Below are 230,686 nucleotides of genomic sequence, written 5' to 3'. Positions count from 1 at the left end.
TGAGACCTTGCCACAAGAGTCGGGCAAAGTCGCTCACTTCTGCTCTATGTGTGGTCCCAAATTCTGCTCGATGAAGATCACCCAAGATGTACGCGACTATGCGAAAGCGTTAGAAGCGCGAGGCATCGACCCTAATAATGTAGGCGAAGAGATCAGCATTAAAATGGTGGATGTTGAAGCCGAGATGAAAGCAAAATCGGAAGAGTTTAAGCAATCAGGCTCTGAGCTTTACCACAAAGCGATATGACCTATCCCATCATAGCCACCTTGATCCCCGTCGGGTGGCTAATTTTAGGAGTGTAGCTATGTCTACTCAAGCACGTGTTGCTATCTTGGGTTTTGGCTTAACTGGGCGCATCGCTGCACTGATGCTCGCTGAGCGTTATCAAATCAGCGTGTTTGAACAAGCAAAGCAAGGTACGGAGAGCTCAGCAGGTAGTGTGGCGGCGGCCATGTTAGCGCCCTTGGCTGAGTCTGTGATATGCGATGAAGCGTTGGCGCTGCAAGGGCTGGAGTCCATGAAACTTTGGCCACAACTACTGGCGAAACTGGAAAGCCCGGTATTTTTCCAGCAGCAAGGCTCTCTTATTGTGGCACATGGTCAAGACCGTGGTGATTTAGTGAGTTTTCAGCAGCGCTTAAAACCGTTAAAAGATCATAGCGCGGAAGTGGTAAATGGTACTCAGATCGCACAATTGGAACCAGAACTTAGTGGTGTGTTCCATCAAGGCTTGTATTTACCTTGCGAAGGCCAGCTTGATAATCAGGCGTTTTATCAAAGTAGTGCGGCAACATTGACGCAGCAAGGGGTAGAGATTAACTACGGTGTTCATTGTGATGAAGCGCAAAAGGCGCAGCTTAGTCAAGCGTATGACTGGGTAATTGATTGTCGCGGTCTTGGTGCGAAAGCCACGTGTAATGGGCTTCGTGGCGTGCGCGGCGAAGTGGCGAGAATTTATGCCCCAGAAGTGACCTTGACTCGACCTGTGCGCTTGATGCACCCAAGATACCCCATTTACATTGCGCCAAAACCAGATCATCAGTTTGTTATTGGTGCGACGGAAATTGAGTCGCAAGATAATGGTGAGATAACGGTACGTTCTACACTCGAATTACTCTCTGCTGCTTATTCGGTTCATCGTGGGTTTGCCGAAGCGCGAGTATTGTCTTTAAACGCAGGACTTAGACCTGCGTTTAAAGATAATCACCCCAAAATTGAACAACAAGGTAATGTGATCAGTATCAATGGTCTATACAGACACGGTTATTTGCTGGCACCGCTTATCGTGAAACAAGCACTATCTAAGGAGTTATTATGAAAGTCGAATTTAATGGCGAAACGATTAATATCAACCGCGAGCAAAATATTCAGGAATTTATTGAAGCCAGAGGTGCCAAACCGCCTTTTGCCGTCGCGCTTAATGGTACTTTTGTTTCCCGTACGGAGCTGCCAAGCGTGACATTGAGCGACGGTGATAAGATTGAGCTTTTATCGCCAATTCAAGGGGGATAAACATGCAGTCTTTGACTGATACTAAGCTCACTATTTATGGTGAACAATTTACTAGCCGCATGTTAATTGGCTCAGCACTTTATCCTTCTCCAGAGGTAATGCAGGCGGCTATCGCCACCTCGGGTGCTGAAATTGTTACTGTGTCGCTGAGACGCCAGCAAACTAAGCAGGCGGGTGATGACTTTTGGTCGCTTATCAAAGAGATGGGACTACGAGTCTTACCAAACACGGCAGGCTGTCACAGCGTAAAAGAAGCGGTGACCTTGGCGCAGATGTGCCGGGAAGTGTTTGCCACGGATTGGATTAAACTTGAGCTCATTGGTGATGAATATAACTTACAGCCAGACCCAATTGCATTGCTCGAAGCCACCGAAATTTTGCTAAAAGACGGGTTTAAGGTATTGCCTTATTGCACTGATGATTTGGTGCTGTGTCAGCGTTTAGATGCGCTTGGTTGTGAAGTTTTAATGCCTTGGGGCGCACCAATTGGTACTGGAAAAGGGCTGTTAAATCCATATAACCTGCAAACTATTCGCACACGTTTGCCCCATCAAACCTTGATTGTCGATGCGGGACTCGGCTTGCCGTCTCACGCTTGCCAAGCTCTAGAGCTGGGTTATGATGCAGTACTATTGAATTCGGCAGTGGCAGGGGCGGGTTGTCCTATCACCATGGCAAAAGCGTTTGAAGCCAGCACGATTGCAGGGCGTCTGTCTTATTTGGCAAAAGCAATGCCACAAAAAGAGGTGGCATCACCTTCTACGCCAACCTTAGGCATGCCTTTTTGGCACGTAAACTAACTTGAATTGCGGATAACTACATAAGGAGTTCTCTTTGTCACACATCGTTTGGAGTATTGCGGGTTCTGATTCTGGCGGCGGCGCTGGTATTCAAGCGGATATCAAAGCAACGCAGAGCTTTAATGTTCATTGTTGTACCGTAGTAACTGCGTTGACGGCGCAAAATAGTTTAGGGGTGGAAGCGTTAAACCCGGTATCGACCACGGTTATCGACTCTCAGCTAACGGCGCTTTCGCAAGATATGCCTGCAACGGTGATAAAGATTGGCATGCTCGCCAATGTTCAGCAGATCCAACTGATTGCTGAACACCTCGAGCATTATAAAGCAACATGGGAAAAGCCGCCGCTTGTGGTTTATGACCCAGTAGCTATTGCGACGAGTGGGGATTCATTAACCGAAGAAGACACGGTGGATGCGTTAAAAACCCATTTATTACCGCTGGTGGATATCATTACACCCAATACACACGAAACTCAGCTGCTGACAGGCGTGTATTTGATAGGTCCTGATGCGGTAAAAGAGGCTGCTGCCAAATTGCGTGAATTCGGTGCAAAGTCGGTGATCATTAAAGGCGGTCATTGGGATTACCCAAAAGGCTACTGCATTGATTATGGCTTAGCGGATGATACCGAGTATTGGCTTGGCAATGAGAAAATTCAAACACCGCATAGCCATGGTACTGGGTGTAGTTTATCGTCAGTGATCGCGGCATGTATGGCCAAGGAGTATCCATTTAAAGATGCTTTTATTCTCGCTAAAGCATACATCAATGCAGGGCTAAAAGCGGCGATACGTTATGGCGAAGGTGTGGGGCCTGTTGCGCATACGAGTTTCCCAATTGATCTCAATGATTACCCACAAGTGATAGAGGCGGGCTCTTGGCTTGCTGATGAACTAGAGTTTGCATTACCTGAGGAATTTAATTTTGCCGCAGGCTTTGCCAACATTGACGACCCTATTGGGCTTTATGCCGTGGTAAACAGCGCTGATTGGGTGGAAAAATGCCTCGCTGTTGGGGTTGATACGGTGCAGCTGAGAATTAAAGATCCAGAGCAAGCTAATCTTGAAGCTGAAATACAAACCGCCATTGCACTTGGACAAAAATACGATGCGAAGGTGTTTATTAACGACTACTGGCAGTTAGCGATTAAACACGGCGCTTATGGAATTCATTTGGGCCAAGAGGATATCGATAAAGCTAATCTTGTTGCCATCCAAGAGGCAGGGCTGCGCTTAGGTATTTCGACCCATGGTTTTTATGAAATGCTCCGGGCACATAATTATCGCCCAAGTTATTTGGCTTTTGGTGCTATCTACCCAACCACGACTAAAGACATGACCGGCCAAATCCAAGGGCTGGAAAAGCTGACACATTTTGTACCTTTGATGCAAAGCAGCTATCCAACCGTCGCTATTGGAGGCATTGATCTTAGTCGCGTGCCTGAAGTGGCTGCAACTGGCGTATCTAGTATCGCGGTTGTTAGAGCTATCACAGAAGCCCAAGACCCAGAGCAGGCTGTACTTGAATTAAAGCAAGCTATGGCGCGACATGACTGAGCTCAATGACAAAGAGCGGCTAAGGTATAGTCGCCATTTGCTGTTAAATGAGGTCGGTGAGCAAGGCCAACTCGCATTGAAACAGGCGCATGTGGCTGTGATTGGCTGCGGTGGGCTGGGAAGCCCTGCATTGTTTTACTTAGCGGCGAGTGGCATTGGTAAGCTTACTTTTGTTGATGATGACGACGTGGAATTGTCTAACTTACAAAGGCAAATTCTGTATAAGGTGAACCACCTTGGTCAGCAAAAAGCCAAAGCAGCAGGAAAGGTGCTGGCAAGTCTCAATAATGAGATCACACTAGTACCAATAAATGCGAGGTTGACCGATAAGAACGTCGCCGAGTTGCTCCGTGATGCCGATATTGTCTTGGATTGCAGCGATAACTTTACTACCCGTTATTTGCTCAATAGGTATTGTCATCAAGTGAGCAAGGTGTTGATCGCTGGCGCCGCGATTGCCACACAAGGCCAACTCATGTGCTTTGATTTTAGGGCTGAGTCACCTTGTTATGCTTGCGTTTTCCCTGAGGGTTCGCAAACACCAGTGGAGAGTTGTGACAACTTTGGCGTCATTAGTCCATTACTGGGTGTGATCGGCGCGCAGCAAGCTTTATTGACCATAAACGTGCTACTTGGACATCACCAAGGAAGCGTATTTTGTACGCTAGATGCTATGAGTTTGCAGCAAAAGCAGTATGGGCTCAGTAAAAACCCCGAGTGTGATTGTTGTGGCTTGAGATAGTTTCAAGCCACTAATACCAATTAGTCTACTCTGCTATTTTTGCGAAAGGGGTACCCATGCGTGTGACGGTCTCTGGGTTTTGGTCATCTAAGAACTCTGCCTTATTTGCTCCCCACGCTAAAATCACGGTAGAACCAAGCTTAAAGCGACCCATCTCTTCGCCTTTTTTCAGCGTTATCGCGTTGTCACCTTCTGCTGGATATGTCCAAGTAAAGACATCTCTTCCGGCTGGTGGTGTCACTGTACCGGCCCAAATCGTCTCAATGCTAGCGACGATAGTTGCACCAACCAATACCATAGAAAGCGGACCAATCTCAGTGTCAAAAATAGCAACAACTCGCTCGTTACGAGCAAATAAATTAGGCACATTTTGCGCGGTAAGTGGATTTACTGAGAATAAGTCGCCCGGTACATAAATCATTTTACGAAGTGTGCCATCAACCGGCATGTGGATACGGTGATAATCCTTCGGTGCTAGATAAATCGTTGCAAACTTACCACCAACATAAGGCGCAACGTCTTCTTCTTTACCGCCTAGCAGCGTCTGTAAGCTGTAGTTGTGACCCTTAGCTTGGATAATTTGACCATCGACGACATCACCAAGTTGGCTGATTGCACCATCAACTGGGTGGGCAAGGATATCGCTATCTTCTGCCAAAGGACGGATACCTGGCTTCAGTGGACGGGTAAAAAACTCGTTAAAGGTTTTGTAGTGAGCTGGATCTTCGTGCAATGCCTCGCTCATGTCGATTTTATATTGTTTGATAAACAGCTTAATTAGCTTTGTGGTTAAGGCGCCAGCTTCTGCTGCGGCAAGCTTACCAACCAAACGAGAAACCGCATGTTTAGGTAATGCATATTGCATGGCAATTTTTAGTTTATCCAAATTCACTTTTAACAGTTCCTAATTATTAGTCTTGTCACTTTCGGTTTTTGTATTGCGAAGTGACTATAGGGCTCAAGTCATTGAGCCAATTTAGCAAATATTATCAGACTCTCGGCGCGCGCGCACCTGCGCGGCCATCAGCCATAGATTCTAAAATACGATGGTAACTTTCAAAACGTAATTCGCTGATTTTACCTTCATCTACGGCTTCACGAAGTAAACATCCCGGATCGTTCAGGTGTTTACAGTCTCTAAAGCGGCAGCCGCCAATAAATTCCCTAAATTCTTTAAAGCACCAAGTGACGCGTTCCACGTCTAAGTGCCATAGGCCGAACTCACGGATCCCTGGGCTGTCGATCAGGTTTCCACCGGACGGCAAGTGGTGTAAGCGCGATACTGTGGTTGTATGTTGCCCTAAGCCGCTATTTTCGGAGACTTCTTTGGTGAGAATATCTGCATTGGGCAGTACCGTATTGACCAACGTTGATTTGCCAACCCCTGATTGACCAACAAAAATATTATTTTTGTCCTCAAGCATGTGTTTTAACTCGTCAATGCCTTCGCCTGATTTTGTACTGACTAACAGTACGCGATAGCCAAGCTCACGATATATATCTAAGACTTCATCAATATATTCGAGGCTTTCTTGGTCAAGCAAATCAATTTTATTGAGTAATAAAATCGGCTCTATCCCCATATCCTCACAAGCGACTAAGTAGCGATCGATGATTTGAGGGGTAAATTCCGGCACAACGGCCGACACCATCAATATTTGGTCAATATTCGCAGCGACAACTTTCACACCGTCATAAAAATCTGGACGAGTGAGTTGCGTGCGCCTTTCATGCACAGCCTCAATTACGCCGGCTAAGTCACCATCACTGACCTTGGCACGACGAAAAATGACTTCATCACCGCAAACTAAGCTTGTTACGGTACGACGGATATTGCAACGCAAAACTTCTTGGTCTGTGGTTTCTATATCCGCATGTTGGCCGAAGCGGCTGATCACCACTGCGGCTTCTGTTGGCCCTAAGTTGTCGTTTTGCCATGAAACATCAGATACTTCTGTCTCTTTCGCTTTATCGATTCGCTTCTGATGATTGGCTCTAATCCGACGGGATTGGCCCTTACTGAGTTTCTTTTTCTTTGCCATGTTTATAATCTGTTTAAGCTTTGGCGTGCAGAGCGTTCAAATTTAGGCTATAAATCAATAAAACGCCGCGCATGGTAAAAAAAGCTTTAGGTCGAGTGTTTAAACTAATATGATATATCTAATTGCATTGGATCTAAAGGAAAGTACCGCTAAGGTAAAGTATGACTTTTCATGAATCAAACTTGATCTGGCTCGATCTAGAGATGACGGGGCTAGAACCGAAAACAGATAAAATCTTAGAAATCGCGACGGTGATCACAGATGGTGATCTCAATGTTTTAGCTGAAGGTCCAGTAGTGGCAATTCATCAAAGTGATGAGCTGTTGGACAATATGGATGAGTGGTGCACCAATCAACATGGTCGCTCAGGTCTGACTGCTCGCTGTAAGGCGAGTAAGTTCACGGAAGCAGATGCAGTTAAGCAAACACTAGATTTCCTTAAAGAGTGGGTGCCGCCAGGTGCTTCTCCAATGTGTGGTAACTCTATTGGTCAAGACCGTAGATTCCTCAACAAATACATGCCAGAGCTAGAAGCTTATTTCCACTATCGCAATTTGGACGTCAGTACGATAAAAGAACTTGCGAGACGCTGGAAGCCTGAGCTACTAGGTGAGATCAAAAAGAAAAGCTCTCACTTAGCACTGGATGATATCAAAGACTCCATCATGGAGCTGAAAGTTTACCAAGAAAAATTCTTCAAAGTTTAAAAAACACTTGCAAAGCAAATTTTATCTTGTAGAATCCTGCCCCGCTTGAGATGACAAGCCTTGCGGGGTTTCTTGAGCATTATTAAAGCAGTATAAGCTCAGCTGTTATAGGTAAAACGCGACCTAGCGTAGTTACCGAACAATACAGAGCTAAATATTGTGATGCGGCACTAGCTCAGCTGCTAAAACGTTAGACGCGACCTCAAGGTTGCGCCCAGCGGAAAACTAAGAGCTATATCGGAATGCGGCACTAGCTCAGCTGCAGTAGGTAATCAACGCGACCTTGCGTAATTACCGACGATATAATGAGCTAACTATGGAATGCGGCACTAGCTCAGCTGGTAGAGCGCGACCTTGCCAAGGTCGAGGTCACGAGTTCGAACCTCGTGTGCCGCTCCAAACACTTGTTTTAGGTGTATAAACTAAAAAATGTGATGCGGCACTAGCTCAGCTGCTAAAACGTTAGACGCGACCTCAAGGTTGCGCCCAGCGGAAAACTAAGAGCTATATCGGAATGCGGCACTAGCTCAGCTGGTAGAGCGCGACCTTGCCAAGGTCGAGGTCACGAGTTCGAACCTCGTGTGCCGCTCCAAACACTTGCTTTAGGTGTATAAACTAAAAATGAAATGCGGCACTAGCTCAGCTGCAGTAGGTAATCAACGCGACCTTGCGTAATTACCGACAATATAATGAGCTAAATATTGTGATGCGGCACTAGCTCAGCTGCTACAGGTAAGGACGCGACCTTGCGTTATTATCGACAACATAATGAGCTAACTATGGAATGCGGCACTAGCTCAGCTGCAGTAGGTAATCAACGCGACCCTGCGTAGTTACCGACAAATCCAGAGCTAAATATTGTGATGCGGCACTAGCTCAGCTGGTAGAGCGCGACCTTGCCAAGGTCGAGGTCACGAGTTCGAACCTCGTGTGCCGCTCCAAACTTCTCAGTTTATATTCGACTGGAAAAATAAAGAATATGATGTGATGCGGCACTAGCTCAGCTGGTAGAGCGCGACCTTGCCAAGGTCGAGGTCACGAGTTCGAACCTCGTGTGCCGCTCCAACTCTCCTAAATATCCTTGTTTTTCAATCACTCTAAAAAAACCTTGCAGATATAGTCTTATTCCACCAACTTTTCATAACAAACTGATTGCTTAATTTTAATGCTACGCGTAAAATACGCGCTCTTTCGGCCTTACTATTATCGTTCCTTGCCTTACCCCGACTGGCCGAAACGGGACAAGGCTATACTAACCGTAAGGAATATCCATGCGTCATTACGAAATCGTATTCATGGTTCACCCAGACCAAAGTGAGCAAGTACCTGGTATGATCGAGCGTTATACTGGTGCTATCACTGAAGCTGGCGGTACTATTCACCGTCTAGAAGACTGGGGTCGTCGTCAACTGGCTTACCCAATCGAAAAGCTTCACAAAGCACACTATGTTCTATTGAACGTTGAAGCACCAACTGAAGTAATCAACGAGCTTGAAACTTCTTTCCGCTACAACGATGCAGTGCTTCGTAACCTAGTTATGCGTACTAAAAACGCGGTAACTGAAGCGTCTCCTCTTGCAAAAGAAGAGAAAAAAGAAGCAGCTTCTGCTTAATCGTTGTTGATTTCGGATTTGACTAACCTTTCGAGGTAATGGTGAGTAATCAGGTTGACCTGTATACCAATCAATATCTGCTTTCGGGCGTGATTTGTAAAACACCTAAATTTAGTCAAAGCCCAGCTGGGATCCCACATTGCATATTTGTACTTGAGCACAAATCAATGCAATTAGAGGCTGACCTAACTCGAAATGCCTACGTGCGTATTCAAGTGGTTGCCAGTGGAGAACAGTTCCGAAACCAAACTGAGCATTTATACGTTGGGCAAGCATTACAAGTTCGCGGTTTTATAAATCGCCACGAGAGCCGAAATGGCTTGAGTCAGCTGGTATTGCACGCACAACATATTGAAAGAATTAATTGAGGAAATTACTCATGGCACGTTATTTCAGACGTCGTAAGTTCTGCCGTTTTAAAGCGGAAGGCGTACAACAAATTGATTACAAAGATCTGGCTACTCTTAGAAACTACGTAACAGAAAGTGGCAAAATCGTACCTAGCCGTATCACAGGTACTAGCGCTAAATACCAGCGTCAGCTAGCAACTGCTATCAAGCGTGCTCGCTACCTAGCCCTTCTTCCATACACTGACTTACACAAGTAAGCAGCTGATTACTAGTTTTTAAAAGGTGTAGAGACATGCAAGTTATTCTACTAGACAAAATTGCAAACCTAGGTAGCCTAGGTGATCAGGTTAATGTTAAATCTGGCTTCGCACGTAACTTCTTATTCCCTAAGGGTAAAGCAGTTCCTGCAACTAAATCTAACATTGAAACTTTCGAAGCACGTCGCGCTGAGCTTGAAGCGAAAATCGCTGAAGAGCTAGTTGCTGCACAGGCACGCGCTGAAAAACTAGAAGCACTAGCTGAAGTAACTCTAGTTTCTAAAGCGGGTGACGAAGGTAAGCTATTCGGTTCTATCGGTACTCGCGATATTGCTGATGCTATCTCTGCAGTAGGTGTTGAGGTATCTAAGTCAGAAGTTCGTCTACCTCTTGGTACTATCCGTGAGACTGGCGAGTTCGATGTAGCTATCCAAGTACACTCTGACGTTACAGCTACGATCAAAGTAATCGTAATTGCTGAAGCTTAATTTTTAATTGAGCTTAAATTAAAAAAGCCGTGTATTTTTGTGCACGGCTTTTTATTCACTTAATTTTCCTAAATGAGCCCGAATTTCGGACAGTAAAAACCTAGTTAATAGATATTCTTAATGCTATTGGTTTTGTTGGTATCCAACTCTTAGGTTGAATTAAGTAACCCCTCGAAGAAAATCATAATAATAATCTTATTCATACCAATTTAAGGTGTGACATGGATGATCCTCTCGCTCAAAGTTTGCCTTATATCAAAAGGTAATACTGTTGTAATGTGGTGTAATAAGTTTCCTTTTTAGAAACTTTCGCTCCATGTTATGTTTACATATTATAGGTTAATCCTTTTCTTTGTCTTTTGTCTGTCATAAAGTGGAATAAAATGACAGCGCTATCAATTTAGTGGTGGAATAATTAAATGTCGGTAAATAAAGGTTTTACGCTTACAGAGCTATTAATTGCGGTTGCAATAGTGGCGATCACAGCCAGCGTGGCATATCCGTCATATGTGGAATACGTTCAGGATGGACGTCGTTCGCAAGCACAACAGCAAATGTTGGAAATGGCAGGTGTGATTGAGCGCATATATAGCCGTAATAGTGGCTACCCTGATGCGAGTTTACTTACAGACCTGCCTGAGTCTAAATTCTACACGTTTAAATATATTCCCACTGATAAACCAAATGGCGCAGTTGGGCAATACCGTAACTTGGGGTATCAATTTACAGCCACGCCAATAGTTGGAAAAGCACAAGCGGCTGATAGGTGTGGTGTGCTAAGTATCAACCACCTTGGTGAACAGGGACCGAAGAACAATGACTGCTGGCAATAGATATTTAGGGTTTACCCTGCTTGAGCTGCTTATTTCCATGGCAATACTTGCAATTTTAGCTTCGATAGCTGCGCCAAGTTTTATAAAGCAAATTCAGCAAGACAGACTCACGACGCATGCTAATCAACTACAGGCGGTATATCGTCTGGCCCGCAGTGAAGCGGTTCGACGAGAGCAGCAGGTGTCACTGGTCGTAGAGGACAGCGACTGGGTTGTGAAAACCAATGAAAATGGCCAATTGACCGAAGTAGGGCGGTTTTCTATTAAACATAGCTCGATAGAAGTGGCACTTGCCGACCAAGTTGTGCGTGAAAGTGGCGAAGTGCTGGCAACAAACAATATATTGATTACCGACAACATTGCCAATACTCAGGATTATCGTTTATGTGTGTTGGTCAGCGGTCAAAGTTGGTTAGCTGAGGCGGAACAAAATTGCAGTTAAGTAAGGGGTTTTCTCTCATTGAGGTCGTGGTGTCGATGTTGGTGGCCGGGTTAATGTTGCTTGGTTTGGCTGCGACGCAGCTTAAGTCATTACAGTTTGCCTCCAATAGCTTTCAATACACAATGGCGTTAATTCATGGTCAAAACGCAATTGAGAGAATATGGCCGTTGTTATGTGAATTGCAACATAACAACAATGATATGACGCTCGCCAATCCACTTATTCAACAGCTGCATCCTGCGGATAGTCGCTTTACGTTAGTGTTGCCTGCGACCTATAGCAATAACATGCAGCTTACGGTGAGCTGGGAAGATAAGCGAGTAAAAAACCCTGCTGAAAACCAAATTTCTTTAACTACCAGTTACCCAGAGGTTGCGGACACTTGTTCTCCGCCGGCAGGAGGGGGCTCATGAAACAGATAAATGGGTATACCTTACTGGAACTCATGGTTGCTATGGTTGTGGGGTTGGTATTGGTTATGGGGATTGCAACGTCGTACACGTCGATAAAAGAAACGGTGACGACAAGCCAGCAGCTTGCAACATCGCAAGAGATTGTTCGCTATACCAATCGAGTGATGATGCGCAGCATCAAGCAAACTCAGGAAGTCCCTACTGTGACGGCGACCGATATTACGATCCGCCAATTGGCAGGGGTCCCCGCTTGTGATGGCAGTGTCCCCATGGTTGACTACACTGAGCGCTATTTTTTACAAGATGGGTATTTAGTGTGCGATCGCGGCACGGGTGATATCAATCTTTTGAAGGGGGTAACTGGACTCACATTTGCAACCGATGCCAGTGGTCAGTTAATTACAGTCACAATACAGGGTAGTAGTTTTCCGACACAATATGGTGCAGGCATACAGATGAATTTTTACGCTGGATTAGGTAGCTAATACAATGAAACAACAAGGTTTTACACTGGTTAAAGTGATGCTGCTCGGCGGCATGGCTAGCGTTGTGGTATTTGCTTCCCTCAAGGAAGGTGTTGTACAAGAAAGATTAAGTGGTAACTTCCAAAAAGACATTAATGCAAGATTAGTGGCTGAACAAGGGATCAGAGAATATCGTCAAAAACTGGATGCGGCGTTAAGTGGCAATCCGCAAGACGTCAATGCGCTGATAAATGGTATAAACAAAACGGGTAGCGGTGCAGTTCCTGATTCGCAATATCAGATCTCGGTTAATGCCAATGGCAATGAGTTTGAAATCGAAAGCTTAGGTCAACGTCATGGTGAGCACGCGAACCATCGGCTAGTTGCGCGCTTTGAGTTACAGCCAGCGGCGAAAGAGTCCATATTCCAAAATGCGGTGACTGGCTGTAAAGGGGTGAATCTATCTGGTAGTGGCTCTGTCGATAGCTACGACTCATCGAAAGGCACTTACGAAGAAACAAAAAGCCATGATGGTGATGTACACACTGTGGTAGGCGATGCAGATGTGGTGCTATCAGGCCACTCTCCGATTAAAGGCGATGTTGAAGCATCTGGTGTGATTTACTTAAAAGGCTCTTCACCGATTTTGGGTGACGTTAGGTCAAATACCGGGGTAGATATTTCGCCGTCATCAAGCGGTATTAGAGTGGAAGGTAATGTCTATAGCCGCGGCTTTTTCACGCATAGAGGCGGAAAGATCCAAGGTTATGTACGTGCAATGGGTGACGCGAAAATGGAGTGGGGCGCTGAGATCCTCAACCAAAATGGCGATGCGTTCGATATTCAATATACTGGCAGCGGTCAATTTAAAGATACTGGCTTGCAAGTTCAAGATGGTGTGCATTACTCCGATGCTAAATTTAGAGTCGCAGACTTAGTGGTTGAACCGGTAAAAGTGTACGATCCAGATTCTCCCGACTATGACCCTGCAAAGCCAAATAAAGAATGTGATCCTTTGGCGTTGCCTTTTAATATGGATAGCATTATTGATCCAAATAACGACTTTTCTTCCTTAAATGTAGGGGCGCAACAAATCTTACACTTTAAACCTAAGCAGGCTGTGTACGAGCGTAATGGCTCAAGTGTGTATGTTGCAAAAGAGCACACCATTTATTTGTTCCAAGGGGTAGATCAGAATCTCGGCACCGCGACAGAGAAAACACAGCTTGCGTTCCCATTTAAAGGGTTGAAGTTAGGCTCTGACGGCAAAATCAAGATCTCTGGTGGCGATGTGATTTGGTTGATTGATGGTGACCTCACATTAACCGGCGACACCCATATCTGGATAGAAAAAGAAAGCTCTTTGACCGTGTTCACCACTGGCAAAGTTTCTATTGGCGCAAGTGCTAAGGTCATTGCTGAGCAAGAAGGCTTAACCAAGAAGAGCAAACTGCCGGTGTTTAGCGTGTATTCTTCTTTTGATGGCCCTAATGGTTTTGTATTTAGCGGCGCATCATCGCTATATGCTGCTATTTATTCACCGTTAACTTCTATTCTGTTAAATGGCAGTGGGCAATTGTACGGTACAGTTCGAGGGGCATCGATTACTGGTACCGGTGGTACAGGGATCCACTTTGATCAAGCATTAAAAAATTCGGGTATTGGTGTACAGCCGCCAGGGCAAAAGCCGACATTGGTCTTTAAGGGCTGGCACTATAAACCCTATCAAGTTGCCGATGAGAGTGAAGCTAATACCAATTGAATTAATTCTCTAATCAATTTGAAGGGTGAAATAGCATATTAGCTTCGTTAAAAATTTCTCATTTAGAACAACTAAATAGCAAAATTTTTGCCTTGCCTATATGGATATAGGTACCTTAGCGGTAGCAGGACGCGAGAGCGGTGCTACTAAAGCTATTTCCCCGCTTCAAGATAGATCATTTACTTAATACAACTGGTATAAAAGCGCTGAGTAACTTTCCTAAGTGGAGCGTTAGGCTCCACTTTTTGCCGCTAAATAAAAAAAGTAAAATTTTTTCAAACCCCTTTAAACCATTTCCGATTTCGCCCGCGTCTAAATAAGTACTTTATAAAAAAGTAGAAATTGGCAATTGAGCGTTGGTGACTTTGTTTGTTCCATTCGATATGCGAAGATGAAGGAATCAACCCAAAGGAACAGACGCATGATAATTAATGCCAAAGAGGCATTTACACAAGAACAAACCGATGCGCTAGTGGCTAGGTGCCAGCAAGGGGATCAAAGTGCATTTCGCGAACTATTTGAGCAACATCATCGTCGCGTATATGCATTATGTCTTAGATTGCTCGCTGAGCCTGCTCATGCAGAAGATGCATGTCAGGAAGTTTTTGTGCAATTGTGGCAAAAGATAGACCAATTTAAAGGGCAATCACAATTTACGACTTGGCTTCATAGTGTGACCAGTAATATTGCTATCAGCTATCTTAGAAAGCAAAAAAACTGGTTACAAAAGGTCGTAAGCTTTGAGCAGTCTGGTCTGGATGAGCAAGGTGCTGAGCAGCTAGGAGAGCTAAATGGCTTAGATAAACTCATTGTCAGATTGCCAGAACGTGCCAGGTTGGTTTTCGTATTACATGCTGTCGAAGGGTATCGCCACGAGGAAATTGCCAATATGTTAAACATGGCCGTAGGGTCGAGTAAATCGCAATATCACCGAGCACGTAACTTATTACAGGAGTGGTACAACAATGACTAAACCATCTTTTGATGAATTTATGCATACCGCACTGAATGACGAACAGTCGCAGCCAAAGCCACAACGTGACTTATGGCAAGGCGTTGAGCGTGCAATCAATCAAGCACAACCGATGCAGCCGCCGAAGCAAAATAATTGGCAAAAGTTATCTGGTATTGCGGCGTGTACTATTGCGGGCTTACTTGCTTGGCAAGTCATTATGAATCAGCCCAAGCAAGACTCACTGGCTAACATTAGCGCTTTTTTTGAGCAGCAAAAGCAGTCTTTACTGGTTCAATATGAAACGCAGCCAGCGCTGACTTCTGATTGGCAGACACAATTGCAAGAGCTCGAGCAGGCGGAACAAGCGATTAAGTTGTCTTTAAAGCAAGATCCTGAGAATGCTGCGCTGTTAAAGATGTTAGCTCAGGTTTATCAGCAGCAACTCGACTTAATCAATAAGGTTCACCAACCTCGTTGGCAACAAATTTAGGAGAATTAGGATGAAAGCATTAATTATTGGCCTAGCGGCGCTACCAGCGATAGTGTTCGCCGGAGAATCTATCGATAAAGAACTGTCGGTTCCTGAAAATGGTAAAGTTGTCATCGAGAATCAGCGCGGTGACGTAACGATAAAAACATGGGATAAAAACGTTTTTAAAGTGACAGGCGAGTTAGACGATAAAGCCGAGGGTTATAAACTAGAAACCTCTGGTGAGGTAACCGAGTTTATCGTGAAGATGCCAAGACGCTATAAAAGTTGGGGCGGTGGTGATGGCTCTAAACTCACCATTTACATGCCTCGTAGCAGTGAATTAAATTTTGAAGGGGTGGTGGTTGATGTTGAAGCTGCTGATTTAACTGCGGGCGCCCGTATCAAAACGGTCAACGGCAATATTAAAGCGAGTAAAATCAGCGGTAAAATTGCATTAGAAACGGTAAATGGTGATATTGATAGTCGTGACTTAGATGGCAATATTCAGTTTGAAACCGTCAATGGGGACATTGAGGATATCGCTTCGAGCGGTAAGCTAAGATTTAACGCCGTTAATGGCGAAATTAAAACGCAAACCACCGCAACCGAGCTGCGCTTAGAAAACGTCAATGGCGAAGTCGAGTTGAAGATGGCTGAGTTAAAAGACTTACGCTTATCTACCGTTAACGGCGAAATAGCAGTATATGCAGCAAAGTTACTGGATAACGCCAATATAAATATGGACAGCGTTAGTGGCGATATTGAGCTTTATTTCCCTGCAGATGTATCAGCAAGGTTTGAAATCAATGCGCATTCAGGTGGCCATATCACCAATGAGCTAAGTTCAGATCAAGTCAAAAAAGCCAAATATGGCCCAGCTCGTTCACTCGAGTTTGTGCTTAACGGTGGTAATGCAGATGTAGAAATCGATACCGTTAGCGGCAATATTGAGCTAAAGCGTAACTAATGAAGCAATAGAGCAGTAAGAATAACAAAAGGCCAGAGTTTCCCCAAACTCTGGCCTTTTGTTATTTGCACTTATGGGTAGACCAGATACAATAGAGGGCCTTCAATTTCTCAATGTTGTGATATGGCTAAACCAGATATACAAGTCGATACCTTAAAAGTTCCACCGCACTCAATTGAAGCTGAGCAATCTGTGCTCGGTGGCTTGATGCTAGATAATGAAGCCTTCGACCGTGTTGCGGAATTGGTGGTGTCTCATGACTTTTATACCAGAACCCACAAGCTGATCTTTGAAGCGATGGAAAAGCTGGTAGAGCTTAGTCAACCTATCGACTTAATCACGATTTCTGAGAATCTAGAAAAGAACAATCAGTTAGAAACCATAGGAGGTTTCTCCTATCTTGCTGAGATTGCTAAAAACACGCCTAGTGCTGCAAACATTGATGCATACGCGAGTATCGTCCGTGAGCGTGCGGTTGTTCGCGAAATGATTGGTGTGGCGAATGAAATAGCAGAGGCTGGCTTTAATCCTGAGGGACGAGATAGCCATGAGCTGTTAGATTTAGCTGAGAGCAAGGTATTTAAGATTGCTGAGCAGCGCACTAAAAGCACTGAAGGTCCGCAGAGTATTCACAGCATCCTAGAGAAAACCGTTGATAAAATTGAAGAACTTTACCAATCTCCACAAGATGGTGTTACCGGGGTAAGTACAGGCTACGGCGACTTAGACAAGATGACAGCAGGACTACAGCCTTCTGATTTGATCATTGTTGCAGCGCGTCCGTCGATGGGTAAAACCACATTTGCGATGAACTTGGCTGAGCATGCCGCGATGACGCAAGATAAGCCAGTACTGATCTACTCGCTAGAGATGCCTTCAGAACAGATCATGATGAGGATGCTCGCCTCACTCGGCCGTATCAACCAAACCAAGGTACGTACCGGTCAATTAGATGATGACGATTGGGCACGTTTGTCATCCACCATGGGCTTACTGATGGAAAAGGGCAAGATGTACATAGATGATGCATCCGGTCTTACGCCAACAGATGTGCGTTCACGCGCGAGACGAATTGCGCGCGATCACGGTGGGATCAGCATGATCATGGTGGACTACTTGCAGCTCATGCGCGTACCGAGCCTTTCGGACAACCGTACGCTTGAGATTGCTGAAATTTCTCGTTCATTAAAGGCACTAGCCAAAGAGCTGCAGTGTCCAGTTATCGCGCTTTCTCAGCTTAACCGTACGCTAGAACAACGTGCAGATAAACGCCCAGTAAACTCTGACTTACGTGAATCAGGCTCTATCGAGCAGGATGCCGACTTAATCATGTTTATTTATCGTGATGAAGTTTACAACGACGATAGCCTAGACAAAGGCACGGCCGAAATCATCATAGGTAAGCAACGTAACGGTCCGATCGGTAAGGTTAGGTTAACCTTCCAAGGTCAATACTCTCGATTCGATAACTATGCGGGTCCAGCAATGGACGACGAATATTAACTGTCAATTGAGTAGTGAAATGCGACTAGCAAGTGCTGAAATCGATTTAACCGCGCTGAGAGAAAACCTACAGCTAACGCAAAAACTGGCGCCAAAAAGTAAGATTATGGCGGTACTTAAGGCCAACGCTTATGGTCATGGTTTGGTTAAAATAGCTCAGCATTTGCAAGATGCGGATGCATTCGCTGTGGCGAGAGTTGATGAAGCGCTCGCGCTTAGAACAGGTGGCATCACTAAACCAATTGTCTTGTTAGAAGGTTTTTTTCATCCTTCTGATTTACCTATTTTACTTGCCAATAATTTGCAAACCATAGTGCATGACATTTCTCAGCTTGAAGCCATTGAGCGTGCTAATTTAGATGCACCGCTCACAGTGTGGCTAAAAGTAGATACCGGTATGCATCGTCTCGGCGTTGAGCCTGAAGAGTTTGAAGCGTTTTATGCTCGCCTTAAGCGATCAAAAAATGTTGCTGATAAAATCCACTTAATGACACACTTTGCTTGTGCCGATGATATCAAAGACAATAAAACCGAAGTACAACAAGTGTTATTTAAGTCTTTGGTTGGTCAAAGTCACGCACCATTGTGTTTGGCAAACTCCGCGGGGATCATAGGTTGGCCTGAATCTCATGGCGACTGGATCCGTCCGGGCCTAATGCTTTATGGCGTTTCACCTATGCTTGCGCGTGTTGGCCAGCAACATGGTTTAAAGCCCGTCATGCGCTTGACTACTAAAGTTATTGCCATCAAGCGGGTGAGAGCACATCAGGCGGTAGGTTATGGCGGACGTTGGCAATGTGAACAGGACACCTATCTTGCCGTTATTGGTGTTGGCTATGGAGACGGTTATCCCAGACACGCTAAAATTGGCACTCCGGTGGTTATTGGTAACCAGCGTTACGGTATAGTCGGCACCGTGTCTATGGATATGATCAGTGTGAATATTGGTGATAATTCTAATGGCATTCAAGTTGGTGAAGAAGTAGAAATGTGGGGACCAAACCTGCCCGTAGAAGAGATAGCGCAATGTGCAGATACGATTCCATATGAGCTGCTGTGTAACGTCACCCCAAGAGTAAGCTACGAATACATCGAAGGCTAAGCGCCTAGCCTTTTCTGTCACCTTGAAGCGTTACGATAACGCGTCTTGCACCACCATGGTCACGATGCTCACCGAGATAAATACCTTGCCAAGTACCTAAACGCAGGCGGCCCTCAGAAATGGGAATGGTTACTTCACATCCTAAGGTGCTGGATTTGATATGTGCTGGCATATCGTCATCACCCTCATAGTCATGGCGGTAGTAGCTTTGCCTCTGTGGTACAAAATGATTAAAGTGGCTTTCCATATCCATACGTACCGTTGGATCGGCATTTTCGTTAATTGTTAGGCTGGCGGAGGTGTGTTGTATAAACAGGTGCAGCAGCCCTAGACGATAGTCATGTAGTTCAGGAAGCTGCGAGATAATCTCGTCGTCTACCAAGTGAAAGCCTCGCTTTCGAGGCTTCAAGATAATTTGTTTTTGAGTCCAACTCATAAAGTAACGTGTGTTTTTAACTGTTAGGCGAGTTTGTCGAAGCTGACTTCGATATTGGCATTACCGTCAGGAGAGGTGAATGGCATAATAAGTTTAGGACCATCACATTTATGAGTGATGGTATGGCCTGGGCCTGAAACGACAACCGGTGTTGCCATATCAAATTCGTAACCTTTTTCGCCGAGCAGGTTTTTAGCACCGCCAGTGACCATGTTGGTGATTTCACCAACCATATCAGTGACGTCTTCATTTATGGAGTCTGGGCGTTCACCAAGCATACGCTCCATAATGGTTAGCGCTAAGTTTTCTTCAAAGGTGATCGAAAATGACCCTTTTGTCTGTGGACCAACCATACCAATCAGACCCGATACATCACCTTGTGCGACTTCGTCTTTCTTCACTTTTGGCTTACCCGGCGTCAATTCTGTTTGCGCCATTGTAGCCAATACATTGATTAGAGATGATAAAAAGGGGTTGATGAACTCTACATTCATATTGACTTTCCCTTACGCTTTTTTAATAAATTAGTGTCGCTCTTAGTGATAAGTGTAGTGGGCTTTTTTACTCACTGCACTTAATCTTTACATTTTTCGCAACGGCCATGAGCCTCGATGGTTTGCTCTGTAACCACAAATCCGGTTTCCGCAGCTAGGCTGTTCAGTTCATGCGAAATCGTGTTTGAGTGTAACTCTTGAACGTTACCGCAACTATCGCAGATCAGTAACTGCACTGGATGTGTGTGGTCGAAGTGATGGCAAAGCATAAACGCATTAGTGCTTTCTATTTTATGGATAAAACCCAACTCAGAAAGAAAGTCTAAGGCACGATATACGGTAGCTGGTTTTGCAGCCGCTTCCGTCAACTTGAGCTCTTCAAGTAAGTCGTATGCGCCAACGCCACCTTGTTTAGAGGCGAGTAGTCTAAATACTTTTTCTCTAATAGGAGTAAATCGTGCACCACGGTTGTCACATACTTGCTTGGCTTTGCTAACTAGTAACTCTATATTCATGATTCAAAATCCTTACACTGCCTTGCAATACTAACATATTATTTTTATTAGTCTTGTGTTTACCCAGATTTATTATCTCAAGTGGATATTCGGGAGCGATGTTGCTTTTAAAGTTTGTTTTGCTTGCTAAGATGAACGCTTAACTGGTTCGATCTTAGTATGGTAAAAGCTTTCAAATTGTGCTGCAGAAAGCGGCTTGCTGATCAGATATCCTTGACCAAAATCACACTCTAGCTGCTGCAATAAACGCAATTGCTCCAGTGTCTCCACGCCTTCGGCGACTACTTTCATCGATAAATTATGCGCCATGGCAATAATGGTTTTAACTAACGCTTTAGACTCGTGAGTGGTGAGCATATCGCTGATAAAACTGCGGTCTATTTTGAGTAAATCGAAGGGGTAATGACGGAGATAGTTCAGTGACGAATAGCCCGTACCAAAATCATCCAAAGATAATTTAAACCCTAACTGATGTAATTGGGTTAGGGTCTGTTTTACCTGTGCCTGTCCTGAGATCAGTACGCCTTCTGTGATCTCCAGCTCGATAAAGCGATTGGCAATCGGGATGTCTTTTACTAATAGCTCAATCTGTTTCAAAAGGTTTGGGTCTTTAAACTGCCTTGGTGATAAATTGATTGCGATGCGGATGTCGGAGTCTAAGTGTTGCTGCCATTGGTGTGCTTGGTTAATAGCCGTTGAGAGCACAAACAATCCGATGTCGATGATCAAACCGCTTTGTTCCGCAACGGGAATAAACTCCGCAGGAGAGACATTACCCAGTGTTTTACTGTGCCAGCGAAGTAAAGCTTCCGCGCCAAATACATCACTGTTTTCAATATAAAATTGAGGTTGGTAAAACACTTCTAACTCGTGTTCATTTAGTGCTACGCGCAGTGCTTCCTCAATTTCAATGCGCCGAGACAACTGTTGACTCATCTTTTGATTAAATAGACAGTAGTTGTTGCGACCATTACTTTTGGCATTGTACATTGCGGTATCAGCGCAGCTAAGTAACTCTTGGGGGGAGTTCGCGTCTAAAGGATAGATAGCAACGCCTATACTGACTGAAATATTAAAATCTTTATCGTCGACAATAATGGGATGGTGAAAAAGTTTGATGAGCATATCGGCAACTGAGGTAATGTCTGCAGTATGTTTAAATCCTCCCATCAACACAATAAACTCATCACCACTAAGACGTGACACGGTATCTTGCTCACGTAGCGATTGCTTGAGTCTTTCTCCCGAAGCGATGAGAATTTGATCCCCCGTTTCGTGTCCGAGTGAATCATTGATCCTTTTAAAATCATCTAAATCAATAAAAAACACCACCGCAAGCTCATCGTTGCGTTCGGCATCAAACAGTTGCTGCGCTAGCCGCTCCATCGCTAAAAAGCGATTTGGTAAATCGGTCAATGAGTCATAAAAAGCGTGATGTAAAATGACTTCTTCTTGACGCTTTTTCTCGGTGATATCTCGCACTGCAATAACCAATTGATCTGTTCCTGGAATAGGAGATAACCGAGCTTCAAATAGCTTCGCTTGATCAGCAATTGTCAGTGGATATTCTATTTGGGTTAATTGGTGGCGCTGATTGGCAGACTTGATGGCTTGGCTAAAGTGTTTAGCTGCGTGGGAGGGCAATACTTCCGACATTTTCTTGTTGATAAATTGCTCAGGCGACATATACAAGTCGTCTGATTTTCCGGTATGACATTCTAAGATAGTGCCATCCGTATTGATTATAAAGAAAATATCCGGTAATGCCTCAAAAACACTATTAATAAGTGCGTGACGGCGCTGTAATTCTTGGGTGCTTTGTAATTGTTGTTGCCAGTTTTTTTCTAACGTTTGTGCCATGACATTGAATTGCTTGGCAAGGACTCCAAGCTCGCCATGTCCCACAATGTCGGCTCTACTGCTCAAAGACTTTGTGGATAATGCATTGCCTACTTGGATCAGTCTTTTGATCGGTTTATGAATGAAGTAATGGGTAAAGCTTAGTAGCGCGATAATGATGAGTATCAAAAACACCGCTAAAATACTCGCCTTCGTTATCAACTGTTGCTTTAACGAAAGAAAAACGGTGCTTACGTCATAAATAGCAATCAGCCTAACTAAATCAGCGGACTCAGCGACGGGCACTTTAGGAGAAATGGGAATAGCTGCGAGAAAGTGCTGCTGATTAGGGTCAAATGCCACAGTGAGGTCAAGTGTGCGTAGTGTTGCTGTCACTTGCGCCTGACTGATAACTTGATTAAATACTTGCAGTCCAACCGCTGAGTGTTGGCTTTCGTTGAGGAGCGTTTCTCCTTGAATAAGGAAGAGCGCTTTATATTTACCGTCAGAATAATAATCCTCGAGAGTCAGACTTATCTGATTATCGTTGCCCTCCACAAATTCAGTGAAAAGATGTCTACCTAAATGCGTAAAGTTTTGTCTCAGCCTAGCCTCATAGCTTTCGAGCAGCATGTCTCGCTGGTTAACATATGAAATGGAGATAATAAAAGACGAGATCACCAAGCCACAGAGTACCGTGCCCCAAGTCAATGTTTGTTTTAAGTTTATAGAAATAACCCGATTACTCATAAATAACCAATTCAATTACCCTGATCTCGATTAGGTTTATTTTTTCTGCACAGCACTTCAACATTTAAGTGTAGTCCAGCTGCAAAAGCTTGTATTAGATTTGAGGGAAAACTCTTGTGGCAGAGCGAGTGCTATGGCGATGGTGTCTTGAGTTTTCGCATTAGGTCCAATCTCGTTTTCTTTCGCTTTGACCGCAAATGAATTGCTGTAAGCGAATTGGCTTTTTATATTGGTTAAAAAGAAAACAACAAAAGAGAAAAATAATGAATAAGGTCGTTAAGTGCACACTGGTTAGTATGCTATGTGCTTCTGTAAGCTCAGCGGCTCTCGCATATGACAGGATCACGGGAAAAGCTTTTGCTAGCCGTTCAGAGGTTATTGCAACTCAGGGTATGGCTGCAACTTCTCAACCACTGGCAACCCAAGTCGCAATAGAGGTATTGAAGCAAGGCGGAAACGCCATAGATGCTGCAATTGCAGCTAATGCCATGCTTGGCCTAGTGGAGCCTACAGGTTGCGGTATCGGTGGCGACTTATTTGCTATTGTGTGGGACGCGAAGCAACAAAAGTTATTTGGTCTCAATGCTTCAGGGCGCTCACCAAAAAGCCTTTCGCTAGCAAAGTTACAGCAGCAAGGAGATACGATTCCAAGTTATGGGCCGCTTCCTGTTTCTGTGCCCGGTGCGGTCGATGGTTGGTTTGAACTGCACAAAAAATTTGGCAAACTGCCAATGAAACAGTTACTTCAACCCAGTATCGACTACGCTAGAAGCGGCTTTCCAGTTTCGGAGTTGATTGCTTATTACATGCAGCGCTCGGTGTCAGCTCGTGAGCAATATTCCGGATTTAAAGAAGTATTTATGCCTGAGGGTGAAATGCCTAAAAAGGGAGAGATATTTAAGAATCCGGCACTCGCTAATACCTATGAGTTACTTGCAGAAAAAGGCCGCGATGCCTTTTATAAAGGCAAAATTGCTAAAGAAATCGACCGTTACATGAAAGCCAATGGTGGATACTTGAGTTACCAAGACTTGGCTGAGCACCACAGTGAATGGGTTGACCCCGTAAGTGCTGATTATCGCGGCTACACGTTATGGGAACTACCTCCCAATGGTCAGGGCATTGCCGCCCAGCAAATTCTCAATATTTTAGAGGGCTATGATATCAAGGCTATGGGATTCGACAGCCCTGAGTATATTCACACCTTTGTTGAAGCAAAAAAACTTGCCTTTGCAGATAGGGCAAAATACTACGCCGATCCAGACTTTAATGAGATACCAGTCGCGATGCTTATTTCGCAAGCATATGCTGACAAAAGACGTGCATTGATTGATCCAAATAAAGCAGCTAAACGCGATCATGCAGGTCCTGTAGAAGGGGATACCATTTATCTCACGACTGCTGATAAAGAAGGGAATATGGTGTCGCTGATCCAAAGTAATTTCCGTGGTATGGGCTCGGGTATGACTCCAGCTAAGCTTGGCTTTGTCTTGCAAAATAGAGGCGAGCTATTTGCGTTAGATAAAAACCACTACAACGGTTATGCGCCGGGAAAAAGACCATTTCACACCATTATTCCTGCCTTTGTCACAAAAGATGGTAAACCATGGATGAGTTATGGCGTGATGGGAGGTGCGACTCAACCGCAAATGCATGCGCAGATCCTCATTAACATGATTGATTTTGGTATGAATCTACAAGAAGCGGGCGATGCGCCTCGAATTCTGCATAGTGGTTCATCGCAGCCAACCGGTGAAATCATGACGGATGGAGGGTATGTCAGTCTCGAGTCTGGTTTTTCCATGGAAACCCGTAGAGAGCTGATAAAAAAGGGTCACAAATTACAAGAAGCAGTTGGTCCTTATGGCGGTTATCAAGCGATTATGCGAGATGGTAAAACTGGAGTGTACTATGGTGCATCCGAAACAAGAAAGGATGGCCAAGCAGCAGGTTACTAAAAGCCTGATTGGGTAGTGAAATCCACACGAATTGTAACAGTTAAAGCACTTCGCTTTTTGTTATCTTGATGTAATATTATTGTCGTTAAACGGAAATTTAAGGAACAATAACATGACAAAAATAATAACAAAGCGAATTGCCTTGTCGACACTCGTTGCGGCGCTTTTAACTACGCAGAGTTGGGTAGTATTTGCTGACACCATTATCAATAATGTTTACTCAGAAAAGGGCTTAGCTGGTACGCTAAGCCAAGAAAAAATCGACGAGCAAAACTATACAGCCAAAATTGAGTTTGGCTGGAACAACCGTCGGATCTTAATTGATGAAACCTTAAAGTTGAATGAAAAAGGGTTACCCATCAATTTTAGTCTTAAAGGACGTTCTGCTTTTGGCTCCACAATTGATGAAACGTTTAGTTATAACAGAGGCATTGCGCAGTGGAAAAGTGTCAATGAATCAGGCATTAAAGCTGACGCGACACTCGATTTCTACGTACCGTCTAATAACCACCTTGCACTAGATAACGCGACGATGCGTTATGTTCTAAAAAATAATAAATACGAATTAGATGTTTACCCTCAGGGTAAAATGCTTATCGAAAAAATGAAGACGATGAAGTTGGGGGAACAAACCGTTCATCTATTAGTAACGAGTGGCCTTAGTCTTACCCCTAATTTTGCATGGTATGACGACGATGGTAACTATTTCGCGCAAAGTTGGGGGCCAATGTATGTCTTGCGCGACGGCTACACCAAAGCACAGTTCGAAGAACTTGAGACTATCCAAAAACAAGCCGAACAGCAACATCTAGAAAACCTCGCTAACAAGCTGACACACGATGTCCCTGTATTACTGATTGAAAATGTTGCCGTCTTTGATGGTGAGCAGAAAAAACTGCTGAAAAACCATGATGTGTTGATTAAAAATGGCAAGATTGTAGAAATTGCTAAACATATTAAAAAGCAAAATGGCGTGGTTAGCCTTGATGGAAAAGGGAAAACCTTGATCCCAGGGCTTTGGGATATGCACGGTCATTTATCAAAAGAGAACGGTATTTTAAATATTGCGAACGGTGTTACCAGCGTTAGAGACATGGGTAACGAGCACGACAATATTATGGAAATTGAAGCGCTATTTAATACCAATCAGGTGTTGGGCTCGCGTGTATATCGTGCTGGCTTTATGGATAAATTCAGCGAAAACTCAGCAGGCTTAAGTGTGAAGTCATTGGAAGAAGCGCTCGAGACGGTCGATTTCTTTGCCGATAATGGCTATGTTCAAGTGAAGCTCTATTCTTCTATCGATCCGAACTGGGTAAAGCCTATTTCTGAACGTGCACATAGCCGTGGATTGAGGCTTAGCGGTCACGTGCCCGCGTTTATGACGGCAGAGCAAGCCATTGAAAATGGTTATGATGAGATTCAGCACATTAATATGCTATTCCTTAATTTCCTTGCTGGTGAAGAAGTGGATACCAGAACACAAAAACGGTTTTCACTGATGGGAGAGCAAGCCTCTGGCTTATCACTTGATAGTCCAGAGATGAATGCATTCATCAAGTTACTAAGTGATAAGCGCATCGTTGTGGATCCTACCGTATCTACATTCAGAAGCTTATTGATGGCAGAAGATCAAAAGATCAATCCGGAATTTGCTGCTATTTCAGAGCATATGCCAATTGCATTCGCTCGCGGTTTAAAAGGGGCTGAGATGCATGTTGATGAACAGTTTAAACTGAGCTATCAAGAGTCAGGTGAAGCAATGCAAAAAATGCTGAAAAAGCTCTATGATGCTGGTGTTCCAATGGTACCTGGAACGGATAATATTGCAGGCTTTACCTTGATCCGTGAGCTAGCACTTTACGTTGATGCGGGCATTCCTGCGGCCGATGTGCTGAATATGGCAACGCTTGAGAGTGCTAAATTGATGGGGGTTGCACATCAAACCGGTTCAATTGCCAAAGGCAAAGTGGCAGATCTAGTGTTGATCGATGGCGATCCACTTAAGGATATTACAGCACTGCAAAAAGCGACATTGGTGATCAAAGGTGAGCAAGCGTTTAAGCCTGCTGAAATTTACCAAGCGATTGGAGTGAAGCCGTTCACTACCTCGCCTTCGCTAAAGTAATATTAAGTACATTACAAAAGTAATAGTTTGATGCTGTAAGACCAGTGCAAATAAATATAACACTTGCACTGGTTCTATTTTCGTTACCTCGATATCAGACTAAATTGTATTTCTGAGTTTTACCAAAAGTGTTTCTAAAACAGAGGTTTGTTTAAAAAACAAACAAATTGTTCTGGCTTTCCTGTTACTACCTAATAAAAAATTCCTAAAAACGGTTCGGTGTAATCTTGTGTAATGGATAAATTTACTTTTTTGTTAATAAAGCGGTTTATTTATCAGTTTCTTGTGCTAGCCTTTTTCAGTACAGATCACGAGTCGTTGATGTGAAGCCATACAAATTGTGTGCGTTTTACCAGCTTCGGTATGGTCTTTTTTACAACTCTATTTGAGACTTTGATGTCGTCACCCTCGCGTACAAGGATGGTAAAAAAGTTGCCATATTCAAGCGTTAAAGTGACAGTGAGTGATTACAGCAATGTTGTATATATGCTGCAAGCAAATAGCAAAAGGTGCTGTTGATTAACTTGGCTCGCGGTTTTAGCGGTTAGTTAACCTTTATAGATATACCCTACAAACGTTTTCCTACTTAAGTGGGTACTGTGTTTGTTGCGGTTAAGTAATTGATTGGTTTTTTACAACGTTACTGATGGTTAACTGTCGCAAGCCAAATTGATACTGCTCGCGCTGTTGCCAAAGGAATCCCAACCAAGTTATGGGGATGGCATGAATACAAATATTGTTACTATACTCGCGAGTTTAGCGCGTACTCGATCTCAAGATATTGCCTATCAATATTTTTACGATGAGGCATTACCAAGTAAAACCATTTCCTACCAAGAACTGCATGAGCGTGCAGCCTCTATTGCTGAGACATTGAGTGAATATTTTGAACCGGGTGACAGAGCATTATTACTGTACAACTCTGGATTTGAATTTATAGAAGCTTTTTTTGCGTGTTTATACGCCGGGATAATTGCGGTACCGGTTTATCCACCTAAAAAGAATCAAAATGTTGATCGTCTGCGCGCCATCATCGAAGACGCAGGTGCCAAAGGTGCACTTACCAGTGAAAAGATCAATGAAATCGCCAAGCCATTGCTTGATTCTGAGCCAAGTCTAGCGCAGTTAGCACTATTTACTACCGATAACATTGCACTTAAATCAACCACTCAACAGTGGCCTCGTGCACAAATCCGTGGTGAGCAACTGGCATTTTTGCAATATACCTCAGGCTCGACGGGCACACCTAAAGGCGTAATGGTAACTCACGACAATATTCTTGATAATCAGGCGCTAATGAAAGAAGCGTTTGGTCATGACAGCAACTCTTCGATTGTAAGTTGGTTGCCTCATTTCCATGATATGGGACTGATTTTTGGCATAATGCACCCAATCTATATCGGTGCGACAGCGGCGCTGATGAATCCGGCTTATTTCCTGCAAAAACCACTACGTTGGCTAAAACTGCTTTCACAAACCAAAGCATTAACGTCAAGTGCGCCAAACTTTGCCTATGATCTGTGTGTGGACACCGTCAAAGATGAAGACCTTAAAGACTTAGATTTGTCCCATTGGCGCTCAGCACTAAATGGCGCGGAACCAGTGCGTGCCAGCACGTTAGAGCGCTTTTATCAAAAGTTTAGAGTGTGTGGCTTACAAAGAGAGAGTATCGCACCTTGTTACGGCATGGCAGAAACCACTTTATTTGCAACTGGTGGACGTCTTCTAGAAAAGCCAAAGATATTACGTATTGATGCAGCCAAGCTACAGCAGGGCATAGCCGAACAAGTCGCAGATGAAGATACAGTAGATGCGTTTTATGCATTAGATGTGGCTGATGAACAGCAACCTTATTACGCCGTATCTTCTGGCGTGAGTTGGGGCGAGCATTGTATTGCGATTGTTAACCCTGAGTCTTTTGAAGCATGCAATGATGGTGAAACCGGAGAAATTTGGGTAACTGGTCCAAGTGTAGCAAAGGGGTATTGGAATAACCCAGCGGCAACTGAGGCTACATTTCATGCCAGAATTAAAGGTGCTGACGAGCGGGCTTATCTCCGTACTGGTGATTTAGGCTTTATCCAGCGTGGGGAATTGTTCGTTACAGGACGCGCCAAAGACGTGCTTATCTTCCGCGGTAAAAACTACTACCCGCAAGATATAGAACTTACGGTTACACAAGCAAGCGATAGCTTAGAACAAAATGGCGGCGCAGCGTTTTCGGTCGCCGCTAATGGTAATGAAGAGCGTTTGGTGATAGTACAACAAGTAAAGCGTACTGCACTAAGAAAGTTAAATGCTGAGCAGGTATTACAGCAGATCACCGCTGCGATCGTTGAGCACCACGGCATTACGCCTTATGACATCGTATTGATAAAGCCCGGTCGCATTCATAAAACATCGAGCGGTAAAATTCAGCGCCAAGAGAATAAGCGCAGTTATTTAGCCGATAACTTTGAAGTAATTGCGCGCGCCCGTGAAGCTGCTGTACCACAGCAAGCTGAGGCGCCATCGTCCTCATCGTCACTACAACAAATTCAGCGGTTATTACAAGATTTAGTCGCACAAGAAATAGATAAGCCCGCGCGTAGTTTGGATATCGACGCGCCATTCTTGGCATTAGGTGTGGATTCGATGAAAGCGGTACGGATCTCAGGGGAATTAATGGAAGTACACGAGCTAGATCTTGAGCCTACGGTACTTTACGAATATCCCTCAATTCGCGAACTAGCCCAGTATTTAAGTCAGTTTAGTACGCTTACTCAAGCCCTAGGACAGACAGAGCTTAACGAGTCGAAAGGCGCCACTGAGCAAGCGAATAAGACGCAGCCTACTCGTCGAGCTGAAGATATTGCAGATACAGATATTGCCGTGATTGGCATGGCCTGTCGTTATCCTTCAGCAAATGGACTCGATGCATTTTGGCAGCTGTTATGTCAGCAAGGTGATGGGATCACCACGCCAGATCCTAAGCGCCAGCAGCTTTGCCCGAATCTTGAAGCCGACCGACTTGGTGGCTATTTAGAGAATGTCGATGAGTTTGATGCTGCATTATTCGGCATCTCGCCACTCGAAGCTAAGCATATCGACCCACAACATAGATTACTGCTCCAAACGACTTATCACGCTATACAGCATGCCGGTTACCAACCCGCCACGCTCGCAGGTAGCAATATTGGCGTGTATGTCGGTATATCGCAAAATGATTACTTTTTATTGTCGCAACAACAGCAAAAAAGTACCGCATATTTAGGTACGGGTACAGCGCTGAGCATTGCTGCAAACCGCATTTCTTATAGCTTTAATTTTACCGGCCCGAGTGTGGCGATTGATACTGCGTGCTCGTCATCGCTGGTGGCGCTACATCATGCAATTCAAGCACTAAGAAATGGAGAAACGAACGCGGCGTTGGTGGCGGGCGTTAATCTTATTCTGAGCGATGATGTGACTAAGGCCTGTGAAAACGCACAAATGTTGGCAGCAGACGGCCATTGCAAAACCTTTTCACAGGCAGCGGATGGCTATGTGCGAAGTGAAGGAGTTGGGGTGGTGATGCTAAAGCCGCTACAACAAGCCATGGCAGACAACGACCCGATTGTTGGTGTACTCAAAGGCAGTGCAATTAATCAAGACGGCCGCAGCAATGGCATTACCGCGCCAAATAGTGCCGCGCAACAGGCTGTGATCAATGCCGCCCTTGATAATGCCAAGATGCAGGCGGGAGATATCCACTATGTGGAAACCCATGGCACGGGTACGGAGCTTGGCGATCCTATCGAGATCACAGCATTAAACCGCACGTATGGAGAACATCATAGTCGTCATGATCCGGTTATTCTCGGTGCGGTAAAAGCGAATATTGGTCACCTTGAATCCGGTGCGGGTATTGCTGGGCTTATCAAAACGCTACTGTGTTTACAGCATGGGCAAATTCCTGCGCAGCGTTACAGTGAGGTGTTAAACCCGCATATTCCATGGCAAAAACTCCCATTTATGGTGCCGCAAAACATGCAGACATGGTCTGTACAACAAGGGGGGATAAGAGCCGCTGGATTAAGCTCTTTTGGTTTTGGTGGTACTAATGCACATGTGATCTGCGCACAAGCGCCTGTGCCTAAACCAGAAATGCAAGCTGAAGTAACACCGCCTTTGTTTTATCTATTGCCTCTCGCTGCTAAATCTAAAGCTGCATTGCAGAAACTTGCTGGTCACTATAGTGAACGATTGTCGAGTCTGACTCCTCAAGCATTTGATGACTTCTGCGCACAAAATGCCGAGCAAGTGCCGCTTAAAGGTGTGCATAAAACGTTTAGTGGTGTGAGTAGAGAAGCACTTATTTCGCAACTGAATAGTCCCATTATTGCTGAACAGTCCTCGGCAAATACTGCACCAGAAGTTGCGTTTTTGTTCACCGGACAAGGTTCACAATACCCCTTGATGGCCCTCTCTTTATATCAACACCACGCAGTGTTTCGCAGTCACTTAGATGACATTGACAGTCTGATTGGCGAGCGCTTTGGAGCACGCCTGTTGGATGTGTTATTCGATGAAAAGCATAGTGAACTGCTGGCACAAACCCGTTGGACGCAAGTGAGCTTGTTTGCCGTTGAATACAGTGTGGCAAACTTATTGATGCATTATGGGGTGAAGCCATCCCAGCTACTCAGTCATAGTGTTGGTGAGTATGCAGCGGCTTGTATTGCTGGCGTGTTCTCGCTTCGAGATGGTGTTGAGTTGATTGCAGCGCGTGGTCAACTAATGCATGAATTACCGATAAAAGGCAGCATGATCGCCGCAAGATGTGATGAAATAACCGCACGTAATTGCTTGAGTGAGATTCAGGAGCAAGTGGTTATCTCAGCCTTCCATGGTGAGGCTGGGGTAGTATTCTCCGGTGCTGATGAAGCAATCACAGCCCTCAGTGACGTGCTTGCAGCACAGCAAATTAAAGTAAAAGCGCTGCATACGGCAAACGCTTTCCACTCTCCATTGATGGCCCCCATGCTAGAGGCCTTTAGGGAAGTCGCTGAACAGGTTAGATTCCAACAGCCTCGGCTGCCTTTTGTTTCATCCATGACGGGGCAAGTGGAGTCTACACTTATCGCTACGGCCGAGTATTGGGTTGAACAAATTAAGGCACCGGTTCGCTTTGTTGACTGTGTAACTGCGCTTGAGTCACTTGAGCATGGCTTAGCGATTGAGCTTGGTCCCAAACCTATTTTGAGTGGCTTACTACAAGAAAACAGCAATAACAAAGCGCTTAATTATGCCCATGTATTGCACCCCAAAGGCGATGATAGCAAGAGGTTCGTCGAGTGTTTGGGCACATACCTCGATTTAGGCGGGCCGCTCGAATGGCAACAGGTGTATGGCAGTCGTCCGAGCGTTAGAGTGGGCTTGCCGCAATATCCATTTGATTGCAGCTCATACTGGATTTTTGGTACTGAACAATCACAGCCCGAAGCTCTGACAGTGGTGAATGCGAGTGACCGTGATGCACAAATTCGCAGCTTTGTGCTCAATACCCTAGCGGGGTTATTGTCGATGCCCGCTGATGCCATCCAAACCAACCTCCCTTTGTTAGAAATGGGGGTTGATTCGTTGATGATCATGCAGGCCGTTAGAGTGTACGAGCGGGAATTCGGTTTAGAGTTTAGTGTTCGTCAATTTTATCAAGAACTCAGCGATGTCGATAAGTTAGTGGCCTATATTCAAAGCCATAGTGACTATCTCAAAGCGCCGCAAGGTTCACAACAAGCTGGCAGTTTGCCATCACCTGCATCGGTGACGACTGATACGCCAAAAGGTAGTGTAGTAGAGGCTGACAACCACACGCTTGTCGCTATCTATCAGGCGCAATTGCAGGCGGCAAGCACAGTGACCAACGCTGAAGCGAGAGCTGCGTTAGAAGCTGTGGTGGGACAGCAGTTACGCCATATTCAGGGCGCGAAAGTTGAAAACAGTGCAGTCACCTCGACAGCAACCTTGGTATCAAAGCCCCAGCCAAGCAGAGCCCAATCTGTATTACCAGGCGCACAGCAAAAACAAGTGCAGCGTGCCAATAGCAGCCCAGCCATGCGTCAACATCTTGCTGCATTGAGTGATGCTTACATTGCGAAAACGCACAGTTCAAAAGCGCTAGTGAGCGAATATCGCGGACGCCTTGCGGATTGCCGAGCATCGGCAGGTTTTAGACTGTCGAGCAAAGAGCTACTTTATCCGGTGTTCTCTAAGCGCTGTGAGGGCGCATATATCTGGGATATCGATGATAATCGCTATATTGATATCACCATGGATTTTGGTACTAACTTATTTGGTCACAACCCTGACTTTATCAAAGCAGCACTGGCGCAACAGCTTGAAGCGGGTATGCAACTGGGGCTTGCAAGTCCTGATGCGCCTGAGGTTGCTGCACTTATCTGTGAGCTGACAGGGCTTGAGCGGGCATCGTTTTGTAACTCTGGTACAGAGGCGGTAATGACGGCGCTACGCTTGGCAAGAACGGTGACCAAACGCGATAAAATTGTTCAGTTCTCAGGCGCGTACCATGGTCACTATGATGGTACTTTGGCAACTGAGTCGCCAGAGCAAGGCGTAGAGGCAATGTGTGCTGGAGTGCGTTATGGCGCAATCGCCGATAATCTCGTTTTACCTTATGGTGATGATGAGGCGCTAGAGGTTATTACCCGAGAGGCGCAACATATTGCCGCGGTGATTGTTGAGCCGGTACAAAGCCGTCATCCTGAAAATCAGCCTTGGGCGTTTTTACGTAAACTACGTACGCTTACCGAAGCGCATGGTATTGCCCTCATTTTTGACGAAATGATCACTGGCTTTAGAGCACACCCCGGTGGTGTTCAAGGCTTGATAGGGGTTAAGGCCGATATGGCAACCTATGGCAAAATCGTCGGTGGTGGTATGCCTATCGGTGTAGTCGCGGGGGCCGCTACCTATCTCGATGCCATTGACGGAGGAAATTGGCAATACGGAGATGACTCCTACCCTTTGACCGATACCACCTTCTTTGCCGGGACTTTCTGCAAACATCCAATGACCATGGCGAGCGCCAAAGCGGTGTTGCAAGCTATTCAGTCGCAAGGTCCAACGTTACAACAAGGGATCAACGACAAAACCGCGGCATTTAAAGCACATCTCAATGCGTTTTTTGAAACCCATGACGTACCCATTCGAATAGAAGCGTTTGCATCATTATTCCGTTTTCGCTTTTCGCAAAATCTTGATGTGTTCTTTTATGAAATGCTAGAGCGCGGTGTATTTATCTGGGAAGGACGAAACTGCTTTTTCAGCGCCGCCCATACAGATGAAGACATTGCAGCGGTGATAAACGCAGTTGAAGCTAGTGTACTTAGCTTAAAACGTGCGGGTTATTTTGGTGAAGTGAGCCCAAGTGATGACGATGCTGCATTTCCACTTAGCCATAGCCAGCAGCAGCTATTAGCGATGGCGTTGACCTCTAGCGAAGGGGCGAGTGCATATCAATTACAAGCGATATTAAAGCTCTCAGGTAAGCTCGATTTAGCGCGGCTGAAGCAAGCCGTTACTACGGTTTGCCGTGACTTCCCAATCTTGCGTTTTGGTGTCGATAGTGACCGCTTAATGCAATATTGCCGAGTGGAACAAGCCGAGTTGCATGTTGAGCCATGGAACGAAGAAGACCAAGCAGCATTACACACCCGACTATCCGCACTGCGTTATCAACCATTTGACTTTGCAAAAGACCCACTTTGTAGAGTGACGCTGTTGAGTGATGGCAAAGCGCAGCACTATCTAAGTGTTGTGGCCCATCATGTGATCTGCGATGGGCTTTCACTACAAATGGTGCTGGCAGCAATCGCTGAGCGCTACAATCAAGATGCAAAACAAAATGAGGTGGCAAGCCGAGCTGTCTCCTTTAATCATTACGTTGATAGCCTGCAGGCATATTCGCATTCACCGGAAGCTTCAAAAAACCAAGCTTTTTGGCATCAGTGCTTAGCGAGTTCAACACCACTTGAGCTGCCAAAATCAACGACGGTGAGCGTGGCTTCATACCAAGTTAATCAGCTCACATTACCCATTTCATCGAGTGCAATCCGAAATACTGAGACCCTTGCTCAATCTTTGCGTTGTGGGCAATTTGCAACCATGCTTGCACTTTATTGCTTGTGGCTACACAAGTTAAGCGGTCAGGCGGTAATAAGTGTAGGAGTGCCGATATCAGATAGGCAACGACTGGCGTCGCAGTTTGAGCCTGAGTTGCTCGACCAAGCGTTACTGGGTTATTGCACCAATATCTTGCCCATTGTGGTTGACATGACTAGCATTAGCAATATCGGTGAGCTGGTACAGCGGGTGCAAAATACTTTACTTGATGCCTTTGATCACCAAACCCACCCGTATGCAAGCCTTGCCGATGACCAGCTAATTCTACCTAGCACTTTGTTTAATCTAGATAAAGTCACCACTTTGCCGAACTTTAATGACCTAGAAGTTGAAGTACAGCCAAGTGTCGCTAAATTTGGCCAATTTGAACTGACGACAAATATGACCTGTGTTGCGGGGCAGTGGTCCCTGTTAGTGGAATATCACACAGCAAAATTTGATACTGAATTAATGACCCAGTACGTGGCTAAGTTTGTCCATTTGCTGTCGCAGGTTCAAGGCAATACACCGATAGGGGCTCAAAATGAGCTGATACAAAGTAGTGATGATGTGTATCGATTGGTTGAGTTACCGCTACAGCAAGAGAAATCGGTTAAGGTCGCGACGAGTTTCGTTGAAACTTGGCAGCACAATGTGTCGCGTTGCAGCGCACGTACGGCACTGGTAACGGATGATGTGAGTCTCAGTTATGAGGCACTAGATTCGCGTGTTAACCAACTCGCTCACTACTTGATGAAGCAGCAGGTAACGCCCAATAGTATCGTGGCGGTGGCATTACCACGCAGGGCGGAGCTGTTGATAGCACTCATGGCGGTGATGAAAGCTGGAGCGGCATTTTTACCACTCGATCTCACCTTTCCTGACGAGCGCATCGCGCATATCTTAGAGGATGCCAAAGCGAGTGTTGTGCTATGTGATGCCAGCAGTGCAGAGTCTGCGTTATTCAATCATGGTCGTTTCAAACGAGTCTGTATGGATAGCGATGCCGAAGTCATTGCCAAAAGTTCGACTCGCAGCCCAAGCTTGCTAATTCAAGCTCAGCAGCGTGCTTACGTGATTTATACCTCTGGTTCCACGGGGTTACCCAAGGGCGTTGAAGTCAATCACGGGGCATTTGCTAATCTGCTTGCGTCTATGTGTCGTGAGCCGGGGCTGGTGGCAAATGACCGTTTATTGGCTATCACCACAGTAGCGTTTGATATTGCCTTGCTAGAGTTGTTTGGGCCATTACTCGTTGGTGCGTCGGTGGTGCTGGCAAGTGATGAAAGTATTAGCGATCCTGCTGTGCTTGGCGCGCTTATTGAACAGCAGCAGATCACAGTGATGCAGGCAACGCCAACGCTATGGCAATTAGTGTTAAATGCGGCGCCAGCATGCACTTCTGGCATAAAAGTATGGAGTGGCGGTGAGCCTTTACCTCAGGCACTGGCCGCGCAGTTACTTAGTCACAGTAAAGCGGTTTATAACTTATACGGGCCAACCGAAACCACGATTTGGTCGGCGGTGGCACATATCGACAATGCCGCAGAGATAACCATTGGTAAAGCGATACAAAATACTAGCTTATTTGTGCTCCCAACAGAGTGCCATGGTGAAGGGCTGCCTTTACCCGACGGCGTATGGGGCGAGTTATACATTGGTGGCAGTGGTGTTGCTATGGGTTATTTACATCAAGCGGAGCTGACCGAGCAGCGTTTTATCAATCATCAATTTACAACTTCCATTAGCCGCCGCTTATACAAGACGGGAGACAAAGCGAGGCGTTTAGCTGATGGCCGCTTTGAAGTAAAAGGACGCTTAGATAATCAAATTAAACTCCATGGTCATCGTATAGAGCTTGGCGATATTAGCCATCACCTAGGGCGGATACTCAATACTAGTGAAGTCGATGTTTGCGTACAAACGCTAGAAACTGGCCCATGTCTGTGTGGTTATATGATTGATGATGGTGAGCTATCAACCGAGTGGTCTTCGCCTCGGCTGCGCCAAGCGCTCGGTGAATGGTTACCAAGTTACATGGTGCCTGAGCATTTTGTTTGGTTAAGTCAATGGCCGATGACACCAAATGGTAAGCGCGACCGAAAAGCACTACCAATGCCTGCTATTGAGCCAGTATCAGAAATATGCACGTTGGCTCCTCGCACTGAAACAGAAAAACAGCTGCATCAACATTATATAGCGCTTCTCCCTGTTGAGCAGTTGGGCGTCACAGCACGTTTTGTGGATAGCGGCGGCAATTCGGTGATTGGTATGCAGTTGGTATCGAGACTCAACCGAGCTTTCAATATTAAATTGACCATTGGCGACATCTTTGAGCACGCCTGTATTGCAGAGCTTGCTGAGTGTATCGAAGCGTTAAAACAAGCTCATGATGCTATTTCGGTGGAGACGCAGACTCCAAACGTAGAGAAAGTCAGTGATATTGTAAGCGACCGAGATTTGAGTGCTGCGCTAAGTGATAAATCTATGACGGAGATGGACTTGTAATGATGGAAAACTTTGCAATAAAACAGTGGTTAGATGAGCTGGACCGTCAACAGATTTATGTTTATTTACAGCAAGATAAATTAAAACTTAGAACACCGCTTGGGCAGGTGCCTGAGGGTATTCTGGATAAGATAAAGGCGCACAAAACTGCGCTTATCACCTACCTTCAGGGGCAACAAAAGCAATCTGCTGCGCTCTCGGCAGCACAGCAAAGAATGTGGTTTATTGATAAATATGAAGGGGGCACTGCGGCATACAACATGGCTGGGCTAGTTAAATTATCGCAGCCATTTTCAGTCACGGACATTGAACAAGCGTTGAGCCGCTTGATAGCTAAGTACGATATTTTGAGAGCACGATTTATCACGGTTGAAGGGAAGGTGGTGCAGCAAATTGAACCTGCTGAGGCGATGAAAATTGCTGTGATGACCGTGGATGAAGAAGCGCTACCCAATCAGCTACCAGAGTCGATTAAAGAGGCTGTGGGGTATCAGTTTGATCTTGCCAACGAGTCGCTGCTGCAAGTGACGGCTTTAGTGAGTAACTCTCACACTGCTTGCCGCTGGTTACTCGTTAACATGCATCATATTATTAGTGATGGCTGGAGCGTGACTATATTTATCAACGCACTGCTGTATGAGCTATCGGAGGCGTGTGTTGAGCTTCCCGATTTACAGTATGTTGACTATGTGCACTGGGAGCAGCAATTAAGACAATCCCCAGACTATCAACAACAATTGGCTTATTGGACTGAGCAGTTAGAGGCATTTACACCGTTTGAATTGTCCACCAGCTATCCAAGAAAAAAAGAAAAGCAGTACCAAGGTGACACGGTTCGTTGTTCGTTTAACGCAGAACAAATACAACGATTAGATAAAGCTTGCCACAGCGATGGCGTAACACATTTTACCGCCTTGCTGGGCGTGTTTTACATCTTGCTTTATCGCTACAGTGAGCAAGCCGATATTACCTTAGGGGTGCCGGTTGCAAATCGTCAGCAAAGCGAGTTTGAAGCTATGCTTGGCTGCTTTATTAATACCTTGCCACTGCGTATGCAGATAAACGGACATCACTCCATGAGTGAGGCGATTAAGGCGCTGCAATACAAAGTATTGCAAGGGCTTAGTAATCAAAACGCTGCCGTGGAAGACATCATTGAAGCGCTAGAGCTACCCAAATCCGCCGCGCATTCCGCCTTGTTTCAAGTGTTATTTAACTACAATGGTGTAGCCAGTAGTAAGGTGTCGGTAAATAACCAATTAGCAGCCGAGTTAATTGCCCTAGATAATGGCACAGCGAAATTTGACTTAACCCTATCTGTTGATGATACAGATGATGCCCTTGTGTGTGACTTTGTTTATGCAACAGGGCTTTATGACCATGCGCTTATTCAGCAATTTGCCGATGATTATTTGGCACTCGTCCAGTGCTATTGTGCTAAAGAGGCGCTGCCGATTGACGACTTGGTGCTCAAATCAACGAACTTACCGACAAAGGCGGCAAATATCAATCACAACATCAGCCAGCCGATGCTTGTGCCGCAAGCAATCAGAAGTATAGCGCAAACTCAAGGTGAGGCGATTGCAGTGGTTGTGCCAAGCACCAATGGCGAAGCATCGCGGGCCCTAACGTATCAGCAGCTACAATCTCAAAGCCTACAAATTGCCAACAACTTAGATGTTCCAGCGTCAATCATTGCGCTGATAACAACGGGCGATATGAGTGACATTGTCACTATGCTTGGCGTAATGCAAAGTAGCCGTGCGTATTTACCTATTGATGGCAATATGCCCACTGCCAGAGCGCTACAAATGCTAGCGCAAGCTGAGTGTAATACGGTGGTGGTAAGTGTCGAAACGCCACTTTGCCAAGCGCTACGAGAAGCTGACATCAGAGTGCTTACATATAGTGAGCTGAGCCAAAACAAAGGAGCGCCGCAGCAAACTTATTCACCAAGTTTTGATGATAGCGCGTATGTGTTGTTTACTTCTGGTTCTACTGGTGTGCCCAAAGGGGTTGAGATCAGCCATGGCGCGCTGAGTCACTATTGCAGCAGCATCGCGGCGAGATTGAGTTACAACCAAGATACGCGAGCGGGCGTGGTCACAGGACTTGCCACAGACTTATGCTTAACGGCTGTCTATCCGGTGCTTACTCATGGCGGTACTGTGGTACTCACCCTTGCAAACCAAGCGCCAGAACCGACTGAAATCGCAGCCAAGTTAGTGGCTGAGCAAGTTAACTTGATAAAATTAACCCCTTCTTTTGCCGCGGTGCTGTTGCCTCAATTTGCTGAGCAAAAGCCCGCTATTTCGCAGTGGGTGTTAGGTGGAGAAGCATTAGGTGGGCAGCTTGTTGATAGCATTCGCGCGCTGACGCCAGCAGCGCGTATTTTCAACCATTATGGTCCGACGGAGGCTTGTGTTGGAGTAGTTTGTCATGAAGTGACAGACAGCAGGCTAACCGGCCACAGTTATCCGATCGGTGCGCCTTTGGCACATGTCACCACCTGCGTGCTCAACAAACAGGGGAAGCCAACACCCGCTGGCATGCCTGGAGAGCTCTATATTGGCGGGCCGAGCCTCGCCAAAGGATATATAAATGCGCCTTCAGAGACCGCAGCTCAGTTTACAAGCGTCTTGCAAAATAGCGGTCAACGCACGCGTTTTTACCGCAGTGGTGATAGCGTTAGGCTGAATGCGAGCGGCGAGCTTGAATTTCTCGGTCGAATTGACAAACAAGCGAAAATTCGCGGTTTTCGTGTTGACCTCAATGAAATAGAAGCTGCACTGTTAGCGCTTGATGAGGTATCGCAAGCGGCGGTAGTCGTGCGTAAGCTCGGCAAACAAGACGCTTTGGTTGCTTTTGTGGTAAGTGGTGGTGGCAGCCAGTGCGCTGCAACCAATTTGCGCGAGGTGATCCGTCAAGGCTTGAAGCGGCGTTTGCCTGAGCCGATGATCCCAAGCTGGATAGAGCTTTGCCAGCACTTACCCACCCTGAGTAATGGCAAGATAGACCGCCAACAATTACAGTCTTTGGCATTAACTTCTCAAAGCCAAAGTAGTGAGGTGACAAGTGCGTTGCAGCGACAGTTAATCACACTCTATCAAACCTTAACGGGCGCACCAGAAGTGGGGCTGCACGATAGCTTTTTCAGCATCGGTGGTCACTCTTTATTGGCAATGCAATTACTCAATGAACTAAGAGCCCAGCTCTCGGTGGAGGTGAGCTTAAAGCAACTGTTTGCCAATCCTAGCGTATTTGAACTAAGCGAGATACTGGCTAACTCTCAGTCTCAATCTTCATTACCAAGTCTACAACCTGCGCCACCACAGCCCAATTATCCTTTGTCATTTGCACAGCGGCGCTTGTGGTTTGTAGACCAACTGCAAGGGCACAGCAACCAGTATAACCTACAGGGCATATTTCAATTGCAAGGCAAACTGAATACCAAGGCCTTAGAGCACGCCTTTATTGCTGTGATTAAGCAACATCCAGTCTTGGCGTTTAATTACCATCAAAACGCGCAAGGAGAACCGCACCAAAGCATTAACCTTGATGCTCGATTTACCCTGGTTAAGCACGACTGGACAGATAAATCCGCTGAGCAACAAGCACATGCGTTAGAGCAAGCTATCGCAGAAGATTACGCAACCAGCTTCGATTTAAGCCGTGATTTAATGCTGCGCGCCAGTCTTTATCAACAAGAGGCGATGCAGGCTACCCTTGTGATCACCTTACATCATATCGCTGCCGATGGTTGGTCTATTGCGTGTTTGAGTGACGCTTTAAGACAGGCATACAAAGCTGCTCTCAGCGGCGAAACCTTATCGCTACAAGAGGTGCATTACGTTGATTATGTAATGTGGCAACAGCAGCTGGAACAGGGGGAGTTATGGCAACAGGAGCTCGACTATTGGCGTATGCAATTACAAGGTCTGCCCAAGGTTCATGAATTACCGCTAGATTGTAGCAGAGAAGCAAAAACCTCTTTGCGTGGCGCCTTAGTGATTGAGCCCATACCTGCGGCGCTGGTCAGTGCACTTCGAGCGTATCAAACTCGTTCAGGGCAAACCTTATTTGTGTTACTGCAAACGCTATTTTCATTGTGGTTAAGCCGCTTTTCTCAACAGCGCGATGTGGTTGTTGGTACGCCAGTATCAGGACGTCACCTTAAAGCATTTGAAAGTATGATTGGTAACTTTATCAATACCTTAGTACTTAGGAGCGAATGGAGTGAAGATACTAGTTTCACGCAAGCGTTACAGCAAACCCAAGGCTTACTCAACGACGCATTGCAACATCAACATATTCCCTTCGATGTGTTAGTGGATGAGCTAGACGTTGAACGCTCAAGCGCCCAGCATCCGCTGCATCAAATCGTGTTTCGGGTAAATAACCAGGTAAATGAAAACCTTACGCTAGAACAATTGGAAGTGACGCCCTGCCAAAGTAAAGTACGCGGTGCCAAATTAGATTTGGAAGTCGCAGTGATAGACGAGGGCGATGTACTCACCGTTGAATGGCTTTATGACAGCAATTTGTGGCACGAAGCGAGTGTAGTTAGTTTCCATCAGCAGTTTTGTTATGTGTTATCGCAGTGTCTTGCAGAGCCAAATACTCCGTTGTCAGCATTGTCATTGTGGCCCGCTGAGCAGCAGTTAGCGCTATTAAAACAGCTGCAAAGTGTTGCGGTAGAAGTGACAGAGCAACAGCCATGGGTGACTCAGTTTAGTCAGGCGGCTCTTCAGACTCCACTACAGACTGCGGTGCGCATGGGGGAGTTTACTTGTAGTTATCTCACCTTAGAAAAATGCGCGAACCAACTTGCTAATAGCTTATTAGAAATGGCATTTGCCGAGCAAAGTCGCATTGCTATTTTACTGCCGTCTTCGAGTTACATGGTGGCCGCGGTGCTGGCAATATTAAAAGCGTGCCATACTTATGTGCCCATTCATCATGACACGCCAACCGATACCTTAGCCTACATCATGAATGATGCAGACATCGTATTGACGCTGGCGCTAAGTAAAGATGCCGAGCGCTTGATTGAAGCCGGTAGTGACTTTTTGTTGCTTGATGATTTGTTCGAAGCTGAGGGGAACTTTGCGTTTTACGATACCAGTTTGCTGGTAGATGAAGACGCATCTGCATTTAACCAAGCCGAGCTTGCCTATGTTATTTATACCTCAGGTTCCACCGGGCAGCCAAAAGGGGTGCCCATTAGTCATGGCAACCTCAATAATTATCTGCGCTTTGCGTGTCAGCGCTATCTGCCACAATCCGGTGATATAACCAAGGCAGTACTCAGTACACCGCTGGCGTTTGATGCGACGGTGACCGCCTTAGTGCCTATCTTAATGCGAGGTGGTGAGCTTGAGTTGCTTCCCACGGGCGCCGAATTGTTGCCCGCCTTACAAACGCAGATTTTTGCAGCTAATGAAGCCAAGTTATTCAAGTTAACACCGGCTCACCTACGCGCGGTATTTGCATTAAGTGACGCACAAACTCACAGTAATATCGCCCACCGATTTGTGGTTGGGGGTGAAGGGCTGAGCGCAGCTTTGGTTGATAAGCTGATGGACAAGCTCCCTAACGCCCAGTGGATAAACGAATATGGCCCAACAGAGGCAACAGTCGGCTGTAGTATCTATGCTGTAAGCCGTGAGTCGCGCCACTTGTTAGCGGGCCATGAGGAAGTGCCTATTGGTCACGCTATCGATAATATGACACTTGCGGTGGTTGACGAGTTTGGCGAGCTGGCTTTACCTAATATGCCCGGGGAGCTTTGGCTCGCGGGAGATGGGGTGTGTGAAGGCTATATTAATCTCGCGAGTGTGACGCAAGCACGCTTTGTTGAGCAAGCAGTGCCTGCGTCTGGTACTTCAAGCATGCGTTGGTATCGCAGTGGCGACAAGGCAAAGTGGCAGGCGAATGCGCGCGGTGAGGCAGACTACCTTTGTTATTTGGGGCGGTTAGATGAGCAAGTAAAACTGCGAGGCTACCGTATTTCTCTTGTGGCAATCGCCCATCAAATCGACGCGTTGGCGCAAGTAAAAAGCTGCGCTGTGAGTGTTGATGAAGCACAAGAAAGCTTAGTGGCTCATGTGGTTTTAAATGGTGAGGCTAAGCTCACACTTGTGCAGTTGCGCCAAGCTTTATCGCAGTCGCTGCCCAGTTACATGTTACCTGCCGCGCTGGATATCGTTGCTGATCTTCCACTGACTGCAAACGGAAAAGTAGACAAGCAAGCATTACAGCTTGCCTATCAGGCACAGGCGAAAAGCCAAGAGGTCGCCGAGGTAATTGATGGATCTAAGCTCACAGACATACAGCGTTATTTACTTGAGTTATATCGTGAGCTACTGCCGAGCCCAGTACAGAGTATTAACGACAGTTTCTTTGACTTAGGCGGGCATTCACTGCTTGCCATAAAAGTGATCAGCCGAGTGCGCAGTGAGCAGCGGCGAGATATCACCTTGCCACAACTCTTTGATGCGCCAAGTATTGCAGCGTTTGCTGAAGTGATAACCGCAAGTTCGATGATTGCGCACAGCAATACCATTGAGCCGGTATCAAGAGCTCAAGCGTTACCTCTGTCTTTTGCTCAGCAGCGTTTGTGGTTAATCGATCAGTTACATGAGCAAAGTCTGCAATACCATATGCCAGCGAGCTATTGGTGTGAGGGAGCCTTAGATATTGATGCTTTAACACAAGCGTTAAGCGCGATTGTTGCGCGTCATGAAGTGCTCCGTACGGTCATCGTTCCTGCAAGTGGTGATCACGGTGCTGTGCAGCAAGTTCGTGCTCAAGTAGCTTGTCCTGTGGAATTAGTAGATTTGTCTGGGCTGAATACCGCCGAGCAACAGCAGCGTTGGCAAACATTACAGCAGCAATCGCTCAGCAAGCCTTTTGATTTATGCCAAGACACTATGCTGCGCGTGATCTGTGTACAGTTTAGTCACAACCGATTTGGACTCTTGTTTAACATGCATCACATTGCCAGCGATGGTTGGTCGATGGCGCTGCTTGCCAAAGAATTTGTGGCGTTTTATCGGCACTTTAGTGAAGCGCCAGCGTATTCGTTGCCAGAGCAATACGCTAAATCGCTAGCGGTGCAGTATGCAGACTTTGCCTACTGGCAGCAGCAACAGCAAGATAGCTATCAGGCAGATCTTTCTTATTGGCAAACTCAGTTACAGCAGTGTCCTGTTGTTCATGAATTACCGCTGGACTTTGAGCGACCACAAGTTCAGTCCCTTGATGGTGAATGCATTCGTCATACTCTTACAACGTCGCAAGTTGAGGCGATAAAAGCGCATTGCCAAGCACAAGGGGTGACCTTGTATATGTGGTTGCAAAGTGCCTTTTCGCTGTTGATGCTTCGTCTTAGTCAAACGCAGGATATTGTCATTGGCTCGCCCATTGCAGGACGTGAGGTGAAAGAGTTAGAGGGGTTACTGGGGTGCTTTGTGAATACCTTGGCTATTCGCGCTCGCAAAGTGGGGTCGCCTTCATTTAACGACTGGCTAAGTGAACAAAAACAGGTGATCTTGTCGGCTTTTTCCCATCAGAATCTACCCTTTGAGCAGCTTGTTGATGCCATTAATCCACCGCGCAGCTTAGCACATTCGCCCGTATTACAAATACTCTTTGCACTACAAAATAACGAACAAAGTAACTTCAAGCTACCTCACCTAAAAATCGAGCAACAGCTTGATCTTAAGCCTGCAATGAAGTTCGACTTAGAAGTCAATGCACAAGAATCGGGCAGTGAGATCACGGTGCAGTGGAATTATGCCAAAGCCTTGTTTAAACACACTAGCGTACAGGCGATGGTTGATGCTTTTGTGACGTTAATTGACGCGGCGCTGACAAGCCCTGAGCAAAGTGTGAATACCTTACCATTAGTTGATAGCAAAGTACTCAGCGAGTTAGGGTTTGCCACGCAAGCGCAGCCGCAATCTCCTTGGTTTATCAGCGATAAAATACGGGACTTTGCTCAGCATAGTGCACAGCAAAATGCTGTACGAGATATGACTGGCAAGCGGTTAAGTTTTGGCGAATTGGAGTCACAAAGTAATCAACTTGCGCGTTACTTGATTGAACAAGGCGTAACGGCAAGGTCGCAGGTCGCAATAAGCTTAGCGCCAAGCTGTGAGCAAGTTGTGGCACTTTTGGCAACCTTAAAAGTTGGGGCCGTGTATGTGCCGCTTGACCCAAATGCACCGAGTCAGCGTCAGCACTATATATTGCGTGACAGCAAAGCGACTTGCCTTATCACTACCTCAGCGCTACTTCCGAACAGCGCAGAACTCAGCTGCCGTTTGGTGCTAATGGACACCGCACAGCATTGGCAGAACATGCCTGTAGAAGCACTTGCGCCGTTAAGTGATATTGATGCGCCTGCTTATATGATTTATACCTCTGGCACTACAGGGCGACCCAAAGGTGTGGTGATCAGCCATCGTAATCTACACCTTTACCTTGAGCATGTTAGCCACAGCTATCTCCAAGGCGATATACAAGAGAGTGTTGTCAGCACGCCTTTAGCGTTTGATGCGACAGTAACCAGCTTATGGGGAGCGCTGGTTAATGGCCTTGGAGTTGTATTATTGAATGATGGCGAGCAGTTAATCACAGAGCTTAGTGCGTGTTTAGCGCGCGAAGAGTCATTGCTGTTCAAGTTGACTCCAGCCCACTTGCAAGGCGTGCTGGCACGATTACAACCGAGCAATGCTGCGCACCACATTGTGGTGGGGGGAGAAGCCCTATCTAGCAGCGTGGTTGCTCAAGTCGGGGCACTGATGCCACAGGCTCATTTTTATAACGAATATGGCCCAACAGAAGCAACAGTCGGGTGCTGTGTGTATCGCTGTAATGGCCAAGATGCGGTTTCGCTTGCGCAGCAATCGCAGCGCTTTGTGCCAATCGGTAGCGCCATTCAAGGCACTCATTTGGTGGTGCTGGATCAGCATCAACAGCTTGTTCCTATGGGCATGCCCGGTGAGCTATACATTGCAGGCGATAATGTGGCTCAGGTGTATTTTGGGTTGCCTGAGCTCAGCGCCAGTAAATTTGTGTCATTGTCTTTGAACAATGACTCGCAGCGTTATTATCAGACGGGCGACCAAGTGCGTTGGCTGCTAGATGAAGAGGGCAACCCTAGTGTGCTGCAGTTTATTGGTCGTCGAGACAACCAAGTTAAACTGCGTGGCTATCGCATCGAACTTGAAGAAATTGCGGCTCAGCTTGAGCACCTAGATGCAGTGCAACAAGCACATGTGTTACTTAACGAAAGTAAAGATAACTTACTGGGCTGTGTGGTACTAACTACACCATCGCACAGTGATGCCATTTATGAGCTTGAACAGACGCTACACACTCAGATATTAGCCTCGTTAGCAGAGGTCCTACCAAGTTACATGTTGCCTTACAAGCTGTATGCACTGGCTGCTATGCCACTTACCAATAATGGCAAAGTAGACGCGGGAGCACTTGCACAACTGGTGCAATCGCAACTGGCGCAAGTGCTTACAGCACCTTTAGCTCCTATGACTGAACTACAAACGCTGCTGGCAGAAATTTTTGCTCAAGTGCTCAATACTCAAGTTCGAGATATTAACAGTAACTTCTTTGAGTTAGGGGGGCACTCTTTATCAGCAAGCCAAGCGGTTGCCTTAATTGAGCAGGCGCTTGAGGTGCCCATTACCTTAAAAATATTGTTCGAGCGGCCAAGCGTAAGCGCACTTGCAACTTGGTGTGAGATCCATCGTGCAGCCAAAGCGGCAGACGAAAACGGTCAGTCTGAGGAGATGTTTTTGTGATGAATGAACAGCAAAGACAGATAGAGGCATTGATCGCAGAAGCATTAGCAGCTGGCGTGACCTTGTATGAAAAAAACGGTGGCTTAGCATTTAAGCAAACCGCTGGGTTTCCTCCACAGTTAAAACAGCAGGTGGTTGAATATAAATCAGAGATCATTGCCTATTTTCAGCAGCAAAGTCGTGATATGGCGAACTCATCGCCGAAAATAGTCGCGCAGCCAAATGCGGGGAAGGACTTACCGCTGAGTTTTGCACAGGAAGGGCTGTGGTTTATTGAGCAACTGCAAGGTAGCAAGCAGTATTATATGCCTGCTGAGTTTTTGTTACGCGGCAAGCTTAATATTCAAGCAATGCGCAGCGCTGTACAAGATGTGGTGCAGCGCCACGAAATACTGCGCGCTAGGTTTGTAAAAAATGAACAAGATGGCCAACCCCAGCTGCAAATAACGGATGACGTGATTGCGCCGTTCGAGTGGCTTGATACCAGTGTAGCACCTGAGGAAACAAGGCAAGCCTACATAGCTTCCCGCATCGCAGCCCATCAGAACAAGCCTTTTGACTTGGCTCATGATTGTTTGCTTCGCGTGCTGGTGGTAAGTAATGGCGATGAGCATCACCTTGCTTTTAATATGCACCATATTGTCTCTGACGGGGCGTCAATGGCGCTACTTGCACAAGAGATAGAGGCTGGCTATTGCAAACACATAGGCGCATCTTATACACCGCTTGCAACTATGCAGGTGCAATATAGTGATTTTAGTCAGTGGCAGCGAGCACAGCTAACGCCAGATCGCATCGAGGCACCACTGGCGCAACTAAAACAGCAATTTGGCGAATTAGCGCCGTTGCAGTCATTGCCTTGTGATTTTGTCCGTCCTGCGGTGCAGTCGTTAACGGGGAAAGTATATCGCCAAGCGCTTGATGCGTCGTTATTTGCGGCGATCTCGACACAGGCGAAGTCGCTCCAGCTCACACCCTTTATGTGGCTGCTCAATACCTTTATGTTGTTTATCGCAAGGCTTACGCAATCGCAGCAGGTGGTTGTAGGCACGCCAGAACTTGGCCGTCATCACTCCGAATTAACGCCACTAATCGGTTTGTTTGTTAATACCTTAGTGATGCATGCAAAGCTCGAAAGTGATATGCCATTTAGCCAATGGTTGCAGCAACAAAAAGCCCTCAACCTAGCGGCGTTTGAATATCGCGATATTCCTTTTGATAAAGTGGTGGAAGCGGTTGGTGCTCCAAGAGATTTAAGTCACCATCCGCTAGTGCAAATATTATTTACACTGGAAACCCGTGATGAGCGTGCTTTTACGCTTCCGGGATTATCGGTTCAAGAAGTGCAAAAACAACAGGCGGATAGCATAGCGGTAAAATGCGACTTAGAACTCAATGCCGTAGTTGATGAGCAGGCACTTTATTTACATTGGAAGTTTGATAGCCATCTTTACACAGCAGAGACCATCAAGCATTGGGCGGATTGTTTCCATACGCTGCTTCAAGCTTGTGTTACAGCCCCTCATACCGCCGTTGGTGAACTTGCGTTACTGAACCAAAAACAGCAACAAGCATTAATAACGGGCGCTCAATGCCAAGCGGCAACTTGGCCTAAGCAAGACACCATCATCAGTTTATTCACGCGCTACGCCGAGCACTTTGCCACACGTACTGCCGTGCGAGATAGCACGACTATGCTGAATTATCGTGAGCTTAACGATCGAGTCAATGCGCTGGCGGTAATGCTGTTACAACAAGGGGTCACGCCACGAACCATGCTGGTGGTGAGTGTATCACGCAGCATAGAGATGATAGTGACCTTGCTAGCAGTGCTTAGAGTGGGTGCTGCCTATGTGCCGGTAGATCCCGACTACCCGCAAGAGCGCATTGAGTATATTTTGGGAGACGTGCAAAGCCCATGGCTGCTTTGTGACAACGCTACGCAGGCACAGTTTAGTCAGCTTTCATACCAGCTAATTAATGTGTCACAGGCAGAGCATCAGGCCAGCCGCGAAGCCCTCAAGCAGCTTGATGCTATTCAGATTGAGCCGCAAGACTTGGCGTATATGATCTATACCTCTGGCACCACAGGGAGACCAAAAGGCGTACAAATTGAGCATCGTCATGTGGTGCGCTTACTTCATGTAGCGCCCAACTTATTCGATTTTAATGAGCAAGATGTTTGGACCTTGTTTCATTCCTTCTGCTTTGATTTCTCAGTGTGGGAGATGTATGGCGCGTTACTCTTTGGTGGTTGCCTTGTGGTTGTGGATAAAGCCACTGCGCAAGACACCCAAGCTTTTGCTCAGTTGTTGGTTGATGCCCAGGTTACGGTCTTAAATCAAACACCAAGTGCGTTTTACGCGCTACAAGCCACGCTACTCAATGACAGTCAACTGGCGAGCCAATGTGCAGTGCGGTACGTGATTTTTGGTGGTGAAGCGTTGCAGCCAAGTAAGCTACAACCTTGGGCACAGCGCTTACCAAATTGTCCGTTAATCAATATGTATGGCATTACCGAAACCACGGTACATGTTACGTTTAAGGCGCTGGAGCCTGCGGATCTGACGCTCGGCACCAGTAATATAGGTCGTGCTATTCCGACCACCAGCTGCTATGTACTTGATGACAAGCAAAGGCTCTTGCCGCAAGGTGCCGTGGGCGAGTTGTACGTAGGGGGCGAGGGGGTTTGTCGGGGGTATTGGCAACGTGACGAGCTAAACGCCACTCGCTTTATTCAAAACCCATTTAGTGAAGCGTCCGAGCAGCGATTATATCGCTCAGGCGATCTCGTGCGCTTAATGGCCAGCGGAGAGCTGAGCTATGTTGGCCGAATTGACGACCAGGTAAAAGTTCGAGGTTATCGCATTGAATTAGGCGAAATTGAAAACCAGTTGCGCCACCATCCCGAAGTGGCTGAGGTCACTGTGCTGTTAAATCGGCAAGACCCAGAAAATGTCTGGATCTGCGCCTTTGTGGTGTTACACAAACAGGTCGAGTTCGACGACATCACTTTGGTCATGCAGCAGTTTTTAAAACAAAATTTACCTGACCATATGTTGCCGGCCAAAGTGCAAGCGGTGACAGCTATGCCACTGACCAGCAATGGTAAAGTAGATAAAAAAGCACTACTGCAGCAACTTGATACAAGCTTTAACGAAAACACTTATGAAGCACCGATTGGCGAGCTTGAAACCCAACTTGCAAGCTATTTTGCCGAGACTTTGCAGCGCGAATCAGTTGGTCGCTATGACGACTTTTTTAGACTCGGCGGGCACTCGCTACTTGCTGCAAAACTGGCAAATAATATTCGCAAGACGCTGCACATTGAGTTACCGCTGCAAGTGATTTTTACGCACCCTACGGTGCACGGCTTGGCGGCAGCACTTGAAAAACAAGACGCGCAGCTAAGTACTATTGCTGTGGTGGATAAAAGCAATGGCGTGGTGCTGTCTTTTGCTCAGCAACGTTTGTGGACATTAGATCAAATGCAGCAGGGCAGCCAGCAATATCAAATTCAAGCGTTATTGGCGTTTTCAGGGGAGCTTGATCTGAGCGCGTTCGAGCAAAGTTGGCAAAAGGTGCTGTCACGGCATCAGGTGTTGCACTCGGCTATCATCAACACTAAAGATGAGCCCAAACAGTACCTTGTCGCTTTGCCTGAGCATTTTGTTAGGCTTATTGACGTCTCTACGCAATCACCGCTTTGGCAAAATTTGCTTTGGCAGCGCGCGGTACGAGACGACCAAGCGCAGGGTTTTGATCTTAGTAAAGATCTAATGATCCGCGCAACTCTAGTTCGATTTTCATCAGGCTACCATCGCCTTATCGTCAATATGCACCATATTGCTACTGATGCTCGCTCCATTGAAGTATTAATGCGAGAGCTGACGCAGTTTTATGCCCATTACGCCCAAGGCTGTGAACTTGTCCATGACTTAATTGCGCCACCCGAGGTGCAATACGCGGATTATGCCCATTGGCATCGAGCACAGTGCCAAGGCGCGCAGCAAAGTGCAGACATGGCATTTTGGTCTGCGCATCTTGACGATGCGCCGCCACTGCACCAATTACCGCTCGATACGCCTCGTGGGCAGGCCGTGAACAATAGCGCGCAAGCATTTAATGAACAGCTAAGCGTAGAGACATGGCAACGGCTGCAACAGTATTGTCAGCGTTTAGGAATAACCCCGTTTATTTGGTTGCATAGCGCATATGCGGTGGTGCTCGCTAAGTTTAGCCAAGTGGATGATATTGTGATTGGTGCGCCATTTTCAGGGCGGCATCACCCACAAGTGGAGCAGTTGATTGGCTTTTTCGTCAATGCCTTGCCAATTCGCGTGAAGGTCGATTGGCAGCAGAGTTTCAGCCAACTACTCGATATACAAAGAGAGCAGATTGAACAAGTACATCAACATCAATCACTTCCCTTTGAGCAGCTCATTGATCATCTTGGTGTTAGCCGAGAGTTGAGTCACCAGAGTGTTTTCCAGTTGAGTTTTGCGTTTAATCCCGAGCCACAGCACACACCAGAGTTTGTGGGGCTCAGCACGGAAGTTTTAGCGTCGGAAAACGCGCGTGCCAAGTTTGATCTTGAGCTCAGTGCAACAGAAAGTGGGCAAGGGTTGAGACTGCACTGGCTATACAACAGTGGACTATTTGAAAGAGAAACTGTGGCTAGCATTGCAGAGTGTTTTAATGTTGTGATCGCGCAGTTACTCACGCAGCCTGATTGCGCACTTGCGAATATAAAACTTTGCAAGGAGCAGCCGCTAGAGAATCATGCGATTTCAGGCAACTCAGCGCCGGAACACTTTGAGCAGTCAGTGCTTGAGCAAATTGAGCGACATATGGCAGAGCCTGCACAAGCCGAGCGAGTTGCGGTAATTGACACAAACTCAAATCAAACCTTGAGTTATGGTGAGCTTACTGAAAGAGCCAAGGCATTGGCGGCGCTGTTATTAAGCGAAGGGCTGCAACCAGAGCAGCCTGTGCTTGTTGCGATGACGGGTAGCGCAGATCTCATTGTGGCGATGTTAGCTGTGTTAAAAGCGGGTGGGTGTTATGTACCTGTGGACCCTCATTACCCTCAAGCTCGGGTCAATTACATCGCTAAAGACAGCAGCGCTGCGCTGGTTTTAACCAAGTGTGAGTTTGCCGCTCGCTTTGAGGTAGCAGAGTTAGATGATAACGACATTGAGGCTGAATATCGCTCCCCACATGTCATTTGTGTTGATGACGCCAACGTGCAGGCGTGCCTTGCGACAATATCACTACCTCAGCAGTTTCCAAAAGTTAAAGCGGAGCAGCTGGCCTATGTTATTTATACCTCAGGCACAACAGGTAATCCTAAAGGCGTGATGATAGCCCATCAAGGGTTGGCGAATTTATGTGGTTGGCACCGACGAGCTTTTGCGGTGGATAATCATAGCGTTGCGAGTCAAACCGCCAACCCCGCCTTTGACGCGGCAACATGGGAAATTTGGCCTTATTTATGTGCTGGCGCGAGCCTCGTGTGTGTGACAAAAGCGGTGCTACAGTCACCGGCCGAATTAACAGCCTGTTTCAATACACACCAAGTCACGCATAGTTTTATTGCAACGCCAATCGCTCAAGCGCTGCTCACTGAGTCTTTGTTTAACCCGCAAAGCTTGCGCTATTTATTGGTTGGCGGCGATAAACTCGGTGCGTTTCAAGCAAAAGAATACGGATTTACCTTAGTCAATAACTATGGACCTACCGAAGCCTCGGTGGTCGCGACTTCAGGTGTGGTTGAGTTTGACGAAAAGGTGCCAGATATCGGCTTGCCCGTCGACAATAGCCAGCTATTTATTTTAGACCCACAACTGCGTGCTGTGCCTCAGGGGATGATTGGGGAGTTATACGTAACAGGGGCAGGACTTGCCAGAGGATATTTACATCAACCACAGCTTAGTGCTGAGCGTTTTGTTGAGCTACAAGTCTCTCCCTCGCACATGGTGCGAGCCTATAAAACGGGAGATTTGGTTCGCCTGCTTAGCAGCGGCCGTATCGCCTATATGGGTCGTAACGATGGACAAGTAAAGCTGCGAGGGTATCGTATTGAGTTGGCCGAAATTGAACAGCAAATTGGGCTGCTATCGAGCGTACAAGAATGTGCGGTTCAGATAACCACAAGCGCGTCAGGGCAGCCACAGTTGCAGGCATTTGTGGTAACAACAACTGAGCCTCAAGTGCTTCAAGCCCAGCTAAAGGAAAGACTACCAAGTTATATGGTGCCAGAGCATTTTGTCATGCTCGCAAGGCTACCTTTGACACCGCATGGCAAGGTTGACCATCGTGCTTTGGCAACGCTTGGTAAAACTCAACAGACTACCACAGTAACCGAGCAAAGCGCGGTCACACCACAGGCTAACAGCATCGTAGTCCAGTTACTGGCGATTTATCGGCAGGTATTAAATACACCATCCATGACCGCTGAAGATGACTATTTTGCTTTAGGCGGCGACTCTATTTTGAGTATTCAAATCGCCAGTAAAGCCAAAGCACTCAAGTTACCTGTTAGTGCTACCGACGTGTTTACCTACCCCAACGTTTCGGCACTTGCAGCAAGACTTGCCCAGCAAGATATTCACCGGCCGAGGGGTAAAGCAAGGCTAAAACTTTCAGGCCCGCTTGATAAATTACCAATTCAGCATTGGTTCTTTGCTCAACAATTTGCCAAACCCAGTCATTGGGATCAGAGTGTGCTGGTGAGTGTAGATAAGTCCGTCACACCTGCGCAGCTTATGGAAGTTGTAAAATATCTGCTCACCCAGCATGATGCGCTACGTTTGGTGGTTGCAGATGAAAATACCCTATTTGTACTTGATGGCATTGATATTCAAAAGGTATTTACGGCGCATACGCTTGAGCGTGAAGCATGGCAAGCTGAGCTGAGCGAGTTCAGTGAGCAAGTGCAGCAAGGCTTTGCGTTTACTGGCACGCCACTGTTTAAAGCGGTGTTATATGTTACACCTGACAGTGAGGCTAATAATCGCTTGTTGTTTAGCGCACATCACTTGCTAGTGGATGGCGTCTCTTGGCGTGTGTTACTTGAAGATGTAAGCCAGCTACTACAGCAGCAAACAAACAATGTGCCGTTGGAGCTTCCTGCCGCAAGCGCGAATTTGGCTGAACTTGCCGATTTTTATCGTGAACTTGCAACCGATGAGCGTGGTTTGCGCAAATGGCAGAAGGTGGCTGCACTGGCTGAAACTTCGCACTTATTGAGTCTTAAAGATACAAGCGCGACCCCAACCATAGCGAAAGTTCGCCACACATTGTCAGCAGCGCACACCCGTGCGCTATTGGGATCCGCCAACACCAGTTATGGTACGACGGCGCAAGCATTGCTGCTTAGTGCGCTTGCCTGGTGTGCGCAAAAGCGTGGTGCAGGCAGTGAAGTGATCATGCTAGAAGGGCATGGTCGCGAGTTACTGACGGAGGCACTGGATAGCAGCCGAACCATTGGCTGGTTAACGGCGCTCTATCCAATACAGTTATTTAGTAATGGCAGCCGCTTGCATGATGTGATTTGCAGTATCAAGGTTGAGCTTGAAAGGAGCGCTAAAGTCGCCAGTAGTTATGGTGCAGCGCGGTATTTACACCCAGAGCCAAACGTTCGCTCGTCGCTTGAGATTGATACCCGAGGCTTACTGTTTTTCAACTATTTAGGCCAGCTAGATACAGTCATTGAGCAACAAGGTTTGCTGGGCGAGGCCCATGAGTCGACTGGCGCTTTGGTTGCGGAGTCAAACCTCAGTTACTTTGGAGCGCAGCTAACAGCGGCAGTTGTCGATGGTCAATTGGCGTTAACGTTAGAGTTTGACAGCCAGCGCTTAGCATCTGAAGCAGCAGAGCGATTAAGTAAAGAGATACTCGAAAGTCTAATTCAGGTCATCGAGCATTGCCAATCCCAGCCTCAACGTCATTACACAGTCAGTGACTTTGCACTTCTCAGCGGCATTTCTGAACGGCAGTTACAGCGCATAGTTGGGCAGGTTGAAGGGGAAGTTGAGGATATTTACCCTCTAACTGGTTTGCAGCAAGGCATGTGGTTTCACAGTCAAACGGCACGAGAGGCGCACACTCAAAGCACGCTACCTTACGTCGAGCAAACCAGCTTATTGCTACAAGGTTGTGTGGATATTGAGGCGTTGAGTTATGCTTGGCAGCAATTGATTAAGCAGCACAGCATATTACGCTCGGCATTTATAGACGTTGCTGGCGAGCCGCTGCAAGTGGTTTGTAAACATGCCGATGTGCCACTCAAACTGCTGCACAGCAGTGTCATTGCAGAAGAGCAATCGCAAATAGTGAAATCACAGGCCGCGGTGGAGCTTGCCGAGCCGCTTAGGCTTTCACAAGCGCCTTGTATGCGATTGAAGTTAATTGCTTTTGAGGATGGCAATGTTGGGGTGGTTTGGACTTATCATCATCTCATCATGGATGGTTGGTCGCTACCGGTATTATTTGCTGAATTATTGGCATTTTATCAAGCCCGTTGCCAAGGTGAGTTACGGCCCATTGTGGTAGATAATTTCCGCGATCATATCGAATATTTGCATACGCATGTTGACCGCGACGAAGCGTTTTGGCGGGAGTATCTGGGTGGAGTTACCGCGCCCACATTACTCAGCGAAAAGGTACTTCACACTGAAAATCACACTGAAAATAAAGCGGCTGGTGTTAAAGAACTTAGTGTGACGTTACCGCAATCGCTGCAAGATGCCGTGACTCGCTTTACAGGCGAACAAGGACTTACCGTCAATCAGTTTATCCAAGGGCTCTGGGCGTATTGGGTGGCAAATTGCTGCAACGAACCGTATGCCTTATTTGGTCAAACCATTGCGGGCAGACCTACAGAACTCAGTCGAATGGCGCAGCGTGTTGGCTTGTATATCAATACGCAAGCGGTCCATGTCGCGGTAGATCAAAATGTGCGTGTGAAAGATTACCTGCAAGCGGTGAAGTCGCAGCTTACGGCATTGGCGCAGCACCCGCATACACCACTGACACAAGTTCATCAGTGGTCGAGTATTGAGAACGACAGTCCATTGTTTGATTGCTTGTATGTTTTTGAAAATTATCCGCAAGATCCGTTGCAAAATAGCGCTGCGCTGCCATTTATTGCAACAACCTTAAGCGAAGTTGACGAAACACACTACCCATTGACCTTTGTGGTCGGCGTAGGGGCGAGTTTATCGCTCACGCTGAGCTATCAGCAGCAATGCTTTGATGAAGTGTTTATCGAGCAAAGCCTTGCGGCGATGCAGCAGCTGATGTTAGCTGCGACACAACAGCCCGAACAAACACTTGGGAAATTGTCTTGGCAGCCTCAACACGCGCAGTACAGCAAGGCATTGCCTCTACCTACTTTTTCACTGACGCAAGCGGTGCAATATCAAACGCCAAATTTACCAATTCAGCAATTATTTGCTCAAGTTGCTGCTGAATTTCCTGAGCATATTGCTATTCGTGAATATAGTACCGCCTCTGGGGAGGCTCGCTGTTATCACTATTCACAACTGGATAAAGACGCCAATCAGCTCGCCCATTACCTTGCTTCACGACTAGAGCCAAGTACAGCCCCCGTTATTATTGGCCTGTGTTTGGAGACGAATTATCAGCTTATTGTGGCTATGCTTGCGGTGCTCAAATTGGGCGCGGCTTATCTACCAATTGCACCAACACTACCCGAGTCTCGACGCCGTTTGCTGTTGCAAAGTGCCAATGCAGCCATGCTGGTTACTAAAATAGAATATTGGCAGGGTAGCTCGGAGCAAGTAGTGCCTCAAGTCGATTTAGATAGTATTAAGGGCGCTTTGGCCGAGCAGCCTAGTCGTTGCTTTACTGCGCCATGCCAGATTGACGACCTCTGTTATGTAATTTATACCTCGGGCACCACGGGCATGCCAAAAGGGGTGATGGTGGAACATGCCAGTGTCGTTAATTATGTGCAGGCATTAGCCTCGCAATATGCGATTTCACCCAGCGACAACTACCTGCAATTTGCTAGCATGAGCTTTGATGTGTTTGCGGAAGAAGTCTTTTGTACTTTACTTCGTGGCGCAACCTTGGTAATGGCACCGACAGACGACATGTTGGATCCCAACAAGCTGGCGCAATTAAGCCAAGATGCCGAGTTAACACTGATGAGTTTACCAACGGCGTATTGGCATCAACTTGCAGCGACTTCAGTCACTTTGCCAACCTCGCTGAGGATCATCACCATAGGTGGCGAGCAAATGCAGATTGCCGCGCTCACCGATTGGCAGCAGCGCTATGGCGACCGTATTCGAATTATTAACGCCTATGGCCCGACTGAAGCAACCATTTCTGCAACCCTTAATGATGTCACACACTTCAGCGGTGCACGCGTGCCAATCGGTCAGCCCGTCGAGGGTTTGTCTTTATATTTACTTGATGAGCAGCTTCGAGCGGTGGCTACCGGTGTGGAAGGGGATTTATACATTGCAGGTATTGGCCTTGCCAGAGGCTATCTCAATGACGAAGAAAAGACGCAGCAGGCCTTTATCATTGAGCCAAATAGCAGCCAGCGACTTTATAAAACTGGCGATCGCGCTTGCTGCTTAGCCTCAAATGAATTGCTGTATCTAGGTCGTGGTGATGACCAAGTTAAAGTGCGCGGTTACCGCATCGAATTGGGTGAGATTGAGCGGCAACTTCAGCTGCTAGACGAAGTTGCTGCTTGTGCTGTGGTGGTGCGTGAAGATAGCTGTAACAACGCGCAATTAGTGGCATTTGTGCAGCCAACGCAACATACGGAAGTGAATGATGCAGCTCTGCGAGCGCAATTACGCGCAGTACTACCCACTTACATGGTCCCTGAGTTGTTTCAATCAGTTAGCCAACTTCCGCTGACAACGAACGGCAAAGTAGATCGCAAACAGCTCATTGCGCTGGCCGGATCATACACTCCGCCTCAACCCTTGCGGCAAGAGGCTAAGCTGGAAAGGCTTACACCACTACAAACTCAATTAGTGCAGCAGTTTGCTAGTCGTTTGCTGGTGGATGGAGTGTGCCTTGACGATAGCTTCTTTAATTTAGGTGGTCATTCGCTATTAGCGATGCGTTTAGTGGGTGATATTAATCAGCACCTACAACTCAATTTGCCACTGTCGGCACTTTTTGAGCATCCGACTGTGCGTGGGCTCAGCCAGTATATTCAAGCATTGAGGGATAGTTTCGGCGAATGTCATGGTAAACCTCAATCGCTTGAAACCTTAGTGTGTTTGCAAGAGGGTGAGCTTGGTTTTACACCAGTGGTGTTGATTGCGGGAGCGGGGGGTTGGTTAATGGCATTTCATGCGTTAGTGAATGGGCTTGATAGCCGTATACCCGTTTATGGCTTGCAGCCAGAGGCGCTAGCCGAGGAACCCGAGACGCTAACCTCGATTAGACACACCGCAGCGTATTACTTGAGTGTATTAGCAGGCGCTGAACTTGGTGAGCAAGTGCATTTGGTCGGACATTCTTTTGGCAGCTTTATCGCCTATCAACTTGCCACTTTACTTGAGCAGCAAGGTCGAATTGGCTGTTCGGTAACTGTGATTGATACGCCTGTACCGAGCAACCCAGCGCTTAACTTAGATGAAGCGCAAATCGCACAAATGATGCTGGATAATCTGATAACGTTTTTTCGCCTCAGTGTCTCTGATGCTGAAATCAGTGCCTATAAGCAAGGTGATGCTTCAGCACGCATTGCCTATCTCAATCACTGGATACATCAAGCTGGATTTAACTTTAGTGATGCGCATTTACGCCACTTTCAACAAGTTTTTAGTGCCCAACTGCGAGCAAATATTGAGATGCCGTCTATGCTTAGCGACACCCTAATCTGTGTTGTAAAAACGCAGCAAACGCAAGAATTTGAAGGCCATCCTGTGAATAAAGACATGGGATGGAAACCATTTAGTCACTCTCTCTCTTGTTATGAAGTCAAAGGAGATCATTTGTCCTGCCTGCAAGCCGAGCAAGTAGGGCAGTTGGTTAACATAATTGAGCGCAACTATGTGTTGCACTAGCAAAAGTACATACTTTTAAGGATGGGAAAACAATGGATCACGCACTTTCTTTGGAATTGGATCCGACATCGATTGCAGCAGACCCTCGGATACATGACTTATCTGAGGTTAAACAAAGCGGCATGGCATGGGTGAAAAACCACGTTCAAGAGGTGAATAACTGGGTTGAGCGAGATGGTTTTGCATTGCTTCGTGGCTTAAATATTGTGAGCACGAATCAGTTTAGCGCCATACTTGAGACCTTGTTTGGTGAGCGTTTAAGCCAGTATGTTTATCGCTCTTCGCCACGAACGGCACTGAACAACAATATTTACACCACCACGGAATATCATGCCGATCAAGTGATCCTGCAGCATAACGAAAATGCTTACTCCAATGTTTGGCCGATGCGAATGGGCTTTTTTTGTGTGATCCCAGCAACCACGGGTGGGTGCACACCACTTGCCGACAGCCGTGAAGTATATCGTCGTATTCCCAGTGAATTAAGAGACAAGTTTGAGCGTTTAGGTGTGCAGTACGTGCGTAACTACGGTGATATCGACCTACCTTGGCAAGAGGTTTTTCAGACTGAGAGTAAAGCCGAAGTTGAGCAATATTGCCGACAAAATGAAATCGAATTTACTTGGCTTGATGATAAAAGGCTACAAACCAAGCAATGGCGTCCGGCGGTCATGCGCCATCCAAAAAGTGGTGAAAAGGTATGGTTTAATCAAGCTCACTTGTTCCACTGCTCGAGCCTAGATAATCAACTCAGTGCACAAATGCGTGACAGTATCGGCAGCGAATTTTTACCTCGTAACGCCTTTTTTGGTGATGGTAGCGAAATAAGTGACCAAGACATCAAGCTCATCAATCAGGTTTATCAAGACCTCACTTTTGCTTACCCGTGGCAAAGAAACGATATTTTGCTGCTGGATAATATGCTGTTTACTCATGGCAGAGAGGCCTATACAGGCACTCGTAAAGTACTAGTTGGCATGGCAAATATCGCGTCAGCATAACTAGTTGGTACTCATTCCGATGAAAATCGGGCAACAACATTTGTTAGTGGTTACGTGGTTGGCAATGTAAGGAATGAAAAAATGAAATGGCTAATACAACTACGGCTAAGAATGATGATGCTATTTTGCATCACCTTAGCACTGGCTTCTTGTTTGCAGAAAAAGAGCATCGCAGATAATCACACCATTATGCCTAATCAATTAGAAATGATAGCGGCGGTGGTGAATGAATATTGCGATGCCAACCTATTCTTTGGCACGGTTTATATCACCTCGGTTGATAAGGTGGTGTACCAGTCCAACTGCGGACCACAGAACATGCAATATGATGTTGATAACAGCGTTAAGTCCAAGTATCGCATCGGTTCCAATACCAAAGCGTTTTCGGCTGCTATTTTAATGAAGATGTTAGATGGTAAGGACTTACGGCAGGAAACCATTGGCGATCACTTGCCTTGGTACCCAGATAACCAATGTGCGGATGTTTCGCTACATCATTTGCTTACCATGTCGTCTGGGATCAATAACTACAGCGACAACGAAGCCGTATACGATAACTACGGTTGGCGGCCTTATTTATATAACTCGAGTCTAGATCTTAACGGTCCGGAAGATTTTAGTAATCGCTTTTGCACTTGTGGTGCCGAAGCGGGGCAAAGTGGCTCACCGTCATTTACCCCGGGTAGCAAGTATGAATATAGCAACTGTAACTACTATCTTATCGGTAATATCATTGAGCAATTAGCGGCTGGCAAACAAGGCAATATCGGTCGTGAGTATTGGTTTGCCAATATCGTTCAAGAGCAAATTCTAAACCCGCTTAGCATGACGGACAGCGGCTCTTACAGTGCGATTGGTGTCTATTCAAATATGACCACAGGCTATATCTATAATCAAAACCAATACTTACCCCTTGCCAATGGTCGTCCACCAGCTACAGGTGGACCTGCACCTTACGAAGACATTTTAGTGAATCCATATAGCAATCCTTTGGTACTGTATTCCGCTGGAGATTTGTATTCCACAGTGGAAGACATGCATAAATGGGATCAAGGCTTGTATGGCACTCAAATCTTAAACGATACCCAGAAACTAGCGGCCTTTGCTCCCTACTCTAACACTGGTAGCAGCGACGAGTGTGAATACTATGGCTATGGTTGGTTTGTCACTTATGTTGACCCAAACCAGTACGGCAAAGTGGCAAATTGCCCCGAAAACCCAGCCGATGCAAATCTCAGAATGTATGAAAAATTTTTACAGTACTCTGGTAGTTACCCCTATTCATGGGTGACCAGTTTCACCCGTTTACTGGAACGAGATCAAAGCATCATGGTGTTTAGCAACTATGTGAAAGAGGGGATTGAGTCAGATTGTATCGCCAAGGAGATCCGCAACATTATCTTCTATAGTGATAAACACCGTACCGAGCAATGCCAGCAAGATTTGAATCAGGCATAACGCGGTAGGGAAAAATACCGAGCTTTCGTGCTCGGTTAAACAAATTAATAGAACGCCTGCAGTAGGTGGCAACGTTTCGCTCAGTTGTATTTGTGACACTGTGCAAATCCTTGGTTGTTCTTAGGTTTACTTCTTCATCATGGATGAAGGCGGTAAAGCTCAGAGTTGAATAAGTGCAACTTGTTTGATTTTGGGTACTAGGGCAAGTGCCAACATGGTGCTTGATGAGTTCGACAACTGTTTAAATAAATCATAGAGGATGAATTATGGCAGTGACAAAAACAGCGAAGGATGACAAGGCGAGCGACGCTCCAGAACAACAGGAATCACAACTTGTTGCTGATGAAGACAGAGCAGCCGTTGCTCAGCTGATTGTCGACAAATACACAAAATGGTCGTTTGGCTCTGGGTTTATTCCCGTTCCTGCGGTTGATTTAGTGGCGTTGACAGGGATCCAAATGAAGATGATAGGCGAAGTAGCAAAAGTCTATGGTCAATCATATGGTGACAACAAGCTGCGTGGCACAGTAAGCGCATTGATCGGCGGCTCTTTTCCACAAACCTTAGGGGGCGCGGGACTAAGCAGCTTTTTGAAGGCGGTTCCTGTCCTTGGCACGTTAAGCGCAATCGCATTTATGCCTGTTGTGTCTGCGGCATCAACACACGCAGTAGGCGCAACTTTTGTTCGACACTTTGAAAATGGCGGCACGCTGATAGACCTGAATCTAGCAAGTATGAAAGGGGATATCGCAGACATCGCAGCTAAGTATCGTGCAAATAAAGGGAATGCGGACGCAACAGCTACAGCGGAAAAAGCCACAGTATAACCGATACTGGCTGACATAAACCGGCAGGCAACTGCTGGTTTATTCTTCGCACCGAACTTATCAACAACTTGGAGAAAATTATGCTTATCGCTTTATATTTAGTGTTATGCATTTTAACTGGTTATTGGGGACGAAACACCTTTGCCGGACCTGTGGGCTTCTTTTTAATTTCGTTGATGTTTACGCCTATTGTTGGCTTGATCATTTTACTAGTTGGGCAAAAGCGCAAGCCCACAGAGGTGAATGACGAGGAATGAGATCTTACATTGCCGGTAAAACTGGGCGATTTATAAATATAACTTAATGTTTTAATGCAATATTTATTTAAATCCAACAGGCAGTTTTGATTTTTAGGGACTATGCTAAGTAGCATGCGCGGGCGGTAGCCCAATAACAATAAAAGATAATAACAATGGTATTGTACGAATTAATTCGCCGACATATTCAGATAAAGAAAAGGACCTTTATTGCACTGGGGTGTATTTCTGGTTTGGCCAACGCGTTGGTGCTTGCGCTTATCAACAACGTAGCTGCCAATATCTCTGATATTAATAAAGAAAATCATATTCTTTACTACTTGGTGCTATTTACACTGACGATTGCAATATATGGTTTCACTCAGCAAAGATTGATGACTAAAGCCGCGCAAATGGTGGAGCGTGCTATAGATAAATTGAGAGTCGATCTGTTTGAAAGCATTCGTCATACCGAACTGTCAACGCTAGAGAAAATTGGCAAAGAGCGGATCTTTAATACCATCAGCAAAGAGTTACAGACCATATCTCAGTCGGCGCAGCTGTTTGTGATCATTGGTCAATCCATCAGTTTGGTGTTTTTCACATCTCTTTATATTGCCTGGCACTCTTTTGTGGCTTTTATGGTTATCTCGACACTGATTTTGGTCGGAGCGAGTATTCACCGATTACGCGCCAATGAAATCCAGCGCAACATGCGCATTTCTTTTGAAAGCGAAAACCAGCTTATTCAACGCTTATCTGACTTGCTCGATGGCTTTAAAGAAGTAAAGCTCAGTGAGCCAAGAGCGGAAGATTTAGAACATGAATATCGTCGCGATTCGAATCGTGCAAGGCGTGCAAAAACCAAAACCCAAACCTTGTTTGCGACCGACTTTATTCTGTCGCAAATCACCTTTTTCGCAGCGACAGGCGCTATGGTGTTTATCGTCCCTATGCTCTCTGACGTGTATACCGATGTGGTCATTAAAGTTACCACCGCATCGCTATTTTTAATCGGCCCTATTACCAGTATTGTTGGTGGGATCCCCGTTTTCACCACCGCAACAGAGGCGGCGCAAAACGTCTTAGCATTGGAGCGCGATTTAAAAAATGTCCAAGATGAGCAAGAGGTTAAACGACCTGAACCGAGTGAAAGCCTAACCTCATTCAATGCCATCACCTTAGCGGGGGCGTTTTATCAACATCAGAAAAAATCGAGCGATCGTCCGTTTGCTGTGGGGCCGGTGGATATCACCTTTGAACAGGGGAAAACCACTTTTATTACCGGTGGTAATGGTAGCGGTAAAACAACGTTTATACGGATGTTGACTGGCCTTTATGAATTACAGAGCGGACAAATCCTTTTGAATGGCAAAGCGGTTACGGAAGATAATCGCCTTGCTTATCGAAGCCTATTCACAGCCGTTTTTGCGGATTTTCATTTGTTCCAGCAGCTCTATGGTATTCGTGATTTGAGTACTGAAGAAATCGACGAATGGTTGGACTTTTTAGAGATGCGCGCCAAAGTGGGTATTCAAAATGGGGCGTTTAGCACCATAGATTTATCATCAGGTCAGCGCAAGCGCTTAGCGCTTTTGAGTACCATTTTAGAAAATCGTCCCATTTACATCTTTGATGAGTGGGCGGCAGATCAAGATCCTATCTTTAGACGAAAATTCTACGAACAAGTGTTACCTCGTTTAAAAGCGCGTGGTAACACCATTATTGCCATCACCCATGACGACGCCTATTTCCATTTGGCCGATGTGCACTTAAAAATGGAGGAAGGTCAGTTGTTAGCACACCTCGACAGTGAAAGTAATGGAGTACCATCATGAACATTAATATTTCAGGGGATTTTGCCTTACTCGTCGCCGGCGGCTTAATACTGGCACTGATCCTATCTAATTTGCTCATGCGGGTGTTAAAGCGTTACAAGCCCAAGTGGCATAAGCGTATTTTGTCTTGGCGTTTTCGCGCAGGTGTGACGTTACTTATTCTACTGTTTATTGCCGTTGCATTGGTCAAAGTTATTTTTATTAAAGTCGACTCAGGTCAAGTTGGGGTGCTGTGGAAGCGCCTTGGCGGTGGTACGTTTGTAGAACATCCATTTTATGAGGGTACGGTGCTGGTTTATCCCTGGGATACGTTGACGATTTATTCGAGTCGATTTCAAACTGCGACCACAGAGATCCACGCCATTACCTCCGAGGGGCTCAGGATCAAAATGGAAATAACAGTGCGATACCGTCCTGTTGTGGAACATATTCCTTACCTACACAAGTTAGTCGGGACAGACTATCTTGATGAAATTGTGATCCCTGAAGTTGCATCAGCGGTTCGTATGATTGTTTCTGATTATACCGCTGAAGAGGTCTATGCTAATCAGCGATTAAAGATCCAAGATCAACTGTTAAGCACTGTGTTGAGAGAAGTTCAGCTACAAGAGAAGTCGATACTCAAACAGGAAAAAAGCGAAATGCAAGGGCACAATTTGGTTAATTTAGACGATATGCTTATTCGTCAGGTTGATATTCCTGAAGGCGTACATAGTGCGATTGTTGCGAAGGTGAATCAAATGCACCTATATCAAGAATATAAAATGCGTTTAGATGTTGCTGAAAAAGAGGCTGAGCGAAAGAAAGTGGAGGCTCAGGGGATAGCCGACTTTCAAGAAACGGTGAGTGGTGGGATCTCTGAAACTTATCTAAGATGGCGCGGCATAGAAGCAACCATAGAATTGGCGAAATCTAATAACGCAAAAGTGGTGGTAATAGGCAGTGGTAAAGATGGTCTACCATTGATTTTAAATACGGAGGGCAGCACATCTGCTTTGCCTGCTTCGGTTAACCCAAATGCTACGGATCCACAAAGCCAAGAGCCACAAACACCTAATGCAGCTAAATCAAAGTAAGGAGTAGTTACATTTTCAGTGTCACGGACTACACTGTGGCGATAAAGGAAAAGAGAAGGACAACGAAAAATGCAAATTGATTTACATCATGGCATGACGTGGGTGGTCGCACGCGCAGCGGGATTCACTGACCAAGAGGCTGAAATTATTGCTCACGCGGCACAATACGTTGATGATGCAACAAACTATGGTCACATCAAGTTTGATAACGGTGCAGCTTATGAGCGCATCGCAACTGCCCACAAGATGCTCGATTATAAAAACCTAGACAGCTTAAAGAATATGAAAGTGTGGGTACCTTTTCATTTCCTACCGGGTAATGGCGGTTTACCTGCTGGGCAAAATCCGTCAGGCACCTTTATTCAAAAGCTAGTGTGTAAGCCACATTCCCATGTAGCAAAAGATATGGTCGCTGAGTGTATTGCAGATAAGCATAGGCCTTATGGATTGCACCGTCTTGGTATTACCTCTCATGTCTTTATTGATACTTGGGGGCATCAGGGATTTGCTGGCATACAGCATGAAGTCAATGAAGTGACTGAAATAATGGACTTGAATGGTGAAGCAGAAGAGACTTGGCGCGAGCGAATAAGCGAATACTTTTCTGATGTTTTTCAAGATGATATTCCAAGTTTAGGACATGGGCAGGCGCTTTCTCACCCTGATCAGCCTCATCAGCAGTGGAGTTACTTCAACGGATTGGGCGAAAAAGTAGTGCGAGATAATCCAAGCGATTTTCTAATCGCAGCCGATGAACTTTGCAAGGTCTATCAAGACTATCGAGGCGAGGCTACAAGTGGCTTGAGTGAGTCATTAAAGCAAGAAATAGTGCAGTGCTTTGCTGAATTTGATATGGATGATGGTGAAGAACGTCATCAACTGTGGCTTGATGCCATCGAAGCTAACCGATTTGGGCTTGGAAGTTATACCCTAACTTACATTGCCAAAGGTGAGGGGTCGTGGAAACACCAAGCGCTAGGTACAACCCGTGCTAAAGGTGACGACGATAGCTATTCATTTCGCAGTGAATTCTTAACTTCTAACTGGAAGTATTTTCACGATGCAGCCAAAAAGCATCGCCTCTGTGTCATTGATGATATTTTACCCAAATACGGAATTTGTGTGAGCTAAGCTTCAGTAAAGTAAGTGCAGCAAGGCTGCACAATTTTGTGTTTAAAATAGCTCGGAAGAAAGCTCGCGGGATTGTGAATTTTGGTTAATATGCCAAGTTTCGACAAGGCGAGTCGTACCACCCGAGTTTTTACAAATTAATTCTGTCACCAGCACTTTATAAAAACCACTGTATTTAGCCTCACCCACAACATTCAAGACATCACTATAAAATCCACCTTGATGTCTTTCATTGAAAAATTCTGGGTTACCACTGACATAATTGGTTTTACGGCACTGGCCTTGGTGCGAGTTGTTATTAATATTAATCAAGCCGGTATATTGAACATCCGCAAAATACCCTGGGCCATTGCTCGGCGTTTGCCAATCAGCCACTGTGATTTTACTGTGCCATACAACGGCGGGAGCCTTGGGTATCTTGTGATAAACAACCGCCTCTTCACCTGAGGGTAACGTGCAGCTGAGTTTAAGCGACTTTTCTGTCAGCTTATGCTCCGCAGGCAGTGGGCCAGAAATAAAGGGCGCGTTGAATGTGAGAGGAGCAATCAAATCGCCGGTTTGTGTATTAACCACTTCAAATTGATGGCACTCATCCGCCGCTAAGCCGCCCGTGAGCGCATTAAAGTACTCAGTTGTGCCTGCACGAGCTGAGATAAAATCAACAGGTGCGCCCTGATACTGCGAATGATCTCCAGCACCATCCTGATCATAAAATACCTGAGTAGCCAAAACAGAAGTGGAACTACAAGCCAATGCCATCGCAAGTAGTCGAGTGTTGAATGTAACCATAGTCTTTCCTTTACAGTTGTGTTTGTTTTTTATTCAGTCTCAATATAAGGTAAATGTAACTTCATGCAACTTTTTGATTTTTCTGGTTTTGGCAACTATCTAATTACTGCAACTGCTATTTGGGGTGGTGCGTGATGTGGATATAAATACTTAGAGTTTAGCCAGCGTTAGATGAATGGAGTTCAAGTGATTAGAGGTTCTAGTTATTAGAGAGGAAGTGGACAGTATGTTGATATGGGAAAATCATTTCTATTCGCCAACATTAGGTAAAAAGCTTTATGCGCTTATGGCTTTTCCAGTTGTAAGTTGTGAATCTTTAGACCTTGGCTGACACATTTCTGTATATTTATAATGTGTTAGTTGAGGTTTTAAATGAATAGAAAAGATGAGCAAGAAGTTAGGCGTAAGCTTAAGCGCGAATTCAACCCCGAAGTGCACCACTCGCTAAATTAGGCTGCATTGCATGCAAATACTGGCTTTATCAACGTTCGATTCACGCTCTTTCTTGGCTTTAATATTCTGCCCAACTTTAAACATGCGAGGGGTCAGCCCTCGCATACAAATCAACGACAGCAACTTGCTTGAAACCGACTTATCTATTTATCGACTTCCATTTGCGCCAATGTATATCGAGTACTTCTCCCACCAGCTTCGCTTTTAACCAAACACCCTAATTCGACCAGCCAAGTTAAGTGGCGTGTCGCGGTTGGCTTACTCACTTTTGCTACCTTATGGTACTGTGAGGTGTTGATGCCTTGTTCGAACTCACCATCAAGCATTTTATTAAGCACCTTAACTTGTTCTGCGGTTAGCTGAGTTTGGTTGATATTACGCCAGAAGTTTGTTTTGATTGTTGTCTTATCAATCTCTTGAAGCACCTGAGCAAAAGTTTCATCTAATGTATCTAAAAACCAGACCAGCCAGTCAGTTATATCTAACGAGCCTTTTTGAGTTTGCTCCAATATGTCGTAATAGCTTTTTCGTCGAGCCAAGATAGAAACCGACATTGCATAAAACCGGACTGATTGGCGCTCAGCTTGAGCAAGCGCTAAATCAGTCAATAAACGAGTGAGCCTGCCATTACCATCGTCAAATGGATGTAAAGTGACAAACCAGAGGTGCGCAATTCCAGCTCTAAGTAGGGGATCTAAACTCGGTTGTATGCGCGACTCATTAAACCAACAAATAAATACGCCTAACTCACGATCAAGAAGTTCTCGTCCCGGTGCTTCAAAATGGACTGTTGGCCTATCAAGTCTACCCGATACAACGTGCATTGGTTCGTCACCGCGCAGTTGGCCGCCAACAACTGAATTGAACAATGTATCGTCTTCTACAAAAAGGCGCTTGTGCCAATGCAAGAGTCGCTCTATCGACAATGGCACCTCTAAGTTATCCACTGCGTCCAGCATGATTTCAGCAAGGCCATCGGTACGAGCGGAAGTCGGAAATGGCCTTTCTTCAGATAATCCGAGTTTGTTCGCTAATGATGAGCGCACCGAAAAGGCATTTAGCTTTTCGCCTTCGATAGCACTCGAATGAACAATGTTTGCAAGTAAGGTATCCAACATGCTTTGCTTGTGGTTTGCTGTTTGGCTGAGCACTTTTCCTAGAAGGACCCCTTGATGTAAACGGACGCTTCTTAATTGAGGCTCGATTTTATCTTTGTCCCAAGTAAAATTGGGCCACCGAACTTGTTCCCAAATCCACATTTTCATACCTATGATGCGAAAACCCTCTTAATCAAATCATAACATGATGTGATTAAATCGGGCAATCACATCATGAATCGACTAGATGAAAGGCTAAGAGAATAAGGGAGTAATCCGTTATACCAGTTGTATTAAGTAAATGAGCTATCTTGAAGCGGGGAAATAGCTTTAGTAGCAAGGCAAAAATTTTACTATTTAGTTGTTCTAAATGAGAAATTTTTAACGAAGCTAATATGCTATTTCACCCTTCAAATTGATTAGAGAATTAATTCAATTGGTATTAGTCTGGCTTTTGAATATCGATCGAAAAGCCTCTGCAGTGAAAGACAAAACGATAAAGCAGATTGAAACAATCCATCCAGATTTAAAAGTGCTATTTCAGAGTTTGATAGATAAAAGAATTTGCTTAGGGTAACGCATTATAGTGTAAAAAAGTTAAACACTTCTTAATCTTAGATTTAGGCTTTGATTTTAAAGGCTTTTTTAGGGTGAAATGGTGGCCCCACCTGGACTCGAACCAGGGACCTAACGATTATGAGTCGTGCGCTCTAACCAACTGAGCTATAGGGCCATTTTGTGTTGTAAGTGCTCATTAAATTCATCCATGAAGCAATATCCTGTCGGCGTCCTGCCTCCACCTCATCAAGCTACGAAGCGCTGCTTCGGTCTTGATTCGCCCAACTGAGCTATAGGGCCATTTTGTGTTTTTGCGCGTTATATTCGTCCATGAAGCTTGGTTCCGGTCTCGGATTCAACACTCAGGGTCGCTGCGCTAATATCCCTTCGCTTCCTCGACGTAAACTCTCTTTGAAAGTTTACCCAACTGAGCTATAGGGCTATTTGCTGTATTGATTTAAAGGTAAATCACTGAAAGCGCAGGCAGTATAAAAATTTTTAACAGGCTTGTCACTATTAAAACGTGAAAAAGTCGGGGCGAATGGATTGATTGCTCAATAATAAGCCAATGTTGTAGCGGTTAGGGTGTTGCGTTGTGCGGATCATTAAAATGGTGAGGTAAGTATTGGTCTGGTTTTGCAGTGTAAAAAAATAGAGTTACTTAGAATTCGGGTTGGATTTTTGCTGTAAACACAAGATGAGCAAGCAGTAACGTTCGCTGGAAGTAGGGCAGAGATAAAAGAAGCCGGCAATTGGCCGGCCTCTTTTAGGAGAACGAATTAGGTTATTGGTGCATGCCTAGTTTTTTCTCTAGGTAGTGGATATTTGTGCCACCGTTTTGGAAGTTCTCGTCTGACAAGATCTTCTTGTGAAGCGGGGTATTGGTTTTAATCCCGTCAATTACTAGCTCATTTAGTGCGTTTTTAGCACGAGCGATCGCAACATCACGGTTCTCACCATAAGTGATTAACTTACCGATCATCGAGTCGTAATGTGGCGGTACTGTGTAATCAGCGTAAATATGGCTGTCCCAACGGATCCCAAGGCCACCTGCTGGGTGGAAGCGTGTAATTTTACCCGGTGAAGGGATAAAGCTCTCTGGGTCTTCTGCGTTAATACGGCACTCGATTGCGTGACCACGGATCACCACGTCTTCTTGTGTGATAGAAAGCGGTTGACCAGCAGCAATCTTAAGTTGCTCTTTGATTAAGTCTACGCCAGTGACCATTTCTGTTACTGGGTGCTCAACCTGAATACGAGTGTTCATTTCAATGAAGTAGAACTCGCCGTTTTCGTATAAGAATTCAAACGTACCTGCACCGCGATAACCAATCTCGATACATGCACGAGTACAGCGATCACCAATGTATTTACGCATTTCTGCTGTGATCCCTGGTGCAGGTGCTTCTTCCACTACTTTTTGGTGACGACGCTGCATTGAACAGTCGCGCTCACCTAGGTGGATTGCATTGCCTTGACCGTCAGCGAGTACTTGAACTTCGATATGGCGTGGGTTTTCTAGGAATTTTTCCATGTAAACCATGCCGTTACCGAAGAACTGCTTCGCTTCTTGTTGTGTTAAGGCGATAGAGTTTGCAAGTTCTTTTTCGTTGCGAACGACACGCATACCACGACCACCGCCGCCGCCAGCCGCTTTGATGATAACTGGGTAGCCGATACGCTTAGCGATCTGCGTATTGCGGTCGTTGTCATCTGTCAATGGACCATCAGAGCCTGGCACGCAAGGTACGCCTGCTTTTCTCATCGCTTCAATTGCTGATACTTTATCACCCATTAGACGAATAGTGTCGCCCTTTGGACCGATAAAGATAAAGCCACTTTGCTCAACTTGGTCAGCAAAGTCGGCATTTTCAGAAAGGAAACCGTAACCTGGGTGAATAGCAACCGCGTCTGTGACTTCTGCCGCCGCGATAATACGAGGAATATCAAGGTAGCTTTCGCTTGCCGCAGGTTTTCCGATACAAATGGTTTCATCTGCAAGAAGAACGTGTTTTAGGTCGCGGTCAGCTGTTGAGTGCACAGCAACCGTCTTAATACCTAGCTCCTTGCAGGCACGCAATACGCGAAGTGCAATTTCACCTCGGTTTGCAATGACTACTTTATCTAACATAACGTTGACCTTCTGCGTAATTATTCGATGATGAATAGCGGTTGGTCGAATTCTACTGGCTCACCGTTTTCAACTAGGATTGCTTTCACTACACCAGCTTTGTCTGATTCGATCTGGTTCATCATCTTCATGGCTTCAACGATACAAAGTGTGTCGCCAACATTTACTTTTGAACCTACTTCAACGTATGCCGCTGCTGTTGGAGAAGAAGCTGTGTAGAAAGTACCAACCATAGGAGACTTAACTTGGTGACCTGCAGGTGCGCTGCTTTCTGCTGGTGCTGCTTCTACTGCTGCAGGAGCCGCCGCTGGTGCTGCTGGTGCAGGTGCCGCTGGAGCTGCCATGTATTGTTGAGGTTGCGCATAAACTGGTGCACTGCTGTGGCGATTGATACGTACTGACTCTTCACCTTCAGTGATTTCTAGCTCTGCAATACCTGATTCTTCTACTAGCTCGATAAGTTTTTTGATCTTGCGAATATCCATACAATGACCCGCCTGTTAGTTAATTTGAGTTATTTTGTTTTCGCAATTGCGCTAGTGCTGCATCAAATGCAGCGCGATAGCCCAATGCGCCTAATCCACATATCACGCCTTCCGCCACATCAGAAAAATAAGACTTGTGACGAAATGGCTCTCTGGCGTACACATTGGTGATGTGTACTTCATAAAAAGGGATGTCCACACTGAGTAAAGCGTCTCGAAGGGCAATGCTCGTATGGGTAAATGCGGCAGGATTAATGATAATCGCATCGCATTGTTCATATTGAGCGTGAATAGCCTCAATTAGCTGCGCTTCACTATTACTTTGAATGTGTGACAAGCTGACTTGCTGTGCTTCTGCATATTCAGTTAATGCGTCAACAATTTCGTTGAGAGTCTGCGTGCCGTACTTGTGCGGCTCACGGCGACCTAGCATATTTAAATTAGGGCCGTTTACTAATAAAATCTTTAATTTTGCAGACATATTACGCGAACTTCCTTTAACTAAAGTATTAGCCAAAAATTTAGACTGTATGGCTTGTTAACTTAAGCCGAATTCCAGCAAATAGCAAATATTTCTCCATTTCGTGGAGTATTATAGAGAGTTCGAGGTAAATAGCAGCAAAATACTGGTCTAATCAGAAGGGGAGAGGGGCAAACAAGCTTGCCCCTAAAATGGTTACTTTGCGTCCTGCTTGGCCTTTTCTAGGTGGGCAGCAAAGTCTTTTGCATCTAAGAAGCCTGTGATGCGGTGTGCTGGCATCTCATTACCTTGGCTATCAAAGATTAAAATAGTCGGCAAACCAAACACCGTAAATGCTTCCATGATCTCTTGGGTGTTGTCATTGGCTTTGGTCAAGTCGAGCTTTAATAACTCATAATCTTTGAACTGTGCTTGTACTTCAGGTTTCGGGAAAGTGTATTTTTCAAACTCTTTACACGCAACACACCACTCTGCGTATAAATCAACGATAGGCACTTTGCCCTTGGCATTGGCCTCAGTAACGGCGACTTTAAGCGCGGCTAAGTCAGGTAGTAGCTTAAACTTCTGCTCTCCGGTAACGGCCTCTGCTTGAGTCGATGCAGTACTTACAACAGCTGTAGGTGCAGGAAACAAGCTTGTTTTTAATGCGTATAAGCCAACAATAAACAGGGTGATCGCAAAGCCCCACAATGTGGTTTTACCTTTTCCTGCCTGTAATTGGCTTTGCCAATAATGCAAGTAGAGTGCTGTTGCTACGGCGAGGCCACCGGCAAGTGAGACAATCACTGTCGCATCGAGTATGCGCTCTAAAAGGATAAGCGGTACGAAGAGCATTACAAAACCAAATAGCGTTTTGACCTGATCCATCCAGCCTCCTGCTTTTGGTAGTAATTTTCCACCTGAGGTACCTAGCAGTAATAGCGGTAGGCCCATGCCCAAGCTAAGTGCATATAGGGTTACCGCGCCCACCACATAATCACCACTTTGCGCGACAAATAATAGCGCGCCGGAAAGTGGAGCCGTGGTGCAGGGCGATGCAATAAGTCCAGATAGTACACCCATAATGAATACGCCCCAGTAATTGCCGCCTTTTTGCTTGTTACTGAGCTGAGTGAGTTTATCCATCATGCCGCTAGGTAAACGAATTTCGTAAACTCCAAACATAGATAGCGCGAGTGCGACGAACAATATACTAAAGCTGATAAGTACCGCTGGATGCTGCAAGTAGCCTTGAATTTGGCCACCAAAATACGCAACGACTAACCCAAGCGCAGCGTAAGTGACCGCCATACCTTGCACATAAACAAAAGACAAACTGAAGGCTTTTTTAGTCGAAAGGCCTTGTTGACCGGCGATGAGGCTCGACAAAATCGGGAACATCGGGAATACACAAGGGGTAAACGCAAGGCCAATACCAAGGCCAAAGAAAGTCAAAATATTCGCAACTAAGCTGCGCTGCATTAACTGCTCAGTGAAAGACAAATTATCGTTATCCATAGGCGCGATGTCGCTTTGAGCTTCTGCTTTTGTCTCAGGTGCTTTTGTTTCAGGAGCTTTGGTTGGCGTGGTCTTTGGCTTTTCTCCTGCAATCGTGCTTAACGGCACTTCTACAATTTCTGGCGGATAGCAAAGTCCAGCTTCGGCGCAGCCTTGATAGCGTATTTTTACGATTGCACCTTGCTCGATATTACTGAGCTTAGAGACAACAGATAAGTTATTAAAGTAGACTTCAGTGCGACCAAAAAACTCATCTTCAATCATCTTGCCTTTTTCAAGTTCAGGCACTTGGATGTCGGCTTGTTTGGCGATAATTTGAAGATTCTTCTTATATAAGTAATAGCCGTCGGCGATGTCCCAACCCACAAACAAGGTATTGCCTTGCTGGTCAAAATCGAACTTGAATGCTTCTTTTACTGGTAAAAAAGTCTGTTGTTTAGGAGCCAGTAAGCTGTCTAGCACCGCATTGTTTGCTTGCGCGGGAAACCACATCAGCAATGAAAAAAGAACTACTAAGAGTCGCATTACAATAATACCTCGTCCATCCATTTGAAATAAGCTAAGTTGCCGCTGGTGACGTCCACGACTTGAATTTCTGGGACATCATAACTGTGTAAGTCGCGAATAGCGGCCATCACTTGCTCTAGTTTTTCGGATTTTGTCTTGATTAACAGCTTGGTCTCTTGTGCATGTTCAACCTGACCTTCCCAAACATAAATAGATTCCACTGCTGGGATTAGGTTCACACAAGCTGCAAGTTTTTGCGTTACAAGTTGCGTTGCAATCTTACGCGCTTCTGCAACCGAATCGCATGTAGATAAGACGAGTTTATATCTTACGCCCATTGCCATTTCCATTTTAGGGTTAGTAATGGCATCTTAGCGGATAGCTCCTCTTTTCTAAAGCGTCTTACTTGTATCGCTTGAATTAAGACCTTAGCACCCATATTTATCTTTCGTAGATTTGGAGAAAGTATGTTTAGATTCTTATTTATTTTATTTATCGCTATTCCGATTATTGAAATTGCTTTGCTGATCCAAGTCAGCGAGGTGATAGGCGGTTTTGCTACCATTGCGCTTGTAATTGGTACCGCCATTTTAGGGGCAAGACTGGTTAAACAGCAGGGTCTTGGCGCTTATGTCAACGTACAGCAACAGATGTCTCGTGGGCAATTGCCTGCACAAGATTTATTTACTGGTTTGTGTGTGATCATTGCCGGTGTGCTATTGATGACGCCTGGGATCATGACCGATGTATTAGGTTTTTTACTGTTAACCCCAGCCGTTAGAAAAAAGCTGGCGCAGTCGCTTTTAGCCCATGCCACCGTAAGAGTGCAAACAGGCATGCATTCAGGTCAATCGCCGTTTGCTAATCAATCACGCGACGAGCGTGCGGATCAGCAGGAAGAAATTAGAGATCCATTTAAAAATCAATCGGGTAGAAATTCTTCAACAACGATTGAAGGTGAATACGAAAGAAAAGACTAAATTTTTTTGGTTTTTTCTCTTGGGTTTTAATTTGCCCATCCCCATAAATGAAAGCAATTAAAATTGCGTGTGTTAACCACAGCCTGTGGATGTAACAGCGCCTTAAAAAAGCATTATTTCTGTCATTGTTCAGAAACTGTTAGGAGAACTATATAAATGAACATTCGTCCTTTACATGATCGCGTCATTGTTAAGCGTCTTGAAGAAGAAACAAAGTCAGCTGGCGGCATTGTGTTAACTGGTTCTGCAGCTGAAAAGTCTTCACGTGGTGAAGTAGTTGCAGTAGGCAACGGCCGCGTGTTGGACAATGGTGAAACTAAAGCACTACAAGTAAAAGCTGGGGACACAGTGTTGTTCGGCTCTTACATCGAAAAAACTGAAAAGATCGAAGGTCAAGAGTACCTGATCATGCGCGAAGATAACATCTTAGGCATCGTAGAATAATTAATACTTTTTAGTTTAATCGACAACAGAATTTAAGAGGAATTTATAACATGGCAGCTAAAGAAGTTCGTTTTGCAGGTGACGCTCGTACAAAAATGCTAAAAGGCGTAAACGTACTAGCAGACGCAGTAAAAGTAACACTAGGTCCTAAAGGCCGTAACGTTGTTTTAGAAAAGTCATTCGGCGCACCAACTATCACTAAAGACGGTGTATCTGTTGCGAAAGAGATCGAGCTTGAAGATAAGTTCGAGAACATGGGCGCACAAATGGTTAAAGAAGTTGCGTCTAAAGCTAATGACGCAGCGGGTGACGGTACTACAACTGCAACTGTTCTTGCGCAAGCTATCGTGAATGAAGGCCTTAAGTCAGTTGCTGCGGGTATGAACCCAATGGACCTTAAGCGTGGTATCGACAAAGCAGTTATCGCTGCTGTTGAAGAGTTAAAAACGCTTTCAGTACCTTGTTCAGACGCAAAAGCGATTGCACAGGTTGGTACGATTTCAGCTAACTCTGACAAAGAGATTGGTGACATCATTGCAGAAGCAATGGAAAAAGTAGGTCGCGAGTCTGGTGTTATCACTGTAGAAGAAGGTCAATCACTACAGAACGAACTAGATGTAGTTGAAGGTATGCAGTTTGACCGCGGTTACCTTTCTCCGTACTTCATCAACAACGCTGAAAAAGGCCAAGTTGAGCTAGATAACCCACATATTCTTCTAGTAGACAAGAAGATCTCAAACATTCGTGAGCTTCTACCTACACTTGAAGCTGTTGCTAAAACAAGCAAGCCGCTACTAATCATTGCTGAAGACCTTGAAGGTGAAGCGCTGGCAACTCTGGTTGTAAACAACATGCGTGGTATCGTGAAAGTGGCAGCGGTTAAAGCGCCAGGCTTTGGTGACCGTCGTAAAGCAATGCTACAAGATATCGCGACACTAACTGGTGGTACAGTTATCTCTGAAGAAATTGGCCTTGAGCTTGAGAAAGCTACGGTTGAAGACCTAGGTACAGCTAAGCGCGTGGTTATCACTAAAGACGACACAACTATCATCGACGGTGCAGGCGAGCAAGAAGCAATCGATGGTCGCGTATCTCAAATCAAAGCACAAATCGAAGAAGCAACTTCTGACTACGACAAAGAGAAACTACAAGAGCGCATGGCAAAACTTGCAGGCGGTGTTGCAGTAATCAAAGTTGGCGCAGCAACTGAAGTTGAAATGAAAGAGAAAAAAGACCGCGTAGAAGATGCACTACACGCAACTCGCGCAGCGGTTGAAGAAGGTGTAGTACCTGGTGGTGGTGTTGCGCTAGTTCGCGTTGCGAGCAAGCTTGAATCGCTAACTGGTGACAACGAAGACCAAAACCTCGGTATTAAAGTGGCACTTCGTGCGATGGAAGCACCACTTCGTCAAATCGTTTCAAACGCAGGTGACGAAGCATCAGTTGTGGTTAACGCAGTTAAAGCTGGCGAAGGTAACTACGGTTACAACGCTGCAACTGGCGAATACAGCGACATGATCGAAATGGGTATCCTAGACCCAACTAAAGTAACGCGTTCTGCACTACAATTTGCAGCATCAGTTGCCGGTCTAATGATCACTACTGAAGCAATGGTTGCTGAGATTCCGAAAGAAGAAGCTGCTGCTCCAGATATGGGCGGCATGGGCGGAATGGGTGGTATGGGCGGCATGATGTAGTGCGACGAGAGTCGCGTAGGTCACTAGCCTAGCAGGAATAGCTCAGAGTGAGTGCTAACTATAGCATTCACTTTCCCAACCTGCAAAACTAGTAGTCGACTCCGGTATTCGGGGGTAAAACCGAATGCCGGACTTATCTGAGTGATAAGGTCGCGCAATCGTGTCTTTACGATTGGAAAACAAGTCACCGAGACATCAGTCATCGGCATTACGGAAACAAACAATTTCAGAGTTTCGGGTTTACCTCCGAATAATAGCGAGAAGGTATTTCATCGCGTAACCAAAGGGTGCTCTGTCATTTAGTAGTTTCGATTTCAAAAATCTGGAAACAAAGCTTTTTTAAGCAGCGTTTTGATCATGTTTTCTGTATCTCGACGAGTTTACGACCTACGGGCGTAAGCCATTAGAGTTATTGTCTCAACATATTCATTCATATGTAGCGAGACCAACCTTACGACAGGTTGTAGCCTAGGGATAGTGCATTACTGGTAACGGTATTGTGCGAAGCTTCCTGACAATGTATCTCTGCGAAAGCAGTAGTTAACTCGTGAGGGTTAAATATAGTCTGTTAATAACGAACGGACTGAGAGCTAGGCTAAACAATAGGGTTAACGTAAGTGAACTACTGATAAACACCGTCAACCGCAATAAGCGAAATGTTGTTGATACGCTTAAACCAAAAGGTGCGCGGCTGGTTATTCCTTTTACATCTGGGAATACGTCGTCATTGAGCCGTCGGTGGATAGGTAGAACCTAAGTTGTTTGTGTAATTTTAATGGAACTCGGTAAGCCCAATTATTCGCTTAGTTTATTGTTATTTGAATAAGTTAAGCAGGGGAGTCGTAAGGCGAACTGTTGAATAAGTGGGTAAAGGAGGTTGGAAAAAGCGAATGTCAAACTGTAATGGTTTGGATAGAGGTTCAAACTTTGCCTCAACGGGAAACCGTGCAGACTTCCAACTGGTCTTTAATCGTGTGATAGACGTGTAAAGCTGTCATCAATTTGATCCTAACGGGATAAGAACAATTCTTCCCGTTAGGGGATAGTTGCGTCTTGTTCTTGTTAGGTCATGACTAACAGGAGAAAAGCAAGATGAGTACAGCGTTTGTTGTACCTGCGTTCTCCCACCAAGCGCAAAGCTGGCATACCATCAATTGGTATTCGGTTGAGTTAACGGTGCGAGAGCTACAAGTACGGATCGCGAAGGCGACTAAGCAACAACAATGGCGTAGGGTGAAAGCTCTGCAACGTATGTTGGTGCGCTCGTTTGCTGCCAAATGTTTAGCGGTAAAACGGGTAACTGAAAATCGAGGCAAAAGGACTGCTGGTGTCGATGGGGAGTTATGGAGTACGCCTGAAAGTAAATGGCAGGCTACTTTTCGATTGAAGCGGCAAGGGTATAAACCTAAGCCACTACGTAGAATTTATATTCCGAAAAGTAACGGCAAACGTCGTCCTTTAGGAATACCGACCATGCTAGATAGAGCAACGCAGGCATTATACCTGTTGGCTCTTGAACCTGTGTCGGAAACTACGGCAGATCGAAATAGCTATGGCTTTCGCCCAATGCGCTCAACGGCTGATGCGATAGAACAATGTTTTGTCAATTTAAGTCGTAAAAGCTCTGCGGAGTGGGTGTTAGAAGGCGATATTAAAGGCTGCTTTGATAACATCAGTCATGACTGGTTACTTGCCAATGTTGCATTGGATAAACAGGTACTTAGAAAGTGGCTGAAAGCGGGATTCATGGAATCTGGTAAGTTAAACCCAACGGAGGCGGGTACACCACAAGGGGGAATTATTTCTCCTGTATTGGCAAATTTAGCGCTTGATGGTTTGGAAGAGATGTTGGAAAGCCACTTTGGTAAGAAAAACACCAAAGCCAGCTACAAGACTAAAGTCAATTATGTGAGGTATGCCGATGACTTCATTATTACAGGGATCTCGAAAGAGTTGCTGGAAAATGAAGTGAAGCCAATCGTTGAAGCCTTTATGGCTGACCGTGGGCTTACGTTATCACCAGAGAAAACGGTGATAACGCATATAACCGAGGGGTTTGATTTTCTTGGACAGAATTTACGTAAGTACAATAACGGTAAGATGTTAATCAAACCAAGTGCGAAAAGCGTGAAGAATGTCTTAAAGAAAATTCGCGACATAGTTAAAGGTCAAAAGACTGTGAGGGCAGATATGCTGATCAGTCAGTTAAATCCAATTCTTCGGGGTTGGGCTAACTATCATCGTCATATTGTGGCGAAAGAGACATTTAATTACGTGGATTATCGGGTTTGGAAACTTTTGTGGCAGTGGTGCCGACGACGACATAACAATCGTCATAAACGCTGGATTAAAGCGAAATACTTTAAATCAGTGGGCGCACGAAACTGGACGTTTTCAGGTATAACAGTCGATGGTTTTACCAAGAGGCTGATTTATACCAATGATACCATGATAAAGCGACATATTAAGTTAAAAGCGGAGGCAAACCCGTATGACTTAGCATTTGAGCCATATTTTGAACAGGCCTTGAGCGGGTTTGGAAAGAGTCAATGCAAGGTAAACGAACTTTGCTTATGCTTTGGCTCAGGCAGCAGCAAAGCTGTGCCATGTGTCGCCATCGTATTACTAAGGAAACAGGGTGGAATATCCATCATATTGTTGAACGAGTAAAAGGTGGCGGTAATGAACTGAGTAACTTAGTGTTGCTGCACCCTAATTGTCATAGGCAACTGCACACTTTTTGAGGTTTGTCTAGATGGAAGTTACTTTACATGTGGTGTTCAAGTGGTGAGTTGATAATCTAGTGGCCAAGTAAAACGGCAAATATGACTAAATTAACAAATAGTGACTTTTCGGTATACAAGTCAGTTTCTCTAGTTGTAATTTAGTTTCATTAGATTTAACTAGGCGTCAAAAATGAACAAACCAATTTGGGGCAAGTATATTGCAGCGCATATAAAAGAGTTTGAGGTAATATTATTAAGTTTTGGTCGGTTATTAAATACGATTGAACGAATACTTCTTTCTCTGAAGAGGCTTTGGCTCTGCGTTGGTGGTACTTCTATTGCTTTTTTCTCATCACAGAGGATAGATTGGAGTTCATTATTGACACTGTTTCAACCATAAAGTCGCTGGTCTGTACTTAGGTTCAGATTTATAAAGGCTTGAGCCGTATGCGGGGAAACTCGCTCGTACGGTTCTTAGGGGCGGCGGTGCAGTAATGCACTGCTGCTACCCGACATAAACATCATCTCTTAAGCACTACACGCTTTAGAAAAAATCTAGCAGTTTGAACTGACCCCCAGTAGTTGGACACCAACATTGGGGGTTATTTTATGTCTACATACATCAGAGAATTAAAGCTGTGCATCGCACAGCGTTGTCTTGATGGTGAATCATCGAATCAAGAGTTTTCTATCAGTTTTAGACTGATTAGGTATTGGACTTCTGTTTATATAATCCATGGTTCATCTTCATTTTACCTCTGATTATGAAAATTCCGCAGACTTTAAATGCTCGGTATGGTTGTTGGCGTATTCATTATGTTTTGCGTAAAGAAGGTATCTACTTAATCATAAAATGGTTCAGTGTTTAATGGCAAAACTAGGGTTAAAATCGACTGTAAGGCCGGAGAAATATCGTTCATATATAGAGGATTAGTTGGACGTATTGCACCAAATATCATGAATCGAAACTTCACATGGACTAAACCAAATGAAAAGTGGATGACCGATGTGACAGAATGTAAAGTGGCAGGTGAAAAAATGTATTTATCTCCTATTATCGATTTATTTAATCAAGAAATCGTTAGCCATACTGTCGCGACCACACCTAAATTGCATCTCGTGACTGAGATGCTAGATAAAGCGATGAGTGAATTAAGTCAAGTATGATCCTTGGTTCTACATAGCGAACAAGGGTGGCAATTCCAGCACCATGGTTATCATAATATTTTGAAAAATAAAAAATTAATCGGAGTGTATTGAGAAAAGGAAATTGTTTTGATAATACAGTGGCTGCAAATTTCTTCACGCTTTTAAAATCAGAAATGTACCATGGTCACTACTTTGACAGTGCCGAGCAACTTATGGCATGCATTGATGAATATATTGATTATTACAATAACGATCGGATTAAGGTCAAATTAAAAGGCCTGATTCCGGTAGAATACCGAAATCAGGCGTTGGAAGTCGCATAATAGAAATGTCCAACTTTAATGGGTCACTTCAGCTAAGGTGGCTTTTCTTGTTCGTTCGGAAAGTTTAACTAAAGCAGCAATCTTTGATTAGCGATTTAATAATCGCTTGAGATGGTTTTATTTTTTCCATATTGAGATATTCATTTGGCTGATGTGCTTGATTAATTGAACCTGGGCCCATGACGATAGTTTCGCAGCCTAGCTGTTGTAGAAATGGCGCTTCGGTACAATAGTTTACAGCAATTGCTTGTTGTCCTGACAGGCGTTCAGCCATTTTCACCAAAGCAGAATCCGTCGAGCCGGTAAAAGCCGGAATAGGTTCGTGCATATCTATAACCGAGACACTATTCGGATAATGTGTATTGATTGGTGCTACGGCTGCCGTGAGCATGGCTTGTAGTTCTTTGATGCTCAGACCTGGCAAAGGGCGCATATCAATATGTAATTCACAACAGCCACAAATACGGTTGGCATTGTCGCCGCCATGAATGTGTCCAAGGTTTAAAGTTGGGTAAGGAATAGCAAAATGTGGAGTTGAATATTTATTCTTTAATTCTTCTCTTAATTTTAATAAATTTGCAATCACCTGATGCATGATTTCAATAGCATTTAAGCCACGCTCTGGATCTGAGCTATGGCCTGAACGACCAACTATACGGATGGCGGTCGTCATATGGCCTTTGTGGGTAAATACCGGCACCATATCGGTGGGTTCACCAATAACGCAGCGCGCCGGCTTCAAGCTTGGATGTTTAGCAATTTCCTGAGCGCCAGCCATGGTGGTTTCTTCATCGGCGGTGGCTAAAATCATGATAGGAGCACTTTGCTGTAATTCATCAAGCTCTGAGATTGCATTCAATACGAAAGCAAAAAAACCTTTCATATCAATACTTCCAAGACCATATAATTTATTATCTTGCTCGCTTAATTTAAAAGGATCAAATTGCCAGCGGCTATCGTCGAATGGCACGGTATCCGTGTGGCCGGCCAACATTAATCCACCATCGCCATTACCTCGTCTTGCAATTAGATTATATTTTCCTTTTGCATGTTCAAGCTCTGTTACTTCGACAGTAAATCCTAACGTTTCGCACCACTGTGCGAGTAGCTGGATCACATTCTGATTACTCATGTTGAGACTTTCTTCTAATGCACTGATAGATGGCGCGGCGATCAGTTGCTGATACATTTCCATAAAAGCGGGCAATTTCATAAAAATTCCTAAAATACTTATTCAAAGTTCTTGCATAAAAATATAAAGATGTTTAGAGTGAATATCAATTCACTTTTTTAGCATAAATATATTTTTGGAACAGCAATGCGACGATTTGACTTCAACAATTAGCAGAACCAACCCTAATCAAACTTTTTTAATCTTGAGAACACTATGTTGAAAGTATCTATAATCGGAGCGAGCGGCTACAGTGGCGCTGAGCTTGCTAAGCTGGTTGCCAAGCATCCTGCCTTCACACTTGCACATTGCTTTGTATCTGAGCAAAGCTTAGACAAACACAAATTCATCAGCGATTTATATCCAGAATATTCGGGCTTGCTAGATATTGAGCTGCAACCCTTAAATGAGCAAGCTTTTTCGTTGATAGAGCAATCATCGGATTATGTGTGTTTATGCACGGATCACAAGGTTAGCGTAGAGCTTGCACCGGTATTTTTACAGATGGGGAAACGGGTTTTTGACCTATCTGGAGGTTACCGTTTATCTAGCAATGAAGACTACGAAAATTACTACGGCTTTTCTCACCCGCATCAAGACTGGTTAGCGCAAGCGCAATACGGACTAGCTGAATGGTACGGCGATGCTATTAAAACGGCGAAGTTGGTGGCGGTCGCGGGCTGTTATCCGACTGCGGCACTCAATGCACTTAAGCCATTACAACAAGCTGATCTGATAACAGAGCAGCCAGTTATCATCAATGCTGTTTCAGGTGTTACTGGCGCAGGTAGAAAAGCGAATGTCGCCACACACTTTTGCGAAGTATCTCTTGCACCGTACGGTTTGTTTACGCACAGACATAGTCCAGAAATAGAAAAGTACCTTGAGCACCCAGTGTTGTTTACGCCGCATTTAGGGAATTTTAAGCGTGGTATCTTGGAAACGATCTACGTCACTCTGAAAGAAAATGTCACACCAAATCAAGTCGATGCCGCTTACCAAGTGCTTGCCGATGAGCCGCTGATCAGATTAAAGGGGAGTCAACTTCCATCAATCAAAGCCGTTGAAAATCAGCCTTTTGTTGATATTGGTTGGCAGCAAAAGGGCAATCAACTGATCGTGGTTGTCGCGATTGATAACTTGCTTAAAGGGGCTGCAGGCCAAGCATTACAATGTATGAACTTGGCGGCGGGACTTGAGCATTATCAAGGTTTAGGAGTATCAGCATGAGCAAACAAACTTGGGTGATAAAACTAGGTGGTGCGGTGTTGAATCAAGAGGGTGCAGCGCAAGCATTGTTTTCAGCTATCAAGCAAATTCAACAGGACGCACCACACAAGCAGTTTGTGATTGTTCATGGTGGCGGGGCGCTGGTTGATAAGTGGCTTACCGATGCTGGTTTTGCTACTGCAAAACATCAAGGACTGCGGATCAGTCCGCAAGAGCAAATGCCCTATATTGTTGGTGCACTTGCAGGCTGTGCTAACAAGCAACTGATGGCGGATGCCATTACCGCCACGCTCAAGCCCGTTGGGCTGTGCTTATATGATGCAGGATTTACCACAACTCAAAAGCTTAAAGCGCTTGGCCGTGTGGGTAGCTGTGAAGCGAGTGAAGGGGGCATGCTTGAAGCGGTGTTGGAGTTTGACAGGTTGCCTGTTGTTAGTTCAGTTGGTATTGGCGCTGACGGCCATTTATACAACGTGAATGCGGATGAAGCAGCAGCAGCTATCGCCAGTAAGCTTGGTGCAGAACTTATTTTTATGACTGACGTTGAGGCGGTACTTGATGGCGATAAACAGCCATTAAATCAACTTAACGCGGAACAGATCTCAACGTTAATCGCGCAAAAGGTCATTGTGGGCGGGATGGAGGTCAAAGTTAAGACCAGTCTTCACGCTGCCCAACACTTACGACGAGGGGTGTACATCTCTAGCTGGCAAAAGCCAGAAAATTTAATTGCGTTGCTCAATGGTGAGCACGTAGGTACACAAATTCTGCCGTAGGAAAACACCATGACTAAGCATTTTTTAACTGGTTTGGAATTAGACCAAACTAACGTTTTGAACTTATTAAAGCTTGCAAAAAATATTAAAAATCAACCGCAAGAATATAACCAAGCCTTAGCAGGCAAATCGATTGTCACGTTATTCGAAAAGCCGAGCTTAAGAACGCGGCTGTCGTTCGATATAGGTATCCATAAACTGGGCGGCCATGCTGTGTATTTAGATCAGCAAAACGGTGCAATGGGGGCGCGTGAATCCGTAAAAGATTTTGCGCTTAATATTTCTACTTGGGCTGACGGCCTTGTGGCCCGAGTAAATCACCATAGCACGCTTGAGACGCTCGCTGAGTTTTCGTCTGTGCCTGTTGTGAATAGCCTATGTGATTTATATCACCCTTGCCAAGCGTTGGCTGATTTTCTCACCTTATTTGAAACTTACGACGATGTCAGTCAGATCAAAATCGCTTATCTCGGTGAAGGTAACAACGTAACACATTCATTAATGTTGCTTGCGGCAACGTTAGGTACTGATTTTGTGGCGGTTTGTCCTAAAGGTCATTCTCCAGATGCACAGATTGTAAAGCAAGCTGAACAAATTGCGGCGGTAAATGGCGCCTCAGTTCTGGTCAGTGATCGGGTAGAAGCGGCGGCTGGTGCCAATGTGCTCTACGCTGATACTTGGGTTTCGATGGGGAATAAAACGCCAATTGAACAGGTGAAAGACACCTTTATGCCATATCAAATCAACCAACAATTGGTTGAAGCGTGTGGCGCACAAACCATTTTGCATTGCCAGCCAGCACATCGTGAGTTTGAAATTACTTCCGAAGTGATGGACGGGCCAAAGTCAAAAATTATTCAACAAGCTGAAAACCGCATGCATGCTCAAAACGCATTGCTGGTATCGCTGTTAAACAAAGATTACGTTTGAGGTTAAAGAACATGAGCAAGATTAAAAAAGTGGTACTGGCTTACTCTGGTGGATTAGACACATCAGCGATTGTGCCATGGTTAAAAGAGAACTACGGTTGTGAAGTTGTCGCCTTTGTTGCCGATGTAGGTCAGGGTGAAGAAGAACTGGTTGGGGTTGAAGAAAAGGCAATCGCATCGGGTGCCTCTGAGTGCCATATCGTCGACTTAAAAGAAGAAATGGTTAGCGACTATATTTATCCAACTCTTAAAACTGGTGCTATCTATGAAGGGACATATTTACTGGGTACTTCGATGGCGCGTCCTATTATCGCCAAAGCACAAGTTGAAATCGCTCGTAAAGTTGGCGCGGATGCACTTTCGCATGGTTGTACAGGCAAGGGGAATGATCAGGTGCGTTTTGAATCTTGCTTCTCAGCGCTTGCGCCTGACCTTAAAGTGATTGCACCATGGCGTGAATGGTCACTATCAAGTCGTGAATCTTTGCTTGACTATTTGGCCGAGCGTAATATCCCTTGTGCAGCCTCTGCCACCAAAATTTACAGTCGTGATGCCAATGCTTGGCATATTTCTCACGAAGGTGGCGAATTGGAAGATCCATGGAATGAGCCAAGCGATCAGGTTTGGACCATGACTAACTCTCCAGAAGCAGCTCCGGATCAGCCTGAATATGTGTCGGTATTAATCGAAAAGGGTGAAATCACCGGTGTTAACGGTGAGAGCTACAGCCCTTATCAGTGCCTAGTTAAGTTAAACGAGATTGCAGCGCAGCACGGTGTTGGTCGTGTGGATATCGTTGAAAACCGCCTGGTCGGCATGAAATCTCGTGGCTGTTATGAAACACCGGGAGGCACTGTGATGATGGCTGCGTTACAAGCGATTGATGAGCTGATCTTAGACAAATCTTGTCGTAAATGGAAAACCGCGCTTAGCGAAGAGTTTGCACACTTAGTCTATGACGGTCGTTGGTTTACCCCACTGAAAGATTCAATTCTAGCTGCCGCAGAGTCTTTCGCACAGCAGGCAACTGGTGAGGTGGTACTTAAGCTTTATAAAGGCCATGTACATGCAGTGCAAAAGCAATCAATCAATAGCTTATACAGCGAAGATTTTGCCACATTTGGTGAAGATGATGTATATGACCAATCTCATGCGGAGGGATTCATTCGTCTATTCTCACTATCTAGCCGGATAGCGGCGTTAAACAAGCAAAAGCAGTCTTAAGGTAGGAGAACGAGATGGCATTATGGGGTGGCCGTTTTTCATCAGGTCCTGATGAGGCATTTAAGCAATTTAATGATTCTCTGCCATTTGATTATCAATTGGCAGAGCAAGATATTGTTGGCTCTATCGCTTGGGCGGGTGCGCTAAAGCAAGTAGATGTATTAACTGAAAGCGAACATCAGCAGATCATCTCAGCGCTGAAACAGCTTTTGGATGAAGTGATTGCTGATCCGCGCAGTGTAGCAACCGCGGGACATGAGGATATTCATTCTTATGTTGAAGCTAAACTTATCGACAAAGTGGGTGATTTAGGTAAAAAGCTGCACACAGGTCGAAGCCGTAACGACCAAGTAGCCACAGACTTTAGATTGTGGAGCCGGAAAACGGCGCAGCAATTGCTTGTGGCACTGAGTTCACTCAAGCAAGCTCTTGTGGTACTCGCAGAGCAGGAGCTTGGTACTATATTGCCAGGCTACACCCATTTACAGCGTGCTCAGCCCGTGCTCTTTAGTCATTGGTGTATGGCCTACGTTGAGATGATTGAGCGTGATGAGTCGCGCTTAAATGATGCGCTTGAAAGGTTAAATGTGTGCCCACTTGGCTCAGGTGCACTAGCGGGGACTGCTTATCCTATCGACCGTGAAATGTTAGCTGTAAACCTTGGCTTTAGAGAAGCCTCTCGCAATAGTTTAGATGCGGTCTCTGATCGTGACTTTGTGGTTGAGCTACTCAGTTGTGCGTCTATTTCGATGATGCATTTATCTCGTTTTGCAGAGGATTTGATCTTTTACAACTCTGGTGAATCTGGATTTATTGATTTGGCCGACAGCGTGACGTCCGGCTCATCCTTGATGCCACAGAAAAAGAATCCTGATGCCTTAGAGTTGATCCGTGGCAAAACAGGTCGAGTTTTTGGCGCCTTTAGCGGCATGATGATGACGCTTAAAGCTTTGCCCTTGGCCTACAACAAAGACATGCAGGAAGATAAAGAAGGCCTATTTGATGCCATGCCAACTTGGCTTGCGTGTATTCATATGGCTGAAGCATGCGTTAAAGGCATTAAGGTTAATGGTGATAAGACGTTAGCGGCTGCAAAAGGTGGTTACGCCAATGCGACAGAGCTTGCTGATTATCTCGTTGCTAAGGGAATACCGTTTAGGGAAGGCCATCACATCGTCGGTGAATTAGTGCAGTTAGCAATTAGTAAGGGGCAAAACCTCGAGGATCTGAGCTTAGAAGAATTCCAGCAAGTCAGCGCAGTAATTGCAGAGGATGTCTACCCGGTACTAGAAATTGACGCTTGTATTGCCGCTCGTAAAGCATTAGGCGGCACCTCATTGCCACAAGTGACCAATGCCATTAAAACGGCAAAAAAAAAGCAAAAAATCCTAGTGCGTGATGCCAATTTAGATGATGTTGAAGCCATTGCCGGACTGATCCAATATTGGGCTAAAGTAGGTGAGAACCTACCGCGAGCGAAAAGTGATATGATCCATAGTATCAATGAGTTTGCGGTGACAGAGGTCGATGGCAAAGTGACAGGATGTGCATCTTTGTATATTTACGACACTGGGCTTGCTGAAATTCGCTCTTTGGGTGTAAATCCCGAAAGCGAAATAAAGGGACAGGGGCAACTTTTAGTCGAGCATTTACTGGTGAAAGCCAAAAAATTGGCACTCAATCGTATTATTGTGCTAACTAGAGTACCTGGCTTCTTTATGAAACAAGGTTTTAACAACTGTACCAAAGATAGCTTGCCTGAAAAAGTGATGAAAGACTGCGAGTTGTGTTTGCGCAAAGATAACTGTGATGAAATTGCGATGGATTTCATTATAAAACAAACATCTAGCTTAAGTATTCCATGTAAATTTGTGGCTTAACACTAAGCTTTTACAGAATAAGAAAGAGCGCTAGTAAGCGTTCTTTCTGTATGTAAATCAACCGATTGAAATTGATTTAATAAATGTTGGCGTGTTTTGTGCTAAGTAAATCTCGATAATTTTTAGATGACTCACTTTTAGAGTTAAGACTAATTTGTAAATATTGAGGGAAATTTCATGATAAAAACAATCCTAGCGAGAAAAAATCAAGCTAAAACAACTGGTCAAGCAAAGCCACTTTCTGATAAGGTGATTCAATCTGTAAGTAAACTTGAGATGGTATCTGGCGCACGTGGAAGTGCAATAATTCCGCCTGGGTCTAAAGAACCGTACTAATGATTAATGTTAATTTATGACTTTTTTGGTATGAGTATAGGAGCCCTTGTAATATGGGGCTTCTTGATGGCCTCACTGCTACATCTATTTTTTTATATACTAAAAGTCCAGAAAAATTTACAGCTACTCTTTGCTTCTATCCTGTTATTTACCTCCTACTTTGTAAGTGATTTTATCATTGCTTCTGATAGCTACAATACGGCTATTCACGGAATATTTGCTTTGTTTGATCTCTTTACCTTATTGATTCTTTTTCTAGTCGCGTATACTTTTTTTAAAGATGAAAAGCTCGAAGTTGGCGTTTTATATATTACGGTAGGTTTGGTTATTAATACTTTAATGTTCTTCTTTATGTTTATAGATACATATATTTATGAAAATGTAACACGCTGGTTCTTATGGTATTTATACTCATACATAGTGATTTCTGTGGACTTTATTATGGTTGCTTCTTTATTAGTCAATAAAGATTGGTTAGGTATTAAATGGGCTATAAGTAAGGTGAGAGCTAGGGTAGCTTGAAAATTTAGTCGATTTAAACTGTGGTTTTTACTTACTTATCAGTGTGTTGTGTTCGTTTTGCTGTTTTTGTGCTTACTGGTTATACACTATCGGAATGTATATAACCGATCAGCTTTTAATTGTCGTTTTGCTTATTCCTAAAGATCTTCTTGGATTATACGCCATGATCATAGAGCGGCGATGGCCGCTCGTTAAAACTGATATTCCACGCTCAACGTAAGTGCTGCGTGGCTTTCGTCTTCTTCCTGAGACTTATCTTGCCATGCTTTTACGCCTATTTTAGCAAGCGCGCCAAACACACCTTGTTGGTAACCGAGTTCCAGCTGGTTTCGCTCAACGTCTAGTGTGTCAAATTCAACTCGTTTCAGTTTGGCATAAGCACCAATGCCGTCCGTGCTGAAGTAATCTAACGCGAAAGTGAGGTTTTGAGCGTCCAATCCCGAGCTTGCTCCAAGCCAGAGGTCGCGTTCACGGTAGTTCGCTGAATCCACTGTATTGTCTCTTGGGCAAAGCGCGAGCTTTAGCTCGTCTTTACAATCAATGCTTGTATCTGAATATTCAATAAAGCTTTTAAGACGATAGTCTTTACCACCCCAATAACTTTCAATACCTAGGGTGTACATTGGATTGCTTGGTAATGCACCACTGTCGTTATTGCCTGCAAACTCACCGTATAAAGCGAGTGGTTGACTAGCTATCCGAGTGGAGTATTTGAAGTCAACGCTGGTGAGGCGTTGTGTTTGCTTTTCGCTTTCAAGGTTTTGTTGTTGATAAACAAAGTCGCTAGATGTTGTACTAAAGCCAAGTTCTAGCCCTTGAATTGGAAAAACGGCCGCTCTAAACCCCCAAAAATCGCCATCCTTTTTACTGGCTATATTCGGGCGTTGTTTTGCCATAATGGCCGTCACTTGCCAAGGACCAACGAAAGAGAGAAAGCTCGGTCCAATGTAGTTGTTATTGGCACGACTCAAACGAACCGCCTTCATGGGGGCTGCGTTGTTTGAAAGCATCAGCGCATTTTCGTTGCTCGGTCCCCACCAGTAGCTTAGCCGCTCAGCGCTGAGAGACCAATTACCAAACAGCACTGCAAGGTGGCTGCCGTGGTGATTAACATATTTCCCATCTTGGCCTTCATCTGCGTAGTTAACCGCAACTTTAGCGCTAACAGCACCGCCTGTAATAACGCCATAAGTACGCAAGCCAGAACGTTCATTTTGACGTTCACCAAAGCCTGTTGAGCGCTCTTCGGCACCGTTAAAATGTGCTTTTACACTGCTGTATCTTTCTCTTTTTGCTTGTTTTAGCGCATGGCGTAAATGTGCCAATGCAAAGCTTGCGGTTTCAGAGAGATTGCTGTCATCAATAGCGGCAAGGTCATTAACAATGCCGCTCCACAACAGAGGATATTGATTAACTGGGCGATTTATCACGCCTTCTGCAACCAGTAAATCTATGCTGTGTTTAAGCTCACTTTGTGACACCTCTATCCAAGGTGAAGCATGCGCATAAGTACCAACCAATACGGCTAGGGATAATAGGCACTTTTTCATCCGTGTAGTTTTTCCTCTAAAGCTTTGGCAACCAGCGGGTGAACAAATTCACTGACATTGCCTTTATGAAGTGCAACTTCTTTTACTAAAGTTGACGAGATAAATGAATTCTTTTCAGATGGCGTTAAAAATACGCTTTCCAAATCGGGATGTAAACGGCGATTCATATTGGCCAGCTGGAACTCATAGTCAAAGTCAGACACCGCGCGAATACCGCGGATCAGCACGTTGGCTTTTTGCTCTTTCGCTAAATCAACGAGTAATCCTGAAAACCCAATCACCTTTACATTTTTATGTGACTTTAAAATTTCTTCAGCCAAAGCAACACGTTGCTCTAGTGAGAAACAAGGCTGTTTATTTGGGTTATGGGCAATTGCCAAGATCACGGTATCAAACATTTTTGCTGCACGTTTGATTAAGTCTTCATGTCCATTAGTGAGGGGATCAAATGTGCCAGGGTAGAGGGCGATGACTTTCATAAGCGTAATTATGTTGAATTTTTTTGTATGGTAACAAGGTTTTTTTGAAAAAACACTGGTCAGCTTTGTCGGATCTAAGCTTATCTAGAGGTAAAATTAGTGCTATTTTTTCACATGGAGCGCGCAATAGCCTATTAACACTAGCAATAGCGCGACCACGTTATCAACAAAGATAGAGAATCGTAATGAATACCAAGGAAAAAATAATACGTACCAGCATCGCGTTATTTAATTTGCATGGAGAGCGCGCGATTACGACAAACCATATAGCGTCCAGTTTGGGGATTAGTCCTGGCAATTTGTACTATCATTTTAAAAATAAAGAAGACATCATTCGGCAAATATTCGCGCTTTATAGCGAGCATTTAAATACGCACTTTAAGCCACTGGAGCAGCACAATGAGCCGCTTGAGCAGCTAACTCAATATTTAGACTCCTTGTTCGACCTGATGTGGCGTTATCACTTTTTCTACGACAATCTGACAGACATCTTGGCTCGTGATGATGAATTGAAAAAAAACTACATTGCTTTTCAGTCACGCTTACTTGAGCAAGTAAAAGCTGTGGTAATTGGTCTAAGAGATACAGGCGTGATCACCATAGATGATGACGATGCTAAAGAGCTCGCGCATATGTTGAAAATGACCGTTAGTTTCTGGACTCCCTATGTTAAAGCCAGAAGAATGACAGGCGTCCTTGAGCAACAAGATATATACAATGGTATTGTTAAAGTTCTGATGATTTTTAAACCTTACGCGACGCCCATGAGCGCACCGAAAGTGGCACAACTTCAGCAGCATTATCAAGCACTAGCAGAGGCGAGCTTACCGAGTATTGCTTAGCCTGAAATAATTAAGCGGGCCTTTTGCCTGGGTGAGCACGGCAAAAGGCTTTCTTTGTAGAGCACAAAGGGAAAAGGTTTGTTTATTTCCTAATCGGCTCTGAGTTTGATATACTCGCGCGCCCGAACTGTCCTCGGTCAGTGTGCGCCACGATAAAGTCCGCTTAGGTCAAATCAGTGCGTCATCGCAACCGATAATCGATCTGTAGTAGAGTGACTTTTATGCTTAAATTTATCGTCAAATTACATCCCGAAATTGCTATTAAGAGCAAATCCGTCCGTAAGCGTTTTACCAAAGTATTAGAGAAAAACATCAAAATGCTGTTGGTTCGCGTTGACGAAAACGTAAAAGTTAAAAATAACTGGGACAATATCTCAGTGACGAGCGAGCTAAGTGACGAGAAAACCCGTCTTGGTCTGATCGACCACCTTAAACGCACGCCAGGTATTGTGCAGTTTATTGAGGTGCAAGAAACACAGTTCGACACGCTTGATGATATCTACCAACAAACGATTGCTTTGGTTGAGCCATTGATCAAGGGCAAAACGTTTTGCGTGCGTGTAAAGCGCCAAGGTAAGCATGAGTTTACTTCAAGCGACGTGGAGCGTTATGTTGGTGGCGGTTTAAACCAAAATGTAGAGGGTGCCAGTGTAAGACTGAAAAAACCTGATGTGACGGTTAAAATCGAAGTCAAAGACAATAAAGCCTACATCGTTCGTCACCAGCACTTTGGTCTAGGTGGCTTCCCACTACCAACGCAAGAAGACGTGCTGTCTTTGGTTTCTGGCGGATTCGACTCGGGTGTTGCGACTTATCAAATGATGCGAAAAGGCGCGCGAACGCACTTTTTGTTCTTTAACTTAGGTGGCGCAGCCCACGAAATTGGCGTTAAGCAAGTGAGCCACTATTTGTGGAAACAATTTAGCTCTACCCACAAAGTTAAATTTATTACGATTGACTTTGAGCCGGTTGTTGCAGAAATTCTTGAAAATATCGAAAGCGGACAAATGGGCGTGGTACTAAAGCGCATGATGATGCGTGCAGGTGCTGTGGTTGCAGAGCGTTTAGGGATCCCTGCGCTGGTAACTGGTGAAAGTATTGGTCAGGTATCGAGCCAAACCTTGGCTAACCTTAACGTGATTGACCGTGTCACAGAGATGCTGATATTACGACCGCTTATTCAACACGATAAAGAAGAGATCATTCGTATTGCCAGAGCGATTGGCACCAATGAAATGGCAGAAGCAATGCCTGAATATTGTGGTGTGATCTCTCAAAAACCAACGGTAAAAGCACAGCTTCACAAGATATTAGCTGAAGAAGAAAAGTTTGACTTTGATGTATTGAATACGGTTGTAGCTAACGCGACGGTAAAAGATATTCGCGACATTGAAGCTGAAGCAAAAGAAGAGGTGAAAGAAGCGGAATCGGTAAGTGAATTACCGGACAACGCGGTGGTACTGGATATTCGTTCTCCAGAAGAGGAAGATGCAAACCCTCTAGAGCTAGATGGTGCACAAGTGATCCACTTACCTTTCTTTAGATTAGCCACTAAGTTTGGCGACTTACCACAGGACAAAGCATACTACTTGTACTGTTCGAAAGGCGTAATGAGCCAGTTACAAGCACTTATTCTGCATGAAAATGGCTATGCAAACGTCAAGGTGTACCGTCCTTAAAAAAGCGTGTTAACAAGCGTTGGGTGAGACTTTAGGATTTACCCAACGTGCGTTTTTTGTGGGGAGGTTATAGGTTGCTTGTTTATCCTCGTTTATTTACTAGGTATTTTGTAGCTGCCCTCCACAGTTAGTATCAAAGCGCAGCCATGCGCTCCTCGTTCATTCTTTTGAAACGACACAATCGAGCGAATCAAGAAAACGTCGCCCCGACATCATACTGAAGCCTAAAACCAAAAAACTGATAGGAAAGCAACCGACATCCCGCCGGTGCATTGCATATCGGCTTATGCTTCTCAGGTGTGATGAAAGGGGAATTATACCAGTTGTATTAAGTAAATGATCTATCTTGAAGCGGGGAAATAGCTTTAGTAGCAAGGCAAAAATTTTGCTATTTAGTTGTTCTAAATGAGAAATTTTTAACGAAGCTAATATGCTATTTCACCCTTCAAATTGATTAGAGAATTAATTCAATTGGTATTAGCTGCTTATGAAACCTTCTACGGTTTTAGCAGTTAAGCTGCTTGCAAGTATTGCAAAAACTCTCAACGAGCTGTATCCCTAATTCGCTGTGCAAATAACTTTGTGGGGGGCGGTTTACCCGCCGAGAAGTTAAGTCTATTGTCGCGCTAGCTGCCAGCGCTTATTCACTTCCTCAAGTAACTGTTGATTAAACGGCACATCGATATTTTGCTTCGCTGCTAGCTCACAAATATACCCGCACATGGCGTCAATTTCTGTGCGTCTGTTATTCGTGATATCCTGATTCATTGAAGAGCGATTGTTTGCAGTTTGCGCCATTACGGTGTAAGCAAGCGTGACTAGCTCGCTAAGCGCTAAGTTCACGCCTGTACTTGTGGCCACAAGTTGTACTTCATTCATTAAATTAAGGATTTGGGCCGCGTATTTGGGCTGTCTTAGCTGACCATTTGCGACTTGTTCCAATGCACTTAACGGGTTAATGGCAATATTAACCGCCAGCTTTTTCCAAAGTGTTGGCATGATGTCAAACGTGGTTTGAGCATTGTCAAATGTGCTAAACAATTGCGAGAATACGCGCTGGTAGTGGCATTCAGCTGGTAAATTTAACGGCCCAAACCAAGTTGCACCTTGTCCTGTATGATGCACAGTGTCTGCGACTTTATAGCCTGCGATGGATGTGCTTAAGAAGTAGGCTGATTGTGTTTTATCAAGCGCTGCTAACTCACCAGACCAATCTACCATGCCATTATGACTAAGGATTAGCGTGCCATTTTTTGAAAGTGCAGGGTGAAGCGCTCGGAGTGCTTCGATGACCTGATATGCTTTAACAGGAATGATTAGCGTATCTATACTGCTAGCTGGAAGTTCTGCAAGCGTTTTTGTACTGCATGGGATGGTTTGTTGAATACTTGCTGTTTGATAGCGATAAGTCGCCGCGCGTTTGTTTCGAGTGATCAGCGTAATTTGATGAGATTGACTAAGGTGCTGGGCGAGCAGTAATCCTATCGCCCCTTCACCTAAAATATGTATGTTAGCCATGTTTTCTGTTGCGCCAACTTGCCCAAATATAAAATAGAACAAAATAACTGACCGCACCGGCTAAATCAGCGAAAAAATCAGCGGTAGATGCTTGGCGATACGGTAATGAATGTTGCATCCACTCAATTCCTGCACCATACAAGGACAGCAGTACTATGTGTGTCCATACTTTCACTTTAAAAGCATGGTGAGAGATAAACGCAAGCACAAAAAATACACCAAAATGCGCCACTTTATCGATATTTGGGAACAGCTTTGGAGACAAGCTAATTTCCTTTGCGAATAGCACCGTACATATAATTAAAGAGATAATCAAAAGAGCTTTATAAACGCGCCGTGTCACAATACATCCTACTTCTGTATGACTAAGCGAGCAGTATACCATCGAAAACTGTCCATTGGGTGAACATCCTAATACGCTGTTTAAAAACTTAAAGTAACTCAAATTAAGCATAAACTGCTATAATCGAGCCAAAATGACTTTAGGAGAGAAGCATGCCTTCATTTGATATTGTATCTGAAATTGATATGACAGAAGCAAAAAATACCGTAGACAACGCGGTTCGCGAGCTTGATACGCGTTTTGATTTTCGTGGCGTAGATGCATCAATCGAGCTTAACGGTGAAATGATCAACCTTAAAGCGGAAGCAGAACAGCAAGTTATGCAGTTGTTTGATATGTTAGTGGGTAAAGCGGCAAAGCGTGGCCTTGATGTGGCAAGCTTCGAGCTAAAAGACATTGAACGCTCAGGCAAATACGTATCGCGCAAGGTGGCGTTAAAACAAGGCATCGACAAAGAGATGGCGAAAAAACTGGTTAAGCTTATTAAAGACTCAAAAGTTAAAGTTCAAGCATCAATTCAAGGCGATACGGTGCGTGTAACGGGTAAAAAGCGTGACGATTTGCAAGAAACGATGCAATTGGTTCGTACCGGTGAGCTTGGCCAACCATTTCAATTCAAAAACTTCCGCGACTAATTACGCTTTACTTCATTCCAAAAGTGCATAGATTGCACTTTTGGATTTCTAGACGTCCATTGACAATCATTCCGAAACCCAAGACAATAGCCTCGCATTTTCAAGGTGCTGTACACAACCTAGTGTGGTTGCTAAGTGTATAGATAATCGGGAAACTGGTGCGAACACAAGGGAACACCTAATTGCGTTAATCAACAATAAATTGAATAAGACAGTTTATTGCACGTGATTAGCTTGGATCGGTTCTATGCCAGTGCTGCCCCCGCAACGGTAGAGTGAACTGCTAATTTGCAGGTTTACTGAGCCCGGAGACCGGCCTTGAAACAGTCACTTTGTGTTCTTGTACGGTGGGTACAAGTTAGGGGAAACCATGTTAAATAAAACTGCTCTAAGCGCGGCGATAGCGACGGCGCTCTCTTTTTCAGCGTTTGCTGATCAAAATGTTGAACATATCACTGTTACTGCCAATAAATTTGAACAATCTCTAGAAAGCGCACTGTCTGCCATTACGGTTATAGGTCGTGCTGAAATTGAAAAAAGCAATGTGCAAGATGTCGTATCGCTACTCGATAATGTCTCTGGTATTCAAGCGGTTAGAAACGGTGGCTTCGGCCAAAGCGTGAGTTTATTCCTACGCGGTAATGACGCTAAGCATACGCTAGTGTTAATCGATGGGGTTCGAGTGACGGATGCAAACTCCGGTGACAATTCGCTCACTAATTTACCACTTAATAGCATCGAAAGAATTGAGATCATTCGTGGTGCCAAAGCTGCGATTTATGGTTCAGATGCCATTGCTGGCGTGATTAACATTATTAGTCGCGAAGGGAATAACAATACTATCGCGTTTACTACTGGGAGTAACAATTACTCCAAGACCGAAGCGACGGTAAATTACAAAAAAGACAAGTTTAGTATTGCAGCTAATGCGGGTTACACTCATACCGATGGCTATGATGTGATTGAGAAAGACCCTGAAGCTGCAATCACAAAAAACCATGACCGTGATGGATATTATAACGGTAATGCCGGTTTAAATGTGCAGTATGGTGATGAAGAAAGTGGCATTTTTAGCTTACGTTCACAGTACAGTGAAGGTGAGGGGGAGTATGACTCTTTTGGTAGTGATGCTTACCGTTTCCATAACTACACCAATAAGTTGGCGTGGAAAAGACGTACTGATAAGTTTAGCCAAAGTGCGTCATACAGCTTAGGTAAGGAACAAAATGTTCAAATCGGTAATAGTGCTGACGATAACGCTTATATCACCAAACGCAGCCAATTTGAATATCAGTCGCAATATAGTTTAACTGAAGCTTTGATCTTCACGGGTAACTTTACCTTTCTAAATGAAGATGTTGGTGATTCTACCGCCTCTTTTTCAGAGCCTGAGCGTGATAATTTATCTTTAGCACTCGGTGGGTTTTACAACGATGAAAATTGGCTGGCAGAGGTTGTACTGAGAACGGATGATTATGATTTTCATGGTCGTGCAAACACCTACACGGTTGCTGTAGGCAAGCAACTCATGGATGGCCTAAGTGTTAAGTTGAATCATGGTACTGCCTTTAGAGCACCTTCTTTATCACAGGCGTTTGTGATTGATAGTCCTTACTATTTACCTAACCCAAATATTAAGCCAGAAGAAGCTACTAATAACGAAATTATTGTTACATGGAGCGGCGAGAACTTCCGTGTGGAAGCTGCGGTATACGATAACCGTATTACCGATAAAATCGTTTATCAGCAAAATGATAAATGGAAATACATCCCTTACAATGTTCAGCGCGCTGACTTTGAAGGTGCTGATCTTTCTGTTGAAATTGAAGACAACTTTGGTATCGAGCATACGGTAAATGTGAGTTATGTGAGTGCTAAAGACGCAGATACCGATAAGCAATTACAGCGCAGAGCGAGACGCACCTTAACTTATTCAGTCAGTAAAGAGTGGGAAAATGTCGACGCAACACTGACCTTAGTCCATAGAGGTAATCGCGACGAAAAAGTATGGGGAGCTGAAGGTGCATATACAGTGACTTTACCGTCATATACGCTGTTTAACTTAGCTGCTAACTATACGTTTTTCGACGGATTCAAGTTAAATGGCCGTATTGAAAACTTAACCGATAAGCGTTATTTCAATGCCACAGCGGGCGAAGCAAAAGATGGCTCTTTACTGGGCTATAAGCCACTAGGTAGACAAGCCTACGTTGGTGTGAGCTACAGCTTCTAATGCGTTAACTGCTTTTCAATACCCAGAGTGATCCATCGTGAGTAATGGATCACTTTTCTTATTTATCATTTAGGGCCTGTTGACCTTTGCTGTTTGGTTTTTGTTCTTCTGAGTGTGTTTTGATCGCGACGCTCGACTTGCCGCCTAGTAATCTAGGCAAAAGTTGAGCAACAATGAACAAAGCGTACTCAGGTGAACCCAAAGGGCAGCGCTTGACTGGCACTTCTACTGTGTTATCACCTGACTTACATAGAATAACTATGCTACGCAGGCTCTGCCTTGTATAAATACCAGTCAAACTGCTGCAAAAACAAACTTGAAAGATCAACAGGCCCTAGTTGCATTACATTTGTAACTGGTGTTCTGCTTTATGTGTGGTTGATAATAGATTTGATTTGTATTATTACTACCTTAAGGAAAAGAACATGAAGTCACTATTATTTGGGTTACTCACGCTTGGGATTGTCACATCAGCGCAAGCTTCGCTACCTGAAAACCAGCTTGAACCTCAATTTTCAACACAATCAATGACGGGCGATTTCGCTTGGTTTAACGCGCCATCGCAAACCTGTAATCGGATCCGCAGCATGATGTATTATCGCCACCCCGGCAACGATCACCTAACGCCTATATCTGTGCCTGTGATTTATACTGGTGGAGAGTGTTGGTCTACTGGCAGGACAACATCTAGCCAAGGTCCAAAGGAAATGTATACGCAGGTTTCAGATATCATTCATCAGCAATTTTCGAATGTAGAACATAACTACAAAGAGTTGACGACCGATATCGTCAATAATATTGCCGCACAATCTAGTTCAAATAAAGTAAGCCACACGACTAGTCTCTACGGCACTATGCATATGAAAATCGCAGGTAGAGTCGATGCACAAAATAAAGTACCGGTGTTGATCGATGGCTTCGATTTGAAGTCTTACGCTAAGTTTCGTAAGAAGCAGCTTGGGATGAATATTTATATCCATGTCTATATTAACAACGAAAATGTCACCATCAAAGGTAAGTATGATGTACGTACCCAGCAGCTTGAGTTAGATCCTTTAATTTCTAGCTTTAAGCCTGTGGTGACGACAAAAGTAGAGCTGCCGTGGATCCTCGATTTGATAGATACCTTGACTCCGGGGATTTTTGACAAGCTTTATACAGAATTTAGCCGTATTGTGATTGATGTGTTTGAATTCTTGGGTGTGGATATGAGCGAAGATATTCCGCAGGTCATTAAACACAACGCCCAGTTAATCAATTCAGGTGTCGTTCCGCTTAAAGGCTTAGATACCTTAAGACCTGGTGATACTGCGAATTTAGAAATGGAAGTAACGCGTGGGCATTTGCGGATTAAAGATGGCCGCACTAGTTTTTATGTATTTGCTATACCTATGTTGCCGTAAGGCGTAAGCCGAACGCAATCTATTGCGTTCGGCACACAAGTTTAGTGCTTTAAATTTGCCGCAAAATAGCTTTCAAATTTTGCAATTTTAGGGGCAATCATCACACTGCAATAGCCTTGATTTGGGTTTTCAGTGTAATAATCTTGGTGATAGTGCTCAGCAGGATAAAATTCAGGCGCTGGGCTAACCTCAGTCACTATTTTTTCACTCAACTGATTTTGAAGCTGCGCAATACAATCTTGAGTTTGCTGCTGTTGCTGCTGGTCATGATAAAACACCACACTGCGGTACTGAGTACCAATGTCATTGCCTTGGCGATTCAACTGCGTTGGGTCATGCAGGGTAAAAAACATATTAAGCAAAGTATCAAAGCTGACAATATCGGCATCAAATTGCAGTTGGACTACCTCAGCATGACCACTGTCTCCCCGACATATCATTTGATAGGTGGGATTATCTGTGTGGCCACCTGCGTAACCTGACTGCACTGACTCAACACCATTGACGCGGCGAAATGCCGCATCAATACACCAAAAACAACCACCACCAAAAGTTGCGGTTTGTAAAGTTGCCATTATACCTCCTGCTCAGGATGTTGTTTCGACTGCTCCTCAAGACGTTTTGTCGTCTCTTCTGGAGATTGCGTCTGCTTAGCTAGTAAAGTATAGGCGGTTGGGATAACAAACAAGGTTAAAATGGTGGCAACACTGACACCGGCAAAAATCACGACACCGATCACCATGCGGCTTTCGAACCCAGGGCCTGTTGCAAACACAAGCGGGATAGAGCTCATCACGGTTGTTAGCGAGGTCATAATAATAGGTCTTAATCGCTGCGCAGCAGCATCAACAATGGCTTGTTCGAAGGCAATGCCTTTGTCACGCAATTGGTTAGCAAATTCCACGATTAAGATACCGTTTTTGGCGCTAAGGCCAATCAACATGACAATACCAATTTGGCTATAAATGTTTAGCGTGCTGTCGGTGATAAATAATCCATACATCGCACCGACTAAGCCCAGCGGTACGGTGAGCATGATAACCAGTGGATGGACAAAGCTTTCAAACTGTGCGGCTAATACTAAGAAAGTAACGGTGAGCGCCAGAATGAACACATAGGTCATCGCTGATGCACCTTCATAAAACAGCTGTGACTCGCCTTTGTAGTCGATGGCACCGTCGATATCATTCTCTTCGGCGGCAACTTTATTTAAAAAGTCGAGCGCTTGCTCCAGTGTATAGTCGCCAGCGAGGTTTGCCGTGATAGTGATTGCGCGCATACGGTTGTAGCGGTTTAATCGAGAAGCTGTGGCTTCTTCTTTTATGGTGATCAAACTGTCTAATGGCACGAGCTCATCGCTACGAGATTTCACATAAATATCAGAAATATTATCTGGGGCAGAGAAGTCGGCTTTGGTGCCTTTTAAGATCACATCGTATTCTTCACCGCGGTCAATAAAGGTGGTAACACGACGTTGTCCCAGCATGGTTTCTAGCGTTTGGCCGATGGCACTTACCGACACGCCTAAATCTGCGGCTTTGGTTTTATCAATGCTTATCAAAAACTGTGGGAAGGTTTCTTTGTAATCGTGATCGAGGCGAACCAGTCCTTTATTTTCTCGTGCGCGTTCTAGGATGCGATCACGCCATGCGGCCAATTCGTCATAGTCGTTGCCTTGTAGTACAAACTCAATGGGGCGTGAGTTACCGCCGCCGCCAATACCACGGCGCATAATAGCAAAGGCGCGAATATCTGTAACATCTTGCATTTTACCGCTGATCTCATCCATGACTTCCCAAGTAGAGCGTTTTCGCTCATCCCAGTCTGGCATGCCGATAATAGCAACACCGCCTTGACCACCCCAACCAGGTACCCGAATAAGCACGCGGCTAAGTTCCTCTGAGTCTACATAAGGAAGTAGGCGCTCTTCAATTTTTGCCATATTTTGCGAGTTGTTTTCGTAGCTTGCCCCTTCAGGACCATTCATCATAACGAAGAAAGTACCGCGGTCTTCTTTTGGTGTCAGTTCAGACGGGATCTGTTTAAACAGGCTATAGCTGGTAAAACCCGCTAGTGCCAACATCACGATCAGGCTGTATTTGCGCGATAAGTTGTCTTGTAAAACACGGCGATACCCTTGTTCTAGTCGAGTAAATTGACGGTCCATCCACTGACTAAAGCGGTTTTCTTTATTACTAGGTTTTAATACTTTGGAGCAAAGGGCTGGAGACAAGGTCAACGCGGTAATACTGGAGAACAGCACCGCAGCACTTACTGCAAAGGCAAACTCGGTAAATAGGGCACCAATACGACCATCCATAAAGACCAAGGGAATAAACACGGCAACCAAAACCAGGGTTGTTGCAATGATGGCAAAGCCTACTTCACGCGCGCCACGGTATGCCGCCAGTAACTTGGGTTCGCCAAGCTCGATACGGCGATAGATATTTTCCAGCATTACAATGGCGTCATCGACCACAAGGCCGATGGCAAGCACAAGTGCAAGAAGCGTCAGCAAGTTGATAGAATACCCCATGGCCAGCAAGAACATAAAGGTTGCAACTAAGGCTACCGGCACGGTAACAGCAGGGATCAGCGTAGCGCGGATATTGCCAAGGAAGATGTAGATAACGAGTACCACCAACGCCATGGCAATCGCAAGTGTGCTGTATACTTCCGCAATGGACTCACGAATAAAAATAGAAGAATCGTAGCTGTCTTCTATGGTGGTACCTTGAGGCAGGTTGCGTTTTATTTTTTCAAGCTCTTTACGGGCGTTGTCGACCACTTCTAGCGTATTGGCTTTGGCTTGCTTTACAACGCCAAGGCCAATCATATTTTTACCATTACCACGGAAGGTACTTTCGTCGTCAGCGGCTTCAAGTACCACCTGCGCGACTTCACCAAGTCGCACCAAATAGCCTTGTTCGCCACGCTTAATCACTAGGTTGTCAAAGTCTTCTTGAGTCTTATAGCTTCTGGCAATACGAACAGAGAAATCACGGTCTACGGATTCTATTTCGCCAGCGGGTAATTCTACGTTTTCTCTGCGTAGCACTTGTTCAATATCACTGCTTGTGACTCCACGAGCGGCCATCGCTTTTCGGTCTAGCCAAATCTTCATGGCGTATTGACGTTCACCGCCAATACGTACATTCGATACGCCATCAACAACCGCCAGGCGGTCAACGATAAAGCGCTGGGCGTAGTCTGAAAGCTGCAAGGTATCCATGGTTTCGCTGTTGAGTACAAACCAAGCGATAGGGCTTTCGTCGCTGTTTGATTTCGATACTTCAGGCGGCCTAACTTGCTCTGGCAACCTATCCAGCGCCCGAGAAACGCGCTCACGCACATCATTTGCAGCAGCGTCGATGTCGCGATCGATATTAAATTCGATAGTGATATTGGAACTACCATTGCGGCTACTTGAATTTATGCTTTTGATCCCTTCGATCCCCGAAATCCGGTTTTCTAATACTTGGGTGATCTTGGTTTCTACTACTTCCGCTGATGCACCTGTGTAGTTAGTGCTTACACTGACTATTGGGGTTTCAATATCAGGATATTCGCGCAGCGGTAGCATAGTAAATGCCACTAAGCCAAAGGTCAGCAGCAGTAAGTTAATAACGATCGCGAAGATCGGGCGCTTTACCGCCGTATCAGTGATTCTCACGTCGCCTTACCCCTTTATTTCAACTTTTGAGCCTGAGCGGATCTTCAGGGTGCCTTCCGTGATCACCTGTTGTCCCTCTGTAAGCCCCTCATCGATAGCTACCCAGCCGCTAAAGCGAGTTTGCAGGTGCACTTCACGTTGTTGCGCTTTACCTTGGTCGTCAATGACAAATACAAAATGCTTATCTTGTCTTGGTATGATGCTTTTTTCTGGCACCACAAGGGCTTGTAATCGAGCCAGTTCCAATCCCATGTGTAGTAGCATACCTGGGCGGAGTTTATGGTCTAGATTGGTGAAACTTGCTGTCACTCGTACCGAGCGCGTTTGTTCATTAATACGCGGGTCAATATGGGAGACCTTACCGGTAAATAGTTGCTCTGGGTAAGCTTCGCTTTGTGCATTCACTTGCATACCAAGCTGTAGTTGCGCTAGGTATTTTTCTGGTACCTGAAAATCCACTTTGATGATGCTAATGTCATCGAGTGTGGTGATCACAGTATTGTTGTTTACGAAGCTACCGATAGAGATATTTCGAGTACCCAATAATCCATCGAATGGCGCATAAATGGTCATCTCGGCGAGTTTTGTTTTGGTGGCTTCCAATTGTGCCGTTAAGGTGTCAACCTTTGCTGATTGTGCTTCTAATTGAGAGCGAGCCGCCGATTGAGTTTTTGCGAGGTCTTTAAGGCGGTTTAGTTGTCTAATTTCTTCCTTTAGCGTCACTTTCAGCGCTTCGATATCGAGCTTCTCTTCGGCATCGCGCAACTGGACTAGCTTGTCACCTTTTTTTACTACGTCTCCGTCATCGAAAAAGAGGGCTGCCACATAGTCGCTTTGGGCGCTACTCACGTTGATTGCTTGATTTGCTCTGGCGGAACCAATAGAGTGAACAGCAATAATACGCTCCTCTTTAGTTACGGTATGAGCTTGAACGGAGGTTACGGGTGCTGAGTTGCCACTCATTTTGCCTTCCGAGGCTGGTAAATATAAATAGCCGCTGATGACGACTAGCACTACAATGATAAAAGGAAACAGTGCTTTTCCTGATTGATGACGCATAAAAGTGACCCAGATTATAATTTGTCTCTAGTTTACAAAATTAAAGGCTAACAAAGTCGACGGCATATCCTGTAAATTTGTGCATTAAACGAAAATGTAATTCAATTTAAGTGTTTGTACCTAAATTAAATATTATGAAACGCAGCCATTCATGTAAACGATGCATCACAATACGTAAATTAGTCGCATGGGCGATCACCATGTATATCTTCTATGTCTGGTATACCCATGCTTGAAGCAAAACTACGTGCAACCGCTGATCGCAATGGCGTTGAATTTATGCTGGTTGGCGCAATTGGTTTGATTGTTATCATGCTTTTTGTCAATTTGCGTGGTACTGCTATTACTATTGTAGAAATATTTCTTGCCAGCGCCATGTTAGTGGCTATTTTTGTTGGCTTTCTTAAAAGTCAGCAACCATATTTTAGTTTATACTTTACAGAACAAGAGTTTAGGTATGTGCATAAATATGGAGCTTGGCCGCTATCCATTGTAAACTTCCACTCCAGCGGCATTCCCAAAGTTCAACAAGGTGTTGAAACACTTGAGTTAAATGCAGTTGGTATTAAACTTAATGATATTGATGCGTTTTTATTAAATTTAACACCTCGACTTGCGGGTAAATTATTGATCGAGCAGCGGCATATTTTTTTACAAGCTGTTAAAATGCATTGCGAAAATGGCAACTGCCCATCTGAATGGTTGATAGAAGAAACCGTTTTTCGCTCCAAGGCGGGAAAAGAATATACTGGTTTAATGGCAATGTTTGCAAACCGGATGGATAATTTAAAGACAGTGACGGGATATGATTTATTGATCCCCGCGACTGCCTTAGACAGGGATATTTGGCAATTTTCAGTCATGTTAAACCGCTGGAAACTTAACCCTAAAGAGGTGGTAAAAGCATTGTTAGAAGAACAAACCACCTACTGAAGATGTAACAGGATACACCAATATGAGCTTAGAAACGGCCTATATTAAAAGTGGGCGTAATACCATTATTCACAAAGAGAAGAAGTTAGATCTTGTGATTGTAAATGGTGAAGCACACCCAAAAATCAAGGTGACTGCAAACGGCTTGGTGCCTTTTAAGGAAGAGCTGCCGAGAAATCGAAGAGAGGCTAAAGAGCGTTATTTAGAAGTCGTCCACGTTTCGAGTATTGATGTGTTTGGTGAAGTGAAGCGGTTGTTGTTTATTCAGGCTTTAGATGGTCGAGAATACAAAGTAGATTATAGTAAAGTTGGCACTAAGTTGTTTGTGCGGATACATCAAGAAAGTTATCTATAATTCATAAGGAAGAATATGAATGCATTCAAGGGAAGTTGGGTTGTACTTGCGCTAATATTAACAGGTTGTGGTGGAGGCTCTGGGAGTGATGAACCGAGTCAAGTCAGTGCGTCGGTTAATGCGGGTGCTGATATCCAAGTGACCGAAAAAACAGAAGTCACCTTGAATGCTCAAGCATCACCTGCTGGCGGCACCTTTAACTGGCAGGTTATCTCTGGTGCAAACGTCAGTGAATTTCCAATTACGGAGCAACAAGCCGCTTTTGTTGCACCGGATATCAAAGCCGATGTCAATTTACTTATTCAGGTTGACTATGTTGCGCCTGATGGCAGTCTTGCAAGCGACCAAGTGACGGTTGCTATCAAATCTAACAACCAATTACCTATACCAAGTATCAGCCAAACTGCACCGGAAACACTACCAGCCAAATATAAAGATACTATTGTCCTCAGTGGCGCAGGCTCCTCCGATCCAGACGAAAATGGCCAAGTGGTTGCTTATCAATGGCAACAAGTGAGTGGTCCCACAACAATACAGCCAATTGGTTTGAATACAGCTACTTTATCTTTTGTCCACCCATTATTGGCTACCTCTCAGGCGTCAATCTGGCAGTTGACGGTTACCGATGATGAAGGCGGACAAGCCAGTACCCAGTTTACCCTCGGGCTACTTGAGAATTCGGATGTAGTAGTGGCGGATGCTGGGAGCGACCAGCAAGTGCAAGAGTTTGATGAGGTCACGCTTGATGGTTCAAACAGTGATACGGTATCTGGTCAGAAACAGTGTGTATGGCGGCAAGTGACGTCTGGCACTCAGGTAGCATTAAGTTCTGTTACCGGGTGTTCAACAACTTTTAACGCACCAGATCAAAATATTTTGTCGCAAGTGGAATTTGAGCTGACCGTTACTGACTCACAAAACCGTTCAGCTACCGACACCGTGCGCATTGATATAGAGAAAAAGCCATTAGGTAAACTAAACGACAGTGGCCAAACCGCGTGTTTTAACAATACGGATGTGATCACCTGTAGTATGACGCAGTTTACGGCTCAAGATGCACAGCGTGGGCGTGATAATTTTGCCACTCAGGTGGCGAAAGAAGGCAGTGGTCGAGCAGGTTTTGACTTTACCAAACTAAATCGCTTTGCGGATGAACTGCCTGATGACGCTACCGACTTTGCTTGCGTTCGTGATAACGTCACGGGACTTATTTGGGAAGTAAAAGAAGCGAGTTCGGGTACATTACCAAACACTTCTTCTCGCAACGCACAAAATAGTTATACCTGGTATGTTGAGGTAGATGGAGCGATTGCCGAGGGGAGTGTGCAGGCCGCAGCAAATACAACCTGCCCGCAGGATAGTCACTGTGGTATTCAAGCTTTGATTGATGAAGTAAATAACCCTGCCGTTGGAGAGCAAAGTTACTGTGGTGGTAACAATTGGCGCTTACCAACTTATATGGAACTACTTGGACTACTAGATTACGGCAGTGCAGGTACTGCGGTGATAGATGAAGCGCTTTTCCCTAACTTACCTAGCACAACAACACTTGGTCATCGCTATTACTGGACCTTGCAGTCGAGTTTAGATGGTACCGGTGGCACGCTGAGAAGGGCTTATGTTATCGACATGGATACGGGCAATGATTTTGCAGTAGAAAAGTCTAGCAGCGCATTTGTTAGGTTGGTTAGGAATCCTTAGGGAGCGTGGTATGAAAATTATTACAACTATACTATTTACTCTGTCATTCACGGCTGTTTGCCAAGCGCAAACTTGCGTTGGTACTGGCTCTAATACCAGCCGTTATACGATAAATAGCAACGGTACAGTGCTGGATAGCCAAACGGGATTAATGTGGCAGCGCTGCAACTTTGGGCAAAGTTACAACGCGACTTCTCAAAGCTGTGAAGACAATGCTCAGCAACTTACTTGGCAGCAGGCATTGGTGGTTGCCAACGAAGACCAATTTGCAGGGTTTACAGACTGGCAAGTACCTAACGTTAAAGAGCTTGCCAGTATTGTGTATCACGAGTGTGTGACTCCAGCGATAAACATAACGGTATTTCCAACGACCAAAAGTAATAATTACTGGTCTGCGACGACCCAGACTAGTCAACCTCAGTTTGCTTGGGTGTATCAGTTTGCTGATGGTAAAAATAATCCAACCATTAAAACTGCGGATGCCTTTGTCAGGTTAGTGAGATACTATCAATAGCCCTTAGTTAGTGGTATTGCTACTGCCTTTAATGCTGACGGGTATGGATCTCTAATATTGCCAGTAAGACATAGCTTGTTACTTTCATCCGTCTAAAATGGCTTTGGGATTGTTTGATCTTTTGGTACTCTCCTGAAGCACCCCTTTCCCGTCTTACGTTCTGCACACAGGAGGCCATATGAATCGATTACTCAGCGCGATAGCCTTGTCTTGTGCCGTATTGGCGTCTTCCGTACATGCAAAAAATAAGTGCGATGTTGAACTTGGGCATGGTCTTATCATCACCGACAACGAAATTCGTATCGTTGATGATGGTCAGACTCGAATCCAAATCAACAATGATAGTCAGCTCTTTATTCTAGGTCGCTGGATTGAGTTAGATCCGGAAGGGGAGAGAGTTGTGCGCGAGTACTCTTTAGGAATACGGGATACCGTTCCTGAGCTGGTAAATCTGGCAACCGATGGCGTCAACCTCGGATTGAGTGCGATTGAGCAGGTGGTTGAGGGGATGTCCGACAAAGAGCCCGAAGTGCTCAAAACGCAGTTGCAATACGTTGAACGTGCGCTGATGGATAAGTTTAAGCGTGGAGATGATTTCTTTTTTATCGCACCACAGTCACTTTCTAAAATTGATGATTTTTTTACTAAAGAGATCAGCCAAAAAATTCACTCTGCTGTTCATGGTTCGTTGGGCTCTATTTTAGTCTCTTTGGGGGATGCATTTAAATCTCGCGAAGGGAATATCGAAGATCGCATCAACGATATGGGGCAACGCATGGAGATTATTTCGAAAGAGATAGATAAATCGCTGCAGAAAAAGGCCCATCAATTAGAAGAAAAAGCGGCAGAATATTGCGAGTGCTTAAACACCTTAGATCAAACGGAAGAAAAACTACAGCGCATAGTACCTGAGCTAGTTGCTTACGATCTCGTCCAGATCCGCTCATAATCCATAGCAACTTTTGGCATTGTCTCGGCTGAGTTTATGCCAAGTTGACGATATGCCTATCACGTCTAAATAATCCTGCCATATTTGCCAATAGCTTTTTTGCATAAGAGAAACCGGATAATTCGAACCTAGCATTAGGCTCTCTTCTCCCGCATGTGTGATTAAGTGAGTAAGCCACTCAGAGAGTGTGAGTGGGTTTGCTAACATTTCGTGGCCAGAGCACTTGATCATGACATTGTTAAGCGCTCCAATGCGCCTTAATATATCTGTACAAGGGCTGTTAGCGTCAATAAACCCTGCATGGTTAAATACGATTTTAAGGTCAGCTTTTTGTTCTGCAAGTTGTAATAAAAGGTCGACTTTTTCGCTTTGTTTAAATTCTAATTGCGCCTCAAAATGTAGTCCGTGCTCGGCAAGACAGGTGAGATTTTCGAGCACGAAAGGCGCGGATAAACGTTGGCTGTCACAGCCTTCGGTGATGTCTCTTATCGCCACGAGGTGAGGATGTGCTAACTGTGCTATGGCTGCGCTAAATTGCTCAGGAGTCGCGTTTATAGGTGCGTAACCGACGGCTTTAAAAGGAAAACTGCTTAGTTCCTGAGTTAACCAATGTAATTCGTTGATGGGATTGTGATTATCAAAACCGGCTTCCACATGCACCAAGGCTTCGAGTGTAAACTGTGCATGGTGGGGGAGACTTGTAAGGGTATGGTTCTGCCTTATTTTTTCCAGATTAGGCCAAGCGGGTGGGTTGTGCTTGAGCCAAGAATATTGTCCTAACGCTAAATCGAAAAAGTGTAGGTGGCTATCAATAACTCTCAGACTCATCACGCATTCCTTTTTTACTGTGCGGTATAACCGCCATCAATGCTTTGTAGGCTACCTGTGATAAAACTCGCATCCTCACTTAGCAAGAAAGCAACCAGCGCTGCAACCTCTTGCGGTTGCCCTAATCTACCCAATGGTTGCAACTGGGCTTCTTCTGCAACGATTTCTGCTTTATCAGCGCCGCTGCGCGCGCAGTAACTATCAATGGCATGATGGAATAACGGAGTTTCAATTGTGCCAGGGCACACTGCATTCGCGCGAATGTTAAATTTGGCGTAATCCAATGCTGTGGTTTTCGCCATCGAAGCAAGCGCACATTTAGACAGGTTGTAAGCGAAGGAGTTAGGTTTACCAATAACTGCCTGATCCGAAGACATCAATACGATGCTACCGCTACCTTGTGATTTCATGCTTGGTAATACGGCTTGAATGGCAGCGTAAGCGCCTTTCACATTCAATGCAAAAAGGGCATCAAATGTGGCTTCGTCGGTATCTTCGATCGTGGCACTCAGATGTTTCCCTGCGTTTGAAACGAGTGCATCTATTTTCCCTGTTTCTGCGACTATATCTGCAATTGTTGCTTTTACATCGGCGACTTTACTGACGTCACAATGGCGAAAAATCCCTTGTTCACTGGGCTGAATATCGAGGTTATAAACTGTGTATTGTTGCGATAGCAGCTTGTTGACAATGGCGGCGCCAATGCCAAAGCTGCCACCGGTAACGATGGCAACTTGGTTCATCATTAGTGTCCGCAGCCGCCAGCAGCGTGTACGTGACCATGTGAAATTTCTTCTGCGGTTGCTTCGCGTACAGAAAGGATCTCAACATCAAACGTTAGCGTTTTGCCTGCGAATGGGTGGTTTAAGTCGCAATCCGCATTGAAGCGTCCTACCTTTACTACTTTAACCTGATGACGACCTTGGTTTGAATCGACAATAGCAGTCATGCCTGGCTTCCAAACTTTGCTGTCACCAAGACCTTGAAGGTGCTTAATAGGGATGCGCTGTACTAGACCTTCTTGATATTCGCCATAAGCTTGCTCTGGCGTTAAGGTTACCGTAAAGCTATCACCACCGGTTTTACCTTCAAGTTCACTTTCAAGACCTGGTAGCATGCCTTCAGTACCGTGCAGGTAGTTTAGTGGCTCGCCTTCTTTGCTTGATTCGATTTGGCTGTCACCTTCGTGAAGTGTGTAGTGAAACTCTACCACTGTGTTCTTTGCAATTTGCATAAGTAAACCTTAAATAAATAGTGTTCGGTGACGCCATTTAGCATCCACCTGTAAAGCGTGTAGTTTACGTGAGTGCGCTTCTTGGACGCAAGTCTATCCCTTTAATTTGGGCTCTCACTTTGCTTTGGCTTGCCATGGCGCAGTATTGATTGGAGCGCTTCAATGCTAGAGATTGAGGAGCTAGCTGGTTGAGTCTTATTGCTTTTTGGTGCAGCAGGAGCTGGTAAAAACACCATTAACACTTTGCCAGGTTTTAATAGACTCTGCGCCGTGAGTGAATTCCAATTTAATAAATCTTTTACCGCGACCTTGTAGTGACGGCTGATAGTCCACAATGACTCGCCTTGTTTTATGGTGTGGTGATGTTCCACTTGAGGTATGGGCTTGGCTTTTATTTCTTTAATATAAGGGCTTACGTCATAGTCGATGAGTAAGTCTAACTGCTCATTACTCTCGGAAACTAATAGCTTTTCGCCAACTCGGATCAAATCAGAGCGCTTATTGTTCAGCGCTTTTAGTGCACTAACACTCATCCCCGCATTTATTGCGATGCGGTAGAGTGTGTCGTTAGCTTTGACTGTGTAGCCTTGGCTGAAGTTTTCCCTGAAAAATGCACTTTCCAATAATGCTTGCTCGGATAATGGCAATAACACTTTGTGTGGACCGTTTGGAGAGCTTCTATGTTTTAAGATCCCTTGATTGAGTGCGTATAGTTGACGCTTTTTGATACCACTGAGTTTAGCCAGTTGATTGACGTCAAATTGCTGTCCAATATCAAGTATCGACGTAGTGGCTTTGTTGGGCAAACTTGGTATCTTAAAACCCTTGGGTGAGGTTTTTAGTAAGTGGCTGAGCGCTAAGAGTTTGGGCACGTAGTCTGCGGTTTCTTTTGGTAATGTTAAGTGCCAAAAGTGGGTCGACTTTCCTGCTTTCCTATTTTTGGTGATGGCCTTTTTGACGCGCCCTTCACCTGTGTTGTAGGCCGCAAGCGCGTGTAGCCAGTCGCCATCAAAGCGTTCATGCAAATACAGCAAATAATCAAGCGCGGCGTCAGTCGATGCTAACACATCCTGTCGACCGTCATACCATTCGTCTTTCTTGATGCCGAAATGGTAGGCAGTGGCATCCACTAACTGCCAAACTCCAACAGCATTTTGTTGCGATTTGGCCTTTGGTCTAAAGTCACTTTCGACAAAAGGAAGTAATGCGATTTCAACAGGAAGACCTTTGCGCTCTACCTTTTTTACTACGTGATAAAAGTAGGGGGCGGCGCGCTTATTTACCACATTGAGATAATTAGGCTGTGATAAATACCATTTTATGCGCTTATCAAGCCTTGGGTGAGATGCAGTATTAAAACTGAGCTTTTGGCGTATGTGTTGCCATAAATCATCGTCTCTGAGGGGGACTTTAACGGTAGTGGCTTTGGGTGGTTTTACCTCAACTATAGCTGGAGGCATGACTGGCTTTTCTACGGGCACTTGTGTGAGAGCCGACAAAATGGCTTGCCTACTCACCTGTGGACTGCTACTGCTTTTACATCCAGAGAGCATGGTTAATAATATTAACCCGCTTAGCTGTATTAATACTCTGTTCATCCTTTAACTATACCGAGAGGTTAAGTTTCATTCAAAATTTCTTTGCTGCTGAAAGTGTTGCCACTGTAATAACGCGCGTTGCTGCATGTGTTTATTTGGATATAGAATGCTTATCTTTTCAACCACTTGTTGACTATCTTGTAACGCTAATAAAGCCAAAAATTGTGCTGGAGTGCTCAGCATTTCAGGACGATAGGGTTTTCCTGTTGCAGGTAATATCCAATCAAGTGCATAGCGATTAAAGCGAGCAATAGTTTGCTGCCACTGTGTAGTATGCGGTAAATGCGCAAGTGGGATCTGATCCACGCTATAACCTGCTATCAAGCCTTGATATTTTGGCAGATAAACACTGATGTCATGACCGCTAAAGCCCGTGACTTGAGTAAGCTCAACCACTACACCTCCTAGCTCCACGGTTTTAGGCGCGTTATCAATGGCTTTACTTGATGGCGCTTGTGTGGCGAGCTTGGACCACGTTGCAATCCTACTTTTTGCCAGTGCAAGTTTGGCTTGCCACTTCGTTCGTTCACTTGGTTCTAGAGACGCGATACGATTTTCACTAAGCATGACGCTTTGGTTAAAAAGCTCAAGCTGTGCGTGAAAGGCAGTCGTCAATGCGTTGGCTGATGTTGCCGTTGGGCTTAGCCATTGTAAATTTGGATAAGCATGCTTGAGTAGCACTATGCTGGTGTCTTGTTTGATATCGGCATGCAAAGAGATTACGTAACAAAGCGGAACGGTGAGGCGCTTTTCTAATTCGTGGATCAAGGCCTCTGTGGTGACAAGATCGCCATGTATGGATGCCAACAGTGCACACTGTTTGCCGATAACTAAAGCTTGATTGGGCTGTAAAGCGCTATCTTTTCCTTTGATAAAATAAACCGCGTCATTGACTTTATGGAACTGATTAGCATTGGCGGCAGTACTTTGAAAACTCGCCGCCAATAGAATGAGACCCCAAACTAGAGAGATGCTACATAAGATAGGGTTGCTCCAGTATGTCGGCATTATTCGCCTGCAGGCAGCACTAACTTGTCGATGAGCGTGGAAACGAACTCTGCGTCTTGCTGTTGCTTTGCTTCCAATGCTTGTAAATCATGACAAAGGTGTAAGGCTGCGAGTAGTAGCGCATTGTGATCATTGCGAACGGTTGAGCGTTTACGCATTTCTTCTACACGTCGGTCTAAAAGCGCTACGGCGTTATGCAGCGCTTCTTCTTGATCTGGCGCACATGCAAATTGATGTGACTTGCCAAGTAACGTCACTGTTACTTGGTTATTCTGCTCAGACATTAGCTAGCCTGTTGAGTTTGCAACTTATCAAGTAGGCCAGATAAAGATGAACTAAATTCTTTTTGCTTTTCTTCGCTTTCTAGCATTTCAAGCTGTAGGGTTTCATTTTCATCGATGAGTTTTTGATTTTGTTCTTTCAGTGCCGAAACTTCCGATTTTAACTGGTTATTTTGGCTCAAAAGTTGGTCAATCAACTGGTCGAGTTTTTGGAGATCTTGGTTATTCATAAATGCGCTCATATGACTGTGATTTGTCATGCAAATGTAAAACAAAGCGGCTAAGGATGCTAGTGTTTACGCGACTTTCTGCTGATTTTTCTCAACTTTTAAGAGATAATGCCGATATTGGAATATTTTGTTCAGAAGTGATTCAGTCTAAAGTTAAAAATTGATGAATCATTGCTCAAATTTAGCTCAGGTTTATTTCACCTGTGTTGTTATTATTTTTATCAAGGCGGGGTTATGCTCAGTTACCGACATTCTTTTCATGCAGGAAACCCTGCCGATGTGATCAAACATTTAGTATTGGCAGAAGCTTTGTCATACATGGCTAAAAAAGATAAGCCGTACGATTACGTGGATACGCACTCTGGCGCTGGTTTTTTTGAGCTAGCGAGTAGTGATGCACAAAAAACTCAGGAGTATCTGCAAGGCATCGCTAAGCTGTGGGATTATTCTGGATCCGTGTCGGCAATTAGCGATTATGTTGCATTAATCAAATCATTTAACGAAGGCGATAAATTAAGCCATTATCCCGGTTCTCCTAAGGTAGCGGAGCACTTCTTACGTCGTCAGGATAACGGTTGGTTTTTTGAGCTACATCCAAAAGATCTTGAGCTGTTAAAGCAAAATACGGCACATAAAAAGTCACTGCGCGTCACTGGGAGTGACGGTTTTAAAGGGCTATTAGGATTGGTGCCTCCAGCTTCACGCAGAGCCTGCGTGCTAATGGATCCTCCTTATGAGATCAAATCCGATTATGATGTTGCGGTCAAAAGCATCATAAAAGCGCACAAAAAGTTTGATTCCGGCGTCTATATGATCTGGTATCCCGTTGTTGACCGTGAACGCATTGATGCAATGGAGTCGAGCCTGATTGAATCTGGAGTGCGTAATATTCAAGTGTTTGAACTTGCCACCCGCGCAGATACACAAGAACGAGGCATGACGGCTTCTGGCATGATGGTGATCAATCCGCCTTGGACCTTAAAGAAAATCATGGATAAAGTGTTGCCTGAGCTGGTTTCGTTATTGGCTGAGGATGATGGTGCGTTTTACCGCAGCATTCAATTAGTAGAAGAATAGTAAAAATAAACTGCTAAGCTATCTAACCTGAGGTTTGGATAAGGAATGTTCCAACTCATTGTTTCTAAAGAACAGCTTAGTTTTTTCCTTTTCTAGCCAGAGAGTTTTAGGGAAAACACCGCTTCCGCGTCCTGCTCTCGCTAAGGTACCTACATCCTGTAGGCAAGGCGAATTTACGCACCAATAGCTGGCTATTGGAAGTGAATTCAACGCAGTTAGCGCTAAAACTGGCTGCTAGAAAGGCATTAATTATCCGCAGCTCAGGTTATCTAGGGCCTGTTTACCTTTCAAGTTTGTTTTTGCAGCAGTTTGATTGGAATTTGTACAAGGCAGAGCCTGCGTAGCATAGTTATTCTATGTGAGTCAGGCGAGAACACAGTAGAAATGCTAATCAAGCGCTGCCCTTTGGGTTCACCTGAGTGCGCTTTGTTCATTGTTGCTCAACTTTTGCCTAGATTACTAGGCAAAAGTCGAGCGTCGCGACCAAAACACACTCAGGAGAACAAAAATCAAACAGCAAAGATCAACAGGCCCTAGTCGATAAGGTCTTGAAGAGACTTAGCAGTTTATCTTAGGGCCTAGTTATTTCTTAACAAACTTCGTTAAAATAACGATGTTTTGACCTTCTACACGACCTTCAATATGCTCTGGGTTTGAAGGCGAGAGGCGAATGTTACGTACCGCAGTGCCGCGTTTTGCAACTAGGCTACTACCTTTAACATCCAAGTCTTTAATTAAAGTCACTGTGTCACCAGCACTCAGTTTCACCCCGTTACTGTCTAGGTGAACAAGGTCGTCATCCTCTGCAAGTGCTTGATCTGCCCATGCTCGAGTCTCATCTTCTAGATACAGCATGTCTAATGCATCTTGAGCCCAACCATTATCTGGCGCGAGGCGTTTAAGCATACGGTAGGCAACAACCTGAACGGCAGGAACTTGGCTCCACATACTATCGTTTAAACAGTGCCAATGGTTGGCTTCTAAATCCTGCTGACCTTCAACCTGTGGTTTGCACTGGCTACAAAGATAAACACATTTGTCAGAATGCGCCTCGGCGACTGGTGGTACTTCGTATACTTCGAGACCATCCGTTGAGGTACATAGCTCACATTGATTGTTACTGCGCTCAGCAAGCGCGGCAGCGATAGTCATAATGATTTCCCAAGCTGTAAAAGCGCCATTATACCAAATGCGTCAATTGATGCTCAATTTATGGGAAGAATTTATGCGTATAACTTGATCTATATCCAGAGCAGTGGTTATCTGCCACCTTTTGCGTGCATAGGCAGTTGTGAAATATACTGCTGTTCTATTTTTTCAATTTCACCAGAGTGTTTAAGTTGTGTGATAGCTTGATTTATCCGCTTAAGTAATCCTTGATGCTTAGCTAACAGGCGTAGCTGCAACATCCCTTCTGAATGTAGCTGGTTGAAGCTAAAAGTAATACCAAGTTGTTCTGACCAATATAATGCGGGTAAATCACCAATGATAATATACTCAATCCGCCGTAAGTTTAAGGCCTGAAGTAGTTCCTTTTCGGATGCGAAATCAACTCGCTCGAATAATTGGTCATCATGGTAGTAGTAGCCTCTCACTGTGCCAACTTCGATACCCGCTAAGGTTAGTACTGGAGGTTGAGACTGACGGGTAACAACGTACTCTTTAATAGGTAGAATGGGGTCTGAATAGATAAATCTATCATCTTGCTTTTGCTGTTCGTTCAACCAATCTGGGCTGATAATATCAAAATCAATTTGCTGCTTTTCTAAATAAAAGTTAGTACGTTTAGCAGGGAGAAGTAAGTTATCGCCTTTGATATTTGCCTTTACCAAAATGGCTTCCACCATTTCGGGTAGGATCCCGGGCGCATCTTCACTGTGAGTAAAATAAGGGTAAAAGCTTCCCGAGCCACTTAAACTGTATTTTAAGTAGGGGACTTGTTCTGCCTTAGTCAAACCGGCAAAGGCGAATAACCAGACGATCAAAACTTGCTTCATGCACTCATCTTAGCTTAACTTTTCTTAGACAGGCAAGCCGCTGGCGTTCTGTGAATTAAAAGCCTACTCTTTATAAGGACTTAGTTTAATAAGTTGGTAACTTTTGGTTATAAGTGTTGTAAAATAGCGAAACTTTTTTATTGCTCGGGGCGTTACCATATTATACGCTCCATGATACGTGGTTTCCTTTTACCTAATAAAGGATACGAATGTTAATGAGTGGTCCGGTGACTGAAGTACGTAAATCAGCAGTGCAGTATATTGCACGACAGGCCATTTTGCGGCCAGATCAAGAAGTCTTTGCCTATGAGTTGCTTTACAGAGACTCAGATAACAATGCTTTCCCTGTAGGGGTGAGCGATGGGCAAGCGACTGGGCGAATGTTTTTTAACTCCTTAATGTTTATCGGCGTAGACCGTTTGGCCGCGGGACAGCTTGCCTTTATAAACCTATCCGACGAATCCTTGCTGCAGGAATTACCTAGCTTATTAGCGCCACAGAAAATTGTGGTGGAAATCGTTGAGCGCTCTAAAAATATTCCTTCACTGGTGAATACGGTGACTAAGTTAACAGAGAAAGGCTACCGCTTTGCGCTAGATGACTACGATGGCACGTCAAAGTGGGATCCGTTGTTACCACTCATGGAATTCGTCAAAATAGAGGTTGAGCAGCCAATTATAAAAACCAATATGACGGTAAAAAAGCTCAAGCGTCAGTATCCAGATATTAAGGTGATTGTTGAGCGTATCGAATCAAAAGAAGAGTTCGAGATCATCAAGTCATCTGGAGCTGACTTTTTCCAAGGTTTCTTTTTCGCCAAGCCTGAAATGCTCAACCATGGCAACGTGGAACCGTCGAAAATGGTGGTGTTTCAGCTGCTACAAGCAACAGCAAGAAAGTCTTTATGCTTCAAAGAAATACAAACTAGAGTAAGTAAAGATCTGAGTTTAACCGCACGACTGCTAAAACTGGCGAACGCGAAAGCCGGTGAAGACAGGTTAGAAATTAAGTCTATCTCTCAGGCCGTAGTGTATTTAGGTGAAGACGCAATTAGGCAGTTTGTTAAAGTACTCGCGTTGAGCGAATTGGGTTCAGATAAACCCAGTGAGCTGACAAGAATGGGGTTAACTCGTGCCAAGTTTGTGGAAACATTTTTGATGCCAGGGGGCGAAGAAATGGCTGAAACCGGCTATTTGCTTGGTCTTATGTCCATCCTTGACGTGATACTTGATGTTGATCTTGCAGTGATAGCAGCAGAATTTTCTCTCGATGATTCGCTTTCCAGCGCGTTACTGAGTTATCAAGGGTTGCTTGGTGGAGCGCTACGTTTAGCATTCGAAATTGAGCGCAATGACTGGCGAGAAGCAGAGCTTATTTTACAAGCCATTCGACCTGCTACACCGACCAATTATCTCTATGATATGGCGCTTTCTAGTCGAGCTTACGCAGATGAAATCCTCTCTATTGTGGCAGGTGATGAACAGTAGTTCTCACCTGTCAATGTGAGAAGGTAAGTAACCTGAGCTGTGGATAATTAGCGCCTTTCTAGCAACCTGTTTCAGTTCTAACGACGTCGAATTCCCTTCCAATAGCCAGCATACTTATCCAAAGCTCAGGTTAAATTGAATACCTATTGTTTTTAAGTAGTTTTGTTCTTGCTCTAAATCTGCTTGAAACAGTGAATGTGATTCGAGCCACTCAGTTGCTATGTGAAGTATCAAGGCGTTATCAACAGCCGTGATGCTGAGCTCTGGAAGTTGGTCTTGTTGACGTTTTTGGTTCACTAAAACGCTGAGACGAAACACAGCCAAAATACGGTTGAAGTGGATTAGCTCTTCTTCGATTAACTCTGTTAACTCTGGCATTTTTATCTTTTTTCGATAAAAGCGTACAAGTGCACTTAGCCTTAATTGCTGGGCTTGAGTAAAGCCTGGAAGTTGACTGTGCCTGACAATATAAGCACCGTGTTTATGCATGCCAGAAGAGTTAATGGCAAGCCCAACTTCGTGGAGTTTTGCTGCCCAACATAACATTTCGACATCATAAGAGGATAGTTGCCATTGCTCTTTTAGTTGAGTGGTAAAAAGTTTGATGGTTTCACAAATATTTTCGGCGTGTTGTTTATCAATATTATAGTGATCGCTGAACGTGTTAATTGTGCGAGTTCGAATATCAAACTCGTCGGTTTGATGCATTTCAAACAATAAACCTTCTCGCAATGCATATTCACTAAGGCGCATGCGCTCGAGTCCTAACTGTCTAAACAGTGCTATCAATACAGCAAGGCCGCCAGCAATACTGGTTTTTCGCTCCTCTGGTAGTGCTTTTAAGGAGACGTTGTCTATGTGTCCTGCATCAATAAATAACTGCTTAATTTGCTCCAAAATAGGGAGGGTAATTTCATCGGCTTGAGTGAGCTCGTGAACCATGGCTGCAATCGCTTTAATGGTACCAGAAGTACCGATAACGGTATTCCAGCCGAGTCTTAAGTAGCTCGCGGTAATACTTTCAATTTGTTGTTCTGCTTTTATTTCTGCCTTTTTGAATCGTTTTGCAGATAATTTACCATCAGCAAAGTAGGCTTTTTGCATGGTTACGCAGCCCACATTGCGACTACTTAACAGTTTGTGTGTAAGGTGCTGACCAATGACCAACTCTGTGCTGCCTCCACCGATGTCGATAACCAAACGGTTATGACTATCATGTTCATGGTTGGCGACCCCTTGGTAAATAAGACGAGCTTCTTCTTGACCTGAAATCACATTGATTGGATATGGAAAAACTTGTTTTGCCTTCGCGAGAAAATAATTAAGGTTTTTGCAATTTCGCAGCGTATAGGTTGCTACTACTTGCACGGACTCTTTCGGAAAATCATGTAGTGTCGTCGCAAATTGCGAGAGTGTATCTAATGCTCGGGCGATCGCGTCGTCACTTAAATTAAAATCATCATCAAGGCCCGCGGCCAAGTACACACGCTGCTTTTCTTTATGGAGGAGTTGAAGGCGACCATCTACTTCTCTTGCTACAACAAGGTGAAAACTATTTGAACCTATGTCCACTGCGGCAATAGAAGGGTAGTCGCGCATATATTCTTCCTCAACGGTTATTCTTTCGCTTCATTTAATTGGTGTAACTCCCATTTTTTTAAATGGTCATAAATCGCGATCTGAGAGCGAATTTTTTTACGGTTACCTCGGCGAACGTACAGATTCTTCTGTTCGGCGTCAATAATTCTGGCTTTGGTGCGATCTTTAAACTGCAGTTCAATAATATCGATAATTAGTTTCTTCAAATGCTCGGCATAAATAGGCGTGCCTACTTCAACTCGGTGGTCGAGGTTACGGGTCATCCAGTCTGCTGACGAAATATACACCTTGGGGTCGCCGTTATTATCGAAAATCATCACTCGCGGGTGTTCTAAGAAACGATCGACGATACTAATGATCTTTATATTATCGCTAAACTGTGCAAGGCCTGGTACAAGGGCACACATACCTCGCACAATGAGGCGGATCTTGACGCCTTTACGTGATGCTTCGTAAAGTTTATCAACGAGCTGCTTGTCAACTAAATTATTGATTTTAATTGTTACTTTTCCTGTTCTCCCTTGCTCTGCATGAGTTATCTCTTCATCGATCAACTCTACAATTCTACTGCGTGCATTGATGGGGGAAATCATCAGGTGTTCGAATTTAAACGGTAGATAACTACTCTCAATAAAGCGAAACACGCTATCGCATTCTTCCGTAATATCGGGGTGTTTGGTAAACAGACTGAAATCAGTATAAATCCGAGCCGTTTTTTCGTGGAAGTTACCCGTTCCTATGTGTGCATATTTGACGATTTTGCCTTTTTCTCTACGGTGAACCACACAAAGCTTACTATGGACCTTAAGCGCTGGTATGCCAATCATGACCTTAATACCGTATTCACTCATGAGTTTTGCCCACTCAATATTATTTTGCTCATCGAAGCGGGCTTTCAATTCAACCATCACGGTGACTTTTTTGCCATTTTTTGCTGCATTGATCAATGAAGCGATCAATCGAGATTGCTTTGCCACACGATAAATGTTGACCTTGATTTGCGTCACTCTGGGGTCAAACGCCGCTTGGCGGATATATTCCAGCATGTGATTAAAGGTATGGTAGGGGTAGTACAGTAAGATATCTTGAACTGAAATTGCGCGAAAGACGCTGCTATATTTTGAAAAGGCTGCACTTTTAAGCGGCGGCAGGGGCTTGTTTTCTAGATAGCCGCGACCAACATTTGGAAAAGAAATAAAATCTCGAAAATTGCGATATCTACCGCCTGGGATCATGGCATCTTGACCTGTCACTCCCAAGCGCTTTTTCATCAGCTTGATCATTTCTTCCGGCATAGATTCTTCATATACCAAGCGCACTGGTTCGGCATATAAGCGCTGTTTGAGACCTTTAGACATGGTATCTAACACGCCTTCTTCAAGCTCATCATCTAAGTTGTATTCAGCGTCACGAGTGAGTTTCATCGAATAGGCGTCAATGCGTTCAAATTTGAAGAAGCTCTTAAACACATCGGCTATAAAAAATCGAATAACGTCATCGAGCAACACAATCGTTTTATGCCGACGAGTTTTTTCTGGCGGCAGTTGGACAAAACGATTCAGGCGATCAGTAGGGACTTCCAAAAAAGCGTGATGCTGCTTTTCACCATTTAGCTCCACAAAAAGGTGGGTCATGGTGTCATTGATATTGTCTGAATAGTCCTTACTTTCGTTAATCATCATTGGCAATAGGTGAGGTAGTACTTGGTCTTTAAAATAGTTGGCTAGCCAATTCTTATGGAAATCCGATAGCGCATCCGGTTGCTTAATATGAATGTGATGCTCATTTAAGTCGATGAGGATCTGGTCATAAATAGCATTAAACTTTTTACCTAGTTCCAACACTTTCTTCTGAATGTCGGCGAGCAGTGCTTCGTCTTCGTCGAAATTCGTTTCAGGAAGGTTATTTAATAAGATACGGCGTTTTACATCTGCAACTCGTACTTGGAAAAACTCGTCTAAGTTGTTGGAAAATATACCAAGAAACCGGATCCGTTCAATGATCGGGTTGGTTGGGTCCTTGGCTTCTTGTAAAACACGTTCGTTAAAAGAGAGCCAGCTTAATTCTTTGGCAAAGTACGTGATAGTTTTATGCTCTGGAGATACGGCCTGCATGGTTCTTTCCATAGGTACAGCTTATTTTTACAGCTTAAGCAGGGTGTGTGACATAATTATGACAAACACAACGCGCCTGTCGTGTTTGTCATGTAACTATCATGAGTATAGTGAAGGTTTTAGCTTTCTTCTATGTCCACGATCAAATCACTGGTGATTGACTCGAGTGCTTCAATTACGTTTTCCTTGACCGTGCCTGCAGGTAAAGTCACGGTTGCGAAAGCGCTGAAAATAGGCAGCCCCCAGTTTGGAGCACTACGTTGTTTTGAGGTTAGGTGCGTGATGTTTGCGCCTTTGTGACGAATAACCGTAGCAAGCTCTTGCACAATTCCCGGTCTATCGTTGCCTGTAATGATTAAATTTAATGTGTCTGGCTCATCCTGCACTTGCAAGCTTTCGCCTGATTCAACGCTAACGTCTAAACCAGGCAACTTATGCAATGCATCTTGTATTTCTTGCAAATGTTCTTCTGCAACTTCAACCTGTACGATGCCCGCGAATTGTCCGGCAAGATGGCTTAAGTTACTGGTTAACCAGTTGCCATGGTTAGAAAGAATAGTGGAAGAGATTTCCTCAACGAGACCCGGTCGGTCCTTACCTATAAGTGTTAATATTAACTGCTTCATATCATGTCTCTTTTTTTGTGGCGCCCGTGGGCGAAAAAACGAATTCGGCGCATGATTTAGACTAGTCTAAAAACTTACTTTGTCCAGTGTCTAAAAACACTTAATGTAAAGAAATGCAACGGAATTTTTGTATTTACTCTAGGCTAACAATCAGAGCACTTTTTGAGCCGATTAGTTCCATTATTTTTATAATGAATTTGAAGGCCAAGACCGATTGAAGAAAGTGCAATTGTGTCTCGGGTGTAACACAACTGTCATCTTGATGAAATATAATGCCCCCAATTTTTAAACCAAAGGGTATATTGATGACTTCAAATCCGCAAAAGCCATCCTTTAAAACGGATAGAAGCCGTCTCTTTAAAGACAGGTTTGCACAATTTGGCATTACTTCTGGTGGAGTAATGGTATTAGTCGCACTTTTACTTATCTTCTTCTACTTACTATATGTTGTTCAACCAATCTTTGAATCGGCAAAGGTTGAGAAGCGTATGGATATTCAGCTTACACAAGACAAAACATATTTAGGTGTAGGGGTAGAAGAACAAACGGAAATTGCGTACTTACTCGGCAGCAGAGGTTCGGTAGATTATTACCAGATCAAAGGTGAAAGCGCCGGTAAATTACTAGATACATTGGATGTTGAACTTGACGGTAATATTACAGCATTTGCAGAAAGTGCGCCTTTCTTAGGGCAATATGCATTTGGTCTGGATAACGGTCAGGTACAACTGGTGAAGCCGATGTTCACGGTAAGCTTTCCGGGAAATCAACGTGTCTTAACTCCTCGCTTAAGTTATCCACTTAATGCGAAGCAACTGATTGTTGATGAACAAGGGCAAGCAATTCGTAAATTCGCCTTTAGTCACTTCGAAGACAAAACCGCTGTTGTTGCACAGACTGCGGATAAACGTGTGATTTTTGCCTCCTTTGTTGCAGAAGAAAACATGTTTACTGGAGAGGTTGAATGGGCGGTTGAGCGTACCGAGCTAGATATTGATGGTCGCGTTGATGAGTTACTTATTTCTCCAGACACGTCGCGCACATTTGTTCGCTCAGCAAATCAAGTTTACGTCTTTGATTCTCGCTATGCTTCTGAAGTTGAGTTATTCCAGTTGCTTGCTGCAAATGAAGAAAATGCCAACTTGGTTGATATGAACCTACTAGCGGGCGCCAACTCATTAATGCTTGCTAACGACAACGGTGAGGTTTCACAGTGGTTTGAAGTCAATACCGATGATGGACGCCAGTTTGCTAAAATCCGCTCTTTTGAGACGCCAAAGAGCAAACAGGTCAAACTATTTAGTGAATATTATCGTCGTACTTTCTTCACGACTAATGAAAATGGTCAATTAGGTCTATATTACACCACCAGTGAAGCGCACTTATGGCAAGGTAAAATCACAGATAAAGCTGTACAAAAGTTTGCGGTAGCACCACGTGCTAATGCGGCTTTGTTACTCGCCGATGATACGTTAACGGTGGTAGAACTACACAATGAACACCCGGAAGTAACTTGGTCTGCTTTGTGGCAAGAAGTGTGGTACGAAGGGTATCCTGAGCCTGCTTACACTTGGCAATCAACCTCTGCGAGTGATGACTTTGAGTCGAAATTCTCATTAGTGCCTATTTCATTTGGTACCATTAAAGCGGCGCTTTATGCCATGTTGTTTGCTGTTCCTATTGCATTAGCGTCAGCAATCTACACCGCCTATTTCATGTCGAGTGAATTACGCCGTGTGGTGAAACCAACAGTCGAGATAATGGAAGCACTACCAACGGTTATCTTGGGCTTCTTGGCGGGCCTTTGGCTTGCTCCTTTAATTGAAACGCATCTACCTGCCGTGGTTGCTTTATTGGTGCTATTGCCAATCGCGATGATAGCAACGGCATTTGGTTGGACTAAGCTACCTGCAAAAGTGAGACACGTTGTGCCTGAAGGTTGGCATTCAATCTTGCTGATCCCTGTTGTGCTTATCGTAGGCTGGATTTCATTTGCCATGAGCGCTGGTATTGAGTCTTGGTTGTTTGGCGGTAATGTGCGTCAGTATCTAACCAATGAGTTAGGTCTAACATTTGACCAGCGTAACTCGCTAGTCGTGGGTATCGCGATGGGTTTTGCGGTTATTCCTACAATCTTTTCTATTGCAGAAGACGCGGTATTTAGCGTACCTAAGCACCTTTCTAATGGCTCATTAGCACTCGGTGCCACGCAGTGGCAGACTTTGGTTCGTGTTGTATTACTAACAGCAAGTCCTGGTATCTTCTCTGCGGTAATGATGGGTCTTGGTCGCGCCGTAGGGGAAACGATGATTGTATTGATGGCAACCGGTAACACGCCAATCATGGACTGGAGTATCTTCCAAGGTATGCGTACGCTTGCTGCAAACATTGCGGTGGAAATGCCGGAGTCTGAAGTTGGCAGCTCTCACTATCGCATCCTGTTCCTAGCTGCCTTTGTATTGTTTATTTTTACTTTCGTATTTAACACCGTTGCTGAGTTTGTTCGCCAGCAGCTGCGTGAAAAGTACAGCTCAATGTAATTGGAGTGACATGACATGGTAAAACAGTGGTTTAAGTCAGGTTCTCCGTGGATCTGGATGACAGGTGGCGCGGTCAGTATTAGTTTGATTTCAGTAATTGGACTACTTGCGATGATAGCGTGGAAAGGACTGAGCTTCTTTTGGCCATCAGAAGTTGTAGAAATGCATCTCGACGGTTCTGTTGCTAAGCAGACTGTTATTGGTGAAATATACGATCGTGAGATGGTACCAAAGTCTCGCCTTGAAGCGGCTGGATTCGACCTTTCAGGCTACAACAGCGAGCAAATCGAGCGTTTACTCATTAAAACGGGTAACCGTGAATACGTAGAACTTGATTTCCGTTGGGTGTTATCAACAGACATCAAAAGCCAGTTTACGCCAGCGGAATTAGCGGTATTTGAGCGTAGTAAAAATGGTAATTTCTATGGTTATGTTGCTCGCGTTTTAGAAGACGGTAAAGTAGTAACTGACCAGCCGATAGAAAGGTTACATGAGCTTGTTGAGCGTGCCGTTGACCTTAATGACGAGGCGCTTGATCTACAAAATAGCGAAATCGGGCACATTAACTATGAGCTTGAACGTCTACGTTTAAAAGAAAAGTCGTATCAACTCGATAATGACCTGACAGAGGAAAAGTTAGCAGAGTTAAATGCACGCCGTGCTGAGCTACGTGAAGATTACAAAGTCTTCGAAAAACGTTTATTTGAGCTAAGGAAGCAAGCAAAGCGTGACCAAGTTGTAGTGCGTGATATGCGTGGTGAAGAAGTGACTTTGCCGCTGTACCAAGTGTTGGACGTTTGGTTTCCAAATGACATGGGCTTTTTTGCCAAAGTGGGTCACTACTTAGTGCAAATCAGCAAGTTTGTGAGCGATGACCCGCGTGAAGCAAATACCGAAGGTGGGGTATTCCCTGCAATCTTTGGTACGGTATTTATGGTTATGCTGATGGCGGTGATCGTGACCCCATTCGGTGTTATTGCCGCAATTTATCTTCATGAATATGCAGCAAAGAACGCTGTGACTAAGATGATCCGCATCGCGGTGATCAACCTTGCAGGTGTTCCATCCATTGTATATGGGGTGTTTGGCTTAGGATTCTTCGTTTATATGCTAGGTGGGTCAATTGACGAACTTTTCTACCCTGAGGCTGCGCCAAGTCCTGTATTTGGTACACCGGGTGTGATTTGGTCTGCACTTACACTTGCTATCCTTACTTTGCCTGTGGTTATTGTATCCACGGAAGAAGGTCTGTCTCGGATCCCAAGCTCAGTGCGTCATGGTTCACTTGCGCTTGGTGCGACTCAAGCTGAAACCCTATGGCGGATCATTGTACCAATGGCAAGTCCGGCAATTATGACTGGTCTTATTCTTGCTGTTGCGCGTGCAGCGGGTGAGGTAGCTCCTCTGATGTTGGTTGGCGTAGTAAAGATGGCACCTACACTACCACTAGACGGAAACTTCCCCTATATTCACTTGGATCGTAAGTTTATGCACTTAGGGTTCCATATTTATGATGTTGGCTTCCAAAGCCCGAATGTTGAAGCTGCTAGACCTTTGGTTTATGCAACCGCGTTCCTACTGGTTACGGTGATTATTGCACTGAATATCACAGCGATTGGTATTCGTAACCACTTACGCGAAAAATTCAGATCGTTAGAGCATTAATAGTAAAGATTTTTAATAGGTAAAAACATGATTACAGTAGCGCCAGAAGTCAATCAAGCAAACGGCAATAACAAGCTTGATTTAGCAAACTTAAGTCCAGAACTCACCGCACTAGAGATCAAAAACCTAGATCTTTACTATGGTGATAAACAAGCCCTTAGCAACGTTAATATGTTGATCCCAAAAGGGCAGGTAACCGCGTTTATCGGTCCATCAGGTTGTGGTAAGTCAACGTTACTGCGTTGTATTAACCGTATGAACGACCTTGTTGATAGCTGTCGTATTGAAGGAGAAATCAACCTTCAAGGACAGAACATTTATGACAAGAGCGTAGATGTTGCGGCACTGCGCCGTAACGTAGGTATGGTATTCCAAAGACCAAACCCTTTTCCTAAGTCTATTTATGAGAATGTGGTTTATGGTCTGCGTCTGCAAGGTATCAAAGATAAGCGCAAGTTAGACGAAGTGGTTGAAAAGTCACTCCGTGGCGCCGCACTTTGGGATGAAGTAAAAGACCGACTTCACGACAGCGCATTTGGTTTATCTGGTGGTCAGCAGCAGCGTTTGGTGATTGCTCGCTCTATCGCGATTGAACCAGAAGTATTGTTACTTGATGAACCAACATCAGCACTCGATCCGATTTCAACATTGGTTATCGAAGAACTCATTAACGACCTGAAAAACAAGTATACTGTAGTTATCGTTACACATAACATGCAACAAGCTGCGCGTGTATCTGATCAAACTGCGTTTATGTACATGGGTGAGTTAATTGAGTATGCAGATACCAATACCTTATTCACCACGCCGTCTAAGAAGAAAACAGAAGACTATATTACAGGTCGTTACGGTTAAGGCGAGCTTGCGAGGAGAATATAATGGAACACAATATTAATAAGCACATTTCTGGCCGCTTTAATGAAGAGCTAGAAAACGTGAGAAACCACGTACTCAGTATGGGTGGATTAGTAGAGCAGCAATTAAACACTGCGCTTGATGCGGTTAATCACAATGATGCTGAAAAAGCGAAAAAAGTCAGTCAGAACGACTACAAAGTCAATGCGATGGAAGTGAATATTGACGAAGAATGTACACGTATCATCGCGAAAAGGCAGCCTGCAGCCAGTGACTTGCGTTTGGTTGTTGCCATCGCAAAAACGATTGCAGATCTTGAACGTATCGGAGACGAAGCGGAGCGTATTGCTAAAGTTGCATTGGATTCGTTTACCAAAGATCAGCAAGATCTATTGGTGAATATTGACAATATGGGTCGCCAAGTGTCACAAATGCTGCATGATGTGCTCGATGCGTTTGCCCGGATGGACGCGCAAAAGGCATTTGAAGTGCATAAAGCCGATGCTAAAGTGGATCGTGAATATGAAGCAGTAACACGTCAAATTATGACCTATATGATGGAAGATCCACGCTCTATTCCAAAAATTATGGATTTAATTTGGTCTGTGCGCTCACTAGAGCGGATTGGCGATCGATGTCAGAATATTGCGGAATATGTGATTTATTTCGTAAATGGCAAAGATATTCGTCATACATCTCAAGAAGATATCGCAAAAACCTTGTGATGCTTATCAATTAGTTGCGCGCTTTCGGCGCGCAATTTCATAGTAAGTTCATCTAAACTTGCAATAAAACCGTTCACAACAGCGCTCAATGCTGTAAAATTACACTTTGCACATGCATACAAATATGATTTAAGGGTCAGTTATGCCTAGTAACGCGTTTTTAGGGGTATTTGCTAAATCTCCTATTAAGCCAATTGAAGAGCATATAAAAATAGTCCATCAAGCCAGTGCGGCTTTGATCCCATTTTTTAACCATGTCTTCAAAGGGGAGTGGACAGAAGCGGATGCAATTCGCATTGAAATCCGCAACCTAGAGCGTGAAGCAGATGAACTAAAACGTGAAGTACGTTTACATTTGCCTCGTGGTTTATTCATGCCAGTAGAACGGACTGACTTACTGGAACTTATCACCCACCAAGATAAGATAGCCAACAAAGCGAAAGATATCGCAGGTCGCGTTATCGGTCGTGAAATGGTCATCCCTGAATCCATTCAAAAAGATTTTCTTGCTTACGTCACTCGTTGTGTGGACGCAACTAAACAAGCATCAGAAGCGATTAATGAGTTTGATGAACTGCTTGAGACAGGCTTTAGAGGCCGTGAAGTCACTTTAGTTGAAAAAATGCTAGTTGAGCTCGATGCCATCGAGCAAGATACCGACGATATGCAAATTAAAATTCGTCGAGAGTTACGCGCTGTTGAAAGCGAGCTTAACCCAATTGATGCGATGTTTTTATACAAGATCATCGAATGGGTCGGTGGGCTTGCAGATATCGCAGAGCGCGTTGGTTCACGTCTTGAGCTGATGTTAGCTCGTTAATAAAAATCGATCTTTTAAAATAAAGTAAGGTTTCTTATGGATATCATTGCATCCTACGGCACAGTATTGGTTTTAATTGCCGCAGCAGTTGGTTTCTTTATGGCTTATGGTATTGGCGCAAACGATGTTGCGAATGCTATGGGTACTTCGGTAGGTTCAAAAGCACTTACCATCAAACAAGCAATTATCATTGCTATGATCTTTGAATTCGCTGGTGCTTATCTTGCAGGTGGTGAGGTAACATCAACGATCCGAAAAGGGATTATAGATTCAACCCCTTTCATTGATATTCCTGAACTGATGATATTAGGAATGATCTCCGCGCTTTTTGCTGCAGGCGCATGGTTATTAATGGCTTCAATGCTAGGTTGGCCGGTATCTACGACGCACTCAATCATAGGTGCAATCATTGGTTTTGCGCTAGTAGCTGTGGGCAGCGAAGCAATCCAATGGGGCAAAGTTGCTGGCATTGTTGGGAGCTGGATTGTCACCCCTGCCATCTCTGGCTTTATTGCTTACCTCATCTTTATGAGTGCCCAAAAGCTCATTTTTGATACCAATAAGCCACTAGAAAACGCCAAACGCTTTGTGCCTATTTACATGGGTCTAGCGGGCTTTGTTATGTCTTTGGTTACAATCAAAAAAGGTCTTAAGCATATTGGTATCAAGCTTGGCACATTCGAAGGTTTTGCGCTTGCTATCGGTATCGCTATTATCATTGCTATTATCGGTAAGATTGCGATTTCTAAGCTGAAAATGGATCCTAATGCAGACAAGCAAATGCAGTTCAACAATGTTGAAAAAGTATTCGCTATCCTTATGGTACTAACAGCATGTTGTATGGCATTCGCGCATGGTTCGAATGACGTTGCTAACGCAATTGGTCCATTAGCTGCAGTGGTAAACATTGTTGAAAACGACGGTGAAATTGCTAAGAAAGCGGCACTCGCTTGGTGGATCTTACCGCTAGGTGGTTTAGGTATTGTTGCGGGTCTTGCGATCCTTGGTAAGAAAGTTATCAAGACTATCGGTGAAGGCATCACGCATCTTACTCCTAGCCGTGGCTTCGCAGCAGAGCTTGCAGCTGCTTCAACAGTCGTAATCGCATCAGGCACAGGCCTACCAATCTCTACAACTCAAACCTTAGTTGGTGCGGTATTGGGTGTGGGTATGGCACGTGGTATTGCGGCATTAAACATGGGTGTTATTCGTAACATCGTAGTTTCTTGGGTAATTACATTGCCAGTTGGTGCTGCCCTTGCTATTGTTATATTCTATATTTTGAGATTAGTGTTCGGCGTATAAAAATAAACCGCACTTTTCAAAAAGACAGACTTTTAGCTTGAAAAGATCTCAACACCTTTGGTGTTGGGGTCTTTTTATTTGTGCTGTTGAAAATTAAGAGTAAAGCTTGTGACGAATTTACCTAGTATCAAACAACTACAATACCTGCTTGCGGTGCATCAGCACCAACATTTTGGTCGTGCAGCGGAAGCATGCTTTATCGGCCAATCGACGCTAAGTAGCGCGATACAAAACCTTGAAGAGACATTGGGATGTCAGCTAATTGAACGCGAAAATCGCAGCCTAATGTTTACCGATATTGGTGAGGAAGTGGTTGAACGAGCGCGGAAAATTATCGACGACACCATGAGCGTTAAAGAGCTGACTAAAAGCTATAAAAATCCATTATCTGGTAAGTTGACGTTAGGGATCATTCCCACCATTGCGAGTTTTATTGCTGCGCCACTTTATCAGGCGTGTAAAAAGGAGTTTGCAGCACTTAATTTGGTACTGGTTGAAGATACCAGTGATAACTTACTGGACAAATTAGAACATGGCCATATTGATATGGCCATGTTAGCGCTGCCATATAGAACCGATAAGTTTCATACTCAAGTGCTCGCAAAAGATCACTTTAGCTTGGTTCGCCATACCGAGTACAGCGTACCAGAGCCGATTGAGGACTTTAACCTGTTACCTGAGCAAAGTGTATTTTTACTCGAAAAAGAGCACTGTATGACGGGACATGCTCTTAGCGCTTGCCACTTAAACCGTAGCGCGTGCATTAATCCATTTGAGGCGGCAAACCTACATACTTTATTAAGTATGGTGGAATATAAAAATGGCGTAACGTTTTTACCTCAAATGGCGATCAATGCAGGGATTTTGGAAGGGAAACCTTTAGTGGCTATGCCACCACAAGATCATGCATATCGTGAGATTGGCTTAATTTGGCGTCGTACTACGGGGCGGATCAGAGATTTTAGACTGTTTAGCGACTTTGTTGGTGGCTACATCAGCGGCCAATGTCAGCCATAGTAATGATAAGAAGCACCCCCTCGGTGCTTTTTTTTTTCAAAAAACTTTCCCGTCTGAACAACTTTTTTTGCAGCCGCTACGATTAATAGTTAGTGAGAAGATTGGATGAGTGAACTGCGTGTTTTTTAATAGCGAAAAACAATTAATAAAAAGAGCACTGCAAGGTAATCAAAGAGCATGGTCAAAGCTTTGCGCCCAGCATCATAGCCGTGTGTATAACCAATGCTTGAGGCTGGTTGGTAACCCGCAAGACGCGCTAGATATAGCTCAAGATGTATTTTTAAGTATGTATCGAAATCTGCATACCTTTAATGGTGATGCTAAGTTCTCGACTTGGGTATTTAAAATCACCCATGCAAGGATAGTGGATCACATGCGAAAACATAAGTTTGAATCGATTGAAGGTAAAGAACCTGAGACGCCGCAACACGGACCTGACAGCAAAATAGCGCAACAACAAAGTAATGAAGAGATATATATCGCGCTGAAACAACTACCATTTGAGCAGCGCATTGTCGTGGAGCTAAAGTTTTTCCAGCATTACACCTTTGATGAAATTGCGCTGCAGCTTGAGTTATCAAGTAATACGGTGAAGGCTAGGCTATACAGTGCGTTAGGTAAGATGAAAGGGCAACTAGAGGTGCAAAATCATGGCTAAATTAGCACACTTATTTGAGCAGTGGTTAGATGGCAAAGTGCTGTCTGAGGCAGAGTTGGCCGAACTTCAGGCAGATAGTGAATATCGAGAAATGATGAGTGCTGCTATTACTTGGCAACAGCGAGCTGCTAGCTTCGAAGAGCAGGCGCCACCCCCACAGCTCACTTTGCAGCATCAAACTCGCGCTTGGCCAGTGGCTGCCGTCGCAGCTTGGCTGGTCGTTGGGCTTGGTGTGTCAGGACTTTGGCTACAGAACTTAGGCTTACATCAACAGTTGAGTGCTCAACAAACACAACTGGCACAGCAGCAAAGCGCTATGCAGGCCATGCTTGCAAAACTTGATGAGACTAAGCCAATAGATCAAGCTACGCTTGCCAAGTTAGCAACGCAAGTGGTTGAACAAAATCGTAAAGAGCGCAGTTTGGCAATGAATAATCTCGTTGATCTGATCCAAGCACAAAGAGCGCAAGATCAAGCCCTACTTAGGCTGCAATTGAATGAATTGGCAGAGCAAGTAGAGCAAACACCGACACAAAATTTAGCACAGTATCGAGGTAAACCATGAAGTTAATTCCACTTTGTTTTGGCGCTGTCGCAGCCATTGCTACAAGCTTTGCTCAGGCCCAAGTTGTTGATGAAGCGCTAAAGCGTGAGGTTGCTATTTTTGAGCGGGTATTAATGAGTGCACTACAGCATGATACACAAGATCAAGTTCGTAGTGTTTCTGGCTATTATTTAAAAGATCAGGGAGTTGTGTTTGAACTGGCATTAAAACGCCGGCACCGTTTAGAGTGGATCTCTCATATCGATAATCTCGATGATGTGGCTGCAATAGGGGAGTTTGAACTGCCGGAATTTGATATGGACATCGCGGAGATTGAGATTTCACAGCCGATAGCTGAAGCTTTTTCTCAAGCTTATTCGGATGCAGCTGAGAAAGTGAGAGCAGGAGCCGAGAAGGTCCGCGAAGCCGTAGAGCAAGAAAGAGAGAATAGAATTCAATTGAGGGAACTTGAACGCGAAAAAGCGGAGCTGGAGTTTGCGAAAAGGCACGAAAGTGATGATCAAGTAAAAGAATTTACGGAGTCATTGAGAGAAGTTGAGAAACGCATAGAAAAGCTTTCACTTAAGGATTCGGAATTAAAAGACCTTAAGGATAAGCTGAAAGCAAGTCTTGAAGCTTCTCGGGTCAAACGAGCGAAAGAGAAAGCAGAAAAGCAGCAGGCGCTTGAAAAAATGCTAGTAACCAGCTTAGCCCGAAGTTTATGTGACTATGGTGCAGGTTTAAGAAGTTTACCTAGAGATGAGCATATAAGCTTTATTTACAATGAACTCAGCAACCCAAACAATAAACAGGTGTTTGTTTATCCAAAATCCTTGGTGCAGCAATGTGTAAAAGGTGAGAAAACGGCTAAGCGGCTTGCTGAGATAGTAACTAGCTATCGCTTTTAGTTAGCCTAATTTTGGGATAAAAAGCGCCTTCTTCGAACTTGGGGGCAAGAAAATGACAACACAAAAAACAGCATGGCTGCATGCTGTTTTGTTTTAAAAAGGAGCTATTAAGCCTGCTCGATGTTTTTTGCAGTAGTTAAATTTGGTAAAAAGAGTAAGTAAACCCAAACCACTAGATTAAAGTAGGGTAGCAAACCGAGCCCTGTGAACAATTTTACCGGGTATCCTTTTGTGTTGGCATAGCGGTAACATTGATAAGCAATGAGCAAGTTTGCAAGTAGTAAAAACAGTGATAATGACAGCATAATTTACCCCTTGAAGTCCATAGCAAGATGTAACTCAATCCTTTGAATGTCTATAAAATTAAGGTGTTACCTTAAAATTTGGTGACATTTTAAACTGGTATCTTTAATTATAGTGGACTTTGCAAGAAGTAAAAGTAACCTTTAGTATAAAAATGTTACTACGCTGTTTTTAGAGATAAAATAGTTTTTGCACTGCTCGCTAGTTGTTCAATAGGGAGCGGTCTAGAGATAAAGTAACCCTGTCCATAGTCCACACCTATTTCCTTAAGTTGTTGAAATATTTCTTTGTTTTCGACATATTCGGCAACTGAACACTTATCTAACGAGTGACTAATATCGTTTACAGCTTTGACCAGCGCCAGGTCAATTGGGTCGTTGAGCATGTCTCGAACAAAGGAGCCATCTATTTTAACATGCTGTGCGGGTAGCTGTTTTAGGTAGCTAAAAGTGCTGAAGCCTGTCCCGAAATCATCAATAGCGAAATGACAACCAAGATCGTTCAGATTTTTAATCATTGTCTGGGTTGCGTTGAGGTTATTAATACTGGCAGATTCTGTGATTTCAAAAATAACGCGATTAGCTGAAACTTGATGCTCTTTTAAACAGGCCTGAATGTGGGGTTGCAGTCGTTCATCTAAAAATGAATGAGCAGATAAATTAATCGCCACTTGGCTCAAAATCTCATGTTCAGCCAGTGCTTTAATGGCTGTTCTGATCACACATTGATCCATCAAAAATGTATCATTAAGTAGCTCTAATGCAGGAATAAACTGATTTGGGTAAACTGTCTCACCGTTAATCTTTAATCTAAGCAGTGCTTCGTAATAGGCTATTTGTTGTTTTTTGAAATCCCAGATCGGTTGATAATGGAGTTCTATGCTGTCGTTCTGAAGCGCTTGCCTAACACTATGGCCCCATTCTAAACCGGTTTGCAGTGTTTGGTTTTGTTCATCTTCTTTATTATAACAATGAACCAAGTTGCGGCCGAGATTCTTGGCGATATAAAGGGCTATGTCGGCTTGTTTCAAACACTCGCTGGGATCCGCATTTTCATTGGTAATTTGCGTTAACCCGATAGAACAACTGAGAGAGTATGCATTATCTTCAAAGTGAAATTTATGTTCTTCGATAGCCATGCAAATGCTTTCAGCGCACATATGAGCATCAAGTAAATTGGTGTGCTTAAGCAGTACAGCAAATTCGTCTCCACCAATACGGAAAGTGAGATGCTCTTCACCTATTTTGTCACCAAACAACTCAGATACTTCTTTGAGTACAATATCTCCTTGCTGATGGCCTTTACTGTCATTGATGATCTTAAAGTGATCTAAGTCGATGTAAATTAGTGCATGTTCTATCTCTTGTGCAGACTTTACTTCATTGCACAGCTGATTTAGTTGTTGGTCGAAGTAGTAGCGGTTGTGTAAGCCGGTAAGCGTATCATGCAATGCTAAGTGTCTGAGTTGCAGCTCAGCTTGCTTGCGTTCGTGAATATTATCGAGTGTTGCAGTTATTGCGACCGAACTTGAGGTATTCTTGATAAGTTGTAGGCGACACTCGACCCACACTAGATGTCCTGCTTTGTGGCAGAGTTGCAGCTCTAATTGCGCATGTTGCCTGACTCCATTTTGAATTTCTTGAATGACTTTGTTGAAGGTCGGCAATTCATCTTTGGCAATATAATCGCGGAGCTGGGTATTGAGGCTTGACTTAATACCAAAGCCTGAGAGGTATTCCCATGCTGGGTTTATAAAGCGGATCGCGCCTTCCAATTCCAATTCAACGACAACTGTTCTCAGGTGGAGTAAAATCCGTTGGTGTGCAGAAAACAAATCTTTATAGCGACTTTCACTGCGACTGAGTTGCTCGACTTTATTAGCAAACTCGGCATAGCTCACCATAAAATCTTCTCGCCGCGCTGCATGGTCGCATACTTTGCTTAAAAAGGGCATATCGTATGGTGCTCGAACAAAGTCGGTAACACCTAACAATAATAGTTGTTCGGCATGGTCGGCATCGCGTTTGTCAATAATGGTTACAATGGCTTGGCTTGGACGATGTTTGAGAATACTTTCGACTAAGCTTTCTGCGGAACCTGATAAATCAGACGTAGTGTCCATTAAAACAATGGCGTAATGATCTTGTAGAAATAGTGATAAAGCGCTGGCCGCCGAGCTTACATGTGTGCAAACGAAATTGTGCGATAGGTGCTCACATATTTTTTGCGCACGTTGTTGGTTGGGCTCTAACAAGAGCAAGTTGAGGCGGCTGCTTTTATCTAAATGCGTTGACAACACATTGGCCAAAATTTGCGGCAACATGTCTTGACGTTCAAATGGTAGCACGGCATCAATACTGTAGCTACGAGCGGTGGTTTCGGCTATTCGTTCACAATAAGTCGGTGGAATAAGTACGATGGGTGTATTTTTGGGCGTTGCCAGCAGACCTGAGCGGATCATGCGCGAGAATCGCCAGCCGTCAATTTTGCCAACATCCAAGCCGGTGATCACTAGATCTACAGCTTGCGTCTTTAGTAAGCTTAGGGCATCTTGAGAGTCGGATTTGGCAATGATAGTAAAGACATCTAATGCACTAAGAGTTTTAGTCAAGGTTTGACGCTCGTGAGCACTGGCGTTAACAATGAGCAACGTTAGTTGTCTAGACACAATAAAAAAACCTCACCAGATACTGCGACACAATCATTGGGCTTGTCTTAAAGTTAGCAAATCGTACTTAACCGCTGCTTGATAATAATCAAACAGTGACACGAACTTTGCTCGGTAATCATAGCCGATAGCGATAAGTTATTGTTTAAACGTAAAGAATAAAGAACGTACTAAACAAAGGTGCACACCGTACAAAATTTTACATGGTGATTACCGTTTTAGACTCGCTAGGTTAAAGGTATTTACGCAAGGTTACAAGCACTTGATTTCGCCAAAACACCGCACTAGACTTGGCGCACTTTTAGAAATGAGGCCTTTCCATGCGCGTAGCAGACTTTAGTTTTGATCTTCCTGATGAGTTGATTGCCAGACACCCAATGAAGGAACGCTCTAGCAGTCGTCTTCTTACCTTAAATGGCAATAGTGGTGAAATAGAACACAAAGTATTTAGAGATATTTTGGCACTCATTAATCCAGAAGACTTAATCATCTTCAATAACACTAAAGTTATTCCTGCGCGTATGTTTGGTCAAAAAGCCAGTGGTGGAAAACTAGAAGTATTGGTTGAGCGCGTTGTAGATGAGCGGACTGTGCTTGCTCATGTAAGAGCGAGCAAGTCGCCAAAACCTGGTACTAAAATTGAGCTTGGAGGCCAAGCAACCGCAGAAATGGTTCAGCGCCACGGTGAATTATTTGAGTTGAGATTCGAGGGCGAAGAAAATGTATTGGCTATTTTAGATAAAATTGGCCATATGCCTTTACCTCCTTATATCGACAGACCGGATGATGAAGAAGATAAAGAGCGTTATCAGACTGTGTATGGTGAGAAACCAGGCGCAGTCGCTGCACCTACCGCCGGACTGCACTTTGATGATGAATTGATGGCTAAGCTAAAAGACAAAGGTGTTAAGATGGCCTTTGTTACTTTACACGTGGGCGCAGGTACGTTCCAGCCGGTGCGAGTCGATTCGGTGGAAGAGCATGTTATGCACTCAGAATATATCGAGGTCTCAGCAGAAGTCGTGGAGGCAATCAAAGCGGCAAAAGCCAGAGGAGGACGCGTCATCGCGGTAGGTACTACGTCGGTGCGCTCACTTGAGTCTGCGGCTAAAGCAAACGGCGGTGAAATTGCTCCACTTTACGGCGATACCGATATTTTTATTTATCCGGGCTACCGTTTTAACGTGGTAGATGCAATGGTGACTAACTTTCACTTACCAGAATCAACGCTAATCATGTTAGTGAGTGCGTTTGCAGGGCAACAGCATATTATGAAGGCTTACCAAACCGCCATTGAACAGAAATACCGCTTCTTTAGTTACGGTGATGCGATGTTCTTGCAAAAGCAAGATAAGTAACTCACGCCATACAACTATTAAAATGCCCAGTGTTGCTGGGCATTTTGCGTTTTATGGCTGTAAAGTTGCAAGCTCGATATGGACTTTGTGTTTTTTATCCCAATATTAGAATTGCGCTAGTAATCTTGGTAGAATCGAAAGATCACTGCCCTAAGCATTGGCTTAGCACGTTTTTTAGTCAAAGTTGGACTGTTTTTCCGACAACGAGGTAACAATGAAATTTGAATTAGATAGCAAACAGGGTAAGGCTCGCCGAGGTCGCTTGATTTTTGACCGTGGTGTGGTAGAAACGCCTGCATTTATGCCTGTTGGTACTTACGGCACAGTAAAAGGCATGACCCCTGACGAGCTCAAAGAAACGGGCGCACATATCTGTTTAGGAAATACCTTCCATTTGATGCTAAGACCTGGCACTGAGATCATCAAGCAGCACGGCGATCTGCATGATTTTATGAACTGGGATAAACCGATTCTGACCGATTCAGGCGGCTTCCAAGTATTTAGTCTTGGTGCAATGCGTAAAATTTCGGAAGAAGGTGTGTTGTTCAAGTCACCAGTTAATGGTGAGAAAATCATGTTGTCTCCAGAAAAAGCGATGGAAGTACAGCGCGACTTAGGGTCAGATATCGTCATGATTTTTGACGAATGTACGCCGTATCCAGCGACAGAAAAAGAAGCAAAAGACTCGATGGAGCTAAGCTTACGTTGGGCTAAGCGCTCCAAAGATGCACATGCTGATAATCCTTCAGCGCTATTCGGCATTATTCAGGGCGGTATGTACCCAGAGCTTCGTGCCGAGTCGCAAAAGGGCTTAGAAGAAATCGGTTTTGATGGTTATGCACTTGGTGGTTTATCAGTTGGTGAGCCAAAAGAAGACATGATCAATATTCTTGACCAATGTGCCTATAAAATGCCAGAAAACAAGCCACGTTACTTAATGGGCGTTGGTAAACCAGAAGATTTGGTTGAAGCGGTACGTCGCGGTATCGACATGTTTGACTGTGTAATGCCAACGCGTAACGCTCGTAATGGTCACTTATTTGTGACAGGTGGCGTGGTAAAAATCCGCAATGCAGCACACAAAACAGATACTAGCCCACTAGATGCGGAGTGTGATTGCCACACTTGTAAGAATTACTCTCGAGCGTACTTACATCACCTAGATAAGTGTAATGAAATTCTAGGCGCTCGACTCAATACCATCCATAACTTACGTTATTATCAACGTCTGATGGAAGGAATGAGAAACGCCTTATCTGAAGGTACATTTGATGAATTTGTCGAAGACTTTTATGCGCGCCGTGGCATTGCGGTGCCAGAGTTGGCTGACGTTGGTTTGACAGAAAATAATTAATTTATAAACGAGGAAGTGAAATGAGCTTTTTTATCTCAAACGCGCATGCTAGCACCGCAGCAGCTGCACCTGCTGGTGGTGGCATGGAAATGCTAATCATGTTAGGTATTTTTGGTCTGGTATTTTATTTTTTAATTTACCGTCCACAAGCTAAGCGTGTTAAAGAACACAAAGACCTAATGGGTGCATTAGGCAAAGGTGACGAAGTACTAACTCAAGGTGGACTTGTGGGTAAAATCACTAAAGTTGCTGATGATAAAGACTTTGTTGTAATCGCACTAAACGACCAAACTGAAGTAACAGTGCAAAAGTCAGCGGTTTCAGCTGTGTTACCTAAAGGTACAATGAAATCTCTATAAGAATAACAATAAAGGGATAGCCCAGTGTTAAACAAGTTTCCAATGTGGAAGTACTTACTTGTTCTCGCTGTGTTGGCTATCGGTATTCTTTATGCCACACCTAACTTGTATGGTCGTGATCCGGCCATACAAGTTTCTGGCACAAAAGGTGCTGATGCGACGCTCAGTGTATTAGATCAAGTTAACGAAACCCTACAAAAGAACAACCTTGCCGTAAAATCTTCTGTGTTAGAAGACGGTCAAATCCTTGTCCGCTTCAAAAATGTTGAAGATCAGCTTAAAGCACAAGATATTTTGCGTAATAGCTTAAGCGATGATTACATTTCAGCAATCAATATGTCTCCGGCACAACCTGAGTGGTTAAAAGACTTAGGTGCAAATCCAATGAAGCTCGGTCTAGATTTAAGTGGTGGTGTTCACTTCACTATGGAAGTGGATATGGTCACGGCGATGGACAATGCACTTGAGCAAATGGAGCAAGATTTCAAGAGTGATTTACGTGAAGAAAAATTGCGTTATCGCTCGGTGCGTCGGGTTTCTAATAGTGAACGTGTACAAGTAACGATGCGTTCGGAAGAGGACAAAGACGCGGCAATGAGCTTCTTGAGAAAACGTTACCCAGGTAACGACTTTATCAATGATAGCAGCGATAGCCTTGCTTTCTTCTCAAGCCTTAGCGACCTTAAATATAAAGAGCTGCGCGAATACGCTATCAAGCAAAACGAAACCATTATTCGTAATCGTATTAACCAACTAGGTGTTGCTGAACCAAATGTTCAACGTCAAGGTGGTGAGCGCATAATTGTTCAACTTCCAGGTGTTCAGGACACGGCTCGCGCGAAAGAAATTCTCGGTGCCACGGCGACGCTTGAGTTCCGTGAAGTAGACGAAAATGCCGACGTGCGTGCAGCAGCACAAGGTCGTATTCCTCCTGGCACGGAAGTGATCCCGCATAAAGATGGTTATCCTGTCGTGCTTAAAAAGCGCGTTATTCTTGAAGGTACGCATATCACAGGTGCGCAATCTGGTATGGATGAATATCAGCGCCCTCAGGTGAATATCAAACTTGATAGCAAAGGTGGGGCAAAAATGAATGCCTTTACTAAACGCGCCATCGGCAAGCGTATGGCGACGGTTTTCATCGAATACAAACCATCTGGCAAGAAAGATGAAAATGGCAAAGCGTTACCACCAATCAAAGTGGAAGAAGTGATTAACGTTGCCACGATTCAAGCGCGTTTAAACAGCTCTTTCCGTATTACCGGTATTGATAGCCCAGCAGAAGCGCATAACTTAAGCTTGCTACTACGTGCAGGTGCACTGGTTGCGCCAATTCAAATCGTTGAAGAACGTACTGTAGGTCCAAGCCTTGGTCAGGAAAATATCGAAGCGGGTATGACTGCGGTTGTGCTTGGTTTTGCTTTTGTTCTTGCCTTTATGTTGCTGTACTACAAAGGCTTTGGTCTGGTAGCAAACTTGGCGCTTGCGGCTAACCTCATCATGATTGTGGGTGTGATGTCGATGATCCCAGGCGCGACGCTGACGCTGCCAGGTATTGCCGGTATCGTATTAACCGTAGGTATGGCCGTTGATGCTAACGTACTTATCTTTGAGCGTATTCGGGAAGAAATAGCGGAAGGCCGCAGTCCACAGCAAGCCGTTCACCATGGTTACGATAGTGCATTTAGTACGATTTTTGATGCAAATATCACCACTTTAATTGCAGCTGTGATCCTATTCTCTGTCGGTACAGGCCCAATTGCAGGCTTCGCGGTAACCCTAGCTATCGGTATCATTACCTCGATGTTTACAGCGATTGTTGGTACGCGTGCAGTTATTAATGCCATCATCGGTGGCAGACGTATCACAAAGCTATCAATCTAGGAGACGGACATGCAATTATTAAACTTAAAAGGCACAATCCGTTTTATGTCGGCAAGAAAGCTTTCCATGGCTTTTTCGGCATTGTTGATCTTGGCTTCAATCGGCTCGTTTATGGTGAAAGGACTAAACTTTGGTTTGGACTTTACTGGTGGGACGGCAGTTGAAGTTGGATTCTCGCAGCCAGCAGACTTAGCAAAGGTACGTAGTGTATTAGCCGAGAGCGGTTTTGCCGATGCCTCTGTGCAACTTTTTGGTTCAAGCCAAGAGGTATTAGTACGACTCGCCCCTCGTGGGGACGACGTGAAAGCTGAAGTATTAGGTAACCAACTCATCTCCGCGCTGAAACAAGCGGATGAAAGTGTGGTGATGCGCCGCATTGAATTCGTAGGTCCAAGTGTTGGTGAAGATCTCAAAGAGCAGGGTGGCTTGGCGATGCTAACCGCGCTTATCTGTATCTTGATTTACGTTGCTTTTCGTTTTGAATGGCGCTTTGCAGTAGGTGCTGTATTTGCACTCTTCCACGATGTTGTACTGACAATGGGTCTGTTCTCTATCTTAGGTCTGGAATTTGACTTAACTATTTTGGCGGCAATATTAGCGGTAATTGGTTACTCACTTAACGATACTATCGTTGTCTCTGACCGTATTCGTGAAAATTTCCGTAAAGTACGCATTGACGACACCTTGGAGATCATCAACATTTCACTGACACAAACGCTTAATCGTACATTAGTGACCTCAATCACGACTATCCTTGTATTGATTGCGTTATTCGTATGGGGGGGTCAAACCATTCATGGTTTTGCGACGGCCTTGCTATTCGGTGTATTTATCGGTACCTATTCTTCTGTTTATGTAGCGAGCTCAGTTGCAGTAGCAATGGGCGTTAGCAAAGAAGATTTGATCCCGGTAGAAGTTGAAAAAGAAGGTGCAGACCTAGACGCTATGCCTTAATCATGGAATTTGATGTAATAATCGAAAGCGGCTTTTTGGCCGCTTTTTTGTTGCCTGTAAAACGTCATTTTATTGTTTCTAAAATATTACATTACTATATAATGATAATCGTTATCAATAAAGGAGATACTTATGTACAAATTTGCGATGGCGGTTGGTGCACTGACATTAATGACCGCATGTTCTAAGCAACCTGAGCTTGAGCAGCAAACCGGATCTGTAACTACAGAAGCAACCTCATCTTTAGCACAATACAAAGTTCAAGCAGAGGCCTTACTTGCAGATATTCGTATCGAGAAAGATGCTGCAGCACTTGAAACACAATCCGCCGATCTTGTGACGCTTTCTAGAACTTTGCTTAATGAGTTTGTGGCTAAGTATCCTCAGTGTCAGACTTATCTAGATGCCTTGGATAAGGCCGCTGATATCATTCCTACTTTACCACTTGAAGAGATCGAAACGGGTTATCACGCAGATGGTAAATTACCCAAGTTTGATGACCCTGTTTGCTACCATGCCAAAGATTTATTAGTGCATCCAGCAACGGTTCAAGCGATTGCGATGAAAGGGTTTAGTGGCGCTGAAGACTATAAGAGTGCAGAGATGGAAATTGTGGAAGTGATTGCACACTTTGATCAGGTAGAACGAGCGCTAAAGTAAGCGGTTGAAAATCATTCAATTGCAAATTGGGTACATTTCACCCGATTGACATATATCTGTCATACTCTGTTGCTACCGTGCGCGATTATACTTTTACAGTGAGTTTAATGCTGTGGATCCTTCGCGCACGTTAGTACTTAATACAATAATAAAAGAAAAAGCTGTATTTACTCTGTTTCAGCCTATCTACGATCTTGCGAAACGGCAAATCTTAGGGTTTGAAGCATTAAGTCGTGGCATGTCCGGCTCATTGTTGGAATCTCCAGACAAGCTTTTTGCGATTGCGAGTAAGCAGGAGCGTTTGTCAGAACTGGAGATTATCTGTCGTGAAGCCGCTATTAAGCAGTTCGTCTCACTCAACCTTCCTGGTAAGTTATTTTTAAACGTTAGTCCAAAAGCGTTACTTGATCTGAGCCACCCAAAGGGCGAAACCAGACATCTTACAGAAGTGTATGGGCTCGATCCCAAGCGTGTCGTCATTGAAGTGACTGAGCAAGACAAAGTAGATGACGCGAATCTGCTACTAACTACAATTACCCATTATCGAGAACTTGGATTTCAAATTGCGATTGATGATTTGGGAGCGGGTTATTCTGGTCTCAAGAAGTGGTCGGAGTTATGCCCTGACTACGTCAAAGTCGACAGATACTTCATCGACCATTGTGACCAAAGTGTGGTGAAACGCGAGTTTTTAAAGTCCATTATTGAACTTGCTAAAGCCACTAGCACTCAAGTAATTGCCGAGGGAATTGAGCGAATTGAAGAGCTGAAGCTTATTGAGCAGCTCGGTATAGTGATTGCGCAGGGTTTCTTACTTGCTAAGCCTACTCGCAAACCTCCCACTGAACTCGCACTGTTTAAATCTTTACACACGGAATCCAAAACGGCCTTCAATCAATTTGAGCAGTCGATGGCAATCGGTTGGCTTGCCAAAGAGGCCAATGCTATCCATGAATGTACGCAATGTATCGATGCTCATAGGTTGTTTGAACAAGATCGTAAGCTAACCAGCCTTGCTGTGGTTAATGATGCTAGAGAGCCTGTAGGGCTGCTACACAGAGATCAACTGACTGAGGTGTTTGCGGCACCATATGGTCATGCACTCTTCGATAAGAAATCAGTGATTAAGTTGATGGATAAACAGCCGTTAGTGGTGGATGAGCAGCAAGAGCTTGATACGGTGAGTAAACAAATAACCGACCATGAATTTGATATTCGACGTCATATCATTATTACTAGAGATGGTCGTTATCTTGGCTTAGCGCCCTTGAGAGACATACTCAAGCACATCACAGAAGAAAAAATTCGTCATGCTCAACATGCCAATCCATTAACCATGTTGCCGGGCAATGTCGCGATAAATGAGGCAATAGAGCAAAGGTTACGTTCACATCATGACTTTTCTCTAGCATATATCGACCTTAATCATTTTAAGCAGTTTAATGATTTATATGGATATGCAAGTGGTGATAGTGTGATTAAGCTACTTGCCGAGGTGACAGTTGATGTATGTGCACAGAGCTCAAGTTTTGTTGGGCATATCGGGGGCGACGACTTTATGGTGGTGTTCGATAATAATGATGCAGAAGTGTTGTGTCATGAGATCATCACTCAGTTTGAGCTTAAATCAAAAGCCTTTTTTACTCCCGAGCATGTTAGTGCTGGCGGTTACTGGGCAACAAATCGTGAAGGGCAAAAGCAATTTGTACCTTTACTCACTTTATCGATTGGCTTAGTGAGACCAGATTTACAACACTGTATTAATTCGCATCAAGTTGCAGCTTTAGCAACAGATGCTAAGAAAGAAGCAAAGCGCTATCGTAATAGCTATTTATTTGTCTGTAACCGTCGTAAGCCTACGGTATCGACTGTACGACTGGAAAATGCAGGTTGACTATATTTTTAATTACGCAATAGTAATAGCAATCCGTAAAAATACTTTTGATTGTAGTATTATTTCCCCTAAAGAGGGTTGTGCGATGAAGTTAAAGTTGGGTGTAACTATCTCTGCTCTGGTGTTTCAAAGTGCTTGTATTGCAGCGCAATCCCCCGAGTTAATCTATGTCGCGAAAGAAGCGCGAACCTTGTACGATCGCGATCTTTATCTTTATGAATTACTAGAAAAGGCACTGGCTGCTGCTAAGTACTCAGCTCAAATCGAACACATCAAGATCCATCCTCATCAACAGCGTACGTTAATGGCACTAAGCCGAGGTAAGGTTGATTTACACTGGTCTATGACCAGCCCCGCACGCGAGCAAATCGCTATTCCCATTAAAGTCCCACTGTATGATGGACTTATTGGTAAACGCGTGCTGATTGTTCATAAAGATGTTTATCCAGCCATAAAAACGGTTCGTTCGCTTGATGAATTAAAGCGCTTTACCGCGGTACAAGGACACGATTGGCCCGATACTAAAATTCTTAGTTATAACGGTCTGAAGGTCAGGCCTATTTCCGATTATCAAACCATGTTTAATTTAATCGCGGATAAAAAAGCGGATTATTTTCCACGCTCGGTGATTGAGGCAAATTCAGAATTGATCGCACAAAATAACGAAAACCTCATGATCGTACCTGATTTTCACCTTGAGTATTCAACCGCTTTTTACTTCTTTGTGAATAAAGACAAGCCAAAACTTGCTTATGCACTCGAGGAGGGGCTTGCTAAGCTTAAAGAGTCTGGTGAATTAAAACGATTAAAACAAAAATATCGTTTAGTGTTACCGCCTGAAGGTGAAGGCATCAAATTGAATAACCCTTACTTTGCAAAAAACTACTAGCGTTTCTTGCGCAAGCTTGGGAGTGCGTAATCGTACTCTTCTTTGTATGTTAGGGCTGTTAAAGCTATCATAATTCCACATTTTGCTGAGTACAGAATATATCCTGCAATATCGGAAGAGTAGAAAAAGAAAGTCACATCATAGCCTTTACCATTTCTTAGGTAATTTTCGACAATAGTAGCGAATGTGAACAAAGCTCCTAAGATAGCCAACCATGGAAATATATTATCCGCAAAGGTGTATTTAATTTTATATCTTGGGAAAAGTTTTTTGGTTAATTCTGTCCGGTAAGTGAGTGGGGCGAGCACTATTAACTCGATAATTAGGTGAATGCCGAAAATCAAACTATTCTGAAATAATCTATTCTCAGGGGAAGATGATAGGCTAATTAATCCGGTTGAAAACACGAGTGTTTCAAGAACAAAGGGAGTCAGGCATAAGATGGACAGAATACATATGTTCACATCCTTCAGTCGTAATCCCACACCAAAACAGAGAGATATAAGTGCCGTGTACGTCAGAAAAAAGTGAAAATTAACATCGTGTATAATGAAGACTCCTACTACAACTAAGACATATGGTAGTAGTAAGTCTCCGAGTGCGAATTTTCTTTCCATAACTAACAATAATCTTTAATTGGTTTTGCTAGATTTGGTATTTGCATTAGCTTCAGCACTGTTAGCTGCTGGTTCATCTGGCATCCAAATACCACCACCAGAAACTTTTTTACATTCTTTCAAATTTAGTTTTTGCATTATCATAGTCCTTATTAAGTTTGCTTGATCTCTACGCAATCAAGCATTCAAACTTTAGGTTGCATATATTATTGCAATTATAACAAACAAAGAAGTCTCTTGAGACTACTAAAACTGAAACTCTCTGTGGGTACAAACTTAACACCAAATAAACACAAGGTGAATGAAAAATTAAAGAAATTTTTCAATTAACAGTTTATATAAATTTACACTTGGCTAATTGTATGAAAAATAAGAATAAAGTTGACTTATTACACTTTGAATTTGGCCATCTCAATCTCTAGATTTCCAGATAAAGATTTAATTGTATCAGTCGCTTTATGTGCTTTTTCAGACACACTTGCCGTCTGTGAGGCCGTGTCAGAGATAACAACGACACGTTTGGCTGTATCTTCTCCTGCATCCAACTGTTCTTTGGCTGCTTGAGCTATTTGATGACTCATCTGCGATATAGATTTTAAAGAATCGGCGACTTGTACAAGCGCTTGAGATGCCTTAGATGACATACTTACCGTTTTTTCGCTTGTTGCAATGCTCAAGCTTACAGAAGCCTTCGCATCTTGAGTTGCACTTTGCAGTTTAGTGATCATGGTACGGATCTCTTCTGTACTGGTTTGAGTGCGCTGAGCAAGCTGTCTGACCTCGTCCGCTACGACAGCAAAGCCTCGTCCTTGCTCTCCAGCTCGAGCAGCTTCTATTGCAGCATTGAGGGCTAATAAATTGGTTTGCTCGGCGATAGATTGGATAACGGTAAGTACATTAGCGATATTAGATACTTCTTCATCTAGTACTTGAATATTATTACCAGCGCTGTCAATTTGTTGCTCTAATAATGCAATTTCAGTTGCTGCTTGAGCTGTCAGTTTGTCGGCAGCATTACCTTGCTTTTCAGCCTCTTGAACTGAATCCGCAGCTTGCTCCGCATGTTCGACAACGGTTTGTGCTGAGGCTGTGAGTTCGGTAATTGCTGAAGCCACCATTTGAGTTTCTGCATTTAAACTACGAGTTAGATTCTCAAGTTCTACTGAGCGTACCTCACTGTCTGATGTTTGGTTTTGTAGCGCCTTAGTTGCTTCTTTAAGCCCTTCAACTACTCCTTTTAATCCGCCTTGCATATAGTCCATGGCTGCGAGAATACTATAATCTTGGCAGTCAGCAGTATTGATAGGTGTAGTTAGGTTTCCTCTTGAAACATGTTTTACGATTTCGAGCACATCATTGATTTCAGCACCAAGTTTGTTATTCAAAGACAGTCCAAACCGCGCAAGTGCGGTGGTCAATGCAACGGCAACCGCTAAAGAAAGTGCGACTAACCAGATTGCGGTGTCCCAATAACGATCGTTTACTTCTTTGTAGCTAATACCTGTGCCGACATACCAGCCAAACCCTGGTGTTTTTTGTACCACTGAAGTCAGGTCGACAACTTCTCCATCTCGCAGTGAAGTCCAATTGTAGGTAATGATCCGATCAAATTGGTTACCGACTAAGCGCTTCACCATGCTGCCTATGCTTTTGCCGTCAGCATCTTCAAAGTCATTAAAGCTGGTGTTATGCAGTTGGGGGTCATGAGGTGTTGCTACGAAGTCCATTTTGTCATTAACAACATACACATACTCAGAGTCATGGTATTTATTTTCTCTTAAAACCTGAATTGCCATCTCTTTTGCTTGTTGCTCAGTCAGTTCCCCTTGCTCTGCAAAGCGCTCAAACTGTTTAACAATATTAACGGTGCTTTTCATTAATTGGTTGATACGCGCAATATTATCGCTTTCACTGGCATGGCGCAGAGCTTGAAGACCTACAAAGGCAACGGCAAGTAATGAAACAAATATTGCGGCGGCAAAGGTAATTATTTTTGCTTTTAATGTGAAACTAGAAAACACAGGATCGCCCCCTAAAAATACTCTCACTACATGATTTAGCATGTTTAGGGGGAAGTTGTAAGTAGGTTAATGCCCTAAGGAGGCGATTTTGAGATGATATTTACTCATACTACCTAAAGACGATGACTAACTTGCATTAATTATGCTTATTTCTTCATCAGTTAATGGGCGGTATTCGCCCTCAGCAAGGGTTGGATCAAGTTCGATCCCTGCAATATTTTCTCTATGAAGTTCAACTACTTGGTTGCCAACTGCGGCAAGCATGCGTTTTACTTGATGATATTTTCCTTCGCAAATAGATAAGCGTAGTGCAAATTTATCAATAAGCTCCGCTTTTGCTGGCAGGGTTGCTTGTTTTTCACCATGTAGTTCAACGCCTTGTTCAAGCTGTGTTAGCGCTTCTTCAGTGAGTTCGTCGCGACTTTCTAGTACATAGGTTTTAAACTTTTGTTTCTTCGGCGAGGTGATTTGATGAGACCAATCACCATCGTTAGTGAGCAGTACTAAACCCGTGGTATCGATGTCCAGTCGACCTGCAACATGAAAATCTTTTAAGTTAGGTTCTTCAATTAAATCGAATACTGTTGGGTGTAATTCATCACTATTTGCACATACATAACCTTGTGGTTTGTTTAGCATATAGTAGCGTAAACCCAAATACTCTAGGCGTTCGCCATCAAAAGTAATGTGGTCTGCTGGGGTGACTTGGATGTCGCCTTTTTTGACGATATTGCCATTGACGGTAACGAGACCTTTTTTAATATTAATTTTGACCTTGCTGCGTGGTATCTCTGCAACGTGGCTCAAAAATTTCTCCAATCTACATGGAAATTTCATAGTTAAATAACTCGAATAATAAATTAGTTTTTGCGATAAATATCGGATAATAAATCATAGCAATGGACACTGAGCGCAAAATGCTCCCCGACCTTTGCGAGCAAAAGCTTCAGAGCACCTTCCGTGAGCATTTGTTTTTGCTCTAATGTTCTACCAGCCATCATATGGATCTGCAGGTGAATAAACCCTTGTTTGCCATCACCTAACTGAAAATGCTCAAAAGCAACAGCACGGGTTTTGACGGAAGTTGGATCAAACAAGCCACATGCACAGGCAAATTGCTGCACCTGCGATACTAACGCCTCGGTTTCAATTGGCAAATTAGCTGAGTGTTCAAGAATAAAGTGTGGCATGTGAAACTCCATGTTTTTGCATTAGGCTCAGAGTTTATGCTATTTATCAGGGGTTATTCCAGAAAAGAGTGAATTATTAGCATGCTGTCCTTATTTAAAGTATCACCTTTGCTTAGCGATGAAGAAACCCAATGGTTAATTGACACCTTTGTTTGGGCATTTGAGCACTTTGATGGCGAGTACTTTTTAAATGAAACGCAGATCATTACTCCGACTCCCAGTTGTTTTCCTGAGCCGGTATCCAGTATTGAAGAGATGGCGGCGGTGGTTTTCTCCCGCGTAAAGTCCTACGCGGGGTTACAACAGTGGCCAATCACTTTGGTTGCGCCTGAACGCATGCTCGCGTCGACCAGCATGACTAAGCTAAACATTGCAGGGCGTTGGCGCGGTGAGCAAGCGGTTATCGCTGAATCGGCTGCGCCTATTTTGATTTCTTATAATCCTAACCAAATAAATCAGCCTCAAGATCTGATTGCCAGTTATGCAGGTGTCATGGCAAAAGTTTTAATTTTACAGCGTGGCGTGTTACCTCCGGGTGGGGAAGCGCAATTAGACGCTGCTTGTGATGTGCTCGCGAGCTTTTTTGGCTTTGGGGTCATGGTGTCTAATACCGTATATCACTTTAGGGGAGGATGTGGTTCTTGCTACAACCAATATGCCAACCGAAAAGCTGCACTGACGGAGCAGCAGAGTGTTTTTGTGCATGCCCTCGTATGTCATTTTAAAGGGGTGAGAGATGGTCATAAGCACCTTAAGTCACACCTTGTGAGCCAGTATAAAAAGGCGAAAAAGCAAATTAATACCTTAATGGATAACTCAGAGCGGGGTGATTTACTGGCCTTACAGGAGCATGCACATGCTCGTTTATCTTGATGAGTTTATTTTAATTGCGCTGGCACATTTTTTTGCAGTCGCAAGTCCAGGTCCCGATTTTGCGATAGTGCTTAAACAAAGTGTACAGCAGGGCAGAGCAAACGCCCTTTGGACAAGTTTTGGGGTTGGTCTTGGTATTTTAGTACATGTCAGTTATTGCTTATTGGGAGTTGCGTTACTGCTATCTCAATCTGAAACCTTGTTCACAGCAGTAAAATATATAGCCGCGCTTTACCTTGCTTACCTTGGTGTGCAAGCGTTGCGATATGCAAAACCCAATTCAGAGCAAGAAAATATCACTGCACATGCTGTTACTGAGTCTAATTGGACTGCGTTAAAACGGGGTTTTTTGGTCAATGCCTTAAATCCTAAAGCAACGCTGTTTTTCTTATCGCTTTTTACCCTAGTGATTGAGCCAACCACACCAAGCAGTGTGCAGTTGTTTTACGGTGTTTATATGGCATTGGCTACGTGGGCTTGGTTTTCGTTTTTATCTTTAGTTTTATCAAAAACAACGGTAAGACAATTTTTTCGTCGTGCAGGACATTGGTTTGATCGCGGGATCGGTGTGATCATGTTACTGCTTGCAGTAAGATTGGTGATCTAATGTGTGACAAAAACATTATTAACTTTAGCTTTGGTTCAAATATGTCGACTGCACGTTTGCTTGCTCGCTTACCACAAGCGAAGTTACTTGGAGTGGGGAAATTGCATGGCTATCGGCTGACTTTTGATATGTTGAGCACCGATGGTTCAGCCAAGTGTAGTATTACGCCAAGTACTGAAGCAAATAGCCATGTTTATGGCGTTTTGTATGCCTTGGATGAGCGAGAAAAAGCGCGTTTGGACGACATTGAAGGGGAGCGATACAACTGTCATTGTTTGCCTGTTGAAAGGCAAGGTGGCGGTATGGTGGAGGCCTGGTGCTATATTGCTAACACCTTTGTGGAACATCAATTACCTTTCGATTGGTACGTACATCATGTGTTGGCCGGGGCAAAGGAGCATCAGTTTCCGACCAGCTATTTACAGGCTATTTCGGCACAATCACACGTTACAGATAATAATAGTGACAGACAACAACAAGAATTAGCCATCTATCAATGTGATATTACGAAGTTAAATCGCAAAGCTTGACTGGTAACATCATGATTGGTTGTGGCAAAAAACCAAGGAAAAATAATGAAAATAAAACAATGGCTATTAACCTCAGGCCTAGTTGCTGCGAGTTTTCTTAGTGCACAGGCAAGCGCGGCAGTAAACCAACAGGATGTTGAAACTGCGGTAAAAAGCGCAATGACAAAGTTTAATATTCCAGGTTTGGCAATTGGTATCGTAGAAGATGGTCAGGTTGTGATGACCAAGGGCTTCGGGGTGACGCATTTAAATAAGCCAGCCAAGGTCAATGCGGATACCTTGTTTGGTATTGCATCTAACACGAAAGCATTTACGGCAGCAGCGCTGGCGATGTTGATAGATCAAGGCAAACTGAGTTGGGATGACAAAGTCACCAAACACATTCCAGAATTTAAGCTCTATGATAGCTATGTTACTCAAGAGATGACTATCCGCGATTTATTGAGTCATCGAAGTGGGTTGGGTCTTGGGGCGGGTGATCTTATGATCTGGCCTGATACTGATAAAACCATGCCAGAATTGCTAGCTGGTATTTCACATCTCAAACCTGATTCAAGTTTCCGTAGCCATTACGCTTATAACAATTTGATGTTTGTTGTTGCAGGAGAAGTCGTAAGCCGAGTCAGTGGCAAAGATTGGCGCGATTTTGTTGAGCAGGAAATGTTTACTAAGCTGGATATGGATGACTCAAAGGCTGGATTCTCTCGGATCCAGGCTAACAATAGTAATTGGGCGACTGGCCATATTCCGATGGATGGCAAACTTACGCCGTTCTTTGTTAATTACCTAGAAGATTTCCGTGGTGCTGGTGCCATTGCGTCTAACGTGGATGACATGACCAAGTGGTTACAAACTCAGCTTGAAGGTGGTCGCTTACCTTCTGGCGAGCAGCTATTTAGCCAAGAGCAACAAGTGCAAATGTGGCATCCACACATTACGCGTATTCCCGCAGCAAAAGCCGCAGAAGTATACCACCAACAGTTTAGAGGGTACGGCCTTGGCTGGGCGGTAGAAGACTACTTTGGTTATAAAAAGGTAGGTCACGGCGGTGGGATTTTAGGTATGGTGTCGCAAGTGGCGATGATCCCAGAGAAAAAATTGGGTGTGGTGGTCTTATCAAACCAACAAAAATACCCCGCACTTTCCGCGATTATCAATGAAGTGTTTGAAGATGCGCTTGGCCTAGAAGATAAAGACTGGGTGCAGATCATCGCCGATGATTACTTTAAGGCGCAACAAGATAAATACGCTAAAGCTGGGATAATCGAAGTTGCAAAACCACAGCTTGCTTTACCATTAAACAACTACACGGGAACACTAACTAGCGCTTGGTATGGCGATGTGGTAGTGGAAAAGCTCGGTAAGGAACTGCGCATTGATTTTACGCATACTAAGCGCTTAAAAGGGAAACTTGAGCACCTAACCGGTAACACCTTTGTGGTACGTTGGGATGAGCCATTACTTGAAGCAGATGCTTACATCAATTTTGTGATGGATAAATCTCAACGGGTTGAGTCTGCTGCGATGGAATTTGTTAATCCGGAAATAACCGACTTTAGTTTCGATTTCCATAACTTGGATTTAAAGGCGAAAGAAATCCAGCATTAGGATATACCAAAGTATCAAAGCCACAATTATGTGGCTTTGATATAGTGAAAGGATAGCTATTTAAATCAACCACGTCGCAAACTAACATAGGATGTATATTCGTTATGCGTACTGCAATTATTACTCATCCATATTGCCGCAAGCATAAAATGACCGAGGAACATCCTGAGTGTCCTGCGAGGTTAGATGCGATATCAGACCGGTTGCTAGCGTCTGGACTTGATATCGCCATTGAGCACAAAACGGCGCTGAAAGCCGATACGTCACACTATGCATTGGTTCATGATCAAGCTATGATCAAAGAAGTAATGGATAAAATCCCTAATGAAGGGTTAACCGAGTTAGACGGCGACACTTGGCTTTGTCCTGATTCTATGAAAGCGATTGAACGCGCTGTCGGCGCAGGAATACTCGCGGTGGACGAAATAGTCGCAGGTAAACTTGATGCTGCATTTTGTTCTGTTAGACCTCCTGGGCACCACGCCAATCAAAGTACTTCATCGGGATTTTGTGTCTTTAATAATGTTGCCATTGCTGCCGCTTATGCCAAGACAAAGGGCGTAGAGCGGGTAGCTATATTGGACATCGATGTACATCATGGTAATGGCACACAAGATATTTTCAAAGACGATCATAGCGTGTTACTTTGCTCTTTGTTTCAACACCCTTTTTATCCAAATACCGCGATTGAGAATCATCAAACGCTAATCAATTCCCCGTTGAGTGCAGGAGCGGATGGCACAGACTTAAAAGCCTTGGTGGAGCAACAATGGTTGCCTAAGCTGCAATCATTTAAACCTCAGCTCATTTTTATCAGTGCGGGGTTTGACGGTCATTTAGAAGATGATATGGGCGGACTCAAGTTTGTTGAACAAGATTACCAGTGGTTTACTGAGCAAGTGGTTGAGTTTGCAAACTCATCGGACTGTTTGGGGATTATTTCCTACTTAGAAGGGGGCTATGATCTTTCTTCTTTAGGCCGCAGCGCTGTGACACATATCAAAGCGCTGGTCGGGTTAGCTTAGACTTAATAAATCAAAAGCCTGCTGAGTATTGCTCAGTTGGATTTTGCTGACGCAACACTGGCCTTCGTCAACGAGATATTGTTGCACTAATTCGGTTAAATATTTCAAATCAATACACTGCACGGGCGCACCGTGTACGTTGCTGCAGCAATCGTTTGGGTATACTAGAATTAACCGTTTGAGTGACGCATCATCGAGCAGATGCGTTGTATCCCTAAGTGCTTTTTCATCTTCGATAAACTCTATACTTTGGTCTAATACCAGCAATAAAGGATAGGTTTTTATCGCCATAATTTGTTCTTGGTCAAGTTATCAAAAGTGTCGCCCAGTATACTTCAAATTGGAATAATATTGCGAGAGTGTGCTTATGGTTGGTGATTCACGTCAGTTACAGATCAAAGAAGTATTTACCAATAGCTTGTTATGTTGCGATGAGCAAACCAGTCTGTATGATGCGGTTGCGCAAATGCGAACGAGCAGAGTGAGCTCGATCTTTATTACCCGTGCCGATGACATTATTGGTATCTGGACTGAGTCGGATTGCGTTAAGCTCAACTTTAACGACCCTGATTTTGCCCAGATGCCGATCCGGGAAGTGATGACTACACCGGTGCAAAAAATTCAAATTGATAAAACCTTGAGCGAGGCGACGGTCAAGTTCCACCAACTAGGGATCCGTCACTTACTCGTGGTGGACTCGGATAATCTGCCTTGTGGTGTGGTCTCTTTATCCGATATTGTGCGCAGCCAAGGGCTCGACCATTATTTACATTTTAGACCAATTGAGCAGCACTTTGACTCGAGCATTGTGATTTTAAACAGTGAAGACTGCGTCTCTGATGTTATCAATAATATGCGTGAGCTTAAGCTGACCGCTGTGCTGGTGTATAACCGTGAATTAAATGAGTATGGCATTATTACTCAGCGCGATATTGCGTATATTATTCTCAACCCTGATTGGCGTCAGCCTTGCTGGCAATTAGCCAGCTATCCGATGCTCTCCATGACGCCAAAAGACAGCCTATTCGATGCTTACCGGCTGATGACGGTAAACTCCATTCGTCATTTGGTGGTGATATCCCCGGAATCGCAGCAAGTGATAGGGCTATTAGCGCTCAAAAATGTCCTGACTGAAATTGAAACTGCGTATTGTAGCGAGCTGGAAAAAGTCCTAGTACAACGTGATATTGCACTGCAAAAATCGGAGAAGAATCTTTATTTAGCTAACCGCATCATTGATGCTTCTCTCGATGGTATTATGATCACCAAAAGTTCAGGTGAAATAATCCAGATCAACCCAGCGTTTAGTGCGCTTACCGGCTATAAAGATTACGAAGTACTAGGGAAAAACCCAAGCATATTGAGCTCTGGGCTACATGATGAATGCTATTATCAGAGTATGTGGCAAACGCTCAGAGAAACAGGTGTGTGGCAGGGCGAGATCTGCAATCGTAAAAAGAGCGGTGAGATTTATGTTGAATGGCTTACGATTATTGAGATCAGAGAGCCGTACAGTGACGACATGCTTTACGCAGCCATTTTTAGCGACATTACGGAGCGTAAAAATGCTGAAGAAAAAATTGCTCGCTTAGCCTATTTTGATGAATTGACTGGGCTGCCTAATCGACGCTTATTTTACGACAGACTCTCTATGGCATTGGCATCAGCGCACCGCTATAAGCAAAAACTCAGTGTGATGTTTATAGATTTAGACCGCTTTAAGGAAGTGAATGACTCTCTTGGTCACAGCGCCGGAGATGAGTTATTGGTACAGGTTAGTGAGCGGATAAAGTCTATTCTAAACGAAGGTGACACGTTAGCGCGACTTGGTGGCGACGAATTTGTTGTGCTACTGAGCGAAGTGAATGGCATGTCGGAGGTTATTGAGTTTGCTGACCAAATGTTGATGGCATTGTCGAGTCCATTTCAACTTGGTGATATGCAGGTGGCTGCAACGGCCTCGATGGGGGCTGCTATTTATCCTGAGGATGGTCATGACACGGAAACATTGCTTAAACACGCCGATGTTGCTATGTATCGCTCCAAAGAAGTAGGGCGCAACTCCTTTCAGTTATTCGAAGCTTCGATGAATGCACGTTCATTTGAGCGTTTATCCATGCTAAGCCGTTTTCAGAGTGCCTTAGAAAATGATGAGTTTGAACTGCATTTTCAACCCTTGCAGTGCTTAACCAGTAGTCGTATTTCCAGTGTTGAGTGTTTGCTGCGCTGGCGTGACCCAAATCTTGGGATGATCTCGCCGGCTCAATTTATTCCACTCGCAGAGGAACTTGGGCTTATTATTCGCTTAGATCAGTGGGTAATAGATAAAGCCTGCCAGCACTTGGCTAAATGGCAACGCGCAGGTGTTGAGATTAGGCGCTTGGCGATTAATATCTCGGCGTCACATGTCACTCAAGGCGACCTGTATCAATGTGTTGCGCAGGCATTAAAGAAGCACAACGTCGACGGCAAGTATCTTGAGCTTGAGCTTACCGAAAATAGCTTTATCGGTAATCTGCTTGAGGCTAAGTACACCTTGAAAAAACTCAAGGAGCTGGGTGTAAAACTGGCGATTGATGACTTTGGTACAGGGTATTCTGCGCTGAGTTACTTGGCTAAACTGCCCATCGATATCCTAAAAATAGATGCTAGTTTTATTGCTAAAGTGCCCGATGAATATGGCAACAGCGAAATTGTTTCGGCAATTGTGGCGATGGCTAAGGCGCTAAACCTGCAAGTTGTAGCTGAGGGCGTAGAAAAGCCTGTACAGAAACGTTACCTGCGCAAGCTAGGTTGTCATACAATCCAAGGTTACGTCTTCTGTAAGCCACTTACAGAAGACGATTGGCATGCATTTTATTCGTCAGAGAAGGTAATCTCGTAAGAAGTAAACTTACGAATATTGATCACGCCATTATCAAAGATAAGGTATTGGCCTTTGATCCCTTCAAGCACGCCTGATACTACAGGGTCTTTATCAAAGTTAAACGAGCTGATTTTACTCGGGTGCTGCTCTACAGGGAAAGTGAGATCAACCACTTCCTCGTCCAGCACTTCAATGGCGGTTGCACCAAAGAGTTCAGCAAGTTCGTCGAGCTTTGCTTGGATCTCGGGAATAAGCTTAGCAGCTTCTGCTTTGAGGTCTATTTCAGGATTGATGCCTTTGAGCATATTGCGCCAGTTAGTCTTATCGGCAATAAACTGAGCCAGTGCCACTTCCACTAATCCTGACTGGTGACGGGTCTGCACCTTAAAAATCGGCAGAGCTTGCGTTGCGCCTTGGTCTACCCAACGCGTTGGGATCTGCGTATGACGAGTGATCCCAACTTTAAGACCTGAGGTATTGGCCAAATACACATAGTGCGGGATCATACAGTTCTCTTCGCCCCATTGGGGTTCACGACAGGTGCCTTGATCATAGTGGCAGGTCTCTGGCTTCATAATGCACATGTCGCAGCTCGCGAGTTTTCTCATACACACGAAACAGTGGCCTTGCGAATAGCTCTTTTTGGTTTTTTTACCACAGCTACTGCAAAATATATTGCCGGTGAAGGTAAGGGTAACTGGTTTACCAAAGTATTCGTTGAGCGATACTAAGTTATCACCCACGGGTAATTGATATTGAATAGGTTCAACAAGCACTGACTTTAACTTGCTGAGTGTACCTTGTACTTGCATCTTTGCCCCTAAAAATGCTCATAAAAGGGTAGGATACCATTACAAACTTAGAAACGCAGTGTGTAAAAATGAAAAAGGCCAGCGTCGGGCTGGCCTTGCAAAGCTTAATGTGAATTAGCTTTCGCGTGCGATTGCACGATATGCGATATCTGTGCGGTACTCTACACCATCCCAGTGAATGTCTTTCACTAGAGAGTAGGCGCGTTTTTGCGCTTCGGTTACCGTGTGGCCAAGGGCCGTTGCACATAATACTCGACCACCAGCGGTGACTACATGCTCGCCATCTTGCTTAGTACCAGCATGGAACACTTTTTCACCTTCAGGATAGTTCACCTGAAGACCTGAGATAGCGTCACCCTTAGGGTAGCTCCCTGGGTAGCCACTAGCTGCAAGCACAACACCAACGGCAGCTCGTGGATCGAATTCAATCGATGTTTGATCAAGCTCTTCACGGTTTGCCGCTTCAATCAGCTCAACTAAATCAGATTGTAGGCGTAACATGATAGGTTGTGTTTCTGGGTCGCCAAAGCGGCAGTTATACTCGATAACTTTTGGTGTGCCATCCGCTGTGATCATCAAACCAGCGTATAGGAAACCTGTATAAGGGTGACCTTCTTTCGCCATACCTTCAACCGTTGGATTGATCACTTCGGCCATGATGCGGTCATGAATATCTGGCGTGACTACAGGAGCTGGAGAGTATGCACCCATACCACCTGTATTTGGGCCTTTATCACCATCGTATGCACGTTTGTGATCTTGGCTGGTGGCAAAAGGAAGTACATTTTTGCCGTCAACCATGACGATGAAAGAGGCTTCTTCACCTTCTAAAAACTCTTCAATAACCACACGACTGCCCGCTTCGCCAAAAGCGTTACCCGCAAGCATATCGCGGATTGCTTCTTCCGCTTCCGCTTCGGTCATTGCCACAATGACCCCTTTACCAGCAGCAAGCCCATCAGCCTTAACGACGATAGGTGCCCCTTGTGCCTTCAAGTAGGCAAGCGCAGGCTCAATCTCTTCAAACGTTTGATAAGCCGCTGTTGGAATATCATGACGTGCTAAAAAGTCTTTAGTAAACGACTTCGAACCTTCCAACTGCGCTGCCGCTTGAGTAGGTCCAAAAATAGCTAAGCCTTCTTCACGGAAACGGTCAACTACACCGATAACCAGTGGCGCTTCAGGGCCAACAATGGTTAATTGCACATTGTTTTCTTTAGCAAAGACGACCAAGGCATCGATATCTTCAACGCCGATAGCTACGTTTTCGAGTTTAGGCTCAAGCGCAGTACCTGCGTTACCAGGTGCTACAAAAACCGTTTTTACAGATGGGTTTTGTGCGGCTTTGAACGCAAGCGCATGCTCACGTCCACCGCTGCCAATGACTAGTACATTCATGGCGAAATTTTCCTATTAAAGCTTTTTGAATTTTAAGGTCATGCGGTCGCTTTCCCCAATCGCTTTATATTGCGCTGCTTTTTCATCACCTAGCGCTAAGCGAGGTGGCAGAGTCCAGACGCCTTTTGGGTGATTGGCGCTGTCTAGTGGGTTGGCGTTAATGTCGCTGCTTGCAACTAATTCAAACCCAGCTTGCTTGGCGATATCAACAACATAACTTTGCTTCATATAACCTGACGACTTTTGATCATCAAGTTGACGGTGCTCAGGTAGGCGGTGTTCAACCACACCTAAAATGCCACCAGGTTTCAGTGCCTTATTAAACGCGTTGAACGCGCTAAGTACACCTTCATCCCCTTTACCCATGTACCAGTTATGTACGTTACGGAAGGTAAGTACCACGTCTGCACTGCCTTGTGGCGCAATATTACTGTGCGTCACTGGTGCAAATTCCGTGATCTTTACTTCACTATAGTCTGGGTTGGTTGCTACTTTTTCTTTGTAGCCTTTTAATGAGCGTTGATAGTAGCCAACATCTGAATCAGCAGGGAAGTGCGCTGCGTAATAGGTGCCTTGACCTTTAACCAGCGGCGCTAAAATCTCACTATACCAACCACCACCAGGTGCAATTTCTACCACGGTCATTGATGGCTCAATGCCAAAAAAAGCAAGCGTTTCACTTGGGTGGCGATATTGGTCTCGGGCTCTATTGCTCTCAGCTCGATTGTCGCTAGCAACGGCTTTTGCAATCGCGCTTGGTACTGCTTGGCTGGAGTTAGATTCTGTCGCGTTACAGCCCACTAAAGTGGTAAATACTGCAGCAGCGATAAGAGATTTCATACCTAGATTCATCGTTAGCTTCCTTCATTCTGTTATGATTATGCTGTAGCCAGAATACTGGAAATTAGCTGAAACAAAAAGCGCGAAACTCATAAGTTTCGCGCTTTATTGATTAATGGCGGAAGTGGCGCATGCCGGTAAACACCATTGCCATTCCCGCTTCATCAGCGGCGGCAATCACCTCTTCATCACGCATTGAACCACCCGGCTGAATTACCGCAGTGATACCCGCAGCCGCAGCGGCGTCAATGCCATCACGGAATGGGAAGAACGCATCAGAAGCCATCACAGAACCTGGAACTTCTAGGTTCTCGTCTGCGGCTTTAATCCCTGCGATTTTTGCAGAGTATACGCGGCTCATTTGGCCTGCGCCCACACCAATAGTCATCCCATCACGAGCGTAAACAATCGCGTTGGACTTAACAAATTTAGCGACTTTCCAGCAGAACAGTAGATCTTTTAGTTCTTGCTCTGTAGGTTGACGTTTCGAAACCACCTTAAGGTCGTCCAAACCAACCATACCTTGGTCACGATCTTGTACTAAGATACCGCCATTAACACGTTTAATATCAGTACCTGTGGTTTTGTTTGACCACTGACCACATTCTAGTAAACGTACATTTTGCTTCGCAGCAACGATTTGTGCAGCTTCTTCTGATACGCTCGGCGCGATGATAACTTCAACAAACTGACGCGCTACGATGGCTTCCGCCGTGTCGCCGTCTAGCTCTCGGTTAAAGGCGATGATACCACCGAAGGCAGAAGTTGGGTCGGTCTTAAATGCGCGGTCATAGGCGGCGAGAATGTTTTCATCTACCGCAACACCACAAGGGTTTGCGTGTTTTACGATAACACAAGCCGGCTTATCAAACTCTTTAACACACTCAAGTGCGGCATCGGTATCAGCGATATTGTTATAAGACAGCGCTTTACCTTGAAGTTGTTTAGCCGTCGCGACGGATGCTTCTTCAATGTTGTTTTCAACATAGAAAGCAGCGTCTTGATGCGAGTTTTCACCGTAACGCATATCTTGCTTCTTAGTGAATTGCATATTGATAGTGCGAGGGAATTTGGTTTCCTCTGCTGCTTCTCCCGTATAATCCGGAACCATTTTACCGAAGTAGTTGGCAATCATGCCGTCATACTGTGCGGTATGCTCGTAGGCCGCAATTGCAAGGTCGAAACGTGTCTTGTATGTTGTAGAGCCAGAGTTCGCCTTCATTTCTTCAATGACACGGTTGTAGTCACTCGCATTTACAACAATGGTCACGTCTTTGTGGTTCTTAGCCGCAGCACGAACCATAGTTGGACCACCAATATCGATATTTTCGATTGCATCTTCTAGGCTACAGTCAGCTTTCGCAACAGTTTGTGCGAAGGGGTATAAGTTGACTACTACCATATCGATTGCTGAAATATTGTTTTCAGTCATGACGTCTTCGTCTTGACCGCGACGTCCTAAGATACCGCCGTGCACTTTTGGGTGAAGCGTTTTAACGCGACCATCCATGATTTCTGGGTGGCCAGTGTAATCAGATACTTCTGTTACTTTAATGCCGTTGTCTGCAAGTAGTTTGCAAGTACCGCCAGTTGATAAAATTTCTACGCCTTGAGCTGCAAGTGCTGTGGCGAATTCAACGATACCGGTTTTATCTGACACGCTTAGTAGGGCGCGACGAATTGGACGATGTATATCCATGATGGTTCAGGTTTCCTCAATGATTAGTTAAGGGCTAGCTTAGAAAGCCGATATTTTAGCGCATTATTGTTAAGATGACGATGTTAAAAGGCGAGATAAACATGAGAAAAGTGCGATATGAAAAGGATAAATGTCCGCTAGATGCTGAATTTTAAACAATAAAAAAGCACCTGAAGGTGCTTTTTTATCAACTAAATTTTACTAGCAGTGCTTAGTTCATGCCGTATTTTTTTAGCTTCTTACGAAGTGTGCCACGGTTAATGCCTAAAAGGATCGCTGCACGAGTCTGGTTACCACGAGTATAAGTCATAACCTCTTCAAGTAGAGGTGCTTCAAGCTCAGAAAGAACTAACTCATAAACGTCTTGTACGTCTTGACCATTAAGCTGCTTTAGGTAGTGATGTACAGCTTTTTTAACTGCATCGCGCAAAGGTTGCGGTTTCTCTTGTGACTGAACATGAGCGTTAGTAATAAATGGAGAAGTCACATTTTGTTCGAACATCGTTATGTCTCTTTCTTAGTTAGCCTGAAGGATGAATAAATTCATTCACCCTAATGTTTCAAAATAGTCTTCTAATGCCTCGATTTGCGCTTCTGGCGTCTCCAAGGCATTGAATACTCGCCTAAATTGACCTTCTTGGTCATGGGCCTGCAAATACCAAGATACATGCTTGCGTGCGATGCGCGCTCCCATTGGCTCACCATAGAATTGATGAAGATTTACTAAGTGCTCCATCAATATTGCTCGAACCTCTGCTATTTCAGGTTCTGGCAAATGTTCACCGGTTTGCAAATAGTGGTCTATTTCTCGGAAAATCCAAGGACGACCTTGGGCGGCTCGACCAATCATAATGGCATCTGCGCCCGTGTATTCCAGCACCTGTTTCGCTTTTTCAGGAGACGTAATGTCACCGTTTGCTACCACAGGAATAGATACTGAACGTTTAATTTCTCTGATCGTGGCGTATTCAGCTTCGCCCTTATACATACATGCTCTTGTACGGCCATGCACGGCTAGCGAAGCAATGCCTCGACGTTCAGCTATGCGAGCAATCTCAACACCGTTACGATTGTCTGTGTCCCATCCTGTACGGATTTTTAACGACACAGGTACGTCAACGGCAGCAACCACAGCGGTGACGATTTCGTCAACCAACTCTGGATATTGCAACAATGCTGAGCCTGCAAGCTTCTTGTTCACTTTCTTAGCGGGGCAGCCCATATTGATATCTATGATCTGCGCACCGTTTGCGACATTAAATTGCGCTGCTTGCGCCATCAACTCAGGATCTGCTCCTGCGATTTGTACCGAGCGAATGCCCGATTCACCGCTGTGATCCATGCGATTTTGCGACTTATCGGTTTTCCACACTTTTGGATTTGAAGACAACATTTCTGATACCGCAAGCCCAGCACCTAGACGTCGACACAGTTGTCGAAACGGTCTGTCGGTGATCCCAGCCATTGGTGCTACGATAAGATTGTTTTCAAGTTGGTATGGACCAATACGCACTACAGTTTAATCCGCCTTACCTCAAGGGGCGCTAAGTTTACGGTTTTTTTCGCAAAAATCAAAGGTTATAAATTGAACATAATTGCTTTTTTTTTGAACTTTATGGGTTGACATTTGATAACAACCTGAGAGCCCAGATAATTTGCACGAAATTTATGCAAAAACAATTTTAAAGGTACAATTTGAGCCGAAAATTTAAGCTGTGAAAAATGCGTAAAGCCTGTTAATTACAGGCTTTACCAGTTAAAACTTACTAACTTTCATTGACTCGCTGATACTTTTGTCAGCGTTACGTTAGCAGCCTTATTTTTTCACACCGCTGACGCGCGTCCATTCACCCTGTTGAGCAATGTTGTCTAGCTTTAAAAATGGCGCATAAACATCCGCAACAGATTGCGCTTGCTCTTCTAAAATACCAGACATGGCGATGGCACCTTTGTCGCCCAAGAAGCCGAGAATGATTTCGTGTAGCTCTCTCAGCGGCTGTGCAAGAATATTAGCAACAACGATATCAGCACTGAATTGCGGCTGATTTTCAGGTAAATACACTTCTAGTTTATCTGCAACGCCATTGCGCTCGGCATTATCGCGGCTTGCGATAAGCGCTTGTGGATCGATATCAATACCAATCACACGCTCAGCGCCTAATTTGATTGCTGCGATGCCTAAAATCCCAGAGCCACAGCCAAAATCAACGACCGTTTTGCCGCTGAGGTCTTGTTGCTCTAACCATTGCAGGCAAAGTGCGGTTGTGGCATGGGTACCAGTACCAAATGCAAGACCAGGATCCAGTAGCACATTGACGGCATTGGGATCTGGCACATCACGCCAGCTTGGGCAAATCCATAATCTCTCGCCAAACTTAATTGGGTGGAAATTATCCATCCACTCGCGTTCCCAGTCTTTGTCTTCTAGCTGTTCAAGCTTGTAGTTTAACGGCTTGTCATATTGTGACTGGACAAAGTCAACGACTGCTTGCATATCATGATTCGCTTCAAATAAACCGATCACCGTTGTCTCAGGCCATAAGATGACTTCGCCAGGTTTTGGTTCGTAAACGGGATTGTTTTTACTATCCATGAATGTGACAGACGGACAACCGACATCCATAAGCATATCGCTTAACGCATCGGCATCGGCTTTATCTGAATAAATTCGGATTTGGATCCAAGCCATGTGTGTATACCTATTTAATCCAATTACTATAAAAAAGGCCGCTGAATAGCGGCCTTAATCTTATTTGCTACTTTTTAGCCCTTAACGTCTAAAAAGCTCTTTAATAGATCTGAGCGAGAAGGGTGGCGCAGCTTACGTAGTGCTTTAGCTTCAATCTGACGAATACGCTCACGTGTAACATCAAACTGTTTACCCACTTCTTCTAACGTGTGGTCTGTATTCATATCGATACCAAAACGCATACGTAGTACTTTAGCTTCACGAGCTGTAAGACCTGCCAGTACTTCGTTGGTTGCGCCACGAAGACTTTCCATCGTTGCTGAATCAATCGGCGACTCGATAGTTGTGTCTTCGATAAAGTCACCAAGATGTGAATCTTCATCATCACCAATTGGCGTCTCCATTGAGATTGGCTCTTTGGCGATCTTTAACACTTTGCGGATCTTGTCTTCAGGCATCATCATACGTTCTGCCAATTCTTCAGGACTTGGCTCACGGCCCATTTCCTGTAGCATTTGACGAGAGATACGATTCAGTTTGTTGATTGTTTCAATCATATGCACTGGAATACGGATAGTTCTTGCCTGGTCCGCAATTGAGCGAGTAATCGCCTGACGGATCCACCACGTTGCGTATGTTGAAAACTTATAACCACGACGGTATTCAAATTTATCAACCGCTTTCATCAGACCGATGTTACCTTCTTGGATCAGATCCAAAAACTGCAGACCACGGTTGGTATACTTTTTAGCGATTGAAATTACAAGACGTAAGTTCGCTTCAACCATTTCTTTCTTCGCACGGCGAGCTTTTGCTTCACCAATACTCATGCGACGGTTGATGTCTTTAATACGCTCAATGCTAAGGCCAGTGCTATCTTCAAACGCTTTAAGCTTGTTAACACAACGCTCGATTTCAGGTTTTACTTCAGCAAGTTTTACTGAGTGTTTTTCACCTGATGCAATTTCAGCATCGATCCATGCGGTATCGGTTTCGTTATTAGCAAAGTGCTTAACGAAAACCTTTTTTGGTACCTTGGCAATTTGAACTGCTTGCTTCATGATGATGCGTTCTTGAACACGCACTTTATCCATCATGTCGCGCATGTTATTTACCATGCGGTCAAATTGCTTAGGAACTAACTTGAAAGTACGGAAGTGATCGCCGATTTCCTGAATTGCAGCTTTCGCATCTGGGTGCGAGCGACCTTTACTTTCAAAAATTTCTCGCGCGGCATTGTACAGCGTACGAAGATGTTCAAAATGCTCGCGAGCTTCTTCAGGATCCGGGCCTGAATCGCCTTCTTCTGAGTCGTCATCTTCATCATCTTCATCATCTTCGTCATCCAAGTCTTCATCACTTAGCTCAGAACCGATGTGTGTTGCTGAAATTGGTGCTTCGTTTTCCTCGACAGCATTAGGATCAAAGAAACCAGAAACAATGTCGCTTAGGCGCATTTCTTCCGCTTCGTACTTGTCCCATTGTTCTAGAAGATAAGTAATGGCTTCAGGGTATTCTGCAACAGAAATCTGTACTTGGTTGATCCCTTCCTCGATACGCTTAGCGATTTGGATTTCGCCTTCACGAGTTAGAAGTTCAACCGTACCCATTTCACGCATGTACATACGAACAGGGTCAGTTGTGCGGCCAATTTCTTTTTCTACTGTTGCTAAAGCCGCAGCTGCTGCTTCCGCAGCATCCTCATCTGTTGTTGTTTCTTGCATCATCAACTCGTCAGCATCAGGCGCATTTTCAGAGACCTGAATACCCATATCGTTGATCATGCTGATGATATCTTCTACCTGATCTGAGTCTATGATGTCTTGTGGAAGATGATCGTTAACTTCTGCAAAAGTTAAATAACCTTGCTCTTTACCTTTCTGAATCAGAAGTTTGAGTTGTGACTGAGGAGATTGATCCATAGAGAAATTTGCTTCCACTCTGAAAAGTTGATACAACAGGCGCCAGCTATTTAACAGCTAAATTTTGATGACGCAGTGAATAGAACATTATAGCACCGAAAATTGCTATTGACTAGAACTTCTACTGTTTAAGCGCTTGGGTAAGGAGTGCGCATTCTAGCCGCTCATCATTTGTTAGGCCTTCGGTTTTCTCCTTTATTAATAGGGTCTCTAGGCGATAATTTAAACACTGATCTTCAATAAATTGAAAAGTATTTTTAAATTCGTCTTCTAGCCTATCTTCAGCAACGCCATGTTGCCACACGGCAAGCTTTTTCAAGGCATCAAATTCAGCTTGGTCGCGATAATGTTCAAGTAACTGCGCTGTGTTTATTTGCGGGTTATCGTGACATAACATTTGTAAGCTCAGTAGCAGCTGAATACCTGGGATCGCCATTTCACCGAGTTCAGGCATATACTCAACCGTTTGCGCAAGCTGTGGATGTTGGAGCAGTAAGCCAATCGCTCGACGCATTGGCGTGACTTTAAATTGGCGCTCAATTTTATTCTGCTGTTTGTTACTTGCCAATTTAGCACTAAGTTGCTCACGAGTACGACCAATTAATCTAGCTAAGGTAGTTAACAAACTCTCTTGGTAGTAGTCACTGGGTATTTTGCTGATCAGTGGAATGGCATCGGTAAGCAGCTTGGATTTGCCTGCATCATTTGTAAGGTCGCATTGCTCGCGTAATTTGGTAAACAATACTTGCGTATAATCGGTTGCCGTGTCCAGCCGCGCTTCAAAGGCGTCTTTGCCTTCTTGCTGTACTAATGAGTCTGGATCTTCACCATCAGGTAAAAAGACAAACTGTAGAGACTTACCGTCTTTTAAATTAGGTAAAGCATGGTCAAGTGCACGCCAAGCCGCATCGCGGCCAGCTCTGTCACCGTCATAGCAGCATATCACTCTGTTGGTATTTCGAAACAAAGTTTGCATATGTTCAGCTGTGGTTGCAGTGCCTAACGCGGCAACGGCGTAATCAATGCCTTTTTCTGCAAGGGCAACGACGTCCATATAGCCTTCCACAATCAACACTTTATCTAATTGCTTATGGGCTTGTTTAGCTTCATAAAAACCATAAAGTTCGAAACTTTTATGGAAAATGCGTGTTTCAGGCGAGTTTAGATATTTAGGGCCTTGATCTGCACCCATTATCCTTCCGCCAAATGCGATGACACGACCACGTTTATCACGAATAGGGAACATCAAGCGATCGCGGAAGAAGTCAAATTGGCGGCCAGCTGACTTTTCTGATGCTAATTTCAAATCAAGTAGCTGTTGTTTGTGCTCAGGCTTGCGGGCTATTTGATTACACAATGACTCCCATTCAGGTGGTGCATAACCAATCATAAACTTTTGTACAGTTTCGCCACTCAGGCCGCGGCCTTTTACGTAGTCAATTACTTGAGTGGCATTGCTATGATGTTTTAACTGATGCTGATAAAACTTAGCGGCTTGGAGCATTAAGTCATAATCAGACTTTTTTTCTTCCATTGAACGCTGCGGCCCTTGCGGGGCGTTTTCGCGTGGTACTTCTAAGTTTAATAGGGCGGCTAATTCTTCAATAGCATCGACAAACTCAAGCTTGTCGTATTCCATTAAAAAGGAAATTGCGTTGCCATTAGCACCACAGCCGAAGCAATGATAAAACTGTTTATCACGTGACACGGTAAATGAAGGCGTTTTTTCATTGTGAAATGGACAGCAGGCTTGATAGTCTTTTCCTGCTTTTTTTAATCCCACACGACCGTCTATGAGCTCGACAATGTCCGCTCTTGCGAGCAAGTCATCAATAAACTGTCTAGGGATTTTGCCTTTCATTTAAGTTCCGAAGTTATATTAGTGAGTGAGCGCATTATATCAAGTAGCAACGAGAAAAAATCAACTTAATTCAATTAAGGTATCTTATTAGCGCTGCATTGATACGCATGACGCCTAAAACGAAGAAACCGAGCACTAGGCTCGGTTCACTTATCAATCATACAATTGTATGTGGGCTTAAGCGGTAAGTCTTTGCTTAATTAAACCAGAGACTTTACCCATATCAGCACGACCTTCAGCTTCTGCTTTAATCGCACCCATTACTTTGCCCATGTCTTGCATGCCTGACGCACCAGTTTGTGCAATCACGGCATCAATTAGCTCGACAAGTTCATCTTCGCTAAGTGGCTTAGGAAGGAATGTCTCAAGTACGCTAATTTCGTTAGCTTCGATATCAGCTAAGTCTTCACGCCCTGCATCTTTATACTGGGTATAAGAATCGCGACGCTGCTTAACCAACTTAACTAAAACCGCAGTAATGCCTGCGTCGTCTAGTGTAGTTTGGTTGTCGATTTCTCGCTGTTTAATTTCAGCAAGTACCGCACGAATCGCGCCAAGACGAAGTTTCTCTTTGGCTTTCATCGCTTCTTTTTGCGCGTCTTTTAGCGTAACTAATAAGCTCATTGATACAAGACCAATACTGATTAGTATAATTTAACGCGACGTGCGTTTTCGCGAGAAAGCTTCTTCATGTGACGCTTAACCGCTGCAGCTTTTTTGCGCTTACGCTCAGCAGTTGGCTTCTCGTAGTGCTCGCGACGACGAACTTCAGAAAGGATACCTGCTTTTTCACATGAACGTTTGAAACGACGTAGTGCAACGTCAAACGGCTCGTTTTCTCTTACTTTAATTACTGGCATTAAAAATTCACCTACCTAATTAATGAGCTTAGCTCTATCTGGCTAAAAACTAGCCAATTGGTTCAAAAATGGTGCGGTATTGTAATCTGAAGCAAGACCGCATGTAAAGCCTAAATTATAGCTAAAAACACCAGCCCTGTCATGTCATACGCTAGCGGCTGTTTTTTCATTCTTTATGAGGGAATTTCAGCGCTGATAAAGGCGGCAGATCACTTGTCCTGCATGCTTTTCTTTAATCACTTGCCAATTTTCTGGTGTTTCAGGTTGTGCCTCTTGTTCAAATTCAACGTAGATGAGTGCGTCTTCGCTGAGCCAAGATTGTGATTCAAGTAAGTCACAACAAGGAGTCACAAGCCCTTTGCGAAAGGGTGGGTCAATAAAAACCAAGTCATATTGCTGTTGCTTAAGGTTATTTGCCAGCATGGTTAACGCGTCGGTATTAATGATTTCAACGTTATCCAGTTTGAGTAAAGTTGCATTATTGCTAAGCTGCGTCGCCGCGGTTTTATCCAGTTCGATAAAAGTTCCGCTTGCAGCGAAGCGTGAAATAGCCTCAAATCCTAGACTGCCAGCACCGGCAAAGCAATCGAGTACTTTTGCGTCTCTTACGTCCTGCATGAGCCAATTAAAAACGGTTTCTTTCATTCTATCTGTTGTTGGTCTTAATCCCACAACATCATGAACTGGTAACTTGCGACCTTTATGCTTACCACTGATCAGGCGGATGAAACCAGACTGTTTGGTATTTGACTTAGGCTTAGATTTTCTCATAGCGACGTAATTTGCTTCTTTATTAAAGGTTCTTGGTGTCAGGATTTTTCATCCTTACGGAACATGGTACACTTGCACGCAATTTTGTCTAAGCACTAAGGTTGCCATCCTCGGCTTGCCTTTCGAGCCCAAAATTAAGTGTGATATCAATCCAAGTAAAAGCAATAAGCTGATGCGGATTGGCGTTTTCGAGTATGGTAGCAAGATCATCAACATTTTGCTTTGGGTTTATGCAATTTATCTAACACGGTCATAAGTGAATATGGGAAAGAAAAACAAATTTTTATCTTGGTTGGGCTTTGGTAAATCCGATAAAGAGCAACAAGAAGCTGAGCGCCAAGAACAGTTAGCAAAAGAACAAGCTGAGCGTGAGGAAGCAGAACGCCAGGCGCAATTAGCGAAAGAACAAGCTGAACGTGAAGAAGCAGAGCGCCAGGCACAATTGGCGAAAGAACAAGCTGAACGTGAAGAAGCAGAGCGCCAGGCACAATTGGCGAAAGAACAAGCTGAGCGTGAAGAGGCTGAGCATCAGGCACAATTAGCAAAAGAACAGGCTGAGCGTGAAGAAGCGGAACGTCAGGCGCAATTAGCGAAAGAACAAGCTGAACGTGAAGAAGCAGAGCGCCAGGCACAATTGGCTAAAGAACAAGCCGAGCGTGAAGAGGCGGAACGTCAGGCACAATTAGCAAAAGAACAAGCCGAGCGTGAAGAGGCAGAACGCCAGGCGCAATTAGCGAAAGAACAAGCTGAGCGTGAAGAATCAGTGCGTCAGGCGCAACAAGCAAAAGAACAAGCTGAGCGTGAGGAAGCAGAACGTCAGGCGCAATTAGCGAAAGAACAGGCTGAGCGTGAAGAAGCGGAACGTCAGGCACAATTAGCGAAAGAACAAGCTGAGCGTGAAGAGGCAGAACATCAGGCACAGCTAGTTAAAGAACAAGCCGAGCGTGAGGAAGCAGAACGTCAGGCGCAACTTGCAAAAGAACAAGCCGAGCGTGAGGAAGTAGAACGTCAGGCACAATTAGCGAAAGAACAAGCTGAGCGTGAAGAAGCAGAACATCAGGCACAACTTGCGAAAGAACAAGCTGAGCGTGAAGAAGCAGAACGTCAGGTACAACTAGCGAAAGAACAAGCTGAGCGTGAAGAAGCAGAACGTCAGGCACAACTTGCGAAAGAACAAGCTGAGCGTGAAGAAGCAGAGCGTCAGGCACAATTAGCGAAAGAACAAGCCGAGCGTGAAGAAGCAGAACGTCAGGCACAACTTGCGAAAGAACAAGCTGAGCGTGAGGAAGCTGAACGCCAGGCACAATTGGCTAAAGAACAAGCCGAACGTGAGGAAGCAGAACGCCAGGCACAATTTGCGAAAGAACAGGCGGAGCGTGAAGAAGCAGAACGTCAGGCACAACTTGCGAAAGAACAGGCTGAGCGTGAGGAAGCAGAGCGTCAGGCACAATTAGCTCAAGAACAAGAAAAGCCGAAAAAAGAAGGTTTCTTCTCCCGCCTTAAAAAAGGCTTGTTGAAAACCAAGGCCAATATCGGCTCAGGCTTTGCTTCGGTATTCAAAGGCAAGAAAATCGATGATGAGCTGTTCGAAGATCTAGAAACGCAATTGCTAACGGCTGATATTGGTGTTGAAACCACGATGAAGCTAATAGATAACCTGACTGATGCCGCTGATAGAAAGCAGTTAAAAGACGGTGAAGCTTTATATGATCTAATGAAAAAAGAAATGTCAGAGATCTTAAAAACGGCTGAGCAACCGCTCGAGATCCCTACCGATAAGAAACCTTTTGTTATCTTAATGGTCGGCGTAAATGGCGTTGGTAAAACGACAACAATCGGTAAGCTTGCCAAACAGTTTCAAAGCGAAGGTAAATCTGTCATGTTGGCGGCTGGCGATACTTTCCGCGCGGCTGCGGTAGAGCAGTTGCAGGTATGGGGTGAAAGAAACAGTATCCCTGTTGTTGCCCAGCACACAGGTGCTGATTCTGCGTCGGTGGTATTTGATGCCTTCCAAGCCGCTAAAGCGAGAAATATCGATGTATTAATAGCGGATACAGCGGGTCGATTACAAAATAAAGATAACCTAATGCAAGAGCTTGAGAAGATAGCTCGAGTAATGAAAAAGTTAGACCCAGACGCGCCACATGAAGTGATGTTGACGATTGATGCCGGAACTGGTCAGAATGCGATTAGCCAGGTAAAACTGTTTAATCAAGCGGTTGGCTTAACTGGTATCACGTTAACTAAGCTTGATGGTACAGCCAAAGGTGGGGTTATCTTTGCTGTGGCGGATCAGTTTAAGGTGCCAATTCGATATATCGGTGTAGGTGAAGGCATTGATGACTTACGCACCTTTAAGAGTGATGATTTTATCGAGGCATTGTTCAGTCAAGAATAAATAGAGACATCAGTTGCAATAAAGCGGGCAAATTTGCCCGCTTTATTCGATTGCCGAATTGCTACAATGCCACGGACTGAGTGTCATGGTTAAAATAAGTATAAGAGGCCAACATGATTAAATTTGAGCAAGTGAGCAAAACTTATCCTGGTGGGCACAAAGCACTGGAAAAAGTGAGCTTTGAACTTGCAAATGGAGAACTCGCATTTTTAACCGGCCACAGTGGCGCTGGTAAAAGTACATTATTAAAGTTGGTTAGCGTGATGGAAAGGCCATCAGCAGGCCGTGTCTACATTAATGGTGTCGATCTCAATACGGTATCTAACCGGCAAGTTCCTTTTGTTCGCCGAGATATTGGGATTATTTTTCAAAACCACCGCCTACTCGAACGTTACAGCGTATTTGATAACGTCGCACTACCTTTAGTTATTGAAGGTACTCACCATAAACAGATCACCAAAAGAGTACATGCCGCTCTGGACAAGGTGGGTTTGCTTGATAAAGCAAAGTGCCATCCGAGTGTGTTATCTGGAGGTGAACAGCAACGTGTTGGCATAGCAAGAGCGATTGTTAACTCGCCGCCTTTGCTGCTTGCAGATGAACCTACGGGGAACTTAGACCCAGAACTATCGATGGAAATTCTGAACCTATTTGAAGAATTTAATCGCCGTGGTACATCCGTTCTTATCGCTACTCATGATTTGGGGTTAATAGCACGTATGAAATACCGTAGCTTCACGCTTAATCAAGGACGCATGCTACAAGATCCGCTTGCGGAGGACACGCTATGAGTTTGCTGTTTAAAGGACGAGGAAATCAGGCTGAACAGAGTAAAAAATCGATATTTCATCATTTTTACTTTTTTTGTTTGATGATTATTCGTCAAGGTGTACAGAGCCTTGGGGAAATGTGGCGTACGCCAATGGCCTCTTTAATGACTATTCTAGTTTTGGGGCTCAGCCTGACATTGCCCGCGACGCTTTATGTGGTAGTGAAAAATGTACAGCAGGTAAGTAGCGGGTTTAAAGAGGCATCTGAAATATCATTGTTCGTTAAAGATGAAATGACTGAGGCACAGACACAAACTCTGGTGAAGCGACTTGCACTCTATCCAGAAATAGAAAAAGTAGTACTGATAAGTAAAAGCCAAGCTTTGGATGAATTTAAGTCAATGTCAGGCTTTGGTCAGGCGCTTAACTATTTAGAAGAAAACCCGCTGCCTAATGTTGTGCTGGTAACGCCTGTTAGTCGTTTTAGAAAACCACAAGCCGCAACAGAGCTTCTTACTAAACTTGAAAAAGAGCGCGAGGTCGAGTTTGGTAAGCTGGATATTGAATGGCTAGAGCGCCTAAATGCACTACTGGGGTTACTAAAAGAAAGTGTGATCACCGTGGGGTTTCTATTGCTTAGCGCCGTTATCTTGATTATTGGAAATACCATACGCTTATCCATCATGGACAAGAAAGAAGAAATTCAAGTGCTAAAACTGGTGGGAGCGACCAATACCTTTATTCAGGCTCCGTTTCTTTGGACTGGTGTATGGTATGGCATAGTCGGTGGTTTGGTTGCCTTTATCTGTGTTGGCCTTATGTTGTGGTGGCTGGAGTCAGCTGTATCTACAGTTGTTGGGGTATATCAAAGCAACTTTGTGCTTCAGGGAATGGCAGGGAATGAACTGTTAGTGCTACTTGGCACTGCAATTACTTTAGGGTTTGTAGGCTCTTTTCTTTCTGTACACCGTTATATCAAAGAGATTGAACCTGAAAAGGTATGATTTAACGCTACAAACACCAATCGACTGCTAAAGTGTAGCAGTCGGTTGCCAATTACTATCAGATTTTAGCACTCAAACAATCAGAACTAATTAAATTTAGCACTGTCATAAAAAAATAATATCGTAAAAAGAAGCCTAGTTAATTCAATATTTTTAATATTATTCAGCAGGTTATATTTTATTTTTGAAGTTCTTCTAAAAAGGTTGATTTTAAAAATCAGATAAAGTAGATTGCATTTAGCACTCTAGATGTTAGAGTGCTAAATATACACGAAACGGTTTATCACTGAGGTGAAACATGACTAAAGATTTATACGCATTAGCACTAACTGGGCAGCAAAGCGCAAGCGTTGAAGGTTACCTTCAATCTGTAAGCACAATACCTATGCTTGGCGCTGAGGAAGAGAAAAAACTTGCGACACGTCTTCAGGAAGAAGGGGATCTTAACGCGGCTAAGCAACTCATTATGTCTCATTTGAGATTTGTTGCTCACATCGCAAAAAGTTATTCGGGCTATGGCCTACCTCAGGCTGATTTAATCCAAGAAGGAAATATTGGGTTGATGAAAGCAGTAAAGCGTTTTGACCCAAGCGTGGGTGTGCGCCTTGTTTCTTTTGCGGTACATTGGATTAAAGCAGAAATCCATGAATATGTATTAAAGAACTGGCGTATTGTTAAAGTTGCGACGACAAAAGCGCAGCGTAAATTATTCTTCAATCTACGCAAAAATAAAAAGCGTTTAGGTTGGTTTAACCAAGACGAAGTGACAACGGTTGCAAACGAGCTTGGTGTAAGTGAGAAAGAAGTTCGCGAGATGGAGTCTCGTATGGCAGGCCAAGATATGGGCTTTGACCTATCTGCTGACGATGATGAAAGCCAAGCGGGTAACTTCTCTCCAGTACAGTATTTAACAGACACAAGTAGCGACCTTGCCGAAGAAGTTGAGCAAGAACAGTGGCAAGAGCAGTCACATAATCGCCTATTTGCAGCACTGAAAACGCTTGATGAACGCTCTCAAGATATCGTAAGTGCACGTTGGCTTGCTGACGAAAAAGCAACATTACAAGATCTTGCTGAGAAATATAGCGTGTCGGCAGAGCGTGTACGCCAGCTAGAAAAGTCAGCAATGAAAAAGCTGCAAAACGCAATGAGTTAAATTTTGCAAAAATGATAAATCGTGTGTCAAATGCCGCTACTCAGCGGCATTTTTATTTTCTATAAATAGATCAGTACCTTAACTATCATACTCTGAGATTCCTCTGGCAGCCTCTAAACTATCATCATTTTGAGCTTACAAGTGTTCGCTTATTTTACTATAATGCGCAAGATTTTAATTCTGGAGTGGTTAAATTGATTGCCATTATACGAATTCTCTTATTAACAGTGTTTATCATTGTTAGTGGTATTTGCGGATTGTTATTGTGCATTGTGCGTCCTTTTCATGCTAACAATGTGCACACGATAGCCAAATGGTATGGCTATATGTCAAAGTTGATAGGCGTTGAGTTGGTGATAACGCAGCATGAAAATGCCAAGCATGTTGTCCCCGCGATGTATGTTGCAAATCACCAAAATAATTATGATCTCTTTACGCTGCCGGCCGTGGTGCCAAAAAACACCGTCAGCATGGGGAAAAAAAGTTTAAAGTGGATCCCGTTTTTTGGACAAATGTATTGGCTATCTGGCAACATTTTGATTGATAGAGCCAATCGTTCTAAAGCCTTAGGAACACTGACCAAATCAGCAAAAAAAATCACCGAGTCAAAACTATCGGTTTGGATGTTCCCTGAAGGAACCAGAAGCTATGGTCGCGGTTTGTTGCCATTTAAAACCGGGGCATTTCACACCGCAATGAGCGCCAATGTGCCTATTATCCCAGTATGTATGAGTTCAACGCATGAGCAGATAAAGCTCAATCGTTGGAATAATGGTAAGGTTTATATCGACATGCTAGAACCGGAATATTTAGACTCTGAAGTGCCAGCAAGGGATCACGCTGCTCAGATCCATGCTAAAATGGCTCAAAGAATAGCTGAATTAGATGCAAAAGCGAGATTAAAATAATGGAAAACTGGCGTGAGATAAGTGAAGACATCGTTTCTTCATTGCTAGAAGACGGTTCAAACCCTGAAACGCTTTATGAAGTAGAACATCACTTTGTAAGTGAGGATTTTGACAAGCTGGAAGCAGCTGCATTAGCGGCATTTAAATTGGGCTATGATGTTGAAGAACCAGCAGAGCTTGAGCTCGAAGACGGTGGTAAAATTTGGGGCTTTGATGTTGTAGTAGAAGCCGAACTGGATACCGACGTTATCATGGAAGACGTAGACAAGTTAGAAAAGGTTGCACTAGACGCTGGCGTTGAATACGACGGCTGGGGAACTTATTTCCAAGAATAGCAACTGTATAAAACCCAGCATGTATATGGTGTTGGGTTTCCCCTTCTGCAACACTTCATAAATACCTCAAATTAAATCACTTAATTAAGTAAACTGGTATAACAAGCGTTTCTGAGTGGTTGTAATTTCACCATACCTTTGTGTGAATTTAATCTGAATAGATGGTGTTTCACCTCATTCAATGGTATTAATATTCATTGGCTAACTACGTAGTGTAAGCGATTCATGCAGATTGTCCTCCCAATTGAAGATCTTAGACCTGGCATGTTTGTGGATAATGTTCACAAGCATAAGTCTGACGCGGGTATTAAGATCAAATCTCGGGGAATGGTCAGAGATGAAGCCATCATTCAAAAGCTGATTGACAAAGGAGTACTGGAGCTCACTATAGACTTTACGCAGAGCGATATTCCTGTACCACAGAAATACCAGCAGCCAGCAGAACCGGTCACTGACGCACCACAAGCCCCTGAAGAACCTGCCGCCAAAAATGGCATGGATGGCAGTCTTTCCACCGCTCGCAGCAAGCCAAAACCCAAAGCCAAAACGGTGAGTAAAGAACAAACTTTGCAGCAAGAATTTGCGGTTGCGATGCAAAAGTTTGAAAAGAATAACCGTCAGATCCAAAGCCTCTATGGAGATGTAACATCGGGTTTGAAGGTCGATATGAGCCTCATCAATGAGGTAAGTAAAGACATCGTCGATTCGGTACTGCGTAATTCAAATGCGATGGCGATTTTAACTCGGATCAAAGACAAAGATGCCTACAATTGGCGTCATATGACCAACTGCGCAATTCTGATCACCGTATTTGCCAAGCACCTCGGTTTGCAACATCACATTATTGAACAGTTAGCCATGGGGGCGATGTTGCATGACATTGGTCACGCTAAGTTACCCCAGGGGCTGATCAATAAGCCGGGTAATTTTACCGATCTTGAGTATCGTGCGGTCAAAAAGCACGTGGCGCAGTCTTTAGGGTTGAGCAAAGGTGAGTCTGGGATCACGCCTATTATGCTGGACATGATCATCAACCATCATGAACGCTTAGATGGTACAGGTTATCCGAGAGGGATTAAAGACGACGCACTCAGCACCGCGGCAAGAATGATGGCGATTGTGGATGTATACGACGCCATAACCTCAGATCAGCACCACAAAGAGGCTGATGAACCAATTAATGCGTTACGTTTTTTACTGTCGAGTAAAAAGCAATTTGATCCTATTTTAGTGCAGCGTTTTATTAAGTGTATGGGAGTTCACCCCGTAGGAACTATTGTTAAACTGACCAACGAGCGATTAGGGTTGGTACTCGAGGGCAATAAACATGCACCCACGGCGCCTCTTGTACGAGTGTTTTACAATACCAAACATCTCCACCATGTTACGGCAAAAGATTTGGATTTAAGCGAGTCAGAGATAAAAGTGATCGCAAGTGTCAGGCCGCTTGATTATCAAATTAACCTCTCACGATTGCTAAGAGATCAATTACTGATTTAAGGTTTGGATTGCGCGACAGGGAAGAAAGCGTTTTTACAGCGTCTTTTGAGATTTTGCCATCTAGCAGAGAGCATCGCGCCAGTCATACAGCTTGCCATCATTAATATCCACAGTAATGTTCCCTTTTCCGAATGTAACGCCGCACAGCTTAACAGCAGTGATAGCAGCGCTGCAACAATAGCACCTAACCAGTATTGACTGACCGGGTTATCGCACTCTCCCGCGTGGCGACAGGCACAGTAGTTTGCTTTACACAGGCAATATACGCTGAGACCGCAAAATACCAATGCGCAAACGATTAATGCTATCGACATGTTGTTCTCCTTAGCACGATTAACACACTGAATGACTCATACTCAGATTGAAGAGTGTATATAAGGGATGAAGGTACGTCAATGATATTGGTAATTATTATCATTTGATAATTTATCTCATCCGATGAGTTTACAAAGTGCGTAATTTGTTCGTTATATGTTCACTTAATCAACGAAAAGTCGCAAAAAAGGAGATTTCTACTCCACTTTTAGGTAGGGTGTCATGAATTTATTATTCTGCCAATTTGGTGGGTGTGTGGCATAGCTGGATATTGGCTAGGTGAGCAAGGTCAAAGTGAGGCTGCGCAGTGTTACTCGAATTGGTTTTTTTAACCATTACTCAGGAAATGGTTAGTTCACAGGGGATTAGAGTATGAACAAAGTATTATTAGGTCTTATCGCATCAGGTGCGATTTTATCGTCATCACAAGCACTAGCTGCCGCCTTCCAACTTGCGGAACAAAACGTCTCTGGCCTTGGTCGTGCTTATGCGGGTGAAGCATCTGCAGCCGACGATGCGTCAGTGGTTGCACGTAATCCAGCATTGATGGGTAAGCTATCAGGCACGCAATTATCAGTAGCAGCTATGTATGTTCAACCGGACGTAAGCCTGACGGGAACAGGTACTAGCAATGGTATCCCTGCTTCAGCGTTAAATGACAACAGCATCGCACCAAGTGCTATTATTCCTGCTATTTATGCAACGCACAAATATAACGACCAATGGTCGATTGGTGCTGGTATCTATTCACAGTTTGGTCTATCTACAGAATTCGATAAGGATTATGTTGCAGGTCAAATCGCGGGTGAAACTGAAATTAAGACCGTTAACTTAGGTATTTCTGCTGCTTACCAAATTGATGAGCAATGGAGCGTAGCGTTTGGTATTAATGAAGTTTATGCCGATGCTAAAATCGTTCGTAACCTTGGTGCGACAACGACAGGTTTGCCAGCCAGTACTCAGGCGGTACACTTAGAAGGTGACGATTATGGCTTTGGTTGGAACCTAGGCGTTGCTTATCAAATCGATGAAAACAACCTAATCGGCTTCCATTACCGCAGTGAAACAGATATCACATTTGATGGTCACTTTAGTAACGACTTACCAGCAGCGATGGGCGGCTTGAATGGCGCGTCACTACCAGGTTCAGTGGATGTAACGTTACCTGCGATTGCTGAGATCTCAGGTTCTCATAAATTAAACCAAGAAACCTCACTACACTACAGCGTACTTTGGACAGGTTGGAATAGTTTTGATGAACTTGAAGCTGTAGTTGGTAACGCAGGTTCAGTATTCACTAAAGAAGAGAATTTCTCTAATTCATTACGTTTTGCAGTTGGCGCTGACTATCAGCTTAGTAATGCGGTGAAACTACGTGCAGGTATGGCATATGATGAGTCACCAGCGGATGAAAACCATCTATCTATCTCAATTCCTGATACAGACCGTACTTGGTACTCATTTGGTGCGGAGTATACACTTGCTAACCAAGCAACTGTAGATTTCGGGATCAGTGTTTTAAGAGGTAAAACACAAACTTTCACTGAAGCTGACAGATTCAGTGAGTGGGGCTATCGCTCTAAAGGCCATGCGATGATCTTTGGTCTTCAGTATAACCACAAGTTCTAATTATGAGAGAACATTAAAAAAGCGGCTTTTGGCCGCTTTTTACTTTCTATAGCATAGATTTAAGTTGATATAGCAAAGCATGAGCTTGCTTTGGTGTCATATCATCGGGATCCATATCTGCAAGTAGCGCTTCAACCTCAGAAGGCTCATTGGCAAGCATTAAGCTCTGCTGTACAGGTGCGGCTACATGAACAGGCTTATCGCCAACGACACTCTGATGTTGCTCTAACAAAGCGAGTTTCTGTTTCGCTAACTTAATCACTGCTTTTGGCACGCCGGCAAGACTTGCTACCTGTAAACCAAAACTCTTACTTGCAGCCCCTTCCATCACTGTGTGTTTGAAGGCAATAGTATCGTTATGTTCAACGGCATCCAAATGCACATTAACAAGGCCTGCTTGCTGCTCAGCCAATTCGGTTAACTCAAAATAATGAGTAGCAAACAGTGTTTTTGCTGCAATTTTGCTGGCGAGATAATCCGCTGTCGCATAAGCGAGTGATAAACCGTCATAGGTGCTTGTCCCACGACCAATTTCGTCCATTAGCACCAATGATTGGGCGGTTGCATTGTTTAAAATGGTTGCAGTTTCGGTCATTTCAACCATAAAGGTTGAGCGCCCAGAGGCAAGGTCATCACTGGCACCAATGCGAGTAAAAATACGATCGACAATTCCGATGGTGGCTGCGCTTGCCGGTACATAGCTGCCAATATGCGCCATCAACACAATTAACGCGGTTTGACGCATATAGGTCGATTTACCACCCATATTTGGTCCAGTAATAATGAGCATTTTACGTTCATCGTTGAGTTTTACTGGGTTGGCAATGAATGGTTCTTTACTTACTTGTTCTACGACTGGGTGGCGACCATCCACTAAATCAATTTCAGTGCCCTCGGTAAGCGTGGGCTTGCAATAGTCTAGTGTCTGAGCACGTTCGGCTAAGGTGTTTAATACGTCCAGATCGGCAAGCGCTGCAGCCATGACTTGCAATTGTTCAATATAAGGAGCGATGAGTTCAAAGAGCTCTTCATATAGGCGCTTTTCAAGTGCTAGTGCTTTCGATTGGCTACCAAGCACTTTGTCTTCATGTTCTTTTAGCTCAGGAATAATGTAGCGTTCGTTATTTTTCAGTGTTTGTCTGCGAATGTATTCCGCAGGCACTAAGTGCGAATTGGCCCGGCTGATCTCAATATAAAATCCGTGAACGCGGTTATACCCAATTTTTAATGTCGAGATCCCTGTGCGTTCGCGCTCTCTTTCTTCAAGTTTTTCTAAAACATCCGTGGCACCTGCGCTTAATGCGCGTAGCTCGTCAAGCTCTGCATTGTAGCCCTGTGCTATTACTCCACCATCACGAATGAGAACAGGGGGATTGTCGATAACCGCTCGTTCTAACAAATCTTGTAACTTAGGTAATGCAGGTGAATGGCTAATAATAGACTGAAGTCTCGTATCCGTCGCATCTTGTAAAATATCATGCAGTGGCGGTAACGCTTGTAATGCACTTCTTAAGCGCGTTAGATCACGCGGACGAGCGGTAAATAACGCTAACCGGGCTACGACTCGTTCAATATCGCCAATGTGTTTTAGTGCATCGTAAACTTCCATGCATAGTTGTTGTTCGATAAGGCTCGCAATCGCATTGAGTCGAGCATTGAGCTCTTTGCGTTCGCGCACGGGCGTATGAATGCGGCGTTTTAGTAAGCGCGAACCCATGGCCGTTGAAGACTTGTCTAAAATCTGCGCTAAGGTGTTTTCAACACCGCCAGAGAGGTTCAGTGTCAGCTCTAAGTTTTTGCGCGTCGCGGCATCTAAGATCACTGCGTGCTCATTCTTTTCTAGCGTGATCGCACGAATATGAGGTAATGCAGTGCGTTGCGTGTCTTTCACGTATTGCATGACACAACCCGCGGCGATTAAACCCATATTGGCATTGTCGACACCAAAACCGACTAAGTCGCGGGTTGCAAACTGCTGACAAAGTAAATGCTTTGCTGTGTCTAAATCAAACTCCCAATCTGGACGGCGACGACTGCCTTTAATGCTTTCTAGCACTAAAAGGTTCTGAAATGATTCTGGATATAACAATTCTGCGGGCTGCAAGCGCTGTAGCGTGGAATTAAGTGCTTCGTCAGTCTGTAGCTCTACGATATTAAATCGGCCCGAGTTAATATCAAGATAGGCAACGCCATAACCTAAGTTTTTTGGATGTTGGTAGACCGCCGCAAGTAAATTATCTTGGCGTTCTTGCAATAGTGCTTCGTCGGTGACGGTACCTGGAGTAACAATACGCACAACTTTACGTTCTACAGGACCTTTACTGGTCGCTGGGTCGCCAACTTGCTCACAAATAGCAACAGATTCACCCAGTTGTACCAAGCGAGCTAAGTAGTTTTCAACTGCATGATAGGGAACACCTGCCATTGGAATTGGATTGCCACCGGCTTTACCGCGATAGGTTTGAGATATATCGAGAAGCTGCGCCGCTCTGATAGCATCGTCAAAGAAGAGTTCATAAAAGTCGCCCATGCGATAGAACAGCAAGATTTCTTGATGCTGAGCTTTAATTCGCAGGTATTGCTGCATCATTGGGGTTTGTTGGTTTATAGTGTGTTCTGAATATAGATCTGACGACATTGTTGATACCTAAAAGGTTTTCCTATGGAGCACTACAAAGAGATAGCCGAATATGCGGCACAATTGGGCGCTATTCTAACGAATAACGGCGTAACAATCACTACCGCAGAGTCATGTACAGGTGGTGGGGTGAGTTATGCGTTAACAGATACGCCGGGGAGCTCTGCTTATATCGAACGTTGTTTTGTGACATACAGTAATCAAGCTAAGCACGAATTATTGGGAGTATCACAACAAACCCTAACGCAATTTGGTGCCGTGAGTGAGCAAACGGTTTTGGAGATGGTCAAAGGTGCTCAGCAGGCAGCTCATGCTGAAGTTGCCATTGCTGTGTCTGGTATCGCTGGACCAACTGGAGGCAGCGTTGATAAGCCCGTAGGTACTGTATGGTTTGCTATTGCGAATAGTGATAGAGTTCAGGCATTTCACCAAGTATTTACTGGGAATAGGGCCGAAATAAGACTTCAAGCCATTGAATTTGCATTAAAAAATGCTATGGCGATGGTAAAATCATAAAATTCTACTTGATACTGTGATTTCATACAGTATACTAGGTGTCATTACGCTGAATTGGAGAAGCAAATGAACGATAACAAGCAAAAGGCATTAGACGCAGCACTATCACAAATTGAGCGTCAGTTTGGTAAAGGCTCAATCATGAAACTGGGTGAGAACAAGGCGCTAGATATTGAAGCCATCTCAACGGGTTCATTAGGTCTGGATATTGCACTTGGTATCGGCGGCTTACCAACTGGTCGTATTGTTGAAATCTATGGTCCAGAATCATCAGGTAAAACAACGCTAACATTACAAGCGATTGCAGAAGCGCAAAAAATGGGAAAAATATGTGCGTTCGTTGATGCTGAACACGCACTCGATCCAATCTATGCCGAAAAGCTAGGCGTTAATGTTGATGAGTTATTAGTATCACAGCCTGACACCGGTGAACAAGCGCTTGAAATTTGTGACATGCTAGTTCGTTCTGGTGCGGTTGATTTGGTTGTTATTGACTCGGTAGCAGCACTTACCCCTAAAGCTGAAATCGAAGGCGATATGGGTGACTCACACGTTGGTTTGCAGGCTCGACTCATGTCACAAGCATTGCGTAAGCTTACAGCTAATATCAAACGCTCGAACACATTATGTATTTTCATCAACCAAATTCGTATGAAGATTGGTGTGATGTTTGGCAACCCTGAAACCACAACTGGTGGTAACGCACTTAAATTCTATGCATCTGTACGTCTTGATATTCGTCGTATCGGTTCAGTGAAAGAAGGTGATGAGGTTGTTGGTAACGAAACTCGTGTTAAGGTTGTGAAAAACAAAGTAGCACCACCATTTAAGCAAGCTGAGTTCATCATCATGTACGGTGAAGGTACGTCGAAACAAGGTGAGTTGATAGACTTAGGTGTGAAACACAAACTGGTTGATAAAGCGGGTGCTTGGTTTAGCTATAACGGCAGTAAAATTGGCCAAGGTAAAGCAAACTCAATTAAGTTCTTAAAAGAAAATGTTGAGATTGCCAATGAAATTGAAGGCAAGTTAAGAGAAATGCTCCTAGCGCAAGCGGTTATTATGCCTGAAGAGGGTGAAGATAAAGGCCTTGCTGAAGTTGAAGATGATTTAGAGCTATAGGCTAACCACTCAAGTTTAACGGCTCGCCAGCAAGCTTGAGCTATATTTTAAAAAGCCCAAAGGTTAACCTTTGGGCTTTTTACATTTTATAAAAGTTTACTTTTGATAACAAAGAGATAGTTATCGATTAATCCGAACAATACAGCTATTTTGATATAAAAATAAAATACGTTGTTTGATTTTCAGCTATTAACCCACCTTTTCAACAAGTTATGTAACTTGCCTTGATGCTTTACATCATCAATCTTATTGAAAGCAGAAAAATTAGGCAAATTGGGGTGATTTCGACTATGGTTTTCTGGTAAAATCTGCGCCTAATTTTTTCTAAGTGAATTTGCAATGGGTAAAAACGTCGTTGTATTAGGCACCCAATGGGGTGACGAAGGTAAAGGTAAAGTAGTTGACCTACTTACAGATAAGGCTTCTTTAGTTGTTCGCTACCAAGGCGGACACAATGCTGGCCATACACTAGTAATTAACGGTGAGAAAACGGTACTACACTTGATCCCATCAGGTGTACTACGCGAAGACGTTAAATGTGTAATTGGTAATGGTGTAGTACTTGCACCAGATGCACTAATGAAAGAAATCCACATGCTTGAAGCGCGTGGCGTTCCTGTACGTGAGCGTCTATTGATCAGCGAAGCATGTCCTTTGATCTTGCCTTACCACGTTGCACTAGACCAAGCGCGTGAACTAGCGCGTGGTGAAAAAGCCATTGGTACAACTGGCCGTGGTATTGGTCCTGCGTACGAAGATAAGGTTGCACGTCGTGGTTTACGTGTTGGCGATCTTTTCAACCCAGAGCAATTTGCTGCGAAGCTTAAAGAAGTACTAGAGTTCCACAACTTCGCCTTGGTTAACTACTACAAAGTAGATCCAGTAGACTTTCAGAAGACATACGATGATGCAATGGAAGTAGCAAAAGTACTTAAGTCAATGATTGTTGACGTTACTGAACTACTTGATCAAGCGCGTAATGCTGGCGACCATATTCTATTTGAAGGTGCGCAAGGTACATTACTTGATATTGACCACGGTACTTACCCGTACGTAACCTCATCAAACACGACGGCTGGTGGTGTTGCGACTGGTGCAGGTTTTGGTCCGCTACACTTAGATTACGTTTTAGGTATTGTTAAAGCTTACACAACTCGTGTTGGTTCAGGTCCTTTCCCTACAGAGCTTTACGATGGTCAAGACAAGCAAGACCCAGTTGGCAGACACTTAGGCGAGAAAGGCAACGAGTTTGGCGCAACAACTGGTCGTTTACGTCGTACCGGTTGGTTTGATGCAGTGGCAATGCGCCGTGCAGTTCAAATCAACAGCATCAGTGGTTTCTGCTTAACTAAACTAGACGTACTTGATGGTTTAGAAAAAGTGAAAATCTGTACTGGTTACCAATTAGAAGACGGCACTGTGACTAATGTGACTCCTCTTGCTGCTGAAGGCTATGAGAAAGTGACTCCAGTATATGAAGAAATGCCTGGTTGGAGCGAAAACACCTTTGGTGCAACTTCTGTTGAGCAGCTTCCAGAAGCCGCTATCAACTATATCAAGCGCCTAGAAGAAATCACTGGCGTGCCAATTGATATCATCTCAACAGGCCCTGACCGCGTTGAGACAATGATTGTTCGCAACCCTTTTGCTGAATAATCTTGCTGTCGATTGATAAAGAAAAAAGCTGCTACGGCAGCTTTTTTTGTGTCTATTACCCTACAAGTTTTTGTCTTCCTGCCGATAAGTAAGTGAATTTTTGCTCATATGATAAAATTAGACTTCGCTTTGGCGTAAATAATGCTTAATCAAATTTGAGTGTCGATGTTGCTGCAGAGCAAGTAATTTGCCTTTGCAGCCTGCTATAGTTAAACAATCAGCTTTACTTTGATGGGTCTTCGATGAATTACTTACTTCGTTATTTTGCAGCTTCAGCATTGAGTGTTTCCTTAAGTCTCAGTATACAGAGCAAAGTATCTGCCGAAGAGGCTATCGAAGCTGTGCCTTTGTATACACAGCAAGAGCTACTAGCGCTCATTGAAAAAAATCAACACCTTGCTCGGGTTAAAGAGGATGAGTGCCAGCTGGTTAAAGATATTGAAGCGCGTGCTGAGATCATGGCGCTGCCTTCGTATCAGTTTCTTTATGGTGACATGTTAGCTTATGCCGTGTGTGTAGACAGAGATGTTGAGCTCGGCCTTTATTATATGAAAAGGGCAGCAGAGCAGGGCCTTGCCGCGGCGCTTGAACAATTAGGTCGCTACTATGATGTTGGCCAGTTAGTGCAAGAAGATAAAGCGATGGCGGTAACCTATCTGAGAGAGGCAGCAGCACTTGGCAACTTAAACGCTCAATTAAGACTCGTAGATGTGTTTAATCAAGGCCACGGTAGCCCAAGAGATTATGAAGACGCCTATCGATGGCTGTTCCATTCCGCAGTTGCAGATAAAAAGCTACATAAGCGGATTCAGGTAGCACTAGGTCAACTGGCAAACAAAATGCCTGATAGCGTGGTCAAACGCGCGAGATTGCCTATATAACCTGAACTCGGGATAACAACTTGTTCTCTAGCAGCTGTTATCCCTTACTACTGCGTTAAATTTGCTTGCAATAGGCCAGCTATTGGCGCACAAATTTGCCTTGTATTAAGAAATAACTTCTGACTAGAGTGACACTACGCTTTTGAACTTAGTGATTTTAGTGGATTAACTTACTTCTTATCCCGAGTTCAGGTTGTATAACCTGAGGCTCAGGTTAACTCCGTTGGATCAATAGGTATTACTTTCAGCAGGTTTTGAGTGGAAAGTAAAAGCGGCGTAAGTGACGCCGCTTTTACTTATTTCTAAATAAAGCCCGTAAATCTAGCTTATTTCTTATCCAAATCTCAGGTTAAGTAATTTGCTGGCTGCTAAGCTTTGCACCAATTTGGCCTTCTTTATTCGTGTTTGGGTCTTTAAGCACCGTTAACTTAGGCGGTTGCAACGCCAATATGCGGTCGCCTTCTTCTGGAAGCTTTTTCATGTCAGAGGTAAATGGGCGGATCAAGATGGGTTCCTCATCTTTGTTCTGCTCTGTGAGTACAAACAGCGGGATTGCTTCACTGTTAACCTCATTATACTGTTCCCATTTAAATTCTTCTGAGATCCGCGTTACGCTCACTTTGCCGCCCTTTGCCATCATGCTACTTAGCTTGGCGTAATTACCTTCGTCGCCAAACAAGATTTGGCGAGAAAGGAAAGTGGCGCTATCTTTGTTCGCCTTGGCGTGGTTAGTGGATGATTTGAGCGAATAAACACATTGATCACCAAGTAAATGAGAAAAGTATTGTACACCCAAAGCGTTGTGATGACGGTTAGGTGAAAGCGCTAGCACAGACTTTAAGCTGGTCAACGGGAGGTAACGCTCTGCATGTTCCGACTGTGGGTTACCATAGTAACAAGGCAATCCGTCCATTCTTGCCATCTTGCAGTTTTCCCATGCGGGATCGGAGAGATAAACATCAATATTTTGGTCTTTTAAGCCTTTAGCCACCGCTCTAGCTACATGGTTTGCACCAATGATAAGTAAGGTATTGGGCTTTGGTTGACGCACTCCTAAAAGACGTGCGAAAGGCGTTGCCGTTAGGCTTTGTAGTACCACGGTGACAATGATGACGGTGAAGATAAGCGGCACCATTTTATCCGCATCTGCTATCTGTGATTTGGTCATACTCAACGCAAAAACTGAGCCTACCGCTGCAGCAACAATACCTCGAGGAGCTATCCAACTTAACAGAATACGAGACTTTATCGGTAAGTCTGTATTGAACGTCGATAAGAATATCGACAGTGGTCGAGCAATAAATAATACTACAGCTAGAAAGATAAAGACGTCAGTGTCTAACAGCATTAAATCTTCTAACTTGAGTCGTGCCGCGAGTAAGATAAATAAGCTCGAAATCAGGATCATTGAGAGATCTTCTTTAAATTCTAACACTGAGTCTATTTCCAAGTCATCTTGGTTAGCGAGCCAAATACCAAAGATAGTCACGGCTAGTAAACCCGACTCATGGCTCAGATGATTCGATAGCGTAAAGCTAAACAACACTAGCGCTAAAATGGCGAACTTGTGAAGCTCGAAAGGAAGCCACTCTTTTCTTATTAGGTAAGTGGTAAGGTAACCTGATGCGACGCCAATACTTATCCCCACACCAAGTGTTGATACGAGCGCCCACAGGGTATGACTGAAGATACCTTCGCCACCAACTAAAGAGACGGCTTCAAATACGAGTACCGCAAAGAGTGCACCAATTGGGTCTATGACTATACCTTCCCAACGTAAAATACGGTCTATGTCTTTGTCTGGGCGCATGGCGTTCAGCATCGGGGCAATAACTGTTGGACCAGTCACGACAAGTACTGCGCCCAAAACGGCGGCAACTTGCCAGTTAAGCTCCAGCACAAAAATTGCGGTCGTTGCTATCACCGCAAAGGTTGCCAACATCCCGATAGAACAAAGATTCCGTACAACCTTACCAATTCCTTTGAGTTCTTTAAAATGCAGGGTTAGTGAACCTTCAAAGAGGATTACAGCAACGGAAAGTGAGACGACGGGAAAGAGTAAATCCCCGAGTAAGGCATCTGGGTCCAGCGTGCCACTAAATGGCCCCAAAGCAAGACCTATAAGAAGTAAAAACAAAATTGCTGGAACCTTAAAGGCCCAAGCAAGCCATTGTGCTATTACAGAACATACTGCAATACCTGCAATGTAGATTGCTGACATAGATTCTCCCCGGTTGGATTATCCCAACATTTTTATCAGTATAGCTAGCATCCAGTTATAACACAGCGCGAATGAGGGTAAAGTGAATAAATTACTGAAAATAAGGTATTATAAAATTGATTTATGGTGGTCATAAATAATTAACATGGGATAGGGTTGCAATCTTACCCTTGCTTACGTTAAGGTAATAAACGTTCAAGGCGTGGAGTAAATCGCGCCGTCATTCACAATCTACTCATTACGCAATTATTCATTGCGGTACAGCCTTTCCGGCCGCACCAAACCATGGTGGCCCTGTTGGAAACGGCTCGACATCAAAGGTTAAGTACTTGATGTCACAATCAATCTTCTATTAGTGAAATGTCAGCCAGTTAACGATTGTTACTGCGTCTGGGTTTAGCATGTGTGGCGACATGATGGGACTAAGGTCTTCGCCGCCGCACGTCTGTTTGTTTTATCTATTTGCCGACTTTTTGGTCGATGCATTGCGCTTTCTGTTGTCTTCTAATAGGAGATATTTGGAGTACCAACTCGTGAGTGGGTGGTTAATTTAATGCAGGAATTTATGTCGATGAAACAGTCAAAACGTATAGTAATCAAGATCGGGAGTGCGTTGATCGCGCCAGAGCAAGATGGGTGTCGATCCCGCTATTTACTCAGCATCGCGCAATTCATCGTGCGTTGTCGAGCCCGAGGTATCGAGGTGATCCTCGTCTCTTCAGGTTCAGTCGCAGCAGGGTCGCACTTATTTCCTAATTCAGAGCAGCCGAGCATTGCGGTGAAAAAAGCGATGGCGGCAGCTGGCCAAACTGAGATGATGGCTACGTGGGACCGTTTCTTTGACTTCCCGTCGGCGCAGATATTGCTGACTCACGGCGACCTGCGTGACAGGGAAAGATATACCAGTATTCGTGAAACAATATTCACTTTACTCGATCATGGAATACTGCCTATTATCAATGAAAATGACACCGTGACCACAGACGATCTGAAGGTGGGTGATAACGATAATTTGTCTGCAATGGTAGCGGGGGCTGCAGATGCAGATGGGCTAATTATTTGCTCCGATGTCAGTGGTTTATATAACAAAAATCCTAATTTACATGCTGATGCAGAGCTGATCTCTGAGGTGACAGAGATCACTGAAGAAATCTACGATATGGCAGGTTGTCCAACGAGTAAGGTTGGTACCGGTGGTATGAAGACCAAAATTGAAGCTGCTGAAAAGGCGACGTCTCACGGTATAGATACCTATATTGTTAACGGCTTCGAAGAAACAACCTTTGAATTATTGTTGGCGGGAAAAAATCCAGGCACGGTATTTACAGCCTATGATAAACCGATGCAAGAAGCGGTGCATTGGATGACTCACACGGCATCAGAGCAAGGTGAGCTGGTCGTTGATAGCGATTATGGCTCAGGCGAAAATCAAGTGGTGGGTCAGTTAAGTGGCGATGAAATCACTGAAGTAAAAGGTGAGTTTTCTGTTGGAGATACCGTGCTCGTGAGGAGCAAAGATGGTAAGCGCTTAGCCAAAGCAACCACCAATTACAGTAGCTGCCTATTAAACTTTTTAACTGAACATGAAGAGAATCCGATCAGCGAAAGAATTCAAGATAGTATCGGACCCGTTATTTCAGAACAAGATATTGCATTATTGGAGAAGTCATAAGACATGAGTTTAATCACAGATATTTCATCACAGGCTGCAAAAGCAGCGAAACAGTTAGCATTATTATCTACAGAGCAAAAAAATGCGGTGTTAGCAGATATGGCAAAAGGGATCCGTGATAATAGCGATGCCATTATTAAAGCCAATGAAGCTGACTTGGCTGCTGCTCGTGATAACCAGCTTAGCGACGCCATGATAGATAGATTAACGCTTAACCAAGCGCGGATTGAAAGTATGGCTGAAGGTATCGAGACTATCATTCAACTGGACGATCCAGTGGGTGCACGTAGAGACATGGGTGTAAGACCAAATGGCATTAAAATCAGTAAAATGCGAGTGCCACTTGGTGTTGTCTGCATGATTTATGAGGCGCGCCCCAATGTCACCGCTGACGCCGGTGCACTATGTTTTAAATCAGGTAATGGTGTTATTTTGCGTGGTGGTAAAGAAGCGTTATCAAGTTCTTTAGAGATCGCAAAAGCGATGCATCAGGCGCTCGAAAAACATAATCTACCTGCCGCATTGGTTTCTGTTATTCCGGATCCAGACCGCGCGTTGCTAATGGAGCTGATGCAGCAAAAAGAATATATCGACCTTATCATCCCACGTGGCGGTGAGGGTCTAATCAATTTCGTTACTGAGAATAGTACGGTTCCAGTGATCCAGCATTTTAAGGGCGTGTGTCACTTGTATATAGATAAAGCGGCCGATCTCGATAAAGCAATGGCGCTTCTGTTAAACGGTAAAACGCAGCGTACTGGTGTATGTAATGCGCTTGAAGGGTTAATCGTTCATCAAGATATCGCTCCGACTTTTTTACCGAAAGTTGCTGCAGCACTAGCAGAAAGGGGTGTGAAAATTAATGCGTGTAAGCAAACCGTAGCTTATTTTGATAATGCAGTTGAGTTAAGCGATGACGAATTTGGCGAAGAATACTTGAGTCTTGAAATAGCGGTTCGTCAGGTTACTGATTTTAATGCAGCGCTTGCACATATTGATCGCTTTGGTAGTCACCATACCGAAGTTATCTGTACGGAAGACAAAGCAGCTGCTGATTTGTTCCAACGCGGTGTAGATGCTTCCGTCGTGATGGTTAACGCCTCTTCACGCTTTAGTGATGGTTCAGCGTTAGGTTTAGGTGCCGAGATTGGTATTGCTACCACCAAATTGCACGCTTACGGACCAATGGGCTTAGAGTCGCTAACAACCGAAAAGTTTTTAGTAAATGGTGAAGGCCAAATCAGAGAGTAATGAACAGATGCTGCTTGAGTAGATAGAAAAATCATACTCAGTGGTATACACAGAATGACATAAGTAACTGCAAAGCTCGGGTCGAAAGACTTGGGCTTTTTTCTTTTCGATTTAGGGGGGGGGAGTTTTGTAAGAAGTAAGAAGAGCGGAAAGTGGTGGAGCTAAGCAGGATCGAACTGCTGACCTCCTGCGTGCAAGGCAGGCGCTCTCCCAGCTGAGCTATAGCCCCACATTCCGTCAGTGGACGAAGCGAAATTTAATCATTTTTTATATTCCCGTCAACCCCAGACAAAAAATTTCGCTATTTTTTTATAGTCTTTGTTACACTGAACTGAAAATAAAACGAATTAAGCGAATTATGGTTCTGCGTCATATCTTTTCTATTCTCATTATTGGGCTGCTAGCGAGTTGTGCATCACAGTCTGATGAGCCTGAACTTATTATCGAAAAACAATCTCTTCATAAGCGTCTTTCGCCAACTGGTGATAAAGAATTTGCTTTCATTGTAACGGTACAAGCAACACCTCGAATGGAGCTGGATTCAAGTAAGCCAATATCAAGAAGAGAGTTAAAACGTTTTGCCGAGTTTGAACGTATTGAAGATTCCCCCTCTCTAAAACTCAAGTTAGAAGAGCAAGCCGTCGCCTTATTAAAACCGGCTTTGATTGAGGCGGACTACTGCAACGCAGGTCATAAAATTACCGATGTATACTGGCGGCAGCGTAGCGTTCAGTTACGAGGTAAGTGTTTGTGATCAGAAACAATCCAAGTGCACTTGCAGAGCGGCTCGCTCAGCTAGGTATCAACTATTTCAATTATGAGCATCCACCGTTACATACTTGTCTAGATGCTGACAACTTGGAGTTAGAGAGAAAAGGGACGCGACTGAAAAATCTCTTCCTCCGAGATAACTATGGAAAGCGACACTTTCTTTTTATTATTCCTGCAGATAAGCAAGTCGACCTAAAAGCGCTGTCTAAATCTCAAGGGGTGTCACGTTTAGGTTTTGCATCGACGGACAGACTAGCGAAGTATTTAGGAGTGGAACAAGGCTGTGTATCAGCACTCACACTGCATAACGACTGTGAGCAACAAGTCGAATTATGGCTTGATAGTGAACTGCAATCTGCGCACTTATGGCAGTGCCACCCCCTAGTGAATACTAAAACTTGGGTGTTAACGCTCGAAGATTTAAAGCGCTTTTGGCAAGTCACTGGGCACTCACCTCACTGGGTTGACTGTGTTTCTCAAACTCAGAGCTAAGCCGACTGTACAGACGGTAAAAAGCGACGCACAAAACCAAGTGATACCAGCTTGCTCATAAATCAAACCCGGAAGATAAGATCCCAGCACGCCTCCGGAATAATAAAATGAAACATAAGCGCCATTGGTGACGGTTGCAGGTGCCTGACTAATACTGTTTGCTAAAGGCGCTGCGGTTGAATGGATCACAAACATACAGGCGCAGAATAGCGTAAATAAGACCACAAAAAAGAACACAGACGCCACGGGTAATAGCGCAATGGTTGTAGCATAGATGAAGAACATCACAGCTAAAAATCGCCAGGTAGAATGAAATTTACTTTGTAGCCAAGGTGTAACGATAGACCCTAAAGCACCAACTAAATAGCCTGTATAGACCCAGCCCACTTTACTTGGATCAGTTAAATTAAAGTCGTACTTGAGTATAAAAGGTAAAAAGTTGAGTAGCCCCGCGAAGCAGAAAAACATACAAAATACAGAGCTGTATAATCTCACTAGGCGCGATTGCTTGAGTGGTGCCAGGTAGTCTCTGATCCTTGTCGCGTGAATTATTGGTGGTTTGTTCTTGCTGGCTCGAATGCTAAATGCCAGCACAATCAATAACAATGCGTTTAGGTAATAGAAACTTTGCCACTCAAACCAGACAGTAAAGTTGGCCGCAAGTGTACGGCCAAAATAACCTCCGGCTATGGTACTTCCGATGTACAAGCTCATGTTTCTTTTCAACTGTGAGCCACTAAACTGTTGGCCGATATAACCCGTCATCGCAGTGAGTGCAGCAGGTAATAATAACCCTTGAATTAACCGAGTAAACAAGAGCCCTGAAAACGAAGTCATTGAAGCAAATGCTAAACTGCTGAGTGCCAAGAGCAGCATGGTCCATTTTAAAATGCGCAGCGGATTGGACTTTGCCAGCAATAACCCGTAGCAGATTGGCGCGATAGCCAGAGGTAGCATAGTTGCTGACATCAGCATGCCCGCATCTGACGCCGATACATTAAATTGCTCTGCAAACTCGGCCAGCAGCGGCTGCGGCGCGTAAAGCACAAAAAAAATGGTCACAGAGCAAAGCAATAGATGAATGACGGGCATTAAGCAATAAGGCGTTTAATTTCGATGAGTTAGCTTAAATTAAAGCAAACTAGATGACAATTTTTTGCGCTAAATCACGATGCGCAACAATAATTTTGGTAGTTTTACATTAGATTGACCGATTCCTCTCTGGTCAATCGAAATTGCTGAGTTAAAATAGTGAAAAGTCTATTTTACGGAGTTGCATGATGGGTTCACTGCAAGATCAGTTGCTAAAAGCAGGTCTAACAACTGAGCACAAAGCGAAAGTTGCAAAAACACAAAAGCGTAAACAGCAGAAGAAAAAGAAAAAAGGCGCAACGAGCGACCAAACAGACCTTCAAAAACATATTGAGCAGACAAAGCTTGAGCAGCAAAAGCGTGCCGAAGAGCTAAATAAAGCGAAGCAAGAAACGCTAAAAGATAAAGAGCAAATTGCTCGCGTGAAGCAGATCTTAGAACACCATAACCAAGATGAGATCCGCGGTAATGTGACCTTTAACTTCACATATCAAAATAAGGTGAAGGAGTTAGAAGTTAATTCCGAAACACAAAAAGCGCTATCAAAGGGGCGTTTAGCGATTTGTGTATTAGAAGAGCAGTTCTACGTACTACAAGATGAACCTGCTAGAAAGATTGCAGAGGTAGACGAGAAGTATATCGTTTTCCATGTTGAGGACAATCAGCAAGGTGATGAGGATGACCCTTACGCTGACTTTGAAGTCCCAGATGATTTGATGTGGTAGTGATTAGGCTTTAGGTCAAACTTTAGTCTACACTGACTTACAACGTTAACCGTCAATAAAAAGAGTAATGATATGAGCAAGATGAAAAAACTACTAGTAGGGACTACGGTGGCAATTTGCGCACTAGGTTCAGCAAGTTCAATGGCTGCAGATGGTAAAGCATTGTATACAGCAAAGATGTGCCAAACCTGTCATGGTGCAGAAGGTAAAGCACCGATCATGCCTCTGTATCCGAAGGTAAATGGTCAAAGCAAAGAGTATTTAGCGGCGCAAATGAAAGATATCAAATCAGGTAAACGTAATAACGGTATGACAGCAGCAATGAAAGCGATGGTCGCTAATGTCACTGACGCTGAAATCGATGCGATTGCAGAGTATCTATCTAAAGTTGAATAACATCAAAGTTAGATATCAAAGATGATAAAAAACCACCGTTCGCGGTGGTTTTTAGTTGAAGATATAATTAAGCTAATTTAGACTTCTATACATCCAAATGTGGAGTCAATAAGGGATCCCCATGTTCGAATTACCTCAGTTAAATTTAAAAGACAAAGTAAGCGCAGAAGAATGGCAGCTGCGTGTTGACCTTGCCGCTTGCTATCGACTGGTTGAGCACTTTCGCTGGGGAGATCTAATTTATACGCATATGTCGGCGCGTTTGCCGGGTACGGATCATTATTTAGTAAACGCCTTTGGCCTGACTTTTGATGAAGTCACCGCTTCTAATTTGGTGAAGGTCGATCTTGAAGGGAATATTCTTGATGATACGCCATTTGAGATTAATCCGGCGGGCTTTACTATTCACAGTGCGATCCATGAGGTGCGAGAAGATGCGCATTGCGTTATCCACCTCCATACCAAAGAGACGATCGCAGTCGCAAGTGTAGAATGTGGTTTATTGCCTTTGAGTCAGCATAGTATGTTCTCCTTACCATCACTGTCGTATCACGGCTATGAAGGCTTAGCAGTGAATATGGATGAAAAAAAGCGCTTGCAAGATGACTTAGGTACAACCAATCATATGCTGCTGGTGAACCATGGTGGTTTAACTGTTGGACCAACGGTAGGCGATGCCTTTATGCGTTTTTATGACTTACAGCGTGCATGCGAAATTCAAGTTGCGATTCAAGCAACGGGACAACAAGCCGTACCTGTACCACAACCCATTATTGATAACATATATAACCAAGCGAATGTCGTGCATAGCGGTAGCACCGGTGGTCAATTAGCATGGCCCGCAATGCTTCGTAAAGCTTACCGCCTAGACCCAAGCTTTGCTCAATAGGAGTCAACATGAAAGTTAATCGTGTCGAAGTTTTTGATATTCATTGTCCAGATAGACCTGCTTGGACACCCGTTTTTGTTCGTATTCACACCGATGAAGGCATTTCAGGGGTTGGTGAAGCTGGGCTTGCATACGACCTCGGCCACAGCGCTGCGGCCAGTATGATCAAAGAAATGGCTGAAGCTTTTTTAATTGGTCATGACCCTTTTCAAACCGAGCTGCTTTGGTCGCGTATGCTGAGAGAAAGCTTTTGGGGTTTAGGTGGCGGACCTGTGGTATATGCGGCGATGTCAGCAATAGATACCGCGCTTTGGGATATTAAAGGTAAAGCCTTAAACCTACCTGTTTATCAGTTGCTTGGTGGTAAAGTGAACCCTGAGCTTCGCACCTATGCCTCACAATTACAGTTTGATTGGGATAGCGAGTTTAAAGCACTAGTTCAACCACACGAATATGCTGAAGCGGCTCACAAAGCCATTGCAGAAGGGTACGATGCGGTTAAAGTTGACCCAATTCAGTACGATAAAGATGGCAACACCTATTACGATAGAACTAAGCTTATCTCGCGCGCGGAAATGAAATTATACCGTGCAAGAATGAAAGCAATACGTGAAGCGGTAGGTGATGAAGTCGACATTATTTTTGAATGCCACAGCTTACCAGGCGCGACATCAGCCATTCAAATTGCAGACATCGCTGAAGAATTTGATTGTATGTATTATGAAGAGCCTGTGAATTATCTTAACCACTCTTTACATGCAAAGGTAGCCAACAAGACCTCTGTGCCAATCGCTGGTGGGGAACGTTTATATAATCGCTGGGGTGTTCGCCCTTATTTTGAAGATCAAAGTATTGATGTACTGCAGCCAGATATTGGCCTATGTGGTGGCTTTACGGAAACTAAGAAGGTATGTGATTACGCCGATATCTTTGATATCCGTATTCAGGCGCATGTCTGTGGCGGCCCGGTAGCAACCGCAGCTTCATTACACTTGGAAACCGCGATCCCAAATTTCCTGATCCATGAGCACCATACTTACGCAATCAAAAAGTGGAACAGAGAGCTATGCTTGCAAGATCCACAGCCTAAGAACGGTATCTTTAGAGTGTCAGAAGAGCCGGGGCTTGGTATTGAGCTAAACGATGAAATCGTGATGCGCTCAGCCCGTGTGGAAATTAAGTAGGTCTGAACGCTCCTAAACCAGTGAAGCCGCTATCTTGGCTATAGCGGCTTCATTGTATTTCTAGCTAGCTAATCGGATGCTTTAATCACGCAAGGCATTTACCAAGTTATCTAATTCCAAATTAACATAGTTCAGTTTGCTGACAGGCAATAAGTTGTCAAGTACGCTAGCATTTCCTTCCAACATTTCTCCGTCAAAGCTCACTGTTTTAGAAATAGGGAGCTGATAAGTCAGTAATAAAGTTCCATTATCACCTGCTGGGTGCTCGCCTTCACCAGTGATAACATTAATTATCTTCCCTGTTTGAGTGATAAATAAGTAACCAGTTAATCTGGCATAGGCGCCGTCGGTAGCCGGCAATTGTCCAAAGGTTTTCGCATTTGCATACTGGCGTGTTCGCCAAATAAAATCATCACAAGAGCTAACGCATCCAGCATTGACTACGAGTTTTAAGGATTCGTACTTCATAGATGTAGAAGACGAGTCAATCATGCGAATGTCGCACTGGGCAGAGCCGCGGCAAAAGTCAGGCCGAGGAGGCAGAAAGTCGTCACGACTGGTGATGTCAGCGACAATATTTTGATACCAACGTTCGGCTCTTTTACTTTGGTAAAACGCGCTATCCCGTATCTCTTTATTTGCCAAAAGCGGTGTATTTCGATACTGGACCAAATTGTCTCTGAATCCATTTCGGGTCAAAGCGGCGATCCAAGGCGTATTTTCTGAACCACCTTTATTATTCTGGATATCTACGATTAGGGGCTTAGCCGGCGAGCGATGTGTAATTTGCTTTATTTCGTTGATATCGAAGCACATACCTGGTTCTTTAGCTTCGTCACAATAGATATCATTGCTGTGAGAACCCCATTTACCAAAGTAGAATATTTTAAGCACAAAGGTACCGTTGCTTTCATATAGGCATGACTGACTGCCATCGTAGAGCAAATTTAAGCCAAGCGGTAAATACATTTCTGAACATTTAGAAGAAGCTTGTTGCTTGTTTTTTTGTTGCCCCAGTTTTACAAAAACATCTGAACTGTTATCTGTGTAACTAACGACGAGTTTATCTAGGCCACCAGAGAAGAAGTAGCCCGATTTCATGTAGCTGGAGAACAGCCGCAGGCAACCTGATTTGTGTACGTCATTACAATAAAAGTTGAAAAACTCTTCAAACAAATCTTCTATGCTACGCTCGTTTATAAGTCTGATTGACTTTTGGTTTTTGGTAGAGAAAAAGCTAATTTGAGGCCATGTATAGCCTATTTCGAGCTTCGGCCACTTAGGGAAGTTCGTGACTTGTTGGCGTGCCTTTTCATCAACTATCAAATAGGAGTGACGATTTAAAATTCCATAGTGTAGGTTGTCTAGGGCACGGTATAGGGTATCCCAATTATTTGAGTTTACGATACGTTTACTTGCTATGGCTTTGTAGGTTTTCCAGTCTACACGTCTGGTTTTATTGCGCAGTGCTATTGTTATAGCATCGATGCTTTCTATTCCAGAAAATAGCTGTGTGGCAATCTCTGCTCGTTGTTTTTTATCAGGAAAGGGTAGCGCATTATTAATTGTTGGTTGCGAAAGTGCGATTGGGGTGAATACCGTAAATACAAAAATAATGAGTTTTACCATCACTTTTCCTTGCTTAAATGGTGAAGCTCTAGCATATGGTGCTTATGTACTGCTGGCAACAGCATTTAGCGATTCGGATATAATACCAATTGAATTAATTCTCTAATCAATTTGAAGGGTGAAATAGCATATTAGCTTCGTTAAAAATTTCTCATTTAGAACAACTAAATAGCAAAATTTTTGCCTTGCTACTAAAGCTATTTCCCCGCTTCAAGATAGATCATTTACTTAATACAACTGGTATAAGAAGAAAAGAGTCGTTTTTGTGGTAGTGACAGGCTGGCTCGTCGTAAGTTTTACGAAAGGAGGTGGAAACAAAAAGAGCCACCATAATGAAATAGTAGCTCTTTCTTTATTTACTAGCCTAAGGTAATACTTGGCTCTTTTGTCTAAGCCAGAGTTATTATTTTAACAATGACTCAGTTAATACTGGACGAATTTCTTTTACAATCGCTTGGCAAAGCTTAGGCGCGCCACAGATGATGTTGCCGCTACGGTTAAAGTTAGCACCGCCTGCAAAATCAGTGACCATACCGCCTGCTTCTTTTACTAACAGCTCACCGGCTGCTGTATCCCAAGGCTTAAGGCCAATTTCAAAGAAACCATCCATACGACCTGCTGCAACATATGCCATGTCTAAAGCTGCAGAGCCCGCACGGCGGATATCAGCTGTATGAATGAATAATGCTTTGAACGCTTCTAGGTAGGCATCCATGTGGTGCTTTTGCTTGAAAGGGAAACCTGTTGCAAGCACAGTACCTTGTAATTCAATAGACTTAGATACACGAATACGTTTGTTGTTTAGCTGTGCGCCTTGGCCACGAGAAGCAGTAAATAATTCGTCGCGGATTGGATCGTATACAACAGCTTGCTCTACGCGACCTTTAACTCTTAGCGCGATAGAAACAGCATAATGAGGGATACCTTTAACGAAGTTAGTTGTACCGTCTAGAGGATCGATAACCCAAAGGTAGTCTGCATCTTTGCCTTCGTGATGACCAAATTCTTCACCAACAATAGCGTGATCAGGGTAAGATTTTAAAATTGTGTCACGAACGATTGATTCCGCATCTTTATCGATGTTAGTTACTAAATCATTTGTGCCTTTTTGAGTAGCTTCAACGCGCGATAAATCTTCACTTGCACGTAGGATAATCTTACCTGCGTTACGCGCAGCGCGTACCGCAATGTTCAACATTGGATGCATAGCATTACCTTTAGGTTGTAAAAGAACAGGATCATTTTGAGCCGGCGTATTCTAGCGGTTTTTTCTCTAAAGTAAATAACCAATTGTGAATTTCTCTGGTTGTTTTTTGTACTTCGTTGCTACATAAAGATTTTTAATTTCTGGTTGTGGAGCTTGGAAAAACGCAAATTAGATATGCTACACTGCGCCATTATTTTTGTTTGAGACTCGTGTAAATGGCTTTAGAAGATATTCGAATTGTATTAGTGAACACCTCACACTCTGGCAATATTGGCTCTGTTGCGAGAGCGATGAAGACGATGGGGTTATCTAAGCTTTACTTAGTTGACCCTGCATGTGAAGTGGACAGCCATGCAAGTGCATTGGCGGCTGGCGCAACCGACGTGTTGGGTGCAGCGACTAAAGTCGATACACTTCAAGAGGCGATTGCTGATTGCGCTTTAACTATTGGCACGAGTGCGCGCTCACGCACTTTGTCGTGGCCAATGGTAGACCCGCGTGAGTGTGCACAAAAATTGGTTGCTGAATCGGTGAATGGCCCAGTTGCATTGGTATTTGGTCGAGAAAACAGTGGCTTGTCGAACGAAGAGCTGCAGTTGTGCAACTATCACGTATGTATTCCGGCTAATCCTGAGTATAGCTCGCTTAATCTTGCGATGGCAGTGCAAACGTTGGCCTACGAAACGCGTATGACATACTTAGACACGCAACAAAAGCAGCCAGAAGAAGTGGATGAAACGATTTACCCATCATCAAAGCAGATGGAGTTATTCTACGAGCATCTTGAAAATACCCTGAATGACACCGGCTTTATCATCAAACAGCATCCGGGCATGGTAATGACTAAGCTAAAGCGTTTGTTCAACCGTGCTAGACCGGAAGATCAAGAACTTAATATTCTACGTGGGATCCTAAGTTCGATAGATAAATCTACTAACAAGTAAACCAAACACGATAACAGTATTGGCCAATTCAGCACGCCAATACTGTTATATTTCTACTGTCTAAATATCAACCATTCCTTTTGTGAAATCTTGCATAAATCTTCATCACTAATACTTGACTAAAATACTCAGGTAATTACAATATCCATAATACCTGATTAAATTACTCAGGTATTTCGGGTAGGCATACGAGGGTTGCAGATTTAAAGCCGTTATTATGCTTGGTTAATACTTGACTATCTTAGTCAAGTAATTAAAATTTGCAGCTTGGTAAATTAGCGGGGGTTATGCATGAAACTGACATCAAAAGGCAGATACGCCGTGACAGCAATGTTAGATGTTGCGTTACACGCAAGTATTGGCCCTGTTCCACTAGCCGATATCTCTGAACGACAAGAGATTTCGCTATCTTACCTTGAACAATTATTTGCCCGTCTACGTAAACATGGCTTAGTTAGCTCTGTACGTGGTCCAGGCGGCGGCTACTTATTAGGCCGTGATGCACACACAATTTCCGTTGGTGATGTGATCAATGCTGTTGACGAGTCCGTTGACGCAACACGTTGTCACGGCGAAGGCGGCGGCTGCCAAAGCGGTATGCGCTGTCTAACTCATTCATTGTGGTCTGATTTAAGTGTGCGAATTGAAGAATTTTTAAACAGTATTTCCCTAGCCGAGTTAGTCGCCGACGCGGATGTTCAATCCGTAGCAACGCGGCAAGATAAGCACGTTAAACGTGTTATCGAGCAATTAGACAATATTCAAGTGAGCTGTCAACTCTAGGTTGACGTCAAGCGGAGAGATAAATGAAATTACCGATATATCTAGATTATGCAGCAACCGCTCCGGTTGATCAGCGTGTTGCAGACGAGATGATGCAGTGCCTGACAATGGATGGTAACTTTGGTAATCCAGCTTCTCGTTCACACCGTTTCGGTTGGCAAGCAGAAGAACTGGTTGATCAGGCGCGTAATGATATCGCTGATTTAATCAACGCTGATCCGCGTGAAATCGTTTTCACATCTGGTGCAACTGAGTCAAACAACCTTGCAATCAAAGGTGCTGCGCAGTTCTATAAAAAGAAAGGTAAACACATCATCACCGTTCGTACAGAGCACAAAGCAGTACTAGACACCTGCCGTGAGCTTGAGCGTCAAGGCTTTGAAGTGACGTATATGGATGTTGAAGACAACGGCTTACTTGACTTGAAAAAGCTTGAAGCAACCATGCGTGAAGACACTGTTTTAGTGAGCGTAATGCACGTTAATAACGAGCTAGGTGTTATTCAAGATATCGCGACTATCGGTGAGATGTGTCGTGAGCGCAAGATCATGTTCCATGTTGATGCGGCGCAAAGTGCTGGCAAGGTACTAATCGACCTACAAACATTGAAAGTAGACTTTATGTCATTTTCGGGCCACAAAGTTTATGGCCCGAAGGGTATCGGTGCGTTGTACGTACGCCGTAAGCCACGTGCGCGTTTAGAAGCACAAATGCACGGTGGTGGTCATGAGCGCGGTATGCGTTCTGGTACTCTTGCTACTCATCAAATCGTGGGTATGGGCACAGCATTTAGAATTGCTAAGCAAGACTTTGAAAAAGACCATGCACACATCAGTGCGCTTCGTCAGCGTCTATTGGACGGCCTAATGGATATGGACGAAGTTTATTTTAATGGTGCTATCGACCAATCAGTACCTGGCATTGTAAACATCAGCTTCAACTTTGTTGAAGGTGAAAGTCTACTAATGGCAGTTAAAGACATTGCGGTTTCTTCAGGTTCTGCATGTACATCGGCGAGCTTAGAGCCATCTTATGTACTGCGTGCTCTAGGTCGTAATGACGAATTAGCACACAGCTCAATCCGTTTCAGTATTGGTCGTTTTACGACAGAAGAAGAGATCGATTACACCGTCAATCTTCTTAAGAATTCTATTGGTCGCTTACGTGAGATGTCACCGCTTTGGGAAATGCACCAAGATGGCATCGACTTAGATAGCGTTGAATGGGCACACCATTAAGCAAGTTTTAGCCGCTGGCTGGATACTATCCAGCCGCAAGCAGGTAGTGAGGAAATAGTTATGGCTTACAGTGATAAAGTTATCGACCACGTTGAGAATCCACGTAACGTAGGTTCTTTAGACAAGAACGATCCAAGCGTAGCAACGGGCATGGTGGGGGCACCTGCATGTGGCGACGTAATGAAACTACAAATTAAAGTGTCAAAAGAAGGCATCATCGAAGATGCGAAATTCAAGACATATGGTTGTGGTAGCGCGATTGCATCATCATCCCTTGTGACTGAGTGGGTGAAAGGTAAATCGTTAGAAGAAGCTTCCACTATCAAAAACACTGATATCAGCGCTGAGCTTGAGTTGCCACCAGTGAAAATCCACTGCTCAATTTTGGCAGAAGATGCGATTCAAGCTGCGATTGCAGATTATAAGAGTAAACAAGCGAAGTAAGAGACTATTATGGCAGTGACGTTAACAGATGCAGCCGCTAATCGCGTATTAGCCTTTTTGAGTAACCGTGGAAAAGGCATAGGGCTGCGCGTTGGTATTAAAACCACGGGCTGTTCAGGTCTTGCTTATGTTCTCGAATTTGTCGACGACTTAGATGAAGGCGACGAAGTATTTGAAGACAAAGATGTCAAAATCATCGTTGATGCAAAAAGTTTAGTTTATATCGACGGCACAGAGCTTGATTACACAAAAGAAGGTCTGAATGAAGGGTTTAAATTCAATAACCCAAATCAGAAAGACGAATGTGGCTGTGGCGAAAGCTTCACCGTATAGTTTGCAACAGTGAATAGCTTAAAGCCCTGCCTTGGTGGGGCTTTGCTGTATTAGGTGCGTATGCGTTATTTTGAATTATTTGATTTACCTGTTGATTATCACGTTGATTTAAACAAACTAAATCAAGGTTATTTAGAGCTACAGCGTGCAGTTCACCCAGATAGATTTGCTGGTAAAAGTGAGCGTGAGAAGTTGCTCGCGGTACAGAAAACCGCAGAGATCAATGACGCGCTAGCGGTACTTAAACACCCAGTTAAACGCGCCGAGTATATGCTAAGCGAAAAGGGTGTAGACATACGTGCAGAGCAACAAACGTTGCAAGATCCGATGTTCTTAATGCAACAGATGGAGCTGCGTGAAGCATTAGAAGAACTACCTGATGCGGCGGATCCCGACGGCGCGATTGCAGAGTTCGAAACACAGATTAAAGCGTTAGATACAGAGTTTAGCGCCTCCCTTGCCGAGCAGCTTCAAAGCGATGACATGAGCACATTAGAAGCCGCAGCAGACAATATTCGTAAGCTAAAGTTTGTCTACAAGTTACGCGACGAATTAGCACGTATCGAAGATGAATTATTCGATTGATGATGTATAACATCAACAAACGTTAAAGTGAAAAGAGCATTATGGCATTATTGCAAATTGCTGAGCCGGGGCAGAGCGCGGCACCTCATGAGCATAAATTAGCGATTGGTATTGACTTAGGTACCACGAACTCTCTTGTGGCAACAGTACAAAGTGGCGAAACGAAGACCCTTAGCGATTTTATGGGTAAACCTATGCTGCCGTCGGTAGTAAGGTACACCGACTCAGAGGTTATTGTTGGTGAACAAGCCCAAGCTGCTTCTGCTGAAGACCCGACTAATACGCTTATTTCTGTAAAACGTTTTTTAGGTAAAACGCAATCTGAAATAGAACAAAGCTATGGTCAGTTGCCTTATAACTTTGTCGATAATAACGGTTCGCTTGCTATTGAAACCGTAGCTGGCGCTGTAAGCCCAGTGCAAGCCTCCGCTGAAATTTTAAAAACATTACACCAACGTGCTATTGATAGCTTTGCTGGTGAGGATGTAATGGGCGCGGTGATCACCGTACCTGCGTATTTTGATGATGCACAAAGGCAAAGTACAAAAGACGCAGCCGAGCTTGCTGGTCTAAAAGTATTAAGACTTCTCAATGAGCCGACTGCAGCCGCGGTAGCTTACGGCCTAGACTCCGGTCAAGAAGGCGTGATCGCGGTTTATGACCTTGGTGGTGGTACGTTTGATATTTCTATCTTACGCTTAAACCAAGGAGTGTTTGAGGTATTATCAACCGGTGGTGATTCTAGCCTCGGTGGTGATGACTTTGATTCACTGTTGGTCGATTTCTTTAAACAGCAAACGCAGCTATTTGATTTAAACCCAAAAGAGCTACGCTTGTTTATCAATAAGGCAAGAGCCTGTAAAGAAGCGCTTTCAAGCTATGAAACGGTAAACGTAGAGCTACCAGTTCGCGAGCAAAAATTTGTAGTTTCGATCACGCGTCAAGCATTTGCTGAAATGGCAATGCCATTGGTTAAAAAGACTTTGCGCTCTTGTCGCCGCGCGTTAAAAGACGCCGATGTCACAGCAGAAGAAGTCTTACAGGTTGTAATGGTGGGTGGGTCGACTCGTATGCCGGTGGTGCGTGAAGAAGTCGGTAACTTCTTTGTCAAAGAGCCACTAACATCAATCGATCCAGACCGTGTGGTGGCATTAGGTGCTGCTATCCAAGCTGATATTTTAGTGGGTAACAAGCCTGACTCTGACATGTTACTGCTTGATGTATTGCCATTGTCTTTAGGCTTAGAAACTATGGGTGGGTTGGTTGAAAAGATCATTCCACGTAATACCACTATTCCTGTTGCACGTGCACAAGAGTTTACCACTTTTAAAGATGGTCAAACCGCTATGTCATTGCATGTATTGCAAGGTGAGCGTGAGCTCGTTGATGATTGTCGTAGCTTAGCTAAATTTAGTCTAAAAGGCATTCCACCAATGGCGGCAGGCGCTGCGCATATTCGAGTCACTTTTAGAGTTGACGCTGATGGTCTATTGAGTGTTTCGGCTGAAGAAAAGTCGACAGGCGTGCAGGCTGAGATCCAGGTAAAACCGTCGTTTGGTTTGAGCGATGACCAAGTAGCACAAATGCTAAAAGATTCGATGAGCAATGCCAAAGAAGACATGAGCGCTCGTATGCTTAAAGAGCAGCAGGTTGAAGCACTGCGTGTATTAGAAGCGTTAGAGGCATCGCTTGCAACAGATGGTCATCTGTTGGCAGAAGATGAACTCAATACACTGCGCGGTGCAATGACTGAACTTGCACAAATTCGCGAAAGTGCAGACAATCCAGAGCAGATTAAAAAGGCGATCGAAGAAGTCGATCAGGCGAGTAGTGATTTTGCTTCACGCCGTATGGATGAATCAATTAAAAAGGCACTGCAAGGGCAGTCGGTAGACGAGGTGTAATATGCCACAAATTATCTTTTTACCCCATGAAGAGTTATGTCCGGAAGGTGCTGCAATCGAAGCGAAAACGGGTGAAACTGTACTCGATGTGGCGTTGAAAAACGGAATTAGTATTCCACATGCCTGTGAAAAATCATGTGCATGTACTACGTGCCATATCGTTGTTCGTGAAGGTTTTGACTCGCTGGAAGAAAGCGATGAGTTAGAAGATGACATGCTAGATAAAGCATGGGGTCTTGAAGCTGAGTCGCGTTTAGGTTGCCAAGCGATAATTAGTGATGAAGACTTAGTGGTTGAAATTCCAAAGTACAATCTCAATATCGTTAATGAAGACCATTAAGTGCTGCTAACAACCTAGGTTGTTACTGACAAATTTAATAAAGCCGTAGTCTGATACTACGGCTTTTTGCTTTTCTAGGAGGAACGCTATGTCACTCATCAGTAACCCCGAATTTTCACTTATCAATGGCCAAGCACATCATAGTAAAACGCATGTCGATGTGGTTAATCCTGCAACTGGAGAGCACCTTGCTCAGGTTTCTGAGGCGGATAATCAGGCTGCCGATAAAGCGCTGCAAGCAGCGGCTGAAACCTTCGAAAAACTCGCTAGCACGACAGCACATGCCCGTAGTCAAGTACTTAGAAAATGGTACGAATTGGTAATAGAGCATCGCCAGGCCTTGGCTGAAATCGTCACTAAGGAACAAGGCAAACCGCTTAAGGAGGCACTTGCCGAGGCGGATTATGCTGCAGGATTTATTGAATGGTATAGCGAAGAAGCCAAGCGCGCCTATGGTCAGGTTATTCCCAGTCATTCTCAATCACATGAGCTAACTACAATCAGGCAAGGGGTTGGTGTTGTACTTGGGATCACACCGTGGAATTTTCCACTGGCGATGATCACCAGAAAAGTAGCACCAGCTTATGCTGCAGGCTGTAGTTTTATTTTAAAGCCCTCTGAGAAAACTCCTCTTGCGGCCATCGCCCTTGCAAAGCTGGCTATTCAGGCTGGAATGGAAGTTGGCGCTTTTCAGGTGTTAGTGACTAACGACTCTAAAGGGTTAGTAGCACACCTTACTGAGTCACCACAAGTGCGAAAACTCACGTTTACGGGATCAACACAAGTGGGGAGTGCGTTGTTAAAGCAATGTGCCGACACAGTGAAAAGAACGTCAATGGAGCTTGGTGGTAATGCACCATTTATTGTTTTCGACAGCGCTGATGTTGAGCAAGCGGTAAGTGGTTTGATGGCAGCGAAGTTCAGAAATGCAGGACAAACTTGTGTGGCCGCAAATCGTGTGTTTGTCGCGAAAGGTATCTCGGCAGAACTACTCAATACACTCACTCAGCAGGTTAGCACGCTCACCTTGGGAAATGGTCTAGAGCAGGGTATTGATATTGGTCCACTCATTTCACTTGAAGCCAAACAAAAAGCACAGCAGCTGTTAGAAGATGCGTTAGCTAAAGGTGCGAGCATCGCTTATCAAGGTGATAAACAAAGCGGCCAATTTATGGCACCGGTAGTTATCACGGGTGTAAATAGCACCATGCGGATCTTCCATGAAGAAATTTTTGCACCGATTGTCAGCATTATTGATTTTGAGAGTGAAGATGAAGTGGTAAGAATGGCAAACTCTGTGCCAGAAGGGCTTGCTGCTTATTTTTATTCGAATGATGGCAATCAAATAAGGCGAGTAAGTCATGCGCTTGAGTATGGCATGGTTGGGATTAATGAAGGGATCATATCCAATCCAGTAGCGCCTTTTGGTGGTGTGAAGTTTTCAGGTCTTGGTCGAGAAGGAGCACAGGAAGGATTGCTTGAATACCAAGAAATAAAGTACTTATGTCAAAAGTTTAGCTAGTTCACACTAATTGCGAGGACGTCTTTCCTCGCAATTGCTTTTATTCTGCGCAAAAGCTCAGTACACTTACCCGCTTATTTGAGTTTTGATATTTTTTCAATGATAGGAATCGAACAACCCCCTAAGCTGATCATTTTGGCAGGTGGATTAGGAAGCCGCTTTGGTGGTAATAAGCAGGTTGCTGAGCTGCCAAGTATCGATAAAAGCATTATGGAATTGAGCATAATTGACGCGCATCATGCTGGTGTGCAAGATGTTATTTTGATCATCAATGACAAAGTGCGAAGCCTAATCGAAAATGTGATATTGCCACGATTGCCGAAGGCGCTGAACATTACTTTAGTGCAGCAGCGGCTTAGCGATATTCCGAATGAATTTATCGACTGTTTGGCAGGGCGAGAAAAACCATGGGGCACAGGACATGCGCTGCTGTGTGCAAAACCATACGTTGATAAGCCTGCGATAGTTATTACGGCGGATGATTATTACGGGCCAGATGCATTTGAGCAGCTTGTTGAACATTTTCAGCATCATAGCAATATGGCGATGGTCGCATACCCAATTATAAATACCTTATCAGATCAGGGTGGAGTAAACCGTGGCGTTTGTCAGGTACAAGCGCAACAACTACACTCGGTTGAAGAGGCATTAGATATTCGCTTTGAAAACGGCGAGTTGTCAGGTGATATTGCAGGTAAGCGGTGTAAGATAGCACACTCTGCGCTGGCTTCGATGACCTGCTGGGGTGTGACACCGTCACTTTTTGATTCATTAGAAGCCGGGTTTAATGCATTTTTAAGGAATTATGACAACGGTGTCAAAAAAGAGTATTATCTGCCAGATTGTATCCAACACAGTATCAATAAGGGCCGACAAACCGTGTCGGTCTACCAAGCTAAATCACATTGGTACGGTATAACTTATAAGAGCGAACTAGACATTGTCGCGAGAAAGATTTATGAAGCACGTCAGGGAAGATAATCATCTCCACACAACTACATCCGACTTAACTCCTTTTGAGGTGAATATGGAGTATCAAGCCGTTGCGCAACAACTTGCTGATGAATACGGTCTCATTAGTGAAGAAGCTAAAATGAAGCCGATCGGTAGTGGTCATATCAACACGACTATGCTGTTGCAGGACAACCACAAAACCATGGTGGTACAAAAGCTAAATACCACGGTATTTCCAAACCCTTTGCATCTTGTTGAAAATGCGCGAGCGATTGAACAGCACTTAACAGCAAAAGCCTTAAATGGTGAATATAGTCTCGCTATCATAAAGCATCTAGCGACGAGTTCAGGCCAATATTTAGTCGATATTAATGATGAAGTTTGGCGTGCGCTTGCATTTATTGGCCGCAGTTATAGCGAAGACGTAGTGGCAAACGAACAGCAAGCATTAACCGCTGCAAACGCTTTTGGGCAGTTTGCACATGCGCTAAATGATTTTGATGCGGCGCAGTTACATCATGTCATTCCAAATTTTCATAACTTGGCGATGCGTATTGATGCATTTAACCAAGTGCTAGCGAAAGATGAGCATGGTCGCGCGGACAAGTGCAGTGATGTTATCGCTGCTTTTCAGCAGCAATTTGCGCTTGCAGAAGAGCTGCAGCAGGCACAAAAACAAGTACCACTTAGAGCTTGCCACAACGATACCAAAATCAACAACATGCTGTTTTCAACACAGAGTGATGCAGCGCGAGCCGTTATTGACTTAGATACTTGTATGCCAGGTAACTGGTTATTTGATTTTGGCGATATGGTGCGTACCTTCTGTTCGCCAGAAGCTGAAGACTCAACGAACTTGAGTAATGTGCAGGTAAGAGAAAATATCTTTGCCGCGTTGGCGCAAGGGTACATTGAACCGTTACAAGACAGTGTGACTGAAGCAGAGAAAGATAGTTTTATTCTTGGTGCCAAAGTGATGCCATTCATGATAGGTCTGAGATTTTTAACAGATCACTTAGATGGAGATAATTATTTTGCAACCCACAGAGCCAATCATAATCTCGACCGTGCGAAGAACCAGTTTGCGTTGTATTCCAGTGTGCTAGAAAAAGAGGATTGTCTGAATAATATTATCAGGGCAATTTAACAGTTTAATATATTTTAAGAAAAAGCGCTTCAAGCGCTTTTTTTGCGGCTTTATCGCAATGTTTTGAACCTAAGATTGGGATAGGTTAGCTTGATAGCGAGCAGTATTAGTGCTGTTGAGAAGTATCGTTTAGGAGTAAGAATGAAAAATATAAACCGCCGCGACTTTTTAAAAGCCGCAGGAGCGGCAGCGGCTGCGAGTGTAGTAGCTGGGTGCGCAAGTTCTAATCAAAATAACAGCGTTGTACCTAAGCAACAAGGCCGCTCTGTTATTGGGCTCGTAGCACCAAAAATGGACGTGGTTCGGGTAGGTTTTATTGGGGTTGGCCAACGTGGCTATGGTCATGTAAAGCGCATGAGTCACATCGATGGTGCACGTATTGTCGCGATTTGTGATACCCATGATGAAGTGCTTGAAAAATCGGCTGACTATCTTGTGCGCGAGCGAGGTTTGCCGAAACCTGCGCTGTATCGTGGTGGTGACTTAGCTTATCAAGAAATGCTTAACCGGGATGATATTGACATCGTTATAATTTCAACACCCTGGAAATGGCACGCGCCGATGGCAATTGATACCATGAATAGCGGTAAGCACGCGTTTGTTGAAGTGCCTTTAGCGTTGACCGTTGAAGAAATGTGGCAGATAGTCGACACCGCAGAGCGCACGCAAAAGAACTGTATGATGATGGAAAATGTCAATTACGGTCGCGATGAGTTGATGGTACTGAATATGGTTCGCCAAGGTGTATTCGGTGAGTTATTACATGGTGAAGCTGCATATATTCATGAGCTACGTTGGCAAATGAAGGAAATTGAGCACAAGACCGGCTCATGGCGTACACACTGGCATACTAAGCGAGATGGTAACCTATATCCAACTCATGGTTTAGGTCCCGTATCTCAGTACATGAATATTAACCGCGGTGACCGTTTTGATTACTTAACTTCTATGAGTTCTCCCGCCCTAGGTCGTGCAGCCTATGCAAAACGCGAATTTCCGGCAGATCATGAACGCAATCAACTACATTATATTGCGGGTGATATGAATACCACGATGATTAAGACCATCAAAGGACGCAGTATCATGGTACAACATGATACGACCACGCCTAGGCCTTATTCTCGTCACAATCTTATTCAAGGAACTAATGGGGTCTTTGCTGGTTTCCCTAATCGTATCGCGTTAGAGCAAGGTGGTACTAAGAGCTTCCATGAATGGGATTACGAAATGGATTCATGGTATAAACAATACGACCATCCGCTTTGGACTAAAATGGGTGAAGAAGCACAGCGCAACGGCGGTCATGGTGGTATGGACTTTTTAATGTTCTGGCGGATGATCTATTGCCTGCGCAATGGTGAGGCGCTAGATCAAGACGTATACGACGGTGCCGCTTGGTCGGTAATTTCTCCATTATCGGCTCAATCAGTCGCTAATCGCAGTGAATCATTGAGTATTCCAGACTTTACCCGTGGAGCGTGGAAAACCGCTAAACCATTGGGTATAGTAACAGTATAAAAATACACACTTTATCATCGTCGAATTAAGCGCTACAGGCGCTTTTTTTTATACTCGATTAATACGGTTTTTGGAGTGGCTATGATGCGCTATCGGTTCTTGTTATTCTTTATATTAATACTGAGTGGTTGTAGTAACTCCGTTAATATCAGTAAGAAAAATACATTCATCAGCCATGCCGATGCTTACTTTAATAGCTATGCTCAGCGGCAGAACTTTACCCAGTTTATCGAGTTCTATGCCGAAGATGCCGTGCTTGAAGATATGGTTTTTGGTCATAGGGCACGAGGTAAAGATCAGATTACGGCTTTTTTTAATTGGTCTGCTGGGAATTTTGCTGTGCTGGATGAACAACCCGTATTAGTGGTTGAGGATAAAGTAGTCGATAGCACGACTCGAACCGTGGTTGCTAGAGGCGTTTTTAATCGCTTTAATTATGCGTCACGCGAGTTAGGTCCTTGGCGATTTCTGATAGTGCTAAAGTTTGACGAAAAAGGTAAAATTATCTATCAGCAAGACTGGATTAACTATACCCCAAAATCGGATTTTACCGGTGGGGAAAATCTAAACCAGCAATATTAATAATCGGCTGCCATTTGTAAGGAGCGCCCATGCAAGTTTCTGTTGAAATAAGCAAGTACCCACTGCACCAAGACTATATCCCTTTTATTAAAGGTTTTATTGATAGGCTGAATGAGCATGAAGGGATCAAGGTGATCACAAACACGATGTCAACTCAGGTCTTTGGTGAATTTGATTTAGTGACCTCAGTATTGAACCAAGAAATGAAACACTCATTTGAAGCTTACGGAAAATGTATTTTTGTTTGTAAGTTTATCTCAGGCGATTTATCTCCAGCTGATAGTGCCTGCAATTAATGGACTGGTTTACTGAAACCTTTGCAGGGTTCACAGCGATGTCGAGTTGGGAGTATATCGCTGTGGTGCTGGCAGTCGCCTATTTACTACTGGCAATTCGAGAGAATATTTGGTGTTGGCCTGTGGCCTTTATTAACACCTTCATCTATACCGTGCTGTACTGGAACGGAGCACTAGTGATGGAATCACTGTTGCACTTTTACTATATGGTCATGGCCGTTGTTGGTTGGTGGATGTGGCGTCAGGGTGACAAAAACAAGCCCAGTGATATTGTTTCTTGGTCGTTATCAAAACATCTTTCAATCATTGTTATTACTTCAGTGGTTTCCGTTGTGCTCGGGTATTTCACCAAGCATTATATGGCAGCAGATCTCGCCTATTTAGATAGCTTTACCACGTGCTTTGCGGTGGTGACGACCTATTTAGTGGCTAAGAAAATTCTTGAAAACTGGTTATATTGGGTCGTGATTGATGCAGCCTCCATCTACCTTTATTACCTTAAAGGTTTCTATCCTACGCTGGTACTATTTATTTTCTACACCTTGATGGCGTGTTGGGGCTACAAGCGTTGGTACGAAGAATATGAAGCTAAGCAAGGAAAGACGCTTGCAGCACTCTGAGCTTGAAAAATTAAAACTAAAGGTGGATACCGTATTCAAGGTTTCAGCTGAGCGATTAGAAAAGCTAACTAAAGGTGTGAGTAACAATAATTACCTGATGGTGAGTAAGGGCGAAAGCTACCTATTAAAATGCTATAACCATGGTATTCCTACTGAGGCACTAAAGGCACAGAATGAGTTAGCACAGCAAGGCATTACTTCTAAAGTACTGCAGTACGACCTACGCACTCGTATGGCACTATTCACCTTTATGCCAGAAGTGTGTGCTGAGCCAAAGTTAAATACTGCGTTGTTAGCACAAGTTATTCAGGTGCATAGCTTAGAGCTTGAAGTGTATGAGGTGCTGGACTTAGTCGGTTATGTTCAGGCTATTGATGAGAAACTGCGTCACTTAGTTGATATCGCATGGCTTATCGAAAGCTTAGCTTCTTTACCCGTGGATCAGGCGTTTTGCCATAATGACTTAGTCATGGGCAATATCATTCAAACTCCGGAGGGGGGTCGGTTAATCGACTTTGAGTATGCTTGTCATAGTGACATCTTTTTTGATTTAGCAGCGCTGGTGTGTAGTTTTAGCTGTGGTGTCGAAGCAGCACTTACGGTGGTTGAGTCTTACTTTTCTCTAAAGCGGCAAGCCATGCCTTCATACGCTCAAGCTAAACTGACGGTATTTTGCCAAATTTATTTGATTGTTAGCATTCAATGGTACGAGCAGCGCGGCGTAATGATAGAAGCTGAAAAGCTTAGACAGTTACTGAAGCAGTGGATACTCTAGCTACAAGCTGAGCCAGTAGCGTGTGATATTCCTTGATCACATTACTGGCCATTACTATTGGGTAGTTTAAATCCCACCCAGTCGCTGTGCTAACTCTTTGTATTTTTCAACATCTGCTTTGTCAAAGATAGGTTCGCCATTGGCATCTGTGTCTTTGGCGACTAGCAAGTTTTCTCGTGCGAGGCGTCTTACGCGCTCAACCTTTACGTCAAGAAACTCTGCAACTTGCTCTGTTGTCATCGGTGTCATATTTGGGATCCTCAATGATGTATCGCGATATTTCTGAACGGGCAGCAATATCAGTCTATTTTATTATTTTCAAAGCATAGTTGAATAACTGGTTTTTTGCCCAAAGTACAGCTTTTTTTAAAAAATAGGTTACTAATTAGTCATATAGCAAACATTGTCTGGCAATTGTCTGCACTTAGCATTATTATGTTGGCGACGCTCTCGTGGTGAAATGGATATCACGTAGCCCTCCGGAGGCTGAGTTCTAGGTTCGATCCCTAGCGAGAGCGCCAATGATTACTCCTACTTACAACCAGCCTTTGCGTTTAAAGTACACGCCAATACCGCCAGTTAGTACCACCAACATAATAACAAACAAGGCAAATGCGCCACCCCATTCTGTGCCTGGAATACCGCCAATATTCACTCCCAACAAACCTGTTAAAAACCCAAGTGGTAAGAATAACGCTGCAACGACGGACATCACGTACATTCTTTGGTTTAACTGTTCATTTTGATGGTTGGTGATCGCATTTTGGATAACTTGTGCACGTTCAATAGCTGCTTCTAATTCTTCAATATACCGACTTAAGGCATTGCTCGCCTCTTCAATCATATGTCGATGATCTTCATCTAGCCAAGCAATCTTCGCCAATAGTAGTTCGCTAATAGCAAGCTTTTGAGGCTTAAGATAGCGTTTTAAACCAATGGTTTGCCTTCTTAATGTTGAAAGTTGCTGATAGTTGGGCAGCTGCTCACTGCTTTCCATCGCGTCTTCAAACTCGTCAAGCTGCTCTTCTATTTGCCAGATGATGTCCTGCATTCGCACTGAAAGTCGCATTACCAATGTAGACAGTAACTCACCGATACTTTTTGCGCCCTGACCTTTTTTGAGTAATGCCAACATATCTTGGGCCGACATAATATGACGCTTACGGCAGGTGATAAGTAGTTTATCATTTGCAAAACAGCGAATAGAAACCATGTCTTCAGGGCTTTGCTTGGGGTTAAGGTTTACGCCGCGCAAGAAAACTAGCAAACCTTCGTCGCCATTAGCCGTTCTCGGACGAGTTTCATCTGCGGTTAGCGCTTCTCTTTCCCAGTCATCCAAAAACGTTTGTTGCTTCAGCCATTCGGTCGTTTCGTCGAAGCTGTAGTCAAAATGGAGCCAAAGTGGCTCCTTGTGAATTACGGGTTTTACTTCACTCAGATCGCAAAGTAGCCTACCGCCACCTTGACCGTCGAGCACAAACGCATGGAGTAATCCAGTCATAGCTAATTCCTATTAAAAAGTTCGTCCCAAGACTGACATAGATAATTTAATTTTCAAATTCATTTAGGTTCTAAAAACTTGGCGATGAAATAAATTGTTTGATTACTCTATTTTACTTTAGCTCAGTATAGGGCTTTACCTTGAAAAATGTGTAACTGGTGTTACTGTAAGTTAAGGTGCTTGGCTTAACAGAGCGTTTTTATCTTTAGGATAAATTTATTTTGTTTTTCAAGTGACTTGAATCAGCGTATAAGTCCGAACTCATTTTGTACGAGAGCATAATATGATCACAGTTGGTTGGAGAGAGTGGCTTTCCTTACCCGATTTAGGTATCGAAAAAATCAAAGCGAAAGTAGATACTGGAGCAAGAACATCATGTCTGCATGCCTTTAAGGTTGAGCCTTTCAAAACAGAACAAGATGAACTTTGGGTAAGGTTTTGGATTCATCCCAAACAAGACAATACTGACTATGAAGTCTGTAGTGAAGCAAAAGTAGTGGATGAGCGCGTTGTAACCGATTCGGGCGGTCATAAAGAACTACGTTATGTAATAGAAACAAGTTTAACTATCGGCAATCAGGCTTGGCCAATTGAAATCACACTAAGCGATAGAGAAACAATGAAATTTAGAATGTTACTGGGCCGCACGGCGATGCGAGGCCGCATCCTTGTTGATCCAGAACAGTCATACTTAAGTAATAAAACGGATAAATCATGAAAATTGGCATTCTTTCAAGGAATCAATCTTTGTATTCAACACGTCGTTTAATTGAAGCGGCAGAGCAGCGTGGGCATGAAGTTGAGGTTATTGACGCGCTACGTTGTTATATGAATATCAATAGTAGCGAGCCTGAAATTCACTTTAAGGGTCAGCAGTTGAGCGGCTTTGATGCGATTGTTCCGCGAATTGGTGCTTCTGTGACATTTTATGGTTGTGCGGTACTCAGGCAGTTTGAAATGATGGGGGTTTACCCATTGAATGAGTCTGTTGCAATCACTCGCTCAAGAGATAAGTTGCGTTCATTACAGTTACTGTCAAGAAAAGGCGTAGGCATGCCAATCACAGGCTTTGCCAGTAAGCCAGATGACGTCAAAGACTTACTAGAAATGGTTGGCGGCACACCGGTTGTAATCAAGCTACTAGAAGGCACACAAGGAATTGGTGTGGTGTTAGCTGAGACGCGCAAAGCTGCAGAAAGCGTTATTGAAGCATTTATGGGCTTAAAAGCCAACATTATGGTGCAAGAGTATATTAAAGAAGCTGGTGGTGCGGACATTCGCTGTTTCGTTATCGGCGACCGTGTTATTGCCGCGATGAAACGTCAAGCGCAAGAAGGTGAGTTCCGCTCAAATCTACATCGTGGTGGTTCAGCGACATTGGTAAAAATCACTCCAGAAGAGCGTCGCACTGCGATTGCTGCAGCAAAGGCCATGGGCCTAAATGTTGCTGGTGTTGACTTGTTACGTTCAGAGCGTGGGCCTTTGGTGATGGAAGTGAACTCTTCTCCAGGCCTTGAGGGTATCGAAAAGGCAACAGGTAAAGACATAGCTAGCCTGATTATCTCCTTTATCGAGAAGAATGCGGCGGCGAAAAGGACTGCTACACGTGGCAAAGGTTAAAATCAACCAACCCTTTACGTTATTAGATACACGAGTGGGTGTTGCTGAAAGGCAGACTGTCCAGTTGGAAGTGGCTAAGCTCTACACTCACACACCAATGACCATTCCGATTGAAGTCGTTAATGGCGCAGAGGCCGGACCGGTACTTTTGGTCTGTGCCGCAATTCATGGTGATGAATTGAATGGCGTAGAGGTTGTGCGTCAGCTATTAAGTACAGTCGATGCGGCAACGCTACGTGGCACCTTGATAGCGGTGCCTATCGTAAATATCTTTGGCTTTATTCATAAGTCTCGCTATTTACCTGATAGACGAGACCTAAATCGCTGTTTTCCAGGTTCTGAGCAAGGCTCGTTAGGGGCTCGAATGGCATCTATGTTTTTCGATTTGGTGGTAAAAAAATGCACACATATTATCGATTTACATACCGGCGCGATTCATCGCTCTAATTTACCGCAGATCCGTGGTGACTTGTCCTGCGAAATGACCAAAGAAATGGCCATGGCGTTTGGTACGCCGGTTGCGATAGATGCGCGACTGCGTAACGGCTCGTTGCGAAGTGAAGCGGCGGGATTGGACATTCCTGTTATCACTTATGAAGCGGGAGAAGCGTTGCGGTTTGACTCATTGGCCATTGCAGCTGGATTGCAAGGGGTTGAAAATGTCATGCGTAAACTCAGAATGCTGCGTGGGCGTCGAAGGAAACAACGTCATGACGCGGTTATCGCGGCAGCGACAAGTTGGGTGCGTGCGGACGTTGACGGTATTGTTCGAGCTCAAGTTAACTTGGGGGAACGCGTATCAAAAGGTCAAATCTTGGCTTATATAGACAGTCCATTAGGTCAAAGCGAAGAAGCAGTTATCGCACCTCGTAGTGGGATAGTGATTGGCCAACAAATGCTACCTTTGGTGAATGAGGGAGATGCAGTTTTTCACTTAGCTTACTTTGCACATGCAAATAGTATTGTTGAGCAACAGCTAGAAACCTTTATTGACGATATAGGCCCTACTTCTTAGGGCCTAATGTTCTTCTTGGTGTTGTAACCTGTTTAGGTTTAGTCGGTTCTTGACTAAGCACCATAACGGGGCGAGTGACAAACAAGTTATTAGGATATACGACCTTATGGCCGTCAACATGGCGCAGCACTACACTCATCAACCCCATCTCTACAATACAGCCTTCCACAAAGTTTGCACCGTCAACAATTCTTACCCAATTCCCAACGCGATAATCGTTTTGAATAAACATAAGTAAAAATGAAGTCAGATTGGAAAGTAATGACCAACCGGCAAACATGGCAACACCAAGCATCGCAAATAACGATGAACCAAGCACCAGTAAACCACGAAGTTCTATGCCCCAGAATACAAGCATAAAGCAGACGAATACAAAGGCAACAAGTACACGAACGAGTAAGTCGGCACGTTGTTTACGATGAGAGTCTATTTTTCCGCGTGTTACTTTTTCTAAGAGTTTGCAACATGCCTTCATTAATAGTGGGAAGGATAATAGCGCCACCAAAGTTACAATTAGCTTGTATTGACTGAGTGCGAAATCTAACAAATGCAAAACCGTATCCTAAGAAATTTTTTCTGCTTTATATCATGTTTATTGTTGTGCGACACCGTTAAAAGCGATTTTTTACCGTTAATAGCCACTGTACGCTATCGACGTTATCCGGGCCATTAATTGGTGCGGCTAAATCAATATGAACCATGATATCTGAATTGGCTCGGCTAGGTGCTAAACGCAAGCCAATACCGACATTTTTTAGGACTGATTCATCAGCTTCAATCGGCAGGTGAGAGTGGTACGCGCGCCCTACATCAAAAAAAGCTGCACCACCAATTTTGAATAAGCGCAGTAAGTCATATTCCCAGTAATAGCGTTTTTCGATATTGAGTAGCATACTGCGACTACCTTGCTGATATTTTATTGGGTATCCGCGAAGCCCGGTTTCGCCCCCTAACGTAATTTGATTATCAAAGGTCAGGTTATTCCCATAGGTATAGCTTGCGTTGATAAACCAAGACTCATACAAGCTGGTATTTAAATAGTATTGAAAGGTCGTTTTCGCTATTAGGTTTTCGGTTTTATCTGTGTCTTTGTTCCAGTTGCCACTGACATCAAAATAAAAACGCCACAAGCTGTGATCTGAGGTGTAGTGTGCCGTATTGGCAGAAAATGAATAGACAAGACGTTCAGTATCGTCACTCCAAGATTCGGCTGAATAGCCAAATAGAGCATTAATATTCCAACCTAAATTAAGATCCTCTGTACGATAAATCGAGTCGAAGTTGCGTACTTTTACATAGGAATCTTCAAACCACTGAGCTTGAACATAAGGGTAGGTGAGCGTTCTATCTTGTGCAATGGGTAAAGTGGTATCTGCTATCTCACGGAAGGTATGTTGCTCATGTCTAACGCCCGCGATGAGACGGCGAGTCCAACTGCCCGATAGCGCTTTTGAGTGTCCGAAGTAGACTTGCGTGACATCCGTGGATTGACTGAACTCTGAGATTGTTTCACCTTCAGAATATATGGGTTCTTCGCGTTTGTCGGAATAACTCGTAAAACCATAACTATATGGAGTATCGGTTGCAAAAAATGGATAGCTCACATCGATATAGTGGCGCTCACCATCGTCATTATCTGAATATTCTACGCGACCACGATATCTTGAGTTTAAAATATTAGGGTCATCATACACAAACTGATAACCAGAGCGGTCGACCTCTTGTATGTGGGTAAAAGAAAGGCGCTTTCCCCAGCCAAATAAATTACTTTCTCTAAACCCAATTCGAGAAGTGTTTTCCCCACCACTACGACTAAAACTTAAATCGGGCAATAGTGTCCAAAGATCCCGCGTTACAACCGTAACTAAAATATCACCATCACAGTTTTCTACGGCATAGATACGTGCATCATATAGGTATGACTGATTGCGAAGGAGTCGTTCGGATTCACTGAGTTTTCTTGGGTTGTAAGCATCCCCTTCCTGAAATAGGAGCACGCTTTTTAATACTTCGGGCTTGGTTTGAATATGATAACGGTTGGCAAATCGGAATAGGGCATTGTCTTCTTCAGGTTTATCGGTATCGAAAACATTAAGTTGTTTTAGAGTGATAGCGACGACCTTTTTACCCTCTGCGGGCTCAGGATAGGCTTGTTTGCTGTCTAGCTGGCGTGAAAGGTTTTGGTCGCTTTGTGCTTCAACTCGGTTATTACCACAGCTATTAGCAAAATCAACAGCAGGCACTTTTTCAGCTTGCGCAGCTGCATTTAGGCTACACATTAGCACAATACTATTACACGAAATCCTCTTTACATTCATCACAGAGCCTTTAAGTCTAATATTCCTTTAGTATGGATTATATTGTTGCAGCTTGCTTTAGTTCTGCAACAAAAGTAATAATATTTATAGACTTAAAGAGCTTTATGTGGACTTAACGAGAAAGTTGTTGGCGTAGGAAAGGTAGGAGTTCTAAGGCATCAACGCCATCAGGAGCTATCCACACACTCTCACTGTAATGTTCAAAATTTAAATTAAAATTACAGCTTTTATATGAAAAACGCCACTGATGTCTATCCGCTCCAGCAGAGAATTCAATTAATTGAATCTCATCTTGATGTAAGAATATTTGCCCCCAAAGTTCAAATTCATCGTCTTGAGGTGTAATTTCACAGCTGACGATAATCACCTCGTGTGAATTATCCAAAGTGAGTGTAGTCATTATTCTCTTTCCAAATAATTGCGAATGAGCTGCATGAAAGGGGCACCGTACTTGCTGAGCTTAGTAAAACCGACACCAGATACTTGCAAAAACTCACTATCAGTTGTTGGCGTTCTTTGTGCCATTTCAGCCAACGTTCGGTCGTTAAATACAACATACGGTGGTACATCATCTTCATCTGCGAGCTGCTTTCTGAGTGCACGAAGCTTAGCAAATAGTTTCTTATCGTAATTAAACTGAGCCAGTTTATCTTGATAGACATGCTTTGCTACAAGTCTTGGTTCTGCGAGTTGTAGCACATATTCGCCGCGAAGTACGGCGCGGGCGGCTTCTGTTAATCTAAGCGTTGCGCCTTGAGTAATATCTTGACTCAATAAACCATGATGGATCAATTGACGTAAGATACTCAGCCAAAATTCATTGCTGTGCTCTTTCCCGATCCCATAGGTTGAGAGGGTATGGTGATTTTGTTCTCTGATCCTTGCGGTATTTGCCCCACGCAAAATATCCACAATGTAACCAATGCCAAAGCGTTGTTCTGCGCGGTATACGCACGATAACGCTTGTTGGGCAACTAATGTGCCATCAAATTGTTTCGGTGGGTTAAGGCAAATATCACAGTTTCCGCATGCTTCACGTTGATATTCGCTGAAGTAATTGAGCAAAATTTGACGACGACAGGTTTGTGCTTCAGCGAAGCTCGACATCGCCTGAAACCGTTGTTCTTCAACCTTACGACGTTGCTCGTCTGGAATATCTTCAAAAAAGCGCCTAACGCGGGGAATATCCGCAGGATCAAAGTACATAATGGCTTCAGCTGCTAAGCTATCTCGCCCTGCACGGCCGGTTTCTTGATAATACGCTTCTACACTTTTAGGAATATCATAGTGAACCACAAATCGCACGTTGGGTTTATTGATCCCCATCCCAAAAGCAACGGTTGCAACTACGATTTGAATGTCATCTCGGGCGAAGCGGTTTTGTACAAACTGGCGCTGATCATTATCTAGACCTGCGTGATAACCTGCAGCATTGAACCCAGCATCAATCAGCTTTTCGGCAATATCATCAACACGTTTACGGCTACCACAGTAGATTATGCCACTTTGCCCCTTTTGCTCTTTTAAATAGCGGATCAACTGCGACAGGGGTTTGAACTTTTCTTCGATGGTGTAACGAATATTGGGTCTGTCAAAGCTACCGGTATAGATAAATGGTGCTTGCATACCTAATTGCTGGACAATATCTTTTCGTGTCGCTAAATCGGCCGTTGCGGTTAATGCCATCATCGGAACGGATGGAAAATGTTGACGTAATTCTTTTAAACGAAAATAGTGCGGTCTAAAGTCATGTCCCCAATGAGATACACAATGGGCTTCATCAATGGCAAACAAACTGATGTTACAGTTGGATATGCGTTCAATAAAGTCTCGTTGTAAGGCCTTTTCTGGTGCAACGTACAGCAGCTTTAAACGGCCTTGGAAAAGCGCGTCATAGGTATCTCTTTGCTGCTCCCAAGCGACGCTGTTGTTGATATATTCAGCGGCTATGCCTTGTGCTTTTAACTGCGCGACCTGATCTTGCATTAATGAGATAAGTGGCGATATAACAATTGTCACGCCTGCAAATAATACTGCTGGGACTTGGTAACAGAGTGATTTACCGCCGCCGGTAGGCAGTAGTACAAGCGTATCCTGACCAGCTAAGCTAGACTGAATAATATCAAGCTGACCATCTCTAAACGTACTGTAGCCAAACACATCTTTCAGTACTGAATGAGGGTCGTTAATTGGGGTGCTTACGAGGGTATCCATCGGTGTCATTTTAGAGCTTTTTTTGAACCTTGTCTTTGCTTTTTATCTAATCTTAAGAGACTTGAATAAGTTTTGAGCACTTGTAGGCTTTAAACTTTGTGATTGTGAATTCATCGAACTTTCATCGCCGTGATTAGTAAAAATGAGTATAATGATTGACCTCTTAGTTGATCCCTCCAAAGGTTAAACGCCCGTGATTGAAGAACAAAAGAAAGGCCACTTACTCGCTGTACTCGCCTTTTTTATGTGGGGACTTGCACCCATCTATTTTAAGCAACTCGTCCATGTTGACGCGATTGAGATACTCATTCATCGCGTTGTGTGGTCTGTCTTTTTTATTGCACTAATTGTGCTGGCAAAGCAGCAATGGCCCAAAATTAAGGCCATATTGGCTAATCCTAAATTGCTGGCGATGTTGACAATCACTGCGTTGCTGTTGGGTTTTAACTGGGGTTTATTCATTTGGTCTGTGAATAACGGCTTTATGCTAGATGCGAGTTTGGGTTATTACATCAACCCATTACTTAACGTGCTATTGGGAATGCTGTTCTTATCGGAAAGGTTGAGAACGGCGCAAAAGTTTGCTGTGTTATTAGCGATAGTGGGTGTGGTGTTACAGTTAATCAGTTTCGGCTCATTCCCAGTCATTGCGTTTTCACTGGCGGGATCGTTTGCAATATATGGATTGTTGCGTAAGACCTTAGCGGTTGAGTCACTTCCTGGATTGCTGGTGGAAGCCCTTATTCTCACCCCAATTGCACTGGCTTATTGGTGGTGGGTTGAGCCCAGTGCCACAAGCAACCTTTGGAATAATGATTGGTACACCAACACGCTTTTGATAAGTGCGGGTGTGGTGACAACTTTGCCTTTGTTATGCTTTACCGCAGCAGCAAAACGGATACCCTACACGACACTTGGCTTTTTTCAATATATCGGGCCGAGCTTAATGTTCATATTGGCGGTACTCTTTTATGGGGAAGCCTTTGATGCAGAACGAGCAATAACGTTTGCCTTTATTTGGGGAGCGCTGGTGATGTTTAGCTTTGATTCTTATCGAGATAAAAGAAAGCGCTTAGTGAACTAAGCGGTTTCTTCCCGAAGCTTTCGCCTGATATAAACGCTCATCGGCTCGTTTTATCAGGCTTTCTATGTCCGTAGTCACCTGAGCGGCAAGTCCCATTGAAACGGTAAATGAGATCTGCTGTTCAGTCAGTTCGTTACTACTTTGCTCTAAATATTCCCTAAAGCACTCCAGTCTTTCTTTGCAATGATCAGCCACCGTATCTTTAAAATATATCGCAAACTCTTCGCCGCCTAATCGAGCGACTAAATCATTGGGAAAGTATTGAGCAAACGCTTGGCCAATTGACTCAAGCACTGCATCGCCGCCTTCATGGCCATATTTGTCATTTACTTGCTTAAAATGATCGATATCTATCATAGCGATCAGCCCGTAGAGCTCCTTTTTATGTCTTGCTTTTAGGCTTTTCTTTACGGTATCGAAAAAGTAGCGTCGATTTGGCAAGCTGGTTAAATAGTCTGTATTTGCTTGTCGGCGTATCGTTTGAATATGTTCTAGCATATCGACGTTCTGGCTAAGGCGGCAGTAAAACTCTTCAGCGTTAAAGGGCTTTCTGAGGTAGTCATTAGCACCATTTTTCAAAAATCGTGTAGATAAATTTTCGGTTTCAACTCCAGATATACCAATTATCGCTTTATCATCATCAGTGTAGAGTCGCCTAATTTCGATACATAGCTCTTCGCCTCGCATATTTGGCATTTCATTGTCGGTAATGATCACTGAAATATCCGGGTTGTCTTTTAATACCGCGAGCGCTTCTATGCCATCACAGGCTTCTAGTACCTGATATTTATGGCGAGTGAGGAGTGCTGAGACATAGTGTCTCGACGAAATAGAGTCGTCCACAACCAGTACTCTGACATTTTCATTTCTTGGCAGGCGTTCTAATTGGCGACGTAAATAATGATAGGCTTGTTTATTTTCCTTGGTGATATAGTCTATGATGGGGTATTGCTCAACGATTGAGCGAGTCTGACTTTCAAGGTTACCAGTCATCACGATGGTAGGAATATCAGCTTTAACCGTGCAGGGAATAGCTTCTCCAAGCGGCGCATCTGGTAACACAAAGTCTACCACGGCACAAAAATAATCGTGCTGTGATAACAATGCTTTGGCTTCGGCCAAAGACTCTGCAATATCTACATGGTATCCCACAGTGGTCGCAATATGCTTTTGCACCTTCGCAATTGTGGGGGTGTCTTCAATGATTAAGATTTTCCGTAACACAACCTTCGCCAATCATTTCCTGTTTTACTAATTCTTAACCTAACTGCGCTTAATTGCAATGCTTGTGCTAATAAACAGGTAATGACTAAGAACAAAATACGAGACAAATAGAGGCTGATGAGGTAATCGAGGTTGAAATGGGGTTAATAAGTGAAGTGCCCAGACACCAACGACAGAAATAAAGCCACTCTGTTGGCGTCTAAGCTTGATTGGATTTAGGCGATTTTGCTTATAGCTCGTCGTCAATATCTACCGGGATCACCACGCTACCATCGTTTTGAACTTTAGAGCGTCCAAATAGCGTGTGAAACTTTGTCTTACACGTAGTATGCTTCAAATATTTGGTCCAAGCTTTTTCTACAGCGTTAGTTGGGGGGATTAACCCTTCCATCACCTGAACAAACTGAGATTGGAAACTGTTTTGAGGTTCTTCCGCTTTGCTGTATAAGCTTCTTAATGTGGCACCACAGCGTTCAAGAATTTCGGCTTCTTGTAGCGTGAAGTGACCACTGCGTCCGAATCCTCTAGGGAAGTTGGCGTCATCATAAAAGGCTCTGGGGCTTGCAAATGCATTTTTCAAAGTCGCTAAATTATGATCCATAACTGAGTCCTCTAAGATTATCTGGCTGGAGTATGGACCAAGTTTTATAATTTTTTAAACGAGTAATTTTTATCGTCAGGAAGAAAAATGGACATAGATCTATTAAAAACTTTTGTCGAAGTTGTCAAAACCCGTCACTTTGGTCGAGCGGCAGAAAATTTATACATCACTCAGTCAGCTGTAAGTTTTAGGATCCGCCAGCTTGAGCAAAGTTTAGGGGTGAATCTTTTTATTCGCCAGCGTAACAATATTCAGTTAACTGCGCCAGGTGAAAGGTTGTTACCACACGCCAAAATGATCTTAACTGGGATGCAGCGCGCCAAAGTAGATGTTGCATTGGCAAACAATATGCACAAGCAATTGTCATTGAGCGGCACGGCTAATATTTGGGACGCATTTTTACAATTCGGGATTAACCATATTGTATCCGCTATGCCCGGAGTATCGCTTGTTGCTGAAGTGAAAGCACAGCAAGAAAGCACGCGACTATTATTAGAGAGAACATTGGATCTCGCTGTTCTGTTCGATCCGCCAAAAGTGGATGAACTGGTTGTTAAGCCGATCAGCGATCTTGCTATTATTCCTGTAAGCACTTTTGATAACGCAACAAAGGAAGACTTTTTTGACAACCAGTATGTTTATGTTGATTGGGGAACTGCTTTTTCTCTATGGCATGCAAAACAGTTCACTGGCGCAACCCCTCCTTATTTTAGAACCAGCACCGGCAGAATAGCGCTTGATCTTATTCTTCAGTGTGGTGGCTCTGCATTTGTGCCAGAAGCGTTAGCGTTAGAGTCCATTGAGGCTGGAAGGTTGACTCAAGTTGATGAAGTAGAAAGTAACTCAAGAGAGATATTTGTGGCATACCATAAAGACAACGACCAATTAGAGCAAATAGAAACCATCGTAAATTTACTGGGGGCGGTGAAGTAATTCTTATAATGAATCTTTTGTGACGTATTTCTTAAGGTTGGGTGTCATTTTATTTTCAGAAATATTTTATGTGTAATATTTTTGTCATTTACCAGTGTCAAACTGCGCGTGTTTTGAAAATACGTGTTGCGATATTGAGGAAATACACATGAAACTAACTAAGACTGCTTTAGCGCTATCATTACTAAGTGCATTCACTTTTCAAGCAAACGCTGAAGTTGATGTTTATGGTAAAGCGAATGTATCGGTACAATCTTCTGACGATGGTGCTGGCTCGGTTACTGAAATTAAAAGTAACGCCTCTCGCTTTGGTTTCAAAGGCTCTGAGAAATTAGACTCTGGTTTAGAAGTTATTTATAAGCTTGAGTTCCAAGTAGATGTCTCTGACGCTGATTCAAAAGGTGATAAAGACAATATTACTGCACGTAATCAGTATGTGGGTTTAAAAGGTAACTTCGGTGAAGTTGTTATCGGCCGTAATGACACTGCATTAAAACAGTCTCAAGGTAAGTTAGACCAGTTCAACGACCTTGAGGGTGACATTAAGGTACTCTTTAAAGGCGAAAACCGCTTAGGTGATTCAATTTCCTACAAGTCGCCAAGCTTTAATGGCTTTAGAGTACTAGGAAGCTTTATTGCTGAAGACAGCGAAGAAGGTGAAAACGGTTTCTCTACTGCGCTAACATACGGCGATGCTGGATTGAAAGAGTCAGCTGTCTATGCAGCGATTGCGGCAGATAGCGAAGTAAATGGCTATGACACGGTTCGTTTCACTGTTCAAGGTAAAGTAGCTGACTTCAAACTTGGTGCAATGTACCAGACACAAGAAAAGGTGGATGGAAGTGCAGAGGCCGATGGGTACTTACTAAATGCAGCGTACAAATTGGGCAATGCAACCTTGAAAGCACAGTATCAAGTTATTGACTTCGATGCCGGTGACAAAGTAGATGGTGTTTCTGTCGGTGTTGATTACAAGCTTGCTAAAAACGCGAAGGTTTATGGTTTCTACTCAACATTCGATGCAGACAACCAAGTAGAAAAGGATTATCTAGGCTTAGGTATCGAGTATAAGTTTTAATTTATAGACTCTATCCAAGCTTAAATGTAGTAAAACACCCGCCTAATGCGGGTGTTTTTGTTTGTTTTATATCCGGATTGTTTTCTTTTTGCTCGAACAAACGTTTTTTCGCAATTTTCTTTAAAAAAGGGTTGCACTAAAATCGGATCGCCCTATAATGCGACCCCACTGACACGGAGCGCTACGCTGAAAAGCAAAGCAGCAACGAGTTAGCGTCAAATAAAACTTAAGTTCGAAACTTCTTCTCAAGAAATTCAAAATTAAGTGTTGACAAAAAAATGGGAGTGCTTAGAATGCACACCCCTCGAAACAATGAAATGTTTCGAAATGTTCTTTAAAAATATGAAGCAATCATCTGTGTGGGCACTCGTACAGATTGAGTTCTAACAGCAGATTCTAGTTCGCTAGATGACGCAAACAAATTTAGAGTCTCAATTGTAACTGAGTGACTATATAGTCAATTCGTTTTGATTTTACTTTTTTGAAAAGTAGAAACAAACAATCAGAATTCAATGAGCACGAAGCTTAGGCTTCAAAAAAACTTTTAATTGAAGAGTTTGATCATGGCTCAGATTGAACGCTGGCGGCAGGCCTAACACATGCAAGTCGAGCGGTAACATTTCTAGCTTGCTAGAAGATGACGAGCGGCGGACGGGTGAGTA

The 230,686-nt window shown here is 44.2% G+C and carries 192 protein-coding genes, 7 tRNA genes, 1 rRNA gene, 1 pseudogene and 1 riboswitch (1 of these 202 cut by a window edge); of the genes and pseudogenes, 133 read left to right on the top strand and 68 right to left on the bottom strand.

From position 1 onward, the window contains the following. The 6 genes in view from thiC to L3V43_RS12480 are tightly spaced (at most 58 nt apart) and all read left to right on the top strand, a layout consistent with a single transcriptional unit that may run on beyond the window. On the top strand, positions 1 to 247 hold the end of the coding sequence (thiC, locus tag L3V43_RS12505; protein ID WP_010607083.1) for a phosphomethylpyrimidine synthase ThiC. Its footprint begins 1,706 nt before the window's first position; the window shows 247 of its 1,953 coding nt (coding positions 1,707-1,953); the start codon falls outside the window, past its left edge; its stop codon occupies positions 245 to 247. A 58-nt stretch (positions 248 to 305) separates the two neighbouring features. Continuing rightward, positions 306 to 1,319, top strand: a complete 1,014-nt coding sequence (locus tag L3V43_RS12500; protein ID WP_237116621.1) for an FAD-dependent oxidoreductase — start codon at positions 306 to 308, stop codon at positions 1,317 to 1,319. Then, on the top strand, positions 1,316 to 1,513 hold the full coding sequence (gene thiS / locus L3V43_RS12495) for a sulfur carrier protein ThiS (RefSeq protein ID WP_010368823.1): 198 nt from the start codon (positions 1,316 to 1,318) through the stop codon (positions 1,511 to 1,513). The genes L3V43_RS12500 and thiS overlap by 4 nt, the downstream gene beginning before the upstream one ends. A gap of 2 nt (positions 1,514 to 1,515) precedes the next feature. Continuing rightward, the gene (locus L3V43_RS12490) at positions 1,516 to 2,313 is read left to right on the top strand and encodes a thiazole synthase (RefSeq protein ID WP_237116622.1); all 798 of its coding nucleotides are present in this window, start codon (positions 1,516 to 1,518) and stop codon (positions 2,311 to 2,313) included. A gap of 34 nt (positions 2,314 to 2,347) precedes the next feature. Continuing rightward, positions 2,348 to 3,871, top strand: coding sequence for a thiamine phosphate synthase (gene thiE / locus L3V43_RS12485; RefSeq protein ID WP_237116623.1), 1,524 nt, complete (start codon positions 2,348 to 2,350; stop codon positions 3,869 to 3,871). Then, a complete protein-coding gene (locus L3V43_RS12480; RefSeq protein ID WP_237116624.1) occupies positions 3,864 to 4,613 on the top strand; it encodes a HesA/MoeB/ThiF family protein in 750 nt (249 codons plus the stop codon). The genes thiE and L3V43_RS12480 overlap by 8 nt, the downstream gene beginning before the upstream one ends. A 25-nt stretch (positions 4,614 to 4,638) precedes the next feature. On the opposite strand, the gene asd is transcribed toward L3V43_RS12480, so the two are convergent. Together asd and rsgA are read right to left on the bottom strand one after the other, a co-directional pair. Further along, positions 4,639 to 5,505, bottom strand: coding sequence for an archaetidylserine decarboxylase (gene asd / locus L3V43_RS12475; protein WP_206473018.1), 867 nt, complete (start codon positions 5,503 to 5,505; stop codon positions 4,639 to 4,641). A 97-nt stretch (positions 5,506 to 5,602) separates the two neighbouring features. After that, the gene (gene rsgA, locus L3V43_RS12470; RefSeq protein WP_010607089.1) at positions 5,603 to 6,655 is read right to left on the bottom strand and encodes a small ribosomal subunit biogenesis GTPase RsgA; all 1,053 of its coding nucleotides are present in this window, start codon (positions 6,653 to 6,655) and stop codon (positions 5,603 to 5,605) included. Between the two features lie 161 nt (positions 6,656 to 6,816). Here rsgA and orn point away from each other — a divergent pair, with 161 nt between their 5' ends. The 19 genes from orn to alr all read left to right on the top strand — a co-directional run bounded on the left by orn (position 6,817) and on the right by alr (position 18,983). Further along, positions 6,817 to 7,362 (top strand): oligoribonuclease, encoded by a 546-nt coding sequence (orn, locus tag L3V43_RS12465; RefSeq protein ID WP_010607090.1) that lies wholly within the window; start codon positions 6,817 to 6,819, stop codon positions 7,360 to 7,362. A gap of 323 nt (positions 7,363 to 7,685) precedes the next feature. After that, a tRNA-Gly gene (locus tag L3V43_RS12460) sits at positions 7,686 to 7,761 on the top strand. Between the two features lie 117 nt (positions 7,762 to 7,878). Further along, a tRNA-Gly gene (locus L3V43_RS12455) sits at positions 7,879 to 7,954 on the top strand. Positions 7,955 to 8,227: 273 nt separating this feature from the next. Continuing rightward, positions 8,228 to 8,303 (top strand) — tRNA-Gly (locus tag L3V43_RS12450). Positions 8,304 to 8,351: 48 nt separating this feature from the next. Beyond that, positions 8,352 to 8,427 (top strand) — tRNA-Gly (locus tag L3V43_RS12445). Positions 8,428 to 8,633: 206 nt separating this feature from the next. Further along, the gene (gene rpsF / locus L3V43_RS12440; protein ID WP_010368810.1) at positions 8,634 to 8,975 is read left to right on the top strand and encodes a 30S ribosomal protein S6; all 342 of its coding nucleotides are present in this window, start codon (positions 8,634 to 8,636) and stop codon (positions 8,973 to 8,975) included. Between the two features lie 38 nt (positions 8,976 to 9,013). After that, complete coding sequence (priB, locus tag L3V43_RS12435) at positions 9,014 to 9,343, top strand: primosomal replication protein N (RefSeq protein ID WP_010368809.1); 330 nt, start codon at positions 9,014 to 9,016, stop codon at positions 9,341 to 9,343. An 11-nt stretch (positions 9,344 to 9,354) separates the two neighbouring features. Further along, entirely contained in the window at positions 9,355 to 9,582 is a 228-nt protein-coding gene (gene rpsR / locus L3V43_RS12430; protein ID WP_002962753.1) for a 30S ribosomal protein S18, read from the top strand. Positions 9,583 to 9,617: 35 nt separating this feature from the next. Beyond that, positions 9,618 to 10,070: a 50S ribosomal protein L9 gene (gene rplI, locus L3V43_RS12425; protein ID WP_010368808.1), complete on the top strand. Its 453-nt coding sequence runs from the start codon at positions 9,618 to 9,620 to the stop codon at positions 10,068 to 10,070. A gap of 419 nt (positions 10,071 to 10,489) precedes the next feature. After that, positions 10,490 to 10,903, top strand: a complete 414-nt coding sequence (locus L3V43_RS12420) for a type IV pilin protein (protein ID WP_099028967.1) — start codon at positions 10,490 to 10,492, stop codon at positions 10,901 to 10,903. Continuing rightward, positions 10,887 to 11,345 (top strand): GspH/FimT family pseudopilin, encoded by a 459-nt coding sequence (locus L3V43_RS12415; protein ID WP_010607092.1) that lies wholly within the window; start codon positions 10,887 to 10,889, stop codon positions 11,343 to 11,345. The genes L3V43_RS12420 and L3V43_RS12415 overlap by 17 nt, the downstream gene beginning before the upstream one ends. After that, the gene (locus L3V43_RS12410) at positions 11,336 to 11,758 is read left to right on the top strand and encodes a prepilin-type N-terminal cleavage/methylation domain-containing protein (RefSeq protein ID WP_010607093.1); all 423 of its coding nucleotides are present in this window, start codon (positions 11,336 to 11,338) and stop codon (positions 11,756 to 11,758) included. The genes L3V43_RS12415 and L3V43_RS12410 overlap by 10 nt, the downstream gene beginning before the upstream one ends. Beyond that, positions 11,755 to 12,243 (top strand): prepilin-type N-terminal cleavage/methylation domain-containing protein, encoded by a 489-nt coding sequence (locus tag L3V43_RS12405; protein ID WP_010607094.1) that lies wholly within the window; start codon positions 11,755 to 11,757, stop codon positions 12,241 to 12,243. The genes L3V43_RS12410 and L3V43_RS12405 overlap by 4 nt, the downstream gene beginning before the upstream one ends. A gap of 4 nt (positions 12,244 to 12,247) precedes the next feature. Further along, entirely contained in the window at positions 12,248 to 13,984 is a 1,737-nt protein-coding gene (locus L3V43_RS12400) for a polymer-forming cytoskeletal protein (RefSeq protein ID WP_237116625.1), read from the top strand. Between the two features lie 421 nt (positions 13,985 to 14,405). Beyond that, the gene (locus L3V43_RS12395; protein WP_010607096.1) at positions 14,406 to 14,957 is read left to right on the top strand and encodes an RNA polymerase sigma factor; all 552 of its coding nucleotides are present in this window, start codon (positions 14,406 to 14,408) and stop codon (positions 14,955 to 14,957) included. After that, positions 14,950 to 15,429, top strand: coding sequence for a hypothetical protein (locus L3V43_RS12390; RefSeq protein ID WP_010607097.1), 480 nt, complete (start codon positions 14,950 to 14,952; stop codon positions 15,427 to 15,429). Before L3V43_RS12395 ends, L3V43_RS12390 begins: the two co-directional genes overlap by 8 nt. Before the next feature lie 10 nt (positions 15,430 to 15,439). Continuing rightward, the gene (locus tag L3V43_RS12385; RefSeq protein WP_237116626.1) at positions 15,440 to 16,378 is read left to right on the top strand and encodes a DUF4097 family beta strand repeat-containing protein; all 939 of its coding nucleotides are present in this window, start codon (positions 15,440 to 15,442) and stop codon (positions 16,376 to 16,378) included. 123 nt (positions 16,379 to 16,501) lie between these two features. Next, on the top strand, positions 16,502 to 17,881 hold the full coding sequence (gene dnaB / locus L3V43_RS12380) for a replicative DNA helicase (protein ID WP_010368799.1): 1,380 nt from the start codon (positions 16,502 to 16,504) through the stop codon (positions 17,879 to 17,881). Between the two features lie 19 nt (positions 17,882 to 17,900). Then, entirely contained in the window at positions 17,901 to 18,983 is a 1,083-nt protein-coding gene (alr, locus tag L3V43_RS12375) for an alanine racemase (protein WP_010368798.1), read from the top strand. A 4-nt stretch (positions 18,984 to 18,987) separates the two neighbouring features. Here the strand turns inward: alr and L3V43_RS12370 are convergent, their stop codons facing one another. The 4 genes from L3V43_RS12370 to L3V43_RS12355 all read right to left on the bottom strand — a co-directional run bounded on the left by L3V43_RS12370 (position 18,988) and on the right by L3V43_RS12355 (position 23,017). Beyond that, the gene (locus L3V43_RS12370; protein WP_237116627.1) at positions 18,988 to 19,419 is read right to left on the bottom strand and encodes a secondary thiamine-phosphate synthase enzyme YjbQ; all 432 of its coding nucleotides are present in this window, start codon (positions 19,417 to 19,419) and stop codon (positions 18,988 to 18,990) included. Between the two features lie 23 nt (positions 19,420 to 19,442). After that, complete coding sequence (locus tag L3V43_RS12365) at positions 19,443 to 19,913, bottom strand: chemotaxis protein CheX (protein ID WP_010607100.1); 471 nt, start codon at positions 19,911 to 19,913, stop codon at positions 19,443 to 19,445. A gap of 80 nt (positions 19,914 to 19,993) precedes the next feature. Further along, positions 19,994 to 20,428 (bottom strand): zinc uptake transcriptional repressor Zur, encoded by a 435-nt coding sequence (zur, locus tag L3V43_RS12360; protein ID WP_010368795.1) that lies wholly within the window; start codon positions 20,426 to 20,428, stop codon positions 19,994 to 19,996. 126 nt (positions 20,429 to 20,554) lie between these two features. Further along, entirely contained in the window at positions 20,555 to 23,017 is a 2,463-nt protein-coding gene (locus tag L3V43_RS12355) for an EAL domain-containing protein (protein ID WP_233525186.1), read from the bottom strand. Positions 23,018 to 23,280: 263 nt separating this feature from the next. Between L3V43_RS12355 and ggt the strand changes: the two genes are divergently transcribed. From ggt to L3V43_RS12295, 12 genes are all read left to right on the top strand, one after another. Next, positions 23,281 to 24,975, top strand: a complete 1,695-nt coding sequence (gene ggt, locus L3V43_RS12350) for a gamma-glutamyltransferase (protein WP_237116628.1) — start codon at positions 23,281 to 23,283, stop codon at positions 24,973 to 24,975. Positions 24,976 to 25,087: 112 nt separating this feature from the next. After that, positions 25,088 to 27,103 carry an amidohydrolase family protein gene (locus L3V43_RS12345; protein ID WP_237116629.1) on the top strand — a complete coding sequence of 672 codons (2,016 nt, stop codon included), beginning with the start codon at positions 25,088 to 25,090 and terminating at the stop codon, positions 27,101 to 27,103. A gap of 723 nt (positions 27,104 to 27,826) precedes the next feature. Continuing rightward, positions 27,827 to 37,753, top strand: coding sequence for a non-ribosomal peptide synthetase/type I polyketide synthase (locus L3V43_RS12340; protein WP_237116630.1), 9,927 nt, complete (start codon positions 27,827 to 27,829; stop codon positions 37,751 to 37,753). Then, positions 37,753 to 47,580: a non-ribosomal peptide synthetase gene (locus L3V43_RS12335; protein WP_237116631.1), complete on the top strand. Its 9,828-nt coding sequence runs from the start codon at positions 37,753 to 37,755 to the stop codon at positions 47,578 to 47,580. The genes L3V43_RS12340 and L3V43_RS12335 overlap by 1 nt, the downstream gene beginning before the upstream one ends. Beyond that, on the top strand, positions 47,580 to 59,648 hold the full coding sequence (locus L3V43_RS12330; RefSeq protein ID WP_237116668.1) for a non-ribosomal peptide synthetase: 12,069 nt from the start codon (positions 47,580 to 47,582) through the stop codon (positions 59,646 to 59,648). The genes L3V43_RS12335 and L3V43_RS12330 overlap by 1 nt, the downstream gene beginning before the upstream one ends. 32 nt (positions 59,649 to 59,680) lie before the next feature. Further along, positions 59,681 to 60,649: a TauD/TfdA family dioxygenase gene (locus L3V43_RS12325; protein WP_102057605.1), complete on the top strand. Its 969-nt coding sequence runs from the start codon at positions 59,681 to 59,683 to the stop codon at positions 60,647 to 60,649. Positions 60,650 to 60,730: 81 nt separating this feature from the next. Beyond that, positions 60,731 to 62,107 (top strand): serine hydrolase domain-containing protein, encoded by a 1,377-nt coding sequence (locus L3V43_RS12320; protein WP_237116632.1) that lies wholly within the window; start codon positions 60,731 to 60,733, stop codon positions 62,105 to 62,107. A 266-nt stretch (positions 62,108 to 62,373) separates the two neighbouring features. Continuing rightward, entirely contained in the window at positions 62,374 to 62,934 is a 561-nt protein-coding gene (locus L3V43_RS12315) for a DUF697 domain-containing protein (protein WP_010607109.1), read from the top strand. A gap of 80 nt (positions 62,935 to 63,014) precedes the next feature. Next, positions 63,015 to 63,191, top strand: a complete 177-nt coding sequence (locus tag L3V43_RS12310) for a hypothetical protein (RefSeq protein ID WP_017217212.1) — start codon at positions 63,015 to 63,017, stop codon at positions 63,189 to 63,191. 155 nt (positions 63,192 to 63,346) lie between these two features. Then, positions 63,347 to 65,008 carry a cyclic peptide export ABC transporter gene (locus tag L3V43_RS12305; RefSeq protein ID WP_102057603.1) on the top strand — a complete coding sequence of 554 codons (1,662 nt, stop codon included), beginning with the start codon at positions 63,347 to 63,349 and terminating at the stop codon, positions 65,006 to 65,008. Further along, positions 65,005 to 66,084, top strand: coding sequence for a prohibitin family protein (locus L3V43_RS12300; protein WP_102057602.1), 1,080 nt, complete (start codon positions 65,005 to 65,007; stop codon positions 66,082 to 66,084). The genes L3V43_RS12305 and L3V43_RS12300 overlap by 4 nt, the downstream gene beginning before the upstream one ends. Before the next feature lie 69 nt (positions 66,085 to 66,153). Beyond that, on the top strand, positions 66,154 to 67,215 hold the full coding sequence (locus L3V43_RS12295) for a DUF6765 family protein (RefSeq protein ID WP_237116633.1): 1,062 nt from the start codon (positions 66,154 to 66,156) through the stop codon (positions 67,213 to 67,215). A gap of 42 nt (positions 67,216 to 67,257) precedes the next feature. On the opposite strand, the gene L3V43_RS12290 is transcribed toward L3V43_RS12295, so the two are convergent. From L3V43_RS12290 to cutA, 8 genes are all read right to left on the bottom strand, one after another. Continuing rightward, complete coding sequence (locus tag L3V43_RS12290) at positions 67,258 to 68,004, bottom strand: hypothetical protein (RefSeq protein ID WP_235367973.1); 747 nt, start codon at positions 68,002 to 68,004, stop codon at positions 67,258 to 67,260. A gap of 596 nt (positions 68,005 to 68,600) precedes the next feature. Beyond that, a complete protein-coding gene (locus L3V43_RS12285; protein WP_211867117.1) occupies positions 68,601 to 69,716 on the bottom strand; it encodes a Fic family protein in 1,116 nt (371 codons plus the stop codon). 494 nt (positions 69,717 to 70,210) lie between these two features. Next, a tRNA-Ile gene (locus tag L3V43_RS12280) sits at positions 70,211 to 70,287 on the bottom strand. Between the two features lie 609 nt (positions 70,288 to 70,896). Continuing rightward, positions 70,897 to 72,243, bottom strand: a complete 1,347-nt coding sequence (accC, locus tag L3V43_RS12275) for an acetyl-CoA carboxylase biotin carboxylase subunit (RefSeq protein ID WP_045987969.1) — start codon at positions 72,241 to 72,243, stop codon at positions 70,897 to 70,899. A 20-nt stretch (positions 72,244 to 72,263) separates the two neighbouring features. Then, entirely contained in the window at positions 72,264 to 72,728 is a 465-nt protein-coding gene (gene accB, locus L3V43_RS12270; protein WP_017217207.1) for an acetyl-CoA carboxylase biotin carboxyl carrier protein, read from the bottom strand. A 19-nt stretch (positions 72,729 to 72,747) separates the two neighbouring features. Then, positions 72,748 to 73,209, bottom strand: a complete 462-nt coding sequence (aroQ, locus tag L3V43_RS12265; RefSeq protein WP_010368763.1) for a type II 3-dehydroquinate dehydratase — start codon at positions 73,207 to 73,209, stop codon at positions 72,748 to 72,750. A gap of 195 nt (positions 73,210 to 73,404) precedes the next feature. Next, entirely contained in the window at positions 73,405 to 75,231 is a 1,827-nt protein-coding gene (locus tag L3V43_RS12260; RefSeq protein ID WP_237116634.1) for a protein-disulfide reductase DsbD, read from the bottom strand. Beyond that, positions 75,231 to 75,551 carry a divalent-cation tolerance protein CutA gene (gene cutA / locus L3V43_RS12255; protein ID WP_039494127.1) on the bottom strand — a complete coding sequence of 107 codons (321 nt, stop codon included), beginning with the start codon at positions 75,549 to 75,551 and terminating at the stop codon, positions 75,231 to 75,233. The genes L3V43_RS12260 and cutA overlap by 1 nt, the downstream gene beginning before the upstream one ends. 129 nt (positions 75,552 to 75,680) lie before the next feature. On the opposite strand from cutA, the gene L3V43_RS12250 reads away from it, so the two are divergent. The 8 genes from L3V43_RS12250 (at position 75,681) to L3V43_RS12215 (ending at position 82,532) form a co-directional block, all read left to right on the top strand. Beyond that, positions 75,681 to 76,193 carry an FxsA family protein gene (locus L3V43_RS12250; RefSeq protein ID WP_017217203.1) on the top strand — a complete coding sequence of 171 codons (513 nt, stop codon included), beginning with the start codon at positions 75,681 to 75,683 and terminating at the stop codon, positions 76,191 to 76,193. Positions 76,194 to 76,349: 156 nt separating this feature from the next. Continuing rightward, positions 76,350 to 76,637 (top strand): co-chaperone GroES, encoded by a 288-nt coding sequence (locus tag L3V43_RS12245; RefSeq protein ID WP_010368755.1) that lies wholly within the window; start codon positions 76,350 to 76,352, stop codon positions 76,635 to 76,637. 50 nt (positions 76,638 to 76,687) lie between these two features. Then, on the top strand, positions 76,688 to 78,334 hold the full coding sequence (gene groL / locus L3V43_RS12240) for a chaperonin GroEL (RefSeq protein ID WP_095728380.1): 1,647 nt from the start codon (positions 76,688 to 76,690) through the stop codon (positions 78,332 to 78,334). Between the two features lie 1,092 nt (positions 78,335 to 79,426). Continuing rightward, positions 79,427 to 81,004, top strand: a complete 1,578-nt coding sequence (ltrA, locus tag L3V43_RS12235) for a group II intron reverse transcriptase/maturase (RefSeq protein ID WP_237116635.1) — start codon at positions 79,427 to 79,429, stop codon at positions 81,002 to 81,004. Further along, a complete protein-coding gene (locus L3V43_RS12230) occupies positions 80,941 to 81,078 on the top strand; it encodes an HNH endonuclease (RefSeq protein WP_237116636.1) in 138 nt (45 codons plus the stop codon). The genes ltrA and L3V43_RS12230 overlap by 64 nt, the downstream gene beginning before the upstream one ends. 172 nt (positions 81,079 to 81,250) lie before the next feature. After that, complete coding sequence (locus L3V43_RS12225; protein WP_237116637.1) at positions 81,251 to 81,460, top strand: hypothetical protein; 210 nt, start codon at positions 81,251 to 81,253, stop codon at positions 81,458 to 81,460. 557 nt (positions 81,461 to 82,017) lie between these two features. Beyond that, positions 82,018 to 82,227 (top strand): DDE-type integrase/transposase/recombinase, encoded by a 210-nt coding sequence (locus tag L3V43_RS12220; protein ID WP_237116638.1) that lies wholly within the window; start codon positions 82,018 to 82,020, stop codon positions 82,225 to 82,227. A 74-nt stretch (positions 82,228 to 82,301) separates the two neighbouring features. After that, a complete protein-coding gene (locus L3V43_RS12215; protein WP_328265963.1) occupies positions 82,302 to 82,532 on the top strand; it encodes an IS3 family transposase in 231 nt (76 codons plus the stop codon). Between the two features lie 64 nt (positions 82,533 to 82,596). Here L3V43_RS12215 and argE read toward each other — a convergent pair whose 3' ends face one another. Further along, positions 82,597 to 83,745 carry an acetylornithine deacetylase gene (argE, locus tag L3V43_RS12210; RefSeq protein WP_237116639.1) on the bottom strand — a complete coding sequence of 383 codons (1,149 nt, stop codon included), beginning with the start codon at positions 83,743 to 83,745 and terminating at the stop codon, positions 82,597 to 82,599. A gap of 177 nt (positions 83,746 to 83,922) precedes the next feature. On the opposite strand from argE, the gene argC reads away from it, so the two are divergent. From argC to L3V43_RS12175, 7 genes are all read left to right on the top strand, one after another. Then, positions 83,923 to 84,933: an N-acetyl-gamma-glutamyl-phosphate reductase gene (argC, locus tag L3V43_RS12205; protein ID WP_029215897.1), complete on the top strand. Its 1,011-nt coding sequence runs from the start codon at positions 83,923 to 83,925 to the stop codon at positions 84,931 to 84,933. Further along, on the top strand, positions 84,930 to 85,709 hold the full coding sequence (gene argB, locus L3V43_RS12200; RefSeq protein ID WP_010607124.1) for an acetylglutamate kinase: 780 nt from the start codon (positions 84,930 to 84,932) through the stop codon (positions 85,707 to 85,709). The genes argC and argB overlap by 4 nt, the downstream gene beginning before the upstream one ends. Before the next feature lie 9 nt (positions 85,710 to 85,718). Next, positions 85,719 to 86,639: an ornithine carbamoyltransferase gene (locus L3V43_RS12195; protein WP_010374249.1), complete on the top strand. Its 921-nt coding sequence runs from the start codon at positions 85,719 to 85,721 to the stop codon at positions 86,637 to 86,639. Between the two features lie 11 nt (positions 86,640 to 86,650). Beyond that, a complete protein-coding gene (locus L3V43_RS12190; protein ID WP_010607125.1) occupies positions 86,651 to 87,862 on the top strand; it encodes an argininosuccinate synthase in 1,212 nt (403 codons plus the stop codon). A gap of 14 nt (positions 87,863 to 87,876) precedes the next feature. After that, positions 87,877 to 89,742, top strand: coding sequence for an argininosuccinate lyase (argH, locus tag L3V43_RS12185; RefSeq protein WP_237116640.1), 1,866 nt, complete (start codon positions 87,877 to 87,879; stop codon positions 89,740 to 89,742). 177 nt (positions 89,743 to 89,919) lie between these two features. After that, positions 89,920 to 90,078 (top strand): hypothetical protein, encoded by a 159-nt coding sequence (locus tag L3V43_RS12180; protein ID WP_167310205.1) that lies wholly within the window; start codon positions 89,920 to 89,922, stop codon positions 90,076 to 90,078. Positions 90,079 to 90,144: 66 nt separating this feature from the next. Continuing rightward, positions 90,145 to 90,600 carry a hypothetical protein gene (locus L3V43_RS12175; RefSeq protein ID WP_233525185.1) on the top strand — a complete coding sequence of 152 codons (456 nt, stop codon included), beginning with the start codon at positions 90,145 to 90,147 and terminating at the stop codon, positions 90,598 to 90,600. A 191-nt stretch (positions 90,601 to 90,791) separates the two neighbouring features. Here the strand turns inward: L3V43_RS12175 and L3V43_RS12170 are convergent, their stop codons facing one another. Further along, complete coding sequence (locus L3V43_RS12170) at positions 90,792 to 92,150, bottom strand: capsule assembly Wzi family protein (protein ID WP_237116641.1); 1,359 nt, start codon at positions 92,148 to 92,150, stop codon at positions 90,792 to 90,794. Continuing rightward, on the bottom strand, positions 92,147 to 92,629 hold the full coding sequence (gene coaD, locus L3V43_RS12165) for a pantetheine-phosphate adenylyltransferase (protein WP_010374242.1): 483 nt from the start codon (positions 92,627 to 92,629) through the stop codon (positions 92,147 to 92,149). Before coaD ends, L3V43_RS12170 begins: the two co-directional genes overlap by 4 nt. Positions 92,630 to 92,814: 185 nt before the next feature. Between coaD and L3V43_RS12160 the strand changes: the two genes are divergently transcribed. Then, positions 92,815 to 93,471 carry a TetR/AcrR family transcriptional regulator gene (locus L3V43_RS12160; protein ID WP_010374241.1) on the top strand — a complete coding sequence of 219 codons (657 nt, stop codon included), beginning with the start codon at positions 92,815 to 92,817 and terminating at the stop codon, positions 93,469 to 93,471. Between the two features lie 221 nt (positions 93,472 to 93,692). Then, the gene (gene thiI, locus L3V43_RS12155; RefSeq protein WP_010607129.1) at positions 93,693 to 95,150 is read left to right on the top strand and encodes a tRNA uracil 4-sulfurtransferase ThiI; all 1,458 of its coding nucleotides are present in this window, start codon (positions 93,693 to 93,695) and stop codon (positions 95,148 to 95,150) included. Positions 95,151 to 95,765: 615 nt separating this feature from the next. Here thiI and L3V43_RS12150 read toward each other — a convergent pair. Beyond that, complete coding sequence (locus L3V43_RS12150; protein WP_237116642.1) at positions 95,766 to 96,668, bottom strand: 2-dehydropantoate 2-reductase; 903 nt, start codon at positions 96,666 to 96,668, stop codon at positions 95,766 to 95,768. Next, on the bottom strand, positions 96,661 to 97,011 hold the full coding sequence (locus L3V43_RS12145) for a VanZ family protein (RefSeq protein ID WP_174170590.1): 351 nt from the start codon (positions 97,009 to 97,011) through the stop codon (positions 96,661 to 96,663). The genes L3V43_RS12150 and L3V43_RS12145 overlap by 8 nt, the downstream gene beginning before the upstream one ends. Before the next feature lie 152 nt (positions 97,012 to 97,163). On the opposite strand from L3V43_RS12145, the gene L3V43_RS12140 reads away from it, so the two are divergent. From L3V43_RS12140 to L3V43_RS12130, 3 genes are all read left to right on the top strand, one after another. Next, on the top strand, positions 97,164 to 97,646 hold the full coding sequence (locus tag L3V43_RS12140; RefSeq protein WP_102057584.1) for a YajQ family cyclic di-GMP-binding protein: 483 nt from the start codon (positions 97,164 to 97,166) through the stop codon (positions 97,644 to 97,646). Positions 97,647 to 97,735: 89 nt separating this feature from the next. Next, a riboswitch (cobalamin riboswitch) is annotated at positions 97,736 to 97,982 on the top strand. 34 nt (positions 97,983 to 98,016) lie between these two features. Continuing rightward, positions 98,017 to 99,879 carry a TonB-dependent receptor gene (locus L3V43_RS12135; protein ID WP_237116643.1) on the top strand — a complete coding sequence of 621 codons (1,863 nt, stop codon included), beginning with the start codon at positions 98,017 to 98,019 and terminating at the stop codon, positions 99,877 to 99,879. Between the two features lie 425 nt (positions 99,880 to 100,304). Then, the gene (locus L3V43_RS12130; RefSeq protein ID WP_237116644.1) at positions 100,305 to 101,282 is read left to right on the top strand and encodes a hypothetical protein; all 978 of its coding nucleotides are present in this window, start codon (positions 100,305 to 100,307) and stop codon (positions 101,280 to 101,282) included. A 41-nt stretch (positions 101,283 to 101,323) separates the two neighbouring features. On the opposite strand, the gene msrA is transcribed toward L3V43_RS12130, so the two are convergent. From msrA to L3V43_RS12115, 3 genes are read right to left on the bottom strand one after another with little or no spacing between them, the layout of a single operon-like run. After that, complete coding sequence (gene msrA / locus L3V43_RS12125) at positions 101,324 to 101,860, bottom strand: peptide-methionine (S)-S-oxide reductase MsrA (RefSeq protein WP_237116669.1); 537 nt, start codon at positions 101,858 to 101,860, stop codon at positions 101,324 to 101,326. Continuing rightward, entirely contained in the window at positions 101,857 to 104,955 is a 3,099-nt protein-coding gene (locus tag L3V43_RS12120; RefSeq protein ID WP_010607137.1) for an efflux RND transporter permease subunit, read from the bottom strand. Before L3V43_RS12120 ends, msrA begins: the two co-directional genes overlap by 4 nt. A gap of 6 nt (positions 104,956 to 104,961) precedes the next feature. Beyond that, positions 104,962 to 106,014: an efflux RND transporter periplasmic adaptor subunit gene (locus tag L3V43_RS12115; protein WP_010607138.1), complete on the bottom strand. Its 1,053-nt coding sequence runs from the start codon at positions 106,012 to 106,014 to the stop codon at positions 104,962 to 104,964. Between the two features lie 228 nt (positions 106,015 to 106,242). Between L3V43_RS12115 and L3V43_RS12110 the strand changes: the two genes are divergently transcribed. From L3V43_RS12110 to L3V43_RS12090, 5 genes are all read left to right on the top strand, one after another. Further along, positions 106,243 to 106,947: a DUF2982 domain-containing protein gene (locus L3V43_RS12110; protein ID WP_081489981.1), complete on the top strand. Its 705-nt coding sequence runs from the start codon at positions 106,243 to 106,245 to the stop codon at positions 106,945 to 106,947. Positions 106,948 to 106,969: 22 nt separating this feature from the next. Next, positions 106,970 to 107,302 carry a hypothetical protein gene (locus L3V43_RS12105; RefSeq protein ID WP_102057579.1) on the top strand — a complete coding sequence of 111 codons (333 nt, stop codon included), beginning with the start codon at positions 106,970 to 106,972 and terminating at the stop codon, positions 107,300 to 107,302. A gap of 15 nt (positions 107,303 to 107,317) precedes the next feature. Beyond that, the gene (locus L3V43_RS12100) at positions 107,318 to 109,003 is read left to right on the top strand and encodes a DUF1566 domain-containing protein (protein ID WP_102057578.1); all 1,686 of its coding nucleotides are present in this window, start codon (positions 107,318 to 107,320) and stop codon (positions 109,001 to 109,003) included. 10 nt (positions 109,004 to 109,013) lie between these two features. Then, positions 109,014 to 109,517, top strand: a complete 504-nt coding sequence (locus tag L3V43_RS12095; protein ID WP_010607142.1) for a DUF1566 domain-containing protein — start codon at positions 109,014 to 109,016, stop codon at positions 109,515 to 109,517. 178 nt (positions 109,518 to 109,695) lie between these two features. After that, positions 109,696 to 110,466: a YggN family protein gene (locus L3V43_RS12090; RefSeq protein ID WP_102057577.1), complete on the top strand. Its 771-nt coding sequence runs from the start codon at positions 109,696 to 109,698 to the stop codon at positions 110,464 to 110,466. Here the strand turns inward: L3V43_RS12090 and L3V43_RS12085 are convergent. The 7 genes from L3V43_RS12085 to L3V43_RS12055 form a co-directional block, all read right to left on the bottom strand. Continuing rightward, the gene (locus tag L3V43_RS12085) at positions 110,461 to 111,294 is read right to left on the bottom strand and encodes an amidohydrolase family protein (RefSeq protein ID WP_237116645.1); all 834 of its coding nucleotides are present in this window, start codon (positions 111,292 to 111,294) and stop codon (positions 110,461 to 110,463) included. The genes L3V43_RS12090 and L3V43_RS12085 overlap by 6 nt on opposite strands. Positions 111,295 to 111,308: 14 nt before the next feature. Further along, positions 111,309 to 112,037 (bottom strand): SDR family NAD(P)-dependent oxidoreductase, encoded by a 729-nt coding sequence (locus L3V43_RS12080; protein ID WP_010374223.1) that lies wholly within the window; start codon positions 112,035 to 112,037, stop codon positions 111,309 to 111,311. Between the two features lie 2 nt (positions 112,038 to 112,039). Continuing rightward, positions 112,040 to 112,528 (bottom strand): peptidylprolyl isomerase, encoded by a 489-nt coding sequence (locus L3V43_RS12075; protein WP_010607145.1) that lies wholly within the window; start codon positions 112,526 to 112,528, stop codon positions 112,040 to 112,042. Between the two features lie 101 nt (positions 112,529 to 112,629). After that, positions 112,630 to 113,988: a LysM peptidoglycan-binding domain-containing protein gene (locus tag L3V43_RS12070; protein ID WP_237116670.1), complete on the bottom strand. Its 1,359-nt coding sequence runs from the start codon at positions 113,986 to 113,988 to the stop codon at positions 112,630 to 112,632. 165 nt (positions 113,989 to 114,153) lie between these two features. After that, complete coding sequence (locus L3V43_RS12065) at positions 114,154 to 115,134, bottom strand: hypothetical protein (protein WP_237116646.1); 981 nt, start codon at positions 115,132 to 115,134, stop codon at positions 114,154 to 114,156. Next, positions 115,134 to 115,418, bottom strand: coding sequence for a cell division protein ZapA (locus L3V43_RS12060; RefSeq protein ID WP_010607148.1), 285 nt, complete (start codon positions 115,416 to 115,418; stop codon positions 115,134 to 115,136). The genes L3V43_RS12065 and L3V43_RS12060 overlap by 1 nt, the downstream gene beginning before the upstream one ends. Beyond that, positions 115,418 to 115,645, bottom strand: a complete 228-nt coding sequence (locus L3V43_RS12055) for a hypothetical protein (RefSeq protein ID WP_010374211.1) — start codon at positions 115,643 to 115,645, stop codon at positions 115,418 to 115,420. The genes L3V43_RS12060 and L3V43_RS12055 overlap by 1 nt, the downstream gene beginning before the upstream one ends. A gap of 234 nt (positions 115,646 to 115,879) precedes the next feature. Between L3V43_RS12055 and rlmJ the strand changes: the two genes are divergently transcribed. Both rlmJ and L3V43_RS12045 read left to right on the top strand, forming a co-directional pair. Further along, complete coding sequence (gene rlmJ, locus L3V43_RS12050) at positions 115,880 to 116,722, top strand: 23S rRNA (adenine(2030)-N(6))-methyltransferase RlmJ (protein ID WP_102057574.1); 843 nt, start codon at positions 115,880 to 115,882, stop codon at positions 116,720 to 116,722. 384 nt (positions 116,723 to 117,106) lie between these two features. Next, positions 117,107 to 117,297, top strand: a pseudogene (locus L3V43_RS12045) (hypothetical protein). 7 nt (positions 117,298 to 117,304) lie between these two features. Here L3V43_RS12045 and L3V43_RS12040 read toward each other — a convergent pair. Together L3V43_RS12040 and L3V43_RS12035 are read right to left on the bottom strand one after the other, a co-directional pair. Continuing rightward, positions 117,305 to 117,874, bottom strand: coding sequence for an alkylphosphonate utilization protein (locus L3V43_RS12040; protein WP_010374208.1), 570 nt, complete (start codon positions 117,872 to 117,874; stop codon positions 117,305 to 117,307). Positions 117,875 to 117,981: 107 nt separating this feature from the next. Continuing rightward, positions 117,982 to 118,719, bottom strand: coding sequence for a transporter substrate-binding domain-containing protein (locus L3V43_RS12035; RefSeq protein ID WP_010607150.1), 738 nt, complete (start codon positions 118,717 to 118,719; stop codon positions 117,982 to 117,984). Positions 118,720 to 118,928: 209 nt separating this feature from the next. Here L3V43_RS12035 and L3V43_RS12030 point away from each other — a divergent pair, with 209 nt between their 5' ends. Beyond that, a complete protein-coding gene (locus L3V43_RS12030) occupies positions 118,929 to 120,206 on the top strand; it encodes an HDOD domain-containing protein (RefSeq protein WP_029215901.1) in 1,278 nt (425 codons plus the stop codon). 114 nt (positions 120,207 to 120,320) lie between these two features. On the opposite strand, the gene L3V43_RS12025 is transcribed toward L3V43_RS12030, so the two are convergent. The 3 genes from L3V43_RS12025 to L3V43_RS12015 form a co-directional block, all read right to left on the bottom strand. Beyond that, positions 120,321 to 121,805 (bottom strand): exopolyphosphatase, encoded by a 1,485-nt coding sequence (locus L3V43_RS12025; protein ID WP_237116647.1) that lies wholly within the window; start codon positions 121,803 to 121,805, stop codon positions 120,321 to 120,323. A gap of 17 nt (positions 121,806 to 121,822) precedes the next feature. Continuing rightward, positions 121,823 to 123,919 carry a polyphosphate kinase 1 gene (gene ppk1 / locus L3V43_RS12020; protein ID WP_235368009.1) on the bottom strand — a complete coding sequence of 699 codons (2,097 nt, stop codon included), beginning with the start codon at positions 123,917 to 123,919 and terminating at the stop codon, positions 121,823 to 121,825. Between the two features lie 119 nt (positions 123,920 to 124,038). Next, complete coding sequence (locus tag L3V43_RS12015; protein WP_010607154.1) at positions 124,039 to 124,545, bottom strand: ACT domain-containing protein; 507 nt, start codon at positions 124,543 to 124,545, stop codon at positions 124,039 to 124,041. Between the two features lie 305 nt (positions 124,546 to 124,850). On the opposite strand from L3V43_RS12015, the gene L3V43_RS12010 reads away from it, so the two are divergent. From L3V43_RS12010 to L3V43_RS11965, 10 genes are all read left to right on the top strand, one after another. After that, entirely contained in the window at positions 124,851 to 127,085 is a 2,235-nt protein-coding gene (locus L3V43_RS12010; protein ID WP_102057570.1) for an ABC transporter permease subunit, read from the top strand. A gap of 15 nt (positions 127,086 to 127,100) precedes the next feature. Then, positions 127,101 to 128,750, top strand: coding sequence for a phosphate ABC transporter permease PstA (pstA, locus tag L3V43_RS12005; protein ID WP_237116648.1), 1,650 nt, complete (start codon positions 127,101 to 127,103; stop codon positions 128,748 to 128,750). A 27-nt stretch (positions 128,751 to 128,777) separates the two neighbouring features. Beyond that, the gene (pstB, locus tag L3V43_RS12000; protein ID WP_010607157.1) at positions 128,778 to 129,605 is read left to right on the top strand and encodes a phosphate ABC transporter ATP-binding protein PstB; all 828 of its coding nucleotides are present in this window, start codon (positions 128,778 to 128,780) and stop codon (positions 129,603 to 129,605) included. A 23-nt stretch (positions 129,606 to 129,628) separates the two neighbouring features. Next, the gene (gene phoU / locus L3V43_RS11995; RefSeq protein WP_010607158.1) at positions 129,629 to 130,330 is read left to right on the top strand and encodes a phosphate signaling complex protein PhoU; all 702 of its coding nucleotides are present in this window, start codon (positions 129,629 to 129,631) and stop codon (positions 130,328 to 130,330) included. 142 nt (positions 130,331 to 130,472) lie between these two features. After that, positions 130,473 to 131,150, top strand: a complete 678-nt coding sequence (locus L3V43_RS11990) for a TIGR00153 family protein (RefSeq protein ID WP_010607159.1) — start codon at positions 130,473 to 130,475, stop codon at positions 131,148 to 131,150. Positions 131,151 to 131,186: 36 nt separating this feature from the next. After that, positions 131,187 to 132,455, top strand: a complete 1,269-nt coding sequence (locus tag L3V43_RS11985) for an inorganic phosphate transporter (protein ID WP_010607160.1) — start codon at positions 131,187 to 131,189, stop codon at positions 132,453 to 132,455. Positions 132,456 to 132,563: 108 nt separating this feature from the next. Further along, a complete protein-coding gene (locus L3V43_RS11980) occupies positions 132,564 to 133,472 on the top strand; it encodes a hydrogen peroxide-inducible genes activator (protein WP_010607161.1) in 909 nt (302 codons plus the stop codon). A 118-nt stretch (positions 133,473 to 133,590) separates the two neighbouring features. Beyond that, a complete protein-coding gene (locus tag L3V43_RS11975) occupies positions 133,591 to 134,130 on the top strand; it encodes an RNA polymerase sigma factor (protein WP_010607162.1) in 540 nt (179 codons plus the stop codon). Further along, a complete protein-coding gene (locus tag L3V43_RS11970; protein WP_045962626.1) occupies positions 134,123 to 134,695 on the top strand; it encodes a hypothetical protein in 573 nt (190 codons plus the stop codon). Before L3V43_RS11975 ends, L3V43_RS11970 begins: the two co-directional genes overlap by 8 nt. Next, positions 134,692 to 135,582: a hypothetical protein gene (locus tag L3V43_RS11965; RefSeq protein WP_237116649.1), complete on the top strand. Its 891-nt coding sequence runs from the start codon at positions 134,692 to 134,694 to the stop codon at positions 135,580 to 135,582. The genes L3V43_RS11970 and L3V43_RS11965 overlap by 4 nt, the downstream gene beginning before the upstream one ends. Before the next feature lie 107 nt (positions 135,583 to 135,689). Here the strand turns inward: L3V43_RS11965 and L3V43_RS11960 are convergent, their stop codons facing one another. Together L3V43_RS11960 and L3V43_RS11955 are read right to left on the bottom strand one after the other, a co-directional pair. After that, the gene (locus L3V43_RS11960; RefSeq protein ID WP_010607165.1) at positions 135,690 to 135,887 is read right to left on the bottom strand and encodes a hypothetical protein; all 198 of its coding nucleotides are present in this window, start codon (positions 135,885 to 135,887) and stop codon (positions 135,690 to 135,692) included. Between the two features lie 158 nt (positions 135,888 to 136,045). Further along, complete coding sequence (locus L3V43_RS11955) at positions 136,046 to 138,553, bottom strand: EAL domain-containing protein (protein ID WP_010607166.1); 2,508 nt, start codon at positions 138,551 to 138,553, stop codon at positions 136,046 to 136,048. A 320-nt stretch (positions 138,554 to 138,873) separates the two neighbouring features. Between L3V43_RS11955 and queA the strand changes: the two genes are divergently transcribed. The 8 genes from queA (at position 138,874) to L3V43_RS11915 (ending at position 147,905) form a co-directional block, all read left to right on the top strand. Next, a complete protein-coding gene (gene queA / locus L3V43_RS11950) occupies positions 138,874 to 139,911 on the top strand; it encodes a tRNA preQ1(34) S-adenosylmethionine ribosyltransferase-isomerase QueA (RefSeq protein WP_235367951.1) in 1,038 nt (345 codons plus the stop codon). Between the two features lie 214 nt (positions 139,912 to 140,125). Then, positions 140,126 to 141,265, top strand: coding sequence for a tRNA guanosine(34) transglycosylase Tgt (tgt, locus tag L3V43_RS11945; protein WP_010374167.1), 1,140 nt, complete (start codon positions 140,126 to 140,128; stop codon positions 141,263 to 141,265). Between the two features lie 20 nt (positions 141,266 to 141,285). Next, a complete protein-coding gene (yajC, locus tag L3V43_RS11940) occupies positions 141,286 to 141,624 on the top strand; it encodes a preprotein translocase subunit YajC (RefSeq protein WP_010374166.1) in 339 nt (112 codons plus the stop codon). Positions 141,625 to 141,648: 24 nt separating this feature from the next. Next, positions 141,649 to 143,508, top strand: a complete 1,860-nt coding sequence (gene secD, locus L3V43_RS11935; RefSeq protein WP_010607168.1) for a protein translocase subunit SecD — start codon at positions 141,649 to 141,651, stop codon at positions 143,506 to 143,508. Positions 143,509 to 143,517: 9 nt separating this feature from the next. Beyond that, the gene (gene secF / locus L3V43_RS11930; RefSeq protein WP_010607169.1) at positions 143,518 to 144,462 is read left to right on the top strand and encodes a protein translocase subunit SecF; all 945 of its coding nucleotides are present in this window, start codon (positions 143,518 to 143,520) and stop codon (positions 144,460 to 144,462) included. 132 nt (positions 144,463 to 144,594) lie between these two features. Further along, complete coding sequence (locus L3V43_RS11925; protein WP_102057564.1) at positions 144,595 to 145,122, top strand: hypothetical protein; 528 nt, start codon at positions 144,595 to 144,597, stop codon at positions 145,120 to 145,122. Between the two features lie 112 nt (positions 145,123 to 145,234). After that, the gene (locus L3V43_RS11920) at positions 145,235 to 147,016 is read left to right on the top strand and encodes a bifunctional diguanylate cyclase/phosphodiesterase (RefSeq protein WP_237116650.1); all 1,782 of its coding nucleotides are present in this window, start codon (positions 145,235 to 145,237) and stop codon (positions 147,014 to 147,016) included. Between the two features lie 85 nt (positions 147,017 to 147,101). Then, positions 147,102 to 147,905, top strand: coding sequence for a transporter substrate-binding domain-containing protein (locus L3V43_RS11915; RefSeq protein ID WP_102057886.1), 804 nt, complete (start codon positions 147,102 to 147,104; stop codon positions 147,903 to 147,905). Between the two features lie 632 nt (positions 147,906 to 148,537). On the opposite strand, the gene L3V43_RS23705 is transcribed toward L3V43_RS11915, so the two are convergent. The 4 genes from L3V43_RS23705 to L3V43_RS11900 all read right to left on the bottom strand — a co-directional run bounded on the left by L3V43_RS23705 (position 148,538) and on the right by L3V43_RS11900 (position 151,733). After that, positions 148,538 to 148,660, bottom strand: coding sequence for a hypothetical protein (locus L3V43_RS23705; protein WP_266070753.1), 123 nt, complete (start codon positions 148,658 to 148,660; stop codon positions 148,538 to 148,540). A 251-nt stretch (positions 148,661 to 148,911) separates the two neighbouring features. Beyond that, positions 148,912 to 150,543, bottom strand: a complete 1,632-nt coding sequence (locus L3V43_RS11910; RefSeq protein WP_102057562.1) for a methyl-accepting chemotaxis protein — start codon at positions 150,541 to 150,543, stop codon at positions 148,912 to 148,914. A 126-nt stretch (positions 150,544 to 150,669) separates the two neighbouring features. After that, the gene (gene rsuA, locus L3V43_RS11905) at positions 150,670 to 151,380 is read right to left on the bottom strand and encodes a 16S rRNA pseudouridine(516) synthase RsuA (protein WP_199539666.1); all 711 of its coding nucleotides are present in this window, start codon (positions 151,378 to 151,380) and stop codon (positions 150,670 to 150,672) included. Between the two features lie 23 nt (positions 151,381 to 151,403). Continuing rightward, positions 151,404 to 151,733: a 5-carboxymethyl-2-hydroxymuconate Delta-isomerase gene (locus L3V43_RS11900; RefSeq protein ID WP_102057560.1), complete on the bottom strand. Its 330-nt coding sequence runs from the start codon at positions 151,731 to 151,733 to the stop codon at positions 151,404 to 151,406. Positions 151,734 to 151,814: 81 nt separating this feature from the next. Between L3V43_RS11900 and L3V43_RS11895 the strand changes: the two genes are divergently transcribed. The 5 genes from L3V43_RS11895 (at position 151,815) to L3V43_RS11875 (ending at position 156,376) form a co-directional block, all read left to right on the top strand. After that, a complete protein-coding gene (locus tag L3V43_RS11895) occupies positions 151,815 to 152,606 on the top strand; it encodes a hypothetical protein (protein ID WP_102057559.1) in 792 nt (263 codons plus the stop codon). Next, positions 152,590 to 153,213: a LysE family transporter gene (locus tag L3V43_RS11890; protein WP_010607178.1), complete on the top strand. Its 624-nt coding sequence runs from the start codon at positions 152,590 to 152,592 to the stop codon at positions 153,211 to 153,213. Before L3V43_RS11895 ends, L3V43_RS11890 begins: the two co-directional genes overlap by 17 nt. Next, positions 153,213 to 153,743 (top strand): gamma-glutamylcyclotransferase family protein, encoded by a 531-nt coding sequence (locus L3V43_RS11885; RefSeq protein WP_102057558.1) that lies wholly within the window; start codon positions 153,213 to 153,215, stop codon positions 153,741 to 153,743. The genes L3V43_RS11890 and L3V43_RS11885 overlap by 1 nt, the downstream gene beginning before the upstream one ends. Before the next feature lie 45 nt (positions 153,744 to 153,788). Further along, the gene (locus tag L3V43_RS11880) at positions 153,789 to 155,351 is read left to right on the top strand and encodes a serine hydrolase (protein ID WP_237116651.1); all 1,563 of its coding nucleotides are present in this window, start codon (positions 153,789 to 153,791) and stop codon (positions 155,349 to 155,351) included. Between the two features lie 104 nt (positions 155,352 to 155,455). Next, positions 155,456 to 156,376 carry a histone deacetylase family protein gene (locus L3V43_RS11875; RefSeq protein WP_237116652.1) on the top strand — a complete coding sequence of 307 codons (921 nt, stop codon included), beginning with the start codon at positions 155,456 to 155,458 and terminating at the stop codon, positions 156,374 to 156,376. Here the strand turns inward: L3V43_RS11875 and L3V43_RS11870 are convergent. Beyond that, positions 156,368 to 156,667, bottom strand: a complete 300-nt coding sequence (locus L3V43_RS11870) for a DUF4144 domain-containing protein (protein WP_237116653.1) — start codon at positions 156,665 to 156,667, stop codon at positions 156,368 to 156,370. The genes L3V43_RS11875 and L3V43_RS11870 overlap by 9 nt on opposite strands. 76 nt (positions 156,668 to 156,743) lie before the next feature. Between L3V43_RS11870 and L3V43_RS11865 the strand changes: the two genes are divergently transcribed. Further along, entirely contained in the window at positions 156,744 to 159,260 is a 2,517-nt protein-coding gene (locus L3V43_RS11865; RefSeq protein ID WP_237116654.1) for an EAL domain-containing protein, read from the top strand. Here the strand turns inward: L3V43_RS11865 and L3V43_RS11860 are convergent. The 12 genes from L3V43_RS11860 to rsmD all read right to left on the bottom strand — a co-directional run bounded on the left by L3V43_RS11860 (position 159,233) and on the right by rsmD (position 172,094). Further along, on the bottom strand, positions 159,233 to 160,054 hold the full coding sequence (locus tag L3V43_RS11860) for a DUF2797 domain-containing protein (RefSeq protein WP_227386839.1): 822 nt from the start codon (positions 160,052 to 160,054) through the stop codon (positions 159,233 to 159,235). The genes L3V43_RS11865 and L3V43_RS11860 overlap by 28 nt on opposite strands. 114 nt (positions 160,055 to 160,168) lie before the next feature. After that, complete coding sequence (gene purD, locus L3V43_RS11855) at positions 160,169 to 161,452, bottom strand: phosphoribosylamine--glycine ligase (RefSeq protein WP_102057552.1); 1,284 nt, start codon at positions 161,450 to 161,452, stop codon at positions 160,169 to 160,171. Positions 161,453 to 161,467: 15 nt separating this feature from the next. After that, positions 161,468 to 162,304: a class I SAM-dependent methyltransferase gene (locus L3V43_RS11850; protein ID WP_102057551.1), complete on the bottom strand. Its 837-nt coding sequence runs from the start codon at positions 162,302 to 162,304 to the stop codon at positions 161,468 to 161,470. A gap of 100 nt (positions 162,305 to 162,404) precedes the next feature. Continuing rightward, the gene (gene purH, locus L3V43_RS11845; protein ID WP_237116655.1) at positions 162,405 to 163,991 is read right to left on the bottom strand and encodes a bifunctional phosphoribosylaminoimidazolecarboxamide formyltransferase/IMP cyclohydrolase; all 1,587 of its coding nucleotides are present in this window, start codon (positions 163,989 to 163,991) and stop codon (positions 162,405 to 162,407) included. Positions 163,992 to 164,202: 211 nt separating this feature from the next. Beyond that, entirely contained in the window at positions 164,203 to 164,493 is a 291-nt protein-coding gene (gene fis / locus L3V43_RS11840) for a DNA-binding transcriptional regulator Fis (protein ID WP_010374122.1), read from the bottom strand. Between the two features lie 45 nt (positions 164,494 to 164,538). Next, positions 164,539 to 165,504 (bottom strand): tRNA dihydrouridine synthase DusB, encoded by a 966-nt coding sequence (gene dusB / locus L3V43_RS11835; protein ID WP_010374120.1) that lies wholly within the window; start codon positions 165,502 to 165,504, stop codon positions 164,539 to 164,541. 303 nt (positions 165,505 to 165,807) lie between these two features. Continuing rightward, positions 165,808 to 166,680 carry a 50S ribosomal protein L11 methyltransferase gene (gene prmA, locus L3V43_RS11830; protein WP_010607189.1) on the bottom strand — a complete coding sequence of 291 codons (873 nt, stop codon included), beginning with the start codon at positions 166,678 to 166,680 and terminating at the stop codon, positions 165,808 to 165,810. 74 nt (positions 166,681 to 166,754) lie between these two features. Next, a complete protein-coding gene (rpoD, locus tag L3V43_RS11825; RefSeq protein ID WP_102057550.1) occupies positions 166,755 to 168,602 on the bottom strand; it encodes an RNA polymerase sigma factor RpoD in 1,848 nt (615 codons plus the stop codon). Between the two features lie 121 nt (positions 168,603 to 168,723). Beyond that, complete coding sequence (dnaG, locus tag L3V43_RS11820; RefSeq protein WP_010607191.1) at positions 168,724 to 170,463, bottom strand: DNA primase; 1,740 nt, start codon at positions 170,461 to 170,463, stop codon at positions 168,724 to 168,726. A gap of 177 nt (positions 170,464 to 170,640) precedes the next feature. Beyond that, positions 170,641 to 171,087 carry a GatB/YqeY domain-containing protein gene (locus L3V43_RS11815; RefSeq protein ID WP_010607192.1) on the bottom strand — a complete coding sequence of 149 codons (447 nt, stop codon included), beginning with the start codon at positions 171,085 to 171,087 and terminating at the stop codon, positions 170,641 to 170,643. A gap of 20 nt (positions 171,088 to 171,107) precedes the next feature. After that, complete coding sequence (rpsU, locus tag L3V43_RS11810; protein ID WP_010362466.1) at positions 171,108 to 171,323, bottom strand: 30S ribosomal protein S21; 216 nt, start codon at positions 171,321 to 171,323, stop codon at positions 171,108 to 171,110. Between the two features lie 186 nt (positions 171,324 to 171,509). Continuing rightward, positions 171,510 to 172,094, bottom strand: coding sequence for a 16S rRNA (guanine(966)-N(2))-methyltransferase RsmD (gene rsmD / locus L3V43_RS11805; protein ID WP_010607193.1), 585 nt, complete (start codon positions 172,092 to 172,094; stop codon positions 171,510 to 171,512). Positions 172,095 to 172,356: 262 nt separating this feature from the next. On the opposite strand from rsmD, the gene ftsY reads away from it, so the two are divergent. The 7 genes from ftsY (at position 172,357) to L3V43_RS11770 (ending at position 180,165) form a co-directional block, all read left to right on the top strand. Beyond that, positions 172,357 to 174,492 carry a signal recognition particle-docking protein FtsY gene (ftsY, locus tag L3V43_RS11800; protein ID WP_237116656.1) on the top strand — a complete coding sequence of 712 codons (2,136 nt, stop codon included), beginning with the start codon at positions 172,357 to 172,359 and terminating at the stop codon, positions 174,490 to 174,492. A 113-nt stretch (positions 174,493 to 174,605) separates the two neighbouring features. Further along, positions 174,606 to 175,283: a cell division ATP-binding protein FtsE gene (gene ftsE / locus L3V43_RS11795; RefSeq protein WP_017218471.1), complete on the top strand. Its 678-nt coding sequence runs from the start codon at positions 174,606 to 174,608 to the stop codon at positions 175,281 to 175,283. Beyond that, positions 175,280 to 176,266, top strand: a complete 987-nt coding sequence (ftsX, locus tag L3V43_RS11790) for a permease-like cell division protein FtsX (RefSeq protein WP_010607197.1) — start codon at positions 175,280 to 175,282, stop codon at positions 176,264 to 176,266. Before ftsE ends, ftsX begins: the two co-directional genes overlap by 4 nt. A 298-nt stretch (positions 176,267 to 176,564) precedes the next feature. Then, a complete protein-coding gene (gene rpoH / locus L3V43_RS11785) occupies positions 176,565 to 177,422 on the top strand; it encodes an RNA polymerase sigma factor RpoH (protein WP_010374102.1) in 858 nt (285 codons plus the stop codon). A 194-nt stretch (positions 177,423 to 177,616) separates the two neighbouring features. Beyond that, positions 177,617 to 178,330 (top strand): 1-acylglycerol-3-phosphate O-acyltransferase, encoded by a 714-nt coding sequence (locus tag L3V43_RS11780; protein ID WP_235367939.1) that lies wholly within the window; start codon positions 177,617 to 177,619, stop codon positions 178,328 to 178,330. Further along, complete coding sequence (rraB, locus tag L3V43_RS11775; RefSeq protein WP_010374098.1) at positions 178,330 to 178,665, top strand: ribonuclease E inhibitor RraB; 336 nt, start codon at positions 178,330 to 178,332, stop codon at positions 178,663 to 178,665. The genes L3V43_RS11780 and rraB overlap by 1 nt, the downstream gene beginning before the upstream one ends. Before the next feature lie 225 nt (positions 178,666 to 178,890). After that, on the top strand, positions 178,891 to 180,165 hold the full coding sequence (locus L3V43_RS11770; RefSeq protein WP_237116657.1) for an HD-GYP domain-containing protein: 1,275 nt from the start codon (positions 178,891 to 178,893) through the stop codon (positions 180,163 to 180,165). On the opposite strand, the gene L3V43_RS11765 is transcribed toward L3V43_RS11770, so the two are convergent. Next, positions 180,162 to 180,479 carry a hypothetical protein gene (locus L3V43_RS11765; protein ID WP_010374094.1) on the bottom strand — a complete coding sequence of 106 codons (318 nt, stop codon included), beginning with the start codon at positions 180,477 to 180,479 and terminating at the stop codon, positions 180,162 to 180,164. The genes L3V43_RS11770 and L3V43_RS11765 overlap by 4 nt on opposite strands. Positions 180,480 to 180,852: 373 nt before the next feature. Between L3V43_RS11765 and L3V43_RS11760 the strand changes: the two genes are divergently transcribed. After that, entirely contained in the window at positions 180,853 to 182,109 is a 1,257-nt protein-coding gene (locus L3V43_RS11760; RefSeq protein ID WP_102057547.1) for an outer membrane protein transport protein, read from the top strand. Positions 182,110 to 182,155: 46 nt separating this feature from the next. Here L3V43_RS11760 and mutS read toward each other — a convergent pair whose 3' ends face one another. Then, positions 182,156 to 184,747 carry a DNA mismatch repair protein MutS gene (mutS, locus tag L3V43_RS11755; RefSeq protein WP_206473685.1) on the bottom strand — a complete coding sequence of 864 codons (2,592 nt, stop codon included), beginning with the start codon at positions 184,745 to 184,747 and terminating at the stop codon, positions 182,156 to 182,158. 24 nt (positions 184,748 to 184,771) lie between these two features. On the opposite strand from mutS, the gene L3V43_RS11750 reads away from it, so the two are divergent. The 4 genes from L3V43_RS11750 to L3V43_RS11735 all read left to right on the top strand — a co-directional run bounded on the left by L3V43_RS11750 (position 184,772) and on the right by L3V43_RS11735 (position 188,922). Further along, positions 184,772 to 185,263, top strand: a complete 492-nt coding sequence (locus L3V43_RS11750; RefSeq protein ID WP_237116658.1) for a nicotinamide-nucleotide amidohydrolase family protein — start codon at positions 184,772 to 184,774, stop codon at positions 185,261 to 185,263. A gap of 66 nt (positions 185,264 to 185,329) precedes the next feature. Then, positions 185,330 to 186,385: a recombinase RecA gene (gene recA, locus L3V43_RS11745; protein ID WP_237116659.1), complete on the top strand. Its 1,056-nt coding sequence runs from the start codon at positions 185,330 to 185,332 to the stop codon at positions 186,383 to 186,385. A gap of 339 nt (positions 186,386 to 186,724) precedes the next feature. Then, positions 186,725 to 188,041 carry an adenylosuccinate synthase gene (locus L3V43_RS11740; protein WP_010378944.1) on the top strand — a complete coding sequence of 439 codons (1,317 nt, stop codon included), beginning with the start codon at positions 186,725 to 186,727 and terminating at the stop codon, positions 188,039 to 188,041. A gap of 242 nt (positions 188,042 to 188,283) precedes the next feature. Next, positions 188,284 to 188,922 carry a flagellar protein MotX gene (locus L3V43_RS11735; protein ID WP_237116660.1) on the top strand — a complete coding sequence of 213 codons (639 nt, stop codon included), beginning with the start codon at positions 188,284 to 188,286 and terminating at the stop codon, positions 188,920 to 188,922. Between the two features lie 349 nt (positions 188,923 to 189,271). On the opposite strand, the gene L3V43_RS11730 is transcribed toward L3V43_RS11735, so the two are convergent. Then, entirely contained in the window at positions 189,272 to 191,143 is a 1,872-nt protein-coding gene (locus L3V43_RS11730; RefSeq protein ID WP_237116661.1) for a sodium:proton antiporter, read from the bottom strand. Between the two features lie 571 nt (positions 191,144 to 191,714). Between L3V43_RS11730 and proB the strand changes: the two genes are divergently transcribed. Together proB and L3V43_RS11720 are read left to right on the top strand one after the other, a co-directional pair. Further along, a complete protein-coding gene (gene proB / locus L3V43_RS11725; RefSeq protein WP_017218481.1) occupies positions 191,715 to 192,815 on the top strand; it encodes a glutamate 5-kinase in 1,101 nt (366 codons plus the stop codon). Positions 192,816 to 192,818: 3 nt separating this feature from the next. Then, positions 192,819 to 194,066 carry a glutamate-5-semialdehyde dehydrogenase gene (locus L3V43_RS11720; protein ID WP_206473687.1) on the top strand — a complete coding sequence of 416 codons (1,248 nt, stop codon included), beginning with the start codon at positions 192,819 to 192,821 and terminating at the stop codon, positions 194,064 to 194,066. A gap of 153 nt (positions 194,067 to 194,219) precedes the next feature. On the opposite strand, the gene L3V43_RS11715 is transcribed toward L3V43_RS11720, so the two are convergent. Continuing rightward, positions 194,220 to 194,295, bottom strand: a tRNA-Ala gene (locus tag L3V43_RS11715). Positions 194,296 to 194,424: 129 nt separating this feature from the next. Between L3V43_RS11715 and L3V43_RS11710 the strand changes: the two genes are divergently transcribed. Both L3V43_RS11710 and L3V43_RS11705 read left to right on the top strand, forming a co-directional pair. After that, positions 194,425 to 194,820: a hypothetical protein gene (locus L3V43_RS11710; RefSeq protein WP_102057542.1), complete on the top strand. Its 396-nt coding sequence runs from the start codon at positions 194,425 to 194,427 to the stop codon at positions 194,818 to 194,820. After that, the gene (locus L3V43_RS11705; protein WP_237116662.1) at positions 194,817 to 195,329 is read left to right on the top strand and encodes a prolyl-tRNA synthetase associated domain-containing protein; all 513 of its coding nucleotides are present in this window, start codon (positions 194,817 to 194,819) and stop codon (positions 195,327 to 195,329) included. The genes L3V43_RS11710 and L3V43_RS11705 overlap by 4 nt, the downstream gene beginning before the upstream one ends. Here the strand turns inward: L3V43_RS11705 and L3V43_RS11700 are convergent. Then, positions 195,288 to 196,421, bottom strand: coding sequence for an MFS transporter (locus tag L3V43_RS11700; RefSeq protein ID WP_102057540.1), 1,134 nt, complete (start codon positions 196,419 to 196,421; stop codon positions 195,288 to 195,290). The two genes, L3V43_RS11705 and L3V43_RS11700, sit on opposite strands and share 42 nt — an antisense overlap. Positions 196,422 to 196,609: 188 nt before the next feature. On the opposite strand from L3V43_RS11700, the gene L3V43_RS11695 reads away from it, so the two are divergent. The 4 genes from L3V43_RS11695 to L3V43_RS11680 all read left to right on the top strand — a co-directional run bounded on the left by L3V43_RS11695 (position 196,610) and on the right by L3V43_RS11680 (position 199,615). After that, a complete protein-coding gene (locus L3V43_RS11695; protein WP_010378951.1) occupies positions 196,610 to 197,146 on the top strand; it encodes a DUF2058 domain-containing protein in 537 nt (178 codons plus the stop codon). 72 nt (positions 197,147 to 197,218) lie between these two features. After that, positions 197,219 to 197,542: a c-type cytochrome gene (locus tag L3V43_RS11690; protein ID WP_010607213.1), complete on the top strand. Its 324-nt coding sequence runs from the start codon at positions 197,219 to 197,221 to the stop codon at positions 197,540 to 197,542. Positions 197,543 to 197,663: 121 nt separating this feature from the next. Continuing rightward, positions 197,664 to 198,431, top strand: a complete 768-nt coding sequence (locus tag L3V43_RS11685) for a class II aldolase/adducin family protein (protein ID WP_102057539.1) — start codon at positions 197,664 to 197,666, stop codon at positions 198,429 to 198,431. 8 nt (positions 198,432 to 198,439) lie between these two features. Beyond that, the gene (locus tag L3V43_RS11680) at positions 198,440 to 199,615 is read left to right on the top strand and encodes a mandelate racemase/muconate lactonizing enzyme family protein (RefSeq protein ID WP_039493039.1); all 1,176 of its coding nucleotides are present in this window, start codon (positions 198,440 to 198,442) and stop codon (positions 199,613 to 199,615) included. Positions 199,616 to 199,696: 81 nt separating this feature from the next. On the opposite strand, the gene L3V43_RS11675 is transcribed toward L3V43_RS11680, so the two are convergent. Both L3V43_RS11675 and suhB read right to left on the bottom strand, forming a co-directional pair. Further along, positions 199,697 to 201,244, bottom strand: coding sequence for a hypothetical protein (locus tag L3V43_RS11675; RefSeq protein ID WP_235367936.1), 1,548 nt, complete (start codon positions 201,242 to 201,244; stop codon positions 199,697 to 199,699). A gap of 403 nt (positions 201,245 to 201,647) precedes the next feature. Next, a complete protein-coding gene (gene suhB, locus L3V43_RS11670; RefSeq protein ID WP_010607217.1) occupies positions 201,648 to 202,451 on the bottom strand; it encodes an inositol-1-monophosphatase in 804 nt (267 codons plus the stop codon). Positions 202,452 to 202,666: 215 nt separating this feature from the next. On the opposite strand from suhB, the gene trmJ reads away from it, so the two are divergent. The 16 genes from trmJ to L3V43_RS11590 all read left to right on the top strand — a co-directional run bounded on the left by trmJ (position 202,667) and on the right by L3V43_RS11590 (position 216,436). After that, a complete protein-coding gene (gene trmJ, locus L3V43_RS11665) occupies positions 202,667 to 203,395 on the top strand; it encodes a tRNA (cytosine(32)/uridine(32)-2'-O)-methyltransferase TrmJ (RefSeq protein ID WP_010607218.1) in 729 nt (242 codons plus the stop codon). Positions 203,396 to 203,686: 291 nt separating this feature from the next. Then, positions 203,687 to 204,178 (top strand): Fe-S cluster assembly transcriptional regulator IscR, encoded by a 492-nt coding sequence (gene iscR / locus L3V43_RS11660; RefSeq protein WP_010378960.1) that lies wholly within the window; start codon positions 203,687 to 203,689, stop codon positions 204,176 to 204,178. Between the two features lie 23 nt (positions 204,179 to 204,201). Next, positions 204,202 to 205,416 carry an IscS subfamily cysteine desulfurase gene (locus L3V43_RS11655; RefSeq protein WP_010378962.1) on the top strand — a complete coding sequence of 405 codons (1,215 nt, stop codon included), beginning with the start codon at positions 204,202 to 204,204 and terminating at the stop codon, positions 205,414 to 205,416. Positions 205,417 to 205,476: 60 nt separating this feature from the next. Beyond that, positions 205,477 to 205,860 carry a Fe-S cluster assembly scaffold IscU gene (iscU, locus tag L3V43_RS11650; protein ID WP_010607219.1) on the top strand — a complete coding sequence of 128 codons (384 nt, stop codon included), beginning with the start codon at positions 205,477 to 205,479 and terminating at the stop codon, positions 205,858 to 205,860. 9 nt (positions 205,861 to 205,869) lie between these two features. Beyond that, complete coding sequence (iscA, locus tag L3V43_RS11645) at positions 205,870 to 206,193, top strand: iron-sulfur cluster assembly protein IscA (RefSeq protein WP_010378967.1); 324 nt, start codon at positions 205,870 to 205,872, stop codon at positions 206,191 to 206,193. A gap of 60 nt (positions 206,194 to 206,253) precedes the next feature. Further along, positions 206,254 to 206,778, top strand: coding sequence for a co-chaperone HscB (hscB, locus tag L3V43_RS11640; RefSeq protein WP_010378969.1), 525 nt, complete (start codon positions 206,254 to 206,256; stop codon positions 206,776 to 206,778). 41 nt (positions 206,779 to 206,819) lie between these two features. After that, a complete protein-coding gene (hscA, locus tag L3V43_RS11635; protein WP_237116663.1) occupies positions 206,820 to 208,682 on the top strand; it encodes a Fe-S protein assembly chaperone HscA in 1,863 nt (620 codons plus the stop codon). A 1-nt stretch (position 208,683) separates the two neighbouring features. Next, positions 208,684 to 209,022 (top strand): ISC system 2Fe-2S type ferredoxin, encoded by a 339-nt coding sequence (gene fdx / locus L3V43_RS11630; RefSeq protein WP_010607222.1) that lies wholly within the window; start codon positions 208,684 to 208,686, stop codon positions 209,020 to 209,022. An 88-nt stretch (positions 209,023 to 209,110) separates the two neighbouring features. Next, positions 209,111 to 210,544 carry an NAD-dependent succinate-semialdehyde dehydrogenase gene (locus L3V43_RS11625; protein ID WP_102057533.1) on the top strand — a complete coding sequence of 478 codons (1,434 nt, stop codon included), beginning with the start codon at positions 209,111 to 209,113 and terminating at the stop codon, positions 210,542 to 210,544. 99 nt (positions 210,545 to 210,643) lie between these two features. Next, positions 210,644 to 211,525, top strand: a complete 882-nt coding sequence (locus L3V43_RS11620; protein ID WP_199539665.1) for an NTP transferase domain-containing protein — start codon at positions 210,644 to 210,646, stop codon at positions 211,523 to 211,525. A 46-nt stretch (positions 211,526 to 211,571) separates the two neighbouring features. Next, a complete protein-coding gene (locus L3V43_RS11615) occupies positions 211,572 to 212,645 on the top strand; it encodes an aminoglycoside phosphotransferase family protein (RefSeq protein WP_010607225.1) in 1,074 nt (357 codons plus the stop codon). A 141-nt stretch (positions 212,646 to 212,786) separates the two neighbouring features. Then, on the top strand, positions 212,787 to 214,163 hold the full coding sequence (locus tag L3V43_RS11610; protein WP_102057530.1) for a Gfo/Idh/MocA family oxidoreductase: 1,377 nt from the start codon (positions 212,787 to 212,789) through the stop codon (positions 214,161 to 214,163). An 81-nt stretch (positions 214,164 to 214,244) separates the two neighbouring features. Beyond that, complete coding sequence (locus L3V43_RS11605; RefSeq protein WP_102057529.1) at positions 214,245 to 214,745, top strand: nuclear transport factor 2 family protein; 501 nt, start codon at positions 214,245 to 214,247, stop codon at positions 214,743 to 214,745. Positions 214,746 to 214,774: 29 nt separating this feature from the next. Further along, entirely contained in the window at positions 214,775 to 215,041 is a 267-nt protein-coding gene (locus L3V43_RS11600) for a YkoF family thiamine/hydroxymethylpyrimidine-binding protein (RefSeq protein WP_237116664.1), read from the top strand. Beyond that, positions 215,041 to 215,661: a nicotinamide riboside transporter PnuC gene (pnuC, locus tag L3V43_RS11595; protein WP_039493061.1), complete on the top strand. Its 621-nt coding sequence runs from the start codon at positions 215,041 to 215,043 to the stop codon at positions 215,659 to 215,661. The genes L3V43_RS11600 and pnuC overlap by 1 nt, the downstream gene beginning before the upstream one ends. Continuing rightward, positions 215,624 to 216,436: a phosphotransferase gene (locus L3V43_RS11590; protein WP_237116665.1), complete on the top strand. Its 813-nt coding sequence runs from the start codon at positions 215,624 to 215,626 to the stop codon at positions 216,434 to 216,436. Before pnuC ends, L3V43_RS11590 begins: the two co-directional genes overlap by 38 nt. A 66-nt stretch (positions 216,437 to 216,502) precedes the next feature. On the opposite strand, the gene L3V43_RS11585 is transcribed toward L3V43_RS11590, so the two are convergent. After that, a complete protein-coding gene (locus tag L3V43_RS11585) occupies positions 216,503 to 216,685 on the bottom strand; it encodes a helix-turn-helix domain-containing protein (RefSeq protein ID WP_010607231.1) in 183 nt (60 codons plus the stop codon). Between the two features lie 197 nt (positions 216,686 to 216,882). Between L3V43_RS11585 and L3V43_RS11580 the strand changes: the two genes are divergently transcribed. After that, a tRNA-Arg gene (locus tag L3V43_RS11580) sits at positions 216,883 to 216,957 on the top strand. Between the two features lie 14 nt (positions 216,958 to 216,971). Here L3V43_RS11580 and L3V43_RS11575 read toward each other — a convergent pair. Continuing rightward, positions 216,972 to 217,937 (bottom strand): zinc transporter ZntB, encoded by a 966-nt coding sequence (locus L3V43_RS11575; protein WP_206473696.1) that lies wholly within the window; start codon positions 217,935 to 217,937, stop codon positions 216,972 to 216,974. 283 nt (positions 217,938 to 218,220) lie between these two features. Between L3V43_RS11575 and L3V43_RS11570 the strand changes: the two genes are divergently transcribed. Genes L3V43_RS11570 through L3V43_RS11560 form a run of 3 tightly spaced genes read left to right on the top strand, consistent with a single transcriptional unit; the run spans position 218,221 to position 220,572 of the window. After that, the gene (locus tag L3V43_RS11570; RefSeq protein WP_206473697.1) at positions 218,221 to 218,655 is read left to right on the top strand and encodes an ATP-dependent zinc protease; all 435 of its coding nucleotides are present in this window, start codon (positions 218,221 to 218,223) and stop codon (positions 218,653 to 218,655) included. Next, positions 218,652 to 219,557: a 30S ribosomal protein S6--L-glutamate ligase gene (gene rimK / locus L3V43_RS11565; RefSeq protein ID WP_010378991.1), complete on the top strand. Its 906-nt coding sequence runs from the start codon at positions 218,652 to 218,654 to the stop codon at positions 219,555 to 219,557. Before L3V43_RS11570 ends, rimK begins: the two co-directional genes overlap by 4 nt. Then, positions 219,544 to 220,572: a succinylglutamate desuccinylase/aspartoacylase family protein gene (locus tag L3V43_RS11560; protein ID WP_237116666.1), complete on the top strand. Its 1,029-nt coding sequence runs from the start codon at positions 219,544 to 219,546 to the stop codon at positions 220,570 to 220,572. The genes rimK and L3V43_RS11560 overlap by 14 nt, the downstream gene beginning before the upstream one ends. On the opposite strand, the gene L3V43_RS11555 is transcribed toward L3V43_RS11560, so the two are convergent. The 4 genes from L3V43_RS11555 to recQ all read right to left on the bottom strand — a co-directional run bounded on the left by L3V43_RS11555 (position 220,562) and on the right by recQ (position 225,104). Beyond that, positions 220,562 to 221,125, bottom strand: coding sequence for a mechanosensitive ion channel domain-containing protein (locus L3V43_RS11555; protein WP_010607234.1), 564 nt, complete (start codon positions 221,123 to 221,125; stop codon positions 220,562 to 220,564). The genes L3V43_RS11560 and L3V43_RS11555 overlap by 11 nt on opposite strands. Positions 221,126 to 221,183: 58 nt before the next feature. Then, positions 221,184 to 222,851: a POTRA domain-containing protein gene (locus L3V43_RS11550; RefSeq protein WP_130127004.1), complete on the bottom strand. Its 1,668-nt coding sequence runs from the start codon at positions 222,849 to 222,851 to the stop codon at positions 221,184 to 221,186. A 151-nt stretch (positions 222,852 to 223,002) separates the two neighbouring features. Then, on the bottom strand, positions 223,003 to 223,290 hold the full coding sequence (locus L3V43_RS11545) for a DUF3630 family protein (protein ID WP_039493070.1): 288 nt from the start codon (positions 223,288 to 223,290) through the stop codon (positions 223,003 to 223,005). Next, the gene (gene recQ, locus L3V43_RS11540) at positions 223,290 to 225,104 is read right to left on the bottom strand and encodes a DNA helicase RecQ (RefSeq protein WP_235367927.1); all 1,815 of its coding nucleotides are present in this window, start codon (positions 225,102 to 225,104) and stop codon (positions 223,290 to 223,292) included. The genes L3V43_RS11545 and recQ overlap by 1 nt, the downstream gene beginning before the upstream one ends. Before the next feature lie 193 nt (positions 225,105 to 225,297). Between recQ and rarD the strand changes: the two genes are divergently transcribed. Further along, a complete protein-coding gene (rarD, locus tag L3V43_RS11535; RefSeq protein WP_266070687.1) occupies positions 225,298 to 226,188 on the top strand; it encodes an EamA family transporter RarD in 891 nt (296 codons plus the stop codon). Here rarD and L3V43_RS11530 read toward each other — a convergent pair. After that, a complete protein-coding gene (locus L3V43_RS11530) occupies positions 226,177 to 227,412 on the bottom strand; it encodes a response regulator (protein WP_199539664.1) in 1,236 nt (411 codons plus the stop codon). The two genes, rarD and L3V43_RS11530, sit on opposite strands and share 12 nt — an antisense overlap. Positions 227,413 to 227,641: 229 nt before the next feature. Continuing rightward, positions 227,642 to 228,013 carry a DUF413 domain-containing protein gene (gene maoP / locus L3V43_RS11525; RefSeq protein ID WP_010607241.1) on the bottom strand — a complete coding sequence of 124 codons (372 nt, stop codon included), beginning with the start codon at positions 228,011 to 228,013 and terminating at the stop codon, positions 227,642 to 227,644. An 87-nt stretch (positions 228,014 to 228,100) separates the two neighbouring features. On the opposite strand from maoP, the gene L3V43_RS11520 reads away from it, so the two are divergent. The 3 genes from L3V43_RS11520 to L3V43_RS11510 all read left to right on the top strand — a co-directional run. Further along, positions 228,101 to 228,946: a LysR family transcriptional regulator gene (locus tag L3V43_RS11520; protein WP_010607242.1), complete on the top strand. Its 846-nt coding sequence runs from the start codon at positions 228,101 to 228,103 to the stop codon at positions 228,944 to 228,946. 148 nt (positions 228,947 to 229,094) lie between these two features. Beyond that, on the top strand, positions 229,095 to 230,024 hold the full coding sequence (locus tag L3V43_RS11515) for a porin (protein ID WP_010607243.1): 930 nt from the start codon (positions 229,095 to 229,097) through the stop codon (positions 230,022 to 230,024). 545 nt (positions 230,025 to 230,569) lie between these two features. Next, positions 230,570 to 230,686 (top strand): 16S ribosomal RNA (locus tag L3V43_RS11510); the annotation flags it as partial.

Origin of the sequence: Pseudoalteromonas sp. L23 (genome assembly GCF_021728455.1) — a bacterium.
GTDB lineage: Bacteria > Pseudomonadota > Gammaproteobacteria > Enterobacterales > Alteromonadaceae > Pseudoalteromonas.
Note: the sequence above shows the minus strand (reverse complement) of the source record. Positions and strands in the feature narration are given on the sequence as shown.

Bases quoted from the DNA above. Each gene is read 5' to 3' on its own strand.
- L3V43_RS12500 (WP_237116621.1), top strand. From the start codon at position 306: ATGTCTACTCAAGCACGTGTTGCTATCTTGGGTTTTGGCTTAACTGGG.
- thiS (WP_010368823.1), top strand. From the start codon at position 1,316: ATGAAAGTCGAATTTAATGGCGAAACGATTAATATCAACCGCGAGCAA.
- L3V43_RS12490 (WP_237116622.1), top strand. From the start codon at position 1,516: ATGCAGTCTTTGACTGATACTAAGCTCACTATTTATGGTGAACAATTT.
- L3V43_RS12480 (WP_237116624.1), top strand. From the start codon at position 3,864: ATGACTGAGCTCAATGACAAAGAGCGGCTAAGGTATAGTCGCCATTTG.
- rsgA (WP_010607089.1), bottom strand. From the start codon at position 6,655: ATGGCAAAGAAAAAGAAACTCAGTAAGGGCCAATCCCGTCGGATTAGA.
- orn (WP_010607090.1), top strand. From the start codon at position 6,817: ATGACTTTTCATGAATCAAACTTGATCTGGCTCGATCTAGAGATGACG.
- rpsF (WP_010368810.1), top strand. From the start codon at position 8,634: ATGCGTCATTACGAAATCGTATTCATGGTTCACCCAGACCAAAGTGAG.
- priB (WP_010368809.1), top strand. From the start codon at position 9,014: ATGGTGAGTAATCAGGTTGACCTGTATACCAATCAATATCTGCTTTCG.
- rpsR (WP_002962753.1), top strand. From the start codon at position 9,355: ATGGCACGTTATTTCAGACGTCGTAAGTTCTGCCGTTTTAAAGCGGAA.
- rplI (WP_010368808.1), top strand. From the start codon at position 9,618: ATGCAAGTTATTCTACTAGACAAAATTGCAAACCTAGGTAGCCTAGGT.
- L3V43_RS12420 (WP_099028967.1), top strand. From the start codon at position 10,490: ATGTCGGTAAATAAAGGTTTTACGCTTACAGAGCTATTAATTGCGGTT.
- L3V43_RS12415 (WP_010607092.1), top strand. From the start codon at position 10,887: ATGACTGCTGGCAATAGATATTTAGGGTTTACCCTGCTTGAGCTGCTT.
- L3V43_RS12405 (WP_010607094.1), top strand. From the start codon at position 11,755: ATGAAACAGATAAATGGGTATACCTTACTGGAACTCATGGTTGCTATG.
- L3V43_RS12400 (WP_237116625.1), top strand. From the start codon at position 12,248: ATGAAACAACAAGGTTTTACACTGGTTAAAGTGATGCTGCTCGGCGGC.
- L3V43_RS12395 (WP_010607096.1), top strand. From the start codon at position 14,406: ATGATAATTAATGCCAAAGAGGCATTTACACAAGAACAAACCGATGCG.
- L3V43_RS12390 (WP_010607097.1), top strand. From the start codon at position 14,950: ATGACTAAACCATCTTTTGATGAATTTATGCATACCGCACTGAATGAC.
- L3V43_RS12385 (WP_237116626.1), top strand. From the start codon at position 15,440: ATGAAAGCATTAATTATTGGCCTAGCGGCGCTACCAGCGATAGTGTTC.
- dnaB (WP_010368799.1), top strand. From the start codon at position 16,502: ATGGCTAAACCAGATATACAAGTCGATACCTTAAAAGTTCCACCGCAC.
- alr (WP_010368798.1), top strand. From the start codon at position 17,901: ATGCGACTAGCAAGTGCTGAAATCGATTTAACCGCGCTGAGAGAAAAC.
- L3V43_RS12370 (WP_237116627.1), bottom strand. From the start codon at position 19,419: ATGAGTTGGACTCAAAAACAAATTATCTTGAAGCCTCGAAAGCGAGGC.
- L3V43_RS12365 (WP_010607100.1), bottom strand. From the start codon at position 19,913: ATGAATGTAGAGTTCATCAACCCCTTTTTATCATCTCTAATCAATGTA.
- zur (WP_010368795.1), bottom strand. From the start codon at position 20,428: ATGAATATAGAGTTACTAGTTAGCAAAGCCAAGCAAGTATGTGACAAC.
- L3V43_RS12355 (WP_233525186.1), bottom strand. From the start codon at position 23,017: ATGAGTAATCGGGTTATTTCTATAAACTTAAAACAAACATTGACTTGG.
- ggt (WP_237116628.1), top strand. From the start codon at position 23,281: ATGAATAAGGTCGTTAAGTGCACACTGGTTAGTATGCTATGTGCTTCT.
- L3V43_RS12345 (WP_237116629.1), top strand. From the start codon at position 25,088: ATGACAAAAATAATAACAAAGCGAATTGCCTTGTCGACACTCGTTGCG.
- L3V43_RS12340 (WP_237116630.1), top strand. From the start codon at position 27,827: ATGAATACAAATATTGTTACTATACTCGCGAGTTTAGCGCGTACTCGA.
- L3V43_RS12335 (WP_237116631.1), top strand. From the start codon at position 37,753: ATGATGGAAAACTTTGCAATAAAACAGTGGTTAGATGAGCTGGACCGT.
- L3V43_RS12330 (WP_237116668.1), top strand. From the start codon at position 47,580: ATGAATGAACAGCAAAGACAGATAGAGGCATTGATCGCAGAAGCATTA.
- L3V43_RS12325 (WP_102057605.1), top strand. From the start codon at position 59,681: ATGGATCACGCACTTTCTTTGGAATTGGATCCGACATCGATTGCAGCA.
- L3V43_RS12320 (WP_237116632.1), top strand. From the start codon at position 60,731: ATGAAATGGCTAATACAACTACGGCTAAGAATGATGATGCTATTTTGC.
- L3V43_RS12315 (WP_010607109.1), top strand. From the start codon at position 62,374: ATGGCAGTGACAAAAACAGCGAAGGATGACAAGGCGAGCGACGCTCCA.
- L3V43_RS12310 (WP_017217212.1), top strand. From the start codon at position 63,015: ATGCTTATCGCTTTATATTTAGTGTTATGCATTTTAACTGGTTATTGG.
- L3V43_RS12305 (WP_102057603.1), top strand. From the start codon at position 63,347: ATGGTATTGTACGAATTAATTCGCCGACATATTCAGATAAAGAAAAGG.
- L3V43_RS12300 (WP_102057602.1), top strand. From the start codon at position 65,005: ATGAACATTAATATTTCAGGGGATTTTGCCTTACTCGTCGCCGGCGGC.
- L3V43_RS12295 (WP_237116633.1), top strand. From the start codon at position 66,154: ATGCAAATTGATTTACATCATGGCATGACGTGGGTGGTCGCACGCGCA.
- L3V43_RS12290 (WP_235367973.1), bottom strand. From the start codon at position 68,004: ATGGTTACATTCAACACTCGACTACTTGCGATGGCATTGGCTTGTAGT.
- L3V43_RS12285 (WP_211867117.1), bottom strand. From the start codon at position 69,716: ATGTGGATTTGGGAACAAGTTCGGTGGCCCAATTTTACTTGGGACAAA.
- accC (WP_045987969.1), bottom strand. From the start codon at position 72,243: ATGTTAGATAAAGTAGTCATTGCAAACCGAGGTGAAATTGCACTTCGC.
- accB (WP_017217207.1), bottom strand. From the start codon at position 72,728: ATGGATATTCGCAAGATCAAAAAACTTATCGAGCTAGTAGAAGAATCA.
- aroQ (WP_010368763.1), bottom strand. From the start codon at position 73,209: ATGTCTGCAAAATTAAAGATTTTATTAGTAAACGGCCCTAATTTAAAT.
- L3V43_RS12260 (WP_237116634.1), bottom strand. From the start codon at position 75,231: ATGCGACTCTTAGTAGTTCTTTTTTCATTGCTGATGTGGTTTCCCGCG.
- cutA (WP_039494127.1), bottom strand. From the start codon at position 75,551: ATGGGCGTAAGATATAAACTCGTCTTATCTACATGCGATTCGGTTGCA.
- L3V43_RS12250 (WP_017217203.1), top strand. From the start codon at position 75,681: ATGTTTAGATTCTTATTTATTTTATTTATCGCTATTCCGATTATTGAA.
- L3V43_RS12245 (WP_010368755.1), top strand. From the start codon at position 76,350: ATGAACATTCGTCCTTTACATGATCGCGTCATTGTTAAGCGTCTTGAA.
- groL (WP_095728380.1), top strand. From the start codon at position 76,688: ATGGCAGCTAAAGAAGTTCGTTTTGCAGGTGACGCTCGTACAAAAATG.
- ltrA (WP_237116635.1), top strand. From the start codon at position 79,427: ATGAGTACAGCGTTTGTTGTACCTGCGTTCTCCCACCAAGCGCAAAGC.
- L3V43_RS12230 (WP_237116636.1), top strand. From the start codon at position 80,941: ATGTGTCGCCATCGTATTACTAAGGAAACAGGGTGGAATATCCATCAT.
- L3V43_RS12225 (WP_237116637.1), top strand. From the start codon at position 81,251: ATGAACAAACCAATTTGGGGCAAGTATATTGCAGCGCATATAAAAGAG.
- L3V43_RS12220 (WP_237116638.1), top strand. From the start codon at position 82,018: ATGAATCGAAACTTCACATGGACTAAACCAAATGAAAAGTGGATGACC.
- argE (WP_237116639.1), bottom strand. From the start codon at position 83,745: ATGAAATTGCCCGCTTTTATGGAAATGTATCAGCAACTGATCGCCGCG.
- argB (WP_010607124.1), top strand. From the start codon at position 84,930: ATGAGCAAACAAACTTGGGTGATAAAACTAGGTGGTGCGGTGTTGAAT.
- L3V43_RS12195 (WP_010374249.1), top strand. From the start codon at position 85,719: ATGACTAAGCATTTTTTAACTGGTTTGGAATTAGACCAAACTAACGTT.
- L3V43_RS12190 (WP_010607125.1), top strand. From the start codon at position 86,651: ATGAGCAAGATTAAAAAAGTGGTACTGGCTTACTCTGGTGGATTAGAC.
- argH (WP_237116640.1), top strand. From the start codon at position 87,877: ATGGCATTATGGGGTGGCCGTTTTTCATCAGGTCCTGATGAGGCATTT.
- L3V43_RS12180 (WP_167310205.1), top strand. From the start codon at position 89,920: ATGATAAAAACAATCCTAGCGAGAAAAAATCAAGCTAAAACAACTGGT.
- L3V43_RS12175 (WP_233525185.1), top strand. From the start codon at position 90,145: ATGGCCTCACTGCTACATCTATTTTTTTATATACTAAAAGTCCAGAAA.
- L3V43_RS12170 (WP_237116641.1), bottom strand. From the start codon at position 92,150: ATGAAAAAGTGCCTATTATCCCTAGCCGTATTGGTTGGTACTTATGCG.
- coaD (WP_010374242.1), bottom strand. From the start codon at position 92,629: ATGAAAGTCATCGCCCTCTACCCTGGCACATTTGATCCCCTCACTAAT.
- L3V43_RS12160 (WP_010374241.1), top strand. From the start codon at position 92,815: ATGAATACCAAGGAAAAAATAATACGTACCAGCATCGCGTTATTTAAT.
- thiI (WP_010607129.1), top strand. From the start codon at position 93,693: ATGCTTAAATTTATCGTCAAATTACATCCCGAAATTGCTATTAAGAGC.
- L3V43_RS12150 (WP_237116642.1), bottom strand. From the start codon at position 96,668: ATGGCTAACATACATATTTTAGGTGAAGGGGCGATAGGATTACTGCTC.
- L3V43_RS12140 (WP_102057584.1), top strand. From the start codon at position 97,164: ATGCCTTCATTTGATATTGTATCTGAAATTGATATGACAGAAGCAAAA.
- L3V43_RS12135 (WP_237116643.1), top strand. From the start codon at position 98,017: ATGTTAAATAAAACTGCTCTAAGCGCGGCGATAGCGACGGCGCTCTCT.
- L3V43_RS12130 (WP_237116644.1), top strand. From the start codon at position 100,305: ATGAAGTCACTATTATTTGGGTTACTCACGCTTGGGATTGTCACATCA.
- L3V43_RS12115 (WP_010607138.1), bottom strand. From the start codon at position 106,014: ATGCGTCATCAATCAGGAAAAGCACTGTTTCCTTTTATCATTGTAGTG.
- L3V43_RS12110 (WP_081489981.1), top strand. From the start codon at position 106,243: ATGCTTGAAGCAAAACTACGTGCAACCGCTGATCGCAATGGCGTTGAA.
- L3V43_RS12105 (WP_102057579.1), top strand. From the start codon at position 106,970: ATGAGCTTAGAAACGGCCTATATTAAAAGTGGGCGTAATACCATTATT.
- L3V43_RS12100 (WP_102057578.1), top strand. From the start codon at position 107,318: ATGAATGCATTCAAGGGAAGTTGGGTTGTACTTGCGCTAATATTAACA.
- L3V43_RS12095 (WP_010607142.1), top strand. From the start codon at position 109,014: ATGAAAATTATTACAACTATACTATTTACTCTGTCATTCACGGCTGTT.
- L3V43_RS12090 (WP_102057577.1), top strand. From the start codon at position 109,696: ATGAATCGATTACTCAGCGCGATAGCCTTGTCTTGTGCCGTATTGGCG.
- L3V43_RS12085 (WP_237116645.1), bottom strand. From the start codon at position 111,294: ATGAGTCTGAGAGTTATTGATAGCCACCTACACTTTTTCGATTTAGCG.
- L3V43_RS12080 (WP_010374223.1), bottom strand. From the start codon at position 112,037: ATGAACCAAGTTGCCATCGTTACCGGTGGCAGCTTTGGCATTGGCGCC.
- L3V43_RS12075 (WP_010607145.1), bottom strand. From the start codon at position 112,528: ATGCAAATTGCAAAGAACACAGTGGTAGAGTTTCACTACACACTTCAC.
- L3V43_RS12070 (WP_237116670.1), bottom strand. From the start codon at position 113,988: ATGCCTCCAGCTATAGTTGAGGTAAAACCACCCAAAGCCACTACCGTT.
- L3V43_RS12065 (WP_237116646.1), bottom strand. From the start codon at position 115,134: ATGCCGACATACTGGAGCAACCCTATCTTATGTAGCATCTCTCTAGTT.
- L3V43_RS12060 (WP_010607148.1), bottom strand. From the start codon at position 115,418: ATGTCTGAGCAGAATAACCAAGTAACAGTGACGTTACTTGGCAAGTCA.
- L3V43_RS12055 (WP_010374211.1), bottom strand. From the start codon at position 115,645: ATGAATAACCAAGATCTCCAAAAACTCGACCAGTTGATTGACCAACTT.
- rlmJ (WP_102057574.1), top strand. From the start codon at position 115,880: ATGCTCAGTTACCGACATTCTTTTCATGCAGGAAACCCTGCCGATGTG.
- L3V43_RS12040 (WP_010374208.1), bottom strand. From the start codon at position 117,874: ATGACTATCGCTGCCGCGCTTGCTGAGCGCAGTAACAATCAATGTGAG.
- L3V43_RS12035 (WP_010607150.1), bottom strand. From the start codon at position 118,719: ATGAAGCAAGTTTTGATCGTCTGGTTATTCGCCTTTGCCGGTTTGACT.
- L3V43_RS12030 (WP_029215901.1), top strand. From the start codon at position 118,929: ATGTTAATGAGTGGTCCGGTGACTGAAGTACGTAAATCAGCAGTGCAG.
- L3V43_RS12025 (WP_237116647.1), bottom strand. From the start codon at position 121,805: ATGCGCGACTACCCTTCTATTGCCGCAGTGGACATAGGTTCAAATAGT.
- ppk1 (WP_235368009.1), bottom strand. From the start codon at position 123,919: ATGCAGGCCGTATCTCCAGAGCATAAAACTATCACGTACTTTGCCAAA.
- L3V43_RS12015 (WP_010607154.1), bottom strand. From the start codon at position 124,545: ATGAAGCAGTTAATATTAACACTTATAGGTAAGGACCGACCGGGTCTC.
- L3V43_RS12010 (WP_102057570.1), top strand. From the start codon at position 124,851: ATGACTTCAAATCCGCAAAAGCCATCCTTTAAAACGGATAGAAGCCGT.
- pstA (WP_237116648.1), top strand. From the start codon at position 127,101: ATGGTAAAACAGTGGTTTAAGTCAGGTTCTCCGTGGATCTGGATGACA.
- pstB (WP_010607157.1), top strand. From the start codon at position 128,778: ATGATTACAGTAGCGCCAGAAGTCAATCAAGCAAACGGCAATAACAAG.
- phoU (WP_010607158.1), top strand. From the start codon at position 129,629: ATGGAACACAATATTAATAAGCACATTTCTGGCCGCTTTAATGAAGAG.
- L3V43_RS11990 (WP_010607159.1), top strand. From the start codon at position 130,473: ATGCCTAGTAACGCGTTTTTAGGGGTATTTGCTAAATCTCCTATTAAG.
- L3V43_RS11985 (WP_010607160.1), top strand. From the start codon at position 131,187: ATGGATATCATTGCATCCTACGGCACAGTATTGGTTTTAATTGCCGCA.
- L3V43_RS11970 (WP_045962626.1), top strand. From the start codon at position 134,123: ATGGCTAAATTAGCACACTTATTTGAGCAGTGGTTAGATGGCAAAGTG.
- L3V43_RS11965 (WP_237116649.1), top strand. From the start codon at position 134,692: ATGAAGTTAATTCCACTTTGTTTTGGCGCTGTCGCAGCCATTGCTACA.
- L3V43_RS11960 (WP_010607165.1), bottom strand. From the start codon at position 135,887: ATGCTGTCATTATCACTGTTTTTACTACTTGCAAACTTGCTCATTGCT.
- queA (WP_235367951.1), top strand. From the start codon at position 138,874: ATGCGCGTAGCAGACTTTAGTTTTGATCTTCCTGATGAGTTGATTGCC.
- tgt (WP_010374167.1), top strand. From the start codon at position 140,126: ATGAAATTTGAATTAGATAGCAAACAGGGTAAGGCTCGCCGAGGTCGC.
- yajC (WP_010374166.1), top strand. From the start codon at position 141,286: ATGAGCTTTTTTATCTCAAACGCGCATGCTAGCACCGCAGCAGCTGCA.
- secF (WP_010607169.1), top strand. From the start codon at position 143,518: ATGCAATTATTAAACTTAAAAGGCACAATCCGTTTTATGTCGGCAAGA.
- L3V43_RS11925 (WP_102057564.1), top strand. From the start codon at position 144,595: ATGTACAAATTTGCGATGGCGGTTGGTGCACTGACATTAATGACCGCA.
- L3V43_RS11915 (WP_102057886.1), top strand. From the start codon at position 147,102: ATGAAGTTAAAGTTGGGTGTAACTATCTCTGCTCTGGTGTTTCAAAGT.
- L3V43_RS23705 (WP_266070753.1), bottom strand. From the start codon at position 148,660: ATGCAAAAACTAAATTTGAAAGAATGTAAAAAAGTTTCTGGTGGTGGT.
- rsuA (WP_199539666.1), bottom strand. From the start codon at position 151,380: ATGAAATTTCCATGTAGATTGGAGAAATTTTTGAGCCACGTTGCAGAG.
- L3V43_RS11900 (WP_102057560.1), bottom strand. From the start codon at position 151,733: ATGCCACACTTTATTCTTGAACACTCAGCTAATTTGCCAATTGAAACC.
- L3V43_RS11895 (WP_102057559.1), top strand. From the start codon at position 151,815: ATGCTGTCCTTATTTAAAGTATCACCTTTGCTTAGCGATGAAGAAACC.
- L3V43_RS11890 (WP_010607178.1), top strand. From the start codon at position 152,590: ATGCTCGTTTATCTTGATGAGTTTATTTTAATTGCGCTGGCACATTTT.
- L3V43_RS11885 (WP_102057558.1), top strand. From the start codon at position 153,213: ATGTGTGACAAAAACATTATTAACTTTAGCTTTGGTTCAAATATGTCG.
- L3V43_RS11880 (WP_237116651.1), top strand. From the start codon at position 153,789: ATGAAAATAAAACAATGGCTATTAACCTCAGGCCTAGTTGCTGCGAGT.
- L3V43_RS11875 (WP_237116652.1), top strand. From the start codon at position 155,456: ATGCGTACTGCAATTATTACTCATCCATATTGCCGCAAGCATAAAATG.
- L3V43_RS11870 (WP_237116653.1), bottom strand. From the start codon at position 156,667: ATGGCGATAAAAACCTATCCTTTATTGCTGGTATTAGACCAAAGTATA.
- L3V43_RS11865 (WP_237116654.1), top strand. From the start codon at position 156,744: ATGGTTGGTGATTCACGTCAGTTACAGATCAAAGAAGTATTTACCAAT.
- L3V43_RS11860 (WP_227386839.1), bottom strand. From the start codon at position 160,054: ATGCAAGTACAAGGTACACTCAGCAAGTTAAAGTCAGTGCTTGTTGAA.
- purD (WP_102057552.1), bottom strand. From the start codon at position 161,452: ATGAATGTACTAGTCATTGGCAGCGGTGGACGTGAGCATGCGCTTGCG.
- L3V43_RS11850 (WP_102057551.1), bottom strand. From the start codon at position 162,304: ATGAATCTAGGTATGAAATCTCTTATCGCTGCTGCAGTATTTACCACT.
- purH (WP_237116655.1), bottom strand. From the start codon at position 163,991: ATGGATATACATCGTCCAATTCGTCGCGCCCTACTAAGCGTGTCAGAT.
- fis (WP_010374122.1), bottom strand. From the start codon at position 164,493: ATGTTCGAACAAAATGTGACTTCTCCATTTATTACTAACGCTCATGTT.
- prmA (WP_010607189.1), bottom strand. From the start codon at position 166,680: ATGGCTTGGATCCAAATCCGAATTTATTCAGATAAAGCCGATGCCGAT.
- rpoD (WP_102057550.1), bottom strand. From the start codon at position 168,602: ATGGATCAATCTCCTCAGTCACAACTCAAACTTCTGATTCAGAAAGGT.
- dnaG (WP_010607191.1), bottom strand. From the start codon at position 170,463: ATGAAAGGCAAAATCCCTAGACAGTTTATTGATGACTTGCTCGCAAGA.
- L3V43_RS11815 (WP_010607192.1), bottom strand. From the start codon at position 171,087: ATGAGCTTATTAGTTACGCTAAAAGACGCGCAAAAAGAAGCGATGAAA.
- rpsU (WP_010362466.1), bottom strand. From the start codon at position 171,323: ATGCCAGTAATTAAAGTAAGAGAAAACGAGCCGTTTGACGTTGCACTA.
- rsmD (WP_010607193.1), bottom strand. From the start codon at position 172,094: ATGAGAAAATCTAAGCCTAAGTCAAATACCAAACAGTCTGGTTTCATC.
- ftsY (WP_237116656.1), top strand. From the start codon at position 172,357: ATGGGAAAGAAAAACAAATTTTTATCTTGGTTGGGCTTTGGTAAATCC.
- ftsE (WP_017218471.1), top strand. From the start codon at position 174,606: ATGATTAAATTTGAGCAAGTGAGCAAAACTTATCCTGGTGGGCACAAA.
- ftsX (WP_010607197.1), top strand. From the start codon at position 175,280: ATGAGTTTGCTGTTTAAAGGACGAGGAAATCAGGCTGAACAGAGTAAA.
- rpoH (WP_010374102.1), top strand. From the start codon at position 176,565: ATGACTAAAGATTTATACGCATTAGCACTAACTGGGCAGCAAAGCGCA.
- rraB (WP_010374098.1), top strand. From the start codon at position 178,330: ATGGAAAACTGGCGTGAGATAAGTGAAGACATCGTTTCTTCATTGCTA.
- L3V43_RS11770 (WP_237116657.1), top strand. From the start codon at position 178,891: ATGCAGATTGTCCTCCCAATTGAAGATCTTAGACCTGGCATGTTTGTG.
- L3V43_RS11765 (WP_010374094.1), bottom strand. From the start codon at position 180,479: ATGTCGATAGCATTAATCGTTTGCGCATTGGTATTTTGCGGTCTCAGC.
- L3V43_RS11760 (WP_102057547.1), top strand. From the start codon at position 180,853: ATGAACAAAGTATTATTAGGTCTTATCGCATCAGGTGCGATTTTATCG.
- mutS (WP_206473685.1), bottom strand. From the start codon at position 184,747: ATGTCGTCAGATCTATATTCAGAACACACTATAAACCAACAAACCCCA.
- L3V43_RS11750 (WP_237116658.1), top strand. From the start codon at position 184,772: ATGGAGCACTACAAAGAGATAGCCGAATATGCGGCACAATTGGGCGCT.
- recA (WP_237116659.1), top strand. From the start codon at position 185,330: ATGAACGATAACAAGCAAAAGGCATTAGACGCAGCACTATCACAAATT.
- L3V43_RS11740 (WP_010378944.1), top strand. From the start codon at position 186,725: ATGGGTAAAAACGTCGTTGTATTAGGCACCCAATGGGGTGACGAAGGT.
- L3V43_RS11735 (WP_237116660.1), top strand. From the start codon at position 188,284: ATGAATTACTTACTTCGTTATTTTGCAGCTTCAGCATTGAGTGTTTCC.
- L3V43_RS11730 (WP_237116661.1), bottom strand. From the start codon at position 191,143: ATGTCAGCAATCTACATTGCAGGTATTGCAGTATGTTCTGTAATAGCA.
- proB (WP_017218481.1), top strand. From the start codon at position 191,715: ATGAAACAGTCAAAACGTATAGTAATCAAGATCGGGAGTGCGTTGATC.
- L3V43_RS11720 (WP_206473687.1), top strand. From the start codon at position 192,819: ATGAGTTTAATCACAGATATTTCATCACAGGCTGCAAAAGCAGCGAAA.
- L3V43_RS11710 (WP_102057542.1), top strand. From the start codon at position 194,425: ATGGTTCTGCGTCATATCTTTTCTATTCTCATTATTGGGCTGCTAGCG.
- L3V43_RS11700 (WP_102057540.1), bottom strand. From the start codon at position 196,421: ATGCCCGTCATTCATCTATTGCTTTGCTCTGTGACCATTTTTTTTGTG.
- L3V43_RS11695 (WP_010378951.1), top strand. From the start codon at position 196,610: ATGGGTTCACTGCAAGATCAGTTGCTAAAAGCAGGTCTAACAACTGAG.
- L3V43_RS11690 (WP_010607213.1), top strand. From the start codon at position 197,219: ATGAGCAAGATGAAAAAACTACTAGTAGGGACTACGGTGGCAATTTGC.
- L3V43_RS11685 (WP_102057539.1), top strand. From the start codon at position 197,664: ATGTTCGAATTACCTCAGTTAAATTTAAAAGACAAAGTAAGCGCAGAA.
- L3V43_RS11680 (WP_039493039.1), top strand. From the start codon at position 198,440: ATGAAAGTTAATCGTGTCGAAGTTTTTGATATTCATTGTCCAGATAGA.
- L3V43_RS11675 (WP_235367936.1), bottom strand. From the start codon at position 201,244: ATGGTAAAACTCATTATTTTTGTATTTACGGTATTCACCCCAATCGCA.
- suhB (WP_010607217.1), bottom strand. From the start codon at position 202,451: ATGCATCCAATGTTGAACATTGCGGTACGCGCTGCGCGTAACGCAGGT.
- trmJ (WP_010607218.1), top strand. From the start codon at position 202,667: ATGGCTTTAGAAGATATTCGAATTGTATTAGTGAACACCTCACACTCT.
- iscR (WP_010378960.1), top strand. From the start codon at position 203,687: ATGAAACTGACATCAAAAGGCAGATACGCCGTGACAGCAATGTTAGAT.
- L3V43_RS11655 (WP_010378962.1), top strand. From the start codon at position 204,202: ATGAAATTACCGATATATCTAGATTATGCAGCAACCGCTCCGGTTGAT.
- iscU (WP_010607219.1), top strand. From the start codon at position 205,477: ATGGCTTACAGTGATAAAGTTATCGACCACGTTGAGAATCCACGTAAC.
- iscA (WP_010378967.1), top strand. From the start codon at position 205,870: ATGGCAGTGACGTTAACAGATGCAGCCGCTAATCGCGTATTAGCCTTT.
- hscB (WP_010378969.1), top strand. From the start codon at position 206,254: ATGCGTTATTTTGAATTATTTGATTTACCTGTTGATTATCACGTTGAT.
- hscA (WP_237116663.1), top strand. From the start codon at position 206,820: ATGGCATTATTGCAAATTGCTGAGCCGGGGCAGAGCGCGGCACCTCAT.
- fdx (WP_010607222.1), top strand. From the start codon at position 208,684: ATGCCACAAATTATCTTTTTACCCCATGAAGAGTTATGTCCGGAAGGT.
- L3V43_RS11625 (WP_102057533.1), top strand. From the start codon at position 209,111: ATGTCACTCATCAGTAACCCCGAATTTTCACTTATCAATGGCCAAGCA.
- L3V43_RS11620 (WP_199539665.1), top strand. From the start codon at position 210,644: ATGATAGGAATCGAACAACCCCCTAAGCTGATCATTTTGGCAGGTGGA.
- L3V43_RS11615 (WP_010607225.1), top strand. From the start codon at position 211,572: ATGGAGTATCAAGCCGTTGCGCAACAACTTGCTGATGAATACGGTCTC.
- L3V43_RS11610 (WP_102057530.1), top strand. From the start codon at position 212,787: ATGAAAAATATAAACCGCCGCGACTTTTTAAAAGCCGCAGGAGCGGCA.
- L3V43_RS11605 (WP_102057529.1), top strand. From the start codon at position 214,245: ATGATGCGCTATCGGTTCTTGTTATTCTTTATATTAATACTGAGTGGT.
- L3V43_RS11600 (WP_237116664.1), top strand. From the start codon at position 214,775: ATGCAAGTTTCTGTTGAAATAAGCAAGTACCCACTGCACCAAGACTAT.
- pnuC (WP_039493061.1), top strand. From the start codon at position 215,041: ATGGACTGGTTTACTGAAACCTTTGCAGGGTTCACAGCGATGTCGAGT.
- L3V43_RS11590 (WP_237116665.1), top strand. From the start codon at position 215,624: ATGAAGCTAAGCAAGGAAAGACGCTTGCAGCACTCTGAGCTTGAAAAA.
- L3V43_RS11585 (WP_010607231.1), bottom strand. From the start codon at position 216,685: ATGACACCGATGACAACAGAGCAAGTTGCAGAGTTTCTTGACGTAAAG.
- L3V43_RS11575 (WP_206473696.1), bottom strand. From the start codon at position 217,937: ATGACTGGATTACTCCATGCGTTTGTGCTCGACGGTCAAGGTGGCGGT.
- L3V43_RS11570 (WP_206473697.1), top strand. From the start codon at position 218,221: ATGATCACAGTTGGTTGGAGAGAGTGGCTTTCCTTACCCGATTTAGGT.
- rimK (WP_010378991.1), top strand. From the start codon at position 218,652: ATGAAAATTGGCATTCTTTCAAGGAATCAATCTTTGTATTCAACACGT.
- L3V43_RS11550 (WP_130127004.1), bottom strand. From the start codon at position 222,851: ATGTGTAGCCTAAATGCAGCTGCGCAAGCTGAAAAAGTGCCTGCTGTT.
- L3V43_RS11545 (WP_039493070.1), bottom strand. From the start codon at position 223,290: ATGACTACACTCACTTTGGATAATTCACACGAGGTGATTATCGTCAGC.
- recQ (WP_235367927.1), bottom strand. From the start codon at position 225,104: ATGGATACCCTCGTAAGCACCCCAATTAACGACCCTCATTCAGTACTG.
- maoP (WP_010607241.1), bottom strand. From the start codon at position 228,013: ATGGATCATAATTTAGCGACTTTGAAAAATGCATTTGCAAGCCCCAGA.
- L3V43_RS11520 (WP_010607242.1), top strand. From the start codon at position 228,101: ATGGACATAGATCTATTAAAAACTTTTGTCGAAGTTGTCAAAACCCGT.
- L3V43_RS11515 (WP_010607243.1), top strand. From the start codon at position 229,095: ATGAAACTAACTAAGACTGCTTTAGCGCTATCATTACTAAGTGCATTC.